The sequence below is a fragment of the Pseudomonas sp. KB_12 genome, from assembly GCF_052114545.1.
In the GTDB taxonomy this organism is placed as follows: Bacteria; Pseudomonadota; Gammaproteobacteria; order Pseudomonadales; family Pseudomonadaceae; genus Aquipseudomonas; species Aquipseudomonas brassicacearum.
On record NZ_JBFREY010000006.1, the window covers coordinates 1 to 230686 of the forward strand.

At 60.8% G+C, this 230686-nt stretch carries 175 protein-coding genes and 5 pseudogenes; 78 read left to right on the forward strand and 102 right to left on the reverse strand.

The window, feature by feature from the left end; genetic code table 11:
- The 5 genes from AB4Z20_RS04815 to AB4Z20_RS04835 form a co-directional block, all read left to right on the forward strand.
- Positions 1 to 786, forward strand: a 786-nt coding sequence (locus tag AB4Z20_RS04815; RefSeq protein WP_442089433.1) for an AMP-binding protein, incomplete at its 5' end; no start/stop codon positions are given.
- Positions 762 to 2417, forward strand: coding sequence for a condensation domain-containing protein (locus AB4Z20_RS04820; protein ID WP_442089434.1), 1656 nt, complete (start codon positions 762 to 764; stop codon positions 2415 to 2417). The genes AB4Z20_RS04815 and AB4Z20_RS04820, both read left to right, overlap by 25 nt.
- Before the next feature lie 86 nt (positions 2418 to 2503).
- Entirely contained in the window at positions 2504 to 11605 is a 9102-nt protein-coding gene (locus AB4Z20_RS04825) for an amino acid adenylation domain-containing protein (RefSeq protein ID WP_442089435.1), read from the forward strand.
- Between the two features lie 58 nt (positions 11606 to 11663).
- Positions 11664 to 15494 (forward strand): non-ribosomal peptide synthetase, encoded by a 3831-nt coding sequence (locus AB4Z20_RS04830; protein ID WP_442089436.1) that lies wholly within the window; start codon positions 11664 to 11666, stop codon positions 15492 to 15494.
- Positions 15491 to 17134, forward strand: coding sequence for a cyclic peptide export ABC transporter (locus AB4Z20_RS04835; protein WP_442089437.1), 1644 nt, complete (start codon positions 15491 to 15493; stop codon positions 17132 to 17134). Before AB4Z20_RS04830 ends, AB4Z20_RS04835 begins: the two co-directional genes overlap by 4 nt.
- Positions 17135 to 17181: 47 nt before the next feature.
- On the opposite strand, the gene fhuF is transcribed toward AB4Z20_RS04835, so the two are convergent.
- On the reverse strand, positions 17182 to 17844 hold the full coding sequence (gene fhuF, locus AB4Z20_RS04840; protein WP_442089569.1) for a siderophore-iron reductase FhuF: 663 nt from the start codon (positions 17842 to 17844) through the stop codon (positions 17182 to 17184).
- 226 nt (positions 17845 to 18070) lie between these two features.
- Between fhuF and AB4Z20_RS04845 the strand changes: the two genes are divergently transcribed.
- The 4 genes from AB4Z20_RS04845 (at position 18071) to AB4Z20_RS04860 (ending at position 23808) form a co-directional block, all read left to right on the forward strand.
- Complete coding sequence (locus tag AB4Z20_RS04845) at positions 18071 to 19774, forward strand: ABC transporter ATP-binding protein/permease (protein ID WP_320390319.1); 1704 nt, start codon at positions 18071 to 18073, stop codon at positions 19772 to 19774.
- 397 nt (positions 19775 to 20171) lie between these two features.
- Complete coding sequence (locus AB4Z20_RS04850) at positions 20172 to 22034, forward strand: ATP-binding protein (protein ID WP_442089438.1); 1863 nt, start codon at positions 20172 to 20174, stop codon at positions 22032 to 22034.
- Positions 22035 to 22126: 92 nt separating this feature from the next.
- Entirely contained in the window at positions 22127 to 23359 is a 1233-nt protein-coding gene (locus AB4Z20_RS04855; RefSeq protein WP_253473861.1) for a porin, read from the forward strand.
- An 11-nt stretch (positions 23360 to 23370) separates the two neighbouring features.
- On the forward strand, positions 23371 to 23808 hold the full coding sequence (locus AB4Z20_RS04860) for a phosphate ABC transporter substrate-binding protein (RefSeq protein WP_442089439.1): 438 nt from the start codon (positions 23371 to 23373) through the stop codon (positions 23806 to 23808).
- A gap of 9 nt (positions 23809 to 23817) precedes the next feature.
- Here the strand turns inward: AB4Z20_RS04860 and AB4Z20_RS04865 are convergent, their stop codons facing one another.
- Positions 23818 to 26190: a bifunctional diguanylate cyclase/phosphodiesterase gene (locus tag AB4Z20_RS04865; RefSeq protein WP_442089440.1), complete on the reverse strand. Its 2373-nt coding sequence runs from the start codon at positions 26188 to 26190 to the stop codon at positions 23818 to 23820.
- Between the two features lie 354 nt (positions 26191 to 26544).
- On the opposite strand from AB4Z20_RS04865, the gene AB4Z20_RS04870 reads away from it, so the two are divergent.
- Positions 26545 to 27555, forward strand: a complete 1011-nt coding sequence (locus tag AB4Z20_RS04870; RefSeq protein WP_214509328.1) for a response regulator — start codon at positions 26545 to 26547, stop codon at positions 27553 to 27555.
- Positions 27556 to 27558: 3 nt separating this feature from the next.
- Positions 27559 to 28512 carry a GGDEF domain-containing protein gene (locus AB4Z20_RS04875; RefSeq protein ID WP_253473852.1) on the forward strand — a complete coding sequence of 318 codons (954 nt, stop codon included), beginning with the start codon at positions 27559 to 27561 and terminating at the stop codon, positions 28510 to 28512.
- Positions 28513 to 28712: 200 nt separating this feature from the next.
- Here AB4Z20_RS04875 and treA read toward each other — a convergent pair whose 3' ends face one another.
- A complete protein-coding gene (treA, locus tag AB4Z20_RS04880) occupies positions 28713 to 30341 on the reverse strand; it encodes an alpha,alpha-trehalase TreA (protein ID WP_442089441.1) in 1629 nt (542 codons plus the stop codon).
- 301 nt (positions 30342 to 30642) lie between these two features.
- Here treA and AB4Z20_RS04885 point away from each other — a divergent pair, with 301 nt between their 5' ends.
- The 3 genes from AB4Z20_RS04885 (at position 30643) to AB4Z20_RS04895 (ending at position 34089) form a co-directional block, all read left to right on the forward strand.
- Positions 30643 to 31653, forward strand: coding sequence for a zinc-binding alcohol dehydrogenase family protein (locus AB4Z20_RS04885; protein WP_442089442.1), 1011 nt, complete (start codon positions 30643 to 30645; stop codon positions 31651 to 31653).
- 17 nt (positions 31654 to 31670) lie between these two features.
- Entirely contained in the window at positions 31671 to 33197 is a 1527-nt protein-coding gene (locus AB4Z20_RS04890; RefSeq protein WP_442089443.1) for a UxaA family hydrolase, read from the forward strand.
- Positions 33198 to 33375: 178 nt separating this feature from the next.
- A complete protein-coding gene (locus tag AB4Z20_RS04895; RefSeq protein ID WP_214509323.1) occupies positions 33376 to 34089 on the forward strand; it encodes a FadR/GntR family transcriptional regulator in 714 nt (237 codons plus the stop codon).
- Positions 34090 to 34302: 213 nt separating this feature from the next.
- On the opposite strand, the gene uxuA is transcribed toward AB4Z20_RS04895, so the two are convergent.
- From uxuA to AB4Z20_RS04925, 6 genes are all read right to left on the reverse strand, one after another.
- Complete coding sequence (gene uxuA / locus AB4Z20_RS04900) at positions 34303 to 35490, reverse strand: mannonate dehydratase (protein ID WP_442089444.1); 1188 nt, start codon at positions 35488 to 35490, stop codon at positions 34303 to 34305.
- Between the two features lie 16 nt (positions 35491 to 35506).
- Entirely contained in the window at positions 35507 to 36964 is a 1458-nt protein-coding gene (locus AB4Z20_RS04905; RefSeq protein ID WP_442089445.1) for a mannitol dehydrogenase family protein, read from the reverse strand.
- Positions 36965 to 36981: 17 nt separating this feature from the next.
- A complete protein-coding gene (locus AB4Z20_RS04910; protein WP_253473838.1) occupies positions 36982 to 38274 on the reverse strand; it encodes an MFS transporter in 1293 nt (430 codons plus the stop codon).
- Between the two features lie 78 nt (positions 38275 to 38352).
- Positions 38353 to 39384 carry a Zn-dependent oxidoreductase gene (locus AB4Z20_RS04915; RefSeq protein ID WP_320390311.1) on the reverse strand — a complete coding sequence of 344 codons (1032 nt, stop codon included), beginning with the start codon at positions 39382 to 39384 and terminating at the stop codon, positions 38353 to 38355.
- A 54-nt stretch (positions 39385 to 39438) separates the two neighbouring features.
- On the reverse strand, positions 39439 to 40650 hold the full coding sequence (gene manD / locus AB4Z20_RS04920) for a D-mannonate dehydratase ManD (protein ID WP_060742694.1): 1212 nt from the start codon (positions 40648 to 40650) through the stop codon (positions 39439 to 39441).
- A 4-nt stretch (positions 40651 to 40654) separates the two neighbouring features.
- Positions 40655 to 41656: a sugar kinase gene (locus AB4Z20_RS04925; RefSeq protein WP_442089570.1), complete on the reverse strand. Its 1002-nt coding sequence runs from the start codon at positions 41654 to 41656 to the stop codon at positions 40655 to 40657.
- A 153-nt stretch (positions 41657 to 41809) separates the two neighbouring features.
- Between AB4Z20_RS04925 and kdgR the strand changes: the two genes are divergently transcribed.
- Positions 41810 to 42592, forward strand: a complete 783-nt coding sequence (kdgR, locus tag AB4Z20_RS04930; RefSeq protein ID WP_253473834.1) for a DNA-binding transcriptional regulator KdgR — start codon at positions 41810 to 41812, stop codon at positions 42590 to 42592.
- 657 nt (positions 42593 to 43249) lie between these two features.
- On the opposite strand, the gene AB4Z20_RS04935 is transcribed toward kdgR, so the two are convergent.
- Positions 43250 to 44806 (reverse strand): carbohydrate porin, encoded by a 1557-nt coding sequence (locus tag AB4Z20_RS04935; RefSeq protein ID WP_253473831.1) that lies wholly within the window; start codon positions 44804 to 44806, stop codon positions 43250 to 43252.
- 170 nt (positions 44807 to 44976) lie between these two features.
- Between AB4Z20_RS04935 and AB4Z20_RS04940 the strand changes: the two genes are divergently transcribed.
- The 6 genes from AB4Z20_RS04940 (at position 44977) to AB4Z20_RS04965 (ending at position 51821) form a co-directional block, all read left to right on the forward strand.
- Positions 44977 to 46251, forward strand: a complete 1275-nt coding sequence (locus tag AB4Z20_RS04940) for an ABC transporter substrate-binding protein (RefSeq protein ID WP_214509315.1) — start codon at positions 44977 to 44979, stop codon at positions 46249 to 46251.
- Between the two features lie 21 nt (positions 46252 to 46272).
- A complete protein-coding gene (locus AB4Z20_RS04945; protein ID WP_253473828.1) occupies positions 46273 to 47238 on the forward strand; it encodes a carbohydrate ABC transporter permease in 966 nt (321 codons plus the stop codon).
- Positions 47235 to 48077 (forward strand): carbohydrate ABC transporter permease, encoded by an 843-nt coding sequence (locus AB4Z20_RS04950; RefSeq protein ID WP_038858890.1) that lies wholly within the window; start codon positions 47235 to 47237, stop codon positions 48075 to 48077. Before AB4Z20_RS04945 ends, AB4Z20_RS04950 begins: the two co-directional genes overlap by 4 nt.
- 31 nt (positions 48078 to 48108) lie before the next feature.
- Positions 48109 to 49254 carry an ABC transporter ATP-binding protein gene (locus tag AB4Z20_RS04955; RefSeq protein ID WP_253473812.1) on the forward strand — a complete coding sequence of 382 codons (1146 nt, stop codon included), beginning with the start codon at positions 48109 to 48111 and terminating at the stop codon, positions 49252 to 49254.
- Complete coding sequence (locus AB4Z20_RS04960) at positions 49251 to 50753, forward strand: glycoside hydrolase family 32 protein (protein WP_253473808.1); 1503 nt, start codon at positions 49251 to 49253, stop codon at positions 50751 to 50753. Before AB4Z20_RS04955 ends, AB4Z20_RS04960 begins: the two co-directional genes overlap by 4 nt.
- A 75-nt stretch (positions 50754 to 50828) precedes the next feature.
- Positions 50829 to 51821, forward strand: coding sequence for a LacI family DNA-binding transcriptional regulator (locus AB4Z20_RS04965; RefSeq protein ID WP_253473805.1), 993 nt, complete (start codon positions 50829 to 50831; stop codon positions 51819 to 51821).
- 275 nt (positions 51822 to 52096) lie between these two features.
- On the opposite strand, the gene AB4Z20_RS04970 is transcribed toward AB4Z20_RS04965, so the two are convergent.
- Positions 52097 to 52699 carry a TetR/AcrR family transcriptional regulator gene (locus AB4Z20_RS04970; RefSeq protein ID WP_442089446.1) on the reverse strand — a complete coding sequence of 201 codons (603 nt, stop codon included), beginning with the start codon at positions 52697 to 52699 and terminating at the stop codon, positions 52097 to 52099.
- 170 nt (positions 52700 to 52869) lie between these two features.
- Here AB4Z20_RS04970 and AB4Z20_RS04975 point away from each other — a divergent pair, with 170 nt between their 5' ends.
- The 5 genes from AB4Z20_RS04975 (at position 52870) to AB4Z20_RS04995 (ending at position 57564) form a co-directional block, all read left to right on the forward strand.
- Positions 52870 to 53964, forward strand: coding sequence for an alkene reductase (locus AB4Z20_RS04975; RefSeq protein WP_442089447.1), 1095 nt, complete (start codon positions 52870 to 52872; stop codon positions 53962 to 53964).
- A gap of 76 nt (positions 53965 to 54040) precedes the next feature.
- Positions 54041 to 54829: an SDR family NAD(P)-dependent oxidoreductase gene (locus AB4Z20_RS04980; protein WP_442089448.1), complete on the forward strand. Its 789-nt coding sequence runs from the start codon at positions 54041 to 54043 to the stop codon at positions 54827 to 54829.
- A 90-nt stretch (positions 54830 to 54919) separates the two neighbouring features.
- Entirely contained in the window at positions 54920 to 55951 is a 1032-nt protein-coding gene (locus AB4Z20_RS04985) for an NADP-dependent oxidoreductase (RefSeq protein WP_442089449.1), read from the forward strand.
- 61 nt (positions 55952 to 56012) lie between these two features.
- A complete protein-coding gene (locus tag AB4Z20_RS04990; protein ID WP_442089450.1) occupies positions 56013 to 56183 on the forward strand; it encodes a hypothetical protein in 171 nt (56 codons plus the stop codon).
- A gap of 142 nt (positions 56184 to 56325) precedes the next feature.
- Entirely contained in the window at positions 56326 to 57564 is a 1239-nt protein-coding gene (locus tag AB4Z20_RS04995) for a DUF2599 domain-containing protein (protein WP_442089451.1), read from the forward strand.
- Between the two features lie 54 nt (positions 57565 to 57618).
- On the opposite strand, the gene AB4Z20_RS05000 is transcribed toward AB4Z20_RS04995, so the two are convergent.
- The 15 genes from AB4Z20_RS05000 to AB4Z20_RS05070 form a co-directional block, all read right to left on the reverse strand.
- The gene (locus AB4Z20_RS05000) at positions 57619 to 59229 is read right to left on the reverse strand and encodes a gamma-glutamyltransferase family protein (protein ID WP_442089452.1); all 1611 of its coding nucleotides are present in this window, start codon (positions 59227 to 59229) and stop codon (positions 57619 to 57621) included.
- 42 nt (positions 59230 to 59271) lie between these two features.
- Positions 59272 to 60051, reverse strand: a complete 780-nt coding sequence (locus AB4Z20_RS05005) for an amino acid ABC transporter ATP-binding protein (RefSeq protein ID WP_003200817.1) — start codon at positions 60049 to 60051, stop codon at positions 59272 to 59274.
- A 2-nt stretch (positions 60052 to 60053) separates the two neighbouring features.
- Positions 60054 to 60830 (reverse strand): amino acid ABC transporter permease, encoded by a 777-nt coding sequence (locus AB4Z20_RS05010; protein ID WP_014337982.1) that lies wholly within the window; start codon positions 60828 to 60830, stop codon positions 60054 to 60056.
- 12 nt (positions 60831 to 60842) lie between these two features.
- Positions 60843 to 61649, reverse strand: coding sequence for an ABC transporter substrate-binding protein (locus AB4Z20_RS05015; protein ID WP_258690946.1), 807 nt, complete (start codon positions 61647 to 61649; stop codon positions 60843 to 60845).
- A 75-nt stretch (positions 61650 to 61724) separates the two neighbouring features.
- Positions 61725 to 62393, reverse strand: a complete 669-nt coding sequence (locus AB4Z20_RS05020) for a GntR family transcriptional regulator (protein ID WP_214509303.1) — start codon at positions 62391 to 62393, stop codon at positions 61725 to 61727.
- A 239-nt stretch (positions 62394 to 62632) separates the two neighbouring features.
- Positions 62633 to 63574: a helix-turn-helix domain-containing protein gene (locus tag AB4Z20_RS05025; protein WP_320390303.1), complete on the reverse strand. Its 942-nt coding sequence runs from the start codon at positions 63572 to 63574 to the stop codon at positions 62633 to 62635.
- Between the two features lie 222 nt (positions 63575 to 63796).
- Positions 63797 to 64561 carry a 2-keto-4-pentenoate hydratase gene (locus AB4Z20_RS05030; RefSeq protein WP_253473782.1) on the reverse strand — a complete coding sequence of 255 codons (765 nt, stop codon included), beginning with the start codon at positions 64559 to 64561 and terminating at the stop codon, positions 63797 to 63799.
- Positions 64558 to 66165 (reverse strand): bifunctional 3-(3-hydroxy-phenyl)propionate/3-hydroxycinnamic acid hydroxylase, encoded by a 1608-nt coding sequence (locus AB4Z20_RS05035; protein ID WP_442089453.1) that lies wholly within the window; start codon positions 66163 to 66165, stop codon positions 64558 to 64560. The genes AB4Z20_RS05030 and AB4Z20_RS05035 overlap by 4 nt, the downstream gene beginning before the upstream one ends.
- Before the next feature lie 2 nt (positions 66166 to 66167).
- Positions 66168 to 67031: an alpha/beta fold hydrolase gene (locus tag AB4Z20_RS05040; RefSeq protein WP_253473776.1), complete on the reverse strand. Its 864-nt coding sequence runs from the start codon at positions 67029 to 67031 to the stop codon at positions 66168 to 66170.
- 25 nt (positions 67032 to 67056) lie between these two features.
- A complete protein-coding gene (locus AB4Z20_RS05045; RefSeq protein ID WP_013693046.1) occupies positions 67057 to 67659 on the reverse strand; it encodes an amino acid synthesis family protein in 603 nt (200 codons plus the stop codon).
- A gap of 14 nt (positions 67660 to 67673) precedes the next feature.
- On the reverse strand, positions 67674 to 68123 hold the full coding sequence (locus AB4Z20_RS05050; RefSeq protein ID WP_003200799.1) for a VOC family protein: 450 nt from the start codon (positions 68121 to 68123) through the stop codon (positions 67674 to 67676).
- An 11-nt stretch (positions 68124 to 68134) separates the two neighbouring features.
- Positions 68135 to 69175 (reverse strand): VPS10 domain-containing protein, encoded by a 1041-nt coding sequence (locus AB4Z20_RS05055; protein WP_442089454.1) that lies wholly within the window; start codon positions 69173 to 69175, stop codon positions 68135 to 68137.
- Positions 69176 to 69187: 12 nt separating this feature from the next.
- Positions 69188 to 69982, reverse strand: a complete 795-nt coding sequence (locus AB4Z20_RS05060) for an SDR family NAD(P)-dependent oxidoreductase (protein WP_024619778.1) — start codon at positions 69980 to 69982, stop codon at positions 69188 to 69190.
- 26 nt (positions 69983 to 70008) lie between these two features.
- Positions 70009 to 71499 (reverse strand): aldehyde dehydrogenase family protein, encoded by a 1491-nt coding sequence (locus tag AB4Z20_RS05065; protein WP_214509296.1) that lies wholly within the window; start codon positions 71497 to 71499, stop codon positions 70009 to 70011.
- 10 nt (positions 71500 to 71509) lie between these two features.
- On the reverse strand, positions 71510 to 73051 hold the full coding sequence (locus AB4Z20_RS05070; RefSeq protein WP_442089455.1) for an acetolactate synthase large subunit: 1542 nt from the start codon (positions 73049 to 73051) through the stop codon (positions 71510 to 71512).
- A gap of 275 nt (positions 73052 to 73326) precedes the next feature.
- Between AB4Z20_RS05070 and AB4Z20_RS05075 the strand changes: the two genes are divergently transcribed.
- Positions 73327 to 74079 (forward strand): IclR family transcriptional regulator, encoded by a 753-nt coding sequence (locus tag AB4Z20_RS05075; protein ID WP_253473771.1) that lies wholly within the window; start codon positions 73327 to 73329, stop codon positions 74077 to 74079.
- Positions 74080 to 74241: 162 nt separating this feature from the next.
- Here the strand turns inward: AB4Z20_RS05075 and AB4Z20_RS05080 are convergent, their stop codons facing one another.
- The 4 genes from AB4Z20_RS05080 to AB4Z20_RS05095 form a co-directional block, all read right to left on the reverse strand.
- A complete protein-coding gene (locus AB4Z20_RS05080; protein ID WP_442089456.1) occupies positions 74242 to 75567 on the reverse strand; it encodes a hypothetical protein in 1326 nt (441 codons plus the stop codon).
- 83 nt (positions 75568 to 75650) lie between these two features.
- The gene (locus AB4Z20_RS05085; RefSeq protein WP_214509292.1) at positions 75651 to 77000 is read right to left on the reverse strand and encodes an aminotransferase class III-fold pyridoxal phosphate-dependent enzyme; all 1350 of its coding nucleotides are present in this window, start codon (positions 76998 to 77000) and stop codon (positions 75651 to 75653) included.
- 11 nt (positions 77001 to 77011) lie between these two features.
- Complete coding sequence (locus tag AB4Z20_RS05090) at positions 77012 to 78433, reverse strand: aldehyde dehydrogenase family protein (RefSeq protein ID WP_442089457.1); 1422 nt, start codon at positions 78431 to 78433, stop codon at positions 77012 to 77014.
- A gap of 84 nt (positions 78434 to 78517) precedes the next feature.
- Positions 78518 to 79966: an APC family permease gene (locus AB4Z20_RS05095; RefSeq protein WP_253473761.1), complete on the reverse strand. Its 1449-nt coding sequence runs from the start codon at positions 79964 to 79966 to the stop codon at positions 78518 to 78520.
- 449 nt (positions 79967 to 80415) lie between these two features.
- Between AB4Z20_RS05095 and AB4Z20_RS05100 the strand changes: the two are divergent.
- The 4 genes and pseudogenes from AB4Z20_RS05100 to AB4Z20_RS05115 all read left to right on the forward strand — a co-directional run.
- Positions 80416 to 81609: pseudogene (locus AB4Z20_RS05100) on the forward strand (PDC sensor domain-containing protein); the annotation flags it as partial.
- A 261-nt stretch (positions 81610 to 81870) separates the two neighbouring features.
- Positions 81871 to 82467, forward strand: a pseudogene (locus tag AB4Z20_RS05105) (methyl-accepting chemotaxis protein); the annotation flags it as partial.
- 95 nt (positions 82468 to 82562) lie between these two features.
- Complete coding sequence (locus AB4Z20_RS05110; RefSeq protein WP_253473755.1) at positions 82563 to 83732, forward strand: efflux RND transporter periplasmic adaptor subunit; 1170 nt, start codon at positions 82563 to 82565, stop codon at positions 83730 to 83732.
- A gap of 3 nt (positions 83733 to 83735) precedes the next feature.
- Complete coding sequence (locus AB4Z20_RS05115) at positions 83736 to 86831, forward strand: multidrug efflux RND transporter permease subunit (RefSeq protein WP_442089458.1); 3096 nt, start codon at positions 83736 to 83738, stop codon at positions 86829 to 86831.
- Positions 86832 to 87100: 269 nt separating this feature from the next.
- Here AB4Z20_RS05115 and AB4Z20_RS05120 read toward each other — a convergent pair whose 3' ends face one another.
- The 4 genes from AB4Z20_RS05120 to AB4Z20_RS05135 form a co-directional block, all read right to left on the reverse strand.
- On the reverse strand, positions 87101 to 87949 hold the full coding sequence (locus AB4Z20_RS05120; RefSeq protein WP_258690932.1) for an ureidoglycolate lyase: 849 nt from the start codon (positions 87947 to 87949) through the stop codon (positions 87101 to 87103).
- A gap of 31 nt (positions 87950 to 87980) precedes the next feature.
- On the reverse strand, positions 87981 to 88721 hold the full coding sequence (locus AB4Z20_RS05125; RefSeq protein WP_253473748.1) for an SDR family oxidoreductase: 741 nt from the start codon (positions 88719 to 88721) through the stop codon (positions 87981 to 87983).
- On the reverse strand, positions 88718 to 90100 hold the full coding sequence (locus AB4Z20_RS05130; protein ID WP_258690931.1) for an MFS transporter: 1383 nt from the start codon (positions 90098 to 90100) through the stop codon (positions 88718 to 88720). Before AB4Z20_RS05130 ends, AB4Z20_RS05125 begins: the two co-directional genes overlap by 4 nt.
- Before the next feature lie 318 nt (positions 90101 to 90418).
- On the reverse strand, positions 90419 to 91357 hold the full coding sequence (locus AB4Z20_RS05135; protein WP_214509284.1) for a LysR family transcriptional regulator: 939 nt from the start codon (positions 91355 to 91357) through the stop codon (positions 90419 to 90421).
- A gap of 113 nt (positions 91358 to 91470) precedes the next feature.
- Between AB4Z20_RS05135 and AB4Z20_RS05140 the strand changes: the two genes are divergently transcribed.
- From AB4Z20_RS05140 to AB4Z20_RS05150, 3 genes are all read left to right on the forward strand, one after another.
- Positions 91471 to 92652: a fumarylacetoacetate hydrolase family protein gene (locus tag AB4Z20_RS05140; RefSeq protein WP_442089460.1), complete on the forward strand. Its 1182-nt coding sequence runs from the start codon at positions 91471 to 91473 to the stop codon at positions 92650 to 92652.
- 49 nt (positions 92653 to 92701) lie between these two features.
- The gene (locus AB4Z20_RS05145) at positions 92702 to 94486 is read left to right on the forward strand and encodes an IlvD/Edd family dehydratase (protein WP_442089461.1); all 1785 of its coding nucleotides are present in this window, start codon (positions 92702 to 92704) and stop codon (positions 94484 to 94486) included.
- 138 nt (positions 94487 to 94624) lie between these two features.
- Positions 94625 to 94843, forward strand: a complete 219-nt coding sequence (locus AB4Z20_RS05150) for a tautomerase family protein (RefSeq protein WP_003200762.1) — start codon at positions 94625 to 94627, stop codon at positions 94841 to 94843.
- A 91-nt stretch (positions 94844 to 94934) separates the two neighbouring features.
- On the opposite strand, the gene AB4Z20_RS05155 is transcribed toward AB4Z20_RS05150, so the two are convergent.
- Entirely contained in the window at positions 94935 to 95612 is a 678-nt protein-coding gene (locus tag AB4Z20_RS05155) for a TetR/AcrR family transcriptional regulator (RefSeq protein WP_253473738.1), read from the reverse strand.
- A gap of 148 nt (positions 95613 to 95760) precedes the next feature.
- Here AB4Z20_RS05155 and phlG point away from each other — a divergent pair, with 148 nt between their 5' ends.
- Positions 95761 to 96642 carry a 2,4-diacetylphloroglucinol hydrolase gene (gene phlG / locus AB4Z20_RS05160; RefSeq protein ID WP_018600491.1) on the forward strand — a complete coding sequence of 294 codons (882 nt, stop codon included), beginning with the start codon at positions 95761 to 95763 and terminating at the stop codon, positions 96640 to 96642.
- 19 nt (positions 96643 to 96661) lie between these two features.
- Here phlG and AB4Z20_RS05165 read toward each other — a convergent pair whose 3' ends face one another.
- Positions 96662 to 97288: a TetR/AcrR family transcriptional regulator gene (locus AB4Z20_RS05165; protein WP_018600489.1), complete on the reverse strand. Its 627-nt coding sequence runs from the start codon at positions 97286 to 97288 to the stop codon at positions 96662 to 96664.
- Positions 97289 to 97707: 419 nt separating this feature from the next.
- On the opposite strand from AB4Z20_RS05165, the gene AB4Z20_RS05170 reads away from it, so the two are divergent.
- The 6 genes from AB4Z20_RS05170 to AB4Z20_RS05195 all read left to right on the forward strand — a co-directional run bounded on the left by AB4Z20_RS05170 (position 97708) and on the right by AB4Z20_RS05195 (position 103996).
- Complete coding sequence (locus tag AB4Z20_RS05170) at positions 97708 to 98790, forward strand: hydroxymethylglutaryl-CoA synthase (RefSeq protein WP_253473736.1); 1083 nt, start codon at positions 97708 to 97710, stop codon at positions 98788 to 98790.
- A gap of 31 nt (positions 98791 to 98821) precedes the next feature.
- On the forward strand, positions 98822 to 100018 hold the full coding sequence (locus AB4Z20_RS05175; protein WP_057447984.1) for a thiolase family protein: 1197 nt from the start codon (positions 98822 to 98824) through the stop codon (positions 100016 to 100018).
- Between the two features lie 10 nt (positions 100019 to 100028).
- Entirely contained in the window at positions 100029 to 100469 is a 441-nt protein-coding gene (locus AB4Z20_RS05180) for a Zn-ribbon domain-containing OB-fold protein (protein ID WP_013693033.1), read from the forward strand.
- A gap of 157 nt (positions 100470 to 100626) precedes the next feature.
- Positions 100627 to 101676 (forward strand): type III polyketide synthase, encoded by a 1050-nt coding sequence (locus tag AB4Z20_RS05185; protein WP_253473732.1) that lies wholly within the window; start codon positions 100627 to 100629, stop codon positions 101674 to 101676.
- Between the two features lie 131 nt (positions 101677 to 101807).
- Entirely contained in the window at positions 101808 to 103073 is a 1266-nt protein-coding gene (locus tag AB4Z20_RS05190; RefSeq protein ID WP_253473730.1) for an MFS transporter, read from the forward strand.
- On the forward strand, positions 103070 to 103996 hold the full coding sequence (locus AB4Z20_RS05195; protein WP_258690928.1) for a fumarylacetoacetate hydrolase: 927 nt from the start codon (positions 103070 to 103072) through the stop codon (positions 103994 to 103996). Before AB4Z20_RS05190 ends, AB4Z20_RS05195 begins: the two co-directional genes overlap by 4 nt.
- A gap of 114 nt (positions 103997 to 104110) precedes the next feature.
- Here AB4Z20_RS05195 and AB4Z20_RS05200 read toward each other — a convergent pair whose 3' ends face one another.
- The gene (locus tag AB4Z20_RS05200) at positions 104111 to 106072 is read right to left on the reverse strand and encodes a methyl-accepting chemotaxis protein (RefSeq protein WP_003200736.1); all 1962 of its coding nucleotides are present in this window, start codon (positions 106070 to 106072) and stop codon (positions 104111 to 104113) included.
- 307 nt (positions 106073 to 106379) lie between these two features.
- Between AB4Z20_RS05200 and AB4Z20_RS05205 the strand changes: the two genes are divergently transcribed.
- Genes AB4Z20_RS05205 through AB4Z20_RS05215 form a run of 3 tightly spaced genes read left to right on the forward strand, consistent with a single transcriptional unit; the run spans position 106380 to position 109166 of the window.
- Positions 106380 to 107138: a MipA/OmpV family protein gene (locus AB4Z20_RS05205; protein WP_442089462.1), complete on the forward strand. Its 759-nt coding sequence runs from the start codon at positions 106380 to 106382 to the stop codon at positions 107136 to 107138.
- Entirely contained in the window at positions 107138 to 107824 is a 687-nt protein-coding gene (locus AB4Z20_RS05210) for a response regulator transcription factor (protein ID WP_442089463.1), read from the forward strand. Before AB4Z20_RS05205 ends, AB4Z20_RS05210 begins: the two co-directional genes overlap by 1 nt.
- 13 nt (positions 107825 to 107837) lie before the next feature.
- Positions 107838 to 109166 carry a sensor histidine kinase gene (locus tag AB4Z20_RS05215; protein WP_320390293.1) on the forward strand — a complete coding sequence of 443 codons (1329 nt, stop codon included), beginning with the start codon at positions 107838 to 107840 and terminating at the stop codon, positions 109164 to 109166.
- A 1-nt stretch (position 109167) separates the two neighbouring features.
- Here the strand turns inward: AB4Z20_RS05215 and AB4Z20_RS05220 are convergent, their stop codons facing one another.
- From AB4Z20_RS05220 to AB4Z20_RS05230, 3 genes are all read right to left on the reverse strand, one after another.
- Positions 109168 to 109653 carry an ester cyclase gene (locus tag AB4Z20_RS05220; RefSeq protein WP_032833219.1) on the reverse strand — a complete coding sequence of 162 codons (486 nt, stop codon included), beginning with the start codon at positions 109651 to 109653 and terminating at the stop codon, positions 109168 to 109170.
- Between the two features lie 64 nt (positions 109654 to 109717).
- Positions 109718 to 111196, reverse strand: a complete 1479-nt coding sequence (locus tag AB4Z20_RS05225) for an APC family permease (RefSeq protein ID WP_038859754.1) — start codon at positions 111194 to 111196, stop codon at positions 109718 to 109720.
- An 86-nt stretch (positions 111197 to 111282) separates the two neighbouring features.
- A complete protein-coding gene (locus AB4Z20_RS05230) occupies positions 111283 to 112776 on the reverse strand; it encodes an aldehyde dehydrogenase (protein ID WP_053187504.1) in 1494 nt (497 codons plus the stop codon).
- A 235-nt stretch (positions 112777 to 113011) separates the two neighbouring features.
- Between AB4Z20_RS05230 and AB4Z20_RS05235 the strand changes: the two genes are divergently transcribed.
- Positions 113012 to 113743, forward strand: coding sequence for a FadR/GntR family transcriptional regulator (locus tag AB4Z20_RS05235; protein WP_013693026.1), 732 nt, complete (start codon positions 113012 to 113014; stop codon positions 113741 to 113743).
- A 107-nt stretch (positions 113744 to 113850) separates the two neighbouring features.
- Complete coding sequence (locus AB4Z20_RS05240; protein ID WP_013693025.1) at positions 113851 to 114594, forward strand: PDC sensor domain-containing protein; 744 nt, start codon at positions 113851 to 113853, stop codon at positions 114592 to 114594.
- A gap of 52 nt (positions 114595 to 114646) precedes the next feature.
- Here AB4Z20_RS05240 and AB4Z20_RS05245 read toward each other — a convergent pair whose 3' ends face one another.
- The 5 genes from AB4Z20_RS05245 to AB4Z20_RS05265 form a co-directional block, all read right to left on the reverse strand.
- Entirely contained in the window at positions 114647 to 115903 is a 1257-nt protein-coding gene (locus AB4Z20_RS05245) for an MFS transporter (protein ID WP_320390290.1), read from the reverse strand.
- 263 nt (positions 115904 to 116166) lie between these two features.
- Entirely contained in the window at positions 116167 to 117420 is a 1254-nt protein-coding gene (locus tag AB4Z20_RS05250; RefSeq protein WP_442089464.1) for an OprD family porin, read from the reverse strand.
- A gap of 93 nt (positions 117421 to 117513) precedes the next feature.
- Complete coding sequence (locus AB4Z20_RS05255; protein WP_253473722.1) at positions 117514 to 118818, reverse strand: CitMHS family transporter; 1305 nt, start codon at positions 118816 to 118818, stop codon at positions 117514 to 117516.
- A gap of 138 nt (positions 118819 to 118956) precedes the next feature.
- Complete coding sequence (locus AB4Z20_RS05260; protein ID WP_214509268.1) at positions 118957 to 120282, reverse strand: dicarboxylate/amino acid:cation symporter; 1326 nt, start codon at positions 120280 to 120282, stop codon at positions 118957 to 118959.
- A gap of 41 nt (positions 120283 to 120323) precedes the next feature.
- Entirely contained in the window at positions 120324 to 121406 is a 1083-nt protein-coding gene (locus AB4Z20_RS05265) for a 4-oxalomesaconate tautomerase (RefSeq protein WP_253473720.1), read from the reverse strand.
- Positions 121407 to 121575: 169 nt separating this feature from the next.
- Here AB4Z20_RS05265 and AB4Z20_RS05270 point away from each other — a divergent pair, with 169 nt between their 5' ends.
- Positions 121576 to 122466 carry a LysR family transcriptional regulator gene (locus AB4Z20_RS05270; protein WP_024777250.1) on the forward strand — a complete coding sequence of 297 codons (891 nt, stop codon included), beginning with the start codon at positions 121576 to 121578 and terminating at the stop codon, positions 122464 to 122466.
- Here AB4Z20_RS05270 and AB4Z20_RS05275 read toward each other — a convergent pair.
- Complete coding sequence (locus AB4Z20_RS05275) at positions 122391 to 123818, reverse strand: MFS transporter (protein ID WP_442089465.1); 1428 nt, start codon at positions 123816 to 123818, stop codon at positions 122391 to 122393. The two genes, AB4Z20_RS05270 and AB4Z20_RS05275, sit on opposite strands and share 76 nt — an antisense overlap.
- A 125-nt stretch (positions 123819 to 123943) precedes the next feature.
- Here AB4Z20_RS05275 and AB4Z20_RS05280 point away from each other — a divergent pair, with 125 nt between their 5' ends.
- Positions 123944 to 124399 carry a winged helix-turn-helix transcriptional regulator gene (locus AB4Z20_RS05280; RefSeq protein WP_442089466.1) on the forward strand — a complete coding sequence of 152 codons (456 nt, stop codon included), beginning with the start codon at positions 123944 to 123946 and terminating at the stop codon, positions 124397 to 124399.
- Between the two features lie 67 nt (positions 124400 to 124466).
- On the opposite strand, the gene AB4Z20_RS05285 is transcribed toward AB4Z20_RS05280, so the two are convergent.
- The 3 genes from AB4Z20_RS05285 to AB4Z20_RS05295 all read right to left on the reverse strand — a co-directional run bounded on the left by AB4Z20_RS05285 (position 124467) and on the right by AB4Z20_RS05295 (position 131104).
- Positions 124467 to 128867, reverse strand: coding sequence for a response regulator (locus AB4Z20_RS05285; protein ID WP_442089467.1), 4401 nt, complete (start codon positions 128865 to 128867; stop codon positions 124467 to 124469).
- A 55-nt stretch (positions 128868 to 128922) separates the two neighbouring features.
- Positions 128923 to 130080, reverse strand: coding sequence for an HD-GYP domain-containing protein (locus tag AB4Z20_RS05290; protein WP_442089468.1), 1158 nt, complete (start codon positions 130078 to 130080; stop codon positions 128923 to 128925).
- Positions 130081 to 130228: 148 nt separating this feature from the next.
- On the reverse strand, positions 130229 to 131104 hold the full coding sequence (locus AB4Z20_RS05295) for a LysR family transcriptional regulator (protein ID WP_442089469.1): 876 nt from the start codon (positions 131102 to 131104) through the stop codon (positions 130229 to 130231).
- Between the two features lie 143 nt (positions 131105 to 131247).
- Here AB4Z20_RS05295 and AB4Z20_RS05300 point away from each other — a divergent pair, with 143 nt between their 5' ends.
- Positions 131248 to 132117 carry an NmrA family NAD(P)-binding protein gene (locus tag AB4Z20_RS05300; RefSeq protein WP_442089470.1) on the forward strand — a complete coding sequence of 290 codons (870 nt, stop codon included), beginning with the start codon at positions 131248 to 131250 and terminating at the stop codon, positions 132115 to 132117.
- A 101-nt stretch (positions 132118 to 132218) separates the two neighbouring features.
- Here AB4Z20_RS05300 and AB4Z20_RS05305 read toward each other — a convergent pair whose 3' ends face one another.
- Positions 132219 to 132833, reverse strand: coding sequence for a LysE family translocator (locus AB4Z20_RS05305; RefSeq protein ID WP_253473708.1), 615 nt, complete (start codon positions 132831 to 132833; stop codon positions 132219 to 132221).
- A 113-nt stretch (positions 132834 to 132946) separates the two neighbouring features.
- Positions 132947 to 133729 carry an AraC family transcriptional regulator gene (locus AB4Z20_RS05310; RefSeq protein ID WP_253473706.1) on the reverse strand — a complete coding sequence of 261 codons (783 nt, stop codon included), beginning with the start codon at positions 133727 to 133729 and terminating at the stop codon, positions 132947 to 132949.
- A 108-nt stretch (positions 133730 to 133837) separates the two neighbouring features.
- Between AB4Z20_RS05310 and AB4Z20_RS05315 the strand changes: the two genes are divergently transcribed.
- Positions 133838 to 134755, forward strand: a complete 918-nt coding sequence (locus AB4Z20_RS05315) for an EamA family transporter (RefSeq protein WP_442089471.1) — start codon at positions 133838 to 133840, stop codon at positions 134753 to 134755.
- 49 nt (positions 134756 to 134804) lie between these two features.
- Here the strand turns inward: AB4Z20_RS05315 and AB4Z20_RS05320 are convergent, their stop codons facing one another.
- Entirely contained in the window at positions 134805 to 135074 is a 270-nt protein-coding gene (locus AB4Z20_RS05320; RefSeq protein WP_253473702.1) for a YceK/YidQ family lipoprotein, read from the reverse strand.
- Between the two features lie 172 nt (positions 135075 to 135246).
- Here AB4Z20_RS05320 and AB4Z20_RS05325 point away from each other — a divergent pair, with 172 nt between their 5' ends.
- Positions 135247 to 135888 (forward strand): LysE family translocator, encoded by a 642-nt coding sequence (locus AB4Z20_RS05325; protein WP_214509257.1) that lies wholly within the window; start codon positions 135247 to 135249, stop codon positions 135886 to 135888.
- Between the two features lie 9 nt (positions 135889 to 135897).
- Here AB4Z20_RS05325 and AB4Z20_RS05330 read toward each other — a convergent pair whose 3' ends face one another.
- The gene (locus tag AB4Z20_RS05330; RefSeq protein ID WP_253473700.1) at positions 135898 to 136956 is read right to left on the reverse strand and encodes a M28 family peptidase; all 1059 of its coding nucleotides are present in this window, start codon (positions 136954 to 136956) and stop codon (positions 135898 to 135900) included.
- 225 nt (positions 136957 to 137181) lie between these two features.
- On the opposite strand from AB4Z20_RS05330, the gene AB4Z20_RS05335 reads away from it, so the two are divergent.
- The gene (locus AB4Z20_RS05335; protein ID WP_253473698.1) at positions 137182 to 138402 is read left to right on the forward strand and encodes a multidrug effflux MFS transporter; all 1221 of its coding nucleotides are present in this window, start codon (positions 137182 to 137184) and stop codon (positions 138400 to 138402) included.
- Between the two features lie 44 nt (positions 138403 to 138446).
- Here the strand turns inward: AB4Z20_RS05335 and AB4Z20_RS05340 are convergent, their stop codons facing one another.
- From AB4Z20_RS05340 to AB4Z20_RS05370, 7 genes are all read right to left on the reverse strand, one after another.
- Positions 138447 to 139652: a DSD1 family PLP-dependent enzyme gene (locus tag AB4Z20_RS05340; RefSeq protein ID WP_442089571.1), complete on the reverse strand. Its 1206-nt coding sequence runs from the start codon at positions 139650 to 139652 to the stop codon at positions 138447 to 138449.
- Between the two features lie 185 nt (positions 139653 to 139837).
- Positions 139838 to 140722, reverse strand: coding sequence for an alpha/beta fold hydrolase (locus AB4Z20_RS05345; protein ID WP_442089472.1), 885 nt, complete (start codon positions 140720 to 140722; stop codon positions 139838 to 139840).
- Positions 140709 to 141614: a DMT family transporter gene (locus AB4Z20_RS05350; RefSeq protein ID WP_442089473.1), complete on the reverse strand. Its 906-nt coding sequence runs from the start codon at positions 141612 to 141614 to the stop codon at positions 140709 to 140711. The genes AB4Z20_RS05345 and AB4Z20_RS05350 overlap by 14 nt, the downstream gene beginning before the upstream one ends.
- A gap of 5 nt (positions 141615 to 141619) precedes the next feature.
- Positions 141620 to 142231 carry a flavodoxin family protein gene (locus AB4Z20_RS05355; protein WP_214509253.1) on the reverse strand — a complete coding sequence of 204 codons (612 nt, stop codon included), beginning with the start codon at positions 142229 to 142231 and terminating at the stop codon, positions 141620 to 141622.
- Positions 142232 to 142234: 3 nt separating this feature from the next.
- Positions 142235 to 142918, reverse strand: coding sequence for an iron-containing redox enzyme family protein (locus AB4Z20_RS05360; RefSeq protein ID WP_003200648.1), 684 nt, complete (start codon positions 142916 to 142918; stop codon positions 142235 to 142237).
- Position 142919: 1 nt separating this feature from the next.
- Entirely contained in the window at positions 142920 to 143465 is a 546-nt protein-coding gene (locus AB4Z20_RS05365) for an acetyltransferase (RefSeq protein ID WP_214509251.1), read from the reverse strand.
- 8 nt (positions 143466 to 143473) lie between these two features.
- Positions 143474 to 144826 (reverse strand): phenylacetate--CoA ligase family protein, encoded by a 1353-nt coding sequence (locus tag AB4Z20_RS05370; protein ID WP_003200644.1) that lies wholly within the window; start codon positions 144824 to 144826, stop codon positions 143474 to 143476.
- 645 nt (positions 144827 to 145471) lie between these two features.
- Between AB4Z20_RS05370 and AB4Z20_RS05375 the strand changes: the two genes are divergently transcribed.
- The 4 genes from AB4Z20_RS05375 (at position 145472) to AB4Z20_RS05390 (ending at position 149158) form a co-directional block, all read left to right on the forward strand.
- A complete protein-coding gene (locus AB4Z20_RS05375; RefSeq protein ID WP_442089572.1) occupies positions 145472 to 146953 on the forward strand; it encodes an anthranilate synthase component I family protein in 1482 nt (493 codons plus the stop codon).
- Positions 146950 to 147534 (forward strand): anthranilate synthase component II, encoded by a 585-nt coding sequence (locus AB4Z20_RS05380; RefSeq protein ID WP_409555368.1) that lies wholly within the window; start codon positions 146950 to 146952, stop codon positions 147532 to 147534. The genes AB4Z20_RS05375 and AB4Z20_RS05380 overlap by 4 nt, the downstream gene beginning before the upstream one ends.
- 144 nt (positions 147535 to 147678) lie before the next feature.
- Entirely contained in the window at positions 147679 to 148479 is an 801-nt protein-coding gene (locus AB4Z20_RS05385; RefSeq protein ID WP_442089474.1) for a helix-turn-helix transcriptional regulator, read from the forward strand.
- A gap of 190 nt (positions 148480 to 148669) precedes the next feature.
- Positions 148670 to 149158 (forward strand): hypothetical protein, encoded by a 489-nt coding sequence (locus AB4Z20_RS05390; protein ID WP_253473688.1) that lies wholly within the window; start codon positions 148670 to 148672, stop codon positions 149156 to 149158.
- Positions 149159 to 149204: 46 nt separating this feature from the next.
- On the opposite strand, the gene AB4Z20_RS05395 is transcribed toward AB4Z20_RS05390, so the two are convergent.
- Both AB4Z20_RS05395 and AB4Z20_RS05400 read right to left on the reverse strand, forming a co-directional pair.
- Entirely contained in the window at positions 149205 to 152228 is a 3024-nt protein-coding gene (locus AB4Z20_RS05395) for an EAL domain-containing protein (protein ID WP_442089475.1), read from the reverse strand.
- The gene (locus AB4Z20_RS05400; RefSeq protein WP_301300401.1) at positions 152216 to 153232 is read right to left on the reverse strand and encodes a substrate-binding domain-containing protein; all 1017 of its coding nucleotides are present in this window, start codon (positions 153230 to 153232) and stop codon (positions 152216 to 152218) included. Before AB4Z20_RS05400 ends, AB4Z20_RS05395 begins: the two co-directional genes overlap by 13 nt.
- Before the next feature lie 636 nt (positions 153233 to 153868).
- Here AB4Z20_RS05400 and AB4Z20_RS05405 point away from each other — a divergent pair.
- Both AB4Z20_RS05405 and AB4Z20_RS05410 read left to right on the forward strand, forming a co-directional pair.
- Positions 153869 to 154111: a hypothetical protein gene (locus tag AB4Z20_RS05405; RefSeq protein WP_442089476.1), complete on the forward strand. Its 243-nt coding sequence runs from the start codon at positions 153869 to 153871 to the stop codon at positions 154109 to 154111.
- A 266-nt stretch (positions 154112 to 154377) separates the two neighbouring features.
- Positions 154378 to 155112, forward strand: a complete 735-nt coding sequence (locus AB4Z20_RS05410) for an EthD domain-containing protein (RefSeq protein ID WP_320390276.1) — start codon at positions 154378 to 154380, stop codon at positions 155110 to 155112.
- A gap of 98 nt (positions 155113 to 155210) precedes the next feature.
- Here the strand turns inward: AB4Z20_RS05410 and AB4Z20_RS05415 are convergent, their stop codons facing one another.
- From AB4Z20_RS05415 to AB4Z20_RS05505, 19 genes are all read right to left on the reverse strand, one after another.
- Positions 155211 to 156344 carry an FAD-dependent oxidoreductase gene (locus tag AB4Z20_RS05415; RefSeq protein WP_258690916.1) on the reverse strand — a complete coding sequence of 378 codons (1134 nt, stop codon included), beginning with the start codon at positions 156342 to 156344 and terminating at the stop codon, positions 155211 to 155213.
- Positions 156345 to 156885: 541 nt separating this feature from the next.
- Positions 156886 to 158355, reverse strand: a complete 1470-nt coding sequence (locus AB4Z20_RS05420) for an NAD-dependent succinate-semialdehyde dehydrogenase (protein ID WP_258690915.1) — start codon at positions 158353 to 158355, stop codon at positions 156886 to 156888.
- A gap of 16 nt (positions 158356 to 158371) precedes the next feature.
- Positions 158372 to 159388 (reverse strand): dihydrodipicolinate synthase family protein, encoded by a 1017-nt coding sequence (locus AB4Z20_RS05425; protein ID WP_046062817.1) that lies wholly within the window; start codon positions 159386 to 159388, stop codon positions 158372 to 158374.
- 28 nt (positions 159389 to 159416) lie between these two features.
- Entirely contained in the window at positions 159417 to 160427 is a 1011-nt protein-coding gene (locus AB4Z20_RS05430) for an ornithine cyclodeaminase family protein (RefSeq protein ID WP_253473670.1), read from the reverse strand.
- Positions 160428 to 160526: 99 nt separating this feature from the next.
- Complete coding sequence (locus AB4Z20_RS05435) at positions 160527 to 161441, reverse strand: LysR substrate-binding domain-containing protein (protein WP_442089477.1); 915 nt, start codon at positions 161439 to 161441, stop codon at positions 160527 to 160529.
- Positions 161438 to 162223, reverse strand: a complete 786-nt coding sequence (locus tag AB4Z20_RS05440) for a cyclase family protein (protein ID WP_079304120.1) — start codon at positions 162221 to 162223, stop codon at positions 161438 to 161440. The genes AB4Z20_RS05435 and AB4Z20_RS05440 overlap by 4 nt, the downstream gene beginning before the upstream one ends.
- Positions 162210 to 163217, reverse strand: a complete 1008-nt coding sequence (locus AB4Z20_RS05445; protein WP_442089478.1) for an NAD-dependent epimerase/dehydratase family protein — start codon at positions 163215 to 163217, stop codon at positions 162210 to 162212. Before AB4Z20_RS05445 ends, AB4Z20_RS05440 begins: the two co-directional genes overlap by 14 nt.
- Complete coding sequence (locus AB4Z20_RS05450) at positions 163208 to 164200, reverse strand: fumarylacetoacetate hydrolase family protein (protein WP_258690910.1); 993 nt, start codon at positions 164198 to 164200, stop codon at positions 163208 to 163210. Before AB4Z20_RS05450 ends, AB4Z20_RS05445 begins: the two co-directional genes overlap by 10 nt.
- Positions 164197 to 164769 carry a cupin domain-containing protein gene (locus AB4Z20_RS05455; protein ID WP_258690909.1) on the reverse strand — a complete coding sequence of 191 codons (573 nt, stop codon included), beginning with the start codon at positions 164767 to 164769 and terminating at the stop codon, positions 164197 to 164199. Before AB4Z20_RS05455 ends, AB4Z20_RS05450 begins: the two co-directional genes overlap by 4 nt.
- A gap of 63 nt (positions 164770 to 164832) precedes the next feature.
- Positions 164833 to 165783: a PDR/VanB family oxidoreductase gene (locus tag AB4Z20_RS05460; RefSeq protein ID WP_442089479.1), complete on the reverse strand. Its 951-nt coding sequence runs from the start codon at positions 165781 to 165783 to the stop codon at positions 164833 to 164835.
- Positions 165783 to 166820, reverse strand: coding sequence for an aromatic ring-hydroxylating dioxygenase subunit alpha (locus tag AB4Z20_RS05465; RefSeq protein WP_253473653.1), 1038 nt, complete (start codon positions 166818 to 166820; stop codon positions 165783 to 165785). Before AB4Z20_RS05465 ends, AB4Z20_RS05460 begins: the two co-directional genes overlap by 1 nt.
- Positions 166821 to 166868: 48 nt before the next feature.
- The gene (locus AB4Z20_RS05470) at positions 166869 to 168071 is read right to left on the reverse strand and encodes an MFS transporter (RefSeq protein WP_442089480.1); all 1203 of its coding nucleotides are present in this window, start codon (positions 168069 to 168071) and stop codon (positions 166869 to 166871) included.
- A gap of 126 nt (positions 168072 to 168197) precedes the next feature.
- The gene (locus tag AB4Z20_RS05475) at positions 168198 to 170726 is read right to left on the reverse strand and encodes an efflux RND transporter permease subunit (protein WP_258690906.1); all 2529 of its coding nucleotides are present in this window, start codon (positions 170724 to 170726) and stop codon (positions 168198 to 168200) included.
- A gap of 4 nt (positions 170727 to 170730) precedes the next feature.
- Positions 170731 to 171834 (reverse strand): WD40/YVTN/BNR-like repeat-containing protein, encoded by a 1104-nt coding sequence (locus AB4Z20_RS05480; protein ID WP_258690905.1) that lies wholly within the window; start codon positions 171832 to 171834, stop codon positions 170731 to 170733.
- Positions 171835 to 171906: 72 nt separating this feature from the next.
- Entirely contained in the window at positions 171907 to 173271 is a 1365-nt protein-coding gene (locus AB4Z20_RS05485; RefSeq protein WP_214509231.1) for a DUF1329 domain-containing protein, read from the reverse strand.
- A gap of 12 nt (positions 173272 to 173283) precedes the next feature.
- Positions 173284 to 174963 (reverse strand): DUF1302 domain-containing protein, encoded by a 1680-nt coding sequence (locus AB4Z20_RS05490; RefSeq protein WP_024618264.1) that lies wholly within the window; start codon positions 174961 to 174963, stop codon positions 173284 to 173286.
- Between the two features lie 128 nt (positions 174964 to 175091).
- The gene (locus AB4Z20_RS05495; protein ID WP_258690904.1) at positions 175092 to 176216 is read right to left on the reverse strand and encodes an FAD-dependent oxidoreductase; all 1125 of its coding nucleotides are present in this window, start codon (positions 176214 to 176216) and stop codon (positions 175092 to 175094) included.
- Between the two features lie 178 nt (positions 176217 to 176394).
- On the reverse strand, positions 176395 to 176757 hold the full coding sequence (locus AB4Z20_RS05500) for a Rieske (2Fe-2S) protein (protein WP_442089573.1): 363 nt from the start codon (positions 176755 to 176757) through the stop codon (positions 176395 to 176397).
- 15 nt (positions 176758 to 176772) lie between these two features.
- Positions 176773 to 177711, reverse strand: a complete 939-nt coding sequence (locus AB4Z20_RS05505) for a VOC family protein (protein ID WP_253473638.1) — start codon at positions 177709 to 177711, stop codon at positions 176773 to 176775.
- A gap of 327 nt (positions 177712 to 178038) precedes the next feature.
- On the opposite strand from AB4Z20_RS05505, the gene AB4Z20_RS05510 reads away from it, so the two are divergent.
- Positions 178039 to 178950 carry a LysR family transcriptional regulator gene (locus tag AB4Z20_RS05510; RefSeq protein WP_253473635.1) on the forward strand — a complete coding sequence of 304 codons (912 nt, stop codon included), beginning with the start codon at positions 178039 to 178041 and terminating at the stop codon, positions 178948 to 178950.
- Positions 178951 to 178975: 25 nt separating this feature from the next.
- Here the strand turns inward: AB4Z20_RS05510 and AB4Z20_RS05515 are convergent, their stop codons facing one another.
- Both AB4Z20_RS05515 and AB4Z20_RS05520 read right to left on the reverse strand, forming a co-directional pair.
- Positions 178976 to 179839, reverse strand: a complete 864-nt coding sequence (locus AB4Z20_RS05515) for a methyl-accepting chemotaxis protein (RefSeq protein ID WP_442089574.1) — start codon at positions 179837 to 179839, stop codon at positions 178976 to 178978.
- Positions 179834 to 180895, reverse strand: a pseudogene (locus tag AB4Z20_RS05520) (HAMP domain-containing protein); the annotation flags it as partial. The pseudogene AB4Z20_RS05520 and the gene AB4Z20_RS05515, both read right to left, overlap by 6 nt.
- Positions 180896 to 181325: 430 nt before the next feature.
- Here AB4Z20_RS05520 and AB4Z20_RS05525 point away from each other — a divergent pair.
- A complete protein-coding gene (locus AB4Z20_RS05525; protein WP_018600356.1) occupies positions 181326 to 182483 on the forward strand; it encodes an alpha/beta hydrolase family protein in 1158 nt (385 codons plus the stop codon).
- 991 nt (positions 182484 to 183474) lie between these two features.
- Here AB4Z20_RS05525 and AB4Z20_RS05530 read toward each other — a convergent pair.
- The 4 genes from AB4Z20_RS05530 to AB4Z20_RS05545 all read right to left on the reverse strand — a co-directional run bounded on the left by AB4Z20_RS05530 (position 183475) and on the right by AB4Z20_RS05545 (position 187414).
- Positions 183475 to 185217: an OPT family oligopeptide transporter gene (locus AB4Z20_RS05530; protein WP_442089481.1), complete on the reverse strand. Its 1743-nt coding sequence runs from the start codon at positions 185215 to 185217 to the stop codon at positions 183475 to 183477.
- Positions 185218 to 185373: 156 nt separating this feature from the next.
- Entirely contained in the window at positions 185374 to 185781 is a 408-nt protein-coding gene (locus AB4Z20_RS05535; RefSeq protein WP_442089482.1) for a VOC family protein, read from the reverse strand.
- Between the two features lie 23 nt (positions 185782 to 185804).
- Positions 185805 to 186230, reverse strand: coding sequence for a YciI family protein (locus tag AB4Z20_RS05540; RefSeq protein ID WP_253473620.1), 426 nt, complete (start codon positions 186228 to 186230; stop codon positions 185805 to 185807).
- Between the two features lie 164 nt (positions 186231 to 186394).
- Positions 186395 to 187414, reverse strand: coding sequence for a substrate-binding domain-containing protein (locus tag AB4Z20_RS05545; protein ID WP_214509363.1), 1020 nt, complete (start codon positions 187412 to 187414; stop codon positions 186395 to 186397).
- A 380-nt stretch (positions 187415 to 187794) separates the two neighbouring features.
- On the opposite strand from AB4Z20_RS05545, the gene AB4Z20_RS05550 reads away from it, so the two are divergent.
- The gene (locus AB4Z20_RS05550) at positions 187795 to 189054 is read left to right on the forward strand and encodes an MFS transporter (RefSeq protein ID WP_442089483.1); all 1260 of its coding nucleotides are present in this window, start codon (positions 187795 to 187797) and stop codon (positions 189052 to 189054) included.
- On the opposite strand, the gene AB4Z20_RS05555 is transcribed toward AB4Z20_RS05550, so the two are convergent.
- Positions 189038 to 190150: a peptidase C39 family protein gene (locus tag AB4Z20_RS05555; protein ID WP_442089484.1), complete on the reverse strand. Its 1113-nt coding sequence runs from the start codon at positions 190148 to 190150 to the stop codon at positions 189038 to 189040. The two genes, AB4Z20_RS05550 and AB4Z20_RS05555, sit on opposite strands and share 17 nt — an antisense overlap.
- A 92-nt stretch (positions 190151 to 190242) precedes the next feature.
- Here AB4Z20_RS05555 and AB4Z20_RS05560 point away from each other — a divergent pair, with 92 nt between their 5' ends.
- Complete coding sequence (locus AB4Z20_RS05560) at positions 190243 to 191829, forward strand: RimK family protein (RefSeq protein ID WP_442089485.1); 1587 nt, start codon at positions 190243 to 190245, stop codon at positions 191827 to 191829.
- A 66-nt stretch (positions 191830 to 191895) separates the two neighbouring features.
- On the forward strand, positions 191896 to 192846 hold the full coding sequence (locus tag AB4Z20_RS05565) for a magnesium transporter CorA family protein (RefSeq protein ID WP_214509220.1): 951 nt from the start codon (positions 191896 to 191898) through the stop codon (positions 192844 to 192846).
- Between the two features lie 30 nt (positions 192847 to 192876).
- Here the strand turns inward: AB4Z20_RS05565 and AB4Z20_RS05570 are convergent, their stop codons facing one another.
- Complete coding sequence (locus AB4Z20_RS05570) at positions 192877 to 194778, reverse strand: potassium transporter Kup (RefSeq protein WP_253473607.1); 1902 nt, start codon at positions 194776 to 194778, stop codon at positions 192877 to 192879.
- Between the two features lie 301 nt (positions 194779 to 195079).
- A complete protein-coding gene (locus AB4Z20_RS05575; protein ID WP_442089486.1) occupies positions 195080 to 197071 on the reverse strand; it encodes a sigma-54-dependent Fis family transcriptional regulator in 1992 nt (663 codons plus the stop codon).
- Between the two features lie 193 nt (positions 197072 to 197264).
- Between AB4Z20_RS05575 and AB4Z20_RS05580 the strand changes: the two genes are divergently transcribed.
- The 3 genes from AB4Z20_RS05580 (at position 197265) to AB4Z20_RS05590 (ending at position 200083) form a co-directional block, all read left to right on the forward strand.
- Entirely contained in the window at positions 197265 to 198287 is a 1023-nt protein-coding gene (locus tag AB4Z20_RS05580) for a Gfo/Idh/MocA family oxidoreductase (protein ID WP_320390267.1), read from the forward strand.
- Complete coding sequence (locus AB4Z20_RS05585) at positions 198284 to 199075, forward strand: TIM barrel protein (RefSeq protein WP_442089487.1); 792 nt, start codon at positions 198284 to 198286, stop codon at positions 199073 to 199075. The genes AB4Z20_RS05580 and AB4Z20_RS05585 overlap by 4 nt, the downstream gene beginning before the upstream one ends.
- Positions 199076 to 199156: 81 nt before the next feature.
- Entirely contained in the window at positions 199157 to 200083 is a 927-nt protein-coding gene (locus tag AB4Z20_RS05590; protein ID WP_442089488.1) for a sugar ABC transporter substrate-binding protein, read from the forward strand.
- A 109-nt stretch (positions 200084 to 200192) separates the two neighbouring features.
- On the opposite strand, the gene AB4Z20_RS05595 is transcribed toward AB4Z20_RS05590, so the two are convergent.
- Complete coding sequence (locus AB4Z20_RS05595; RefSeq protein WP_018600329.1) at positions 200193 to 201068, reverse strand: LysR family transcriptional regulator; 876 nt, start codon at positions 201066 to 201068, stop codon at positions 200193 to 200195.
- A 99-nt stretch (positions 201069 to 201167) separates the two neighbouring features.
- Between AB4Z20_RS05595 and AB4Z20_RS05600 the strand changes: the two genes are divergently transcribed.
- Positions 201168 to 202337, forward strand: coding sequence for a mandelate racemase/muconate lactonizing enzyme family protein (locus tag AB4Z20_RS05600; protein WP_253473592.1), 1170 nt, complete (start codon positions 201168 to 201170; stop codon positions 202335 to 202337).
- A 106-nt stretch (positions 202338 to 202443) separates the two neighbouring features.
- Positions 202444 to 203751 (forward strand): C4-dicarboxylate transporter DctA, encoded by a 1308-nt coding sequence (gene dctA / locus AB4Z20_RS05605; protein WP_442089489.1) that lies wholly within the window; start codon positions 202444 to 202446, stop codon positions 203749 to 203751.
- A 123-nt stretch (positions 203752 to 203874) separates the two neighbouring features.
- On the opposite strand, the gene AB4Z20_RS05610 is transcribed toward dctA, so the two are convergent.
- Complete coding sequence (locus tag AB4Z20_RS05610) at positions 203875 to 204453, reverse strand: TetR/AcrR family transcriptional regulator (RefSeq protein WP_442089575.1); 579 nt, start codon at positions 204451 to 204453, stop codon at positions 203875 to 203877.
- Between the two features lie 122 nt (positions 204454 to 204575).
- Here AB4Z20_RS05610 and AB4Z20_RS05615 point away from each other — a divergent pair, with 122 nt between their 5' ends.
- The 4 genes from AB4Z20_RS05615 (at position 204576) to AB4Z20_RS05630 (ending at position 209865) form a co-directional block, all read left to right on the forward strand.
- The gene (locus AB4Z20_RS05615) at positions 204576 to 205334 is read left to right on the forward strand and encodes an SDR family oxidoreductase (protein WP_442089490.1); all 759 of its coding nucleotides are present in this window, start codon (positions 204576 to 204578) and stop codon (positions 205332 to 205334) included.
- Positions 205335 to 205397: 63 nt separating this feature from the next.
- Positions 205398 to 206153, forward strand: a complete 756-nt coding sequence (locus AB4Z20_RS05620) for an NADPH-dependent F420 reductase (RefSeq protein WP_442089576.1) — start codon at positions 205398 to 205400, stop codon at positions 206151 to 206153.
- A 309-nt stretch (positions 206154 to 206462) separates the two neighbouring features.
- A complete protein-coding gene (locus AB4Z20_RS05625; protein WP_253473580.1) occupies positions 206463 to 206903 on the forward strand; it encodes a hypothetical protein in 441 nt (146 codons plus the stop codon).
- Between the two features lie 31 nt (positions 206904 to 206934).
- Entirely contained in the window at positions 206935 to 209865 is a 2931-nt protein-coding gene (locus AB4Z20_RS05630; RefSeq protein WP_442089491.1) for a DUF4132 domain-containing protein, read from the forward strand.
- A 9-nt stretch (positions 209866 to 209874) separates the two neighbouring features.
- On the opposite strand, the gene AB4Z20_RS05635 is transcribed toward AB4Z20_RS05630, so the two are convergent.
- The 6 genes and pseudogenes from AB4Z20_RS05635 to AB4Z20_RS05660 all read right to left on the reverse strand — a co-directional run bounded on the left by AB4Z20_RS05635 (position 209875) and on the right by AB4Z20_RS05660 (position 216812).
- Positions 209875 to 210735, reverse strand: a complete 861-nt coding sequence (locus AB4Z20_RS05635; protein WP_442089577.1) for a sensor histidine kinase — start codon at positions 210733 to 210735, stop codon at positions 209875 to 209877.
- Positions 210736 to 211233, reverse strand: a pseudogene (locus AB4Z20_RS05640) (response regulator transcription factor); the annotation flags it as partial.
- Between the two features lie 51 nt (positions 211234 to 211284).
- A pseudogene (locus tag AB4Z20_RS05645) lies at positions 211285 to 213597 on the reverse strand (ATP-binding protein); the annotation flags it as partial.
- A 31-nt stretch (positions 213598 to 213628) separates the two neighbouring features.
- A complete protein-coding gene (locus AB4Z20_RS05650; protein ID WP_253473570.1) occupies positions 213629 to 214801 on the reverse strand; it encodes an ABC transporter substrate-binding protein in 1173 nt (390 codons plus the stop codon).
- A gap of 678 nt (positions 214802 to 215479) precedes the next feature.
- A complete protein-coding gene (locus AB4Z20_RS05655; RefSeq protein ID WP_442089492.1) occupies positions 215480 to 215965 on the reverse strand; it encodes an AAA family ATPase in 486 nt (161 codons plus the stop codon).
- 70 nt (positions 215966 to 216035) lie between these two features.
- A complete protein-coding gene (locus AB4Z20_RS05660) occupies positions 216036 to 216812 on the reverse strand; it encodes an EAL domain-containing protein (protein ID WP_253473564.1) in 777 nt (258 codons plus the stop codon).
- 198 nt (positions 216813 to 217010) lie between these two features.
- On the opposite strand from AB4Z20_RS05660, the gene AB4Z20_RS05665 reads away from it, so the two are divergent.
- Complete coding sequence (locus tag AB4Z20_RS05665) at positions 217011 to 217748, forward strand: NAD-dependent epimerase/dehydratase family protein (RefSeq protein ID WP_320390259.1); 738 nt, start codon at positions 217011 to 217013, stop codon at positions 217746 to 217748.
- Positions 217749 to 217962: 214 nt separating this feature from the next.
- On the opposite strand, the gene AB4Z20_RS05670 is transcribed toward AB4Z20_RS05665, so the two are convergent.
- A complete protein-coding gene (locus AB4Z20_RS05670) occupies positions 217963 to 219615 on the reverse strand; it encodes a RopAA-2 (protein WP_442089493.1) in 1653 nt (550 codons plus the stop codon).
- A 343-nt stretch (positions 219616 to 219958) separates the two neighbouring features.
- Between AB4Z20_RS05670 and lgt the strand changes: the two genes are divergently transcribed.
- Positions 219959 to 220765, forward strand: coding sequence for a prolipoprotein diacylglyceryl transferase (lgt, locus tag AB4Z20_RS05675; protein ID WP_320390258.1), 807 nt, complete (start codon positions 219959 to 219961; stop codon positions 220763 to 220765).
- A 151-nt stretch (positions 220766 to 220916) separates the two neighbouring features.
- On the opposite strand, the gene AB4Z20_RS05680 is transcribed toward lgt, so the two are convergent.
- Together AB4Z20_RS05680 and AB4Z20_RS05685 are read right to left on the reverse strand one after the other, a co-directional pair.
- Positions 220917 to 221714 (reverse strand): alpha/beta fold hydrolase, encoded by a 798-nt coding sequence (locus tag AB4Z20_RS05680; RefSeq protein WP_442089494.1) that lies wholly within the window; start codon positions 221712 to 221714, stop codon positions 220917 to 220919.
- 357 nt (positions 221715 to 222071) lie between these two features.
- Positions 222072 to 223334 carry a class I SAM-dependent methyltransferase gene (locus AB4Z20_RS05685; RefSeq protein ID WP_442089495.1) on the reverse strand — a complete coding sequence of 421 codons (1263 nt, stop codon included), beginning with the start codon at positions 223332 to 223334 and terminating at the stop codon, positions 222072 to 222074.
- A gap of 674 nt (positions 223335 to 224008) precedes the next feature.
- Between AB4Z20_RS05685 and AB4Z20_RS05690 the strand changes: the two genes are divergently transcribed.
- The 4 genes from AB4Z20_RS05690 to AB4Z20_RS05705 all read left to right on the forward strand — a co-directional run bounded on the left by AB4Z20_RS05690 (position 224009) and on the right by AB4Z20_RS05705 (position 229072).
- On the forward strand, positions 224009 to 226183 hold the full coding sequence (locus tag AB4Z20_RS05690; RefSeq protein ID WP_442089496.1) for a multicopper oxidase family protein: 2175 nt from the start codon (positions 224009 to 224011) through the stop codon (positions 226181 to 226183).
- Positions 226184 to 226205: 22 nt separating this feature from the next.
- On the forward strand, positions 226206 to 226628 hold the full coding sequence (locus AB4Z20_RS05695) for a hypothetical protein (protein WP_207281777.1): 423 nt from the start codon (positions 226206 to 226208) through the stop codon (positions 226626 to 226628).
- A gap of 109 nt (positions 226629 to 226737) precedes the next feature.
- Positions 226738 to 228273: a tyrosinase family protein gene (locus AB4Z20_RS05700; protein ID WP_253473541.1), complete on the forward strand. Its 1536-nt coding sequence runs from the start codon at positions 226738 to 226740 to the stop codon at positions 228271 to 228273.
- A 169-nt stretch (positions 228274 to 228442) separates the two neighbouring features.
- On the forward strand, positions 228443 to 229072 hold the full coding sequence (locus AB4Z20_RS05705) for a DUF2182 domain-containing protein (RefSeq protein ID WP_258690880.1): 630 nt from the start codon (positions 228443 to 228445) through the stop codon (positions 229070 to 229072).
- A gap of 395 nt (positions 229073 to 229467) precedes the next feature.
- On the opposite strand, the gene AB4Z20_RS05710 is transcribed toward AB4Z20_RS05705, so the two are convergent.
- Complete coding sequence (locus AB4Z20_RS05710) at positions 229468 to 230649, reverse strand: hypothetical protein (protein ID WP_024616674.1); 1182 nt, start codon at positions 230647 to 230649, stop codon at positions 229468 to 229470.
- Positions 230650 to 230686: the final 37 nt, after the last annotated feature.

The following is a 230686-nucleotide window of genomic DNA, read 5'->3' on the forward strand; positions in this document are numbered from 1 at the left end:
GCCCACGACCTGGCCTACGTGCTCTACACCTCCGGTTCCACCGGCCAACCCAAAGGCGTGATGAACGAACACGGCGCCTTGATGAACCGTCTGCATTGGATGCAGGACGCCTTCCCGATTGGCCCGAACGACCGTGTGCTGCAAAAGACCCCGTACAGCTTCGACGTGTCGGTGTGGGAGTTCTTCTGGCCGCTGATCACCGGCGCGACCCTGGTGGTCGCTCGTCCGGACGGTCATCGCGACCCGGCCTACCTCAGCCAGTTGATCCAGCAGGAACGGGTCACGACGTTGCACTTCGTACCGTCGATGCTGCGGGCCTTTGTCGAAGAGCCGAGCCTGGTCGACTGCCAGAGCCTGCGCCAAGTGTTCGCCAGTGGCGAAGCCTTGCCGGTGGACCTGGTGCGGCGCTTCATGGGYCAACACCCGGCRGCGCTGGTCAACYTGTACGGCCCGACCGAAGCRGCCATCGACGTCTCGGTCTGGCGTTGCTCGGCGGACGATGTGATCGTGCCGATCGGCAAGCCCATCGCCAACCTGCGCTTGTACATCCTCGACGAAGCCCTGCAGCCGTTGCCGATTGGCAGCATCGGCGAGCTGTACATCGGCGGCGTCGGTGTGGCCCGGGGTTATCTGAAACGTCCGGACCTGAGCGAGGAACGCTTCCTCGCCAGCCCGTTCGTGGCCGGTGAGCGCCTGCGCAACCGGACCTCGACACCCAGCTCGCGGCCGAGCTGCCGGCCTACATGGTGCCGGCGGTATGGGTGCAAATCCCGGCCCTGCCCCTGAGCACCAACGGCAAGATCGACCGCAAGGCCCTGGCCGCCCTGCCTTTGCCAAACACCCAGAAAGACTACGCGGCACCGCGCACCGACCTGGAACGCCTGCTCTGCCAGTTGTTCGGCGAACTGCTCGGCGACACCTTGACCGGCGGCCGCGAAGTCGGCACCTCGGACAGTTTCTTCGCCTTGGGCGGTGACTCGATCCTTGGCTTGAAACTGATCTCGCGCTTGCGTGAACAGGGCTATTCGCTCACGCCACGGGACTTGTTCCGTTCGCCGACCCCGGCGGCCCTGGCCCATGTGACCACGGCGCTGCTGACCCAGGCCGAACAAGGTGACGTGACCGGGCCGATGCCGCTGATGCCATTGCACCAGTGGTTCTTCGACCAGCAACAGGTCCAGGCCGCGCACTGGAACCAATCGGTGCTGGCCGACAGCGACCGTCGCCTGGAGCCGGCCATCGTGCAAGCCACGCTGGATCGGCTGGTCGCCCACCACGACGCCCTGCGCCTGCGTTTCACCGACGTCGACGGCCAATGGCAGGCGCACATCGCGCCGCTGGCTGCGGCCCAGTTGACCTGCTGCGAGCACCCGGAACAACTGCTGCAAGTCGCCCAGAACCTGGACCTGCAACACGGCCCGCTGTTTGCCGCGGCGCTGCTGGAAGGCACCCCGCAGCGCCTGTACCTGGTGGCCCATCACCTGGTGGTCGATGCGCTGTCCTGGACGCCGCTGCTGGAAGACTTCCAGCAGTTGTACCCGGCACTGGAGCGTGGCGAGAGCCCGACGTTGCCGGCGAAAACCACCTCGTATCGTCAATGGAGCGAGCACCTGCAAGCCCATGCCGCCAAGGTCGCTGCCGAGCATCGCTACTGGAGTGCCCAGATCGGCGCAAACCAGCCGCCCATGGCCACGGTCGCCGAACGCCAGACCCTGTCGGCTCGCTGGGATGCCAGCCGCACGCACCAATGGCTGACCGAATCCCAGGCGGCTTACCGCACCCAACCGGAAGAACTGCTGATCGCCGCCCTCGCCGCGACCCTGGCCGAGGCCGAACAGCGCAGCGACATCGTCGTGGACCTGGAGCGCCACGGGCGTGACGCACCGTTTGCCGGGCTGGACGTCGGCCGCACCGTCGGCTGGTTCACCACCCTTTACCCACTGCGAGTGAATGCCAGCGGCGCCGCGGGCGATCAGGTGCGCAACGCCAAGCAAGCCTTGCGTGACGTACCTGGCCTGGGCCTCGGCTACGGCTTGCTGCGCCAGCGCGGCGAGTTACCGGCCAGCCACGGTGATGTGCTGTTCAACTACCTGGGGCATGAGCAAACGCCAGCGGGCTGGTTGCGCGCCAGCAGCCTGACCCCGCCGCCGGACGTGGCCCCGGTGAACCGAGTGACCCATGCCCGAGAAGTGGTGGCCTGGCTGGAGGACGGCGTGTTGCGTGTCGAATGGCACAGCGTCACGCCGAATGCCGACAGCCGTTTGCCCGCTCGCCTGCTGGAACGTTTGCAGGCGCTGGTCGAACACTGCCTCGACCCGCAGGCCGGTTCGCTGATGCCTGCGGACTTCCCGCTGGCCAAAGGCATGAACCAGGCGACCCTCGACACCTTGCTCAAACGCCTGGGGCCGAAGAAGTGAGCCCCGGCACGACCTGTATTTGACTTAGAAGTGCGCCGTTCGCGGCGCACGTGTCTCCTCGTTTTTCTGGATTGAACACCGCCGCCATGCATGACCAAATCGAAAATATCTATTCGCTGACCCCGCTGCAAAAAGGCCTGCTGTACCACGAGGCCTATGCGCCCGAATCCCGGGTTTATTACCAGCAGATGAACATCGGCCTGGCCGGTGAGCTCGACCTCGCTGCGTTCCGCCTGGCCTGGGTGGCCCTGATGCAACGCCACGCAGTGTTGCGCACGGCGTTTCTCTGGGAGGAGCTGGACGACGCCTATCAGGTCATCCTCAAGGAAGTCGACCTGCCCCTTCGTGAAGTCGATCTACGCGGTCACTCGCAAGGGCTGGCAGCCCTCGCGGCAGAAGATCACGCACAGGCGTTCGAACTGGGTGCCGCCCCGTTGATGCGCCTGACCCTGGCACGACTGGACGATGTAAACGGCCAAGCACAGTGGTCGCTGGTCTGGACGCACCATCACCTGTTGCTCGACGGTTGGAGCGTCGGCTCGCTGCTCGCGGACTGGCGTGATCTGTATCGTGCGGCACGGCGTGGCCAGCACGCGTCACTGGAAACGGTGCGACCGTTCCAGGATTACGTGGCTTACCTCAGTGAACGCCCTTCGTCAGACGACTTCTGGCACAGCCGCCTGGCAGACTTCGCCAACACCACCCGCGTGCCCGAATCGGACCCGCGCGGCCTGGTCGCCGACCCGGTAGACGCTCGCCTGCCCTGCACCGAGCATTCCCTGAGGCTGGATGCCGCAACCACCGCTCGCCTGGCCGGCTTCGCCCGGAACCACAACCTGACCGTCAACACCTTGCTGCAAGCGGCTTACGCTTACCTGCTGGGTCGTCACAATGGCTCTGATGAAAGCCTGATCGGCGTCACCGTGGCCGGGCGCCCACAGCGTCTGAGCGGTGTCGAGCGCATGGTCGGCCTGTTCATCAACACCTTGCCACTGCGCGTTCGTTGGGACGATGCACCGACCGTGGGTCAATGGCTGGCGGGCATCCAGGACTGGAACGCCGAGATGCGCGAGCACGAACACACCCCACTCGCCAGTCTGCGGGCATTGACCGCGCTGCCGCCGGGTGGCGAATTGTTCGAAGCGATCATCGTATTCGAAAATTTCCCATTCCCCCGGGAGCTGGATCAAATCGACGATGGCCTGTTCGGTCTACCGGACGCCGAACACGCCGCGCCCTTGCGCCACACGGGCGGGCGCAACAACTACCCGATGTCGCTGATCGCGTCGATGGAAAGCGACTGCTTGCAACTGCACCTGGTGCATCAACGCAAACGCTTGTCCGACGCGGCCGGCGCGCGCCTGTTGCAGCAATTGGCCGTGCTCGTCGAGGAACTGAGCCTTGACGCGAATCGGCCCCTGGCCGACGTGCCACTGTGCCCGGCGCAAGAGCTGCAGCTGACCCGCCACTGGGGCAACGGTGCGCCCCTCCCATTGCCTGATGCGCCGCTGCACGCACTGATCGCCATCCAGGCCCGCCGTCATCCCGAGCGCGAAGCCGTGCGCGACGCCAACGGCGCCTTGAGTTACGGCGAACTGCTTGAAGCATCGACCGGATTGGCCAACGCCTTGCGCCAGCGGGGCCTGCAACAGGGTGATCGAGTCGCGCTGGCCCTGCCCCGCAACAACGACGCGGTCATCTCGCTGCTGGCGGTGATGCAGGCCGGTGGTTGCTTCCTGCCGCTGGACCTGGGCCAACCGGCCTCGCGCCTGAGCGCACTGATCGCCAGTGCCGACGTGGACTTCATCATCGGGACACCGGCCTTCGAAAGCGCCTGCGTGCAGGTGATCGAGGCCTCGGCCCGTGCCACCGGCATCGACCTGCCAGCGGTGGATCAACAGGCCTGCGCCTATGTGATCTACACCTCCGGCTCCACCGGTACGCCGAAAGGCGTGCGCCTGTCTCATCGGGCTATCGTCGCTTATATCACCGGCATTCTGGCCGAACTGGGTTGCGCCGAGGCGGAACAACCCTGGCGCCATGCGCTGCTCTCGACCCTGGCGGCGGACCTTGGGTACACCCAGTTGTTCGGCGCGCTGGTCAGCGGTGGCAGCCTGTTGCTGGTGGACGACGACACACGTGCCGACCCGAACGCACTGGCGCAGTGTTTTGCCGAGTTCACCCCGGATCTGGTCAAGCTCACCCCCAATCACTTGCACGGTCTGCTCGCCGCTCGTCCCGACGCCGATCTGCTCCCGCGCCGCGCCTTGTTGCTGGGTGGCGAAGCGCTGCAAGGCACATTGCTGGACACCCTCCGGGCGCTGCGTCCGGACCTCGCGGTCTACAACCACTACGGCCCGACCGAAAGCGCAGTGGGCATTTGCCTGTCGCGCATCGACCAGCCTCTGGCCGGTGTGCAACCGCTGGGCCGCCCGCAGCCAAACCGGCAACTGCGGGTACTCGACAACCACGGTCACCCAGTGCCTGTCGGTGTGCCGGGGGAACTGTGGGTGGGCGGCGAAGGCCTGGCCATCGACTACCTCGGCGATCCAGCGCAAACCGCTGCGCGCTTCACGGCCGTCGCCGACCTGCCCCGCGCCTACCGCACTGGCGACCGTGTGCGTTGGCTAGAGACTGGCGAGCTGGCATTCCTTGGGCGCGTCGACAACCAGATCAAGCTGCGCGGCTACCGCATTGAATTGGGCGAAGTCGAAGCACAGATCAAACGCCTGTCGAGCAACATCCAGCAAGTGCTGGTGCATGTGGTGCAGCCGGCCAACGAGACGCCACGCCTGGTCGCCTGGTTGGTGGCCAGTACCTCCATGTCTGCCGACAAGCTGCGCCATGACCTGGCGCTGCGCGTGCCGGATTACATGGTGCCAGCGGACTTCATCGCGCTGGATGCCATCCCGCTGAACGCCAACGGCAAACCGGACATTGCCCGCTTGCCCTTGCCCGACGCCCCGACCCGTCAGGACACCTACGAAGCCCCACGGGATGCGGTGGAAAGCGCCTTTGTCGAGATCTGGCAGGATGTGCTGCGGGTCGAGCGCGTCGGTATCCACGACAACTTCTTTGCCCTGGGCGGTGATTCGATTCTCAACCTGCAGATCATCGCTCGCGCCCACCAGCGCGGCATGAAGCTGACGCCCAAGCAGTTGTTCGAAAACCGCACCATCGCCGAAATCTCCGCGGTGATCAGCCAAGGCACGAACTACAGCCGCGAGACCAGCAGCGTGGCGCGCAATGTGCCGCTGACAGCGGGTCAGCATGCCCGCCTCGAAGCCGGCCCGCTGGCGGCGGACTGGCGCTGTGTGGCCTTGAATGCACCGATCAGCGTCGAGGTGTTGAGCCGTGCCGTGTTGGCCCTGCAACAACAGCACCGGGCGCTGCAAGTGGGCCTGGTCCCACAGGCTGACGGCACCTGGGTGCAAACCCTGCCGGCTACACCTAAGCCGGTCAGCGCCAGTCGCCAGTCGTTGAACACTGGCGATTCCAACGCATTGGCCGAGCTGGCTGAAACCACCCTGGCCAGGCTGGACCACGCCGCCGGCGAAGGCTGGCATGCCTGCCTTTGCGAACAGGGCGACGCCGTGCTGTTGGTGGCGCATGCCTTGCGCCTGGACGCCAGTTCATGGGCTTTGCTGATGACGGACCTGGCGCTGGCCGTGGCGCAAGCGCAGTACGACCGTGCAATCGATTTGCCGCGTCCCGGTGGCAATCTGGATGAATGGGCTGAATACCAAACTACCCGCGCCAAGGATGAAGACGGCTTGGAGCCGGCGTGGGAATACTGGCTGCAATACGCTGGTGAAGCCCTGCCGTCCGCCCCGCAACCGCAGGGGCCGGCCACTGAGCGCCGCGTGCGGATTTCGTCGTCTCTGAGCGCCCGTCTGAATGTGCTGCAACGCCGCAGCCACGCGCCGTGGGCATCACTGGTAGCTACCGCCGTCGCAGCGGAACTGGCACAACAAAGTGCCAGCCAGGACGTCTGGCTAAGCCTGGATCGCGGTCGCTGCGAGCGCGCTCGTTTACCGCTCACCAGCGCCTTGAGCCGCACCGATTTCGATCCGGCCACGGTCATCGGCGCGCTGAGCCACGCCGTTCCCCTGCGCCTGAGCCTGACGCCGACGGCCAGCGCCGCACAAATGCTTGCGCAGGTTGACGCACAACTGGCCGCCGCCCCGGACACCGGTGATGACTACGGCGTGTTGCGTTACTTGGCCGACAACGACTACTTGCGCGAACCGCTGCTGAGCCTGCCACAGCCGACCGTGCATATCGTCATGGCCGGCGAATGGCAAGCCCATGAAGGACCGTTGGGCGACGTCATCGCCGGCAGCGCGTCGATCGATGCGCCTGGCTTGACCCTGTCCGTCAGCCTCCGACACGGTCAACTGCACATCGATTGCCGTGGCGCCGGCGCAGAGCGCTGGGCCGAGGTCTTGGAGCAGCGTCTGGCCATCCTGGCTGCCGACGCCGAGCAAGCCATTCCCGGTGCCCACGCCTTCCCGTTGTGTCGCGCAGCCGGACACGAGCTCAGCGCCTTGGGCACGAACTTCGATTGGGCCGGCATCGACGACTTGCTGCCCTTGTCGCCGATGCAGGAAGGCATGTTGCTGCACACCCTGCTGCGTCCCAACAGCGGCATTTACCTGATGCAGCAACGCTATCGTTGGGACGGTGAGCTGGACCGCAGCGCCATCGAATACGCCTGGGCACAACAATTGGCCAGGCATCCGATGCTGCGCACCGGTTTCTGGTGGCAGGACGGCAAGGCTGCGCTGCAATGCGTTTACCACGACACCGATCCGGCCTTCGCCTGGTACGACTGGCGTCACCTCGACGAGGCGAGCCGCCAGCGTCAACTCGACGCTGTGCTGGACGCTGAATGCCGTCAGGGCTTCGACATGCGTCGGCCACCGTTGACGTTCCTGCGGGTGTTCCAGGTGGCTGACCGGGAGTTCCTGATCGTGCGCAGCTTCCACCACATCCTGACCGACGCCTGGTGCTTCGGCCTGTTGATGGCCGACCTGTTCGCCCACTACCAGGCGCGCGTACTCGGCCAGCCGGTGGCGCGTCCGTTGCTGCCGTCGTTCAGCAACTACGTCCATTGGTTGCAATGCCAGGACACGTCCATCACCGAACAATTCTGGACCCGCGAACTGGCCGGTTTCAGCGCGCCGACACCGCTGGTGGTGGATCGCCCGGCCACGACCGAGCAAGCGGTCGAGACCGTCGCCAACCTTGACGTCACCTTGTCGATTGCCGACACCCGCGCCTTGACCGCGTTGTGCCAACAGCACCAACTCACGTCCAACACGTGGATCCAAGGCGCGTGGGCCCTGCTTCTATCGCGCTACAGTGGCAGCGATGACGTCTTGTTCGGCGTCACGGTGTCGGGCCGTCCAACCGACCTGCCCGGCGTGGAAGACATCGTCGGCCTGTTTATCAACAGCCTGCCGTTGCGGGTCAAGGTTGACGATGAACAAGCCGTGGTGCCCTGGCTGCAAGCGCTGTTCGCACACAACGTCGAGCTGCGTGCCTACGAACACGCACCGCTGGTGGATATTCAGCGCTGGAGTGAAATCGAGCATGGTCGCTCGCTGTTCGACAGCCTGGTGGTGTTCGAAAACGCGCCGTTCGACGCCGGCCTGTCGGATCGCCAGGTCGACTTCAACGTCGACATCTACGAAGACCGGGTGCACACCAACTATCCAATGACGGTGGTGCTTTACCCCGGCGATCGCCTGGGCATTCGCTTGACTTACGACGCCGCAAGGTTCGACACCGAGACCGTGCAACGCATGCTCGGCCACTTGCGCCAGCTACTGACGCAAATGGTTGCCCGGCCTGACGCACCACTGGCGTCGCTGTCGTTGCTGACGCCGGAGGAACGCCAGACCTTGCTGGTGGACTGGAACCGCAGCGAACTCGACTTCCCGCTGGAGCAAACCTACGCCGAGCTGTTCGCCCGCCAGGTGGCCGCGCATCCACAGCGCATCGCGGCCGTGTGTGGCGCCGAGAGCCTGAGCTACACCGAGCTGGACCAGCGCGCCAATCGCCTGGCCCGGGCACTGGTGGAAACCGGCGCCGGTCGTGACACCCTGGTGGCCCTGGCCGGCGAACGTGGCCTGCCGCTGCTGAGCATGATGATCGCCGTGCTCAAGGCCGGTGCCGCCTACTTGCCGCTGGACATCAAGCATCCCCCCCAACGCCTGGGTGAAATTCTCGAACTGTCCGGGGCGACGATCCTGTTGACCAGCGACAGCGCCGATTCGGTCATCGACCCGGCACTGGCCGCGTGTACCGCAACACCGCGACGCTTGCGCACCGAAGCGCTCTGGCTGGGTGGTGATGCGACGCCACTGCAAATGGCAGGCAGCCCTGACGACCTGGCCTATGTGATCTTCACGTCAGGTTCCACGGGCACCCCCAAAGGCGCGATGATCGAACAACGGGGCATGCTCAACAACATCTTCGGCAAGGTGCCGACGCTGGGTCTGTCGAGCACCGACCGAATTGCCCAGACCGCCTCCCCGGCGTTCGACATTTCGGTCTGGCAGTTCCTCGCCGCACCGATTCTCGGCGCCACCGTGCACATCCTGCCGGACGTGATTGCCCATGATCCCGAGCGCCTGCTGGCGGCCCTGGAAACCCAACAGCTGTCGGTGCTCGAAGCCGTGCCGACGATGATCCGCGCCCTGCTCGACCTCGCGGGTGCCGACACGCAACTGCCGGCACTGCGCTGGTTGCTGCCAACCGGCGAAGCCCTGCCCCCGGCCCTGGCCCAGGCCTGGCTGGGTCGTTTTGCCCATGTGCCGTTGATGAACGCCTATGGCCCGGCGGAGTGCTCGGACGATGTGGCGTTCCACCCGCTGACCCGCGTACCGGACGAAGATGGCAATGCCATGCCGATTGGCCGGCCTACCGCCAACAATCATCTGTACCTGGTTGACGCGCAACTGCGTCCGGTGCCGGTGGGCGTGCCGGGGGAAATCTGCGTCGGTGGCGTAGGGGTCGGTCGCGGCTACCTCAACGACCCGGAGAAAACCCGGGCCGCGTTCGTCGCGCACCCATTCGAACCCGAGGCCCGTTTCTACCGCACGGGTGACCTGGGGCGCTGGCGCGCAGATGGGGTGATCGAGTTCCTCGGTCGCCGCGATCAGCAAGTGAAGATCCGTGGCCACCGTATCGAACTGGGGGAAATCGAAGATCACCTGGGTCGTCATCCCACCGTGCAGGCCGTGGCTGTGATCGTCAATGCCGACCAGCGCGGCGATCTGCAACTGGTCGCGTACTGGACAGGCGACGACACCCCGGTGGCGGTACTGCACGAATGGTTGGCCCAACGCCTGCCGTCCTACATGGTGCCGGCCCATTGGCAACAGCTGGAGACTTTGCCGTTGAACGCCAACGGCAAAGTCGACCGCAAGGAACTGACGTCTCGAACGCTGGACAGCCACCTGATCGAACAACGTCCACTGAGCAGCGATACCGAGCAGCAACTGGGCGCGATCTGGGCGCAAATCCTCAACGTGCCGGCGATCGGTGCCGACGAGAACTTCTTTGCTCTCGGCGGGCACTCCTTGCTGGCGACCTTGGTGGTTTCGCGCATTCGCAGCCAGCTCGCGGTGGACCTGCCGCTGCGCGCAGTCTTCGATCACCCGGTATTGGAAAACCTGGCCCGTGCCATCGACAGCGCGCGCTTGCAGACAGCGCCATTGGCCCTGCCGACCATCACCCGGGCGGATCGCTCGCAGGCCCTGCCGTTGTCGTTTGCCCAGCAACGTTTGTGGTTCCTCGAACAGTTGAACCCTGGTTCCAGCGGTTTCAACATTCCGTTCGCACTGACGTTGACCGGGACGCTGAATGTCGAAGCCCTGCGCCTGGCCTTCGAGCAATTGGTCGCCCGTCATGAAGTGCTGCGCAGCACCGTGCACAGCGATCAAGGTGAGCCTTGGCAGCGGATCGAAACGGCGCAGGCATTCGCGCTGCCGGTCACCGATCTGCAACAGGTACCCGCGCAAGAGCGTGAGCCGGCGATCCAGGTGCACTTGTCCGAGGTCTTCGGCCAGCCGTTCGACCTGACCCAAGCGCCGTTGATTCGCGCACGATTGCTGCAACTGGACACGCAGACCCATGTGCTGGCCATTGCCCTGCACCACATTGCCGTAGACGCCTGGTCCATTGCGCAATTGGTCGATCAACTGGCCAGCGACTATGTCGGTTTTGGCAGCCCGGCAACCCGCATCGACACTCCGCCGCTGCAATACGCCGACTTCGCCGTCTGGCAACGCAAGCATCTGCCGGGCCCGGTCTGGCAGCAACAATTGGCCTACTGGCGTCAACAACTGCAAGCCAGCCCGGCACCGCTGTTGTTACCGGGCGCCCAGACCCGCGACCTTGGCGGGTGCGCGCGGCATCGCAGTCGCCTGCCGGCATCGTTGGCCCAGGCCATCAACGACCTGGCGAAAGCTCGCGACGCCTCGCCGTTCATGGTGCTGCACAGCGCGTTGAATGTCGTGCTGCATCAGCAAACCGGACGGGAAGACCTGTTGGTCGGCACCGACATCGCCAACCGCCATCAACAGCAGACCGAAGACATGGTCGGCTTCTTCGTCAATCAATTGGTGCTGCGTTGCCGGGTCACGCCGCAGCAGACGTTTGCCCAATTGCTGGGCGATGCTCGACGCGTGGCGCTGGATGCCTTTGCCCATCAGGACTTGCCGTTCGACGCGCTGGTGGCTGATCTGCTGCCACAGCGAGACGCGCGGTACACGCCGTTCTTCCAGGTCAAACTGGTGGTGCAGAACACCCGTCAGCAGGACCTGCATCTGCCGGGGTTGGCGATCAGTGAACGGGAACTGGAGCCACAGGCCTCGGATGTGGACCTGCTGATCAACGTCGTGGATGACGGCGCAGGACTGCTGGTGGTGTACGACTACGACACCGGCCGTTATACCCGTGACGGCATCGAACTGTTCGACAGCCTGTTCGTGTGCCTGCTGGAGCAACTGAGCCTGAACGCCGACACCGACGTCGCCCAGTTGCTGCTGCCACTCAATCAACTGCAACAGACCCGCCGGGAACAGGCGCAGGCCGCGCTGCGTGAAGCCGGTAGCGCACGTCAGAGCACCCTGGGCCAGGCCCGTCGTCGCAATGTCGTGAAGGACGCCGAGCAATGATTGCCATCGACTCAGTGTCCCTCGCGCTCATTCCCCACCTTTTTGTACAGGTCTCAGCATGACTCAGTCTCACGAAGACACGTCGTTTGAAGGTTTCGAACTGTCACCGCAACAGGCCCATCTGTGGCGCTTGCAGCAAACTAGCCTGGCCTCGGCGACAGCGCAGCGGGCCACGCTGCGTATTGCCAGTGAAACACCGTTGGACGGTGCACGGCTGACCAACAGTTTATCGGCGCTGCTGCAACGCCACGAGATCCTGCGCACCCGCTACCCGCAACTGCCGGGGCTGTTGCTGCCGATGCAGGTGATCGACGATTGCGCCGCTGATTGGCAGGCGCTGGGCATCGAACTGCACGTGGACGCTCAGTCGGCCACGTTGCACTTGCCGGCCTTGCACCTGGACAGCACCAGCCTGGGGTATCTCGGCGAAGAATGGGCGCAAGGCTATCTGCACGCCACACCCCAGGAGCCACCGCTGCAATACGCCGACTACGCGGCCTGGCGCCTGGAGTCGGTGGACGAGCAAGGCCGCCGATTCTGGGATGAGCAGTTCAACGCCGTGATCACGGACGTGCCGTTACCTTGGCATCGGCAGAACCCGGCATCCTGCGCCGCTGTCGCCCCTGAGCGCATGCAACTGCAGTTCGACGACTCGACCCGGCAGCGCCTTGAACGGCAAGCGAACGACCTCGGCGTCAGCCCTGGCATTTTCGTGCTCGGCGCCTGGGTCACCGTGTGGCAACGCTACAGCGAAGCCGAACGCCTGACGCTCGCCTACGAAAACCAGGTACGGCCTGACGTACTGGGCGATGCCCTCGGTCTGTTCTGCGAACCGCTGCCACTGACACTCGATACCTCGTCCGGGTTGTCGTTTGCCGCACTGTGTCGACAACTGAGCGAACGCGTTGGCTTGCTCAACGATGCCCGCGACAGCTACCCGAGCCACTTGAGCCACGCGCCATCGCTGACGGGTGTCGGTTTTCGCGAACTCGCGGCAACGCCCGACAGTGCCCTGAACGATGCCGGCTGGCGGATCGAACAGGCAACCAGTGCCAGTGCCGGCTGCGCGCTGCTGTTGCAATATCAGCCGTCGTCATCCAATGGGTTGTCGCTGCACTTCGACGCCGCGCTCTACACGTCGGCCCACGTCGAAATCCTCGCCGAACAATTGCTGAGTGTGATCGAGCACAGCCTGCATGAGCCCTCTGCCCGGCTGGACCAATTGACGACCTGCAGCGCCGCCGAGCAGCAGCGTGTCACCGGCGCGCTGGCGGCTTCGCCCCCTCAGAGTCCGGCGCAAGAACAGCGGTATGCCGCCATCTTCGCGCTGCCCAACCTGGCCGCCTGCTTCACCCTCGACGCCACCGAGCGGGCCCAGCGCCCGGCCGTGAGCGGGCCCAGCGGCACCTTGAGCTACGCCGAGCTGGATCAGCGCGCCCGCGCCCTGACCCAGCAACTGCTCGCCCAAGGCCTGGCGCCTGGTGCGCGGATTGCGCATTTCCTGCCGCGCGACATCGATGCGGTGGTGGCACTGGTGGCGATTCTGCGCGCCGGTGCGTGCTACGTACCGATCGACCCGAGCTACCCCACCGAGCGCATCGAACATATTCTGCGTGACAGCCAGGCACGCCTGGTGCTGACCCACCGCGCCCGCGTGCAAGACCTGCCGACAGACTGGCAACCGAGTGCGCTGGCCATCGATCAGGCGATGTCGGCGGTGCCGCCACAGGACGAGCCGCAGGTCGCGCGGGATCAACCGGCCTACCTGATCTACACCTCGGGCAGTACCGGCCAGCCCAAGGGCGTGCTCATCAGTCATGCCAACGCCCTGCATTCGCTGGCGGCGCGGCTGTCGGGCTACCCACACCCCGTGCAACGTTTCCTGCTGCTGTCGTCGTTCGCCTTCGACAGTTCCATCGCCGGGCTGTTCTGGAGCCTGGCCCAGGGCGGTTGCCTGCACCTGGCCAGCGAGACCGAGCAGAAAGATCCGCTGCTACTGGCCCGGTTGATCCGCAGCCACACTGTGTCGCACCTGCTGGCGTTGCCTTCGTTGTATGCGTTGTTGCTGGACGAGTTGGGCGATAGCCCGAGCCCGCTGAACACGGCGATTGTCGCCGGCGAAAGCTGCCCGCCGGCACTGGTGAACAATCACTATCGCCGCCAGCCCGGCGCGCAGTTGTACAACGAGTACGGCCCGACCGAAGCCTCGGTGTGGAGCACCGTCGCCCTCTGCCAACCTGAGAGGGGTACGAGCCCCGTGCCCATCGGCCGAGCGATTGCTCATACCCGGGTGTATTTGCTCGACAGCGACGGCGCGCCTGTTGCCCGGGGGCTCAAGGGCGAGATCCATATCGCCGGGCCTGGATTATCCGAAGGGTATCTGGGGCTGCCACAGATGAGCGCCGAGAAGTTTATCCAGGCCAACCATCCGGCACTCCGTGGCCAACGCCTGTACCGCACCGGCGACTTCGCCTGGCAGGATCTGGACGGGCAATTGGTGTTCCTTGGCCGTAGCGACTCGCAGATCAAATTGCGCGGCTACCGTATCGAACTCGGCGAAATCGAAACCGCCCTGTGCAAGGTCAGTGGCGCCAGGCTGGCGGTGGTCTTGCTGGATACGACCCAAGCCGAACCCAGCTTGCGCGCTTTCGTCGAGTCGGCTAACGAGCTTCAGGCCGGTCTCGTGCGCGAATCCCTGGCGACACTGTTGCCGGCACACATGATCCCCGCCGATATCCAGTGGCTGACGCAACTGCCACGCACCGCCAACGGCAAGGTCGATCATCGCGCCTTGCTGGCCCGGCAGCCGAACCACCGCGTCGCGGTTTATGCCGCGCCCGAGGGGCATGTCGAACAGGTGCTCGCGGCGGTCTGGCAAGAGCTGCTGGAGGTCGAGATCATCGGTCGCCACGACGACTTCTTCGCCCTCGGTGGCCATTCGTTGCTGGTGGTGCGCATGACCGCCAGGCTGCGCGCCCTGCTCGGCATCGAAGTGCCGGTCAACGTGATCTTCCAGCACCCGACGCTGATCCAGCTTGCCGAGCAGATCGCCCAGCCGCACGACCGCTCAGCCGTCATCGCCTTGCAGCCCGGCGTGGCAGGCCAGCCCCCCCTGTTCTGCCTGCATCAGCCGGCGGGCGGGGTTCATCACTATTTGCCGATGGTCGCCGGCTTGTCGCAGGCGATACCGGTTTACGGCATCGCGTTGCCCGAGTCGTTACGCGACCAGGACCTCGTCGCATTGGCCAGCGCCTATGTGCCGCAGATCCGCCATATTCAAGCGCAGGGTCCGTATCGCCTGGGCGGGTGGTCCATGGGGGGATTGCTTGCGTTGGAGCTGACTCGACAATTGGAAGCACTTGGGCAAACGGTCGAATGGCTGGGGTTGTTCGACAGCACGTTCCACGCCGAGGACGAAGCGCTGGCCTGGGATGCGTTGTATGCCACCGTGCAGCGAGAATTGAGCAGCGACAGCCGCCAGCGCCTGGCCACGCTCGCCCCGGAACCGTTGACACAATTGCGCGCGGCCACGGCCAAGCTCGATCGCGTGGCGCAATTGCGTTTCGCCCTGCTGCAATGGACACTTGCCAACGGCCTGAGCCTCAATGCGCCGTTGGCGTACGTTGAGCAGGTCTTGGACGTGATGGCCGACGCACGCCGCTGGGTCAACGGCTATTCAGTGCCCACCGTGCAGGCAACCCTGCACCTGTGGTGGGCCGAACAGACCCTGGTCGAGCGCCCGAGCCTGCCTGCGCAGTGGGACGCCATCTGCCAGCGAACCAGTCATCATCACGTCGCTGCCGATCACGACACGCTCCTCGGGCAGTCTGCCTTCCATGAACAACTCAACAAGTCGCTGGCTGTGGCCTCGACGGAAACCGTCGCATGAACCTGATTCTTTATCTTTACCGCCAATCGGCACGCCTGCTGGCATTGGCTTCCATCAGCGGCGCCCTGGGCGGCCTGGCGAGCGCAGGGCTGGTGATCCTGATCAACCGTGGGTTGGCCAACCCGCATCAGTTGCCGGAACTGGCCCTTGGGTTCTTCGGGCTGTGTGCGGGCATGTTGCTGTGCAAACTCTGCTCGGAACTGTCGTTGCTGCATCTGACCCAAAGCGCCATCTTCCAGATGCGCATCGACTTGTCGCGCAAACTGCTCGCCACCCCGCTCAAGCGCCTGCAAACCATGGGTAAGCACCGCTTGTTGGTGATCCTGACTGAAGACGTGCACACCTTCACCGCTGCGTTCGAGTGGGTCCCGCTGCTGTTCGTCAACGCCGTGGTGACGTTGGCGTGTTTCGCCTACCTGGCCTGGCTGTCGTGGTCACTGCTGCTGATCCTGGCGTTGTTCCTGCTGGTCGGCCTGATCGCGTTTCACCTGGCCGAACGCGGCCCGCTGAGCCACCTGGAACGGGTGCGACAACAGAAAGACGTGCTTTACCAGCACTTTCGCAGCCTGATCGAAGGCAGCAAGGAACTGCAATTGAGCAATGCCCGTGGCGAAGCGTTCGTCGAGCGCGTCATTCGTCCAGGCGCCGATGAGTTCCGGGTGCGATTTTTGCGCGGCATGGCCGGGTATTCAGTGGTGGCCAACCTTGGCACCCTGCTGTTTTACCTCAACCTGGGTGTACTGCTGTTTGTCGTGCCGTTCTGGCTGCCGCAGTCAATCACCGTGCTCACCAGTTTCACGGTGACGTTGCTCTATCTGGTGCGACCGATCTCCGACCTGATGATTGCGCTGCCCTCTTTGCGCCAGGCCAGTATCGCCCTGAGCCGCATTCGCCAACTGGATGCCGAACTGAGCACCGAAGCCCAGATGGCTGCACCGGTCGGTAACGCGTTTGCCAGCCAGGAGCCGACGCGCCTGCTGCTTAATGGCGTCTGTCACCGCTATCCGGGCGAACATGAGGATCACCCTTTCCTGCTCGGGCCAATCGATCTGACGTTGGAACAGGGCGAGCTGGTGTTTGTCGTCGGCGGCAACGGCAGCGGCAAGACGACGCTGTCCATGCTGCTGCTCGGGTTGTATGCGCCGGAATCCGGCTGCGTCGTACTCAACGGTGTGGAGGTGGACGACGACAACCGTGAACAATACCGCCAGCACTTTGCTGCCGTGTTTGCCGACTTCCATTTGTTTGAACACTTGCTGGGCGATGATGGCCCGGGTGCCGAACAGCGCACGGCCGATGCGACACGCTACGTCAAGGCGCTGGGCCTGGGGCACAAGGTCAGCATCGTCGATGATCGCTTCTCCACGGTGGAGCTCTCCACCGGCCAGCGCAAACGACTGGCGCTAGTCTCAGCGTATCTGGACGACAAACCGTTTTACCTGTTCGACGAGTGGGCGGCCGACCAGGACCCGGCCTTCAAGCGGGTGTTCTACATGGAGTTGTTGCCGGAGCTCAAGGCCCGGGGCAAGACCGTGATTGTGATCACGCACGATGACGCCTACTTCTCCCAGGCCGACCGGGTATTGAAAGTCGAGAACGGCCGTCTTACCCAAGTCGAAGCCCAAGCCGCCTGCGCCTGATGGGGCTTCTCACTGTCCTGGATCGGAACGGTTGATCGGCCCCATGGCTAGTCGTCCTGATAGATGGAGTGCAGGTAACTGACCTGCACTGCCACCGGCAGGCGGTGCAGCTTGGGGCAGGACTCACAGAGCACCGGCATCTGGCCCTCAACCGCTTCGTGCAACTGGTAATGCAGGCAACAATGCTTGCGCAGTGGCAGACGGGGGCAAATCAGCGGCGCGGGTGATTCCACCATGCGCTGCAGGCCTCGCAGCCTCAGGCGACCGTCGTTCACCGTGACCTGCTCCAGCCACTGGTGCGCCTCGGCGAACCCCGCTCTTGAGAGGTCGGGGTCCATCCTGGCGAAAGCACCGTCCCAGATGGCGACCATGTTGGCCCACAGTATTTTCGGTGCCAGGCCACCGGCGGCAGCCAAAGCTACGAACAACGGCGCCAGGTGCTCATGAATCAGCCGACTCCAGTAGTCGGCACGCCCCTCGGCGGACAGCGCCATCAGCCGGGCATTCAAGCCCAACGCCATGGGCTCGCCCTCAGCATGAAACAACACCGCCTTATCGCCCCAGAAATCGATCGCGCCCTGACGCGTGAGCACGCACGCCAGGGCGGCCGGCAGGGCAATGCTCATGTAGTTCATCGACCACTGCGAAACCACAGCCGCGCGATTCACCCCCGGATATTGCAGGGCAAATCGAGACAGCAACGGTTTCAGCACGGCAGGGTCGGCAACATGACTTAACCCAATAGACGGTTGATCGCCAGGTGCTTGCCGAATGACCCGTGTTATTGGCGGCCAGGCCTGGTTAAGCCATTCTGGAAATTCGATAACAGGGCTCCCGTGGCTTTCCCTAATTAATGCAAACGATTAGCATTGGCTGATCCTATCCTCCCTCCCCTGCAAACTCAACGTCGTCAGCGACCGGGCTCACCAAGACCACATGCATACACTCCGCAATTTCTGGCGTCTCGCACGGCCTTTCTGGACATCCGAGGAAAAGTATCCGGCCCTGCTGCTGTTGTTCGCCACTGTGCTGATGACCCTGTGCATGGTCGGTATCAACATCCTGACGAATTTCTGGAACCTGCATTTCTATAACGCCTTGCAGGCCCTGGATTACCACGGTTTTCTGATCGGCAGCCTGCAGTTCATCCTGCTGCAGATCGGCACCGCCGCGTTTACCGTCGGTGCGTTTCACTTCCAACAGAAGCTGACGCTGCGCTGGCGTCGTTGGGCGACGCGCAACATGCTCGATCAGTGGCTGGACAACCAGCGCTACCATAAGCTGAAACTGAGCGAGACCGACGTCGACAACCCGGATCAACGGATCGCCGAAGACATTGACCTCTTCATCATAAAATCCCTCAAGTTGAGCTTGGGGCTGCTGACGTCGGTGGTGTCACTGTTTTCTTTCCTGCACATCCTCTGGCAGGCCTCCAGCCTCGTCAGCGTGCCATTCAACGGCGAGTCATTCGTCATCCCAGGGCTACTGGTGTGGGTGGCCCTGGTGTACGCAATCGCAGGAACCGGTGTCGCATTCTGGCTGGGACGTGCGCTGCCCAGCCTCAATTTCATGCAACAACGGCGTGAAGCAGATTTTCGTTTCTCGCTCATCCGCCTGCGGGAAAACGCCGACTCAGTGGCCCAATACCGTGGAGAAGCCGCAGAAAAACAACGGTTCAACCTGCGTCTGGAGGCGGCGCTGGAGAACTTCTGGGCGTTGGTGAAAAAACAGAAACTGATCATGGGCTACTCAACCCTCTATTTGCGCAGCGCCACGGTCATCCCCATGTTCATCATGGCACCACAGTTCTTCGCGGGCGCATTCCCCCTCGGCCGGCTGACACAGATCAGCGCCGCCTTCGGTGAAGTACACGCAGCCATTGCCTATCTTGTGGAGGTATTTCCGGAACTGTCGGAATGGAAGTCGGTGATCGACCGGCTGGTCGGTTTCCAGGAGCGCCTGGATAACGTCGAGGTCAAGTCCCAGGTCAGGCACGAGCAACAGGCCAGCGGCCTCGACATCAAGGACCTGGACATCTGGCTGCCAAACGGCCGGCCCTTGTTCAAAGGCTTCAACCTTTCCCTCAAGCCTGGCGACAGCCTGATGATCAGCGCGCCGTCCGGCTATGGCAAATCGACGCTGATCCGCACGATTACCGGGCTTTGGCATCACGCTCGCGGTTCAAGTTGCTATGACCGTGAGCGCGCCCTGACACTTTCGCAAAAACCCTACCTGCCGTTGGGCAACCTGCGCGAGGCGCTGTGGTACCCCAAACCGCCCCGCCGCGAAGAAGATGCGGCGCTGCGCCAGATCATGGAGCAAGTCGGCCTGCAACACCTGGCCGATCAACTGGAGCAGGAACGGGACTGGGCGCAGACCCTCAGCGTCGGCGAACAGCAACGCTGTGCATTCGTCAGGGCCCTGCTGACCCGCCCTACGGTGCTGTTTCTCGACGAGAGCAGCTCGGCGCTGGATGCGGCAAACGAAGCGCGCTGCTATCAACTGCTCAAGCAAACGCTGCCGGACACGATCCTGATCAGTGTCGGGCACAGCGCCTCCCTGGAGCACTTCCATTGGCAAGTCCTTGAATTGCGGGACGAGGCGCAGTGGGTGCAGCGCAAGGTCAGGCAAGCGGTGTGAGCCCGCATTCCGCGCCTACGCAATAGCGCATGCAAAAGTGCTCCTGTGGCGAGGGAGCTTGCTCCCGCTGGGGTGCGAAGCGCCCCCCATGAAGCTGATGACATCTTCCTGATACACCTTCGTGGCCGGCTATGGGGCTGCTGCGCAGCCCAGCGGGAGCAAGCTCCCTCGCCACGGGGTCGACGTGTTCCCCTTGCTCCGTGGACAGATCCCTGAAAAGCGTGAACGACCTGTGTGGCACAACATCCCTGCTCGCCCATTGGTATGCAGAGTTTGTGGTCTATAGTTCCTGACAGATCCAGAGTTTCGCTCGGGCCATAGGTGCAACACCCCCTCGAGCCGTAACCGTGTCGGATGCCCACCAGCCTTCGGTAGTGAATAATGCAGGGAGCACACCATGCCGATCCAGCGGCCTGAGACACTGAGGTTGGCCCCTGGCCCTGCCCATCATGCAGAGATTGATGGCGATACCGAGGCCGGCGTGTTTCGGTTTGGCATCGACCAGGCCAAGGAAGCCTACATTCTGTTCCCGTTGCTGGCCGCGCTTCTGTTGCTGGCCATCTGGAGCGCGACCCTGTACCTGATCAAGGTTGAACATGCCCGCGCGCAGCAGAGCGCCGCGACGGCAAGTATGGAAATGGGCGCCACCTATGAAGCGCAAATGCTGCGCGCCATTCACGAAATCGATCAAACCCTCAAACTGGTCAAATACACCTACGAAGCTGAAGGTGAACCTAACCCCTTGCGCCGGCTCCAGGAGCGGGCCTTGTTGCCGCCGGCCTTGGTGTTTGACGTCAGTGTGGTCAGCCCGGACGGCAGGCTCGTGGCAAGCACGCGGGTCAACGAGCGGGAAAATATCGCGGACCCGGATGAGCAACAAACGCTGCGCCACAGTGACTCGCTGTCCATCAGCCATCCATGGAAAAGCCCTGTCACCGGGGAATGGCGCCTGCGCTTCAGTCGGCGACTCGACGCCGCGGATGGCGGGCTTTCCGGGATCGCCAGGGTCGAAGTCGATGCCGCCTACTTCGTCAGCAGCTACGACGCCTCGAAACTCGGCGACCAGGGTGCGCTCGGGCTCCTTGGCACCGACGGCATCTTCCGCGTACGGCGCACCGGGGAAACGGTACTGGCCGGCGATACGGTCGATTACAGCGCCGTGGTGCCAGACGCCGAAAACACCGACGCCGTGCTCTCGGTCAACGGATGGGACGGGGTGCGGCGCTACACCAGTGCCCGCCAGCTCTACGACTTTCCGTTGGCGGTGATTGTCGGCTTGTCCGAGCAAGAGCAACTGGCCGCGGTGAACCAGCAAGCGCGTACCTATCTCTGGCGCGCCGCGGGCGGCAGCCTGGTGCTGGTGTTGTTGGTGAGCCTGCTCGCCCGGATGAGCTGGCAACTGGCGCAGAGCCGTTTGCGCGCCGCCGAAGCCCAGACGCAACTGGCCGCGGCCGCCCGCCAGGCCGGCATGGCCGAAATCGCCACCAACGTCCTGCACAACGTGGGCAACGTGCTCAACAGCGTGAATATCTCCGCCGACATGGTCACCCGCAAGCTGCGTACCAGCAAGGCCTTGGGGCTCGGCAAGGCGGTGCAAATGATGAACGAGCATGCCGAGGACCTCGGCGACTTCATCTCCCACGACGAAAAAGGCAAGCTGCTGCCCGGCTACCTGAACCAACTGGTGGACGCGCTTGCGGTCGAGCAACAGAGCATGACCGAGGAACTTGGCCAGCTGACTAAAAGCGTTGACCACATCAAGGAAATCGTTTCCGCCCAGCAATCGTATGCGGGCACCTCTACCATTGCCGAAACCGTGCAGATAAAGGAACTGATCGAGGATGCCTTGCGCATGAACGCCAGCATCATCGCGGCGCGCCAGATAACCGTGGTACGAAACTTTGCCGAAACGCCCCTGCTGCTGCTGGACAAGCACCGGGTGCTGCTGATCCTGGTCAATCTGATAAAAAACGCCAGCAGGGCGATGGATGACAAGCCGGAGCTTGCTCATCAAATCATCCTTCAGAGTGAGATGCCCCAGGCAGACACCCTGGTGATCAAGGTCATCGACAATGGCGAAGGCATCGCGCCCGAGAACCTGACGCGAATCTTTGCCCATGGCTTTACCACGCGCAAGGATGGCCATGGTTTTGGTCTGCACAGCTGCGTCCTGGCGGCCATGGAGATGGGCGGTTCACTGGAAGCCCACAGCGATGGCCCGGGAACAGGGGCAACCTTTACGCTCAAATTGGCGATCTAGACTACGCTTCGGTGGGTGGTAGCGCGCAGCTTCAGCCAACGTTACAAGGAACAGACGAATGGCGATCCATGCAACGAGGTCACGTTGACCCTATGGCGACAAGACCCAAGACACTGGCCCTGGCCGTCATGACGCTGTATGCCGGCGGCGCCAGCGCCGACGCCGCCGATATGTTCTCGTTAAGCAGTTTCGGCACGGTGGGGATCGTCCATTCCAGCGAAAAAAGAGCCGACTTCACCTCCAGTATCTTCAAACCCAATGGCGCCGGTCATTCACGGAACTGGAGCGCCGATGTCGACAGCCTGATCGGTGCCCAACTGACCGCCACGTTCACCCCGCAGCTGTCGGCCGTGGTGCAGGTCATTTCAGAGCAGCGCTACGACAACAGCTACCGCCCCTTTGTCGAGTGGGCCAACATCAAGTACCAGTTCACGCCGGACTTCAACGCACGCATTGGCCGTACCGTATTGCCGACTTTCCTGGTCTCCGACACTCGAAAAGTGGGCTACACCCTGCCCTGGGTGCGGGCGCCCATGGAGGTCTACAGCCTGATGCCGATTTCCAGCAGCGACGGCATCGATGGCAGCTACCGGTTTCGTGTCGATGAAATCACCAATACCGTGCAGGCGCACTACGGCCAGAACGACACCCGTCAGCCTGACGGCGCCGGCAAGGCACTGACGAGAAATTTCTGGGGGGTCACCAACACCACCGAGTTCGGCGTCCTGACCACGCGCATCACCTTCATGAAAGCCGACCTGACACTGGAGCCGTTCAATTCACTCTTCGATACGTTCAGGGAGTTCGGTGCAGAAGGCATCGCCATCGCCGATCGCTACGACTCCGATGACACGCCCGTCGAATTCTTTGGAGTAGGCGCCAGCTATGATCCGGGCGATTGGTTCGTCATGAGCGAATGGGGACGTCTGGATAGCCGTTCCGGCCTGGGCAGGACCAGTGGCTGGTACATCAGCGGCGGGTACCGCGTTGCAGCGTTCACCCCCTATGTCACCTACGCTCGGTCCAAGACCGAAACAGAAGTCTCCAGCCCGGGCCTGACGGCTTCGGCCCTGCCACCGGCCCTGGCGGGGGTTGCCGAGCAGCTCAACGGTGCACTCAACTCTGTCCTGGGCTCAAACGAAGGCCAGCAGACCGTGTCCCTTGGCGTGCGCTGGGATTTCACCAAGAACATGGACGCCAAACTGCAATACGATCACACACGTTTCAAGGGCAACTCGGTCGGTCCGTTGATCAATCCCCAACCGGACTTCACGTCGGGGGGCTCGCTCAACGTCATCAGCCTAGCTGTCGATTTTGTATTCTGATGGAGCGGGCCATGGGGTTTGTGAGGCTCATCGGATTCACCGTAGCGGGGCTCGCGCTGTGCGCAGCCAGCGCCGCCGTCAAGGCCGAGGTGGTCGTGGTCGTCGCCACGTCCAGCCCGGTGAAAGCGCTCGCGCGCAATCAGGTGGCGGATATTTTCCTCGGCAAGACCAGTCGTTTCCCCGACGGCGGACAGGCAACTCCCATTGACCTGACGGAAGATTCGCCGACCCGCGATGAGTTCTACACAACGTTCACAAGCAAGTCCGCCGCCCAGCTCAAGGCGCACTGGTCGAAAATCATCTTTACCGGCAGAGGCCAACCGCCCCAGGCCGTTTCAAGCAGTGCGGAGGTCAAGAAGCGTATTGCAGAGAACTCCGGCACCATTGGCTATATCGATGCTCAGGAGGTAGACGGCAGCGTCAGGGCACTGCCGCTTGACCCGCAATAAGCGCGGGCCTTATTTATCGAGATCCGTGCCAGCCGCCTGGGCTTGCAGCAACACCTTGAACTGATCGGCAGGAACCGGTTTGTTGAAGTAGAACCCCTGGAATTCGTCGCAGGCATTGTCGCGCAGGAAATCGGCCTGCTCCTTGGTTTCCACACCTTGGGCCACCACGGTCAGGCTGAGGGTCCGGCCCATGGCAATAATGGCTTCGGTCAAGGCTTTGTCTTCCGACACGCTGCTGGTATCGCAGATACACGAGCGGTCGATCTTGATGACGTCGAGCGGAAACTGTTCGAGGGCAGAGAGCGAAGAATAGCCAATGCCGAAATCATCGACGGCGATGCGGACCTTCAAGTGTTTGAGCCCGGTCAACACGCTCAACGCTCTTTTGACATCCTGCATGAGCAGGCTCTCGGCGATTTCCAGCTCCAGCAGACGTGCATCCATACCGGTTTCGGCCAATATCTCAGCCAGGTCCGCAAGCAGGTTCTCATCGGCAAACTGCCGTGCCGTGAGGTTCACGGCGACCCCCAGGTGCGGCAATCCCTGTTGCTGCCACGCCACGTTTTGCTGGCAGGCGGTCTTGAGCACCCACTTGCCGATCGGCACGATCAAACCGGTCTCTTCCGCTACCGGGATGAATTGCATCGGTGCCACGATACCCAGGTCCGGATGATTCCAGCGCAGTAGCGCTTCCATGCCGGTAATGCGACCACTGCCGATATCTCGCTTGGCCTGGTAGTGAAGCTGGAACTCGTGGCGCTCCAGCGCGTGGCGCAAGCTCAGCTCCAGCGTCATCCGTTCCAATGAGTCCGCGTTCAGCTTCGCGGAGTAGAACTGGAAGTTGTTCTTGCCGCATTGCTTGGCCTGGTACATCGCGATATCGGCGTTTTTCTTGAGCGTCTGCTCGTCCAGGCCATCCTGTGGGAAGACACTGATGCCGACGCTGGCGGTCACCCGGAACTCCTGACCCTGGAGGTTGAAAGGCCGGGCAACGGCGCCAAGGATTTTCTGGGCGGTGGTTGCCACGTCCTTGTCATCGGACAGCTCTGGCAGCAGGATCACGAATTCGTCGCCGCCCAATCGGGCGACCGTATCGCTGGTGCGCAGACACGCCATGAGTCGCAGCGCGACCTCCTTGAGCAATTGATCGCCGGCATCGTGCCCAAGCGTATCGTTGACTTGCTTGAAGCGGTCGAGGTCAAGGAACAGCACCGCCAGTTGCCGATGATAACGACTTGCCTCGCCGATGCTCTGGCTCAACAGAATGCTGAACAGACTGCGATTGGGCAACGCCGTAAGGCCGTCGTGATAGGCCAGATACTCGACATTTTCGGCGTAGGCAATTTTCGCTTCGCCTGCGCGCAGACGGCTTTGCACCAGCTGCCAGCTCATCCGGGCAAGCAGCCCCGACAACAACACCAGCAACAGGCTGCCGCCGGCCGCGCGCCAGAGGTAGGTCTGCGCTTGTCGCGTCACTGTGGCCAGTTGTTCTTCTTCGGACAACCCGACGATCACCGCCAGCGGAAAATCGTAGAGCTGACGGGCGCTGGTGTAGCGCCGCACGCCGTCCATTCCGTTGATCAAGCGTACGGCGTCAGTGTTTTCGGTGTCCGGCACCACGGCGGCGTAATCAACCTCATCACCGGCCGATATCGCTTCCCCGCTGCGCCGTGCCCGAAAGACGCCATCGATGCCCAGCAGGCCGAGCAAGCCCTGATTGCCAAGCTTCGAGGTGTCATAACTGCTGACGAAATAGGCCGCATCGACTTCAACCATGGCGATCCCGGCGAATGCGCCAGCCCCCGTGTCGAGCCGCCGGCTGAAACGCAACTTCCACTCCCCCGTCGCCGGGCTTTTCCACGGGCGGCTGATCGACAGTGCAGTGTCACGCTCCACCGTTTGCAGCTCATCCTTGGCGAGCCGGTTTCCGACCTCGCTCGACTGGGTACTGGCCACGACCAGGCCACTGGCATCAACCACGCTGACATCAAACAAATAAGGTGAAGGCAGCAAGGCGCGTGCCTTGAGCTTGGGCAGCGGGTTTGTCTCGCGCTCGGACTCGTAGGTGTACTTGACGAGTTTGAGGGTCTGGTCGATTTCACGCACCGCCCGCAGGATCTGCGCTTCGTAGGTGGCGCCGATTTCCAGGCTCGCCTCGGCGATGCCCTGCTGCGCGCGGGTCTGTTCGACCTTGAGCAGGTACAGGGTGCCCGCCCAGATGACCGATAGCAGGAGAACCGCCAACAGCGGGAACAGAATGTAGGCTTCCTTGACCTGGTCGAAGCGGCGCCGAAACAGATCGCTTGTCGCATCGGACAAGGTGTTGTCACGAGGGGCGACATCCTGGGCCGACGTCAGTACACTCGCCCGTTGGATCGCCATGGTGTGCTCCCTGCGTTGTTCACTGCTGACGGCCCGCGGGTATCCGACGCGGCAACGCTGCGAGGCGTCCGTGGTTCCTGGCCGCCGGCACTGAAGGGTTCCGGACCTGCAGAAAACTATAGACCACAAACTGTACCTGCCAATACCCATCGGCACGCCGACCGTGGCTTTGCGCTGGTTGTAATGACGAAGTGCAGTTGACTCCCCTGACTTATTGGTCCAGTTTTTAATACAACAGTGCCCTGCAAGCCTTTCATGCAGGACGCAATGCCTGATAAATCCTGTTCGTTAATCAAAGGGCCCCTGCCAGCCTATGAATGATGTACGTAGGACCTCCCCTACCATTGAACGCCAATGGATGCCCCTGTGCCGTTGATTCCCCTGGTTGTGTGTGACGACTCCAACATGGCGCGCAAACAGGTGTTGCGCGCGTTGCCTGCAGACTGGCCGGTTTCGGTCACCGAGGCGGTCAACGGGCGCCAAGCGATGGACGCCATACGCCAGGGCCTGGGGCAAGTGGTGCTGCTCGACCTGACCATGCCGGAGATGGATGGCTACCAGGTGTTGAGCGCCTTGCGCGCCGAGGGCTTGAAGGCGCAAGTCATCGTGATTTCCGGTGACGTCCAGGACGAGGCGGTGCGCCGCGTGCTTGAGCTGGGCGCGCTGGCGTTCCTGAAAAAACCGTTCGACGAAAACGACCTGCGCCAGACTCTGGAGCGGCTGGGGCTAATGGCCCAAGCCAGCCAGGTGCCGCTGCAGAATCGTTCGGCCACGAACACGGCCATCAGTTTTCACGATGTGTTCCGCGAGACGGTCAACGTGGCCATCGGCCGGGCAGCGGCCCTGATCGCCAAGGTATTGGGGGTCTTCGTGCAGTTGCCGGTGCCGAACGTGAACATCCTCGAGGTCGGGGAACTGCATATGGCGCTCAACGACGTCGGCAGCTCCCAGCAACTCACGGCCATCTGCCAGGGTTTCATTGGCAGCGGCATCGCCGGCGAGGCCCTGCTGATATTCCATGACTCGGAAATCGCCGACATCGCGCAACTGATGCAGCGCGAGAGCGCCGATTATTCGGACCTGGAAATGTTGCTGGACCTTTCCAGCGTCTTGATCGGTGCGTGCCTGAGCAGCATTGCCGAACAGATCGATGTGGTGTTTTCCCAGGGCCATCCGCAGATCCTCGGCCAGCACGCGGCCATCGAGGACCTGATCCAGGTCAACCGCAAGCACTGGAAGAAGACCCTGGCGGTGGAAATCAGCTACAGCCTGGAAGGACACGATATTCGCTTCGACCTGTTGCTGCTGTTCACGGAAGACTCCATCGAACGGTTGACCCACAAACTCGCCTACCTGATGAGCTGAGCCATGAACGATCCCATCGATCTGAACGAATTTCACTGGTTGCTGGCCATCGTTCAGAGCATCGACGTCGGTGTCGTGGTGCTCGACCGCGAGTACCGCGTGCAGGTCTGGAACACCTTCATGGAGAACCGCTCCGGGGTGCAGCCCAAGGATGCTCACAATCAGCATTTTTTCAGCCTGTTCCCTGAAATCGATCGCCAATGGTTCAGCCGCAAGGTGGAAAGTGTCGCGACCCTGGGCACGCCAGCGTTCACGGTCTGGGAGCAGCGCCCGTACCTGATTCGGTTCAAGAGCTACCAGCCGATCACCGGCCAGGAAGCGTTCATGTACCAGAACACCACGCTGCTGCCGCTACGCTCGCCTGACAACACCATCAAGCACATCTGCCTGGTGATCTATGACGTCACCGACGTCGCCGCCAACCGGCATCAGCTCCAGGCCGCCAACGCGCAGCTGCAACAACTCTCCAGCACTGATCGACTGACGGGGCTGTACAACCGCGGGCATTGGGAGGCCAACCTGAAAGCCGCCTACGCCCGGCACCAGCGCTACGGCCATGCGTTGAGCCTGGTGATGCTCGATATCGATCACTTCAAGCGGGTCAACGACACCTACGGTCACCAGGCCGGCGACAAGGTCATCGAGCAAGTCGCCAGGCTGCTGCTCGAACATGCGCGCGACTCCGATGTGGTCGGGCGCTATGGTGGTGAAGAGTTTGGCGTGGTGCTTTCAGATACCGACAGCAGCGGTGCACTCACTTTCGCCGAACGCATGCGGCACTCCGTGGAGGCGCTGGAGGTGGTGTACAACGACCAGACCATCCGTTTCACCATCAGCCTGGGCGTGGCCGACCTGAGCCAGCCCTCGAACGACCACGCCGACCTGATCGCCAGGGCGGATCAGGCGCTGTATACGTCGAAGAAGACCGGGCGCAATCGGGTGACGGTGCATGAATAGCCAGGCCACAACGGCTCGCTGTGGCGAGGGGATTTTACGAAACGTCGCACCGCCCCGCTGGGCTCTGTAGGAGCTGGCGAAGCCTGCGATCTTTTGACCTTGATCTTTCCCTTCAGACTCAATTGGCAGTGGAATGATCGCAGCCTCGTTGCACTCGACAGCTCCTACACAGCGTTCGCTCCCACAGGGGCCGTTGGCATTTACTCACCCACAAGCCCTGGGGAAGCTTCGCCATATTTACCCAGCAGCTTTAGCGTCACCCCATTTGTCCAGCCGAAGCCGTCCTGCAGTTCATATTCGCCGCCTCCCCCGCCGTCTCCGCGCCCGGACAGATCGTATTTCTCCACCAGCTTGTTTTCCCTGTGGTAAAGGTTCTCGACCTGCTGCAAGAAGCGGCTGCCAATTTGCTGCGCCAGGGCGGTGTGCTGGTAGCGGTCCAGCCCCTCCACCGCGACCCATTGCAACGGTGCCCAGCCATTGGGCTCGTCCCATTGCTGGCCATTACTGACCTGGGTGGTGGCGATGCCGCCGGGGCGCAACAGGCCGTCACGTACCGCATCGGCAGTGCGATTGGCATGCTCGACAGACGCCAGCCCCGTATACAGCGGGAAAAGCGTCGCGGCCGTGAGCTGCTGGCGTGGCTGGTTGCGTTGCCAGTCGTAGTCCACGTAGAAACCTTTGTCGGCATTCCACAACTGCTTCTCGATGGCCCGCTGGCGCAGTTCGGCGCGCCGGTTGTAAGCCTGGACGCAGGGGCTGTTCTGCACCGTCTCGCAGGCTTTGGCGATGGTGTTTTCCAGATGATAGATCAGGCTATTCAGATCCACGGGCACGATGGCCGTGGTGCGAATGCTCGCCAGGTTCTGGCCATCGTCCAACCAGCGCGAGCTGAAGTCCCAGCCACTTTCGGCGCCAGCGCGCAGGTCTCGCCAGACCTCTTCCCTGGCCCGGTCCGGCGCCTGCTCGGCAGTGCGGACATCTTGCAACCACGATTCCTCTCGAGGCGTCGGGCTGGCATCCCAATAGCGGTTGAGCACACTGCCATCGGCGAGCTTGACCACGTGCCGCTCAGCCGTGCCGGGCTTGAGTGACTGGGCGCCCTCCATCCAATAGGCATACTCCTTCTGCAACTGCGGCAGGTATCGTCCATAGGCCTGGTCGCCCTCGATACGCGCCTGTAACTCCACCATGTAAGCAAAAAATGGCGGCTGCGACCGGCTCAAGTAGTAGGTGCGATTGCCGTTGGGAATGTGGCCGTAGGTGTCGATCATGTAGGCAAAGTTGTCGGTCATCTGCCGGACCTGGGCCTTATCACCGCTCTGCTCAAGCCCCAGCATGGTGAAATACGAATCCCAGTAATACATCTCGCGAAAACGTCCGCCGGGCACCACATAGGGCTGCGGCAGGGGCAACAAGCTGCTGTAGGCCGGCACCTGGCTGTAGGATCGACTCAGTACCGGCCAGAGGCTGTCGATGTGTGCCTCGATCGGAGCACCGGGCTTGGGTGCCGGGCTTTCGGCTTCACCGGATTCGATGAAGTTGTCTTTCACGAAAGCCTTGATATCGAAGCCATCGCGGTTACGTCGGGCCAGGTAATCGGCGAGGATCTGCGCTGGATCACGGTTGGGCAGTGCGTCCACGAAATGCTTCTGGTCAGTGAACACCTGCTCGCGTTGCACCGTTTCAAAGAGTTCGGGATAGGCTTGGTCGGGGGGGAGATTGGCCCGTCCTTGGGCGTCTGCGTAGCTCCATGTTGCGGGCGGTTGGCTTGAACAGGCCACGCACAGCAGCGCGGCAAAAGAGAGGCTGGCGAGGTTAATAGATCGCATCAGAGGGTCCATCCTGTTTTTGTTCCTGACACACGAGTGACCTGCCGGAATGGGCCTGGGTTCACTCAATGATGCAGTGCCGGGCGACGCTCAGATTGCATTTGGTCAGTCCAATCTATTTTTTTATTAATTGGTCTTGCCAATATTTTTTCCGGCCTGTAGTTTCGGAGCAAGGTCATCGGTGCAGGTCACTGCCCGCCTACAACAAAAAAGAGAGCCCCGGTCCCGGCAGCCGTGCACTCATAACCCTCCTCCCGCCTGCAGGCAGCCACTGCCTGCACGCCAGCCAAGGAGCATCGACATGCTGACTGTCATCTGTAACGAACCCGGCTCGTTAACCGCCATCGAACGTGAAAAGCCCCTCAGGAAACCGGGGGAGATCCTCATCCGGGTCAAGCGCGTCGGGGTCTGCGGCACCGATCTGCACATCTTCACCGGCAATCAGCCGTACCTCGAGTATCCGCGCGTCATGGGCCACGAGTTCTCCGGGGTTGTCGACGAGACGGACAGCGCCAGCGACCTCGCCATCGGTGATGTTGTCTATGTGATGCCCTACCTCTCCTGCGGGACATGTATCGCCTGCCGCGAGGGCAAGACCAACTGCTGCACCCGCATTCAAGTGCTGGGCGTTCATTGCGATGGCGCGTTCACTGAGTACCTGAGCGTTCCCCACGAATTCGTGCACAAGGCCGTGGGTGTTTCCCTTGATCAGGCGGCGATGATCGAGTTCCTGTCCATCGGCGCGCACGCGGTGCGGCGCTCAAATGTCCAGGCGGATAAACGCGCGCTGGTGGTCGGCACCGGCCCGATCGGCATGGCGGCGGCAATCTTCGCCAGCCTGCGTGGAGCACAAGTCACCGTCCTGGATACCCGTGAGGATCGTCTTGCGTTCTGCAAGCAACACTTGGATATCCACGCCGCCGTGCACATCGGCGAAGGCGACAAGCAGACCCTGGCTGAACTGACAGGGGGTGATTTTTTCGACGTGGTATTCGATGCCACCGGTAACGCACGGGCCATGGAACGCGGGTTCGAGTTCATCGCCCACGGCGGTACCTATGTGATGATTTCGGTGGTGCGGGACTCCATCACCTTCTCCGACCCTGAATTCCACAAGCGCGAAGCCACGCTGATGGGCAGCCGCAACGCCACCCAGGAAGACTTCCGCCACGTCGAGCGATGCCTGCGCGACGGATTGATTCCGGATGCGGCCCTGAACACCCACCGACTGACGCTGGGCGACGTGGCCGATTCGTTCGCCACATTGCTCGACCCCAGCCAGGGCGTCGTCAAAGCCATCATCGAGTGCTAGGAATCGGAGGACGTCGCATGAACCCGCCTTCTTCTTTGCTTGTGCTGGCACCGGGTGATGATGTCGCAGTGGCCCGGGGCGATATCGCCGAAGGTCAGCACGTGAGTGCCGACGGCATCACCCTGACCGCCCGGCAGCCGGTTCCGTCCGGCCACAAGATCGCCCTGCGCACGGTGTTGGCCGGCCAACGGCTGCTCAAGTACGGGCAGACCATTGGCCAGGCAACCCGGGACATCGAGCCCGGCGATTACGTCCACGTGCACAACCTGGACATGCCCGCCACCAATGCCGAACACCGTGTACGGAACGTCTATGTGCCCACCTCGTTGAGCGATGATCCCGCTACGTTCGAAGGCTACGTCCGTGAGGATGGGCGCGTCGGTACACGCAATTACATCGGTGTCATTTCCAGCGTCAACTGCTCGGCAACCGTCTGCAAGCACATCGCCAACGCCTTTTCTCCGGAACGCCTGAAAGACTTCCCCAATGTCGATGGCGTCGTTGCGATCACCCACGGCAGCGGCTGTGGCATGGGCGCCAAGGGTGAAGGCATCGACATCCTCAAGCGCACCTTGCGCGGCTATGCCGATCACGCCAACTTCGCCGGCGTGCTGTTGATCGGCCTGGGGTGCGAAGTCAACCAACTGACCCCGTTGATGAATGAACTGGGGGATCGCCGCGCTGTGCTCAAGGCCAGCCTGATCATTCAGGAGGAAGGCGGTACTCGCGAAGCCGTGCGCCGTGGCATCGCCCATATTGAAGCGATGCTGCCTGTCATCAACCAATACCAACGGTCGACCGTCGCCGCCAGCCACTTATGCGTCGGCTTGCAATGCGGCGGCTCGGATGGTTACTCGGGCATCACGGCCAATCCGGCACTCGGCGCGGCCGTGGACCTGTTGGTGCAGCATGGCGGCACCGCGATTCTTTCGGAAACGCCGGAAATCTATGGGGCCGAACACTTGCTGACGGCCCGCGCGGTGTCTGCCGAAATCGCGGAAAAATTGATGGAGCGGATCCACTGGTGGGAAGCTTACGTGCGCCACAACGACGGTGATATGAACAACAACCCTTCGCCGGGCAACAAGGCCGGGGGCATCACCACCATCCTGGAAAAATCCCTGGGCGCCGTGGCGAAAGCCGGTGCGACCGGGCTGATGGGCGTTTACCAATACGCTGAAACGGTCGATGCCCGAGGCCTGGTGTTCATGGACACGCCCGGCTATGACCCGGTGTCCGCGACCGGCCAGGTGGCGGGTGGCGCGAATCTCATCTGCTTCACCACGGGCCGTGGCTCGACCTACGGCTGCAAACCCACGCCCTCCTTGAAGATCGCCACCAATACTCGCCTGTTCCAACGCATGGAACTGGACATGGACTTCAACGCTGGTGGCATTGTCGATGGCCTGGAGTCGGTGGCGCAGGCGGGTGAGCGGTTGTTCCGACTGATGCTGGAGACGGCGTCCGGACACCGCACTTGCAGCGAGGAAAACGGCTTGGGCGATAACGAGTTCCTGCCCTGGCAAATCGGCGCGGTGATGTGAATGACGGAGTCACTGCAACCCTTCCCCTGTGGGAGCGAGCTTGCTCGCGAAAGCGGCGGTACATTCAGCATTGATGCAAGCTGACCCACCGCCTTCGCGAGCAAGCTCGCTCCCACATAAATGAACACCATCAAGCGCCTATGGTAGCCTTTGCGGACTCTCCGATGGACTCCCTCCCATGGTCTCACCGATCAACGCCGCCGAGCGAAAGCCGTACCAGAAAATCGCCGATCAACTGCGCAACTACATCGCCCAAGGGGATTTCAAGGCAGGCTCCAGGCTTCCCCCCGAGCGCGACCTGACCCAACTGCTGGGGGTTTCCAGGCCGTCGCTGCGCGAGGCGCTGATTGCCTTGGAAATAGACGGTGACATCGAGATCAAGATGGGCTCCGGCGTGTACGTGCGCGCCAAGCCCAAGGACGGAAAAAACCCGAGCATGACCTTGGGCGAGAGTCCGTCGGAACTGATGCAGGCGCGCGCCTTGATCGAAGGTGAATCGGTGATCCTGGCGTGTTTGCACGGCAAGAAAAGCGACTACCGCTATCTGCAGGAATGTATCGATGCCATGCGCGCGAGCATTGCCAATGGCCTGCCTCCGCTGGAGGATGACCGTCGATTCCATCAGCGCCTGGCCAAGATGAGCGGCAACTCCGCCCTGGTCCGGATCATCACTGCACTCTTTGATGAACGACACAACCCGATTTCGGCTCACCTGAGCAAACACTCGGAGAACGCCCTGACGTGGGAAGCTGCGGTCGTCGAGCATGAGGCGATCCTGCACGCCGTAGCCAACAAGGATGTGCTCGGCGCCCAAACTTCGATGCGCCAGCATCTGAGCCGCTCGGAGAACCGTTGGCTGCAAGCGCTGGAACCGGAAGACAGCCGCGACTAAGCCTGCGGTTTGGCTTTTGTGGCGAGGGAGCTTGCTCCCGCTGGGTTGCGCCCCGTAGGAGCTGTGTAGGAGCTGTGTAGGAGCTGTCGAGTGTAACGAGGCTGCGATCTTTCCACTGCCCATTGAGTCCAGAGCGAAAGATCAAGATCAAAAGATCGCAGGCTTCGCCAGCTCCTACAGAGCCCAGCGGGAGCAAGCTCCCTCGCCACGGGGTTAGTGCGCTACTTGACTCAGTTGTCGACGCACAGCCAGCTCCACGCCGCGGATTTCCGCCAGGCCCTTGAGACGGCCGATCAGTGAGTAGCCGGGATTGCTTTTGCGCTGTTGGCCGTCCAGCAGTTGATGCCCATGGTCGGGACGCAGCGGCAAGCGCGGGCCGCCTTCGCGCTCACGTCGGTGCTCTTCAGCCACCAGGGCAGCGATGACGCCGACCATGTCGACGTCGCCGTCCAGGTGATGGGCTTCATGGAAGCTGCGTGGGTCGGTTTCCCGGCGGGTTGAGCGCAGATGGGTGAAGTAGATGAACGGCGCAAAGTGCTTGGCCATCGCTACCAGGTCGTTGTCTTCACGCACGCCATAGGAGCCGGTGCAGAACGTCAGGCCATTGGCCGGGCTTGGAGCTGCGTCCAGCAGCCACTGGGCGTCTTCGGCAGTGGAGAGGATGCGGGGCAAGCCGAGCAGCGCCCGGGGCGGGTCGTCCGGGTGGATCGCCATGCGCACACCCACCTCCTCCGCGACGGGGATCACCGCGCGCAGGAAATACCCCAGGTGTTCGCGCAACGTGGCCTCGTCGATGTCGGCGTAGGTACGCAGCAAGTCACGGAAGTTGTCCAGGCTGTAGTGTTCCTCGGCGCCGGGCAAGCCCGCGATCAAGGTGTTGACCAAAGCTTCGCGGCGGGCCGGCGTCAGTTGTTCGAAGTAGGCCCTGGCCTGCTGGATATCTTCGGCGCTGTATTCGGCCTGCGCAGCGGGGCGCTGGAGGATGAACAGATCGAAGGCGGCGAATGCGGTCTGATCGAAACGCAGTGCCCAGCCACCATCCGCCAGTTCATAGGCCAGGTCGGTACGGGTCCAGTCCAGCACCGGCATGAAGTTGTAGCAGACGATATCGATGCCGCAGCTCGCCAGGTTGCGCACGCTTTGCTGGTAGTTGGCGATGTACTCGTCGCGCCGTCCACAGCCGCGCTTGATGTCTTCGTGCACCGGAATGCTTTCCACCACCGACCAGCTCAAGCCGGCCGCTTCGATCATCTGCTTGCGCGCCGCGATGGCCTCCACTGGCCAAACCTGGCCATTGGGGATTTCGTGCAGCGCGGTGACGATGCCGGTCGCACCGGTTTGGCGAACGTCCGCCAGGGAGATCGGGTCTTTGGGGCCAAACCAACGCCATGTCTGTTCCATGTTCTTCTCCTTGTTATCAGTTGGGTGCGGCAAGGGGGGGCAACAGGCTGTCCACACCATCGCGGACCAGGGTGCGATAGGCACGGTGCACGGCATCGCGAAACTCTGCGCGAGCCGCCAGCTGCGGCGGGAAGACCTCATCCAGGTCGAGGAAAGCATTCACCCGCGATGCGCCTTCGAAACGTCCCGCAAGATCGGCAAAGGTTGCGCTCAGCGGGTCGTCGATCACGTGCATCGACTGACCACGCAACGGCTGCGTGCAGTAGTGAATCCAGGCCGCAATGCCCAGGGCGGTACAGTCAATGCTGCGCCCTTGGTCGAGCAATTGCTGCGCGCCGAGCAACCAGCGTTGCGGCAGTTTCTGCGAGCCGTCCATGGCGATCTGGCGCAAGCGATGTTGCAAGCTGTCGTTGGCAAAGCGCGCCCGCAGGTCGTGGGCATACACCGAAAGATCGAGACCAGCCGGCATGTCCAGGGTGGGTGCGGCTTCCTCGGCCATGTAACGCTCGATGAGGCGCGCCAGCTTCACGTCGCTGACGGCTTCGAAGACCGACTCATGACCGGCCAGCAACCCCACGTAGGCCAGCAATGAATGACTGCCATTGAGCATGCGCAGCTTCATCGTTTCAAACGGACGCACGTCGTCGACCATCTGCACGCCTTCCACTTCCCAGTCCGGGCGGCCGAGGGGAAAGTGATCCTCGATCACCCACTGGCTGAAGCTTTCACAGACCACTGCCGCACGGTCGTGGCAGTCCAGTTGTTGCTCCAACCGGCGGAAGGACTCGTCGTCCATGGCCGGCACGATGCGATCGACCATGCAGCTGGGAAACGCCACCTGCTGCTCGACCCACTGCGCCAACGCCTCATCCTGCAATGCGGCCAAGGCGCTGACCGCCTGGCGGGTGCGCTGGCCGTTATCGGGCATGTTGTCGCAGCACAATACTGTGAAGGCCGGGATGCCTGCCGCGCGACGGCGACGCAGGGCTTCTAGGACAATGCCGGGGGCCGAGCGTGGCGTTTGTGGATGCGCGATGTCATGGGCAATCGTCGGATCTTCGCGGCGCAACTGCCCGGAGGAAGGGCTCAGGCAGTAGCCCTTTTCTGTGACAGTGAGCGTGACGATCCGCGTTTGCGGCGCGGCCATGCGTTGCAGCAAATGCTCCAGCTCTTGACCGCCCTCGCCCACATACAAAGCCTGGCGCAACACCCCGATTTCACGCAGCGTCACCTGCTCACGGTCGCGGTACTCGGCCACATGGTAGCGGCCGTCCTGCTCGCGCAATTGCTCGACCAAGGTGCGATTGGAGCGCAGGTTGGCACTGCACAATCCCCAGTCACTTTCGCCATGGCGATTGAGATGGCGTTGCAGGTAGACCGCCTGGTGCGCGCGGTGAAACGCGCCCAGGCCCAGGTGCACGATACCGATCTGCATTGCAGTCCCGGTGCAAGGTACACGTTTCACAACAGGCATCGACTCACTCCTTCTGTTCAGGGATGGCCCAGGGCCGAAGCGGGTTGCGGGTTTTGTTCCGCCGCCTTGCCGGTATCGGCCACCGACAGCGGTTTCACGTAGCGCGCCACACACACGGCACCGATCACGGTCAGCAGCCCCGCCAGCAGGAATGCACTGGTGAACGAGCCGGTGAACTGCACCAGGAAACCCGTCAGGGTCGGGCCGACAATGCCCGAGGTGTTCGCCAAAAAGTGCATGAAACCGCTGACGCCGCCCACCCGCGCCGCCGGGACGGTGTCCTGGATGATCGCCCAGTAGATGGCGCCGGTGAGGTATAGGAAGAACACCGCCAAAGCGACGAGGATGACCGCCGGATACAGGGTCTTGACCATCCCCGCACAGGCGATGCAAACGGCGCAGGCCAGCAGGCAGGTCACCAGCACCACTTTGCGGGAGAACATCATCTTTCCGGTTTTCTTGAACACAAAGTCGGAGATGAAACCGCCCAAAGCCAGGCCGAGGAAACCCAGCACCCAGGGAATGACCGTGGCGATGCTCATGTCCTTGACGTTCAGGCCGTGGGCCATGGTCAGGTAGCTGGGGAACCAGGTCAGGAAGAAGAACAAGGTGTAGTTATAGGAAAAGAACGCCAGGGAGGTGAACAGCACCGTTGGCTGCTTGAGATAGAAGCGCAGTGGGAATACCGGTTGTGCCGCCAACTCGCTTTGCCCCTCGGCCCGCAGAATCTCCTCGGCGCCCTCGCCTTCTGGCCTTTCCTTGACGAATTTGAACCATACCGCGGCCCAGACCAGACCGATTACCATGATGATGATGAACGACATCTTCCAGCCGTAGGTGACGGCGATAAAGCCCACCACCGGCCCGGAAATCGCCCCACCCAGCGGCGTGCCGGACATCGACGTACCAATCGCCCGCGCCCGGCGCTTGGGGGTGTACCAGTTGTTCACCATCTTGCTGGTGGTGACACTCAGCGGTCCTTCACCCATGCCGAACAGGATGCGAATGAGCACCAGCGAAGCGAAGCCCACCGTCAACACGGTGAGACCGCTGAACAGCGACCACAGCACCATCGCCAACAGCAACGTGGTCTTGGCGCCGTAACGGTCGGCAGCCCAGCCGCCGATGAAGTTGAAAGCAGCATAACCGACGAAAAAACTACTGAAGATCATGCCCATCTCACCCGTACTCAGACCGTAGTCCTTCTGGATGAAAGGCGCCGCCACAGACAATGCCGAGCGGTCGAGGTAATTGATGACCCCGGCCAGGAACAGCATGATGATGATTAAGCTACGTCCTTGACCAAACATGGTGGAACCTCCCGCTTGTTGTGTTTATTCGGTGAGGGTGCCCATGACAGGCACGATGAAACCGGGGGTACAGACGGCTCAGGGATGGGCGTTCGTCAGTTCCACCAGCACTTTTCGGGTTTGCTCGGGATGTTTTTCGATCAGGTCGATGGCGCCGGGCATTTCGTCGAAGCTGACGCGATGGCTGATCAGGTCCTGGACCTGCAACTTGCCATTGGCGATCAGTTCGATCACCCGCGGGAACTTGCGGTTATTGAGCCGCGAGCCCACCAACGTGAGTTCCTTCTTGATCATTTCCAACTGCACCAGATCACTGGGCGTGGCATTGAAGCCCAGCAACCCGATGCGCCCGGCCGGCGAAGCCAGGCGCACCATCTGCGGCATCAAGGCCGGGATGCAGGCAGCGTCGACAATCAGCGGCACGCCTTCACCCTGGGTTAATTCACGCATCGTGGCCTCGACGTCGACTTGCTGGCCGTTGAGGGTTCGGCTGGCACCCAGGGCCCGCGCCGTCTCCAGGCGGCTGTCGATGACATCGGTCACGGTGATGTCGGTCAATCCCAGCGCCCGGGCCATCTGCACCAGGGTCAGGCCGATCACCCCGGCACCGTAGATCAACACGCTGTCGCCCGGATGGGGCTGCATGCGATCGAGCACGTTCAGGGCAATGGAATATGGCTCAACCAGGGCGCCGTGGCTGAGGGACATCGAATCGGGCAAGCGGTGGGCGTTCTCGGCCGGTACGCAAACCTGCTCGCTGAAGCCGCCGTCGCGATGCACGCCGATCACTTGCAGTCGGGTGCAGACATTCGGTCGGCCAATCCGACAGGGGTAACAGGTGCCGCAACTGATCACCGGATCGACGCACACCCGGTCACCCACTTGCAGGTGGTCGACGCCCTCGCCGACTTGCCGGACTACCCCGGAGAACTCATGGCCGGTGACACGGGGGAAACGCACGAATGCGTTCTGCCCATGAATGATGTGCATGTCCGAGCCACAGATGCCGGCGTAAGCCACATCGACCTGGACCTCGCCATGGGCGATCTGCGGTCGGTCGACCTGGGCCAGCCCGAACTCGAAGGGTGCTCTTACCTGGAACGCTTTCATCGGGTCACTCCTGACGGGACATTCGCCCCGTTTGCTCAAAGGGTTAAAACCGTTTCACCAATGCCACAGCGTGCCGTCTTCAAGACGGTTGACCGGCAGGCTGGCGCGCTTGTAGGGGTATTGGCGGGCAAGGTCTTCATCGATGTCGACGCCATGCCCCGGTGTTTCGCCCGGCGTGAAGTGGCCATCCTCGAAGCGATAGGCGTGGGGAAAGACTTCATCGATGCGGTCTTCGTGAGGCATGTGTTCCTGAATGCCGAAGTTGGGTACCCAGGTATCGAAATGCAGGGCCGCGCCCATGCACACCGGCGACAGGTCGGTGGCGCCGTGAAAGCCGGTCCGCACCTGGAACAGCGCGGCGAAATCGGCAATACGCCGCACGTGGGTAATGCCGCCGGCATGCACCAGCGTCGTGCGGATGTAGTCGATCAATTGTTCCTGGATCAACTCGCGGCAGTCATGGATGGAGTTGAACACCTCGCCAACGGCCAACGGTGTGGTGGTGTGCTGGCGAATCAGGCGAAAGCTCTGCTGGTTTTCGGCCGGCGTGCAGTCTTCCAGCCAGAACAGGTTGTACGGCTCCACGGCCTTGCCCAGACGCCCGGCTTCGATAGGCGTCAGGCGATGGTGCACGTCGTGGAGGATATGCAGGTCGTCGCCAAAGCGTTCGCGCACGGCGGCGAATAGCTTGGGGACGTAGTTGAGGTATTTGGCGGTGTCCCAGACGTGTTCGGCGGGCAGGTCGCTGTCGGCCGGCTCGTAGCGCTCGCCACTGCGCTTGGCGACGCCGTAGGTGGTGGCAATGCCGGGCACACCGCATTGCACACGCACGGCTTTATAGCCCAGCTCGACGTGACGGGCGACTTCGTCCAGGCACCCTTCGATGTCCTTGCCGGTGGCGTGCCCATAGACCATCACCCGCTCGCGGCTCTTGCCACCGAGCAACTGGTACAACGGCATGTTCGCGGCCTTGGCCTTGATATCCCAGAGCGCCACGTCGACGGCGGCAATGGCGGTCATGGTCACCGGCCCCCGGCGCCAGTACGCACCGCGATACAGGTACTGCCAGATGTCCTCGATGCGGTGGGCGTCGCGGCCGATCAGCGCAGGCAGCACGTGCTCCTCCAGATACGCGACCACCGCCAGTTCGCGGCCATTCAACGTCGCATCGCCAATGCCGTAGAGGCCTTCATCGGTGACGATTTTCAAGGTGACCAGGTTGCGACCCGGACAGGTCACGATGACGCGCGCTTCAACAATTTTCATAAAGTCAGACCTGTGCAACAGAAGGGAGTGAGGACGTGCCCATGTTCGGCATCGCCGCCAGGGGAATCAGCGCCCCCCGGTATTGGACGACCTGGGCAGCCAGGCGATGGCCCCAGCGGGCGGCTTGCTCTGGATCGCCGCCGCGCAGGCGGCAGGCCAGGTAGGCGGCGTTGAACGAATCACCGGCAGCTGTGGTGTCGATGACATGGGTAACGGTTTGCGCGGGCACTTCGAAACGCCCTGTCGGGCACTGGATCAAGCAGCTGGCGGCGCCGCGCTTGAGGGCCACTTCGCGGATTCCCGCCTGGGCGTAGGCATTGAACAAGGCCTGCGTGTCGGGATAGCCGAACAGGGCCGCGTCATCTTCCCAGGTGACCAGGGCCAGGTCGGTCAGCTGCAACAGGTCGCGGTAGGCCTGCCGGGCCGTTTCAGGATCGGGCCAAAGGTGGGGGCGGTAGTTGTTGTCGAAGACGATGCGCGTGCCGGCTCGGCGCGCCAGGAGCAAGGCCTGGATCAGGCGTTGGCGCCCTTCTGGCGTGAGGATCGCCAGGCTGATGCCGCTCAGGTAGACGTAGTCGTAATCGGCCAGCGCATCAAGCATGGCCTCTGCCTCGGGGCCCTCGAACATGCGCCGCGCCGCCGCTTCCCCGCGCCAGTAGAGGAAACGCCGTTCGCCGTGGGGATCGGTCTGGATGAAATACAACCCCGGCAGCGCGTCTTCGATCACGCGGACATGGGCATCACCTATCCCTTCATCCAGCCAGGACCGGCGCATGGCAACGCTGAATGCATCGCTGCCCACGGCCGTCATGTAGTCCACGGCCACTGCGCCACGCAAATTCAATCGGGCCAGGTAGACCGCGGTGTTGAGCGTATCGCCACCGAAGGTCTGCATGATCGCGGCACCCGGTTCACCGCGCATCTCGATCATGCATTCCCCCACCAACGCCACCTTCAGCGGGCGGGCGAAGCGGGTCTCTGGGTCATGGTTAAGCGTTACATCCATAATCAACGCGCCTTTCTTGTTTTTAAAACGGCGTTTCATTTTTATCTCAAGGCCCGAGTCTAGTCAGATTTGCCGCCTCGTCAAGCAAAAATGAAACAGCGTTTTGTTCTGCTTGCGTATATCCTTGGGTTTTACTTTCACGTTGGAGCCTTCATGGACAACAGCGTCATTCCAAACAACGATCTGGTGTCGGCGGTGGGCCGGACCATGGCCGTGCTCGAGGCACTGGCCGAGCATCCGGAAGAAAGCGGCGTCTCGGAAATCGCCAACAAGCTGGACATGTCCAAGGCGACGGTCTATCGCTTCTTGCAGTCGCTCAAGGCACGTGGGTATGTGGTGCAGGACGCCGAGGATCGCTATCGCCTCAGCGTCCGGCTGTTTGAACTGGGGGCCCAGGCCTTGCCCCACCTGGACATCGTCCGGGAAGCGGAGCCGGGCATGCGACGGATCAACGAGCTGACCGGCGAGACCGTCCACCTGGGGATTCTCGACGAAGGCAGCATCGTCTACGTGCACAAGATCGACTCCAAGTACAACCTGCGCATGTACTCGCGGATCGGCCGGCGGGCGCCGTTGTACTGCACTGGCATCGGCAAGGTGCTGATGGCCTGGCTTGAAGAAGACGAATTGCTCGCTCACCTGGAGCTGGAAAGTTTCGAGCGCCGTACGGCCAATACCCTGACCAGCGCCGAGGCGTATCTGCAAGAACTGGAGACCGTTCGCCAGCAAGGCTATGCCGAGGACCATGAAGAGTTCGAAGACAACATGCGTTGCCTGGCCGCACCGATCCGCGACCGTTTTGGCCATGTGATCGGCGGGATGAGCGTTTCATTTCCCTGTTTTCGCTTCAGGGAAGAGTTGAAGCAGGACTACGTCAAGCAACTGATGCAAGCCACCCAACAGATCTCAAGCCAGTTGGGCTGGCATGCGCGGTAATGGCCGTCGACAACCCCGTGGCGAGGGAGCTTGCTCCCGCTGGGCCGCGAAGCGGCCCCAAAACCTGCCGAATGCGCAGCATCAGACACACCGCACCCGCCGGTTCACGACTGCTTCGCAGCCGAGCGGGAGCAAGCTCCCTCGACACAGGGGGCTTGGGTGTTCATGAGCTTTGCATTCAGCGCAGGACCATTGTGTGCGGGGTACGGCAGGAGAGATAGGTCGGCTGTCAGGCCGCCTCGCGAGCAAGCTTTGCTCCCACAGCTCGGATGGGTGTACGACCGAAAAGAGCCAGGTCGGCTGTCAGGCCGCCTCGCTTTTGCTTTTGATCTGGAGGCCCCGTTAACCACGATGGCCGAACACAGGCATTGTGGAGTGGGCATCCCGGCATGGATGCCGGGATAGCCGCGCTGGGCCATGGATGGCCCTTCGCGGCGGCCCACGGAGCAATGCCTTCGTTCAGGAATGCCGAGCCTAGGCGAGGCACCGAGTGGTGGGGCAAGTCTTTTTTGCTTACTTTTCTTGGCGTCTGAAAAAAAGTGAGCCGCCGTAAGGGCGGCCCCCTAAGTAGCCGTTACCGCAGCAACGGATATGTACCCGGTCAACAAAATCCATGTCGACTGACACCCCACCATCTCAGGCTTCAACTGGCCGGCATCAGAACCAGGTTTCCATCTGGATGCCGTACTGCCAGACACCGCCGGCGTTGAAGTCAGTCTTGCCGAAGGAGTCCGTGGTGCTATACCGGTCCAGGTCCGACGACCAGTTCATGACGCTGGCGAACAGGCGTAGCTCAGGACGCGTGAGCAGATCGCCCAGGTCGGGCTTGAAGGTTGGGGCGACCGTGAACTTCCAGAAGTTGCCGTCGACCGCATTGCGTTGCAGGTAGCCCTTGGGGTCCAGCTTCATGGTTTGCCAGCTCATCTCGTAGGCCATCTCGAAATTGCTGTTGATTTCATTGGCCAACCGCACGTTCAGGGTCATCCAACGGTAATCGTCGCCCTTGACGTAGCGGTCCTTGCTTTGCTCAGCCAGCAGGCTCGGGCCAATGCGCCAGTCGGACGCCAGGGGCGTTTCGCCGTACAGCGCCAGGCGCACAGCGCGGGCGTCGTCAATCAGCTCGCCATCCGAGCCGACGTTCTTGACCTCAGCCCCCAACCCCTGCCCATAGAGCAGCGCCGTCTTGAAGAAGCCTTCGCGGCCGAAGAAGTTTTTCTGGTGATTGGCGATCATGCTGTGCAAGCCGGAATCGGCCGGCGTCAGCCCCGCTTCATTGGTACGGGTCGCAAAGTCGTTTTTCTTCGAGCCGATGGCGTTGAACATCCACTGCCACTGGCCACCGTCGAAAAACTGGTTGGACGTCAGGATATAGCTTTCCACATCGGCATTGACGCCGCCCTCACTGAAATCCCCGTAGTTGCGACCGATCAAGGAGTAGTTCGAGCGCCAGTTCTTGTTCATCTGTATATCGTAGATACCGCCACCGGTGCCGGCCAGATAGACAACGTCGGAGTCCAGCCAGTGGATGTCGAAATTGTCCCTGTCGAAGCGCTTGCCGGCCCACAGGGTGGAGTTTTCGAACATCGAGTTGCCTTTGAATGCCGCGAGGTGATCGAGTTCGGTAAACACCTGGCGCACGTTCAGGTTGCTTTCATCGGCGGTCCAGTCGTTGGAGCTCTCCACACCATCGGCGATGGACACCGTGAACTTGGAGTGGGTGCCGTTCTGCGCGTACTGCTCTTTCGACAGGTCGATACGCATGTAGGTGTCGTCCTCGTTGCCGAGTCGACCGACAGCGCCCCCCACAGAACCGGCTGGAGTGGTGTACGGACCGCCACGACCACCGCCCAACGCATCATTGATCAGCAACCCGGAGCGGGCATAGCCCTTGAAGCTGAAGCCGTCGGTAAGATGTGCGCCACTGCCCTGCTTCTCTGTGCTTTGCTGGCTGGCTTCGAGTTTTGCCAAGCGAGCATCGAGCGTGGGGACCGTAGCGGCGGACGCCACCGGTTGCATGGTGGGCGTGGCGAGTTTGAGTTGCTGCAATTCCCTGGCGAGTGCCTGGGTTTGCTGTTCGGCGGCGGCGGCGCGTTTTTCCGCTGCGCTGGCACGCGCCTCGAACGCGGCCATGCGCTCTTCCAGAGTCGCGGCCTGAGAAGTGGTCGCCGCGGCGCCGAGTACGCCTGCGAGTAGCCAGCTTGATGCTTTCTGCATATGGATTTTCCCTGTTTTGTTTTTATTGTTCTGCTGCCGCGACCGACCTTTTTCGCCCAGGTTCCGAATTGTCAAACCAAAGGAAAAAAAGGATGCCTCATCGCAAATACACTGCTACATTTGGCGATGTTAACGTTAACTTTTCTAAAAACAAAAATAAAGAGGGCTTTATGAAACAGCTCAAATCGATCCTTCCAGCAGCACTGCTCGGCCTGTGCGTCGGGTTTCCATCCCTCTCCACAGCCGCCAGCCTGACGATTTCCTGCGGTGCCGTGGGTGCTGAATTGCAACTGTGCAAGGAGGCCGTCGAGGCGTGGTCGAAGCAGACCGGCAACAGCGTCGAAGTGGTTTCCACACCTAACTCGGCAACCGAACGGTTGTCGTTCTACCAACAGATCCTCAGTGCGCAATCCAGCGACATCGACATCATCCAGATCGACATGGTGTGGCCGGGGATGCTTGCCAAACACTTGATGGACCTGCGCGAGGTGCTTCCTGCCAACGCGACCCAGGGTTACTTCCAGGCCCAGGTGGACAACGCCACGGTAAACGGGCGCCTGGTGACCATGCCGTGGTTCACCGACTCGGGGCTGCTGTATTACCGCAAGGACCTGCTCGAGAAGTACAACAAGCCCGTACCCCAGACCTGGGAAGAAATGACCACGACTGCCAGGGCTGTCCAGCAGGGCGAACGCGATGCCGGGAACGCCAATGCCTGGGGTTATGTATTCCAAGGGCGCGCCTACGAAGGCCTGACGTGTAACGCACTGGAGTGGATCAGCAGCCAGCCGCAAGGCGGGCTGGTCAATCCGCAAGGCGACATCGTGGTCAACAGCCAGGCCTCAAGGGCCGCATTGACCCTGGCCAAAAGCTGGGTGGGAGACATCTCCCCGCGTGGCGTACTCAACTACACCGAGGAAGAAGGACGCGGCGTCTTCCAGTCGGGCAATGCATTGTTCATGCGTAACTGGCCTTATGTCTGGGCCCTGGTGCAAAGCCAGGACAGCGTCGTGAAGGACAAGGTCGGCGTCGCTCCCCTGCCCCGCGGCGGCGAGACGGGCACCCATGCGTCCACTCTCGGCGGCTGGGGCCTGGCGGTGTCGCGCTACAGCGCCAACCCCAAGCTCGCCGCAGAACTGGTGAGCTACCTGAGCAGCGCCCAACAGCAGAAACACCGCGCCCTGGTGGGTGCCTACAACCCGGTGATCGAATCGCTGTATCAGGATCCCGAGTTGCTCGCGGCCATGCCGTACTACAGCCAACTGCGCAGCATCCTCAATGATGGGGTCATGCGCCCTGCTTCAATCACCGCCGACCGCTATCCACGGGTCTCCAATGCGTTCTTCGATCAAGTGCACGGCGTGCTGGCGGACGAACGGCCGGTCGACCAGGCGCTGGCCGAACTGGAAAGCGAACTCACGCGCATCAAACGCAGGAACTGGTAAGCCACAAGGAAGGAAATCACCATGTCTGTCTCCACTACACTCGCCCCCGGCGACGACGAGCACCTGCTCACTCGGGAAACGCCGGTACAACGCCGTCGCGTTCGCGCCGCCTGGCTGTTCCTGAGCCCGATGCTGCTGTGCCTGGCCCTGGTGGCGGCCTGGCCGCTGCTGCGCACATTCTGGTTCAGCCTGACCGACGCCAGCCTGGCCGACACGGGCGATGCAAGCTTTGTCGGCTTGAGCAACTATCTGTTTCACAGCAGCGCTGGCTGGTCGGGCATCCTCGTCGATCCACAGTGGTGGAATGCGGTGCGCAACACCTTGCATTTCACCGTGGTGTCGGTGGGATTGGAAATCGTACTGGGGCTGATGGTGGCGTTGCTGCTGAACGTCAAGTTCACCGGACGCGCGCTGGTGCGGGCGTTGATCCTGATTCCCTGGGCAATCCCGACCATCGTCTCGGCGAAAATCTGGTCATGGATGCTCAACGACCAGTTCGGCATCATCAATCACATGATGCTCGGCCTCGGCCTGATCGATGCGCCCCTGGCCTGGACAGCCGACGCGGACCTGTCGATGTGGGCAGTGATCGTCGTCGACGTCTGGAAGACCGTGCCTTTCGTCACGCTGCTGATGCTGGCGGCCTTGCAGATGTTGCCCAGCGACTGCTACGAAGCCGCCAGGGTCGATGGCATTCACCCGGTGAAAGTGTTCTGGTGGGTCACCCTGCCGCTGCTGATGCCGGCATTGCTGGTGGCGGCGATCTTTCGCATCCTCGATTCCTTGCGGGTGTTCGACGTCATCTATGTGCTGACCTCGAACTCATCGAGCACCATGAGCATGTCGGTCTATGCCCGCCAGCACCTGGTGGAATTCCAGGACGTCGGTTACGGCAGCGCCGCTTCGACCTTGCTGTTCCTGGTCGTGGCGGTCATCGCCATGGCTTACCTGTACCTCGGACGCCGTCAGCTGGAGGTTCGCTCATGAGCCCGCGCCTACTGAAAAAAGCCCTGCTGCGCGCCGGGTTCTGGTGCCTGATCGGGATCTTGCTGCTGTATGCGGTCTTCCCGTTCTACTACGCCATCGTCACGTCGCTGAAGCCGTCCAGCGCCTTGTTCCAGGTGAGCTACTGGATCGACAACCCCGACTTCTCCAACTATGCCGCCGTGCTGAGCCAGGCCTCGTTCCTGCGGGCCATCGGCAACTCGCTGGTGGTCGCGCTGAGCGTGGTCGCGCTGGCGTTGTTCCTCAGCCTGACCGCCGCCTATGCCCTGGGCCGCGTGAAGTTTCGCGGACGCGGCGTGGTGTTGATGATGGTCCTGGGCGTCTCGATGTTTCCACAAGTCGCGGTGCTGTCGGGATTGTTCGAAGTGATCCGTGCCCTGGGCCTGTACAACACATCCTGGGCGTTGATCCTGAGCTACACGATTTTCACCCTGCCCTTCACCGTCTGGGTGCTGACCACCTTCATGGGGCAACTGCCTCATGAGCTGGAAGAGGCCGCGATCATGGACGGTGCGTCACCCTGGGTCACGCTGACCCGCGTGCTGTTGCCGCTGCTCTGGCCGGCACTGGTCACCACGGGGCTCTTGGCCTTCATCGCCGCCTGGAACGAGTTCCTGTTTGCCCTGACCTTCACCCTGACCGACTCGCAACGCACGGTCCCGGTCGCCATCGCGCTGATTTCCGGCGGCAGCCCTCATGAATTGCCTTGGGGCTTGTTGATGGCGGCGTCGGTGCTGGTCACGGTCCCATTGGTGATTCTGGTGCTGATCTTCCAGCGCCGCATCGTTTCCGGCCTCACTGCCGGTGCGTTAAAGGGTTGAGGCCCAACACAGATAAGAAAGGAACAGCATCGTGATCAAGTTGAAGCTGGACAACGTGAACAAACAATTGGGCGGCGCACGCATTCTTCGCGACGTCAGCCTGGAAATCTCGGCAGGTGAATTCGTGGTTTTCGTCGGCCCTTCGGGCTGCGGAAAGTCGACCTTGCTGCGACTGATCGCCGGACTGGATTCGATCTGCGACGGCGACCTGCTGATCGACGGACGCCGGGTCAATGACCTGGAGCCGCGCGAGCGTGGCGTCGGCATGGTGTTCCAGTCCTATGCGCTGTACCCGCACATGAGCGTCTACGACAACATCAGCTTTGGCCTCAAACTGGCCAAGACCGAAAAAACCACCCTGCGCGAGCGAGTGCTGAAAACCGCACAAATCCTGCAGTTGGACAAGCTACTGCAACGCAAGCCACGGGAACTGTCGGGTGGACAGCGCCAGCGGGTGGCCATGGGCCGGGCCATGGCGCGGGAACCGGACATTTTGTTGTTCGACGAGCCGCTGTCCAACCTCGACGCCTCCCTGCGCGTGCAGATGCGCAACGAAATCGCCCGGCTGCACGGGCGACTGGGCTCGACCATGATCTACGTGACCCACGACCAGGTTGAAGCGATGACCCTGGCCGACAAGATTGTCGTGCTCAATGGCGGCCGCATCGAGCAGGTCGGCTCGCCACGCGAACTCTATGAGCACCCGGCCAGCCGCTTTGTCGCCGGTTTCCTCGGTTCGCCCAAGATGAACTTTCTGCCGGCGCGCCTGCACACCCCAGGTGAAACCAGCCAGATCGACAGCCCTCTATTGGGCATGACGCCCCTTCCTTTCGACAGCACCCACCTGGCGGCGAACAGCCCATTGACCCTGGGAATTCGCCCGGAACACGTGTCGCTCAAAGCGGCGCAAGGCAGCGCTGGGGTCGTCGTGGTCGGGGTCGAATACCTGGGCAGCGAAACCTACGTGCACCTGGAGTCAGGCGAGGATGAACCCTTGATCTGTCGCTGCGAAGTCAACGCCGGATGGCGAGTGGGCGATCGGGTTGAACTGCAACTGGCGTTCGGCAGCATGCATCTGTTCGACGCGGATGGCACGGCCTTGAGACGCCATCCTGCTGTTATTGAAGTCCTCCCGGAGGACGTCCCGCAGCGCTCGCCAAAAGCAGGCGCCCTATGACTGTGTCTGTAAATGCCATGAACACACCCATGCCCTCCCCCTTTGAACGTGCGCAGCAGGCGCTGAATGAAGGTCAGTCTCGTCTCATCGGCGACTATCGCCCTGACTATCATCTGGCGCCTGTCGCGGGCTGGATGAACGACCCTAACGGGGTGGTGTTTTTCCGTGGTGAATATCACGTGTTCTACCAACACCACCCTTTCGATGCCAAATGGGGTCCGATGTATTGGGGCCACGCCAAGAGCGCCGACCTGGTCCATTGGCAGCATCTGCCCCTTGCCCTGGCGCCAGGCGATGACTTTGACCGCCACGGCTGTTTTTCCGGTAGCGCGGTGGTGTGTGGCGACACCTTGGCGCTGATCTACACCGGGCACACCTGGCTGGGAGAAGTGGGTGACGAGCGCTTTATCCGCCAGGTCCAGTGCCTGGCCACCAGTGACGACGGCATCCGGTTCGTCAAGCATGGCGCCGTCATCGAGAACGCGCCGCAAGAAACGATCATGCACTTTCGCGACCCCAAGGTCTGGCAGGAGGACGGTTATTGGTACCTGATTGCTGGCGCGCGCCTGGGCGACAAGCCGCTGCTGCCGCTGTACCGCTCCACCGACCTGCACACCTGGGAGTTCCTCGACTACGTGTCCAGTGGCAATGAGGGCGATGGCTACATGTGGGAATGCCCGGACCTGTTTCGCCTCGACGGGCGCGACGTGCTGCTGTATTCCCCCCAGGGCATGCAACCCGAAGGTTACGAACGCCTCAACAAGTACCAGACCGGTTATCGCATTGGCCGGCTCGACAGCGAATGGCACTTCACCGGCGGGCCGTTCATCGAACTGGATAACGGTCACGATTTCTATGCCGCGCAAACGTTGGAGGCCGCCGATGGTCGGCGCCTTGTGTGGGCTTGGCTGGACATGTGGGAAAGCCCGATGCCGAGCCAGGCCCATCACTGGTGCGGCATGCTCGGCTTGCCCCGCGAGCTTGAACTGCAGGGCGATCGCCTTGGCGTGTTTCCGGCACGGGAACTGACAGCGCTGCGCCAGGCGCCGCTGCCGAGCATCGCACCGTGGGGCGAGTCGGGCAGCTGCTGGGTGCCGCAAGTGAAAGGCGACAGGCTCGAAATCCATGTGCATCTGGATCTGCTCGGCTGCACCGAAGGCCACCTGGGAGTCGCCTTGCGCTGCAGCGCCGATGAGCAGGAACAAACCCTGCTTTATTACGACGCGTCACTGCAACGCCTGGTGCTCGATCGCAGCCGCTCGGGTGCGCAAGTGAGCGGTCAGCGCAGCGTGTCGATCGAGCCGACACAAACACAACTGCACCTGCGGGTATTTCTCGATCGCTCGTCCATCGAGGTGTTTGAGGAAAACGGCCGCTTCAGCTTCAGCAGCCGCCTCTATCCGCGGCCCGACAGCCTCGGGGTGAAACTGTTGGCGAACGGGACTGGCGGGCGCGTCGCCATTCCCAAGGCTTGGCCTCTGGACTCGGGCTGGCTGTGAGTACCGTCATTCGAGTCGCGAGAAGCCCAAGGCCTGTGTCATGATTCTGCGTCAACCTGACTGGCCGCACTTCGCATGACTTCCGTGAAAGACGTTGCACAGCTGGCCGGCGTATCCCTGATGACGGTTTCGCGCGCGCTCAACACGCCGGAAAAACTGAGCCCCGAAACCCTTCAGCGGGTACGTCGCGCCATTGAGGAACTGCAATTCGTACCGAGCCTGTCGGCGCGCAGGATGCGCGGCGACAACCTGCAGGCCCGCACCATCGGTGTGTTCGCACTGGACACCGCGACCACGCCGTTTGCCGTCGAGTTGCTGCTGTCCATCGAACAGACCGCGCAGCAGGCAGGCTGGAACGTCTTCATCCTCAACCTGTTGAGCAACCCGCCCACCGACCAGAACATCGACCTGATGCTGTCGCACCGCCCCGACGGGTTGATTTTCAGTGCCATGGGATTGCGCCAGGTGAGCATTCCCGAACGACTCAAGAGCAAACCGCTGGTGCTCGCCAATTGCCTGGCCGATGACAGCCACCTGGTCAGTTATGTGCCGGATGATGAAGCCGGGCAGCATCGAGCCATGCAGCATGCGTTGAGCCAAGGCTATCGGCGCCCGCTGTGTATCAATTTGCCGAGGAAGAGTCTTGCCTGGGGCCTGCGCCAGCAAGGCTTGCAACGCGCCTGTCAAGCCGTCGGGCTGGCACCTGAAGCACTCCTGCAGTACGACCTTTCCGATCACGACGCCTATGATGAAACCGCTGCCATTCTCGACCGGCATATCGTTGACGGCCGTCCGCAATTCGACGTCCTGGTCTGCGGCAACGACCGCATCGCCTTTTGCGCCTATCAGTTGTTGCTGGGTCGCGGCCTGAAAATTCCCGACGATGTCGCGGTGCTCGGCTATGACAACATGATCGGCATCGCCGAACTGTTCATCCCGCCACTGACCACCGTACAACTGCCGTACTACGAGATCGGTCGCCAGGCGGCCCGGCACCTGATCGAGAATCTCGAGGTATCGGGCGCCCAGCCGGTGGATTGCCCGCTGGTGGTCAGGGCGTCGCTATAGACCGCCGACAAACCCGAGGCGAGGGGGCTTGCTCCCGCTCGGCTCTGTAGGAGCTGGCGAAGCCTGCGATCTTTTGATCTTTTGATCTTTTGATCTTTTGATCTTTTGATCTTTTGATCTTTTGATCTTTCGCTTGAGATTCAAGTGTATGGGGAAAGATCGCAGCCTCGTTGCACTCGACAGCTCCTACACAGCTCCTACGCAGCTCCTACGGCCCAGCGGGAGCAATCTCTGGCCACGGGTGCACCGTTTTTCTTAAGTGAACAGCATTATGATCACTCAGGCTGTTTCGCGGGCGACGGCGGCAGCGCCGCGATGATCCGGGCGCGGCACACCTCGAGGATTTCATCGGCCAGTGCGGAATCGTCCGGGCAAGCCCGTGACAACATGATCGCCCCGACGGCATGCGCCAACATGTCGAGCATTTTTGCCCTGATCGCTTCCTGCGGTGCTTCCTGCGGCGCGTCTTGTCCGGCCTCGTATCGGCTTTCGAGCGCGGCCAGCGTGTTTTCGATGCCGTTGGCAAAGGTAGCCTTCAGTTCGGGCGATTGACGGGCAGCGTCGCCACACAGTGCCGCCATGGTGCAACCGCCACCCCGGCCGTCGCGGTGATCCCTGGACACGTAAAGATCGACGAAAGCAGCCACGTCGATGCCCGCATTGTCGGTCAGCGACTGCGCAAGGCTGCTCGCTGCCGCTTCGGCCATCAGGTCGGCCTTGGAGCCGAAATGCTTGTAGAACCCGCCATGGGTGAAGCCGGCGGCCGCCATCAAGTCCGCCACACCCACGCCGTCAAAGCCGCGCTCGCGAAACAAGACAGAGGCCGTCTCGACGATGTGCTCCCGGTTTGCCTGGGCCTGGGCCTTGGTCACCCTCATTTTTCACTCCCTCGTGCTGCTCGAAAATCATGCTCACATCATACATAGATGTCGAGCATAATCAAATTCGTTGACAGTTTAGATTTCGATCATCATCCTAATGAAAAGCCGTGCTCACCTCGCCAGGCTGCACGCGCTCCCTTAATCCAAACCTACGGAAACAAGACGTCATGACCGACCAGAACCTGTTCACGCCCTACACGTTGGGTGATCTCACGCTTTCCAACCGAGTGGTCCTGGCGCCGCTGACACGTAACCGTGCGGGGCAAGGTTTTGTACCGAGCGAGTTCGCTGCCACTTACTACAGCCAGCGAGCGTCGGCCGGCCTGCTGATCTCCGAGGCTTCACAGATTTCCCAGCAAGGACAGGGCTATCAGGACACACCCGGGATCTACACCCAGGCGCAGATCGACGGCTGGCGCACGGTCACCGAGGCCGTGCATGCCAAAGGCGGGCGGATTTTCCTGCAGCTGTGGCATGTCGGCCGCGTTTCCCACGTCGACCTGCAAGCGAATGGTGCAGCGCCAGTGGCCCCCTCCGCTCTGCGTCCGGCGACCAAGGTATTCGTCAACAACAGTTTCGAGGACGTTTCCGAACCGCGAGCGCTGGACATCAGCGAGTTGCCGGGGATCGTCAACGATTTTCGCCAGGCAGCGGCGAACGCCATCGCTGCGGGATTTGATGGCGTAGAGATCCACGGCGCGAACGGCTACCTGCTGGACCAGTTCCTCAAGGACGGCGCCAACGTGCGTACCGATGCCTATGGCGGCTCGATTGAAAAACGTGCGCGCCTGCTGCTGGAAGTGACTGCGGCAGTGGTGGAAGAAGTCGGCGCCCACCGCACCGGCCTGCGCATCTCGCCGGTCTCGCCGGCCAATGGTGTGTCCAGCAGCGCGCCACAGGCCCAGTTCGACTACCTGGTCGACCAGCTCAACGCCCTCGACATCGTTTACCTGCACGTGGTGGAAGGCGCGACCGGTGGGCCGCGCGACGTTGCGCCCTTCGACTTTGCTGCCTTGCGCCAGCGCTTCAAAAACACCTACATCGCCAACAACGGCTACGACCTGGACCTGGCTACCTCACGACTCGTCGAAGACAAGGCTGACCTGATCGCCTTCGGCCGGCCGTTCATCGGCAATCCGGACCTGGTGGAGCGGCTCAGAACCGCTTCGCCTTTGTCGGCATTCAATCCCGCTACCCTCTACGGTGGTGGTGCGACGGGCTACATCGATTATCCAACGCTCGCTGAATCCAGCGCGCAGTAACACCGGCCAGACCCGACTGCGCGCCTGAACAACAGCGCGCGACTCGCTCATCAATACCTTGAAGAAGAGAATCTCCATGGACACTCGCACAACTGTTCTCATCACTGGCGCCTCCACCGGTATTGGCGCTGTCTATGCCCAGCGCTTTGCGCAACGTGGACACGATCTCGTCCTGGTGGCCCGCGACAGCGTGCGCCTGGAAGTGCTGGCCGCCAAGCTGCGCAGCGAACACAACGTTGCCGTCGATATTCTCCAGGCCGACCTGACTCAGATCGGCGACCTGACAACCGTCGAAGCCCGGCTGCGCGATGACGCCAACATCGGCATCCTGGTCAATAACGCCGGTGCCGCCCAATCCGGCACCTTCATCGAACAGTCGACCGAAAGCGTCGCGCACCTCGTGGCGCTCAATACCACCGCGCTGGTCCGGCTGGCCAGCGCCATCGCCCCACGCCTGGTCAAAGCGGGTGACGGCGCGATTATCAACATCGGCTCCGTCGTTGGCCTGGCACCGGAGTTCGGTATGTCGGTCTACGGCGCGACCAAGGCGTTCGTGCTGTTTCTCTCCCAGGGACTCAGCCTGGAACTCTCCCCGAAAGGCGTCTACGTACAAGCCGTCCTGCCAGCGGCCACCCGTACCGAGATCTGGGAACGCGCGGGCATCGATATCAACACCCTGAATGAAATCATGGAAGTCGGTGATTTGGTCGATGCCGCGCTGGTCGGTTTTGATCGTCGCGAGCCAGTGACCATCCCGCCCCTGCATGAAGAGGCTCGCTGGGATGCCTTGCAGGCCGCACGTCAAGGCCTGCTCGGGCAAATCCGGCAGTCCCATGTTGCCGAGCGCTATCAAGACCCGGCGTGATCATCGTCTAGCGGACGCCGGCGCGAAGGACAGCGCTGGCATTTCTGGACACCTGACCAGCCTGTTGCCCCCTTATGAGAACAAAGCACCATGAAGGCATTTTTTATCGACCGCTACGGCAAGCACGCTGGACGTATTGGCGAGGTACCGGCTCCTGAAGTGGCTGACCACGACGTTCTGGTCCGCGTGCACGCCGCCAGCGTCAACCTCCTGGATTCAAAGATTCGCAAAGGCGAGTTCAAGCTGATCCTGCCCTACTCGTTTCCCTTGGTATTGGGGCATGACGTGGCCGGGGTCGTGGTCCGCGTGGGATCCCTTGTCGAGCAATTCAAGCCGGGGGATGAAGTCTATGCCCGCGCCCCGGATGGGCACATCGGCACCTTCGCCGAGCAGATTTCAGTGAACGAAAATGCCCTGGCCGTGAAACCGGCAAACATCAGCATGGAAGAAGCCGCCGCCCTGCCCTTGGTCGCCCTGACCGCCTGGCAGGTACTGGTTGAAACCGCCCGACTGAAGCAAGGCCAAAAGGTCTTCATCCAGGCCGGTTCAGGTGGCGTCGGCACCCTCGCCATCCAGCTTGCAAAGCACGTCGGCGCCTTCGTTGCGACCAGCACCAGCACCGCCAATGTGGCGTGGGTCAAAGCCCTGGGTGCGGACGTTGTCATCGATTACAAGCAACAGGATTTCTCAAGCGTTCTGCAGGACTATGACGTCGTGTTGAGCAGCCTCGGCGCCGATGAATTGGAGAAGTCGCTGAAGATCCTCAAACCCGGCGGCCAGCTCATTTCCATCTCCGGACCACCCACCCCACAGTTCGCCCAGGCCCAGGGATTTTCCTGGGTGCTGAGACTGATCATGGGCCTGTTGAGCAGCGGTATACGCCGCAAGGCCCGCCGAAAAGGTGTGAGCTACACCTTCGTGTTCATGCGTGCCAGCGGTCCTCAACTGCGTGAGATCAGCACGCTCGTCGAGTCCGGCAGCGTCAAGCCGGTGATTGACCGATCCTTCCCTTTCGAGGCGACAGCCGATGCCCTGAGCTATGTCGAACAAGGGCGATCGAAGGGCAAGGTCGTCATCAAGGTCCACTCGAGAATGGCCCCAGAAGGAAAAGCGCTGATTTGACCGGAGGGAATCAGTTGACTACCTTGAAGCTCACCCATCTCGTTCGACAAGGAGTGTCGACATGTGCGCAGCTGCTCGTGCGTTTTTTACCCTGCCCCTGGCGTTCCATCCGGTAGCTGCCCAGCCTCCGCATGATCCACTGAAGCTCCGCATCACCCCCAACTGCAACATCCTCAAAGACCCGCACCAGGAACTCGATGCGGCGGCCGGTTGCCATTCGCTCTCGCGTTGAATTGACCTCGACCATAACACCGCCGATGCCCGCGACAGGTTCAATGAAACCCGTCGACCGGCGCCATGAACCCTTCTGCTTTCTCTTTCCCCGGCATGGAATGCCGTGCCGGCTATCGGTTCCAACACAAGGAAGTCACGTCATGAAGACACGTTTGAAAAGGATCACGCCATTGCTCGTCCTCCCGTTGTTCTGGCAAACCACAGCGGCCAATGCCGAGTCGTGCGAAGAGACGCTGAAACGGGTGGAAGGGTTGTACAACAACACCGTCGACAGTTGCCGCCAGGACCCGGCCTCGGATTGTTCGGGATTGCTGATCAGGGGCACTCACCGCGCCAACCCGGCGAAGGGCGAGAAATGGGATGTCTGGAACCCAAGCCCGAAAGCGAAGGAGCTGGGCACCTTTGCCGCCTCCTGGATGCGGGTCGATGGCATCAGCTATGAAGACCCTGGCATGAGCACCCAGAACGGCTACATCATCACGCCAATCGACCAGGTACGCGAACCGGAAACCCCGGTGCACATCTACTGCGCATTTCCGAACGATGCCTGGACCGACTTTCGTGATGACCGAGGCTGTGGCAACAATAAAAACACCGCCCAGACAGAGGCTGTCTGCCAGGCCATGACGCCGCCTATCCTCAACGCCAATGCCTGGGTCGCGCACTTCACCCGGTTCAACAACGACAGGAAGCAAGACCAGTTGCAATGTGGTTTCAATATGCGCAACCCCATGAGCAGCCGGGAACGGGTCGACGCGTTTCGAAACTTCATGGGCGCCCGGCAAGTCATCAATACCCGCGAATTTCAAACCCAGACCGAGCTGCGCCTGGGTAACCCGAAAGACGACGCACTGCCGATCCTGGCGTTTTTCTACAGCGATCAACGTGGCCTGAACGATGCCCTGGCCAACCAACGGGACTACAAGGACAAGACCGGCAAGGATCGCAACATCATCAAGATCGACTTCCCCAGGACGCCGGGCAGCAAGGCCACGTTCTCCTGCACCCAAACCCCGCCGCCGCCCACGCAACAATTCTGTGACCGCTACATCGAATCCAGCAATTGGGTGAAACGCCCTGATCCGAAGCTTGGGCCCGACACCTGGTCGCTTCAGGTCGTGCCCACGGCATGTGGTCGCGCGATCAAGGATGACCAGACCGACAGGATGTTTGCCGAGCTGTACAACAAGCACAAAGACGACGGGCAATGGCGGCAATACAGCGTCTACGGCGGGTCCCTCCGCCGGCAATTGGTGTGTCATCTGGCGGCCACCTTCGATGGCAAGCCCGTCAGGAACAAACCCGAGTGGAACCTTGAGCCGGCACGCCCTTACGTCGACCAGGCCAGGGCTGTCGCACAGTACTGCAATCCTTACTGAGGCTTGAGCGGCAACGCGATCTGCCGATATTCCAGGTATCGGCGGATCACGCATTTACCAAACAGCAATATGCGAATCCGCCCGGGGTTCGGTACCACCGCACAGCACACCACTGACCGGGTCGCGCAGGATGATCTGGCCGCGGCCATAGTCGGTCAGGTCGCTGGCGATCTGAACCTCATGCCCCCGTCGCGCCAGGGCATTGGCCAGGTCCCGTGAGGCCCCGTGCTCGATCCCGACCTTCATCGCCCCCAGCCATTGCCAGCGCGGTGCATCCAGCGCCGCTTGCGGGTTCAGGCCGAAATCCACCAGGTTCATGACCATCTGCACATGCCCCTGGGGCTGCATGTAGCCGCCCATCACGCCGAACGGGCCAAGGGCCTCGCCATTGCGGGTGAGGAAACCGGGGATGATGGTGTGGAAGGTCTTCTTGCCTGGGGCCAGGCAGTTGGCGTGGGTCGAATCGAGGCTGAATTCCTGCCCACGATTCTGCAAGGCAATACCGCTGTCGGGCAGCACCACGCCGGAGCCGAACCCGTGGTAGTTGCTCTGGATGAACGAGACCATGTTGCCCTCCCCATCCGCGGTCGCCAGGTACACCGTGCCGCTGGCGTGGGGGTCGCCGGGCGCGGGCGGTTGGGCCTGTTCGCCGATCTGCCGACGACGGCGGGCACTGTAGTCATCGCTGAGCAGGTCAGCCACCGCCACGCGCATGTGCAAAGGATCGGTGATGTAGTGCAGGCCGTCGCTGTAGGCCGACTTCATCGCTTCCAGTTGGCGATGCCAGGTCTGTTGGCTGTCACGGTGATCGAAGTCGAAGCCTTCCAATATCTTCAACGCCATCAAGGCCACCAGGCCCTGCCCGCTTGGCGGGATTTCCCAGACATCCACGCCTCGGTAATTGATGTGGATGGGGTCCACCCACTGGGCGCGATAATCCCTGAGGTCCGAGGCCCGCAGATAGCCGCCGCTGGCCCGGGAATGGGCGTCCAGGCGCTCGGCCAACGCACCGCGATACAGGCTCTCGCAGCGGGTATCGGCCAATTCCTGGAGGGTGCGCGCCTGGGCCGGGTTGCGAAAAACTTCCCCGGCCCGTGGTGCCCGGCCTTCGATCAGGAAAGTCTCGAACCAGGCCTCGAGGACGGCATCACGATGGGGCGTGAACTCGTTCACCGCGACCTGCCATTGATGGGCAACCACCGGCGACAGCGCAAAGCCATCCCGGGCCAGGCTGATCGCCGGTTGCAGTAGCTCGGCAAAGGGCAGCTTGCCAAAGCGTCGGGACAACTCGGCCCAGGCCGACGGGCAGCCCGGGACGGTCACCGGTGTCCAGCCATAGAGCGGCATCTGCTCATGGCCAGCGGCCTTGACCGCCTCGATGCTCAAGGCAGCCGGTGCATGGCCGTTGCCGTTGAGGCCGTGCAACTGGCCCTTGCACCAGACCAGCGCGAAGGCGTCACCGCCAATGCCACAGCCGGTGGGTTCGACCACGGTCAGTGCGGCTGCCGTGGCGATGGCGGCGTCGATGGCATTGCCGCCCTTTTGCATGATCTCGATGCCCGCCTGGGCAGCCAGGGGCTGGGACGCGGCGACCATGCCTCGACGGGCGAAAACACTTTGGCGTTGCGACGGATAAGGATATTCGTGGGCAGAAAATTTCAGCATGGTGAAGGCTCTTCGATACAGGAATTCAGTGGCCGGGAAAGGTCATAACACGCGACTGAGAAAAGCCCGGGTACGAGGATGAATGGGGTGACAGAAAATCTGCTCCGGCGGCCCCTGCTCGATGAGCTCGCCCTGGTCCAGGACCACCACCCGGTCGGCCACTTCCCGGGCAAAGCCCATTTCATGGGTCACCACGACCATGGTCATCCCCTCCTCGGCCAACTCTTTCATCACTTGCAACACCTCGCCGACAGTCTCCGGGTCGAGGGCGCTGGTGGGTTCGTCGAACAGCATGGCCTGGGGTTTCATGGCCAGGGCCCGGGCAATCGCCACCCGCTGTTGCTGGCCACCGGAAAGCATCGACGGGTAGTGATCGGCCTTGTCCGCCAGGCCGACCCGCTCCAGCAGGCCGCGGGCCTGCTCCAGCGCGGCGGTGCGAGTCACGCCAAGCACCTGGATCGGCGCCTCGATGATGTTCTCCAGGGCCGTCATGTGAGGAAACAGGTTGAAGCGCTGGAAGACCATGCCGATGTCCCGCCGTTGACGGGCGATGTTGCGCTCAGACTCACGCACCAGGCTGCCATCGGCCCGCTCGCGATAGCCCATGGCCCGGCCGTTGACGCGGATCCGCCCGCCCTGGATGTCCTCCAGCAAGTTGATGCAGCGGATGAAGGTGGTCTTGCCGGAGCCCGAAGCGCCGATCAGCACCACCACTTCGCCGCGCCGCACTTGCAGGGAGATGCCCTTGAGAATCTGCAGCTCGCCGAAGGACTTGTGGACATCCAGCGCCTCGATAATCAGCTCTTCGCTTTTATGCGCCATGGTTAACGTGCCCTCAGCAGGTTCAGGGTGCTGCGACCGAACATCCGCGTCGAAGCCGGCGGCGGTGACGAGGGCCGGTCCGACTGACCGAAACGGGCCTCCAGCCAGCGCTGGAAAAAGCCCCACAACGTGGTCAGCAACAGGAAGTAGATCGCCACCACCAGGTACAGTTCGAACACCCGGAACGTCGCCGACGTGACCATCTGGGTACTGAGCAACAATTCCTGTACGCCGATCACGCTGACCAGCGTGGTGTTCTTGAGCATCACGTTGAACTCGTTGCCCAGCGGCGGCACGATGACCCGGAACGCCTGGGGCAGCACAATGCGGCGCATCAGTTTGGCGAAGGTCATGCCCAGCGAGCGCCCGGCCTCGTATTGGCCCTTGTCCACCGCACCGATGCCGGCGCGGATGATCTCGGCCATGTAGGCCCCCTCATTGAGGCCCAGGGCAATGATCGCCGCCTGGATATTGCCGGGGATCACCAGGCCAAACAGGTCGATGTCTTCGAAGCGGAAAATCCCGCCAGCGGCCAGCGCGGTGTAGAGAAAGACGATCTGCACCAGCAACGGTGTACCGCGCATCAGCCATACGTAAAAACGTACCGGCAAATGCAGCAACGGGTTCTTCGACAACCGCAACAGCGCGGCGGCCAGCCCGAGGGCACAGCCCAGCAGCATCGCCAGCACACTGATCAGGCAGGTCAGCCAGAGCCCGGTGAGGTACACCCCACTGGGCTGCAGCAGGTACTGCCAGAACACATCCCAATTGAAATTCATCGGTGGTTCACCTCAATCAAGCGTGTCACTGGCGACATGCCATTTGCCCAGCAGTTGGCTGTAGCTGCCATCGCTGCGCATATCGCCGATGATCTGCTGCACGGCAGCAGTCAGTTGCGGATCGTCCTTGCGAATACCCAGGCCGGTGAGAATCCGGCTGAAGGCTGGCACACCCGCCTCGAACAGATCGGGCGCCATGGCGGCGTAATAACCGGCGGTTTCCACGGTGGTGCCGTAGGCGTCGACCTGGCTGATGCGCAGGGCCTGGAAGGCATCGGTGTCGGTGTTGTAGACCACCAGTTTCATCGCCGGCTTGCCGGCCTTGGCCAGGGTCTCGTTCTCGGCGTCGAGCAGGGTCTTGATGGTGGAACCGTTAAGTACGGCGACCTTGTCTCCGGAGAGATCCGGCAGTGTCTTGAGGCCCTTTGGATTGCCCTTGGGCACCACCACCGCCTGGCTGGAATACATGTAGTTGACGATGTCGATCACCTCGCGGCGCTCGGGTTTATCAAACAACTGGTCGACGATCATGTCGCACTGGCGGGCCAGCAACGCGGGGAGCAATCCGGAAAAGGGAATGACCCGCCACTCCACCTTCTTGTCGCCCAGGCGCTTGGCGATCTCCAGGCCCAGGTCCACGGTCAGTCCCTTGGGTTTCTGCGCTTCATCGAAGGACACCAGCGGTGGCGAATCCATGCCCGAGCAGTAGACGAGTTTATCGACCTTGAGCAAACGCTCCGGGACAACGGGCGCGGCAACCGCCCACTGTGCACAGAAACCCAAGGATAAAGCGGCAACCAACAGGCGAGGCTTATGCATGACCAGACACTCCAGTTCAGTAAATGACGGCAGTACTCAAAGTCAAAACACGGGCAGATTCGAAACCTGCTCTCGTTATTTTTTCGATTGCAGGAACTCGATCAATTCAGGAACGGTGCCTTCGATGTGCGCACGCACCACCGCCTCGGCCTTCTCGGCATCGCCCGCACGCAGGGCGTCGAGGATCAGCATGTGCTCCTGGCGCGCACTCAGGGGCTTTTCCACATGCTGCAGCCACAGGCGCATGGGCGCTTCGATCAGGGAATAGAGCGCGCTGATCTGCTTGAGCAATCGCGGGCGACCGCTGAGGCTGCACAGGTATTCATGGAACGCGCGATGGCGGCTGACCCACTCGGCACTTTCCTCGCGGTAATCGTCCATCTCGTCCAGCAGTCGCTCCAAGGCAGCCAACTGGCGCTCGCCAATCCTGGCTGTCGCGACACGAACTGCCAGGCCTTCCAGGGCGCTGCGCATCTCGAAGACTTCGTGCAACTCATCGATGTCCAGGCCGCTGACAATCGCCCCGCGATTGGGTCGCAGGGTCACCAGGCCCTGGGCATCCAGACGACGAAAGGCTTCGCGCACCGGCATTCGGCTCATGCCGATTTCGTTGGCGATGTCCTCGGCAATCAGCCGGTCGCCTTTGCGTAACCGACCGCCACAAATCGCATCGAGCAGGAAGTTGTAGGCCTCCTCCTCGGCAGTCATCGGTGGGCGTTCAGCGTAAGTCGGGGCAAATTGCATGGCAGCACCTTCTGCATTTTTGTATCCAATTATCCATGAATTCAAAAAAAGCAGAATACGTGCCAAGCTCACGCATAATCGTGCAAGCGTTTGATTTGAAGAGATTTGCCGGGGAAAACGACGGCTGGCCTTTAAGCCTGGCCATAGGCTGAGCCGCACACCTGTGCTACCAAACAGCTCAGTGGCTGCCCTTTATGTGTGCAGGATGACGCTTCGGTAACACTGCAGGCGGCAGCCCATCATGCCGGCGCCCGAGGCGTATCCGAGGGTGACTCGCCAAACAACGCCCGGTAATGGGCTGCAAAATGACTCAGGTGGAAAAAACCCATCGCCACGGCGATTTCACTGACGTTCAGTGCCGCCGCACGGGTCGTGATCAAACGCCGGCGCACGGCATTGAGCCGCAGGTTACGCAGGTACTCCACCGGACGCATTCCGGTGACCGCCTGGAAACTGTTCTGCAGGGTCCTGCGGCTGACCCGCAATTGTTCGCACAAATCGAGGATGCTCAAGGGCACATCGGCGCTGGCGACGACCAGCTCCTGGCAACGCTTGACCAGATAGGCACTGACGGCAAAATTGCCGCGCCGGCCACGCACCTCATCCGAAGCGTGGCTGAACAGATCGAGAAAGGCGTTGAGCAGGACATCCTCGAGGATTTTTTCCGAAGCCGGATTGATCGCGTCCGCCTGTTCCAAAAGGTGACGAAACAGTGGGTGGATCCTTTGCTGCACCCGGCGCAGCACCGCCTCATCCACGCTGACCTGGGACACGCTTTTCAGACGCTTGAGCTGCTCGCTCGACAGCTCGTAGGCCGCCAGCTTGGCGAACCGCACCGTGTCGACATTAGCCGCGAAGAAGTGCATGCCTTCCGGGGCGTGCAAGACGAAATCCTCGCCATCGCGCAACAGCACGACACTGTGGGCGCCCACCTGGTGCCCCTGGACCACCGGCGCACCGCCCAGCGACATGGCAATGCACAAGCGCCCTTTTGGCGCGCAACCGCGCTGCACCACACGTTTATCCAGCACCTCCTGGAAGATCTGGAAACGCTCGGCGCACACTTGCCGCAGTTCGCTGGAAAGGCAGCCACGCCCGAGTTGGTCATAGACCTGTTGCCAGCCCAGGATCGAACCGGCATGTTGCTGAGGATCATTGAAGGTACGGACTTCGGCGAACATGATCATTGTTCCTCGGTGGTGCTGTGCTTATTACCCGGTGCTGTATAAAAGCTGTGCCAGACGCTGTGCCGATGCTGTGTCGGACGCTGTGTAGGAGCTGTCGAGTGCAACGAGGCTGCGATCTTTCCCCAGACACTTAAATCTCAAGCGAAAGATCAAAAGATCAAAAGATCAAAAGATCAAAAGATCGCAGCCTTCGGCAGCTCCTACGGTGAACAGTGTTTATCGCCGGAAAACCAAAGCCAGTTCCGTGCCAAGCATGTGCAAACGATATTCACCTGCCCTGACGTCCATCGGCGCCAACAACGCCCCGGACAGCACCACCTGCCCCGCTTCAACGCGCTGCCCGTCGGCCAGCAGCCGCCGGACCAGCCAACACAGATTCGCCAGAGGGGTATCCTCGCGCGCCAGGACGTTACCTTCACCGCAGGGCACGCCGTCATGCGCCAGGCGATAGTTCACTTCGGGCAGTCGATCCGGATCGAACCCCACCCTCGCCCCGAGGCAATACAGCCCTGCGGCGGCATTGTCGGCAAGAAACGCCCCGACGCCGAAACGCCAGCCCTGCCAGCGACAATCGGCAATTTCGAATGCTGGCGCGACCTCGGAAACGGCGGCGAGGATGTCCTCGTCACTGTAGAAACCTGACACCAGCGTACGCCCCAGGACAAACGCCAGTTCGATTTCCAGCTTGGGCTGGATCAGCCGTGCCAGGGGCACCGTGCTGCCGGGTTCCACTGCCATGGCATCGGTCAGCGCGCCCAACACCGGTTCATCGATACCGAAACGGTCCTGGGCGGCGCGGCCGGCGAAAGCCACTTTCCATCCGGTCAACCGCTCACCAGCGGCCTGGCGCCGACGCAGCGCCTCGCGTTGCAAGGTGTAGCCCTCCTGCAGGACGACGGCCTGAGACTCCAACGAAGGCAAGGCGTGGACGGCCTGCGCGGCATCCTGAAGCCGGACCAGAAGATCGTCTTCGCGCCTCATGAGAGCTGCTCCGCCAATTTGCGCAGCACGCCTTCGAGCCGCTCGGGTGTGGTGATCGCGGCAACGAACCGATCCGGCCGCACCACCACCACGCAGTCACGCACCTTGGCAAACCATTCGCCCAAGCGGTTATCGACGTCCTCGACGCAAATGGCGCCGCTGGCGGACAAGGGTTGGTTGCGCCCCACGCCACTGCGCGAGCGATTGATCTGGATGAAACGCGTCTCCCAGCGCGCCCACCAAGCGGCGGTTTCTTCACTGAGCTGTTCGCTCGGGTTGACCCGATAGCCCAGCACCGCATAAGAATGCCCCAGCACATCGTCCAGACGCCGGCGCTGACCCTGGGCGTCCTCGACAGATGGCTGGATGAACAATTGCCCGACCAGATCATCCTCATGCAGCTCGGCGCGCTCGTGATGAACCAGGCCTTTGGTGATGGTTGCCTTGGGTTTGAACTTGAACTCCAGCAAGTGCGAGCGCAGGTTGTCGACGCTGTTGACGGCCTGGAACAACCAGTCCCGCACACCGGCCATCAACGGGTTGGTCAGCCCCAGGACGGCGCCCATGTTGTCGGCCAACGCAATGAGGTCGGTCGCATGCCCACGGCGCTCCTGATCGTAACTGGCAAGAATCGCCGGCGACGCTCGCCCTTGGAGGATCGCGGCGAGCTTCCAGGTGACGTTGGCGACATCACGCAGGCCGGAGTTGAGCCCCTGCCCGGCCCAGGGCGGGGAAATATGCGCCGCATCGCCCACCAATGCCACACGGCCCTGGACAAAGCGGGCCGCGACCCGAGAGTTATGGGTGTAGGCGCGAATCCGGATGATTTCCAGTTGATCGACCGCATCGCCGATATGCCCGCGGATCAAGTCCCGGATCGTCGCCTCTTCGCACATCCGAGTCTCGTCTTCGCCCTCCAGGAGCATGAACTCCCAGCGCCGCTGCTGATACGGCAGGTAGATGCAGACGAAGGGTCGCTGAGGGTCGGCATGCAGGGCGGTATACGGTGCATCCAGGGTGTCGTTGGCCGTGTCGATCACCACCCATTTGCGCGGATGGGTCAGCCCCAGCAGTTCGATACCGAGTTTCTTGCGCACGCTGGAACGTCCGCCATCGGCGCCGATCACATACTGCGCCTGCAATTGATAGAGCTCGCCCCGGGCATCGCGCACCTGCAAGGTCACGCCCTCGGCATCCTGCTCCAGATCGAGCATTTCATGGCCCTGGCGCAACTCGACACTGGCGTGCTTGCCCAGTTGCTCGCGCAATGTCGTTTCCAGCAACTGTTGCATGAAGATGTTGCGCATCGGCCAGCCATAGTTCGCCGTGCTCGGCTTGACCTCGGCAAAACACACGCCTCGCGCATTGTAGTAGCGCAGGGGCACGTTGCAGATCATGTCGCGCGCGGCCAGTTCGGCGATGCCGATGCCCTGCAACACACGCAGCGCCTCGTCATCCATGCCCACCGCGCGCGGATACGGCAGGACGCCGTCAGCCAACTCAAGGACGATGCAGTCGATGCCGTACAGCCCCATGTAATGAGCGGCCGTGATCCCGTTCGGGCCGCCGCCCACGATGACAACCTGGGTTTTCTCCTGCTTCATCGCTATTCACCGCTTTGTTGTTGTGGTTGTAGGCACTGGTCATACAAATAGTCCATGACGACAAGGTTGAACATTTCGCTCTGGTCATCATGGACGTAATGGCTGGCGTCGGCGATTTCCTCTGTGCGCACCCACTTATTGGCCTGCGTGATCGAGTCGAGGGTCGCCTGGGGCAGGAAATCGGAACGGGCGCCACGAATGAACAGCGTCGGGCAATCCAGCGCCCGTACCGCCGGCCACAGGTCAGTCGGGGTAATACTCAGGCGCGCCTGGGCGATACCTTGTTGGTCGTGACGCCATTCGATTCCAGCCAGCGTTTCCTTCATGGAATACATCAACCTGGAAGCCAGCCCCTCCTGAGAGAGGCCAGGTCGCGCTTGCAGCCAGAACTGGGCGGCGCTCTCCCAGTCAGGAAACAACAGCGGTGTCTGGCTCATCTCGCGCCGAATCCGCTCGGCGCCGTCACCGCTGACCGAAGAACCAGGGCCGATGTCCTCGATCACCAACGCTTGCAGTCGTCCCGGATTGAGCCGCGCATACTCCAGTGCATTGGTGCCGCCAAGGGAATGCCCCACCAGGACGAAACGCCGCAGCTCCAGATGCGCCACCAGATCTTCAAGATCGTTGACATAGGCCTCGGTCCGGTAACTGGCGGCATCCGCCCAGTCACTGTGGCCACGACCACGCTGGTCAAGGGCATAGCAGCAGTACCGCTCGCCCAAAGCATTGACCAGGCCATCCCAGGTCTGGGCATAGGAGCGCAACCCGTGGAGCAGCACCACCGCAATGCCCGATGGGTTGCCCCAGGACAGGTAATGCAGGCGCAGCCCCGATCGATTGGTGAAGAACTGGCTGTTTGCAGACATTCGTTCGCTTCCCACGATCCGTACCTCAATACAGGCCGTCATTACCCTTGACGTCGGCAGCCTCAAGGCCACCCAGGCGCGCATGCAAGCGCCCACGCGTGGCGAAGGCCCAGATGATGATCAATTCGTCGGCCGCCGGACCATCACCGAACGACAACGAAATGCTGTCGTAGTGCGAACGGACATACAGCGCATCCTTGTGGGCCAGCGGCACATCGATGGTCACGCCAGGCCCGCCACGCTTGCCCGTGGAAGGCACCCAGGACTTGCCGCCGCCCAACGCGACGCGGATCGGATCCGCCGCCGGGTTGGTCAACAATGCATTGCCATGCTCGTACTCGCCCTGGCTGCCCACCAGGCACGCCTTGCCGTAGCTGACGATCTTGTGCTGGCCCGCCAGTACCCGGATGCGCCGACCAAACTCCTGGCCCAGCAAGGGCGACGGCTCTATCAGCTCGGCCAGGCTTTCACTGAAACGGCCGGCATAAGGGTTGGCGATCACGGCGCCAATGGCGTACTTGAACAGCGGCTCACCATCGGCCAACTGGCCCGTTTCGTTGGCCAGGGTTTCCTCGACGAAGGTGTACCATTTGCGGATGTGGTAACTGGCGAAATTTGCGGTTTTCATAAGAGCAGTCTCTTTCAAAGTGGGTCGAGATCGAAATGCCGGCTGGGCGCTCCAGCGGCCTTGAAGCGGGCCTTGCCGCGTGCATCGTCGTGTTCGGACTCGAGGAAGAATTCCAGGCGATTGCCATCGGGGTCGTTGAAATACACGCCGTTGCCGATCTCGTGGTCGGTGATCTTCACCACCTCGACGCCCTTCTTCAGCAACATGCCGTAGAGCTTGCGCAGGGTGGTCATGTCGCCCGCGATCTCCAGCCCGTAGTGCTGCAGCCCCAGGCCACCCTGGTGGGCCCCGGGTGCTGCGCGCAGCAACGCGATGTCGTGGTGCTTGGCACCGAAGGCCATCATGATCCAGCTTTCACCCCGGGCGCTTTCGTGCATGCCCAGCACGTCGGCGTACCAACGCGCCGACACTTCAGGGTCGCTCACGGATAGCGACAGGTGAGTACGAACGACTTCGACTTTCATCGCGCGATACCTCAGTTCTTCTTGATGATGGATTGATGCCCGGACTTGATTTGCGCCACGGCGGGCGTCCAGAGCACATCAGCGATTTCACTGAATTCACGCCACTGCTTCTGCCAGCCGTCACCGCCGTTCTCGGAGGTGAACAGATGCCCGTACTTGGTGCCGGCGACGATCTGGCGAGGGTCGGCGGGGTTCAAGGCAATCGCCCAGACACAGGAATTGGGTTGTTGCGGCAGCGGCAGCACTTCCCAACTGACGGCGGCATCCCGGGACACCAGCACCTTGCTGGTCGTGCCAGGGGTGCCGTCGGAAATGCTCAGGTAGAGCGTATCCTCGCTGCCCAACGCGGCATTCATGGCGCGCACGTAGTACAGGCCGAAGGTTTCCCGGGCGACGATGCCGGTCCAGGTCTGTCCTTCGTCGAGGCTGCGGTAAACGGCGTTGACGCACACCACCACGATGACCTTTTGCCCATGGTTGGGCAGGACCACGATGTTGTGCACATCCGAGTTGTAGTCCCACAGCAGGCGGTCATCGACACGGGTCCAGCTATCGCCACCGTCACGGCTGTGGAACAACCCGCCCTCTTCCAGGCCGAACCAGAGCTGGTTGCGATCCGTCGGGTCGTAGGCGAAGGCCAGCAAGCGCGGACGACTGACGCCGTCGCAGAACTCCGGGATCTCCACCGGGGCACGTTCCCAGTTCTGGCCACCGTCGTGGGTGCGCCATAGCACGGCGCGCGACGGCGCACCGGTGCCGACGAAAATACGCTGTGCATCCTGCGGGTCCACGGCCACCTTCCAGACGGTCTGGCCGCTGAATGGCGAATCCACCCGCTGCCAATGGCCGCCGGTATCACGGCTGATGCACAGGCCGACATCGGTGCCGGTATAGATCACCTCAGGCGTCCCCGGATGGAAACTCAGGGAGCGGGTGATCGCGTCGAATTCCAGGTCCTGGCCCAGGCCCAGGCGGTGCCAGGTACGGCCATCGTCGGCGCTGCGGATCACCGCTTGCCCTACGGTGGCGACCAAAAGGGTTCCGTTACTCATCACTGCTGCTCCTCAAATGAAGATGCCACGGGTCAAGCCGCCGTCGATGCCAATCGATTCTCCGGTCACCGCCCCGGCCTTGGGAGATGCGAGGAAACCGATCAGCCAGCCCATTTCGATGGGCGCCAAGGTGCGGCGGATCGGCGTCGCGTCGATGTAGCCCTGCTCCACCTGCTCGGGCGTCTTGCCCTGCTTGATCCCTTCGCGCTCGTAGAGCTCCTGGATGTGCGGGGTGTCCACGACGCCGGGGTGGATCAGATTGACCGTGATGCCGGATGGGCCCAGTTGGTCGGAAAGTGTCTTGGTCATGTGGGCGATGGCCAGGTTGCGCATGCCCGAGAGGACTTTGCTGCCACGCCCGGTCAGGCCACCGATATTGATGATGCGACCGAAGCCGCCGGCCTTCATGTGTGGGGTCACGGCTTTGGCGCAACGGAAATAGCCGATCACCTTGGTGTTGAGGTCCGAGAGCAATTCATCGTCGCCGGCATGCTCGATGTCGTTGCGCACCACACCGGACGGTGCCGCGGCGCCATTGACCAGGATGTCGATACGACCAAAGTGCTTGTGCGCAGCCTCGACCATGTCGGACACCGCCGACATCTGGTTGGTGTCACAGAACAGCGGCAGCACCTCGTTGCCAGTCTCTGCGGTGATTTCCTCGGCCGCTTGCTGGAGAAACTCCATGCGCCGCGCGCAGATCACCACCTTGCAACCTTCCTGGGACAGAAAGCGCGCGACTTCCTTGCCGATGCCCATGCCGCCGCCGGTGACGATCGCCACGCGGCCTTGTAATTCCAGATCCATAGCAGTTCCTCTTGTGATTGTTCGGCTCAGGCGAGATCGACGAAGACACTTTTGGTTTCGGTGTAGGCATCGATCACGTTCTTACTCATTTCCCGGCCCCAGCCGGATTGCTTGTAACCACCAAATGGCGAGGCCGGGTCGACGACGTTCCAGCAGTTGATCCACACCGAACCGGCCTTCAACTGGGCGGCCACGCGATGGGCGGAACGCAAGTCACGGGTCCAGAGACCGGCGGCCAGACCGTAGGGCGAGTCGTTGGCGCGCAGCACCAATTCATCGATCTCGGTCCAGCTCATGACGGTCAGCACCGGCCCGAAGATTTCCTCCCGGGCGACACAGGCGCGCTCGGCACGGTCGAGAAACACGCTGGGCCGGATGAAGTGGCCGCGCTCCAGGTGAGCCGGCCGATCACCGCCGCAGATCAGCTCGGCGCCTTCTTCCTGGCCCCGTTGCAGGTAGCCACGCACCGTGCCCAATTGCCGGGCCGAGACCAGCGGGCCCATGCTGCTGGCCGGATCCAGGCCTGGCCCCAACACGTGGGCGGCCGCGTGGCGCTGGAGCTCCTCAAGCACTTGATCGAGGACGCTGGCGTGCACGTACAGACGCGATCCGGCGGTGCAGACCTGCCCCTGGTTGTAGAAAATGCCGTCGGCGGCGCCCTTGGCGGCACGGACGATATCGGCGTCCGGAAGAATGATGTTGGGGGACTTGCCACCCAGCTCCAGGGAGACCTTTTTCATGTTGCCGGTGGCCGCCTGGGCGATCAGCCGCCCTACCTGGGTCGAACCGGTGAAGGCGATCTTGTCCACGTCCGGGTGCTGGGCCAGCGGTGCGCCGGTATGCGCACCAAGACCGGTGAGCAGATTGACCACCCCGGCCGGGAAACCGGCGGCCTCGATCAACTGCACCAGGCGAATCGCAACCAGGGGCGTCTGCTCGGCGGGTTTGAGCACCGCGACGCAACCGGTCGCCAGCGCCGGGCCAAGCTTCCACACGCACATGGTCAGCGGGAAGTTCCACGGTACGATCAAGGCGCAGACGCCCACCGGCTCACGCAAGGTGTAGTTGAGCATCGGTGCGCCGCTGGACGGCGATACCGGCAGCGTGCTGCCTTCGATCTTGGTCGGCCAGCCAGCGAAATAACGAATGATATTGGCCGCACTGGCCGCTTCGCCCCGGGCCGCGCCGATCGGCTTGCCGTTTTCCAGGGTGATCAGTTGCGCCAGTTCTTCGCGATGCTGGTCGAGCAGTTCCGCCAGGCGAAACAGCAACAACCCGCGCTGGGCCGGTGAGTGCTGCGCCCAGGGCCCGGTGAAGGCCGCGCGGGCGGCAGCGACGGCGGCATCCACGTCGCGTTCGCCGCCTTCGGCGACTTGCGCCAGGATGTGCTCAGTGGCCGGGTTTTCCACGGCAAACCGACGGCCGTCGGCGGCGTCCTGCCAGGTCCCACCGATAAACAGGCGCCCGGGCTGGGACAGGAACTTCTCGACGGCAGGTAACAATTGAATCGGGTTCATATCCGCTCCTTCACAGTGCCATTTCAATCAGGCAAGGACCGCCGTCGGCCTTGGCGTTGGCCAGGGCGCGCTGCAACTCACCGTTGGTGTGCACAGTGCTGGCCGGCAAGCCGTAGCCCTTGGCCAAGGCCTTCCAATCGATGCGTGGACGGTCCAGTACCGTCAGGCTCAGGGCCTCGGGGCCCAACTCGGTCATGCCGAAGCGGCGCAGCTCGTTCTGCAAAATGGCGTAGCGATGGTTGGCCGCGATCAGGATCACCACGGGCAGTTGCTCGCGGGCGATGCTCCACAAGGTCTGGATGGTGTACTGGGCACTGCCGTCCGATTGCAGGCAGAACACCTTGTTGCCACGCTCGGCCATGGCGGCGCCAAAGCCCACCGGGATGCCCTGGCCGATGGCCCCACCGGTGTTGGTCAAGACCCGATGCCGTGCGGCATGGGCCGAAGCGGTGAAGAATGGATAGCCGCACGTCCCGCCTTCCACCGAAACGATGCAGTCGTCGGGCAGCGACGCAGCCAGCACCTGCCCCACGGATTGCGGGGTCAACGTAGCTTCGCTTGGCGGCAGCTCGATGCCGGTTGGCGTTGGCACATAAGCCGGCGCTTCAAGCGCATCGGCGAGCGCAGTGAGCGCGCCGGCAACATCGTCCCCTACTTGTGCCAGGCAGAGCAGGCGTTCACGTTCGGCCAGGCGAGAAGCGATGCCTTCGTAGCCGAAATAACTGATCGGGTCCGGCACGCCGGCGCACACCACCGCGTCGTACTGGTCAAGGATCTCGATGGCCACTTCGGGGAAGTAAGGCAGGCGATCCAGGTCAGGCAAACCACCGCCGCGATAGCTCAGGCGCGGAAAGGTTTCGGCGAACAGGCGCACGCCCGGCAACTGGGCCAGGCGCCCCGCCGCTTCGAGCCCGGCGACCGACAAGCCTTGGTCGCCGACGATAAACACCAGGCGCTGGCCATCACGCAGTGCCTGGGCGACTGCCTCGATCCGGTCACTGGCAAAACGCCGGACCGGGGCCTGCAATGCGGTGAAGGCTTTCTCGTGCTGCACCGTGTTGGCTTGCAGGTCCATCGGCAGAATCAGGCTGGCGATCTGGCCGTTGGCCTGCCAGGCGGCACGCACTGCCTCTTGGAAATCTTCGCCGACACCCGATGCGGTGCGGGATGTGCGCACCCAACCGGAAACACTCCCGGCCAGCGCCTGGATATCACTGGCCAGCGGCGGATCGTAATTGACGTGCCAGGACGCGTGATCACCGATGACGTTGACGATCGGGGTGTTGGCGCGACGCGCGTTGTGCAGGTTGGCAATGCCATTGGCAAAGCCTGGCCCCAGGTGAGTCAGGGTCATCGCCGGCTTGCCGGCAATCCGGCCATAGCCGTCCGCAGCACCGGTGCACACCCCTTCGAACAAGGACAACACCGGCTTGAGGGCTGGCGCACTGGCCATGGCTGCCACCAGGGGAATTTCAGTCGTTCCGGGATTGGCGAAGCAGTATTCGATACCGCTCGCCACCGCCGCTTTCACTATCAGTTGCGCACCATTCATTTCCAGCCCTCTTGATCGAGCGTTTGCAGTGGCTGAGATTTATCACACAGAAAAACCCTACGCTCAAGCACTTTTTAAACGTAAAAACTCTTATTTTGAGATTTATGCAAAATTATGATGAGAATAACGCCTTCAATCCGTATGTTTTTCTCAAGCACTGGCGTATCGTGGCAACGCCCTGTTCGCCGAGCGAGCGGGCTTTTCATCATCGGCGCACCTACCTATAGTGCTCACCCAACGACCACCTACGCGCCATTCCCCCCTTTAGGAGCGAAATGAGCAGTCTGAGCAAAATGCTGAGTGTGCTGGACCTGTTCGACCCGGCAACGCTGAAGATTGACCCCGACACCATTGCCGAGCGCATGGGCCTGTCACGGGCGACCGTGTACCGCTACGTCAAGGATTTGTGTGATGCCGGCCTACTGGTCCGGGTGGATGCCGGCAGCTACGGCCTGGGGCCGCGGATCATCGAGCTCGACTGGATGATGCGCCAGTACGACCCGATCCTCGTGGCGGGTCGCGAGTTGATGCACCAGCTGTCCGAGGCCACTGGCCTGGCGGTGTTCGCCAGCGTTTTCTATGACGGCCACATCATCAACACCTACATCGCCGAACCCAATGACACCTACCAGTTCGCATTCGGTCGCGGCCAGCCGCTGCCGTTTTTTCGCGGTGCGCAATCCAAGGTGCTGATCGCCTTCCAAAAGGGACGGCGCCTGCAACGCCTGTTCGAAGAACACATGGCCAACGACCCCGACAACGGCTATGACTGGGCAAGCTTTTCCAAAGCGGCGAAAAAGATCCGCAAGGACGGCTATTGCCTGACCCACGATGAACTCAACCTGGGGCTCACCGGTATCGCGGCACCGATCATCAACCCCGGGCTCGACGAGGTGGTAGGCAGCCTTTCAGCCGTCGGCAGCACCGACAGCTTCAAACTGCTGCGCCAGGAAACCGTGGTTGAAATGGTGATGGACACCACCCGGCGGATTGCCGAGCGGATGCAGAATCCGCCTGCTACCAACTAGAAAGCGATGTTGCGCCATACCGATAACTTAAGAAAAACACTGAACCTGTGGCGAGGGAGCTTGCTCCCGCTGGGTCGCGCAGCGGCCCCTCTTTTTAGGCCTGCTGCGCAGTCCAGCGGGAGCAAGCTCCCTCGCCACAGGGTTTATCGAACAGTCCCTGCTTCAGAACGGCACGGCCACCGTCACCTGGCTGTACACGTTGGTGCCATTGCCCGCCACTTGATTGCCCCCGGTCGTTGCATCCCGATCCGGTTTGTAGAGGCCGATCAGCGGGGTGATGATCAAATGCTCGTTCACGGCCCACTCGGCATACAGATCCAGCTCACGGGCATCCAGGTTCAGGGCGTTGTCTTTACGTACGGTGTTGTAATCGAAGTACAACGCACCCAGGGTCAGATTTTCCAACGGTTTGGCTGTCAGGCCGACATGATGAATGCCCGTGTTGCTGTTGAAGGGTCCGGCATAATTACCCGCGACTTCACCCTGGAACCAGGTGCCATAGCCCGTGCTGAGCCCGGTGAACAGCGAATCCCACTTCTGCGAATAACGGGTGTAGCGGTACGTCAGCTTCGGGGCCCAGGCCAGATCGGCAAAGGTGTAGCCGGCTTCGGCGTACCAGGCGTTCTGCGGGCCGGCGTCCTTGTCCTGCCAGGCGTATTCGAATGCCAGGCTGGCGTTCTCGATGCCCGCGTCACCTTCACCACGAATGCTGTAGACGTCCATGCCCTTGCGTTGCTTCTGGAAATCGCTGGCCCACTGCTCGTTCACGTCGAGGCCATGTATCCAGGTCAGCCCCAACGTGCCCGCCTTGGCGGTGTAATCGAGCGTGCCGGCGGCCAGTTCGGTTTCGGCCTGGGCGCGGTTATCGGACTTGAGCCACACCACACTTCCATGCAGCCCATCCTGCCCGCCCAGACGTAATACGGCGGTTTGATCGAACGCGTGCCGGGCAGCCAGGTAATAGGCGCCACCGCGATTCAAGCGACCATCGGCAGGCCCTTTGCCCAGGTTCGGCCCGTCATCGTTGATCAAGAATCCCCTGCCCAGCTTGACCACCTGGCGCCCGCCGGAAATATCGACGCCGTCCTGCCCCAGCACGGGAAACAGATCGGCGGAACGCCAGCCCAGGTAAGCGTCTTCAATCTTCGTCGTGCGCTCGCTGCCCAGCGTATTGCCGGCCGCGTCGCCATCGCCCCAGGTGGCGGAACTGACCAGGCTGAACGCCCCGTAGGCGGTGCCATGGCCGGCCAGGCCCTGGTCGCCGCTGACGCCATACTTGATGAAGCCTTCGCGCCAGGTTGAACCACCTGGTCGGCCGTCGTAATTCTTGCGACTGTTGAAAAGACCGAACACGGCCAGCATGTCGGCGTTGAGGTGAGTGTCGTCATCGGCATACAACTCATAGGCCTGGACCTGACTCGCAGCGCAGAGCGCCAGCGTACAGGCAAGGCCACTGCCGAAAAATCCCATACGCGATAGGTTCCGCATGGCTAGAGCTCCTTTTGGTGCGCCCTTGATAGGCTGTTTTTATATTCAGGAGCCGGCACCGCAGGCGGCGCCGGCTGGCTGGGCTAACGGCAGTCGGCGAGCGCGCTGTCCAGCGCACCGACCATCATGGTCGCCTCGTCAGAGGTGAGGGTCAGCGGCGGCGACATCACGATTTTGTTGCCTATCGGGCGCATCAATACGCCGGCCAGGCGCGCCTGCTCGGCAATGCGCGAGGCCAGGCCCGTAGCAGGGTCAAGCGGCTCGCGCGTGGCCTTGTCCGCCACCAGGTCCACGGCGATCATCAGGCCCTTGCCGCGCACTTCGCCCACCACTGCATAACGCTCGGTCAGCGGTTGCAGTTGTTCCAGCAACTGGGCACCGACCTTCCCGGCGTTGCCTGGCAAATCCTCGGCCTCGACGATGTCCAGCACCGCCAGGGCCGCCGCGCAGGCAGTCGGGTGCCCGCTGTAGGTGTAGCCGTGCATGATGACGTTGCTGAAGCCCGGGCCGTTCTCGATGGCATCGACCATGCGCTGGTTGAAGACCGTGGCCCCCATGGGGATGTAACCGGCGGTGATGCCCTTGGCCAGGCACAGTACGTCGGGGGCGACACCCCAGCCACGACTGCCGAGCATGCAGCCGGTGCGGCCGAAACCCGTCACCACTTCATCGGCGATCAACAGGATGCCGTGGCGGTCGCAGACTTCGCGCAGCCTCTTCCAGTAGTACGCCGGCGGCACGATCACGCCGCCGGCGCCTTGCACCGGTTCGGCGATCAGCGCAGCAATGGTCTGCGGGCCGAGCAGCGCGATCTGGTCTTCCAACTGACGAATGCAGTGAGCGGTCAGTTCTTCCGGATCGCGGCAGTCCCAGGGGTTGCGGTACAGCCACGGCGTGTCGAGCAGATGACAGCCAGCCAGAAGCGGCCCGTGGTTGTAGTGATACACGCCGTTGCCGCCCACCGAGGTCCCCCCCACGTGCACGCCATGGTAACCATTGCGCAATGAGAGAAAGCGCGTGCGCCCTGGCTCGCCGCTGGCGATCCAGTATTGGCGGGCCATTTTCAGGGCCGTCTCGACCGCATCGGAACCGCCGGAACTGAACAACACCCGGGTCATGTTTTCCTGGGCGAACATCGACGTCAGCCGCTCGGCCAGGTCGAACACCCGCGGATGGGCGATGCCGTCGAAGGTCTGGTAATAAGCCAGTTCGTCCAGCTGCGCGGCAATGGCCGCCTTCACTGAAGCCCGGTTATGACCCACGTTCACGTTCCACAAGCCGCCGACACCATCGAGCATGCGATGGCCTTCGATATCGGTGATGTAGTTACCGTCGCCACGGGCGATGATCAACGTCTTGGAGCGGTTCGCCGGCGCCGAAGAACTCATCGGGTGCCAGAATTTTTTTTGTGCTGTCTTGTATTGCTCGTACATGGTTGCACTCCTCACTCTGTTTCACGCTTGCGTACGTACAGCAGTTGCTGGCCGGTGAACTCCAGCAACCCTTCAAGGCCGAACTCGACGCCGAACCCGGACATCTTGCTGCCGCCAAACGGCGTATTCGGCTGGATCTGCGCATGGCAGTTGACCCAGGCCATGCCACATTCCAGGCGACTGGCCAGGGCCTGTGCCTGCTCGCTGTCGCGTCCCCAGACCGATCCACCCAGGCCCATGTCGCCCGCATTGGCGCGACGCAGGACATCCTCGACATCCTGGTAGGCAATCAGCGGCAACACCGGCCCGAACTGCTCCTCATCCACCAGGCGCTGCCCATCGGTCACATCGGCAACCAGCGTCGGCGGATAGAAAAAGCCCGGGCGGTCCAGACGAGCACCGCCGCACAACACACGCGCCCCCTGGGCACGGGCATCGGCCACCAGTTCCTCAACCAGCTTCAACTGTTCGAGGTTCTGCACCGGGCCAAACGTGACCCCGGGCGCCAGGCCGTCACCCACCACCTGACGCCGGGCGATCAGGGTCAGGGCCTCGGCAAAGGCCTCGTACTGGGATTGGTGGATGTACAAGCGCTTGAGGGCGGCGCAGGTCTGCCCCATGTTCAGAAATGCGGCCTGGAAAATATCTTCGGCGACCGCCTCGACCGAGGTGCCTGGCAGCACGATGGCGGCATCGTTGCCGCCCAGCTCCAGGGTCAGGCGCTTGAGGTTGCCGGCGGCGCCGCGCATTACGCTCTGGCCGGTGGCGGTGGAGCCGGTGAAGACAATCTTCTGGATCCTGGCGTGGGCGGTGATCGCACTGCCGAACCCTTGTTCACCGGTCACGCTATTGATCACGCCCCGAGGCACGTGGCGAGCGATGATTTCCACCAGGCGCAGGGTGCTCAAGGGGGTCAGGCTCGACGGTTTGCTGATCACGCAGTTACCGGCCCGCAACGCCGGCATGATGTGCCAGACAGCGATCATGAACGGCCAATTCCAAGGCGTGATCGACGCGACCACACCCAACGGCTTGCGGTGCAGTTCAATACGCTGGGTCGGGGTTTCTTCCACCAACTCCACGGGAATCTGCTGCTCGGCGGCATAGCGCGTCCAGGCCACCGCGCCCATCACTTCGGAGAACGCCAATTCCAGCGGCTTGCCCTGTTCCAGGACAATGAGCGGGGCCAAGGCATCGGCTTCCTGTTCGAGATCGGTAGCGATGCTCAGCAGGCGCTGGCGGCGATCTTCATGGGTGCTGTGTCGCCACTCGACAAAGGCCGATTGCGCCGCTTCGACAGCGAGGTCCAGCTGGGCCAGGGAACCGGCCGCGCATCGAGCGAACACCTTGCCGGTCGCCGGATTGAGCACATCAAAGTGCCCGTTTTCACCGTCGACCCGAACCCCATTGATGAGCATTTGATAATCGTGCATAGAACCTTCCTTTCACGCGCTGACGAATCGTCCCGAACGACAGCGGACTTGTTTTCTGGGTGGATTGACGTTGTGCCTGGCGCCTTAGAGCTTGTGGCTTCCCAGCGCCATGAATCGCTCGGGGGATGCCTTGCGCAATCGAGCGGCGAGGAACACGCCGACGATCAGCGCGGCGGGAATCACCGCGCATAGGCCATAGGACAGGAGCTGGCTGGCGCCGGTCAGCACGTCGAAATGAATCACCGCAAGGGCCAGGACCGCCAGCAATGCCAGGCACGAAAAGACCGGAAGAATCCGACCGCGCCAGAGCCCCAGCTTCAGCTCCGGGTGAGCGCGAAAATAGACAAACACCGCTGCTGAGGTCAGCGCCATGAGCAGGATCACGCACAGCGTGGCCAGGTTGGAAAACCAGGCGAACAGCTGAAGGATCGGATCGGCGTCCAGCGCAGCAAAGATCAGCACCACCACCGCCGCGATCAGGCTTTGCAGGACCGAGCCCATGTGCGGACTCTGGTGCACGCGATGGGTGGTGCCCAACCGGCTGTGCAGCAAACCGTCGCGGCCGATGGCATAGAAATAACGTGCCGCGGCGTTGTGGAACGCCAGCAGCCCGGCGTAGATGCTGACCATGAACAGCACGCGGATGATCTGGGTCAGGTGCGGGCCGACAAAGTGATCGGACATGCCGTAGATGAACGTCGTTGGATCCTGGAGCGCCTGCAGGGTCGGCACGATCTTGTCGGCCCCGACGCCAATCACCATCGCCCACACCGACAGGGCATAGAAACCACCGATCAACAGCACCGAGCTGTAGGTGGCGATGGGAATCGTGCGGTGCGGGTTCCTCGCCTCCTCGCCGTAGATGGTGGTGGCCTCGAAGCCGATGAACGCGGCGAAGCAGAACAGCAAGCCGATGGACGGCGTGCCGCTGAACACATGGCTGCGATCGAACGAATCGAGATTGATGCCGCTATCGCCACCGGTCTTGAGAATGGCGAAATCCAGCGTCAGGATCGCCAGGTACTCGGCAATGACCACCACCGACAGCACCCGGGCCGACAGGTCGATCTTGCGATAGCCAAGAATCGCGATGCTCGCCATCGCCAGGAGCGAATAGGTCCACCAGGGCAAGTCCAGGCCAAAGACGCTGGCCATCGTGCCGCTGACCACGCCGCCGAACATGCCATACAACCCGACTTGCAGGATGTTGTAGGCAAACATCGCCAGCACCCCCGCCGCGCCGCCGGCCAGGCCACCCAAACCGCGAGCAGTGAATGCATAGAAACCGCCGGCATTGGTCATGTGCCGGGACATGGCGGTGTAGCCCGCCGAGAACGCCAGTAACACCAGCAAGGCCAGGATCAGCAATGCCGGTGTGCCCGCGCCGTTGCCCAGCATGATGCCAATGGGGAAACCGCCGGCGATGACGCTCAAGGGGCTCGCCGCCGAAATCACAAAGAAGATGATGAAACCGACACCCAAGGCGCCGCGCTTCAACTCCGTCGAACTGCTGATCGGGAAAGATACGCTCATTGTTCTTGACCTTATTGTATGAGGCAGTTGTTGCTGGATCGCAGACGCCAGCTTCGCCGACTTCCAAAAGCTTATTGTTCTGCTTGCACGCTGGATTCGATGCTAGGCCGTTGCCAAAACTCTTCGCTATCCCAAAACGGCAGCATCCAAAGCCGCGCCCCAAAACAGGTCAGCCCAGCGAGGGATTACTCCCGCTGGACCTGACTGGCGCTGTAGGAGCTGTCGAGCGAAGCGAGGCTGCGATCTTTTCAGCACCATTGAGTCTCAAGCGAAAAGATCAAGATCAAAAGATCGCAGCCTCGCTTCGCTCGACAGCTCCTACCGGGCGCACAACGGCTGCCGATTCGGGATAACGGGAAAATTCCTCCTGCCGCAAGATAACCTCGCCCACCGCTCAGACAGCGCTGGGCCCAAAACAATAAAAGCCCCTAAGCGCAGGAAACTTCAGCATGTTCTTCGCTCGTCTCTCTATCCAATGGCGAATCACGCTCTTGAGTGGCCTGTGCCTGCTCGCCGTCGTCGGCGCACTGACCGGTGCCTCCCTGTATCAGAACCAGCAAGGCGCAACGCTGCTCAAGCAGCAAAGCAGTCAACTGCTCGGGCGCTCGGCCCTGGAAGGTTTGCAGGCACAGGGCCTGGCCCACGGTCAGCGGGTGGAACGTTTTTTCAGCGAAACGGCGATCTATGGGGAAGGTTTTGCCCAGCAGGTCTTGCAACTGCGCGCCCAGGCGTGGAACGGGCGACTGACGCCAGGGCAACTGCGCCGGGACCTGATCGCCGCAACCCGCCAAGCCCTTCAGAACCGCGAAAAAGTCCTCGGTTTCTACGTGGTGCTGCTGCCCGACGCGCTGGTCGGTGAAGATGCCGCTTTCACTGGCCAACGCGATCTGGCCGGCAATGAAAAAGGTCGCTTTGCCCTGTACTGGTCGCAAAGCCAACCCGGCCATTTGGTGCAAGAGGTGCTCAGCGAAGCCCAGATCAGCGCCAACACCGCACCACCGGGCAGCGAGCCGGCCAACGCCTGGTACGTCTGCCCGCAGACCCTGGGGCGCACCTGCGTGACAGAGCCCTACGCGATCGAGGTCGAAGGCCAGAAGACCTTGATGAGCAGCATCTCCATACCGTTGCTGGACCAGGGCAAAGTCATCGGCGTGGTGGGCATGGACATCAGCCTCGATACCCTCCAGCAACTCGCCGCCAGCCTTGCCAACGACCTGTATCCCGGCCACAGCGAGATCAACATTCTTTCCCCGTCAGGGCAAGTTGCCGGCCATAGCGGCACGGTTGACGGCACCTCCGTCGACGTTCGACAAGCCGTGCAAACCGTCCCCGACAATACCCCCTGGCAATTGCAGATACGCGTGCCCGAAACGCTAGTGCAAGCACCGGCCCTGCACATGCAGGCGCAGTTGGACGACAAGTATCGCCAGGCCAACTGGTTCAACCTCAGCCTCGGCTTGCTGGCTGCCGGCTTGGGTCTGTTGCTCATCTGGCTCACCGCTTACGGCGTGACCCGGCCGCTGCTGCGGGTGGCGCACATGCTCGACGCCATTGTCGAGGGCGACGGCGATCTCACCCAGCGCCTGCCCAACGACCGCCACGATGAATTGGGCCAACTGGCGAAGGGCTTCAATCGCTTTCTCGACAAATTGCAGCCCATCATCCGCGATATCCAGCAAGCCTCCCTGGACACCCGCGACACCGCCGACACGTCGGCACAGGTGGCCCGGGAAGTCAGCGCGGGCATGCACACGCAGTACCGGGAAGTCGAACTGGCGGCAACGGCCTTGCATGAAATGAGCACCAGCGCCCAGGAAGTGGCGCGCCATTCCCACCAGGCGGCCGATGCCGCCACCGTCGCCGAAAGCGCAAGCCGATCGGGGCGTGAACTGTTCGCCAACGCGGTCAGCAGCATCGACAGCCTGGACCGGCGCCTGGAGACCACGCTTGAGCAAGTGCAGGCGCTGGCCGGCAACAGTCAACACATCGGCCAGGTGCTGGACGTGATCTGCGCCATTGCCCAGCAAACCAACCTGCTGGCCTTGAATGCCGCCATCGAAGCCGCCAGGGCGGGTGAACAGGGGCGCGGCTTCGCGGTGGTGGCTGACGAAGTTCGCCATTTGGCCAGCAACACCCAGAACTCGGTCGAGCAGATACGCACGGTGATCGAAGCGCTGCAGCAGTTGAGCCAGGAGGTCGTGCACAGCACCCATTTGAGCCGCGAGCAGGCCAGGGACAGCGTCGTTCAAGTCGAAAAGACCCAGGCGGCACTGCAACACATCAGCGACGCCGTGGAAGTGATCGAACACATGAACCAGCAGATCGCCAGCGCGGCCCTGGAGCAAAGCGCTGTGGTGGAAGACATCAGCCATCGCGTCAGTGACATTCGAGGGATCAGCCAGACCTTGACCGGCCAGATGGAACAAGCATCGCAAACGAGCCACTCATTGCATGCCATGGCCAACCATCAGCAAGAGTTGGTGGGCCACTTCCGGGTTTAAGGGGGATTACACAATTTCACAGAGCGCCTACAAAGCTTCACCCCTGCCGTTGGCCACGCCCCCTACCATGGGCGGCTCAATAGTGGGGAAGCACCATGTCCAAGAATCCTGTCGTCACACTGGGCCTGTTGGTCGGCACGCTGCTGCTCAGTGGCTGTGATAGCGCCTCGACCCCGGAAGCCTCCGCCCCGCTGCCCAGCGTGCGTGTCGAAACCGTCCAGGCCCGCCCCCTGTCGATCAGCAACGAGCTGAGTGGCCGGATCGCCGCGCCGCGGGTGGCCGAAGTCCGGGCGCGGGTGGCCGGCGTGGTCTTGCAGCGGGTGTTTCGTGAAGGCCGCGACGTCAAACAGGGCGAGGTGCTGTTCCGCATCGATCCGGCGCCGTTCAAGGCCGACCTGGACAGTGCCGAGGCGGCGTTGCGCAAGGCCGAGGCCAATGCGTTCCAGGCCCGCTTGCAGGCGCAACGTTACGCCCAGTTGATCGATGACAAGGCGATCAGTGGCCAGGACTACGACAACGCGCGGGCCAGCGTGCGCCAGACCGCCGCCGACGTCGCTGCCAGCAAGGCCGCGGTGGAACGAGCGAAACTGAATCTGGGGTACGCCACGGTGACCGCGCCGATTTCCGGACGGATCGGTCGCGCCCTGGTGACGGAAGGCGCCCTGGTCGGGCAGAACGAAAGCACGCCGTTGGCATTGATCCAGCAACTGGACCCGATCCACGCCGACCTCACGCAATCGACCCGCGAACTCAACGACCTGCGCCGCGCTTTTCGCGCAGGGCTTTTGCAAGCGGTCGGCCAGGGCCAGGCCAAGGCCACGTTGATTCAGGACGATGGCAGCCCCTATCCGCTGCCCGGCAAATTGCTGTTCACCGACCTCAGCGTCGACCCGAGCACCGGCCAGATCACTCTGCGCAGCGAATTCCCCAACCCCGACCTGGACCTGCTGCCCGGCAGCTTCATTCGCGTGCGCCTCGAACAAGCGGTCAACAGCCAAGGCATCACCGTGCCACAGCGGGCGATCCTGCGCGACAGCGCCGGGGTTGCCCAGGTGCTGTTGCTGGACGCCGAGCAGAAAGTCAGCCAGCAACCGGTGCAACTGGGCGCCGCGCAAAACGATCGCTGGGTCGTCACGCACGGTTTGAAACCCGGCGACCGCATCGTCATCGAAGGCCTGCAACACGCTCGCCCCGGTGAGCAGGTCCAGGTCGATGACACCCCACTTCCCCTCGCCCAGGTTCCCGGGCCACAGGCAGGACACTAAGCCATGCCGCAGTTCTTCATCGACCGTCCGGTGTTCGCCTGGGTCGTCGCGCTGTTCATCCTGTTGGCCGGTATCCTGGCCATCCCGCAACTGCCGGTGGCGCAATACCCGGTCGTGGCCCCACCACAAATCGAAATCTACACCGTCTACCCGGGTGCTTCGGCGCAAACCGTGGACGAAAGCGTGGTCAGCCTGATCGAGGAAGAACTCAACGGCGCCGACAACCTGCTGTATTTCGAATCCCAGAGCAGCCTGGGCAGCGCCACCATCACCGCGACCTTCCAACCCGGCACCAACCCGGAACTGGCCCAGGTCGATGTGCAGAACCGCCTCAAGGCCGTGGAGTCGCGCCTGCCGCAAGCGGTGACCCAGCAAGGCTTGCAAGTGGACAAAGTCTCCGCCGGCTTCCTGCTGCTGATCACCCTCACCTCCAGCGACGGCAAGCTCGACGACGTGGCCCTCAGCGACTACCTGGCGCGCAACGTGATGAACGAGATCAAGCGCCTGGACGGTGTCGGCAAGGCCCAGTTGTACGGGGCCGAACGGGCCATGCGGATCTGGATCGACCCGCAGAAACTCGTCGGTTTCAACCTGACCCCGGCCGACGTCAATGCCGCCATCGTGGCGCAGAACGCCCAGGTGTCGGCCGGCAGCCTGGGCGATTTGCCGAGCCGCAGCACCCAGGAAATCACCGCGACCATCGTCGTCAAAGGCCAGCTCAACACGCCGCAAGAGTTCGCCGACATTGTGCTCAAGGCCAACCCCGATGGCTCGACGGTGCGCATCGCCGACGTGGCACGGGTGGAAATCGGCAGCCAGGAATACCAGTTTTCCACGCGCCTGAACGGCAAGCCGTCCACCGCCGTGGCCGTGCAACTGTCGCCGGGCGCCAATGCCTTGAACACCGCGACCCTGGTGCGCAACAAGATGGACGAGCTGTCGCGCTACTTCCCGGCCGGCGTGGAATACAAGATTCCCTATGACACGTCGCCGTTCGTCAAGGTCTCGATCACCAAGGTGATCTACACCCTCGGCGAGGCGATGTTGCTGGTGTTCGCGGTAATGTTCCTGTTCCTGCAGAACATCCGCTACACCCTGATCCCGACATTGGTGGTGCCGGTGGCGCTGATGGGCACCTTCGCGACGATGCTCGCGCTGGGGTTCTCGATCAACGTGCTGACGATGTTCGGCATGGTGCTGGCCATCGGCATCCTGGTGGACGATGCCATCGTGGTGGTGGAGAACGTCGAGCGGATCATGGCCCAGGAAGGCTTGTCGCCCAAGGAGGCCACACGCAAGGCCATGGGACAGATCACCGGGGCGATCATCGGCATCACCCTGGTGCTGGTGGCGGTGTTCATTCCGATGGCGTTCATGCAGGGCTCGGTGGGGGTGATCTACCAGCAGTTCTCGCTGTCGATGGCGACCTCGATCCTGTTCTCGGCGTTTCTCGCCCTGACCTTGACCCCGGCGCTTTGTGCGACCTTGCTCAAACCGGTCGCCAAAGGCGATCACCACGCCAAGACGGGGTTCTTCGGCCTGTTCAACCGTGGTTTCGAGCGATTCGGCGAGCGCTATCAAGGTTGGGTGGCCTATGCGGTAAAACGCAGCGGCCGTTATCTGCTGATCTACGGCGTGCTGCTGGTGGGCATGGGCCTGCTGTTCAGTCGCCTGCCCTCCTCGTTCCTGCCGGTGGAAGACCAGGGCTACACCATCACCGACATCCAGTTGCCACCGGGTGCCAGCAAAAACCGTACGGTGCAGGTGGTGGAGCAGATCGAAGCCCACAACGCCGGCGAACCGGGGGTCGGTGACAGCACGATTATTCTCGGTTTCAGCTTTTCCGGCAGCGGGCAGAACGCGGCCCTGGCCTTCACCACCCTCAAGGACTGGTCGCAACGCGGCGCCGAGGATTCGGCCGCGTCCATTGCCGACCGTGCCAACCTGGCGCTAAGCCAGATCAAGGACGCCATGGCCTTCTCGGTGCTACCGCCACCGGTGGACGGCCTGGGCACTTCCAGCGGTTTCGAGTTCCGTTTGCAGGACCGTGGTGGCCTCGGCCATGCCACCTTGATGCAGGCCCGCAGCGAATTGCTCGCCGCCGCCGACAAAAGCCCGATGCTGATGAATGTGCGTGAAAGCGCCCTGGCGGAGGCACCGCAGGTGCAATTGGAGGTCGACCGCAAGCAGGCCAATGCCCTGGGCATTTCCTTTGCCGACGTCGGCAGTGTGTTGTCCACGGCAGTGGGTTCGACCTACATCAACGACTTCCCCAACCAGGGGCGCATGCAACGGGTGGTGGTCCAGGCCGAGGGCGACCAGCGCAGCCAGGTCGAAGACTTGCTGAAGATTCATGTGCGCAACAACAGCGGAAAAATGGTCCCGTTGTCAGCCTTCGTCCAGGCACGCTGGACCCAGGGGCCGGCGCAATTGACCCGCTATAACGGTTATCCGGCGGTGAGTATTTCCGGTGAGCCGGCACCGGGCTACAGCACCGGGCAAGCCATGGCTGAAATCGAACGACTGGTGGCGCTGGGGCCGACGGGCCTGGGCCAGGAATGGACCGGGTTGTCCTTGCAGGAACGCTTGTCCGGCAGCCAGGCACCCATCCTGTTGGGCCTGTCGCTGCTGGTGGTGTTCCTGTGCCTGGCGGCGCTGTACGAAAGCTGGTCGATCCCGACCTCGGTGTTGCTGGTGGTGCCGCTGGGTGTGCTCGGCGCGGTATTGGCGGTGTCGTTGCGCGGCATGCCTAACGATGTGTTCTTCAAGATCGGGCTGATCACCATCATCGGCCTGTCGGCGAAAAACGCGATCCTGATCATCGAGTTCGCCAAGAGCCTGTACGACGAAGGCCACGACCTGATCGACGCCACGCTCCAGGCTGCACGCCTGCGCCTGCGGCCGATCATCATGACCTCGCTGGCCTTCATCCTTGGGGTGGTACCGCTGGCGATTGCCACGGGCGCCAGTTCGGCGAGCCAGCAGGCCATCGGTACTGGAGTGATCGGCGGGATGATCAGCGCCACGCTGGCGGTGGTGTTCGTGCCGGTGTTTTTTGTGGTGGTGATGAAGCGTGTCAGGCGTGTTGACCGCAAGTGAGGCTAGGCCGGATTACCGCTATCGCGAGCAAGCTCGCTCCCACAGGGGTTGTGCTGTGCCAGAAAAACCGCAGGCAATCACAGATCAAAACTGTGGGAGCGGGCTTGCTCGCGAAGAGGCCAGCACATTCAACATCTTCATTGACTGTGACGCCGCCTTCGCGAGCAAGCTCGCTCCCACAGGGGCCTGCGGGGCACCTGAATTGTGTGCCTGTCGAAGATCAACTGTGGGAGCGAGCTTGCTCGCGATAGCGGCAGCGAGCCCAGCCCTCAGTCCGCCTGCACCGTGACCTGGCGCTGTTCGCCCAAGCCCTGGATTCCCAGCCGCATGGTCTGGCCCGGCCGCAGGAACACCGGGTTGGGCTTGATGCCCAAGCCGACGCCGGGCGGCGTGCCGGTGGAGATCACATCCCCCGGTTGCAGGCTCATGCACCGGCTCAGGTAGGCAATCAGTTGCGGCACGCTGAAGATCAGCGTTCGGGTATTGCCGTTCTGATAGCGGTGTCCGTCGACCTCCAGCCACAGGTCCAGCGTATGCGGGTCGGCAACTTCGTCCCGCGTCACCAGCCACGGCCCGAGGGGACCGAAGGTGTCAAAGCCCTTGCCCTTGTCCCAGGTGCCGCCGCGCTCCAGTTGCCACTCACGCTCGGACACATCGTTGATGACACAGTAACCGGCGACATGCTCCATGGCATTGGCTTCATCGATGTAGCGCCCGCCTTTACCGATGACCACGCCCAGCTCGACTTCCCAGTCGGTCTTGAGCGAGCCACGGGGGATCTGGACGTCGTCGTTCGGCCCGCAAATGGCACTGGTCCATTTGTTGAAAATGATCGGCTCTTTGGGCACTTCCATGTTCGACTCGGCCGCATGGTCGGCGTAGTTCAGGCCAATGCAGATGAATTTGCCGACCTGGCCGACGCAGGCACCGATCCGTGGCTGGCCGGCCACGATCGGCAGGCTGCGCGGGTCGAGGGCGGCGAGCGCTGCCAGGCTGTCCGGGCCGAGGACCTGCCCGGCGATGTCCGGCACATGGGCCGAGAGGTCGCGGATCTGATTGTCGGCATCCAACAGCCCGGGTTTTTCGGAACCTTTTTCGCCGTAGCGCAATAGTTTCATGTCGTGCTCCTGCTCAAGTGAAGACCGGGATTCAGATGCTCATGCCACCGTCGATGATGTGGATGGCACCCGTGGTGTAGGCGGACGCATCGCTGCCCAGGTACAACGCCAACTGCGCGATCTCTTCAGTGTGGCCGATGCGGCCCATGGGCTGGCGGTCGAGAAATTGCCGGTAGACCTGCGCCTCATCGACGCCCTGCTGCGCGGCCTGGTCAGCGATGCGCTGGCGCAACGAGGGTGAATCCACAGTGCCCGGGCAGATCGCGTTGCAGCGGATGCCCTGGCTGACGAAGTCGATGGCGACGGCCTTGGTCAGGCCCACGACTGCAGCCTTGCTGGTGGCATAGGCGAATCGATTGGGCACGCCCTTGACGCTGGAGGCCACCGACGACATGTTGATGATCGAACCGCCGCCACGGGCCAGCATGCCCGGCAGGAACGCCTGGATCATCCGGTACATGGCCGTGACATTGAGGTCCATCGAACGAGCCCAGGCAGCCTCGTCGCAGTCGAGGATGTTGCCGCTGTGCACAAAGCCTGCGCAGTTGAACAACACGTCGAGCCCACCGATGCGTTCACAGGCGGCGCTGATGGCAGCGGGCGACGTGACGTCGAGGGGCATGGCGGTGATCCCTTCGATCCCCGCCAGTGCCTGGATATCGATGTCAGTGGCGAACACCTCGGCACCGGCGCGGGCGAAGGCAATGGCGCTGGCCAAGCCAATGCCCTGCCCCGCTGCCGTCACCAGTACGCGCTTGTTTTGTAGGTTCATGCGGTCTCCAGTTGCGCTGCCGTAGTGGCGTGCTTGGGTGTCCTGCCGAGCATCGAGGCGGGAATGGCCAGGATCAGTCCACCGCTGACCAAAAGACACAAGGCCAGTACATAGGTGCCGTTGTTGATGTTGCCCGTGAGGGTTTCGGCCACGGCGGTAATCATCGAACCGGTGAAGCCCGACAGGTTGCCGATGGCATTGATCATGCCAATGCCGGCTGCGGCGGCGACGCCCGACAGCACGGTGCCCGGCAGGGTCCAGAAAATCGGCATCAGGCTGAGGATCCCTGAGGCGGAGACACTGAGGAAGAGCACGGACAACACCAGGTTGTCAGCGAAGAACGCACTGAGGATCAGCCCGGCGCCACCGATGAAGGCTGGAATGGCCGCGTGCAGACGCCGCTCACCGGTGCGGTTGGAATGCCGCGCGTTGAGCAGCATCGCCACGATGGCCACCGAGTAGGGAATGGCGGTCAGCAAACCGATGTGCAAGCTGTTGGTGATGCCGGTGCTCTTGATGATCGACGGCATCCAGAACGCCAGGCCATAGAAGCCGGTGTTGAAGGTCAGCAAGATCAACACCAGCAACCACACCCGAGGATTGAAGAACACCTCACTCAAGCGCGTGGCCTTGCCCTGGTTGTCGGTTTGCAGGTTGGCCTTGAGCAGGGCTTTTTCCGCGACAGACAGCCATTTGGCTTTGTCGATGTTGTCGGCCAGGCAGACGATCACCACGAACGCCATGATGATCGAAGGAATGCCTTCGATCAGCAACATCCATTGCCAGCCAGACAGGCCATGCACCCCTTGCATGCTGTTCATCAACCAACCGGAAAGTATCCCGCCCAGGGTCAGGCTGACCGGCAACGCCAGCAGGAACCCGGACATCACCCGGCTCTGCCGATGAGTCGGGAACCAGTAATTGAGGTACAGGATCACGCCGGGGAAAAAGCCCGCTTCACAGATGCCCAACAGAAAGCGCAGCACGTAGAACATGGTGCTCGATTCGACGTGGAACAAGCCCGCCAGCGGCACGGTGTAGGCCACGGCCATGGACACCACCGCCCAGGTCAGCATGATCCGGGCAATCCAGAACCGCGCGCCAAAGCGATGCAGCAACAGGTTGCTGGGGACTTCGAAGAGGAAATAGCCCCAGAAAAACATACTGGCGCCCAAGGCATACACGGTGTTGCTGAATTGCAGCTCGTTGAGCATGTCGAGCTTGGCGAACCCGATATTCACCCGATCGAGGTACGCCGCCATGTAGCACAACAGCAGGACCGGAAGGATGCGCCAGATGACCTTGCGGTAGGTCCGGTCTTCGAAATCCAATTCGCAGGCGGGAGCCTGCGCGGGCAACTGCTCGGAGATGGTTTGCATGAGGTAACCCCTGATTGTTTTTATTGGGTCACGTCGAATGAGCGAATCATCCGGCGATTGAACGAGGACTCTACTGTCGGGGAGCGATTCTTTCCCAATGGCATTTTTGGATTAGTTGATAACCACCTGTTATCGGATTCCAAGGGGCTACTGCGTAGCCCAGCGGGAGCAAGCTCCCTCGCCACGGGGATTGAAGCAAGCTGACCCACCGCTATCGCGAGCAAGCTCGCTCCCACACTGGATCTTCAGCAACTGCAGAATTCAGGTGAACCGCAGCCCCTAGTGGGAGCGAGCTTGCTCGCGATGGCGGCGGCACATTCAACCGCTCATGCGCGCGTTGTCCTTGAGGATCTCGGCGAACTCCAGCGCCGCGCCCACCAACGGCTCATCCTTGCGCGTGAGGATGCCGTAGTCCTGCGGCACCAGGTGCAACGGGGTATCGAGCGTCTTGAGCTGACCGCTTTCGAGCAGCGGATCGACCATCGCATTGGGCAGCATGCCAATCATGGGCCCGCGTTGCAGCACCTGGAGGAAGGTCTGCATGGAAATGGTGTCGATGGTGTTGCGCGGCATTCCCACCCCGGCCTCGGCGAACGCCAGCTCCATGCGTGCGCGAATCGGCGTGCCGACCGGATAGAGAATCCACGGCAAGTCCACCAGTTGCTGCAAGGAGACCGGGCCCGCGCCGGCCAACGGATGGCGATGGTTGACCACGATGCAGAACGGCTCCGGGGCCAACGGCTGGAAGTCATAGCGCTGCTGCTGGCTTTGATCGGTAAAACGGGCCACCGCCAGGTCGAGCGTCTTCTCTTCAAGCATCTCCATCAGGTGGTTACTGGTCTGCTCCACCACTTCAATCGACAGCAACGGCCAGCGCTGCTTGATCTGCAGGATCGCCTCGGGCAAAGCCACCGCAGTGGCGGCAAAGATCCCTCCGACCTTGAGAAAGCCGTGGCCTCCCTCGCGCAAGCTGCTGATTTGTTCGACGAACGAGCGTGCATCATTCAAGGCAATCTGTGCATACCGCAGTACGTGTTCGCCCAAAGCCGTAGGCGGCATGCTCCGAGGCAATCGCTCGAATAAAGCAAAGCCGAGCAGGCTTTCGATTTCCTTGAGCATCTTGCTGATCGCCGGCTGGCTGAGGTTCATCTGCTGCGCCGCCAGGTGCATGTTGCGGGTGCGCCCCAACGTGTCGATCAGCAGCAAGTGGCGGAATTTGAGCCAGCCACAGAAGCTGGAGAAGGACAGATCTGACATGGCGATTCCTCAGGCCGGTGATAACCCGACGTTATCAAATACTGAATATATCTCATTGGAGTTTATCGAGCGGCCACCCTAGCGTGAAGGCTTTACGAACAGGAAGACTTGCCATGTCGCTACTGCTTACTCCCGAGAACACCCTGCCCGTCGATGGCGTGGCCGGAACCCTGATTGGTCGTGCCTGGGTGCCAGGCCGAATCGCCGGGCCTTCGCCCATTGCGTTGCGCAGCGACGGTGTGTTCGATCTCTCGGATCGTTTTGCGACGTTGAGCGATCTGCTGGAAACCGAATCGCCGCTGGCCGCCGTGCGACAGACGCCCGGCACCTTCATCGCCAGTGTCGAAGCCCTGCTGGCCAACACCGGCCATGATGCCGACCCGAGCAAGCCGTCGCTGTTGCCGCCACTGGACTTGCAAGTGATCAAGGCCGCCGGCGTGACCTTCGCCGCCAGCATGATCGAGCGGGTGATCGAGGAACAGGCCGGCGGCGACGCGGCGAAGGCCGAAGCCGTGCGCGCCACCGTGCACAGCGTGATCGGCGACAATCTGCGCGCGATCGTGCCGGGCTCCGAGCAAGCCATGCGCCTGAAGGCCCTGCTCATCGAACAGGGCATGTGGTCGCAGTACCTGGAGGTCGGCATCGGCCCGGATGCGGAAATCTTCACCAAGGCACCGGTCCTGGCCGCCGTGGGCAGCGGCAGCCGCATCGGCATTCACCCCGGCTCGCAATGGAACAACCCGGAGCCCGAAGTGGTGCTGGCCGTGAACAGCCGGGGCCAGATCCTCGGCGCCAGCCTGGGCAACGACGTCAACCTGCGGGATTTCGAAGGCCGCAGCGCACTGTTGCTGAGCAAGGCCAAGGACAACAACGCCTCCTGCGCCATTGGGCCGTTCATTCGCCTGTTTGACGAACACTTCAGCCTGGATGACGTCCGCACCTGCGTGGTCGATCTTAAGGTACAGGGCGAAGACGGCTACCGCCTGCACGGTTCGAGTTCCATGAGCCAGATCAGCCGTGACCCGCAGGACCTGGCAGACCAGACGCTCAACGCCAATCACCAATACCCGGACGGGTTTGTACTGTTTCTCGGTACCCTGTTCGCCCCCACCGAAGACCGTGATCATGCCGGCAGTGGTTTCACCCACAAACGCGGGGACGTGGTCAGCATCAGCAGCCCGCTGCTCGGAAGCCTGCATAACCAGGTGACCCACAGCTGCGACGCCGCCCCCTGGACCTTTGGCGTCAGCGCCTTGCTGCGTAACCTTGGCGCCCGCGGGCTGCTGGAGCGCTAAAACGCCGCGACCGTGAACGATTCATCCAATTACAAGAGAGAAATGAATCATGAGTGACACGCCAAAACGCCGCCTGCGCAGCGAGCAATGGTTCAATGACCCTGCCCACGCGGACATGACCGCCCTGTATGTCGAACGCTACATGAACTACGGCATGACCCGCGAAGAGCTGCAATCGGGACGCCCGATCATCGGCATCGCCCAGACCGGCAGCGACCTGACGCCCTGCAACCGTCATCACCTGGAACTGGCACAACGGGTCAAGGCCGGCATCCGTGATGCCGGTGGCATCCCCATGGAATTCCCGGTGCACCCGATCGCTGAACAATCGCGGCGCCCCACTGCCGCGCTGGACCGCAACCTGGCCTACCTGGGGCTGGTGGAGATTCTTCATGGCTATCCATTGGATGGCGTGGTGCTCACCACCGGCTGCGACAAGACCACCCCGGCCTGCCTGATGGCGGCGGCAACCACCGACCTGCCGGCCATTGTCCTGTCCGGCGGGCCGATGCTCGACGGTCACCACAAGGGCGAACTGATTGGTTCCGGCACCGTACTCTGGCATGCGCGCAACCTGATGGCCGCCGGCGAGATCGATTACGAAGGCTTCATGGAAATGACCACCGCGGCATCGCCGTCGGTGGGGCACTGCAACACCATGGGCACCGCCTTGTCGATGAACGCCCTGGCCGAAGCCCTGGGCATGTCGTTGCCCGGTTGCGCGAGCATCCCGGCGCCCTATCGCGAGCGCGGGCAAATGGCTTATGCCACCGGCAAGCGCATCTGCGACCTGGTGCTGCAAGACATACGCCCCTCACAGATCATGACCCGCCAGGCCTTCGAGAACGCCGTCGCCGTCGCCTCGGCACTCGGCGCTTCGAGCAACTGCCCGCCGCACCTGATCGCCATCGCCCGACACATGGGCGTCGAACTGAGCCTGGACGACTGGCAACGGATTGGCGAGGACGTGCCGCTGCTGGTCAATTGCATGCCAGCGGGCAAGTACCTGGGTGAAGGGTTCCATCGGGCCGGCGGCGTACCAGCGGTCATGCACGAACTGCAAAAAGCCGGACGCCTGCACGAGGACTGCGCCACGGTCAGCGGCAAGACCATCGGCGAAATCGTCAGCAACAGCCTGACCAGCAACGCCGATGTGATCCATCCCTTCGACACCCCGCTCAAGCACCGCGCTGGTTTCATCGTGCTCAGCGGCAATTTCTTCGACAGCGCGATCATGAAGATGTCGGTGGTGGGCGAGGCGTTTCGCAAGACCTACCTGTCCGAGCCCGGCGCCGAGAACAGCTTTGAAGCCCGGGCCATCGTGTTCGAAGGACCGGAGGACTACCACGCCCGCATCGACGACCCGGCGCTGGACATCGACGAGCGCTGCATCCTGGTCATCCGTGGCGTTGGCACCGTGGGTTACCCCGGCAGCGCCGAAGTGGTGAACATGGCCCCGCCGGCGGCGTTGATCAAGCAAGGCATCGACTCCCTGCCCTGCCTCGGCGACGGTCGCCAGAGCGGCACCTCGGCGAGCCCATCGATCCTCAACATGTCCCCGGAAGCGGCCGTGGGTGGCGGCCTGGCGTTGCTGAAAACCAACGACCGGCTGAAAGTGGACCTCAATACCCGCACCGTGAACCTGCTGATCGACGACGCCGAGATGGCCCAGCGCCGACTCGAGTGGATACCGAATATCCCGCCGTCACAAACACCTTGGCAGGAACTGTACCGGCAACTGGTGGGACAGCTTTCCACGGGGGGCTGCCTGGAGCCGGCGACGTTGCATCTGCGCGTGATTGCTCGTAGTGGTGAGCCGCGTCATTCGCACTGAGTCCAGACGGACGATTGTTCACGTACGTTGAATGCTGATGCCAACCCAGAGGGATTTATTCCAAGGGCGCAAAGGAGAAAGATGCGCGCCAGGGGCCTTCGCCCTGCCGCATCTTTCTCACACCCACGGAGTCGATCCATGCCATTTGCCAACTACAAATTCCCCGAAGGGATCCTGGACCACGCTCGCAAAGAAGAGATCATCCATCGCACCACAGAAATGTTCGTCGAGTACTTCGGCGAGGGAGTCCGTCCGTTCACCATGGTGCTGGTCGAAGAGGTGGCAGACGGCGGATGGGGGCGCGCGGATGAAACGCTGACGCTGGCGAAGATGGGGCTGCCTGCCAAAGGACAATAGCGCCTGTGGAGCATCAACGACGCATCGCGCTCCCCGTTGGCTACTGTGACGGCACCCGTCGCCATCGGTAGCCCCCAATAACCATGGAGCGTCAGCTTGCAGCGTCGTGCGCAGTCGCCGCCACTGCCTGGAGCCCACCAAGGGCATAGCTCATCATGTGGTCGATCAAACCCTGCGGCTCGAGACTCAAGCCTTGCAGCACATGCCGCTTTAACGGCTGGTGGGCTATCAGCAGAAAAAGACAGGGGGCGAAGACGCTGATGGCGCTGCGCAAGGTTGTCGGGTGATCCGCTGGCAAGTTCATGATTTGCCCAAGCAAGCCACGCAGTATGTGCGCCTTGGGAAACGATTGTTCCTTGAGTACCACCTCGAACTCGGGAGAAGGCGAAAGCACTTCGCGCGTGAGCACTTTCAGCGCCCAGCCATCCGGATGGTCGTGCAGGCGCTCGACCAGCACGGTGATGAGGGCACGTAATTTGTCTTGCGGCGAGCCGGGCCGCTCGTTAAGCGAAACCAGAGTTTCCATCCGCACCAACCGGGCGTGGGCTTCGAGCAATACCGCACGGTACAGGCCCTCTTTGTTTACGAAGTGATAATTCACCGCCGCACTGTTGGCTTGCGAACGTTCGCAAATCTGCTTGCTGGTGGTGTTGGCCAACCCTTGTTCGGCAAACAACTCACCCGCCTTTTCCAGAATCTGCAGCCGCGTTGCCTGCCCATCGAGTCGCGAAGCACGAGGCAGGGAAGGCTTGCCAATGGCATTGTCCATGAGCTCATCTCTTTATAGTTCTAATTCAAATTTGACTTTTTATTTCAGCCTACCTATTTTGGTCCCGTCATTGTCCCTTTACAACACCGCGCGAGGACTTCGCAGCCGATGCTGCGGGCTTTTCACGCACTACCAAGGAAATACCGTCATGGAAGCGCGCGTAATGACACCTTTCACCTACTTCTCATTGCCAATGCAGAAGCAGTTCCTGGCCAATCAGCGGGCCATCCAAGGCAAACCCTACGCCGACTTTTTCCGCTCGAAGATCAGCGTGCCGCTCAGCGCCGTCGAAAAGATACAGCAAGGCCCCATGCCCTTGGCTGACACCTTGACGCCCAGCGTGGAAGACCTTAACCGCATGCTCGCCGCTGATTTCATTAGCGAAGAGGCCGGATACGCCCTGCTGCCTGGGCCGATGGCCTACGTGCAAAGTCGCAAGTTTTTCCCCAACTGCACCGCTGAAATGCTCAAGTGGTGGTTCATGTGGCATCCACTGGAGGCTGAACGCTACACCCTGTGGTTTCCTTATGCCCATGTGGAGAACCCCTGCGTTCATCACGAGCGCCTCCTGGACGATACCCTGAGCTTCGAGGAGCGCTTGTACGGCAATACCTTTTGCGCCTCCGAGTACGTCGGTGACCGCCTCATGCACCTGCACATTGATTTCAGGGACCCCTGCGAACTGGGCTTCTGTCCGGACCTGTATCGCGAATCCAAAATAGACGGCAGCGTCAGCGCCTTGATGAGCCTGGCCCACGAGCCGCAAGTGCCGGTGTCGCTGATGGCGCACTTGTTCAAGGAATGTCCGGAGGGTTTGTACCTGACGAGCCGTTACTGGGTCGGCAGCCACCCTGCCATGCAGCGTTTTCCAGGCGCCGAGCGAGCCGCTCGGCTACTGGAAGAAAACGGCCTGGGAGAAGTGGAGCTGGAAACCCTGGCTTATGAATTTGCGGTGCATGACTTGTGTGAGTTCAACCACCTGGCCAGCATCCTGCCGAGCCTTCATGCACGATTCAGCGGCACGAAATAAGCGCATCCCCTCCCGATAATCAGGCTTCGGCGGCGTCTTGAACCGCCGCCGAAGTCGAGCGCATTGCCCCGTTCAGCAGAAGTGTCGTGAACTCATTGATATCTGCTTCCACCTCCAACTGCTCGGTCAACAGCCGGTACCAGCAAAACCCAAAGATCATGTCCAGGAGCAATTCACGCGACGTGTCCTTGGGCAACTCGCCCTGCTGAATAGCATTTTCCACCAGCTTGCGGGGCAACTCCCTACGTCGCTCCATGAATTCATCTTTCAGTTTGGGCAGCGTGCAGGGATCGAGTTGCGCCTCAGCGATGACACACCGAAAAGCCTCCCCGCAAATTGTTTCTCGCCAGACCTTCCAGAGATTGAGCAGCAAGAAATTGAGGTTCTCCTTGAAAGAGCCTTTATCAGGCTCCTTGCGAATCTGCTCGCTTTCACTCTCGTAGACCTCGGCGATCAAGGCTGCCTTGTTACCCCACCACCGGTAGATTGTCGGTTTGCTCGCGCCAGCGCGACGGGCCACCGCCTCGATGCTCAGCCCCGAGTAACCGCACTCCTTGAGGGTTTCTATGGCAGAAATGATGATCGCTTTGTGCGTGTGAGGGCTCCTCAATGAGCCAATGGAGCTCCGAGATGGTTTACGGGCCATAAATCAAAATCTCCAATATGGCGCTTGACAAAAGAGACTCAGGGTATAGGATTCTCTCGAAAAGCAATGAAACGGATCGTTTCGTTTTGTATGTTTATTTGATCTCAGCTTCTGCTTAGCAGGGGGTCTCTTGAGCGCTTATTACCTCTATATAGGGAGACATGAGAAGGAAAGTCATAAATTTTTAACGCTACCTTAACGATACGGTACGTTTCGTATCATACATAATGATTGTACGAAAACAAGCCTATTGTTCATAGGTTGACCGGTAGGTTCTGTCACTTGGACCTGCCGATTTATGAGGCATGGGACCGCCATTTATCACTTTGCGAGCACCAATAGATAGTTTCTAAATATTTCATGCACCTGTCACGGCTTTCTGCCAGCAGGTGAAAGAACGGAATCTGGAGGATGTACACATGAATAAAGTAGGAATTGTGAGCTATGGCGCGGGCATCCCGGTCTGCCGGCTCAAGGTGGACGACGTGATCCAGGTGTGGAAAAACACCGATTTGAGCTTGGTAAAGGGTCAACTGGGCGTTCTCGAAAGGGCTGTGCTGCAGCCTGATGAAGACGTCATTACCTTGGGTGTCCTCGCCGCCCAGCGCGCACTGGACAAAGCACCGCCTTGTTCCCTTGAAGCGCTTTATCTTGGCACCTGCACCAATCCATATGACTCCCGGGCCTCGGCCGCGATCATCCTGGAAATGCTTGGCTGCGGCTACGACGCCTTTTGCGCAGACGTACAGTTTGCCGGCAAATCAGGCACCAGCGCCCTTCAGATTGCATACGCCCTGGTAGCATCGGGCATGGTGGGCAACGCGTTGGCGGTGGGCGCCGATACGATCAACCGCAACACCGCCCCCGGTGATTTGACAGAGTCCTACGCCGGAGCAGGCGCCGCTGCCCTGCTGTTGGGTACCGAAAATGTGATCGCGCATTTTGACGCAAGTTTTTCTTGCGCGGCGGATGTCGCTGACAACATCAGGCCTCAAGGGGACCGCTATATCCGGTCGGGAATGGGGCTGGGCTCGGACAAGAACAGCATCGGCCTTGAAGACCAGACTCGCCGTGCTGCCTCGGGATTGATGGCCAAGATCCATGCGCAGGCCGGTGATTTCGATTATGTCGTCTTCCAACAGAACCTGGTGTCGACCCCCTACTCTCTCGGCAAGCACCTGGGATTCACGACGGCGCAAATCGAACCTGGCATCTATGCCCAGAGTGTCGGCGATGCCGGGGCAGCGAGCCCTTTGCTGGGCTTGGTCAGCGTCCTCGATCAAGCGCGTCCCGGCGAAAGAATCCTGGTGGTTTCCTACGGGTTTGGTGCGGGCAGCGATGCCATTGCCTTGACCGTCACCGATGCCATCGAAGCCTATCAAAAGACCAACGTTCCGCTGCGCACGCTGCTGGAGGATAAGTACTACGTGGATTACGGGACGTCGATCAAGTACGAGTTCAAATACTTGCGGCCCGACTATGCCCTGACGGCCTATCTCTGATTCCAATCCATCCAGCAAGGAGCACTTTTTTATGAGCGCACGACGCGTTGCTATCGTTTCGGCTGCCTATACCCCTAAGCCTGGCAGTTCCAGAGTTCGTCAGACTTTCAAGGAGATGATCGTCGAGTCCGCCTACCAAGCGCTCAACGCCATCAAGATGCATCCCCGCGAACTCCAGGCAGTTGCCTATGGCTACCACGGTGAAGGCATTTCTGAATACGGAGGCCTGGGCCCGACCATTTCCGATGCCCTGGGTATCAGCCCTGCCCCCACGTTCATGAGTACTGCCAACTGCACCAGCAGTTCGGTGTCTTTCCAGATGGCCCACCAAATGGTCGCCTCAGGTGAATACGACATCGTCCTGTGCGGCGGCTTCGAAAAAATGACCGACCACATCAACTACGCCGAGTACATTGGCTCCAGCACTGAATGTGAATACGATTATTTTCTCGGCATCTCACACACAGACGCCTTCGCCCTGGCGACCGCCGAGTATTTTGAAAAGTTCGGTTATGCAGGACGCGAAGCGGATGTATTGGCAACGTTTGGGCGGCAGATGCGTATCTATGCCCATAACACTCCCACGGCTACCCGCTATGGCGTGCCGATTCCGTCCCTCGAAGCGCTCAAGAGTAGCGAAGCGTGTGGCTCGATGTTGGCCTGGGGTGAAGCCAGCGGTTGCGCCATCCTGGTGGCCGAACACCTTGCGCACCGTTACACCACCCAACCGGTATTTATCCGTGGCTGCGCCTACACCGGCGTATCGCACTATTTCGGCACGCGCTATCACAACCCGACGCTGCAATTTCCGGGGCTGCCAAAAGATGTAGGCATGGCGGTTTCCGCCAACTCGATGGCCTGCGCCGAAATCGCCTACAAAAAAGCCGGCATCACTGCAAAGGATATCGATGTGGCGCAAGTCTACGACTTGCTGGGCGCCGGGTTGATTCAAATGGAGTCCATGGGCGTATGTGGTCCAGGCCAGGCAGGCGACTTCGTCTTGGAAGGCGGCATAGCCCTTGATGGGCAACTTCCCCTGAACACTGACGGCGGCAACATCGGACGCGGCCACGCCTCCGGTTGCGATGGGATTTTGCACATTACTGAATTGTTCCGACAGCTTCGCGGCGAGTCCAACAACCAAGTCAAAGGCGCCCGTATTGGCGTCTCGCAAAACCTGGGCGGTTACGCCGCGCACAACAGCGTCATTGTGCTTTCCAACGATTAAGGAGCCGACCATGTCCCTTTACCCTGAACAGATTCACCGCATGACCACCGCCAGCATGTTGCGCGAATGGCGCGAGCATGGCGGTAAATACCGTCTCGAAGGCAGCCGTTGCCAGGATTGCGAAGAAATTTTCTTCCCTCGGCGCACCGTCTGCGGCGCGTGCAATTCGTTGAATGTGGAACCGTATCGCTGCGCACGCACCGGCACGATCCAAGTCAGCGCTCATGCGGAGAATCCGATACTGGCAGCCATGGGTTATGGCGAAACCGTGCCTCGCTTCATGGCGATGGTGCGCCTGGATGATGGCCTGGTGATTGCCTCGGAAATCGTTGATGTCACCGATCCCCGGCAAGTCGTCAGCGGTGCGCCTGTGCGCATGGTTATTCGCAAACATGTCCGGGAAAGCAACTTGGCCTGGCAATATGCCTATAAGTTTGTCTTGGTGAAATAACCAACAAGACGTCCGCAACACCCCGCTCTTTCGATAACAACAGTCAAGTTTTTGGCCTCCCAGCCCGCTGCTTTGATTCTGTCTTTCAGAGTCCTGCTTTGCAGTCATTGCCTTAAATGTGCTTCTAACTTTATTGGCTTCTAGCCGAGGACTTGTCATGTCTACTCTTTGCAAACCCAGTCTGTTGTTTCCGCAACACAAGATCACCCAGCAACAAATGATCGAGCATCTAGAGCAGTTGCACGATGATCATCCACGAATGGCACTTGCCAAACGAATGATTCAAAACACACAGGTCAACGAACGGCATTTGGTCCTGCCTATCGATGAACTGGCGGTGCACACCGGCTTCACCCACCGCAGCATCGTTTATGAGCGCGAAGCCCGCCGCATGTCGTCCATCGCGGCGCGCCAAGCCATTGAGAATGCCGGGCTGACCACCGACGACATTCGCATGGTCGCGGTGACATCGTGCACCGGTTTCATGATGCCTTCACTGACGGCCCACCTGATCAATGACCTGGGCCTGCGAACGTCGACCGTGCAACTGCCCATCGCTCAATTGGGCTGCGTGGCAGGCGCTGCGGCGATCAACCGAGCCAATGATTTTGCCAGCCGGGCGCCGGACAACCATGTCCTCATCGTCTCCCTGGAGTTCTCGTCGCTCTGCTATCAACCCCAGGACACCAAGTTGCACGCGTTCATATCGGCGGCGTTGTTCGGCGATGCCGTATCGGCCTGCGTCATGCGCGCCGATGACAAGGCGCCTGGTTTCAAGATCGCCAAGACCGGTTCTTACTTCCTGCCTGATAGCGAGCACTACATCAAGTACGACGTTAAGGACAGTGGCTTTCACTTTACCCTGGACAAGGCCGTCATGAACTCCATTAAAGATGTCGCACCGATGATGGAGGAATTGAACTACGAGACCTTCAATCAACATTGCGCTCAAAATGACTTTTTCATCTTCCATACCGGCGGACGGAAAATTCTTGATGAACTGGTCCTGCAACTGGACCTGGATCCCGGTCGGGTCGCGCAGTCTCGCGACAGCTTGAGCGAAGCCGGGAACATCGCCAGCGTGGTGGTCTTCGATGTGCTCAAGCGCCAGTTTGACAGCGGGCTTGTCGATGGCGCGACTGGCATGCTGGCGGCCTTCGGCCCCGGTTTCACCGCTGAAATGGCCGTGGGCAAGTGGGTCGCCTGACAGACCGATAAAACACCGGCACCCAGCCAGGGGCACACCTGCCCCTGGTTGCTGGCGCATGGATCGCAGGCGTTCGCCTCGCTCGAGAGGGCTTCGAAAGCGCTAGGGAAAGAAGGGAAAGGAACATGGAGATGAAATATCTGGTCGCTCGACCTTGGGGCGGCTATGAAAGACGCATGATTACGCTTCTGTCGCTGAGCTTCGGGCTGGTAGGACTGGACAGGTTCATTATCATGCCGCTGTTCCCGGTGATCATGCGTGACTTGGCCCTGGACTATCAGGACTTGAGCATGTTGTCGGCCATCCTGGCATTTGCATGGGGAGGCTCTGCCCTGTTCATGGGCGCCGCCATCAGGGTACTGGGCCCCAAGAAGTTGCTGGTGCTGTCGATCACCCTGCTATCGCTCCTGGCCGGTGCGTCTGCATTGATCACCAGCCTGGTGGGCCTGGTGCTCTTGCGCGCCTTGATGGGCGTCTGCGAAGGAGCCTTCACTCCGGTCAGTATCATTGTCACCGATGAAGTCTCGCAGCCTTCCCGGCGCGGACTCAATCTAGGGATTCAACAGGCCTTGTTCCCCATCATCGGCCTGTGCCTCGGACCGCTGCTGGCGGGCGTCTTGCTGGAAATGTTCGGATCCTGGCGCGCCGTATTCGCCATCATTTCGTTACCCGGCCTGTTAGTGGCCTGGTACCTCTATAGAACCTACCAACCGACCCAGGCGCCCAGCACGGCGTCGATTGTCCACACCTCCAAAAGCCAGTGGAGGACGGCCCTGTCCAGCGGGAATGTGCGGCTCAATATTGCCTTGATGCTTTGCATACTGACGTGCCAGTTCGTTCTGTGCGCCCTGCTCCCTAGCTACCTGACAGACATTCTGCACCTGAGCAATTTCTCCATGGCCATGATCATTTCCGCAATTGGCCTGGGTGGTTTTTTTGGCCAACTGGTCATTCCCGGCTTGTCCGACCAACTGGGTCGCAAACCCGTGGTCTCCATCTGCTTCATGATCAGCGCGCTGTTGGTGGGTCTATTGATCATCAGCCCACCGTTGCCCTGGCTACTGTTCCTTCAATTATTTTTCTTGTCCTTTATCAACTTCAGCCTGATCTGCATGACGGTCGGTCCACTGACCAGCGAATCAGTACCGCCCAGTTTATTGGCCACCGCGACGGGCCTGGTGGTGGGCTGCGGAGAGATTCTTGGAGGGGGCGTCGCGCCTGTCGTCGCCGGCTACATCGCGATGACGTGGGGACTTACCGCGATTCTGTTCCTGGCACTGGCCGGAAGTATCACGGGGGGCTTGCTGTCCTTGCGGCTCAAAGAGGCAAACCCGGCTTTCAACGGACTCAAGGACTACGTCCCTCTGTCCGCACGCTTGACCCTGGAGGATAAATGATGACCCATTATGTGATGTTGCTGGACTCTCCAGTGCCGCGAGGAGGCCTCGGCGTATTTGACTTCAAGTCCGGGCAAAGCCGAGAGGTGCGTCCACCCCAGGGAAATCTCTATGAAGCCCTGACCCATTGCGCGGATCGGAATGTGGACTGGGAGTCCTATCTCAAGGACCTGCCGTCCACACCCTACCCGCTTACGCCTGCGGCGGTGAAATACCGACCGCCGCTCAAGCCCGATAACAACTTATTGGTCCAGATCAGCGAAATCACGCTCTGTACCGCCAAGACAGAACAAGCCTGGTATTACAAAGGTAACGGCCGACTGCTCAAGACCGACGGCGATCCTTTGCAGGTGCCTTATCATTCGCAAAGCATCAGTAGCGAGCCGTGCATTGTCTGCCTCTATTGGGTCGACCCGTTTGGCGCGCTGCGCTTCATTGGTTTTACCCTGGGCAACGATATTCACGATCATGTATTGCACAGTCGTGACGCCATTTCTTCAACGCATGCGCACTTGCGTACCTGTGCGGTTGCCCCGGCATTGATCGTGGGGGAATTGCAGGCTGACTTGGCCATCAATGTCCAGATAGAACGCGACGGCCAACCCTTGACGGCAAGTCACCACCGGATGAGTTTGCATCGCTGGCAGAGTTTGCGCCGATACTCAGAAGAGTTCCTGGAGAAACATGAGCAGTTTCTCGAGCCTGGGCTGGTTCATTACGTGTTTCACAGCTTGAGCCATCGCACCGCGAATGTGCCGCTCCAGCACGGTGACTGGCTCAGCATTGACTGCCCCGAGCTGGAATTGGCCATGAGCAATCAGATCGTCGAAGAGGAATTGGTTTCGCTGGTGCCCTTGCCGGCGCGACGCGCTCCCGACCATGGCTGTATCGACCGGCCCCTGCCCGTGCCGAAAAAATTCTGATCCCGGAACGTATGGAACAAATCCGGGCCTTTTCGTTAAAGGCCCGGGCTACGTTGGCTGAAGCATCATCACGACGACACTGTTCTACCACACCGTCACAAATACCGCGGCAACCTAAGCCACCTTGAAACGACTGACCAACTGTTGCTGGTACTCGGCCAGGCGCGCGAGTTCCTGGCTGGTGATTGCCGTCTGCTCGGCACCGGCGCTCACCTGGATTACCAGATCATTGATCTCGTTCACATTGCGATTGATATCCTCGGACACCGCGCTCTGCTCTTCTGCAGCGGAGGCGATCTGAATGTTGCGGTCGCTGATCGTCGCCACGCCTTCGGCGATCTCCACCAACAACTCGCCCGCTCGCTCGACTTTGCTCGCGCCATCCTGGGCCTTGCCCAAGGTCTGCTGCATGGACAGGGCCGCACGATCGGAGCCGGCCTGCAGGTTGCTGATCATCTGTTGAATGTTGCCCGTGGACTCTTGGGTCTTTTGCGCCAGGGTGCGCACCTCGGACGCGACCACTGCAAACCCGCGACCATGGTCACCAGCTCGCGCCGCTTCGATGGCCGCATTGAGCGCAAGCAGATTGGTCTGTTCGGCAATGCCGCGAATCACGTCGAGCACCGAGGAAATGGCGTCGCTTTCCAGCTTGAGATCACCAATGATCCCCGCGGTCTCTTCGGCTTGCGCGGACAATTGGCGAATCAAGCCGATGGTACTTTCGATCTCCACCCGACCTTGAGCCGTACTGATATTGACCTGTTGCGACATGTGCGCAGCGTCGTTGGTACTTTGCGCCACCTCGCGCACCGTGGCGCTCATCTGATTGATCGCGGTGGCCACCAGCTCAGTGCCTTGGCGCTGCTGCTCGACACTCTCACTGGTCTGGACCGTCACCGTGGAAGACTCTTGCGCCGCGGTTGCCACTTGCGCCGTGGCATTGCCGATTTCCTGCACGACCCCGCTGATCTCTTGCGCCATGCGGTTGAGGTTTCGCGAGATCTGGCCGAACTCATCCCGGCCGTCATAGGTGGCCCTGGCAGTGAGATCACGCTGGGCCAAGTCATTCAGGACGCGGTTCACATCGCGCACCGCCGAATCGATCATGCGGATGATCACATACGACAGCACCGTCACCGCAAGCAATGCCACGACGACCGCGCCAATGGTCAGCCACAATGCACGGTTTGCTTCATCGCGCTCATGTGTCGCCAGGCGACTGACGCTTTCACCCAGGGCTTGTTCCACCTGGCTCATCATGTCGATGCGTTGAGTGGAGAGTTCAAACCAGGCCTCGGGCTTGATGCCCAGCGGCTGCCCCAATGGCACCTCGAATGCCAGGCGTTGCAACTTGTCGACTGCAACCGCAGCGGGTTTCAGCATTTGATCAGTCAATTGTTGAAGTAATCCTGGCTGGGCCTTGCGACGGAACCCGTCGGAATAAGCGGAGAACTCGCCGAGATTGCGGCTAAAGCGTGACAATAACGTCTCATCGAAATGGTCCTGGCTGAACACCAGACCGAGTACCACCCGTTCACGTCCGGCCCGCTCTTTCATCTCGATAAACTGATTAAGGGCACCGAGCGCATGGACAATGGTGGCGTTGTTGATCGTTGCTTCCAGAGAGTGGGTGTAACCCATGAGCGTTTGAATGATCTCGGTATAACGAACACCCGACTCGGTGCTGCTAATACTCAACTTATCAACTTGCCCGCGAATGGTCGGCAACGCGTCCAATGCCCGCAGGACATTGTCCAATTGCGTGCTTCCCGACGCAGACAACCGGCGCACCACCTCGACCGAGGTATTGGCATCCTGGCGCGCCTGGGACATCCGTTCACCCATGGACTTGCCGCCACTGCCCAGGAAGACCCCACTGGCTCCGCGCTCGCGCTGCAATACGGTAATCAGCTGACTCAACTTCTGCGCCGTGGCGCTGGCAGTCACAGTGGTGTTCATATCGCGTAGTGTCTTGTAGTTATCCACTACAAAGACCCCGGCCAAGGTGAGAAACCCCAATAAGGGAAGAAGCAGTATCAATAAAAGTTTCAGACGCAGCGGTGCATTCCTGAGCATTTCCGTTCAAGCCTCATTTCATACTGAATTAGTGACGCGTGAACTTATTGTAAAACCGCTGTTATACACGCTGATCCTGAACGATCTTAACGCAATACCAAATGGCCATCACGCCCGATATTGCATTGCTTGGCACTTATATCCGCCCGGGGGGCTGGAATTTGTCTTTGCCTTGATCAAGATCAAGCATTCGACAAATAACGGTAAGTATTCGGTAAGAGAAAGTTCTCGACGATGAGCGTGCATTCATCCTGTCCTGTTGGAGAACTCAATGCCTTTGCGCTTAGCCGTTTCGACAATCCCGAGTGTGTTCCTGCTCGCCGTGGCCATTTCAGCAATGGCCGCACAGGCGGCCGAGTCTGATAACGCCGAACCGTCTTCGTCCTGGGGACTGGGGGTCGGCGCATTAAGCAGCCAGCAGCCCTATACCGGCATCGATCGTGACAACAAGGCGATACCGCTGATCTACTTCGAGAACGAATACCTACGGGTGTTCGGCCCAAACGCCGAGGTCAAACTGTCACAACTCGAGATCGGCGACACCCAGCAAATCGATTTCAGCCTCATGGGCCAGTACGACTTCAGTGGCTACGACGCTGACGACGCGCGGGTCTTCGATGGCATGAGCGACCGCAAAAGCAGCTTCTGGGCGGGGGCCAAAGTGGAGTGGCACACCGGTCTGGTGGACGTGCGCGCCGAGTGGCTGTCGGACGTGTCGGGCAACAGCAAGGGGCAACGCTTCAACGTGGGCCTGAAGCGGACCTGGCGGGTCGGCGAACACATCACGCTCACACCCCAAGTCACGGCGATGTGGCAGGACAAAAAATACGTCGATTATTATTTTGGCGTGCGCGACAGTGAGGCCTGCATCGATCGTGCGGCCTATGATGGCAAGTTTGCCCTCAATACCGAATTTAGCGTCCGGGGAAACTACATGTTCGATAAACACCACGCCCTGTTCCTCGATATCAAAGCGACGAGCCTCGCCAGTGAGATCAAGGACAGCCCGCTGGTAGACAGCTCTACCGAAAACAGCGCGCTGTTCGGCTACCTGTACCGCTTCTGATGAGCCGCATTCTGCTGGTCGAGGACCACGAACGATTGGCGCATCTGGTCTGCACGGGCCTGGCGAATGCGGGGATCGCCGTCGATGTGATCAACCGCATGGATGGCGCGTGGTCGGCCATCCAGCGTGTTCCCTACCAGGCGCTGATCCTCGATCGCGGGTTGCCGGACGGCGACGGGCTCGTCCTGTTGAAGCGTCTGCGCAGCGCCGGGCTAGGCATCCCGTGCCTGGTGCTCATGGCGCGGGATGCCCTGCATGATCGGGTACAGGGGCTCGATGCCGGCGCGGATGACTATCTGCCCAAGCCCTTTGCCATGGATGAAATGGTCGCGCGCGTGCGAGCGTTGCTGCGACGCCCCGTGGACTGTCGCCCACTGGCGCCCAGCCATGGCGACCTGAGCCTGCAACCCGACACCGGCAGCATGTGGTGTGCCAATGAAAGCATTGCCATGGCGCCAGCGGAAATGCAGATCATGTTGCTGCTGTTGCGCAAACCTGGGGAGATCGTCCGCCGTCAGACGATAGAGGCAGCAGGCTGGGGCTTGAGCGAGGCGGTCACGCCGAACGCCCTGGACGTGGCCCTTCACCGTATCCGCCGCAAGCTGCTTGCCATCGGTTCCCGCCAACGCATTGTCAACTTGCGAGGTCTTGGTTATGCGCTGCGCCAGGTCGACGTGGCTGAGTAGCCTCAGATTCAAAGTGCTGCTGGCCTATATTGCTGGCGTGGCGCTGAGCATCCTGCTGATCGTATTGACGGCGCTGGCCCTGGTCACCTCCCAGAGCGACATCCTGCTGGTCATGAACATGGCCGAACGCACCCAGGAGCTGGCGGAGAAACTCCAGTTCGATCCTGCCGGCCGCCCGGTCGGATTCGATCGCAGCGAGGCCGATCGAATCTGGACCTATGAAAGCATGCCGCAAGACATCGGATACCGCGTGCTGGACGCCTCGGCAAACGTGGTCCTGACGTCCACCGAAGCAACCTTCTGGCCTGCAAGCACCGCGGTGCGTCCTTCAGAGCACGAACAGTTCAAGTTCGAGCGCCAGGGCATCCTGATGTATGGCGCCACCGCGCCGGTCGAACACGACGGCAAGACCTGGTTCCTGCAACTTGCCGTCAGCGAACGGCTGATGGACCTCTTCCATGGTGCATTCGCGTTGCCATTCATGGGCGCCGGTATCGTCCTGTTCAGCCTGGTGCTGCTCTTCGTCTTTGCCGCCTGTGCCTATATCACCCTGGGCTATACGCTCAGACCCTTGCGCGAGGTGTCCGAGTCGGCCGCGGCCATTTCGCCTCGTTCCCTGCATTCACGCTTGCAGGTCACCAGCGTACCGTCCGAAGTCGTGCCACTGGTGGACAGTTTCAATCGGGTCCTCCAGCGCCTGGAAAATGGCTACCGGACCCAGCAGGAGTTTCTGGCGACCGCGGCGCACGAACTCAAGACACCGCTGGCGCTGATACGCGCACAAATCGAATTGATGGAGGACAGCCACGATCGCAACGCGCTGCTCAACGATGTCGCCCACATGACCCGTCAAGTCCAGCAACTGCTGCTCCTCACCGAAGCCAGTGAGGCCCAGAACTACCTGTTTGCCGAAGTCGAACCGGCCGATGTCGCGAGGGAAGCCAGCGACTATTTGCAGCGCATGGCCGAAGCCGCCGAGGTACGCTTGGTGCTGGCGCAGAACGCTGCCTCTGCTGACCCATGGCAGGCGGATCGCAGCGCCCTCTTCACCTTGTTGAAGAACCTGCTGGAAAACGCCATCCAACACGCCCCTCGGGGCACAGAGGTTCGAGTGGACATCGGCGCGGATCACCTGAGCGTACGAGACTGGGGCCCCGGGGTGGAGCGGGAGCAACTGCCACACCTGTTCATTCGCTTCTGGCGCGGGGCCCATCGCCGCGACCATGGCGCCGGCCTGGGCTTGACGATCTGCCAGGAAATCGCCCAAGCCCACGGCTGGACGCTCTCAGCCAGGAGAGCCGAGCCTGGTTTGTTGCTACAGCTCTCGCGGCGGGAACATTGATCTACCAGCCGAGCTGCTTGTTGAAACCCAGGGCGTCATAGTAGTCGTGCTGCGTGATAATCTTGCCCTCCTTGAGCCGGATGAAACTCACCCCCTTGAAGCTGAGGGGGCGCTGGGTGGCCGGCGTCTCGGTGCTCCAAGGCCCGGTATTGTGTCCCTTGAATTCCCATTCGAAGGCAATGCTTTCACCGTTGACGATCGGCTCGCCCAGCATCGTCCATTGCAGATCCGGCACTGCGTGCATGAACACTTCGATCACCTGGGTCTTGGCATTTTCCCGGCCGACCTGCGGTGTCCCCACCGAGGCGTCGAGGAACTCGCCGTCCTCGGTGAAGTACTTCGCCGCAGCCTCCGCATCGCGAGCGTTCCAAGCTTTCATATAGTCATGGATCACACCCAGGGTATCGTTTTGACTGGCTGCCAGAACCCCATGGCTGGCCAGAATCAGGAGCAACCCAAACAGCATCGAATGGATTCGAGACGTCATAGCGTTCACCCTTTTCTCATCAGAGGATTTGCCTGCCGCGCCCGGCGGCAGGCCGTCATGTCGCTTAGGTTTTTTTCCAGGCATCGGAAGCCGGGGCGGTACCTTTCTCGTAGGGGCGAAACAGGACCATGTAGACGAGGCCGACGAAGATCACGATGGCGCCAACCAACACGATGCCGTAGTTCACATACCACGGCGCGTCTGGCATACGCGGCCAGGACATATTGACGATGGCGAACAAGCCATAGCAGAGCGCAGCGATGTTCACCGGCCAGCCCCAACGTCCCAAGGTGAACTGGCCATTGGGTGTCCAGCCCCGGAGACGGGCGTACATCACACCCCCGACGATCATCTGGAATGCCAGGTAGATACCGATGGCGGCAAAACTCACCACCAGCGCGATGGCGTTCTGAAGATAGAAACCGACACACACGATGATCGCCGGCAGCACCCCGCAGACCATCAGGGCGGCGGTCGGCACATGGGTGGCCGGGGAGATTTTCTTCAGTACGCCACTGCCCATGAGCATCTCGTCTCGGGCGTAGGCATACAACAAGCGGCTGGCGGATGCCTGCAAGCTCAGCACACAGGAAACGAACGAAACCGTGATCACCGCCATGACCACCCGCGACATGACCGGACCGAACGCCGCGCCGAATATCGTGGCCATGGGGTCCTTGTCCTGGCCGGAAACAACGGCGGCAATATCAGGCACGGCCAGGATCAAGGCCAGGGCGGCAAAGATCGACGCGGCACCGCCGATCCAGATCGTCATTCGCATGGCCTTGGGGACTTGGCGGCTGGGATTGGGCGTTTCCTCGGCCACATCGCCGCACGCTTCAAAACCGTAGTAAAGGAACATCCCGGCCAGTGATGCGGCCAGGAAGGCCGGCCAGTACTCCCCATCGATGGAGATATCGAACGTGTCGAACAACACGCTCAAGGACTGGTGACGCTCAAAAATCAGCAAATAGCCGCCGATCAACAACGCCCCGACCAGCTCACACAGAAAGCCGAACATAGCCACCCGCGCCAGCAGCTTGGTGCCGCTCAGGTTCAACACCGTCGCAGTAGCGGTCAGGACCAGCGCGACCAAGGTATTGGTGACCGGCGACGGCTCGAAACCCAACAGGTTGGCAATGTAGGGACCGGCGCCCAGGGCTACGGCAGCAATGGTCACGCACAGGGAGATAGCGTAGATCCAGCCGACCATCCAGGCCCATTTTTTCCCCACCAGGCGACGGGCCCACGGATAGACACCGCCGGAGATGGGATATTGGGACACCACTTCGCAAAAAATCAGGCACACCAGCATTTGCCCGAACCCCACCAGCAGGTAGGACCAGAACATGGGCGGCCCGCCCGTTGCCAGGCACAGGCCGAACAATGTGTAGACGCCGACTACCGGCGATAGGTAGGTGAACCCGAGGGCAAAGTTCTGCCACAGGCTCATGCTACGTTCGAAACTCGAGGTGTACCCGAGGGCACGGAGTTGCTCCGCGTCCTGGTCCACGGCTGCCGTGGAGCTTATTGAGCTGTTCATTGCGCCATCCTTCAAAAAGGAATTCGTTGAGTAAGCGTCAAGCAGGCAGAACCATTCCACCCGTAACGTGGTTCACCAGAAATGCCTCAGAGCTGTATCCAGGTGGCCTTGATCTCGGTGTATTTATCGAAGGCATGCAGGGATTTGTCGCGGCCATTACCGGACTGCTTGTAGCCACCGAACGGCGCCATCATGTCGCCGCCGTCATACAGGTTGACCCAGACACTTCCGGCGCGAAGTGCGCGGGCCATGGTGTGGGCGCGCGACAGGTTGGCCGTCCAGACGGCTGCAGCCAGCCCGTAAGGCGTGTCGTTGGCGATGCGCACGGCATCCTCGGCTTCGTCGAATTCGATCACCGACAGCACCGGGCCGAAAATCTCTTCCCGGGCAATTGTCATCGAGTTGCTGACATTGTCGAACAGTGTCGGCTCCACGTAGCTGCCGCCGGTTTGCTCCAATGCCACGCGCCCTCCCAGCAACAACTGGGCGCCTTGATCCTGTCCTTGCCGAATGTGTTGCAACACCCCTTCCAGGTGGCGCGCGTCCACCAGCGCACCGACATTGGTGTCGGGATCCAGCGGATGGCCTGGCTTCCAGCCTTTTAAAGCCTCGACCACCATCGGCACGAAGTGCGCCTTGATGGAAGCCTGGACGAGCAAACGTGAACCGGCGGTGCACACCTCGCCCTGGTTGAAAGCAATGGCGGCCGCTGCCGCTTCGGCGGCTGCCTGTAGATCTGGGGCATCTGCGAAGACAATGTTCGGACTCTTCCCCCCCGCCTCCAGCCAAACCCGCTTCATGTTCGACTCGCCCGCATACACGAGAAGTTGCTTGGCCACTCGGGTGGAACCGGTAAACGCCAGCGCATCAACGTCACCGTGCAAGGCCAGGGCCTTGCCCACCGTGTGTCCATAGCCTGGCAGCACATTGAGCACACCGACCGGCAACCCTGCTTCCAGGGCAATCTGTGCGATACGAATAGCCGTCAGCGGCGAACGCTCTGAAGGCTTGAGAATCACCGAGTTGCCGGTCGCCAATGCCGGCCCCAATTTCCACGAAGCCATCATCAACGGGAAATTCCACGGCACGATGGCAGCGACCACCCCGACCGGCTCCCGCGTCACCAGCCCGAGCTGATCTACCGCCGTCGCGGCCACCTCATCGTAGATCTTGTCGATGGCCTCCCCGCACCAGCGAATGCTATCGATGGCGCCGGGCAGGTCGACCGCCAGCGAGTCGGCGATCGGTTTGCCCATGTCCAGCGTTTCCAGCAGTGCCAGCTCTTCGGCGTGAGACTGCAAGAGGTCGGAAAAACGCAGCATGACCGCCTTGCGCACTGCCGGTGCCTGACGCGACCAAACGCCGGAGTCGAATGCCGCCCGGGCGCTGGTCACCGCCAGCTCGGCGTCCGCGGCATCGCAACTTGCAACCAGGCCCAACAATCGCCCGTCCACAGGACTCACGCATTCAAAGGTAGCGCCTGAACTGGCAGGCCTGTATCGCCCGTCGATAAAGGCACGGCCCTCGATGTCCAGCGCCTTGGCTCTGGCTTCCCATTCTGCTCGGGTCAAGTGACTCATGATTGAAGTGCTCCTGGGTTCGGATGAATGCGATCTCGGCTTGCTTAAACATATGGAACCATATCTTTTAGCCCATGAGAACCCCAGAAAAACCAAATTAAGCCAGGTTTTTTTGACTTTAACGCCTTTTCGCCCCTAGAATTCCGCGCCAATGGCCCCTGAAAATGCCTTTGAACTATGAAATAGAATTTTTTTAGTCCAGGCGTCGACGACGCCGCCAATGAATGAAACAACCATGAGCCCTACATCAAGTCTCATACGCCTCAGTCAGGAAGGGAAAACGGAATCCGTCACCCGCCGCCTGGTTGAAATGATTGACCTGGGGTTGCTGGTCGAAGGTGAACAGCTCCCCAGCGAAAGTACCCTGGCCACCCAACTCGGCGTCGCCACGGTCACCCTGCGCGATGCGTTGGCTGCCTTGCGAGAGCGCGGGGTCATCGAAACCCGGCGTGGACGCAACGGCGGCAGCTTTATCTGCGCCGCCCCACAAACCACCGATCAGGCGTTGTTCGATCAATTGCGTGAAATGAGCACGCTTGAATTGCGTGACCTGGCCGACGAGCACGCAGCCATTTCAGGCGCCGCCGCCCGCTTGGCAGCCCAACGCGCCGGCCCTGAGCAACATGCGCGGCTGGGTGGCTACATCGATGCGCTGGCCAAGGCACAAGAACGTCTGGAGCGCCGACGTGCCGACGCCAGGTTCCACATCGAAATTGCCGTGGCGTCGCAGTCGGTACGGCTGACCCACAGCGAGGCCCGCTTGCAGGCGGAACTGGGGGAGTTGTTATGGTTGCCATTTGATGAGCAACCGGATCCCCAAGTGATCGAGCGGGAACACAGGGCGATTCTGGAGGCCATCATTGCGAACGATGCCAATCTGGCGGGGGCACTGGCCGAAGCCCATGTTGCTCGCGGCGTCCGGCGTTTGACCGCCATACGCTTGCAGCAGATGGCGCAAGATGCCTGATGACTGGAACAGATCTTGCTCAACAACTGACTCCAAACACCGCCCGACAGCCTGTCCGTGTCGCCAGCAAACACCGCACTGTCCCTTCCGAGGCATGAGTTAGAGCCATGGATAACGAAATGTCAGCAAATGGGTTATCCCAATGCGCAACGTTGATCAACGCTTCCATTGGTAACGTCTTCAAGGGTCTCAACGACCTGGGCGCCCAGGTATCGAGCATTTGGGAACGGCAACGGTGCAAGACCAGGCGCCCCAATCAACGCGACCTCAAGCCATTGTTGGCTGGCGTCCGGCAGATCCTTGACTCCGAGAGTCTCAAGTTTCATGGCGCTGGCGTGGTTTTCGCCCCTGGTGAGCTGGAAGATTGCGAGATGCACCTGCAGTGGTGGTGCCGGACCCAGAACGAACAAGTCCAGCCTTTGCAGCTGAATCTCGATAGCCGCAGCGATCGTTTCTACGATTACCTGCACATGCCTTGGTACACCCGTCCGCAGCAGACTCGCCAGCCCTCCATAGACGGGCCTTTTGTCGACTTGTATGGCACCGAGCAGTACATCGTTGCCTTCTCCGTGCCGATTTTTTTCGATGATCGCTTCATTGGCGTTGCCGCCGCCGACATCTCCCTGCACTCGTTGGAACCCTTGCTCGTGCGCAGCCTGATGAGAGTCAGCAATGAAGCGCTGTTGCTCAATGCCGAAGGTCGAGTATTGGCAGCTAATACGGCGAGCTGGTTGGCCGGTGATTTGATACGAGGCGTGCTGAACCAGGACATGGACCAAGGGCGCGTTTTGAGCCTCATCGACACCTCGTCCTATTGGAGTGTCGTGGAACGGCCGGTACCCAGGCTCTGATTGCCGGTCGCCATCGCGAGCAAGCTCGCTCACACATAGGTGATACGCAGGCTCAGGCGACCCCGCCGTCAGCGACCGTAAGCGTGCCGGGCTGTGGGGCGCGGCTGGGCATGAAAGTCTCGGGCATCGCCAGCAACAGACCAAATGCCAACGCAGCAATCGCCGCCAGGGTCAGGAACGCCGCGCTGTAGCCAGCCCCTTGCACCACAAAACCGGCCAGGCTGTTACTCAACGCCGCGCCGAACCCGAACACCGTCGACAGCACCCCGAGGCTGACGTTGAAACGCCCGGTGCCCTGGGTCAGGTCCTTGACCACCAAGGGAAACAGCGCGCCAAACAACCCGGCACCGATCCCATCGAGCAACTGCACCGCCACCAACCAATAGGGATCATCCGAGAGCACGTACAACACACCTCGAATGGGCAGGATCAGGAAGCCGGCCAGCAACAACGGCTTGCGTCCCCAGGCATCGGCCTTGACGCCGACCAGCCACGCCATGGGCACCATGACCAGTTGCGCCGCGACGATACAGGCCGACGTCAGCGGCGTGGCCAGGTGGGCATTGGCCTGGGCGAGTTTCTGGCTGACCAGCGGGAGCATCGCCGCGTTCGCCAGGTGAAACAGCCCGCAGCAGATGGCGAACAACAGCAGCGTGCGGTTATCCAGCAACACGCGCAGCGCCGAGGGCGTCGGGCCTTGCACCGACTGGCCGGCCTCCAGGCCCCGGGCCACGTCATGGTCGATGGCCTCGGCGGACACGCAGCTGACCGCCACGATGCTGGCCAATGCCATCGCGGCCATCAGGTAGAACACCGCAATGGGACCGAACAGCCAGGCGAACCCACCCGCCAGCAGCGCTGCGCAGGCATTGCCCGCGTGGTTGAATGTCTCGTTGCGCCCAGTGCGCCGCGTAAAGGCCCGGGCGCCGGTAATGCCCAGGGAGATGGCCGCAATGGCCGGCGCGAAGACCGATGCCGCCACGGCGCCGAGGGCCTGGGTCAGCGCCACCAGGCCGAAGGAAGACGTGAACGGTAGCACCAGGCAACCCAGCGTCACCATCAAGGCAGCCACAGCCACCACGGCACGTTTGCTGCGCACCCGGTCGATCAGCGCGCCGGCGGGCGCCTGGGCAACGAGGCCGGCCATCGCCGCCACCGTCATCACCACACCGATGCTGGCCGGGTCCCAGCGATGCACCGCCAGCAGGTAGATCGCCAGGTAAGGGCCCAGTCCATCACGCACATCCGCGAGGAAAAAATTCAGGCCATCCAGGGAAAGGTTGTTACGTCGGTCTCGGTTGCGATCCATAGCGGCCTCGACGGGCATTGCCCCAAAGAAAATTGACGCCATGATGTCGCAAAGAATCGAACCGGGCCACAGTGATGAGCGCGGGGCCACCGAGAGAACCGTGGCGAGGGAGCTTGCTCCCGCTGGGTCGCGAAGCGGCCCCAAAACCTGCCGAACGCGTAACACAGACACACTGCACCCGCCGGTTCACGACTGCTTCGCAGCCGAGCGGGAGCAAGCTCCCTCGCCACAGGTCCATCTTTTTCTTAAGTGAACCGCATGCCCTACCAAAGAGCGACATCGTAGGTGAAGTAGACCCGGTTGCTGTCACGGCCACGGGAAAAGTCCGAGCGATAGACGTAGTTGCGCAGCTTCACCCCCAGCCCCTTGAACGTACCCTGCTGCACCACGTAAGCGATTTCTGCGTCACGCTCCCACTCTTTGACCGTGGTGTTGGACTTGCCGTCGTTGCCGCTCAGGTAGCGGGTGGAAAATGTCAGGCCGGGCACACCGAGGCGAGCGAAGTCGTAGCCGTACCCGAGCATCCAGGTCTTCTCGTCTTCCTCGATGAACTTGCCGATCCCGACGTTGCTGAAGGAGTACACCGTGGCGCCGCTGACATAAGGCAGGCCCGCCTCGCCGCTGAGGGTTTGATAGCCGGCGCTCAGTGTGTGGCCGACAATGGCGTAGGACAGCGATCCGCTGAGCATGTCGTTGTCGATCTTGCCGCCGTAGGCCGAACCCGAATCGACGCTGTTGAAGTAGCGCAGGTCGCTGGTCAATACCCCAGCGCCCAAGGGCAGATCATGCTGGATGCCGGCAAAATTCTGTCGATAGAAATTCTCCAGCTCGCCATAGAAATAGCTCAGGCGGATGTTTTTGCCCAACTTGTAGTCGGCACCGGCATAGCTGAAGTCACCGGACTTATCGCCGCCGTAGCCATCGGGCACGATAGGCATGCTGTCACTCGAATCGCGCAGTTTGAAACGCTCCAGATAGCCACCGGTGACGGTGAGGTTGTCGACGTCAGTGCTGCTGATCTGGGTGCCCTGGTAAGTCTGGGGCAACAGCCGCGCATCGTTGTAGACCAGCACCGGGGTCTTGGGCAGCAACGTGCCGTATTTGAGCGTGGTCTTGGCCAGCCTGGCCTTGGCGGTCATCCCTGCGCTGGCGAACTCGTCGGCGGCGCGACCGTCGTCATGCACCGGTAGCAGGCCAGTGCCGCTGCGGCCACGCCCGGAGTCGAGCTTGACCCCGAGCAGGCCCAGGGCATCGACCCCGAAGCCGATGGTGCCCGGCGTAAAGCCTGACTGGTAATCCAGCAGGAAGCCCTGGGCCCATTCGGTGCGTTCACTCTTGGCGGTCCTCGCCGCCCGTGCGCTCATCCCGTGCTCATCGCGAAAATTTTCGTTGAAGTAGACGTTGCGCAATTGCAGCTTGAGCTTGCTGTCGTCGATGAAACCTTCGGCGCTGGCCGAGGCCAGGGGCAACAGCCCAAGGATTGGAAACAAAGCCCCGCGGGTAAGCAAAGTGGTCATTTCGAGCTACTCGTTGTTGTTATTTGGCGTGCAAACCAGCGCACACCCGCTTGCGCAGGCGTGTCAGGCCAGAAGCTAAGGTTGTCGGGTGAATCAGGAAAACAGCGTCAGTGCCCCGGTCAGCAGGGCCAGCGCGGTAATCACCAGGGACGTGAGCACCGCCCATTTGACGGTGGCTTTCTGGAAGTCGCCCAGGTCGCGGTCGACCATGCCCACCAGCAACAAGGTCGAGGCCACCAGCGGGCTCATCAGGTGCACCGGCTGGCCGAGAATGGACGCCCGGGCAATTTCGACCGGATCAATCCCGTAGGCCGCCGCGGCATTGGCCAGGATCGGCACGACACCGAAGTAGTAGGCATCGTTGGACAATACGAAGGTCAACGGCATGCTGGTAATCGCCACCACCAGCGGGAAGAGATGGCCCCAGGAAGGCGGAATCCAGTCGACCAGGGTTTGTGCCAACGCATCGACCATTTTCGTCCCGGAGAAAATCCCGGCGAAGATGCCCGCGGCAAACACCAGCAGGACCACGGTCATGGCGTTGCCCGAGTGGGCGAGAATGCGTTCCTTCTGAATGTCCAGCTGCGGATAGTTGATCATCAGCGCCAGGACGAAACCGATCAGGAACAGGATCGCCGAATGCATGAGCCCCATCACCAGCGCGACCATCACCGCGACCACCAGCAACAGGTTGACGTAGGCCAGCTTCGGACGCTTGTGCGGCGTGTCTTCCATAATCGCGTTGATATAACAGTCGCCGCCGCCGCTTTGCAGTTGGACATTGCCGATGCGCTTGCGCTCGGCACGGCCCAACAGGAACGCCGTGAACACCACCCACATCGCACCGCCGATCATGGTCGGCAGCAACGGCACGAAGTACTCACCGGCATCCAGGCCCAATGCTGCGATCGCCCGGGTCGCCGGGCCGCCCCAAGGGGTCATGCCGCTCATGATGCTCAACGAAAGCATGGATACAGTCGCCAGGATCATCGGGTTCATGCCGATGCGTTTGTACAGCGGCAACATCGCGGCACAGGTGATCATGTAAGTCGTCGTGCCGTCACCGTCCAGCGCCACCAACAGCGACAGCAGCGCGGTGCCCACGGCGATCTTCATCGGGTCGCCATTGACCCGCTTGAGGATCTTGCGGATCAACGGGTCGAACAGACCGGCGTCGATCATCAGGCCGAAAAACAGGATCGCGAACAACAACAGTGCCGCCGACGGCGCGACCATTTTCAGGCCGTCCAACATCATCTTGCCGGTGGTCCCGCCAAAGCCGCCGAGCACGGCAAAGACGATGGGCACCACCGTCAGGGCGACGATCGGTGACAACCGTTTGGTCATTATCAGGAAGGTAAAGACCACCACCATGGCCAAGCCAAGTAAAGCGAGCATAGGTCAGTTCTCTTGTTGTTATGAGTAGCTTGGCTGACATTCAGGCGCACGCCCCCCAACCCGCCAGGCAACACGCAAAAGTGCCTGGCGCAGGTAGTGAGTGAGCTGATGCGCTGCTGTCGAGTCAGCCGCGAGCGGCTAGATGTGTTTGGCGACCTTCGTGGCGTCCCAGGCAGGGTCCGTTGCCTGGGTCTGCGTCAGGGCGGGTTTGCCATCCAGGGTCCGCAACAGGACTTCGCGGTCGCAGGCATTCTCCGAAAGGGAAATCACCACGGTCGCAACGGCGTTGCTCGCCAGGCTGGTCAACGCCCGCGCTTCGGACATGAACCGGTCGATCCCGATCAACAGGGCCAGGCCCGCCAGGGGAATGTCGTGGATGACCGTCAAGGTCGAGGCCAGGGCGACAAACCCGCTGCCGGTCACACCCGCGGCACCCTTTGACGACAGCAGCATGATCGCCAGCATGGTGATGACCTGGGTCAGCGTCAGGTCGATGTTGCAGGCCTGGGCAATGAAGATCGCCGCCAGCGACAGGTAGATCGCCGTGCCGTCGAGGTTGAACGAGTAACCGGTCGGCAGTACCAGCCCCACGACGCCTTTCTTGCAACCCAGGGCCTGGAGTTTTTCCAACATCCGCGGCATCACCGGTTCGGTCGAGGACGTCCCCAGCACCACCAGGAATTCTTCACGCAGATAACGCAGCAGCTTCCATAGGCTGAAACCGTGAGCCCGGCAAATACTGCCCAACACCACGAAGACGAAGAAAGCGCAGGCGATATACAAAGTCATGATCAGCTTGGCCAGCGAGCCCAGCGACGTGATCCCGTACTGCCCCACCGTGAAGGCCAAGGCCCCGAAAGCGCCGATCGGAGCGAAACGCATCAGGTAGGAGAAAATCTTGAACACCATGTGCGAAGCTGATTCCAGGACCTCCAGCACAGGCTTGCCGCGCTCGCCCAGGGACGACAGGGCAAAACCACAGAGCACTGCGATAAACAGCACCGGCAGCACCTCGCCTTTATTGAAAGCGCCGATGAAGGTGTCGGGAATGATGTGCATGAAGAAGTCCACCACGCTCAGTTTCGCGGCGGATTCGGTGTACTGCGACAGTCCTTGGGTGCTCAACTGCGTCGGATCGATATTCATGCCCGCGCCGGGCTTGAACAGGTAGACCGACACCAGGCCGATGATCAGGCTGATCACCGTCAGCGCCAGGAACAACAGCATGGTCTTGCTCAATAAACGCCCCAGCGAGCGCTTGTCGCTCATGCCGGCGATGCCGGTGACAATGGTGCAGAACACCACCGGCGCGATCATCATCTTGATCAGCTTGATGAAGGCATCACCCAGCGGCTTCAAGGCAATTGCCTGTTGCGACCAGAAGTGCCCGACGACCACGCCCAGCAGCACAGCGCAGATGATCTGGAAGTAGAGCGATTTAACAACTTTCATGGCATCACCCATTTTTAGAATTGTTCTGATGCAAAAGACCCTGGCTGCCTGGGCTATCCGGCCAGCCGCTGGGACGCCGTGGCGTAGACGTAACCTGAGAAAAGCCGGCGCGCGGTACGTACTACCGAAGCCCGAATGGTCTCACCCTTCTCACCGGTGTAGGACAGTACGACATCGATACCGCCGCTTGGGTGCTCAATCCGAACCTGTTGCAAGCGCGGCTCACTGACGGTGCCAAGCAACTGTGCGACGACACTGCCCTCGGTCACGCATGCGGTGGCCAGGCCGATGGAACCGGTGATCGCCAGGGCGCGGTGACAGTTGTGCGGCATGAAATAACGCACCTGGACCGTCCCGCCAGACTTGGCCGGCGACACCAGCACCGGTTTGGGAATGACCTTGTCACTGACATCACCCAAGCCCATGGCCAGGCCGGCTTTCAGGCGCAGGGACTCCAGGCGCTGCAGGAAGGCTTTATCGGCGTCCAGTTCGGCAGGGCTTTCATCGCCGCGCTTGCCAAGCTGACTGGCTTGAACGATCAGCATCGGCATCGCCATGTCGATGCAGGTCACCGGGATGCCGTCGATCAGGTCCTGGGGTTGTCCGGTAGGAAAGAGTTTCCCCGTCTTGCTACCCGCCGCATCGAGAAAGGTCAGTTGCACCGGAGCCGCTGTACCGGGCACGCCATCGATGGCGGTGTCGCCTTCATAGCGGACTTTGCCTTCTGGCGTTTGCACTTCGGAATTCACGAAGGTCCCGGTATTGAGGTTGCGAATACGCACCCGGGTCAGGTTGCCGGAAGGCTTGACCAGTCCCTGCTCGATAGCGAACGGGCCAACGGCGCAGAGCATGTTGCCGCAATTGGGGGCGGTATCGACCCGACGCTGGGAAACCATGACCTGGACGAACAAATAATCGACATCCGCGTCAGGGTGCAGCGATGGGCTGACGATCGCCACTTTGCTGGTTTGTGGACTGCCGCCACCGATGCCGTCGATTTCCAACTCATGGCCGGAGCCCATCAGGTTGAGCAGCAGCTCATCACGTTCAGCGATGGCGACCGGCAGATCCCAGGCGAGAAATACCGGGCCTTTGGACGTACCGCCGCGCATCAGCACACAAGGAATTCGCTGCATGTTCACTAACTCTTGTTAATCAATCTGGATAATTGATGCTCTGGAAACAAGAGTGGCAGGGTTTGAAAAGTGTTTCCAATGCAAAGATCAGAGCGATTATTGCGTTTCACAAATGAATTGCTTTACGCTCATTACCATCGCGCACTGCCCTTCCTCGGTGAGGTAGCACATGGAATATGAACTCCAGGACATACGATCTTTCGTGAAAATCGCCGAACTCGGCAGTTTCCACGAAGCCGCCGACGCGCTGCATCTGTCGCAACCAGCCTTGAGTCGACGGATGAAAAAACTCGAGGAAGGCCTGGGAACCGCTTTGCTCGATCGCACGACCCGCAAGGTCAGCCTGACGAGTGTCGGGCGTGATTTCCTGCCCAAGGCGCGGCGCCTGCTGGATGATTTCGACGACTCGATTCTCAACATCCGCGAGCTGGCGGAGCGGCAGATCGGCCGGGTGACCTTGGCGTGCATTCCTACAGCGGCCTTTTATTTCCTGCCTTCGGTGATTCGCCTCTATAACGAGCGCTACCCGAAAATCCGCATCCGCCTGCTCGACCTCAGCGCCAACGAAGGGCTCGAAGCGGTGCTGCGCGGCGAAGCCGACTTCGGCATCAACATGATGAGCGGCCAGCATCCGGACATCGAGTTCGTGCCCCTGGTCAACGAACCTTTTGTGCTGGCCTGCCGGCGCGATCATGAACTGGCTGGACGCAGTGCGGTTACCTGGTCAGAACTCAGTGATTATCGGCTGATCGGCGTCGGTCGCCTGAGCGGCAACCGCATGCTGCTGGACCACGCACTGTCGGGCCTGAGCTGGCGCCCACAGTGGTTTTACGAAGTGCAGCACTTGTCGACGTCGCTGGGACTGGTCGAGGCTGGCCTCGGCGTGTCGGCGATGCCCAGCCTGGCGATGCCGGCCGGGGATCATCCAACGCTGGTCAGCGTGCCGCTGATCGAGCCGGTGGTAAACCGCTCGCTGGGCCTGGTCTACCGCCGGGGCGCATCGCTCTCCCCGGCTGCGGAGAAGTTCGTCTCGATCCTGCTTGAGCAGTGGCCGCAATGAAGCGAGAGCCCCCACACCGCCAACGCGGCGAAGCTGATCAAGGCGCCTAGCAGGCTGACCGCCGTCCAGCCCCACAGCGCATAGACTTGAGTCGCGGCCACCGCGCCCAGTGCGCTGCCCACCGAGTAGAAGCACATATAGGCGCCGACCATGCGACTTTGCGCGTCGGGCCGTGCAGCGAAGATCAAGTTCTGGTTGGTGACATGCACGGCTTGCACTGCGAAGTCGAGCAACACCACGCCGCACACCAGTGCGATCAGGGAGGTCTCGGTAAGCGCGATAGGCAGCCAGGAAAACGTCAGGAGCCCCAGCGACCATCCGGTAACGCGCTGTCCAGAGCCTTGATCGGCCCACCGGCCGGCCCTTCTGGCTGCCAGGGCCCCGGCAACGCCGGCCAGACCAAACAGGCCGATGGCCGTGTGTGAAAGCGACAGCGGCGCGGCGCTCAACGGCAGCACCATGGCGGTCCATAACACCGAAAACGCGGCAAAGATCAGCAAGGCCAGCAGCCCCCTGATCCGTAGCACCGGCTCGGTCATGAACAGCTTGAACAGCGACCGGATGAGTGCCCGGTAAGGCTGCCGGTCAGGTGACGACACAGCGGCAGGCACCACTGCCCAGAAGACTACCGCGATGGTCAGCATCAATCCCGAGGAAACGAAATAAACCCCGCGCCAGCCCGCCAGATCGGCAATCGCTCCAGAGGTAAACCGCGCCAGGAGAATACCCAGGACAACACCGCTGGTGACGGTTCCCACGGCCTGCCCCCGTTGGGAGGGCGTGGACAGCACGGCGGCATAGGCCACCAGCACTTGGACAACCACCGCCAGCAATCCCATCACGCTCATCGCACCCAGCAAAGCCAACCAATGCTGGGCTGCACCGACGGCCGCCAGCACAAGCGCGGACAACACCAATTGCGCGCAAACCAGTCGTTTACGGTTGACCCTGTCCCCCAGCGGGACGATGAACAACAACCCCAGCGCGTAACCCACCTGGGTGGCCGTCACCACCCCCCCGATCAATCCTGATGCGACGCCCAGGCTCTCGGCCATCGAGGCGAGCAAGGGCTGGGCGAAGTAGACATTAGCGACGGCCAGTGCGCAGGTCACGGAAAACAATAACGTGAGCGTCGGCGAAAGCCCTGGGTAAGGCTGTTCATTCAAAGAACCCGTGGCCCCCCTGTAGGAGCTGCCGAAGGCTGCGATCTTTTGATCTTTCCCTTGGGATTCATGTGCCTGGGGAAAGATCGCAGCCTCGCTTCGCTCGACAGCTCCTACGCGGGAGCACGTGCCCCCACCAGGGTGATTGTCCGAAGGCTGCTGGGTGAAACAGTCGACATCTGCTGTCATGCGCGTCTCCTTGGCGCTAAACTGGTTTCAATTAAAAACCTGACTGGATTGTCGCTCGATCAGGTTTCAATTTGCAACCACAGACATCGACCGGACTTGCGATCCTTTTTCAGAAGGTCAATAAAATGGAAAACGCTTCACCGCAAAACAGCGAATGCCCGGTAGCCAGGACACTGAATGTGATTGGCGATCGCTGGTCGCTCATGATCATTCGTGACGCATTCGACAACATTCGCCGCTTCAGCGAATTTCAGAAGAGCCTGGGCGTGGCCAAGAACATTCTGGCTTCGCGACTCAAGGCGTTGGTCGAGGTCGGGGTGTTCGACGTTCGACCCGCGTCCGATGGAAGCGCCTACAAGGAGTACGTCCTGACGGACAAAGGCCGGGAAATCTTCCCGGTCGTGGTCAGCCTGCGACAGTGGGGCGAACGCTTCCTGTTCGAGCCGGGAGAAACGCGTTCCGTGCTGTTGGACAACACGTCCGGGCAGGCCCTCATGCCGATGGATGTTCGCTCGGCAAGTGGCGAAAAACTTGGACCGTTCGACTGCCACAAATTGAGACTTGTTGCCGTCGAAGCGTAAAGCGACAGCAGGATCGCCTCATGCCTGAACGATTCTGACGTCATCGCCTCGCGGCCCTTTGACTGAATCAGGTCAAGTTCTCCAGCAACTCCAGGGCCTGGTCGAAATCGAAGCGCTCGGCGTGCTGAACGACCCGACGCAACTGTTCGGCCACCCTGGGATCTGACGCCAGTCCCGGTAACTGGTACAGGACTGTCAGCACTTGCGTGTCACTCTCGGCCAATAGATCCCTGACTTGGGCCAACCGCACCTGTAACTCGGCGTCAGAATGCGACATCTGCACCGACTCTGTGGATGGTTGCGGCTGCATTAGCCCCGCCAGCCCTTCCAGCACCTGGTTCAGGCAATGCTCCACCGCCAACAACCGGTCAGCCACGACCTCCTCCTGGGCACCGGTCAGGCAAGCCTGCTCCAAGTCGGCGGCAGCGCTCGCGACGTCCCTGGCGCCGATGTTGCCCGCAGTGCCGCGCAAGGTATGGGCCAGGCGTGTCGACGCTGAACGATCATCATCGCCACGGGCGGCCAGGAACTCGGTGCTGAAGGCACGGTGACCGGAGCTGAACTTGCGCAGCAGGCGCAGATAGAGGTCTACCTTGCCCATGCAAGTGGCCAGGCCGGCTCTCTGGTCGATACCCGGAAGTTCAGCGGGCAGGTGCTCGCCAGCCGGTATGGGCAGCGCTGAAATCTCCTGCGCCTGGGCGTTACGACCGGGCGCAGGATGTATCCATTTGGCCAATGTGACGAACATGCTCTCGACATTCAGCGGTTTGGAGATATGGTCGTTCATGCCGCAGGCCAAAGCCCGCTCGCGGTCTCCCGCCATGGCGTCGGCCGTCATGGCGATCACCGGCAGCCCAGCCCAACGCGACTGCTCGCGAATCTTGCGGGTTGCGGTATAGCCATCCATGACCGGCATCTGACAGTCCATCAGTACGCCGTCGAAATCATCATCGCGCGCCAACAGGTCGAGTGCCTCTTCGCCATTAACGGCCACACACAGCTCGATGCCAGCGCTCTCCAGCAGCTCGCAGGCCAGCTCGCGGTTCAGCTCATTATCCTCGACAAGCAGCAGCCGGGCGCCATGCAGGCTGGCCACGGCACTGGCACTCTGTCCAGATCGTTCGCCGGCCCGGGTATCGGCGTGGGGGGGCTTGCCGAGCACCGTGCCGATAGCCTCAAGCAGTGTGGACGGCGTCACCGGTTTGGTCAGCACCACCGGCAACTGGATACCGTGCCGGCTGGCCACCTCACGTGCCTCTTCGCGCCCGAACGCGGTGACCATGATGACTGATGGGGTTTGCGCCAGATTGGCAGCGTGCATCTGCCGCACCGTCTCCACACCGTCCATGCCAGGCATGCGCCAGTCCATCAACACCAGGTCATAGGGCAGTGTCTTGCGTTCCGCCTCCACCAGCATCCCCAACGCCTCGCGCCCACTCTGCGCCACGTCCACCTCCACACCAAAGCTGCGCGCCATGCTGGAGAGAATCTCGCGCGCGCTGGCGTTGTCGTCGACCACCAGCACGCGAACGCCGAGTAGCTCATCGGCAGTAAACATTCGCCGCGGCTGAGCGTCGCGCTGCACGCCGAGGCTCACCTCGAAATGGAAGATAGAGCCCTGACCGAGTTCGCTCTCCACCCAGATACGTCCACCCATCAGTTCCACCAAGTGCTTGGAGATGGCCAGGCCCAGACCGGTGCCACCGTACTTGCGAGTGGTGGAGCTATCGGCCTGGCTAAAGGGTTGGAACAGTCGACTGCATTGCTCGGGGCTCATGCCGATGCCGCTGTCGCGCACCCAGAAATGCAACTGTGCCTGCTCCTCGCCGCCACCCAGTCGTTCCACGCCAACCACGACCTCACCCTGCTCCGTGAACTTTGCTGCATTGTTGCCCAGGTTGATCAACACCTGGCCCAGGCGCAACGGATCGCCGATCAACGCCGTCGGCAGCCCCGCCGGGCTGCTGAACAGCAGTTCCAGGCCTTTGTCCTCGACCTTCAGGCCAATCATGCTGACGAAGCCTTCGAGCACGTCTTCCAAGTGGAAAGGAATGTACTCGAGGTGCATCCTGCCGGCCTCGATCTTGGAGAAATCCAGGATGTCGTTGATGATCCCCAGCAGGTTTTCCGCAGAGCGGTGTACCTTCTCGATGTAATTGCGCTGCCGATGGTCCAGTTCGGTGCGCAGGGCCAGGTGGCTCATGCCAATGATGGCGTTCATCGGGGTACGGATCTCGTGGCTCATGGTGGCCAGGAAGTCGCTCTTGGCCCGGGTCGCTTCCTCGGCGATCTCCCTCGCCAGGTGCACCTCGGCCTCGGCGGCCTTGCGATCGGTAATGTCGAAGTACCAGTTGGCGCGAATGACTCGCTCGCGCTGCTCCAATGTGACCGCCGAAACCAGCACATCGAAGCGCTCCCCCTCACTGCGCTGGAAAGTAGCCTCGAAGTTAATCACCGCGCCCTGCTCCGCCGCCTCGATAAAGCGCTGGTGTGCCTGCTGATCCACCCAGAAGTGCCTCGGATCGATCCCTTCGAGTTGAACAATATCGACGCCGAACAGGTGTTCAAACTGCGGGTTGCAGTAGGTCGGACGACCTTCGATGTCCCTGATCAGCATGGCCACCGGGCTGCTGTCGAGCACCGCGCGCAGTTGCGCTTCGCTGACTTTGAGCGCTGCCTGCAATTGGCGACGCTCGCTGACGTCGCGCACCGAGGCGCACACGCATACCCCACGGCCTTCCAGGCTCGGCAGGCGCGACAGGCCGATCTCCACCGAAAACAGACTGCCGTCCTTGCGCACCCCCTGCAGGTCGTCCAGGCCGGCACCCATCTGCCGAGTATCACCATGGGCTATGAAGCCATTGCGCAGCTCGACGTGGCGACCGCGACTCGCGACCGGCACCAGACGCTCGATAGCCTCGCCCACCAACTCGCCGGCGCTGTAGCCGAACAACCGATCCAATTGCTGGTTGGTCCGCAGGATGCGTCCGTCAGCGCCCACCACCAGCATGCCGTCCGGTGCCGCCTCGATGATCCCGCGATACCAGGCCTCGGTGGCACGCAGTGCCGATTGCTGGGCTTCGAGCTCCTGAGCCTGACGCTCCAACAGCAGCGTTTGCCCGGCCATTTCATCGGCTTGACGACGGGTCTCCTCCAGCAATGCCTGGACGGCCTGGTTACGCTCCAGGATCGCCATCGCCGCAGCCAAGCGAGGGGTGGCTTCCTGGAGCAGCAATGACTGGTCATCATCCAAGGCTTCTAATCCGGCAAGTTCAAGCACGCCCAGCAGCCGCTCGCCACGCAGGATCGGTTGCAGCAGCAGGCAAGTGGCCGGAATCTCGCCAAGCTGCGAGTGCAGGCGCCAATATTGCTCCGGCAGCGCCGGCATCTGGCGGGCTTGGCGATCGACCGCACACTGGCCCAACAGGCCATCGCCGAACATGACTTGCGCCTGCGGTGGTCGCTCGGAATCGGTGGCATAGCCGCCCATCAGCACCAGTCTGGTGGCGTCCGGGTGGGCGCTATAGAGAACGCCCTGGCAAATGCCGAGCAGGTTCGCCATATGCTGCAGGAACACCTTCGCCAGTTCGCCGGGCGCCCCTGCCTGCTGCAGATCGATCTGCAACTGGGCGATTTGCGCCTTGACCGACCGCTGGCGCTCCAATTGTTGAGATTCGATCTGCAATTTAGCGATGGCCCGGGCCAGGTCACCGGTCTCGTTATTCAAGTCAGTGTGCGGAATCGGTTGGTCGAGCTTTCCCGCAGCCAACTGGTCCACGGCGGCTCGCACTCGATTGATCGGGTTGCGGATCGACTGGCTGACCAGCCAGCAAAGCAGTAGCGCCAGCGATAATCCGCCGAGCAGCAGGATGTAGGTCAGCGTTGTACTACGCTCGGCAAAGTCGGCAATGTCCTTGGAGGTGTCGCGTATCGAGGCTTCCTTGATCTGAGCGACTGCGTACAACAGGGCGTCCGCCTGCTGGTCGAGCTGCTGGAACTCACTGCTGTTGAGCAGCAGTAATGCCTGGCCCTGGCGACCCTGATCAATCAACTGAAAGGCCTGTTCGCTATCACGCTGCAGCTGTTGCAGCAGCACATCAAGCTCGGCGAGACGTGCGAGATTTTCCGGCCGCCTGAGGGTCGGTTTGGCTTGGGCGAGCGCCTGCTGTAGACGGCTTTGAATGTCACGTAACTGTTTCAGTGATTCAATGCGGATATCCGCGCTGTTCGTACCCACGGCACGCTGTAACGTCTGGACCAGATGCGGCAACTGCACCCGCGCCTCGTGCAGGTGCTCCATGCCCACCAGTTCCTGACGATAGAGATTCTGCATGTCCCGTTTCAGCGACTCCTGGGTACGCAAACTCTGCACACCGAGTACCAGCACCAGAAGCAGGAGCGTGGCAAAGCCGAGGATCAGCTTGTGGCGAAGCGGGAGACGCTCGAGCAACGTGCGTAATCTGAACATGACATGCCCCAATGACCACGATAAGAAATTAGAAAGACGGCTCGCAGTCGTTCGCTCAAGGTTTCTGGGCGATACGCTCCAGGGCGGCCGCCTGCTTGGCCATGTCCTGATCGCTGTCGGCGAAACGCTCGGCAATGGCCTGGAACTGTTCGACATGGGCCAGGAAGGCATCACAGATGTCTGGGTCGAAATGCGAGCCTCGCCCCTGACGGATGATCTCGACGGCCTCCTCGTGGGGCATGCCCAGTTTGTACACCCGTCGACTGATCAAGGCATCATAGACATCCGCTACCGCCATCAACCGGGCGCTGATGGGAATGTCGTCACCCGCCAACGCCTGCGGGTATCCACTGCCGTCCCATTTCTCCTGGTGGCTGTAGGCGATCTCCTTGGCCAGGCTGAGGAAGTCCACCGCAACACCCAGTTGGTCTTCGGCACGCTGGATAGCATCGCGTCCCAGCGTGGTATGGGTCTTCATGATCTCGAACTCCTCTGGGGTAAAGCGCCCCGGCTTGAGGAGGATATGGTCAGGAATGCCGATCTTGCCGATGTCGTGCAACGGCGCCGACTTGAACAACAGGCGGATCGTTTCGTCGTTGAGGAAATGCCTGAAACGAGGATGGTCGCGCAGCCGCTCGGCCAGGACCTTCACGTAGTGCTGGGTCCGCCGGATATGGTTGCCGGTCTCGTTATCGCGAGTCTCTGCCAGTGAGGCCATGGCCTGGATGGTCACGTCCTGGATGGCCATGACCTCACGGGTACGCCGCTGCACCTCTTTCTCCAGGTAATCGTTCTGGTCGCGCAGGAAGTCTGCCGCCGCCTTGAGCTTGAGCTGGGTATCCACTCGCGCCAGAACCAACGGTGGACTGATCGGCTTGGTGATGTAGTCGACCGCTCCCAGCTCCAAGCCATGAATTTCATCCTCGATCGCCGCCAGGGCGGTGAGGAAGATGATCGGAATGTGGCAGGTGCGCGGATTGTGCTTGAGCTGGTCCGCCACCTCGTGACCGGACAACCCAGGCATCATTACATCAAGCAGGATCAGGTCCGGTAGCGTGTCGCCCTGCAGCACTCGCAGGGCTTTCTCACCGCTGTTCGCAGCCTTGACCCGATAGCGATCCTTGAGCAGATCCGTCATCAACAGCAAATTATCAGGCGTGTCGTCGACCACCAGAATGGTGGCCTGGGGATAGTGGCTCTGTTCGGCACTCATGGCTAGCGGCTCCCTTGCCAGAGATGTTGGCATCCCTAGGGGGACTTTTTTTGTCCCCTCAATGGAGGTGAGCTTAGCGGTACTTCCGCGAAGCTGCCGCCCCCTTCACCGGCTCAACGCGCACCTCCCTGCCTTTTGCAAAGAACGTCTATCCCTTCAGTACCAACGACATGTCCGGGTACCTGGCGCACATGAAATCGACAAATGCGCGCACCTTCGGCGCAGCAAGACGCCTGGACGTGTGCAAGACCCAGAGTTCGGCCTCTTTCCCCGATACCGTGCCCCACTGGAGCAACTCGCCACTGGCCAACTGGTTCCATGCGATGGACTGTGGAATCAGGGCAGCCCCTCCACCGGCGATGGCTGCATCGCGGACCATCAAGAACGAAGAGAAGCGCAGCCTGGGGATCGGTTCCAGAATCAGGTGACCGCCATCAAGTGCCCAATGGGTGGGCTCGAAACTGGACATCACAATACCGGGAACTGACCGAATGGCGCCGGGTGCAGGCCGAGGTAATCCTGGCGCGGCCACCACCACCAGGCGGTCCTTGGCGAAGCAGCGGCCGACCAAGCTGCTGTCCGGGCTGGGGTTGATCCGGATGGCGACATCAAATTGCTCCTCGACGAGGTCGACCACGCGATCCTCCGAAATGACCTCGATCGTGACGTCAGGATAAGCCGCACAAAACGCTGCGCCGATGCCGCCCATCGCAAGCTGCGAGAACAGGACCGGGGCAGCGACACGCAAGCGTCCGCGAGGCGTCGATACGCCCTCCTTCGCCGCCGCCATGGCTTCGGCCACCTCGGCCAACGGCCCTTCGGCCCTGCTCAGTAGCAGCTCTCCAGCCTCGGTGAGTTTCAGACCACGTGCACTGCGCTCGATCAGCCTGACACCCAATTGCTCCTCAAGGTCGGCAATGCGGCGCGACAAGGTTGCCTTGGATATTCCGCTCGCACGGCTTGCCTTGCCCAACCCCTCGTTCGTTGCGACGAGGGTGAAATCGATCAGCGCGTTCAGGTTCATGCTGTTCCACTTTTGAAACGGAGTGTCTACATCCTGGCGTCTTCGTTTTGTTTCTGCAACGGAATATCGTTTGAACATCGCAACGGGCCGACAAGGCCGTAGCGGACTTTTCCGGCTACCCACCCTTTTGCAGGAGATTCAACATGAGCATTCTCGTTACCGGCGCCACGGGCACCATCGGTTCACTCATCATCCAGCGCCTCGCCGACGCAGGCGCCGACGTCAAAGCCCTCGTGCGCCAGGCTGGCAAGGGAACATTCCCGGCGGGCGTCACCGAAGTCGTTGCAGACCTCACCGATGTCCCTTCGCTGCGCGAGGCGCTGGTGTCGGCACGTACGCTGTTCCTGCTCAACGCCGTGACGCCCGACGAGGTGACACAAGCCCTCATCACCTTGAACCTCGCTCGCGAGGCCGGCATCGAGCGCATCGTCTATCTGTCGGTGATTCACGCTGACAAGTTCACCCACGTTCCGCACTTCACCGGCAAGCACACGGTCGAGCGCATGATCGAAAGCCTCGACATCCCGGCGACCATCCTGCGCCCGGCGTACTTCATGCAAAACGAACTGATGGTCCAGCAGACAATTCAGAACTACTCGGTATACCCGATGCCGATCGGCTCGAAGGGCGTCTCGATGATCGATGCCCGCGACATCGCCGATATCGCCGCTGCCGAGTTGCTGCGACGCGACAGGGCACCTTCGGCCCTGGACCGTGTAACGCTGGAGCTGGTCGGCCCACAAGCACTGACCGGTGCCGCCGCGGCGAAGATCTGGAGTTCCGCCCTAGGTCGCGAGATCGCCTACGGCGGTGACGATGTGGCCGCCTTCGAAGCGCAATTGGCCACGTACGGTCCCGCCTGGCTGGCTTATGACATGCGCCTGATGATGTCCGGTATCCAGACGTTTGGCATGCAGGCCGCTGAAGGAACCGTGGAACGGCTGCAGGCGATCCTGGGGCGTCCGTTGCGCACCTACGAAGACTTCGTTCGCGAGGCCATCGCCGGGGTTTGAACCGCTGGGGCAGTACAGGCACCTCGTCCAGCGCCAGGTCGGTCAGCGCAAGACCGACCTGGCGCGTAACGACGAAGGCTTGCCCCAGCAACGGCTACTCGCTAAACCAGCTGGCGAACCCCCAGAGACAAAATCAAACCACCACACAGTCGATCAATTGCTTTTTTCCTACCTTGATAGGCGCAAGCAATCCTCGGCTGTGAAAGCGCAATTGCGACCATTCCATACCAAGCCATGGAAACCACCACGACAACTGCCAGCATCGACAAAAACGTGCCTGGCGAGACGTAGGCGGGAGCCGCGGCTGAAAAAACAGCGGCATAGAAAGCCATGGACTTGGGGTTGCCAATGTTGGTGACCAACCCCTGAATAAAGGACTGGCGGCAACTACCGGCGACGGCATCATTCAGCGGGCCAGGCGCACTTCTCCCCGCGTTGATCAGCAGTCGGAATCCGAACCACATCAGGTAGGCTGCACCCAGAACCTTTACAACCAGCGCAGCCCAAGGGAGCGTAGCAAATACGATCCCGAGACCTGCAATCGCACAGGTGGACCAGAACAGGTTGACCAGCACGATTCCCGCCACCAAGGCCAACGCTTCAGAGCGCGTAGCAGCCACCGCCTTATGGACCACCGCGACGAAATTCGGTCCAGGAATCACGACACCAGCCAGGTAGACCAAAAAAACTGTCAAGACAGCAGAACCGTCGATCATGTGCGTCCCTCGCGAGATCTGTAGGCGGTGATCGTCACCAAAACAAGAGTTTTACACAACACCTCCAGATTCGGGGCTTTTTACACACTCGGGAGATTGAAAGCGTTGGAGCCCTAAGCCTGTCGCACCGGGAAGTAGCGACTGGGTACTTCCCCCAGCAGCTGTTTGAAAACCGTTGTGAACGCACTTGAACTGCTATAACCCAACGCCATGGCGACCTGTGTGACCGGCTGACCTTTCCCCAGACGAACGATCGCTTCGAGCAGGCAGGCTTGCTGTCGCCATTGGAGATAACTGATTCCGGTGTGCAATCGAAAATGGCGGGTAAACGTCCGGCGACTCATCCCCGCACGGCGGGCCATTTCGTCGATACCAACCTCCAGCGAAGGCTGGGTCAGAAACTCGCGACAGACCATCGCAAGGCGTGGTTCTGTCGGCAATGGTGCATTGAGCGAAAGCGCGGGCATGCTGGCGATCTCATGGAGCAGCAGCCCCATCAAATGCCCATCACGTCCCTGGATGGCATATCGCGCGGGGACATCGATTGCTTGGACCAGCAATTGCCGCAACAACGGCGACACGTCCAATACCTGACACTGCCCCGGCAACCCCAGCCGCTGGGCCGCTTGTTTGCGGATATAGGTATTGTGCAGGGTAACGGGGCCACGCATCTGCATGGAGTGGGCGAGTTGTGCCGGAACCCAGATACCGCGTTGGGGCGGAACAACCCAGTTGCCGACATCGGTAAACACGGTGATGACCCCGCTTGCGGCATAAGCGAACTGACCACGTGGATGGTGATGCATTGGGAACAGCGTTGCGTCTGCGTAGCCACGTTCGGTCACGACAGCATCGCGCGGAGTGTTCTGGTAGGTATGTAGGGTGGCTTCTCGCATGGCCTGATTCTAATGAATATTGGCCTGTGACTGAAAGCAGGCCAGCTCGATTGCTTGCATATTCTTCACGCACGAACACTTCCGTTCTGCGCAGGGGAAAGACTGACAATGCAAAAGAAGCATCTTCTACTCGCCATTCTGGTGACGGCCGTCTGGGGTTTGAATTTCCCCGTGACAAAACTCGGACTAGCCGGCATTGATCCGCTGCTGTTGACTGCATTGCGTTTCGCGCTGGCCGCCTTGCCTTGGGTATTTTTCGTAGAGCGTCCACGCGTTGCCTTCCGATGGCTGGCCGCCTACGGGCTGATCTTTGGCGTGGCCATGTGGGCACTGATCAACCAGGGAATTGCCATGGGGGTACCACCCGGTACAGCGTCGCTGCTGATCCAGTGCAGTGCATTCTTCACTCTGGGCTGGGGTGTACTTTTCTTTGGCGAACGCCTGGGGCAACCTCAAAGGATTGGCAGCTTGCTTGCAGCCATAGGGTTGGGAGGGATCGTACTGTGCAGCCCTGGCGACTCGTCGAAGGCCGGTTTCGCACTCGTCATTGGCAGCGCAATGGCGTGGAGCATCGGCAACGTGGTCATCAAGGTATCGAAGGTGCGTGAGGTCTTCGCTTTCGTGGTGTGGGCCAGTTTGTTTGCGCCCATCCCGCTCTTGCTGTTGACGTGGCTGTTGCATGGCTCAGTGCCCTTCAACGCACTCCCTTCGCAGCTCAATGCAACGACGTTGCTTTCGCTCGCGTTCCAGGTCTACGCCGCGACGCATTTCAGTTACTGGGGATGGAACCTGCTATTGCGTGAATACCCACTGTCACGCGTAGCGCCGTTGTCACTGTTGATCCCGGTGTTTGGCATCTTCAGTTCAATGGCGATCCTCGGCCAATACCCAAGCCCCTCTGATTGGGGGCTGATCTTGCTGATTCTACTGGCGATTGCCCTGGGCTCAGGACAATTACAGGTCCTGCTTTGCGCCATCGCACGTGTTGATTGGACGAGGATGAAACGGCAGAAAGCAGGCGATTAATGCGGCCGGCCGCCTTGGGCCTGGGATTCAAGCCGTCGAGGCAATTCCACTATTCCTCGGCAGGCCTCATATGAAAAATCGTATAAGGCAGGATCAGCGTATCGGCGACGATGCTGAAAGGAAGGTCGACGACTGCAAACGGTGCCAGCGCGCGTGAATACACGTCGTTGTCATTCGTCGAGGCCTTGATGATCTCGATATCGGTCGCCGCACCGCAGTAAGGATGGAGGCCGCAGAGCTGTCCCATGCCAAAGGTTTCGTTGGCCGTGGCGCATCCGCCCAGCAGCGCCATCGTAAAAGCCATTACTACGATCCGCATGACGCGCCCCTCCCCCAGGAAAGGCCGGACTGTAGCATTAAAGCCGCCTCAGCGGCTCAGTGCTCAAGGCTAGCGCGGCTGCACCGATAGAAACGTTGTGGCGGCTGTATTCAGACAACCCCAGGTTCTCCTGTAGGATGCACATCCTCTCAATCAGTCGCGAATGTGATCAATGGAACTGCACTCAATTCTCGCCTTTACCCTGGTCGCGGCCATCGCCATCGCCAGTCCTGGACCTGCCACCTTGATGGCGATCAATAACAGCCTGGCCTACGGGCCGCGTTACGCGGTGTGGTCGTCGGTGGGCAACGCCAGCGGGCTGTTCTGCTTGTCGGCCGCCGCCATGCTCGGGCTGGGCGCGTTGCTCGCCAGCTCCGAATGGCTGTTCAACGCCGTGAAGGTCCTCGGGGCGGGTTATCTGTTCTACCTGGGCGCCAGGCAGCTGTTCAAAAAAAGCCCGATCCTCGCGCAGGATGTACAAACCGATGGCAAAACCAGCAAGCCATCGCGTTCAAAGCTGTACAAGTCGGCCTTCCTGACAGCCATCACCAACCCCAAGGCGACGATGTTCTTCACCGCCCTGTTCCCGCAGTTCATCGACCAGAGCGCCGCACTGCTGCCGCAGTTCCTGATTCTTACGTCGATATTCGCCGGCTTGTCGCTGGTTTCCTTGAGCCTGTATGCCGCCATTGCGGCCCAGGCCAAAGGCGTGCTGAAACGGCCCGAATTTTCCGTGTGGATCAGCAGGCTCGTCGGCTCGACGTTCATCGGCTTCGGTGCGGCCATTCTGGCGATGCGTCGGCCGGCCGTTTAGGAAGTACTTTCACGTACCCCGTACCAGGTATTGAGTGAGTGTCGCCGCACACGCAACGATCCCCTCATGGAGCACCATTTCAAACCCATGGGTATTTTCCGTTGGAATGGCGATGCACCCCACCCGAGCGGCCAGGCCAGCACTCAGGATGGCGCTCGCGTCGGAGGCAAAATCAACCAGGAGCGCTACTTGCGGGTCATATCCCGAGCGCTGTGCGGCCTGGATCAGGGCGTCCACGACAGAGCGGGTGTAATAGCCCTTCTGATCCCCGGTATTGATGATCGGGTCTGCCGATAAAACCGTTCCGTATTCCTCCAGCACCGGGCCCACCTCGACCGCGATCGTGGTGTCGCCTGGCACGCGGGCAGCGGCATAGAGCGCACCGGCGTTGGACTCCTCCTCAAGTGTCGTGCAGACGAACCAGACGTCTTGCTTGAGCGCATGCCTTTGGTTTTTCAACTGCTGCGCCGTAGTGATCACTGCCGCCAATGGCGCCCGGTCATCCAGGAAGTGAGCAGCGACTGTGTCTTTCACCTGGAACGGCTGACGCCAGTGTCGACTGAGTACCACGCGTACGCCGGGCCGGACACCGGCATCGGCCAATTCCTCCTGGGAACAGCGGGTGATCACATGGACATCGCTCCACTTCACCGCTCCTGACAGCACATCCCGCCCTTGGGCAGAACCGCCACTGTTGTGCATGGAACCGTAAGACAGTACGCCGGGAAGGCATTGGCCATCGCCGAGTATGTCGACCGGACATACACCAAAGCAGATGGGCTGGGCACCGCCTAGCGCGACGACTTCAAGGTTACCGTCAGGCCTTACTTTCTTCACGATCATGGCAATTTCATCAAGGTGAGCCATGACCCTGATGGGCGATGCCTGCGAAGCCCCCTCCGTAGCCTTGATCAGGCCCCGGACGTTGCCGGCCTCGTCGACAAAGGCCTCATCGCAGTGCCTGGCAAGCTCCCTGAGGCATATTTCCCGGACTTCGTCTTCCTGCCCGCCGGGACCGCGTGCCAGAAGCAATGCTTGGAGCAGCGGCAGAATGTCCATTAAAGGCATCGGATAGGTTCCTGTCACAACGCTTGAAAAACGTAGACCTCACCCGTTTCCCGTCCGTTCAAATCGTTCATTGGCACAAGCATCGCTGGTCAGTCCGGCCCCGAACGGAACGCTGCCGCTTTGAGGGCGACACCTGCGCCCTCCAGATATTTAGCTTGACGCCAGAGATGACGATCATCATATTTAGCAAAATATTACGATCATCATTTTGACGCCGGAGGATGTATGGAAGCCCAAACTTCATTGGCGATTGCCAGTACCCAACCCCACGCCTCCACACAACCATTGACCGGCAAAGTCGTGGCGCTGCTTGCAGGCCTGGCGGCGATCAGCATGCTGTCTACCAACATCATTCTCCCGGCGTTTGCGGATATCGGCGAAGACCTGGGCGTGACCGCTCGCGAGCTCGGCCTGACGCTGTCCAGCTTCTTCATCACATTCGCCTTGGGCCAGTTGTTGGTCGGGCCACTGGCCGACCGCTACGGGCGCCAGAAACTGGTGCTCGGTGGCCTCTCGGTGTTCGTGGTCGGCACCGTCATCGCCGGCCTTGCCACCACCCTTGATGCGCTGATCGCCGGACGCATCGTCCAGGCGTTGGGCGTGTGCGCAGCCTCGGTGCTGTCGCGTGCCATCGCACGGGATCTGTTTGAAGGCGAGACCCTCGCCCGCGCCTTGTCGCTGACGATGATCGCCACTGCCGCAGCGCCGGGTTTTTCGCCGCTGGCCGGCAGCGTCCTGTCCGTCACGCTCGGCTGGCGTGCCATCTTCATCCTGGTGGGACTGGCCGCCGTGGTACTGGCCTTTTTCTACGTGCGCAACCTCGGAGAAACCCACCCCGCCGATCGCCGGGCGCCGCACTCGGCCAAAAGTGTGGTGCTCGCCTATGGCAGATTGGCGCTGGACAGGCGCTTCATCCTCCCTGCCCTTTCAATGAGCCTGCTGATGAGCGGCCTGTTCGCCTCCTTTGCGGCGGCGCCCGCCATCCTGATGCAAGGTATCGGCCTGACCTCGTTGCAGACCGGCCTGTATTTCGCCGCGACGGTATTCGTCGTGTTCGCCGCCGGCATGGCGGCTCCGCGCCTGGCGCATCGTCATGGCGCCCGAATCGCCACACTCGTGGGCATTGCCTGCGCCATGGCCGGCGGCGGCCTGCTGCTCGTCGGTCCAGCCGCGCCTGGTCTTGGGTGGTATGCCCTCTCGATGATCACGTTCCTGTGGGGCATGGGCCTGGCCAATCCGCTGGGCACGGCAATCACCATGGGGCCTTTCGGCAAGGAAGCCGGGATGGCCTCCGCACTGCTGGGCTTTCTCTCCATGGGTGCGGCTGCGCTGACCACCTGGCTGGCCTCGGTCTTGAGCTTCGCGCCGGTCACGACGCTGGGTGGGATTCAGACGACGGCCTGCCTGGTGGCGCTGGTGCTGTTTCTGTTGCGGGGTCGTCTTTGAGGGCGCTTTCCCGGCCAAGCCAAAAGCTCGCCTTCAGGCTCCGATCAATACACGGGCCAGGTTTCAACAATCTTCCCGCCGCGCACGGCCAGCAAATCACCAAATTGCAGCAGCACGGACTCCGTCTGGGTCGGCCGTAAAAACACCTGGTCCTCCACGTTCAACCCTACGGCCGGGGAGCCGTTGACCATTTCCTGATTGGAGCTGCGACCATAGAGCTCATTGCTTTGCAGGCCCTTGGGTGACTCGAACTCGGCCATCCAGTTACCGCCGTAGAGGAAAAATGTCGCGCGCTGATTAGGGTCCCACCAGGAGAACAATCGGGACTTGTCATCCAGGGCTGGGAAATTGACGGCGCCCGTGCTTTTTAGCACGGGCGTTGCGATAAAGGCCGCCGGCACATGCTCGGCCAGCGATGGCAGGTCGTAATGGGTCGGCTTGAGAAACGCCGTCCCCACCGAGACCTCGCTGCTCAAGCGTTCCTGCTCATGTATACCGTAGCTGGGGCTGCCGGCCGTATTGAGCGTGAGCCCTTCGTGCCAAAGCGCAGGGAAGTGTTCACGCAGGTAATTCACATGGCCGTTGTAAATGACCATCACCTTGTCGAACAACGCCTGGGACGAACCGAGGACCCTGGGCACGCCCATGCCGACAAACGGGTCATACCCCATGAAGCCTGAAAATTCGAGCTGCTGCGGATGGGCACCGATCAGCGTCAGCATCTCGCCGAGCACCGCGTGGTCAGCGACTCCGCCGCGGTGCAGGCCGACATCCAGCTCGATATTGATCCGCAACCGGGTGCCCAGGCCTTGCGCCAATGCCAGGTAATCCATCAGCCGCCGGGGGGTATCGAGCAGCCATTGCAGTTGCCTGGAAGGGTCGAAGGCGCCCTTGTGGGTTTGGTAAAACACCTCGGCCGAGCGTACCGGTAAAGGCTTGCCGAGCAAGATGTCTGCCTCGGGAAAGGTCACGGCATCGTGATTGAGAAACGGCTGATGAAACGACATCAGCCGCCGGGTATCGGTACGTTTGGCGATGTACGCCAGCAGTCCCGGTGATGGCAGGGACTTCTCCACCAGGCGCAAATGTTTACCGGCGCGGGTGACGGACTGCTTGACCACATTGATATTGTGATCGAGCAGGTCCAGGTCAATCAGCATCACGGGCCGCATCGGCCCATGGCGCTTCAGCTCCTGGTTCAACGCGCGGAAGTACTCGTTGTAAGGGCTGCCCCGATCGCTCGGACGCAACAGCGCCCCCGCCCCGACCATCAATGCACCCACTCCGGCGGTGCCGAGCATAAAGGTCCTACGATTCATCAAGACGCTCCCTCCGCGTGCGCAGTCAGATGCACGTTACGGCAGCGGTACCCGGCTGTTGAGGCTATGGGAGGTCAGAAAGGGGACTTTGGCGGCCAGGCTTTGATCGAATCCTGCTAAACCCTGGACGTCGCAATGAACCGTGTAATGGCCGCCACCACATCAGCGCCCCGTTCAAGATAAGGCACATGCCCGCAGTCCTCGATGAACTCGCCGCGTGCATCGGGCAGTTGCTGGAGCAGGTTCTCCAGGGTCGCCGGCAGGAACACCTGGTCATGCCGCCCCCAGATCACCAGCGTCTTGGCAGCAATCTGTGGCAACCGTTCGAGCAGCACGTCCAGGCCTTCACGACGGAAATCCTCGACGACCCGCTGCACCGCGGCAAACCTCGACCTGCCGCTGGCCGCCATGGCCTGGGCCAAGCGCCCTCCTACCTCGGGCGGCGCCTTGAACACCAGGCTCCAGAAGCGCTTCATCTCCTCGACCGTACGATAGCCAAACACCGTTCCCGCCCCTTGCAGGCTGGCTTTCAATGTGGGGCCTAGCGCTTGCTCGCCCAGACCGGCAGGCGCCAGCAAGACCAAGTGACTGACACGCTGCGGGTGTTTGGCGGCGTACAGGCCGGCCACGCACCCACCCAAAGAGCTGCCAACCAGCACGAAGGGGCCCTCGACGAGCGTTTCCAGCAAGCCTTCGAGCTCCGCCAGCATTGCCTGGGGTCCAAAGCCGGCACCCGCCTCGTACACGGATTGGCCATGCCCCGGCAAGTCGACGAAAACGCAAGGGTGATGGCGCGCCATACCCAGCATCGCAGGGCCCCACTGATCCTTGCTGGCGCCCAAGCCATGGAGCATGACCAGCGTCGTCCGCTGTTGCCGTGCGGGGCTTTGCAGATAAGCCAAGCGTCCATGCGCACCGCTGTGCCAGCGCAGCATCAAACCGAACTGCCAGCGGTGGACCAGGCGCAAGGTGCCGAGCAACAGTCGATCAACGCGGTTCATCCACCACTCCTTCTCCTTTGTTAGCCGCCTTGAGGGAGAATCTTGCCGGCAGGCGCAGTTGGCATAGCGCCACGCCTGACAGCGTCAACACGGCGCCGATCACCAGGCGCTGGCTGAAACCTTCGGCAAGCATGACCTGGCTGACAGCGATCGCGAACACCGGCACCAGGAGCAGGTACGGACTCAGTTGCTGCATCGAGTTGCGGCCGAGCAACCAGAACCACAGGCCGAACCCCAGCAGGCCACCACTGAGCGCGGTGTAGAGCACCGCCCACCACGCCTGGGCGCTGGCCGTGTAGACGCGTGTCCATTGCTCGCCTTCCTGGACGAACGACCACAACAACAGTTGCGGTGCGGCGATGACCGCCGTCCAGGCACTCAAGGCCAGCGGATCCAGGGGCCCGAGACGCTTGGTCAACACTGACCCGGCAGCGAATGCCAAGGCCGCCAGCGCCACCAACAACATGCCGATGAACGTCCCGCCAGCCGATGGCGTGGCAAGCAGCACCAGGACACCGGCGAACGCCAGCAGGATGCCTGCCAGGAGTCGCAGCTTGAGCACTTCCCCCAATAACGCGAATGCCAGGACAAGGGTAAACGGCGCCGCCAGTTGATAGATGATCGCCGAGGTAGAGGCGTCTACCCGGGCGATACCGCAATACAGCAAACCGAAATGCAAGGTCCCGGTAATCGTGGCGACCAGGGCCACGGACGCGAACTGTTCACGCTTGACGCGCTTGAGCAGCGGCAGGAGAAACAGCGCCATGATCGCGTAGCGCATGGCGACCATGAGGATAGGCGGCAACTCGGCGCCGCCGATTTTCACTGCAGTGACCTGCGCGCCCCAGAGAAACGCGACCAGTAACGCGAGCAATGAATCTTTCAATGGCATGACAGTTATCCCTTCTGAAATTGAATGGGCCGCAGGATTCTTTCCGGCTTGCCTGTCGCAAGGGCTGGGGGGTTAAGTCGACAGTGATGCTCACAGAGCCGGTCCAATGTCTCGCGCAGGGCCTCTTCCGCTTCAGGATCGTGGGCCAGTTGGGTCTGGAAGCACGGCGGAAATCCCGAGCCGACCAGAATCATTTTGTTGAGCAGCACATTCAGCGCGACCTGGGAGAAAACCGCCGTGTGTCCATAGCGTCGGCCGACGACCGCAATCGCCGCGAGCTTGTCGCGCAGCGGACGCTCCCGCGGCCGCAGGAAGCCATAGCCGACTCGCTCCAGAAACGCCTGGAAGCGACTGTTGGTGCCGTAGGCATGCATGACGGGGAGATAGAGCACCGCATCGGCGCGGTCCAGCCGCGCCACCAACTGCCCGACGTCGTCCTGCACTTGGCAGTCCTGGTCGGAGCAGGCGTTGTCGGCGTCGCAGTAGTCGATCCGGTAATCCTTGAGCCAGATGTCATCGACCGCGACCTCCTCGCCCAGGTGGCGGCGCACCAGCGCCACCACCCGTGCACTGACACCACAAGGTCGGCTTGACCCGACAATGATGGTCAGATTCATGATTCAGGACGCCTCCCGCAACCCTTCTTCGCCAGCCAGGTAGGCGCGCAAAGCCTCTTCCATCAACTGCCCGGTCAACCACAGCGTGACGCGTGCCACTTCCTTGATCTGACGACGATCTTCTTCGGTCTTCACCGCACGCTGCATCGCCATACGCACTTCCTCGGCGTGCTTCTCGTCGATGGTCGAGTGGGCGACGAAGAAGGTCATCTGCTCATCCTTCAAGCCCAGGTCGGCGCGGAACCGCTCCAGGATCGGTTGGATGTGCTCGTAGACGTCCTCGGCCCAGTAGCTGTAGCCCAGGCGAGCGATCGGCCCCTTGCGGATGGCCACATCGTTGAGAAAGGCGATCAGTGCCTGGGTCGGCGCCAGGGGCGCCGGCATGGCTTGCGGCAGCAACCCGACCGACTCCAGGTCGCGCAACACCATGCGCTCGTGGCCCAACTCTTCCAGGGCGTGCTTGTAGACGAAGCGCAACAGCGTCGTTTCCTCTGGATCGGCACTGAAGGCGCAGGCGGCCTGGTTCACCGAGTTGTAGCGGGTGTAGTGGTAGACCTGCAGCATGAGCTGTTGGTAGAGGGCTGGCGGCGTTGGGTTGTCCAGGCTGAATTTCCAGTAGGCGCCCTGCTTGATCTGGGCCCAGCCCGCGTCGACGATAGCGTCGAGTTCCTTGAAGAATGCTTGCATTTCAATTGGCTCCTTTAACATTGAGGTAAACACTTTCGAGTTCCAGATACACGAGGCTGTAGCGCCGCTCGACCTGTTCCCCGGTCCAGGTAACGTCATCCACCAGCACGCGCCCGCCCAGGCCGACATAGAGCGCAGCCAATTGGCCGCGGCACAGTGCCGAGATGAATCGCAGGTGGGTGTTGGCTTTCAGCCAAATGGCCGCTTGCAGGAGAAACATGCGCAGGTGCCGACCGCCGCGGTATCGCTCGTCCAGCACCAGGCGATTGGCATCGAAGGCATCCGTCGATTGTTCGAAATAGGCCTGCACGTCGACCGCTCGTTCGACGAAGCTCAGGCCATGACCCAGCGGCGTGACGCGCAACGTCCCGACCACTTCGTCCTTGTCCAGGTAGACCAGGTGATAGGACAAGGCGTCGCGCACCTGCTCCCTGCGCTCGAAGTCATCCTCCCGTGCCGGATTGGTCCCCAGGTAGCGACTCCTGAGTTGCCGGACGGACTCGAACAGTTCATTGGCGTGGTCGATCACGCGAACAGACAGGCTCATCGCTGACCTCACTGGCCTTGACGCTGATCGACGATGCGCGCTTCTTTCCAGCTGAACCAACTGCCAAGGTTCACATGCTCGGCCAGATCGCCCACCACCATGACCGTGGCATCGACCCCCAGCCGTTCGCGCAGGCGCTCCTTGATCAGCAGCACCAGGCGTCCACGATCGCCTTCGAAGAAGCGCGACATTTCCAGCTTGGCGATGACGGTGTCGCGATCATTGGCGCGACTGAGGATGATCTGGTAGCCAAGGCATTGTTCGACGCCTTCAAGCAGCGCCTGCTCGATCTGTGCGGCCGAGAAGGCGCGATCGTTCAGTTGCACGGCATCCTTCACCCGACCGACGACCTTGACGGTCTGGCGCATCGATTGCGGATAGCCGGGGCGCGACTGGATCGAGACCAGGTCACCCGTGCGGTAGCGAATCAGCGGCTTGCTGCCGGGGATCAGCATGGTCACGCACAACTCACCGTCGCCGGTGCAGCCCAGGCTTTCCCCGGACTTGGGATCGAGTACCTCGATGATGTAGTTGAGGCGATGCGGCACCAACTGGTCGTTGGCGTTGCAGGCCGCGATGATCATCGCTTCCTGGGAGCCATACAGGCTGTTGTAGGCCTGCGCGCCCCACAGGCTGTAGAGGTTGTTCTTCAATGCAGGGGTGCACAGCTCGCCGCTCATCATGAACGCGCGCAGGGCGAAGTCCTCGCGTGGGTTCAAGCCTTGGCGCTCGGCTTCCTTGGCCATGGCCAGCAGCAACCCCGGCGCCGATGCGAGCACGCCGATCCGCAGGTCCTTGAGCAGTTGCAGTGCCTTGGGCCAACCGATCACCGGTGAGTGCGGCCAGATCTTGGCGTTGCACAGGTCGAGCTGGGTGCAGACATCGCCCAGGGTGTCACCGAAGGAATGGACCTCGGTAGGTCCCATGATGCCGACCACGGTCTTTTCGCCCGGGAAATGCTTTTCGATCACGGCCTGGTAGGCCATGGCCAGTTGGCGATTGCTCGCGTAGCTCTCCTTGCGGTCCCGCGGGCATGGTGTGGCGGGCCCGGTGGTCCCCGTGGTCTCGTAATAGAAGATGCTGTCTTCCAGCGGGCCGGACAAGATGTCGAAGCCTGCTTCGCGCAGATCATCCTTGGTCGTGAAGGGCAAGGTGGCGAGGTCATCCAAGGTCAGCGAGCGCTCGTCGACCTGGGCAAGGTGCCTGGAATAGAACGGCGAGGACCGCTTCACGTGGCCGACCACTTCCCGCAACTGTGCCTGGTGCCAGGCCGCCAGCTCGGTGTCGCTGAGGACGTCGGTCCAATAGGCATGATGAATCGGATCGTACCGCTTCTTGAATGTCTCTAAATGCTCTTTCATTTCAGCCGCTCAGGTTTGATGGGTTACTGGAACTCAACGGCCGCTACGTTAGTAACAGAACTTACAAATACCCAGCTGCGCTATCTCGCAGTTGTGCGCGCACGAGTTTCTTGTTAAAAGCACGCGCGGTTACATACGCGTAGGGATAGCTCTTCGCCTCGTCGACATTCAGAAATGAATGAAATATTAATATCCCCTCAGCAGTTGACAGCCCCAGGGCACGCTGGTAATTTCGCCGCACTGCCAATTATTCCCGCAGTGCTTAGCCAAGACTGGGATGTCTAAAAATGTACTATCACCTTTCTGCTATCAGTTCCTCCCACAGCTATCCCGACAGCTGTTCCCGGGCCATTCTGGCCATCTTCAAAAGCAATATCTGGCGTCGCTAATCTAGCGAAGACCGGAGCCTGTCTGCTGCCTGCCAGCAACGTCCTGATCTTTCCCCTCTGAAATCGAAGGCGCTCGCGCCTTGTGCCCTGCGCAACAATTGGCTGCAATCCATTGCAAGCTTTTTAGTGCGCGCGACATGAACAGCGTCCGCCCCGTCTATTCAGAATATCCGTCAACACGTATTTAAAGTGCCTGCGCGCTTTATATTCCCGTGGCGCTCTCTTAATCGAGCGCCTGAATCGTTACACCTTGAATATGGTATTAACCGTGAATAAAAATCTAATTGGCGTGAATGTTCTTCGCCGCGAAGAACGTCGACCTACGGATGCACTTGGCATATATGCAAATGCACTGGAACAACTGGGTCGCGAGTCTGTTTTCATTCTTGAATCACTGTCCGGCCCAAGCCGTGATCGCCGGGCGACGATCGTCGGGCTCGAACCGCTTTTCGAAGTGTGTATCAATGAGGGCCAGGCCCAACTGCGAGGCTGCGCCGCCCTGTGTGAACATTTGTCCGCCAGCCTGCGGCAAGCGGGCATGCAGGTCGACCAGGAACACAAGATCCATCTGCCCGACAGCGAGGCGGCGTGGAACCTGCTCCGGGTGATCCAGGCAACGTTCCAGCCTGCGTCAAATGCCCCTTCCAGCCTGGCCTTCTTCGGCTATTTCGCCTACGACTGCGTTCGCCTGATCGAGCGACTTCCCGATCTGGCCAAGCAGACCTACGACTACCCGCTCATTGCCCTGTCGGTCTATCAGACGCTGGTTTATTTCCACAGCAATGGCATCGTCGAAACCCTGATCAACAACCACGAACTCTGGGCGCCCCGTACGTTGGAGGACTACCCCTTCCTGAGCACAACCCCGGCCGCCGAGGCGCTGGCTCCGCTACCGTACCCCGAGGGCTTCGAGGAAGAGCGCACGGTGACCCCGGAGCAATTCGTCGAGCGTGTCGAAGTGGCGATGGAGCACATCCGCGCCGGCGACGTCTACCAGATCCAGCTCGGCCATGAGATTCGCATCCGCTCACAGGTTTCACCGTTCGATGTGTACCAGAACCTGCGCCTGCGCAACCCTTCCCCCTACATGTACCTGGCCCACGTAGGCGGCATCGACCTGATCGGCGCCAGTCCGGAGCTGTTCGTCAGGATCAAGGATGACTTGATCGAGATGCGCCCGATCGCCGGCACCGTGGGCAAGAAGCCTGGCGTCGATCCGACTCAGTTGGTCCTGGAGCTGACCCGCTCCGAAAAGGAGCGCGCCGAACACCTGATGCTCATCGACCTGTGTCGCAACGATATCGGTCGCGTGTGCCAGGCCGGCTCGCTGGAGGTCGATGAGTTCATGCTCGTGGAAGAGTACTCGCACCTCTACCACATGGTGTCGAACGTTCGCGGCTTGCTGCGCCCGGGCCTGGATGCCTACGACGTGATCAAGGCCTCGTTCCCCGCGGGCACCATGTCCGGCGCCCCCAAAGTCAGGGCGATGGAGCTGATCGAAGGGATGGAAAGCAACCGCCGGGGCATTTATGCCGGAGCCCTTGGCCTGGTCGGTTTCGATGGCAGCGTCAACACCGCGTTGTGCATTCGCTCGACGGTCTTCGACGAGGGTACGTACCACTTGCGTGCATCCGCCGGAGTGGTGGCCGATTCGGTGCCAGAGCTTGAGTGGAAAGAGACGCTGTACAAGATGGGGTCCGTCTATCGGGCAGTGACCGGCCAGGAGATCGCACTGTGAAAGTATTCTTGATCGACGCCTATGACAGCTTCGTCTTCATCATCAGCCAATACCTGGAACAACTGGGGCTGGAAACCCACGTCGAGCGTCACGACGTACCGGACCTCATCCAGCGCATTGAAGCGTTCTCGCCGGATTTCTGCGTGCTGGGCCCTGGGCCTGGGCATCCGGCCGATGTGGGCTACATCGAAGTGATCAAGCACTTTCAGGGGCGCCTGCCGCTGTTGGGGGTGTGCCTGGGTCACCAGGCCATCGGCCTGGCCTTCGGTGCCCAGGTTTGCCGGGCCCCGCACGTGATGCACGGCAAGGTGAGCACCATCGAGAACGACGGCAAGGGCGTCTATGACCACACCCAGGCACATGCGATTCGGGCGACCCGCTACCACTCGCTGATGATCAGCGAGCAGCCGTTACCCGACTGCCTGGAGATCACGTCCAGATCCACGGACGACGGCTATGTCATGGGTGTGCGCCATCGCCACCTGCCGGTGGAGGGCGTGCAGTTCCACCCTGAAAGCATCCTCACCGAAAACGGCCTGGACCTGTTCCGCAGTTTCATCCGGTGTCACGTGCACAAGTGATCCACCCGGAAGGGGCATGCGCCAACGCCAATCAGTTAAGCTCCCACAGGTTCTGCCACCTGACTGATCGACATTCGAGCCATGCGCCCCTTCTTTCCCGTACTGCGACTGCTTCATTCCTGCGACAACTAGAGCGATCCGTTTATGGACAAACACCACTCCCCCGCCTGCAGCCGGACCCAGGCAGAGCGTGCCGCTACGCTGACCGCCTTCACGAGCCTCGCCAAGGATGCCAACCGTTGCGATTGGGAGCGCCTGCTGAACAAAGTGCTGCGCCAACTCGGCTTCGGCAGCTACCTCATCAGCCTGGGGCCGGCAGCGCCGAGGGATACCGATCCTCTGGCCGGCCTCATCACCACCTTTCCCAAACGCTGGCTGGAACACTACCGTTGTGACGGGTTGATCGAGATCGACCCGATACTCAGGCACTGTCGACGCGAGCTGGTGCCGCTTTTCTGGGACAGCGAGCGACGGCGCGCCCGGGGACGCTCCCGGCACTTCTGGGAGCAACGCGAGCAACACGGCCTGCGCAGCGGCGTGAGCATCCCGCTGCGCTACGAAATGCTCAGGGGAACCTTGAGCGTGGCCTTCGACGACACACAGAACACCGAACAGAAGGGTTTTTCCAACCCCGCCGTCTATCAACTGTTCATGCTCATCCCCTACCTGCTCGCCGGGATACGACATCAATTGCAACGGCCTGCCCAACCGCGCCAGGACCTGACGCCCAAGGAAATGGACTGCCTGTACTGGGCCAGCGAAGGCAAGACCACCTGGGAGATCAGCCACATCCTGACCTGCTCCGAACGCACCATCGACTTCCACCTGCTCAATGCCCGACGCAAGCTGGGGTCGGTAAGCCGCCAGCAGGCCGTCAGTGCTGCGGTGGCCTGTGGGCTGGTCGTGCCGACCGTTATCTCGCCGACTTACCGGTGCCAGAAATGAGCACAAAAATGGTTTCTACGACAGTCCATCCTCAGGGATAACCTGATGGCATATTCAAGTCAGCAATGGCAAGCTCCCCACCTGCAGCGCAGGCCCGTGTACAGCCGGGCAGCACGTTCATTCCCGAAGCCTGCAGCCATTGACCTCGGGTATCCATCACCTGTTATTCAACTGAAACAAGGATGTCGGCATGAAAATCTCTCTTGGTCTCGTCGCCCTGGCCGGGTGCCTGTCCACCTTTGCTGTTTCGGCCGCTGGCTCGAGCCACAGCGATTTGTTCAAGGCCCTGGCGCAGTGCCAGGCCAATGCGCAGCAGGTGGGCGAGTTCAACGACCTGGTTGATGCCGAGCAACTGACGCTCTCCAAGGATGAAGCGCACAGCCCGTGGGGCGGTGGCGCCTGGCAAGCCACCCCGGCGTTGACGGTGCACGGCGTGTCGTCGACCACCCTGGTGATGACCGACCGCTTCAGCTTCTTTCTCCAGGCCAAAAGCAGCAGCCCGAAGGCCGATGCAGAGAAGCTCGCCAGCACCCTGAAATTGAAAAAGACCCTGGATACCGACGGCTACGTTGACTATCAGCGCAGCCTCGGTAACGGCGCTACCCTGCGAGTGGTCTCCACGGAAGACAAGGCCAGCGATCTCTACGTGGGTTGCAGCTATGAGCAGGATGCTTCCTGAGATCCGGTGATACCCTCTCCCCCGGAAATACAGAAAGGCAGAGTCATCAATGCCCGGACATTGGACCGCTCGGGCGTTTTACATCGCGTTTTTTTTGCCTGACCGAACCTGGACTGGCAAGGCGACTTGGTTCAGACACTCCGGACGTACGCAGTAACCGGCTGATTTCCTCCGCACTGACCGCCTTGCTGAAAAAGTGCCCCTGGATTTCATCGCAGCCGTTTTCACGCAGGAAGGTTTGCTGCTCCTCGGTTTCGACACCTTCGGCAATGACCTTGAGGTTCAGCTTGTGCCCCAACGAAATCACAGCTGTGGCAATGGCTTTGTCGTTCTCGTTGTTGGGTAGATCACGCACGAAAGACTGATCGATCTTGAGCCTCGCGATCGGGAAGCTTTTCAATGCGGCGAGACTGGAATAGCCGGTGCCGAAGTCGTCGATCGATAGGCTGATCCCCATGGCTTGCAGGGCCTTCATTTTGCTGATGGCTTGCTGAAGATCTTGCATGATCAGGCTTTCGGTCAGCTCCAGCTCAAAGTACATCGGGTCCAGCGCGGATTCCTGCAAGGCATGCATGATCCGGTCGATCAGGTCCCTTTCGACGAACTGGCGAGCCGAGATGTTCACCGACATGGTGATCGGCGGCCAGCCGGCATCCTGCCACGCCTTGTTCTGTCTGCAGGCGGTATGGATCACCCAGTCGCCGATGGGCACGATCAACCCGGTCTCTTCGGCCTGGGATATGAATTTGACGGGAGAGACCATGCCGAGCTCGGGATGCTGCCAGCGGATCAATGCCTCCACGCCGATGATCTGGCCTGACTGCAAATCCACCTGTGGCTGGTACAACAGCAGGAACTCGTCATTGTTGAGTGCGCTTCGCAACCCGTCTTGCATGGCGAGCTTGCCTTGGACCTTGTTATTCATCTCGCTCGTATAGAACTGGAAGCTGTTGCGTCCCAGCTCCTTGGCCCGGTACATGGCGGCGTCCGCATTGCTGAGCAACGTGTCGGTATCAGTGCCGTCGGCAGGGTAAGTGGCCAGTCCCATGCTGCAGGTGACGTGGAGCGTATGGCCGCTCAGTTGAATCGGCCGCAGGATGGCTTCCTGGATTTTGTGCAGGACGGGTGTCACGCCGTCCAGGTCCGAGGGCTGGTCGAACAGGATGATCACAAACTCGTCGCCACCCAGTCGCACGACGGTGTCGGTACGCCGTACACACCCCTGCATGCGCTGGGCGACGGTTTTCAGCAGTTCGTCCCCGGCGCTGTGCCCAAGGCTGTCATTCACCAGTTTGAATTTGTCCAGGTCGAGAAACACCACTGTCACCAGCCGGTCGTAGCGCTGGGCATATAGCATCGCCTGCTTGAGGCGGTCTTCGAGCAGCGTGCGATTCGGCAGCCCGGTCAGGGCGTCATGGTCGCCCATAAAGCGAATGCGCTTTTCGGTCAGTTGGCGTTCTATCGCAATGCCGGCAAGCGGTGTCGCCATGTCGATCAGTTGCGTCTCGGCCGCGGTGGGGCTGCGTACGGTGTTGGCATACAAGGCAAACGTACCCAAGACCTTTCGCTCATGGGACAGGATCGGCGTCGACCAGCAGGCGCGAAACCCATAGGGCGCAACGAGTGAACGGTACGCTTCCCACAGCGGATCCTGCTCGATGTCCGTGACGATGACCGGCTCTCGTCGATAGGCCGAGGTGCCACATGAACCGACGCTCGGACCGATTTCAATTCCGTCGATGAGCTGGCTATAGGCTTTCGGCAAACTAGGTGCAGTCCCGTGCAGCAGGTGTTTGCCCTCCTCATCCAGCAGCAGGATGGAGACCTTCATGCCCTCCAGTTGGGACTCGACCAGGTGCGCCAGGCTATCGAGGACTTCTGCAAGCTCGGTGCTCCTGGCGATCAGTTCCAGGACATGACCTTGTCCGGTGCGGATGATCGCTTCTTGTTCCAATCGATCGTTTTGCACGGCGAGCCGCTCTGTAGCGATGCTCAATTGAGCGGTTTTTTTCTCCAGTTGAAGTCGGTCTTCGAAAAATTGATTCACCGCCCGCGCCATGTTGCCGATCTCGTCCTTCCCATGGTCGGCCATCATCAAATGCGTTTTGTCCGTGTGTTCCTGACGCAATTGCCGGCTAATTTCATTCAGGCGCACGAGCACATGGCGGCCCATGAAAACCCGGGTCACGAACCAGGCGAACACCAGGCTGGCGCCCAACATGATCAATACCCATTGCTGGCTGCGATTCGAGGCCTCGACCAGGCGCTGTACAGCTTCACGATAGTCTTGGGTGTAGGCGTTCGATTGCGTACGGGCGACCGCGACCAGGACCCCGGCCTCATTCTTGAGTTGCTCGTTGAAGCGCTGCAGGACGTCATGTTGATTGATGAGCGTCTGGCGCAGGGAGAAGAGATCCGGCGTCTGCACATCCGCGTCGGATAACGCGCCTGCGGTGCCTGGCAGGCGCTCATATCGGGCCCGCAGCCGTTTAACGGCCTCACTGTCAACCGCCTGCGGCAGATCGAAAAGCAGCACCGCCAGTTCCAGATTGGCCCGGGTCTTGGTCGCCGTTAATCGGGCGGTGCGATTCTCCAGGGCCTGCGCGAAGGTGACCTCGGTTTGCAGCAGGCTTTCTCGCAGTTGCGCAACGATGTTGGCGGTATTGCGGAACATCTGACTCGACTGATGCATGTCGAGTATCGCCACGCCACTGTTTGCGGCAGTCAGTTGCTGCACCAGTTGATCGAGGGCTTCAAGCTGTTCGACGGTCGTCGCATAGCTTGAACGCAAGATGTCCGGGGAACGGGTTGTCAGAAGCTGGTCGGTCTGTCGTTCGATCAGCAAGGTGCGCTGCACCATGTCTTGCCCGTTTTGCATGCGGACCAGTCGTTCATCCGTCAGCTGTCGAGTAGCGCTGTTTGAGGTGCGCAGCGCGTAGACCGCCGTAGCACCGCCTGCCAGGATCAGCAGCGCCAGCGTCAGGAACGCCAGGGTGAATTGTGCGCGCAGCGATTGGGGCAATAGCTGGCGTCCAAACCGGGAAGTCATGTCCAACGTCAGGGATTCCATTGGTGGCGATAGATATCTCGATAGCCATTGTCAGGATCGTACTGGAATTTTTTCCCGCCATCGAAGGCGATATTGTCGTTATTGACCAAATGAATCGGCGCGACGAAGCCGCTCACTGGCTGACCTGCAAACAACCGGTTCAATTCATCCATCACTTGCCAGCCATGCTGGTTGAGCGGCTCGGCCACAGTCACGGTCTGGTAGGTTTTTGCCTGTATGCGCAAGAAAGCCGAAGCGCTGCCGTCACCGGCAGACAACAGACTGATGCCGTCACTCGGTATGGCGGCGCTGGTCAGCGAGGCAATCGAGTAGTCGAAATAGATGTCGTTGATGGCCAACGTATGGGTCCAGCGTTTGCCATAACGCTGAAGCAATTCTTTGGTGATCGCCGGCATCTTCTCGCCACTTTCGGAGATCGCCACATCGCGCACCTCCAGCAACGTACATTCATGACAGGCCCGAATGACGTCTTCCATGGCCTTGGCTTTCGCCATGGCGATGCTGTACTTGGAGTCGGTCAGGATGACCACGCCGGCGCGTCCATTGGACTGCGCCACTGCCGCCATGGCCGTGAGGCGCGCCACTTCAAGCGGGTCGGTCGTGACGTTCATCGCCACCGGCGTGCCGTCAATCGGCCCCGGGCTTGCCCCGGCGTGCCAGCCAACCACCGGTACCTCCTTGTTGGCGAAGAGCAGCAGCGCCGCCTTGTTCTCAAGGGCATCGGAGCCACACAGGATAAGGCCGTCGGGCTTCGCTGCCAGGGCATCGGAGAACGCCTTTGCGCGCCCGGCCGATGAGCCGGCACCATCGTATATCTTCAGCGTCCAGCCCAATGCATTGGCGGCCTCCCGGGCGCCCTGCGCGACACCGACAATGCCTCCGTTACGCAAATCTTCTGCGACAAGCGCGACGCTCTTGCCCCGCTGGGCTTGCGGGCCGGATACCGGGCCGCTCCAGCGCACGGCGCCAAGGGTGGCCCTGGCAACGACGTCCTGCGCTTGCATCACCGTGACCCTGGTGTTTTCGAGCCCCGCTGCGGTTGGCAGGTCCTGGCTGTATGCGCAAGTTGCCATGAAAAGACAGGAAACCGTTATTGAAGCCATCCGGAGTAACGAGGATCTTGGAAACCTGGGCCCAATCGAACAGGTTCGATCACCGCATGTGATGCCGTGTCCGGGGCCGGTGGCGCGATCAATGTCTGGCATGACATCCCTTTTTGCCAAGAATGCAGTGTTCCGAAAGGATAGTCGGTTCTGCTGCCATCAGGTTCTTTGTGGGTAAAGGGAATTTCCGGCGGGAGCGAGCCCGTTCCACAGGGTTCGCTTCTTAACTGAGCGGCATTTTCCTTTATCCCACCCTTTTCCTTTTTAACGCCCGAATATCGGTGCCTGCAGGCTATCCCGAACGGCTCCTCAAAGCGTCCATTTCAGCCCGCATGACGCCAACTTATTGGCATAAAAACCGAGCAAATAAAAATAAATTAATACAGTGACGGTTTCCCGACGCACGGTACCAATGTGCCATTGCTGGGGGTTCAAATCGAAGCTCATCATCCGCAAGCAACCCCCGCAAAATGTTTAGGCCGCCGACCTGGACTACAGGAAGTAATCAATCGCATCACTCAATGGAGCAACTCCGAGATGATGACTGTTTATTTTGTTGTGATGACGATCTGCAGTGGCTTCGAAGGCTGCGTCGATGAACGACAACCAGGGCCAACCTTTGCTTCCAAGGCAATGTGCATGGAGACGGCCAGAGTCATGGCGCCGCGCAAAGGGGTGAAGTTCAAATGTCGCAAAGAACGTATGCTGGTGGTCCATGAGACACCGTCAGCAGAAAACTACGGCAAAATTGTCTCCACCAAGACCGAAGTCCAGCCTTAGCAATATGTTTTTCGCCGGACGGGTCCGGCAGAGGAAGGCGCCGGGCTTATCCGCACAGCATTGGCAGAGGCCTCAGCCAGGTAAAGACGCATCAAGCATGTTCTTACGTGATACCTGCTAGCAGAAACCCTGATTGGTTTGGAGGACAACGTTGGTCTTATCTTGTTTCTAAAACATCACCATGGTGAATACCGCCTGCAAAAGCGCATTCGATGTTTAGAAAGATAAGACCAATGTCATCAACCCCAACCAGACGCGAGCGCCCCATGATTAAAATGCTAGCTGCCGTACGCCGCAAACCCGGCATGACGCATGCTGAGTTCTTGAACTATATAGAACACCAGCATGGAGAAATCGCCCGGGCTAAACCCTTAGGCGTCAAACGATACGTGCAAAATCATGTCATCGACTCAGCTTTCGGCGTTGACGCTGATAACACCTACACACAAACATTTCACCGGGACTCCGTCACCGAATTATTTTTTGATGACATGTCAGGTTTGATTCACACCTTCAGTGATCCCTATACCCAACAAACTGTTGGGCCTGATGCAAAAAACTTCGCCGACCTGTCTAAACAGGCCGCTCAGCTGATGGATGAAGTCGAGATTTCCAATACCGGTGCCGCCCCCTCAAAATGGAAGGCGATCGTCTTCCTGAAGAAGAACCCAACGGTGCAACTGGAGGCCTTTTTCACCGCCTGGGATTCAGCTCACGACACAGTTGCCAATCAATACCCGGACTTCCAAAAGGTGCTACGTCGGCACGCTCGCTCCAGATACCTCCCCGAGGGCGACCGAGTGACGTCCTATTTCGGGCCAGACATCGCGGTATACGAAGGCACTTCCAGCCTGTGGTTTGAAAATGAAGCCGATCTTTCTGTTTTTCGTCAGTATCAGCGAGCACTGTTCCAGCAGCTGTCTGACGTAGGGGTCTTGCTACCGTCCGAATCTTTTTTCGTATACGTCAAGGAGATCGTCATTTTCGATCTGGGCCAGTAAACATTTAATGAGCTAATTAACTGCATCAAGTCCACTGCCCTTCTTCGAACTGGATGCTGAAGTGATTCAAGGGCATCCAGCCGAAGGGGCTGAATCACTCAGATAGGTTCAGCCAACGTAGCAGTGGACTCTCGCATGATCTGGGCATGCTCATCCTTGTCACCCGCACTTTTTTCTATCTCGCACAGCCGTGCAGAGTTCTCGACCACCAGTTGGCAACGCTCCCAACGCCGCGCTTCGAACCGGCTCAGGGCAGCCTGTAGATCGCTGTCGGCGAACAGTTCTTCAGCAAGCACGATGGCACTCTCGATGCCAATCCCGGCCCCGGAAGCCAGATGGGGCGTGGTGGCATGCACCGTGTCCCCAATCATCACGACGCGACCCTTATGCCATGGCAACGGCACCAACAGATTGGCCAGCGGGCGGTAGTCGATATTGGCACCCGGCTCGAACAGTTGCGGCACAAGCGTTTGCAGGATCGGGGCGGGAAACTCACCCAGCAGACGCGCCATTTCGCCTGGCCAACTGGCCGGATCGATCCACTCGGAAAACTCGCGGTTTTCCATGAGGAACATGTACATATGCGTTTCAGAAATCGGATTGACGCCGACCTTGGTGCGCCCCAGCCAATGACTGGGCCGTACGATTTCCTGCGGACGCTGCAACACCGCGCGCCAGACACTCTGGTGAATGGGTTTTGGCGAGGGCGCCTCCGGGAAAAACTCCTTTCGCATCCGCGAATGCACACCGTCGGCGGCGATGACCAGATCGTAGCGCCCGGAGGTGCCGTCAGTGAAAGACACTTCAACGCCATCGGCATGCTCGATGATGCTGTCAAACGTTATGCCCAGGCGCACGTGGGTGCCCACTTCCCGCGTCTTGTCGGCAAAAATGCGAGCCAGCACCGGGCGCAGGATGCCACCCCCACAGGGAATCGGTTTATCGCTGACCGGCGGTCGAAGCGCCAACTGCACGATCAGTTCGCCAACCGGTGAAAACACATCGAAATTGGTCGATAGATACCCTTCTGCGGCCACTCGTTCAAGAATCCCGACCGTATCAAGCGCTCGCAACGTCGGCCCGCTGAGCGTAATACCGGCCCCCAGGGGACACCACAGAGGATCGATCTCGACCAGGTCCACTTCGACGCCCTGGCGGGCGAGCTGGATAGCCGCGGTCATACCGGAGAACCCGCCTCCGATTACCAGGACCTTATTGACTGCTGCAATCATCACGCTCTCCTAATTATTCTTATTTCAATCGGGCTGACATTGCATGGCGCACCGACGGGCTCTGCAGCGCTATCGACTCAATGCCGCAGACTCATGAAGTTCCGACCGAAATGCCGGATCAACGACGAGACTATCGAATTGACTATCAGCGCTGAAATCGCTTTCCACAATCCGAGGTATCGCAGGAGGTGATGGGTGTCAGAGGGTATGCCTGCTCGACTGCTGAACACCCGCAGTCCCCTTGTGGGAGCGAGCCTGCTCGCGAAAGCGGAGAGTCAGTTGGCGGTGATGTTGGATGTGCCGACACCTTCGCGAGCAAGCTCGCTCCCACACTGGTTTTAGGTTGGATGGAAGACCCAGGTCCACTGCCATTCTCCTGTGGGAGCGAGCTTGCTCGCGATAGCGGAGGGTCAGTTGGCGGTGATGTTGGATGTGCCGACGCTTTCGCGAGCAAGCTCGCTCCCACAGGTTTTTGTGTTGTGTCCAGGTGCGGTGAACACCCACAAAACCATGTGGGAGCGAGCTTGCTCGCGATAGCGGTTCACACGCTTTCCAGGCCATCCCAGCAGAGGTATTTCACCTCAAGGAACTCGTCGATCCCCAGGTGAGATCCCTCTCGCCCCAGACCGCTCTGCTTCACGCCGCCGAAAGGTGCGACTTCATTTGAAATCAAGCCACAGTTGATGCCCACCATGCCCGATTCGATGCGAGCGGCATTGCGCCAGATGCGGGCCGCGTCACGGCTGTACAGATACGCCGCCAAGCCAAACTCGCTGTCATTGGCCATGGCAATGGCTTCGTCGTCACTGTCGAAACGCACCAGTGGCATGACCGGGCCGAAGATCTCTTCGCGAGCGACCCGCATTTCATGAGTCACATCAGCCAACAAGGTGGGCTGGAAGAAACACCCACCCAGCGCATGAGGCTTGCCGCCGGACAGCAGTCGAGCACCTTGCGCCAGTGCATCATCAACAAGGGCCTGGGATTTTCCTACCGCTGCGTCATCGATCAACGGCCCGACCTGTACACCCGGCTCCAGACCATTGCCCACCTTCAAGCGCGCCATGCGCTCGACGATACGTTCGGCCAGTGCGTCATAGACCCCTGACTGCACCAGCACCCGGTTCGCGCCGATGCAGGATTGCCCACCATTGCGAAACTTGGCCAACATCACCCCATCGGCTGCCGCATCAAGATCGGCATCGTCGAAGACAATGAACGGCGCGTTGCCGCCCAGCTCCATGGAGCATTTCTTGACCGTCTGCGCCGCTTGCGCCAACAGCAGCCGGCCCACTTCCGTGGACCCGGTGAAGGTGAGTTTGCGCACCAACGGGTTGGCCGTGAGTTCACCGGCAATGTCTCGGGTGTCATTCCCCGTGATCACACTGAACACACCAGCCGGCACACCCGCGCGCTGCGCAAGTTCAGCGAGGGCCAGGGCGGTCATGGGCGTCTGGCTGGCCGGTTTCACGACCATCGTGCAGCCCGCCGCCAGCGCCGGAGCGGCCTTGCGCGTGATCATGGCCGCGGGGAAGTTCCAGGGCGTGATCGCGGCGCAAACGCCGATGGGTTCGCGCAGTACCACAATGCGCTGAGTGTCCTTTACGCCGGGAATCAAATCACCGCGCACCCGCGTGGCTTCTTCGGAAAACCAGCGCACAAACGACGCAGCGTAATCGACCTCGCCCCGCGCCTCCTCCAGCGGCTTGCCCTCCTCCAGGGTAATCAGCGTGGCGATATCCTCCCGATGCTCAACCATCAACTCATACCAACGGCGCAACACCTCGCCCCGGCGTTTAGCCGTCAAGCGTCGCCATGGACCGAAGGCCGCATGCGCGGCATCGATGGCGTGCCGAACTTCAGTTTCGCGGCAGCGTGGCAACTCGGCCAGCACCGCTTGATCCACCGGATTACGCAGCGTGTACCGACCGTGCGGCGTCTCGTTCAGCCACTCGCCGGCGATGTAGGCACCCGTGCGCCACAGCGTCGGATCCTTAAGTAAATGCTTCACTTTGCAATCCTCTTAATCAGCAAGGGTGACGCCCGATCATGAACGCGCTATCCGGGTCCGAAGTCACCGGCAGGCCCGCCGCAACCAGCCCTTGGCGCAAAGACTTCATGAGGCGATCCGGCACGCGCATCGCCGGGGCACGCAGCGGGCCGCCGTTGAAGCCAGCAAGCCAGTCCTGGTATTTCCACATCGTGCGATTGAGCACCCCGGTGCCGCCGGCATAGCTTTGCGCGGCGGCGCCATTGGCACTGCGTGCCGGGTTGACCTTCCAATACAGCTCCATCGCTTCTTCGAAGCGACCCGTGCGGGCCAGTTCGAAAGCTTTCGGGTAGTAGTCGCTCATCCAGGCGGTGTTGCTGGTGCCGGAAAACTGCAGTTTCATCAGGCTCATCAACGGGATTGCGTCAGCTTCGATCGGGCAACTGATCACCACCTGATCACGGAAGTGGTAGTACATCTCGCAAATGCCCGCTGGCAACGGAAACCCTTGCTCGGACTTGATGGCGGCGATATTCGGGCAATCGGCCAGAAGACGACGGACCAACTCCAACGACATACCCGCCGGATGCACGCGCTCAAAGCCCCAGAGCGGAATCGGGAAGAGCATGACAGCCAGGTCCGTGGCATCGCAGAACGACTTGGTGTAGTCGTAGATTTCCTGCTCGCTGGTCGGCCAGAACTGCGGCGGGTAGGAGAGCAGGACGATGTCGGCGCCGGCATTCTCAGCGAGTTTCACCGCCTCGATGTTCTCGGCAAGCGTGCCAAAAGCCGCGTGGAAGAACAGGATCAGGTCTTTCCCCGACTCACGCGCCCAGGCGGTGAATTGAGCGTTTTCCTGGGCAGAGATCGCCAGTTCACTGCACAGCAATGTGCTGCTGTAACCCAGTCCAACCGTATGCTCGATGTCGTGGCGTATGCCACGCTCATTGAGACGCTTCAGATCAGCACTGAAGCTTGGGATGGTGACAGCCGAGCAGCCCACCAGGTTTTCACGGGCCCAGGCGCGGGCATCAGCTTTCTTGTAAGTGGCCATGATGATTTTCCTTCGAACAGTGGAGGGGTTATTTCGAGACAGGGACAATGCTGGCAGGCAGCTCGATGCCGAGGCCTTGTTGCCTGGCGCGCTCGTACAACGCTTGTGCGATGACGACATCCTGCAGCGCCGAGCCAACCGATTTGTAGAGAACGATGTCGGTTTCTTTCTGGCGCGGATTGACGCGACCCGCGACCAGATCCGACAGCGCGACCAGTTTGTCGGCGACATAAACACCGGCGCTGATCGCAGCAATGGCGTCGCCGGTATCGTGAAGTACCTCTTGCGGCATATCCGCGACGATGCAGACGGCTCGCTCCATCGTGACCGGGTCAACCTCCCGTTGCTCAGGCAAGGTGGAACCCAACGACACGACCGTCACGCCTGCGCAAAGCCATGCCCCTTGCAACACTGGAGACTCGTCACGACTGCGTGCGGCACAGATCACCACATCGCAGTCCTGCACGGCTTCTTGCGCAGTGTTCACCGCTTGGATATCCAGCCCCGGCCTGAAGCTTTCGGCAAACCGCTCGCGGCTCGCGGGCGTTGGACTGAACACCCGGACACGGGCGACATCGCGCACGGCCTTGAGGCAGTCAAGCGCGCCACGCGCTTCAAACCCGGCACCAATCACCCCCACCCGCAGCGCTCGTTGAGGCGCCAGCAGATCAACCGCCAGCGCAGCGGTTGCAGCGGTGCGCAAGCCCGTCACCCGATTGCCGTCGATCAGGGCACTGAGCGCCATGGTTTGCTGGTCGAACAATGCGATCAGATAGCTGGCGCAGCGCGCCCGCATGGAGGCCGCGATCAACTTGCAGCCCATATGGCCGCCAGCGGGAGGTACAGCAGTCAAACTGCGCAACCAGATACCGTCGCCGCGGGCCATGGAGCGAGGCGGCACCATGGCATCCGACGTGGGGCAGGCATACGCCTCGGCGAGCGCGGCAACGGCTGTGCTCCAGTCGGCGAGCGAGGCAACATCGGCGTCGCTGAGAAAAAGCGTCGGGGTAATGACTTGGGGCTCTTGGGCGTGATGCATAGCGCTAACCTCGCAATCGGGTATCAATCATTGATTGACTGACACCCTACGAGGCGCGCCCCCCACCGAATACTGCTGGGGATGCAAAGCAGCTATCGCTCAAATCGATGGCATGGACAGATTGCAAATCAGCCGTCGCACTTCACGGGAAGCACGGGTCAAGGGGCGACGGGGCGACTCGACCAGCACGACAAAGCGCTCCAGCACGGGCTCGATAATGCGCGATGAAATCAGTCGTTGATCCAGCGAGCCCGGCAGCACAGAGGCAATCGCATAACCTCCGCCAGCCGCGACGACTTCGTACTGGAGCTGGACGGAGTCGGCTTCCACGGCAACACACAACTCCACGCACTGTTCGGCGGCCAGATGATCGAGCCTGGCCCTTAACAGATGGGGACGCCCCGGGACTACCAGTGGCAATCCGGATAGCCGCTTCAACGCAATGTCTCGCTCGGCAAGGAGCGGATCACAGGCGGGCCCTATCAAATGCAGCGCCAGCCTGGCCAGTAGATACGCCTCGCCGATGCTGGCTTCGTTCTCGCGCAGGACCAGCGCCATATCCAGACGACCATCCTGCAACTGCTCTTCGAGTTGCGCACTCGCGCCCTCGATCAGGTGCAATCTCACACCCGGCATCTGTGCTTGTACCGCCGCGAAAAGCGTACCGGCAAACCGCCGGACCGCCGAAGGCAGCATCCCTACGACTACCTCCCCCACCGGTTTTCCACGCCGGGTACGAATGTCATCGGCCAGGCCTTCGGCGTCCACGAGAAGACTCGATACGCAAGGCAGCAACTGCTCTCCAAACTCAGTCAGGAGCACCCCACGGCCGGTACGATGAAACAGCCGCTCGCCACATTGCGATTCGAGCTGAGCAATGTTTCGACTGACCATGGACTGCGGCATATCCAGTAAAACAGCCGCTTTACTGAGACTTCCAGCCGCCGCGACCCGCACAAACAATGTCCAGCGGGGATCGACAATCGTCAAAGCAGCGTCCGCAGTCACGCTCATTCCTCGAAAATCGCTACGGCACGGACGAAACCAGCCGAAGCGTGCCTGATCTTGTAGGGGAAACAGGACACCTGGAAACCATGGGCCGGCAGGCATTCCAGGTTGGCCAGTTTCTCCATCTGGCCGTAGCCGATGTCACGTCCGGCCTTGTGCCCTTCCCAGATGATCGAGGCGTCGCCCGTGGCGGCGAAGCGTTCGCGCGTGTACTTGAACGGCGCATCCCAGCTCCAGGCATCGGTGCCGACCACGCGCACGCCGCGCTCGAGCAGATACAACGTGGCCTCGCGGCCGATGCCGACCCCGGCATCCAGATACCCAGGCTGGCCAAACAGCGCCCCGGCGCGGGTGTTGACCAGGACAATGTCCAACGGCTGGAGGACGTGTTCGATGCGTGCCAGCTCAGCCTGCACTTCGGCGGCGCTGACCACATGGCCATCCGGCAAATGACGAAAGTCCAGCTTCACGCCCGGTTGCAGGCACCAGTCCAGCGGCAGTTCGTCGATGCCGAAAGCCGGCTTGCCACCGTCCGTGGTCGAGGCGTAGTGCCAAGGGGCGTCCATATGCGTACCGCTGTGCGTCGTGATCTGCAGGCGCTCAGCCGCCCAGGACTCGTCGCCGGGCAGTTGCGCCTTGGACAGGCCAGGAAACATCGCGGCCATCTCCGGCCAGCCTTGCTGATGGTCCATGTAGTCGATTTTCGGCAGCAACGGCGGTGGATCGGTGTAAGGGTTGTTGTCCAGGGTAACGGACAGGTCCACCAGGCGGCGTTTAGTTGATTGCATTTTCGCTCACTCCAAGCGCCACCCGCCCACGCGCACGACGCGTCGGGGTAGCCGTGTTCAAGCTGTTACGAATCAAGGCGGCTGCCGAGCCGTCATGGCGAAAGCCAAGGGCGCGGGCCAGAGGGGTTTTCATCGCTGGAAAATTGCCGAACAACGCTTGCAGCCCAGCATCCGGAGCGAAGCTGATCAACCCGCGACGTTCCTGGCCATAGGCCGCGGCCAAGGCATCGATGACCTGGGCAATGGACAGGTGCAACAGCGGCAATTGCCAGACGCGTGACTCACCGAGCTCGGCAGCCGGCAGTTCGGCGGCCCGTAGCAGGTTATCCACGCAACACCGCACGGACATCCACCATGCCTGCGCCTGCGGCGAGACCGGGCAGCAATATGGCTGGCCCTCGGCGACGGCGTGCAGCAGGTCGCTCATGAACGCCGAACGCAGTCCATTGGGTTCACGTGGACGGGCGACAATGCCGGGCAGGCGCACGGCACGACCGTCCACCTCGCCTCGTCGGGCAAGGTCGTTGAGCGCCATTTCCACCATCACCTTGTGCGCACCGTAACTCAGCTGCGGGCTCGGCACCGCACGCTCATCCATGCGGGTCGGCAGATCGCCGCCGTACACCGCCACGCTGCTGGCATACACCAGCACCGGCCGACCCGGCTGTTCGCGCAACTGGTCAAGCAATTCCAAGCTTGCCAACAGGTTGACCTGATAGCCCAGCCAATAGTGCTGCTCCGCCGCGCCACCCGGGACGCTGACCAAGTGAAAAACCACATCAATGCCATCGGCCAACGCGCGGCGCAATAACGCGGCGTCGGTCACACTGCCGCAATGCCGGCGCAGGCGCTTATCGTCAGCAAAGCCCACCAACTCTTTATCCAGCAGGATCAACGCGCTGATCGACCGGCCTTGTAACTCATTGGTTTCGAGCAATCGTTTCACCAGCGCCCGGCCGACAAAACCATTGGCCCCGGTAATCATCACGCGCATGGGAGGCCTCCGTGCACGACACGCTGGTCTATCGCTCCGAAGACCGACTGCCCTTGTGGGTCGAAGACTTCCATGCGCACGCGATCACCGAAGCGCATGAAGGGTGTCTGTGGCGCGCCCTGCTCGATCATCTCCACGGCACGACGTTCGGCGATGCAGGCAGCGCCCACCGTGGGATCGGCATTGGAGACGGTGCCAGAACCGATCAGGCAGCCCGCCCTGAGGCGCCGGGTCAATGCCGCGTGGGCAATCAACTGATGAAAACCGAAATGCATGGCGCCGCCATGGGCATGGCCAAACCACTTGCCATTCCATTCAACCTTCAGCGGCAAGTGCACACGCCCATCGCGCCAGGCCTCGCCCAATTCGTCGGGGGTGACCGCCACCGGGGCAAAACTGGACGAGGATTTGGCTTGGATAAAACCGAAGCCGGTCTTCATTTCACGGGGGGCGAGCGCACGCAGGCTGATATCGTTGACTTGCAGAATGAGCCGAATATGACTGGCGGCCTGTTCTGCCGAGCAGCCCATGGGCACGTCATCGACCAACACCGCGTACTCGCCTTCAAAGTCGATGCCGTGGGCCTCACTCGGTAGAACGATGTCGTCGTGGGGGCCCAGGAAATCATCGCCACAGCCCTGGTACATCAGCGGGGTGTGTTCAACGCCTTCGATCGGATCAAGCGCAAACGCCTTCTGCATCCGCTCCCCGTGGCTGAGGAACGACGAGGCATCCAACCACTGCCAGGCACGCGGCAAGGGTGCAGCGGCCTGCGCTGGATCGAAGGCAAAGGCACCGGCCTGGGTGCCCTCATTCAAGGCCTCATACCGCACGCGCAAAGCGGCCTCGACGCTGGACCAATGATCGATGGCATCCTGCAGCGTCGCGGCAATATCACTGGCATCCACCGCCCAGGCCAGGTCGCGGGACACCACCAGCAGGCAACCGTCGCGGTTGTGATTCTTGAGAGTACTGAGCTTCATGCCTGTTCTCCTTGCAGCCCGGGCGCGAAGCGGCCATCGAGCAGCACGAAGAGCATGCGGGCCATCTGCTCGGTGCGATTGCTCCAGGCGTGGTTGGTGCCGCGCTGCACGACGATGTCACCGCGTTTGAGATGCACCTCTTCGCCATCGAGCACCAGCCAGACCTCACCCTCGGTGACCACACCGTAATCGAGGGTTTCGGTGCGGTGCATCAGCTTGTGCCTGGAATCAGCCTGCCCCGTGCCGGCATGGGCCTGGCCTATTTCGGCGAAGGCCGCCGCCGCATCCTCGGCGCTGACCTGGTTCTGCACGCTGTCAGGCGGAATATCCACCACGCGGATGACACTGCCCAGCGGTGCAGGACTCAACTGAAGCGGTTTGCAGGTGGGGTCGTCGCCGTTGTCCAGCACGGCCGGGCTGGCGCCACTGTTCCAGATCTCATGGAAGACCGTGCCGGGTACGGCCTTGAGCGCGAAGCTGTTGGGCGTCGGGCCGCTGAGCGCGACCACCGCCTGGCCCTGGGCATCGTGCCCGGTGACCACGCGTTTGAAACCAGGAAGTTGTTGCATGTTCGACTCCTCAATCAATTGGCGAAGCACAGCAGCAGGTAAAAATGGATTCATGGAAAAACCTTAAAGATCGAGCACCAGCCGCGCACTCCTGGCACGCGAGCAACAGGGCGTGAACTGGTCGTTGCGGGCTCGCTCGGCATCGGTCAAGAACATGTCGCGATGGTCCGGCTCGCCTTCCAGCACGCGCGTGAGGCAGGTGCCACAGATGCCCTGCTCGCAGGACAACGGAATATCGATCCCCGCCTCCAGCAGCACCTGGGCAACGCTGAGCGCGGCCGGCACCTGGAGACACTGTCCCGTGCTGGCCAGTTGCACCTCGAAGCTGCCCGCCTCACCCGTCGGGACAGCGGCGGTAAAGTACTCACGGTGCAGTTGCGCCTCGGCCCAGCCCCGCTCGCGCGCCGTGCCGAGCACGTGCTCCATGAAGCCAGTAGGGCCACAGACATACAGGTGACGGTCACTCGCCGGCGCGGACAAGACCCGAGCACTGTCCAGACGCTGAGCATCCTCACCATCGTCCACATGAACGTGCACGCAATGGGCAAACGCCGAATGGCAGATGTACTCGATAAAGGCCATGCGTCCGGCCGAGCGACCGCAGTAGTGCAGCTCGAAAGGCGCGCCGATCCGCGCCAGGCGCTCGGCCATGCAGAGGATCGGCGTAATGCCGATGCCGCCTGCGAACAGCACGCTGTACCCGGCCGCATGCTCCAGCGGGAACAGGTTGCGTGGCTCGCTGATGCGCAGCCGGCTGCCTTCGTGCACGTGTTCGTGCATGGCCTGCGAGCCGCCGCGAGACGCCGGGTCGAGCAACACGCCCAGCAGGTAGCGGTGGCGTTCTTCGGGGTGATTGCACAGCGAGTACTGGCGCACCATGCCATTGGGCAGGTGCACGTCGATATGCGAGCCGGCGCTGAAAGCCGGCAGGATGGAATGCTCGGCCGGGGCCAGTTCAAAGCTGTAGATGCCTTCGGCTTCGGGGCGCTTGCGGGTCACAACGACATCGATCATCACTGGCTACCCATTGGCTGTTCAGCGGCGATCAACCGACGCAGGACACGTCGGCAACGCACAGCCCCAGCGTCGACTGGCAGCAGCACCGGGTTAAGGCCAAGCAGCTCGACCTCGCCAATCTGACGCTGTTGAGCCTCGACCATGGGCTTGTCTTCACCGGCGAAAATACCGATCAACATCTCCTGGACGAAGGCATTCAGCTGCGCATTGTCCTGCTCGAAACTGCGCGTGTTGGCAAAGAAGTAATGGGTATTGGTCGCGTCCTGCGGTGTCATCAGATGCAGGTTCCACGTGACGGGCCCCTCTTCCCTGGGGCGCCCTGGAGGCGTGGCACCACTGCCCAGCAGCATCAGGCCGGGGGCGTGCCAGATGACCTCGGCCCAGACGTCCGCCCGGCTCGGATCTTCCAGGTGGGCGCCAAAAGCCGGTGGCGGTACATCATCAGGCGCCCACCAGCTGATGCGCACGCGATCGTTGGGCAACTCCTCGATGGTGGCGCGGGTGCGTGACAACGCCCCGCCACCGAGCGTATCGGGGTGCAGGAAATCAACGTGGCTCAAGTCCATGATGTTGTCGGCCAGTAGCTCGTAGTGCGCGCGCGTAGGCAAATACCCATGGCCTTTGGCATCGGTTGGCGCCTGCTCGAAGAAGGAGAAATCAGGAATCAGCGCATCGTTGGCCAAGCTCGGATCGCCAGGCCAGACCCAGATCGCGCCATGGCGCTCAGCAACCGCGAACGCGCGGACACAGGCAGCCTTGGGGATACTCCCATCGCCATGGGGGTTGTGCGTACATTGGCCACTGCCATCGAAACGCAAGCCGTGGTACGGACACTGAACGCTGTCGCCGACAATCTTGCCCATGTGCAGCGGGGCAAAACGGTGCGGGCAACGATCGGCGAGCGCCTGGATCGCCCCCTGGCTATTGCGAAAGAACACGATGGGTTGCTCGACGATGGTTCTGCCAAGCATCCCACCTTGCTCCAGCTCGTCAGCCCATCCAGCGATGTACCAGGTGTTGAGCAAATAGCTCATGATGTTCTCCTCGGTTTTCTTATTTTGATGAAGCGTCGAATGGGCAGATCAGCGATCAGCGTCTGCGGCCACCGCAGCGGGAAAAGCTGACCTGCGGCCACGCAACCGAATGCAGGCCAGGGCCACCAAGAGTTGAACGCCCGCGACGATTCCCAGTGCGGAGGGCAAAGCGCTGATCATTCCCCCGGTGATCGCCAGCACCACCAGCGGGCTGGCGAACTCACCGGCAAAGAACATCGCCGTGAAGCCGCCGGCGGCGCGGCCGCGTTGCTGGAAGTCGACCTGGCTCATGATCCAGGTGAGCAGGGTCGGCATCATCAGACCGATGCCCAGGCCGTTGACCAGGACGGCGATCACCACCAGCCCATGACTGTCGGCCACCGCCAGCAGAGCGCCACCGATACCGGCCGCGACGAAGGCCAGGAGCATCTGCCGGTGCGCAGGGACACCACGCAACAGACGAAAACTCAGGGCGCCGACCAGGACGCCAAACTGACTGGCGCCCATGGTCATGCCGATCTGCTGCGAACCTTCGACATGCAGCAGGTTGAGCAGGTAACCGACTTGTACCGGCACGATGAACAGGCTCAAGCCCGCCAGGAATGCCAGGGCATACAACGGTGCCAGGGGGCGCCAGGGGAATGCCCTGCCTGCCGCGGTTGGCGCGGTGACGACCTGCGCCCGCGGCTCCCACAGCAACCAGACCATCAGCGGCAGAAACACCAGCCCCAGCCCATACAGGGCAAACGGCGTGCGCCAGCCGTGCTCGCCGAGCACACCACCGACGGCAATGAAAATCGCCGCCGACAACGAGGTCGCAACCATTTGCAGGGCGAACATGCGCTCACGCCGCGCACCGCTGTAGTAGTCGCCCATCATCGTGGTGCAGCAGGTCATGATCGCCGCTTCGGCCACACCGATGCCGGCGCGGCTGATCACGATGACCTCTAGCGACTCCAGCCATAGCGGCAGCACCCCACAGACGGTGTAGAGAAACATCGCACCGATCAGCAACGGCTTGCGCCCCAGTCGGTCGGCGATGATCCCGGCCACGGGTGCCAACAGCGCAATCATCAATGCCGGTAGCGTCAGGGCAATGGGCACCAGCACGGCCACACCCGGCGTGTCGGCGAAGTGCTCCTGCATACGCGGCAGGATGGGAGCCAGCAGCACCGCACCGAGCACCGGCAGGCAACTGCCGAGTAGCAGCAACAACGACTGTGGCAAACCTGCCTGGCGCTCAACGCTCATCGTGCACCTCCGCGGGTTGGGCCGCGCAGAACGCCATGCCGAAGGCACTCAGGCCGGCGATAAGGTCAATCCATAAAGACTGCTGGAACAGCGATACGCGAGGCATGGGAAAGTCCTTTCTTGTTGTTATGAGGCGACGGGATTGGCGGCGGTTGTCGTTTGATCGTGTCCCGAAGCCAGGCGCAGCGAGTGCTTCACGCAGGCCCCCTCCTCGGCTACGGCCGGCATCAGCGGCAGGCTCGTCGGGTGGTTGGGTATGGCCTCGGCCTGCCCCGTGCTGACACGTTTGCTCGGCAACAGGAAGTGAGCCAGGGCCGGCAACAGCACCAGCGCACCGACCATGTTCCAGACGAACATGAAGGCCAGCAGCACGCCCATGTCGGCCTGGAACTTGATCGGCGAAAACATCCACGTGGCCACGCCGATCGCCAGGGTCACACCGGTCAGCATCACCACCTTGCCGGTGGACAGCAGTGCCCGGTAGTACGCCTGCGACAGGCTGGTGCCCTGGCGCATATGACCGAGCAGGATGCTCATCACGTACAGCGCGTAGTCGACGCCGATGCCCACGCCGAGGGCGATCACCGGCAGGGTCGCAACCTTGACGCCGATGTTCAGCCAGACCATCAGCGCCTCACAGAGGATCGATGTGAGCATCAGCGGGATCACCGCACAGATCGTGGCGCGCCAGGAGCGGAAGGTGATCAGGCAGAGCAGGATCACGGCGCCGTAGACCCAGAACAGCATTTCGCGGTTGGCCTGCTTGACGACGATGTTGGTCGCGGCCTCGATCCCGGCATTGCCCGCAGCCAGCAGGAACTGGACGTCGTCGGTATTGTTCGCCGCGGCGAATTGCTCGACGTGATCCACCAGGCGACTCAGGGTTTGCGCCTTGTGGTCGGAGAGGTAGACGTACAGCGTCAGCAGGCTGCAGTCTTCGTTGTACAACCCGCGCGGCGCCCCAGCGGTGACCATGTTGAGCATCGCCTGGTTGTTCTGCAGCTCATACCACTTCGGGCTGCCTTCGCTCAGACCCACCAGCATCCGGCGGTTGAGCAGCGCCAGCGAGTTGGTCGAATCGACCCCAGGCAAGGTGCGCAACTGCCAGTCGAGCGCGTCGACCTTGCGCAGGATGTCGTAGCGCGAACAGGCGCTGGCTGGCGTCTTGATCATGACCGCGAACAGATCGCTGCTGGCGCCGTAATGACGGGTCAGGAACGCGTCATCCTGGTTGTAGCGCGAGTCCGCCCGCAGCTCGGGCGCGCCTGCGTCCAGATCCCCAACCTTCAATTGCAGACTGACGATGAAGCCGAGCGTCGCCAGTGCCAGGCTCAGGGCGATGCACAACGCCGCCCAGCGCCGCTGGGTGAACAAGTCGAGAAAGCGCCAGAACCCATGGCGACTCTGACCGGCCTGTTCAGCGTGCTCGCTTTTCAGGCTCAGTCGCGCGGCACGGCGGCTGACGCCCACGTAGGAGAGCAGGACCGGCAGCAGGATCAAATTGGTGAAGATCAGCACGGCCACACCGATACTGGCGATCATCGCCAGGTCCTGGATCACCTGGATCTTGATGATCATCAGCACCGCAAAGCCGACCGCATCACACAGCAGCGCGGTGAGACCGGCGAGAAACAGGCGGCGGAAGGTGAAGCGTGCGGCGACCACACGGTGCATGCCACGACCGATGTCCTGCATGATGCCGTTCATCTTCTGGGCGCCATGGCTCATGCCAATGGCAAACACCAGGAACGGCACCAGCACCGAATAGGGGTCCAGTTGATAGCCCAACAGCGGCAGCAGGCCGAGCTGCCAGACCACCGCCACCAGCGAGCAGAACACCACCAGCAAGGTGCTGCGAATGCAGCGGGTGTACCAGTAGAGCACCACGGCGGTGATCAGGATCGCCACGGCAAAGAACACCAGGATCTGCCGCAGGCCGGCGATCAGGTCACCGACTTTCTTGGCGAAACCGGTGATACGAATGTCGATGCTGTCGCTCTGGTACTGGCTGCGCAGCGATTCGAGTTGTTGCGACAGCCGGGTGTAGTCCAACGGCTGGCCATCGGGGGTGCGCTGCAGCAGCGGTACCTGGATGATGCTCGAGGCCTGGTCGAACGCCACCAACTGGCCGATTTCGTTGGACAGTTGCACATTGCGCCGCAATGCCGCCAGGCTCGCAGCGCCGCCATCGTAGTTATCCGGAATGACCGGCCCACCGTCCAGGCCCGCTTCGGTCACCGCCACCCAGCGCGTGGCCGGTGTCCAGAGCGACTTCATGTACGCACGGTCGACACCGGGCAGCAGATAGATCTTGTCGCTCAACGCCTGCAGGGTCTTGAGGTAGGCGCTGTCGTAGATGTCGCCCCGCTTGTTGACCACCGCGATGCGCACCGAGTTACCCAGCCCGCTCAGTTCCTTCTGGTGCTCAAGGTAGTTGGCGATATAGGGCTGATGGGTAGGAATCATTTTTTCGAAACTGGCATTGAGCTCGACACGACTGGACTGCCAACCCAGCACCAGCGTGGTCGCCAGGCACAGCAGCAACACCCACAGGCGATGGTTGAACAGGGCTCGCTCGAGCACCGAACCGGAACGCGGATCAAAGTCTTCGAACGCATTCGCGGGGGACTGGGAAAAATTTCCAGGGGACGTCATAACCTCACTCCGAAGCGGCAGTGGATGGCTGCGCAAGACGCTGCAGCCCGGTGAAACCGGCAACGATCAAGCTGCCATCGGCGGCCTCGATCACACTTGAAACAGGTTTGCCCAAGGGCTCGCCCAGTGACTGCAGCGTCGCCCCGGTCTGCTCACCATTGAGAAACAGCGCGCCCCCCTGGTTGACCAGCAGCACTTGGCCGCCGGCCAGGCGGGTGGCGTCGTTGAAAGAAATCGGCAGAGGGACAGACAGGTGCTGGAAGCTGGCGCCACCGTCATTGGAGATAAAGGCATTGCCCCTCAGGCCACCCACCAACAGGGCGCCATCGGCGCGGCTCTGCAAGGTGAAGAAACTGCCTTCATAGGGGCTTTCCAACTGGTTGAACGAAACCGCGTCGTCATCCGAGCGCGCCAGGTAACCCTGCTCGCCAGCCAGGAACCAGCGCGTATCCTGATGACTGATGGCATACAAGTGCATCCCGTTCGGGTTGGCGATGTGCCCCATCAGCGACTGCCACGTGGCGCCGCCGTCCGCGGTCCACAGCGCCAGGCCGTAGGCACCGACGATCAGCCCGTGTTGTGCATCGATGAATTCGAGTGCCAGGAAGGGTTTGTCAGCGCCATCGGCAACGAGACGCTCGGCACTTTGTACGCGTACCAATGCGTCATCCGGGTTGGCAGCGGTGGCCTGGTCAGCCTTGGCTGCGTCCAGTTCGAGCTGAGCCGCACGCGCACCGTCGAGTTGCAGCGTCCAGTGCTCGCCACCATCGCGGGTGACCAATACCACGCCAGCGTGACCCACTGCCCAGCCATTGCGCGCATCGACAAACTGCACCGCCGTCAGGCTGACCGAAACCGGTACCGGGGCCTGGCGCCAGCTTTGCCCGTTGTCATCGGAGAGCAGCACCAGGCCGCGCTCGCCCACCGCCACCAGACGTGTGCCGGCCCGCGCCAGATCGATCAATACGCTCTTCTGCGCCGCCGGCACCGGCATGGCCGGGGTGCTCAACGGCGCGCCCACGGCAGTCGGCCCTGCCAGGCAATCGCTGGTGGCGAAGGGCAAATACAGGGCCAAGAGCACAGCGCCCGCCTGACTGATTCTGTTCATAACCTAACCTCGGAAAAACACTCGCACCCCAAGGGCAGACCGACAGGCCTGCCCTTCACGCTCAGCTCAGACTCAACGCACGCCGCGACCGGCCATCGCCGCTGGCGAGAACTCCGAGGCCTTGTAGCGATCGACCGCGTGATACTGATCCGGCAATCCGGCGTAGACGTTCTGGATAAACCACGCCCCCGAAGTCAGGTCATAAAAACCGGCAGACAGTTGCACCAGGCCTGGCAGGTCGGGCAGTACGGAAGGCAGTGACCAGAGGGTCTTGGCCAGTTGACCGCTGGCGTCCCAACGGTCGCCGAGCAGGGCTTGCCAGGTGTCTTCGTCGAGGTAGTAGCGGCCTTTGGGCAACTGGTGACGCTTACCGGCGGCCAACGTCGACTCGACTACCCAGACGCGGTGCAACTCCCAACGCACGTAGTCAGGATTCAGATGGTGCTTGGCGAACAGGTCTTGCGGCTGGGCAGCGGTCTGCACCTTGTTGGTGTTGTAGGGAACGTACATTTCCTGCTTGCCCACCAGTTTCCAGTCGAACCGGTCCGTACGGCCCTGCCACACGAACAGTTCGTCGAAGGACATGACCCCGGCGGTGGACGGCGTCGGTGTATCGCAGCAGGCGTTGGGCAGCGTGCGCACCCGGCGCTGACCGGCCAGATAGACATGGGCCTGGGATTTTTCGCCGTTGATGTTCTCACGCCCCAGGATCTGTTCGCCGGCACGAATCGCCGGGCCGGAATTGACAAAGTGCACCTGCCAGTAGTCGCCCGAATAGTTTTCAGGACCGCCCTCCTCGAAGTAGTAGGGCATCTCCTGGGTCAACAGGCCGTCGCTGGTCATCACCTGGTTGCCGTCGGCCGTCATCAGGTAGTGGCGAAAATGCGCCGCCACCGAGGTGCCGCGCCAGTTCAGCAGGTGGTTCCAGATGGCTTCGGTACCGTTCTGTGGAATCGGAAACGGGATCCCGCCATAGGCGCCGTCGGGGATCAGGCCGGCGCTGCTGTCGACCAGTTTGGCGCGGGTCGCGTTCTTGAGCGTGTTGTCATAGACCCACTGCGGCGCGGCGGCTGTGCGCCGGGTCGGATAGACATCGATGCGATAGGTGTCCGGGAAACGCTTGAACAGCTCCTTGGTGCCGTCGCTGAGCTTGTCGGCGTACTTGGCCAGGTTCTGGGCGGTGATGCTGTACAAGGGTTTGTCCGCGGCAAACGGATCGCCACGCTTGCCGCCGGGTATGTAGGCCGGATCGACCTTGGTGTAGCCGCCATCCCAGGCCGGGATGCTGCCGTCGGCATTGCCGGCTTTCTCGGCACCGAAGGGTGTCAGGGTCTTGCCCAGCGCGGCCGCTTGTTCAGCGCTGGCCGCCAGGGTCATCGGCGCGGCAGCGGCCAGCAGGGTTAAGCACAAGGCCTTTAGAGTGAACTGAATGGTCATGCGCGAATCCTCTTAGAACGTGGTCTTGACGGAGAAAGCCAGGTAGTCCCGGTCCTTCAACGACTGCTTGTAGTTGAACTGGTTGGCGGCGTTGAGGCTGGTGTCCTCGGGACCGTAGAAGTGGGTGTAGGTCAGCCCCACGGTCACTTGGTCCAGGTAGGTGGCGGAGACGCCGATGTTCATGTCGCCTCCTCTATCGGGGCCGAACCCGCTGATCACCGCCGACTTGCCCATGGGGAAGTAGCTGATGCCCACTGGCACGCTGATATCGACGCCAGGGAAAAACTGGCGATAGGTGGGCGTGTACACCAGCTTCAAGCCCAGGCCGTCATCAGTGGCGTTAGGGTCGAGGGCGGCGCGGTTCCTGGTCACGGCCAGCAGGCGGTTCCAGGCGATCTCCCCGACCAGACTGGCCTCATTGGCGACGAAGGAAGGGCCCAGCGATGCCAGGACGTTGAGGTTGACGTGAGCCGTCCGGCCGACGGCGTACAAGGCGTCATCATTGTTGTCCGCATCGACGCCCGCCAGGACGGTCTGGGCGTTGGACACCAACGGCATGTTCCAGCGCATGGACGCCTCACCGGCAAAGCTGTACTCGTCGACAGTTGTGGCAAAACTGGCGCCCAGGACACGGATGTCTTCCGGGTAAACCCAGGAATATTCGCCGACTTGCCCGGTACTGAAGTTCGGCCCGGTGGCATTCGGTTTCAAATACAACGTGGGCGTTTTCTCGTGATACTGCAGCGCGTACAGGCCGTAATCCGCCGTCCCGGTGTTGTACTTGAGCTGCAGGCCGCCCTGGCCGGAGCTCCTGGCTTTCTTGTCCTTGCCATGGAAAAACGCGGCCGGGCTGTTGGCATTACCGCCAAGGAAATCCGGGAATGGCCCGCCAGTGATCAGCCGTTCATTGCCTTCACCGATGGTATCGCTGGTGGAGAAATAGCTGCCGGCGCCCGGCAAGCGGGTGGCCTCCCACTCCAACTGGTAAAAGGCGCCCAATGACACATCGTCGGTCAGTTGGTAGGCGGTCGAGAGCTGATTGACCGGCCGGGTGATTTCCTTGAACTGGGTATTGGGTACCGATTGCGCCTTGACCACGTCCACCGGCGCCATGGCCCCGGCAATGCCGTTGCCACCGAAGAACAGGCTTTCACCCCAGATCAGGCCGTGGCGCCCCGCGCGAACCGATAAGGAGCGGTCGGCCAGCTCACCGTTCCAGTAGACAAAGGCATCCAGCAGTTCGCCGTCGCCGCCATGCAGATGACGGGTGTCGCTGGTGAATTCATCGAAGCCCACCGAACGCTGGTTGGCACTGGCCGCGTCGTTATTGTCGTTGCGGTCCTGGTAGACAGTGTCATACCAGGCGGCACCGCTCAGGCGGGCACCGAAGTTGTGATAACCGATGTCCAGTTCGGAAAGAATATCCAGGCGATTGGAGATCAGCCCCTTGCCGAAATTGTGATCGCCGTCATTCTGGTTCAACGCCGTCTGCCCTTCGCTGAGCTTGCTGCTGGGGTCCTTCAGGCGCCAGGCCGCGCTGTACTTCAGCGTGTTGTCCCAGCGCAAGCTGAGATCGGGGTTGCCGGTATCGATCTGAAAGGCCTGGGCGGCCGAGGCGCCAAGCCCCAGGCTGGCCGCAAGGGTCAGGGTGAAGGGGACGCGCCGCGACGCAGCGATCTTGCGAGTAGCCATCGAAGTAACCCTCTTTATTGTTGTTGTATGTCAGCTCTTCTGGTGAAACGGCGCCCGCAGTCGAACCGGGCCAAGCCTGCACAGGCATGAAGCATCCATGGGAGAGCGAATTCGGTTTTGCCGGCGCCTCAGATGGGCTGTGCCGTGACCTCGAGCATCCGCCTGACCAGGCCGATCCGGTCGAAGCCGCTGTCGTGGGCCATTTCCTTGTCACCGGCCAACACCGAGCTTTCGCTGATGAATTTGCAGCGCTCATAACGGCGCGCCATAAAGCGTTCGAGCTGCCGTTCGACGCTGCCACCGGCGCCCAGCTCTTCGCCAAGCACGACGGCATCTTCAATGGCCATGCCGGCGCCCTGGCCCAGGTGCGGTGTCGTGGCGTGTACTGCGTCGCCAATCAACACGACACGGCCGCGGTACCAGGACTCACTGACGAACACCACCTCCAGCGGCTTGTAGACCACCTGTTCGCTGTCGATTATTTGCTCGCGCAGTTCGCCGATCAGCCCAGTGAAGCCGCTCAGGCGCTGGCGCATCCGGGTCGCCAGCGTGGCGGCATCCATCCTCGGGTTGGCGGGCTCGTGGGAGGTCACGAACAGGTACATCTGGTCGCGACCCAGCGGCACCAGCCCGGCATTACCGGCGGGTCCCTGGAAGGTGGCCAGATGATCGATCCCGGCGGCACGCGGGAAGTTGTAGCGCCACACCGCCTGGCCGGTGAAGCGCGGCGGGTACTGGTCGCCGAACAGCAAGCCGCGCATTGTTGAGTACAGGCCATCGGCGCCCACGACCAGGTCGTAACGACCGCGACTGCCATCGGTGAACAGCACATCAACGCCCTCGCCCACCTGCTCCAGCGTCTCGACGCTCAGGCCCAGGCGAATCGAGGCGCCCAGGGCAATGGTGGTTTCGCTGAGGACTTGATGCAGGGCCAGGCGCGAAATACCGACATTGGCCGGATACTCGGGGCCAGCCAGGCGCTGACCGGGGATTCGCGCCAGCTGCTCACCAGCCGTGGTATTGATGGTCAGATCCTCGAACGCGTAGGCGGCGTCCAGGTAGCCGTCCAGCACACCCAACTTGGCCATCTCACGCACGACGTTACTCTGCTGGATGATGCCAACGCCGTAGACGGTCCACTGTGCCTTGAGCTCGACAAGGTCGACGACGATGCCTTTGCGACGCAAAGCGATTGCGGCACACAGGCCACCGATACCACCACCGACGATAAGCACCTTTTCCACTGCGTTCATGCTCGTTTCACTCTTATTCTTGTTATTCACGCAAGCGTTCTGCCGGAGCGTTCCCAGGCTTCACGACCGGCTGTTTCTGCACGCATTCGCTACCGCGTTGTGTTCACTTTCTCGGCAAAGCAGGCGTTTGACTAATCGCATGTAGGGATACGATGTATCAGCAACCGCGATACGTTAACTAAGGTCCACACGCTTCCAACTGACCCGCTTCGAGCACCAGCCAATCGGCCTCTGCATGCCATTGCAGCGCACTCAGGCGTTCCCCCAGGCAAGGCCCGTAGACACACAGGCCACTGTCTGGAAGGAACCGGGCACCATGGGCGTAACAGACGATCTGGCGGCCATCGACACTGAGAAAACGGTCCTTGCGGTACTCCAGCCGCACCGCCAGGTGCGGGCAACTGTTGCGATAGACCCGCACCTCGCCGCCATGGCGCAGGGCGAACACGCTGTCCTTCCCCGTGCCCAGGGGATCGAACCCACGGGCTTGCCCTTCGACCACGTCATCCAGGTGACAGAGAACAATGGCGTCGTGACTCATGGACGACATTCGCACTCAGGCCTGCTTGGGCGGCGGGCCGCTGGGGAACCATTTTTCCCGGGAAGTGAACAGGAACAATTGCGAGTTATCCGCCGACAATGGCGCCTGCCGCGCTTGCCAGGCGTCATCGTGCTTGTCCATGTCTGCGTCGTATTCGATGTGGCAGCCCAGCGGGCTGTTGAAGTACCAGAACCAGTTGGAGCCAAAGAGGTGACGGCCCGGTCCCCAGAAGCTGGTCCAGCCTTGCTGCTCGAAGCGGCGCCCGGCCAACAGCACTTCCGTGCCGCTGCCCATGTGAAAGGTGAAGTGCTCGCACCCCTTCATATGCGGTGGCGTCTGGATCATGAACAAACAGTGATGGTCATCGGAACCGGCGGGACGCATGAACGGACCCGCGCCAACAAAGGTGTCGGTGGTCACGAAGCCCAGGCGTTTGTAAAAGGCCTCGGCCTTGGCCGCATCCGGCACGAAATACACCACGTGGGACAGGGTCCGCGGCAGGGCCTGCATATCGGGGCTGATGCCCGGTTGGTTGACCGGGCGCTGGGGGGCATGGCCCGGCGCATTGGTCAGGTCCGCCGGCGCGCTGTACGCACGCCGCACACTGATCTGGAAACCAATGGCAAAGCCCATGTCGTCCACACTGTGCACGGAACCCTCGGCACCGCGGGTCACCAGGCGATCACGCCCCAGCTCATCGGCGATGGCCTCAAGATCAGCCGCGCTGGCCACGCCGTAAACGGTTTCACGAATCGAAGGCGCAGGCCCGATGGCCGCCGGCAGACTGGCATCGTCCGCACGACGGATAATCACGGCAGTGCCGTCGAGGGCTTCAAAACGACCGCCCTCGCTGTCGACATCGACAGGCAGCAGACCGTAGTCACGCAGGCAATGAGTACAAGCTTGAATATCGTCGACGCCAAAAATCAAGGCATCAAGGCCAATGATGTTCATTGAGTTACCACTCCATTGTAATTATTCAGCGCAGGCCAGCACCCCGCTTGCGGGAGCCGTGCCAGGCGGAGCGCTGCCGAGGCTGGTCTTGGAGTCGATAAAGCCTCACGGCCAACCGACTGTGGGCCGATACTGAAGGGGCAGAAACGCACTGACTAATCGCTTGTCGGGATGCGACCTATCGGCAAATGCGATACCTGGCTGCACCGCGCCAAGTGCCGTGAAAAATCGAACAGGCGTCGCTCGATTCGCCCACTCATGGGACTTGACGCCGCGATAGGAAGGTCGGAAGGTATTTACAAAATAAATACAAGAATCGAGACCGCCATGCGTTTTAACCACTTGGATCTCAATCTCCTGGTGGCGCTTGATGTGTTACTGGAAGAGCAGAACATCACCCGCGCCGCCGAACGCCTGCACATGACCCAATCCGCCACCAGCGGCGTACTAGGCAGGCTGCGCCTCTACTTCGAAGATGAACTGCTGGCGCAGGTCGGGCGCAAGATGCAGCCCACGCCCTATGCCCGTGAACTGGCGGCGCCCGTGCGCCAGGTACTGCTGACGATCCAGTCCTCGATCACCGCCAAACCGGTGTTCGACCCCGCCACCAGCAAGCGCCATTTCCGCCTGATCACGTCGGACTATCTGATCAGCGTCCTGTTTGCCCGGGTGATCCAGAAAATCTCCCTGGAGGCCCCGCACATCACTTTCGAACTGCTCGGCCCCGGCGACACGTCCACCGAGCTGCTGATGCGCGGCGAGGCCGACATGATGATCGTGCCTGAGCGCTATCTCATCGAAGGCCACCCATCGCAGTTGCTGTTCGAAGAAGAGCATGTTTGCGTGGTGTGGGACGGCAACACCCAAGTGGGCGACAGCATCAGCCTCGATCAGTACATCGAGATGGGCCATGTCTCGGTGATTTTTGGCCGCAACCGGCAGTTAAGCGTCGAAGAATGGCTGATGAGCCAGTACGGTTTCACCCGCCGCATGGAAGTGGTGACCCACGACTTCAACACCCTGCCGCAACTGATCGTCGGCACCCAACGCGTCGCCACCATGCTCCAGCGCATGGCCAGGCTCTACGCCAACTACCTGCCGTTGCGCATCCTGCAACCACCGGTGAAAATCCCGGTGATGCGTGAGTTCATGCTCTGGCACCGGACCATGGAGGGGGATCCGATGCACCGTTGGCTGCGGGCGAAAATCAGTCAGATCATCAACGAGCTGGAACAGTAGTAGCAGCCATTGCTCGCGGGCGAGGTCAGGTACGAAAGTGCCCGACGGCCGCCTTGAGCTCGCTGCCAACCTGTTGCAAATCGGCCGTCGAGACTTGCAGCTGCAGGCTTTCCCTGGCACTGCCCTCGGCCACTTCGCGCACCCGCGTCATGCTCTGGCTGACTTGCTCGGCCACCACACTCTGCTGCTCGGCAGCCGCGGCAATCTGCTGGTTCATCTGCTCGATGCGGGACACCGCCCGGGTAATCCGCGCCAGTGCCTGGGAGGCTTGTGCGGCAAGCACCACCGTTTCATCGCTCAGCACATGGCTGCCTTGCAAGCGCTCGGCGGCTTGTTGGGCAACACTGCTCAGACGAACGATCAACCCTTCGATTTCCGTGGTCGAGCGCTGTGTGCGTCGTGCCAGGCCACGCACCTCATCGGCGACCACAGCGAAGCCACGACCATGCTCCCCCGCCCGCGCGGCCTCGATGGCGGCGTTGAGCGCCAGCAGGTTGGTCTGCTCGGCCACCGCCTTGATGACATCGAGCACACCACCAATCGCCGCGCTCTCCACCAGCAAAGACCGCATGGCCTCGGCACAACCACTCATCTCCACGGCCAGGTGGTCGATCTTGCCACCCGCCTGGCGAACCAGTTCATCGCCCTCACGTGCTTGTTGGTCGGCATGCGCCACCGCTTCGCTGGCCTCACCCGCGTTGCGCGCGACCTCCTGCGCCGTGGCGGCCATCTGTTGCATGGCGGTGGCGGCCAGTTCGGTTTCCTGGCGTTGATGTTCGACACCACGGCTGTTGCTCAAGGTCACTTCGGCCAAACTGCCGGCCATGCCGTTAAGCGAGCCGACACCTCGGTCGATGCGCCCGACCAATCCCCGCAGACTGCCCAACATGCTGCCCACGGTGCCCAACAGTTGGCCCAACTCATCACGACGACCACTGTCTGACGGCGGATCACTCAAGTCCCCCGCTGCTACGCGCTGGACCAACTGCACGGCCTGGCGCAACGGCTGCACAATCAACTGGCGGATCAGCAGGCTGGCGCCAATGCCCAAGGCGAGTGCCAGAACAGTGATCAAACCCAATTGGCGATCGGCATTGCGATTATCGTCCAGGACCGCCTGCCTTTGCTGCTCATCGGCCTGGGCCAGCAGCTTGCTTACCTGCTCGGTCTGCGCGTTCATCGCCGCACTGCTTTGCGCACTTTGCCCACGGCTGTCGACGAACTCGCGGAAGGCCTTGCGGTAGTCGCCCAGGGCAGTGCTCGCCTCCTGCAGCGACTCGCCTTGCTGCTCGCCAAGATCCAGTGCCTGCATGGCGGCCAGCAGGTCACTCATGCTCATTTCCCAGTCGCTGCGGTAACGCTCCTCGCCATCGAGCGAGTAGTACAGCTCGCTGTCACGCAGTTTGGCGAGTTTGTCCCGCAACGCGGCCGTCTGCTCAAGCCGCACCATCTGATCGCTGTCCGGCGGTGTCCCCTGCCCCAACCGGGTGTTGAGCACATCCAGTTGATCGAGAAACAGCAGGGTAAAACTGTCGCCAGCCGTCTGCGCCAGTGCCTGCATGCGCAAGCGCGCCTCCCGAGCCCGACGCAACGAATCGGCATAGCCGAGAAACTGCTCCAGATACGTGCTAGCGGCCGTGCGTACTGCGCTATTGGCGGGCTCAGCATCGAGTTGCCGGTTCAGTGTGCCGATCACCTCGCGGACCTGGTCCAGGCGCTGTGGAGCAAGGTCCAGGGCGAATGCTTTCTCGGCGATACGCGCACGCAGGATCAGTGCCTGGATCGACGACTCCTGACGCGATTGTTCACCGCGCTGCTGCAACACACCCAGGGAACGAAAAGCAGTGACCGCCACCGCCAACGTCACCAGCAGCACCAGGCCGAAACCCAGCGACAGCTTGGCCCCCACCGATAGATTGCCAAACACACGGCTCAGTACAGGCATGTCCGACTCCTCGCACGGTCATGGAAAAACAGCCTGCCCTTGGCGCCCAGGCTGATCGCTGTGCCGGGTTTGGACTCACTCATCTGCCGATACCTTATTCTTGTTGTTGTGCGCGCCAGGGACTCCGACCAATAGCGCGGTGTAGCCGCAACTCTAATGAGTCGTACCTCGACGACACCAATCGCATCCTGCGTTATGAGCAATCGCAAAGTACGATGATAGGTATCCGGATTTGCGGCTTGAACAGTGAGAAGTGAACCCTTAGGCCATGGCGCACACACGCTCTATCAGCGTTCGCAATACCTCCCATCCCGACTCGCGATTGGCCAAACCATTGGCCTCCCCTTAGCCTGCTTCGAACCGTCAGGCCTGGCCATTCCCGCGCCGGACCTGGCCGCCTGCCGTTGCTTGCACAAGGACAATAACAATCATGTTCCGCTACTTCCCGACCAACTACGTGTGGAATCTTTCCGTCGACCTGGCCATTGAAATGGGCGCCCGCATCGGCGAAATCGAAGAAATGTGCGCGCCGCTGCAGGAGGCCGCCAAACAACCGGACGCCGCCGGTAGCAAGGCCTTCCGTGAGACCTGGGCGAACATGGCCGACAAGCTGTGCGGCCTGGCTGAAGAAGACGAAGGCAAGGGTCGAATGTTGTCTGCCGGGGAAAAATACAACCGCGCCGCCACCTACTACCTGAGCTGCGAACGCCTGCAGGCCCATGGCGCTCCTGGCCGCACGGAGCTGTACCAGCGCTTTTTGCACACCTTCCAACGCGGTATCGAACTGGCACGAGAAAACTGCGAGCGCGTTGAAATCCCTTACGAAGGCAAGCACATTTCCGGCCTGCTGGTCCGTGCCGAAGGCGTCAGCGGCCCAGCGCCGATTCTGGTGCAGGTCAATGGACTGGATTCCACCAAAGAAATGAAATACCGCGTCGGCCTGCCCGCCTGGCTGGCCAAACGGGGCGTGTCGTCGTTGATTATCGACCAGCCTGGCACAGGCGAAGCACTGCGCCTGCATCACCTGACGGCGCGTTTCGACAGTGAGCATTGGGCCAGCCGTGTAGTGGACTGGCTGGAAACCCGCGACGATGTCGATGCCAAACGCATTGGACTGGAAGGTGTGTCACTGGGCGGCTACTACTGCCCGCGCGCGGTCGCCTTCGAGCCGCGCTTCGCTTGCGGCGTGGTGTGGGGTGCCAACCATGACTGGCGTGATGTACAGAAGCGTCGCCTGGAAAAGGAAGGCAGCTTCCCGGTGCCGCATTACTGGTCGCACGTGGCCTGGGTATGGGGCGCCAAAGACACCGATGAGTTCATGGCCATCGCCGAGAATGTTCATCTGGACGGCATCCTGGATCGCATCAAGGTGCCTTTCCTGGTCACCCACGGTGAAAAGGATTCGCAGATTCCCCTGAAGTGGGCACACCGTACCTACGAGCAGTTGGTCAACAGTCCGAAGCGCGAGCTGAAAGTCTTCACCGAACGTGAGGGTGGCGTGCAGCATTCGAGTTTCGATAACAGTATCAATGCTGGTCAGTACATTGCCGATTGGGTGGCTGAAGTGCTCGGTGGTCGTACTGCATGAGAGGGGTTGAACGTCCCGGCACGACTGTAATGCTGTTCACTTAGGAAAAACGGCGCTTCTTTCAGAAATGGGAAGCGCCGTTTTTTTTGGTTTTTTTTGAGAAAGCTCGGTGTCTAGTTGCTTTGGTGTGTATATCCGTTGCTGCGGTAACGGCCGCTTATGGTTCCGCTCTTACAGCGGCTCACTTTTGGAAGAGCGCCAAAAGTAAGCAAAAACGCTTTGCCCCACCACTCGGTGCCTCGCCTAGGCTCGGCATGCCTGAACGAAGGCATTGCTCCGTGGGCCCGCCGCGAAGGGCCATCCATGGCCCAGCGCGGCTAACCCGACATCCATGCCGGGTTGCCCACTGCGCAATACCTTCGTTCAGCCAGCGTGGTTAACGGGGCGCCCGAGATCAACGTCCACCGCGAGGCGGCCTGGTAGCCGACCTGGTTCTTGGTGGGACCGCGTTTCTCCTGTGGGAGCGGGCTTGTTCGCGAAAGCGGTGTGTCAGTTTACGGTGATGTTGGATATGCCGGCCTGATCGCGAGCAAGCTCGCTCCCACAGGTGATCTTGGGTGTATATCGGTTTGGTGTTTGCTAAATATCCCTTGTGGGAGCGAGCTTGCTCGCGATAGCGATGGCGCAGCCACATAGATGTTGGACATGCCCCGCTCTTGCTTTGCTTTTGATCTTGATCTGGACGCCCCGTTAAACCACGCTGGCCGAACGCAGGCATTGCGCAGTGGGCACCTCAGCATGGATGCCGAGGTAGCCGCGCTGGGCCATGGATGGCCCTTCGCGGCGGCCCACGGAGCAATGCCTTCGTTCGGGCACACCGAGCCTAGGCGAGGTGCCGAGTGGTGGGGCAAAGCGTTTTTGGTTACTTTTGGCGCTCTTCCAAAAGTGACCCGCCGTAAGGGCGGAACCGCCAGTGGCCGTTACCGCAGCAACGGATACACACACCCACCCTGAAATACGCTACGACCGTGCTTCGATATAGTTGCTCCCCTCACCCATCCCCAAGCATCTGCCACAACGACGCCCCCACCCCGGTAATGCTCTCCCCGGCAATCAACCCCGCCGCCGCGGTGATGGCGAAGCGTTCCGTGAGGCTCGGCCAGCGACAGCTCACCAACCACGTCAGCACCGCACCGAGGGCCATCATCAGGGACACCGAGGCCGGCAAGACGAAAGCCAAGCCCAAGGCCGCCGTGCTTGGCAAGTAGCGGGCCCGATGCGCCGGCAGCAGGCTGTCGAGGACTCCCAACAGCAAGCCAACCAGGCCGCCGATGAAAATCGCCCAGCGAATGCTCGCTGACAACGAGTCCAGGCCCAGGGTCAGGGTTTGCGCCACGGCCTTCCAGGTGGCGACCGCCGGGGCCGGCCACTCTTCGGTGAGCAGCATGGTTTGCGGGTCCGGGATCAGCGCCAGGTAAGCCAACACCCCGACGATGCTACCGACGAAAATCCCCAGGGTCTGGGCGATCAGCTGCTTGCGAGGCGTGGCGCCGATCGCCCGGCCGACCTTGAAGTCATTCATCAGGTCGGTGCACTGCCCGGCCGAACCACCGGCGGTGTTGGCGCTCATCAGGTTGATCGGCACCTGCCCCGGCGCGACGATGCCAAAGCTCAACTGGGACAATTGGCCGATGGCCCCGATCGGCGGAATGCCCGTGGCGCCCACCACCCGGGCGGCCACCGCCGCCAGACAGATCGCCAAGGGAATGGTCAACAAGGCCATCCACGGATTGATGCCGAACAACAGCACTTGCAGGCTCACCACCAGGATGATCGACAGTACAAAACCAGTGGCAGGCCCAGGCTTGGGTATCGTCCAGATCGCCCCGCCGCCCGCCTTGGTGGACCGGTGCAATGCCCACAAGCGAATCGCCAACGAGGCCAGGGTCGAGCAGACCATCAGGCTCACCCCTGGCCAGAGCAACCACTCCACCAGTGCCGCGAACTGCGGGCCGCTGCTACCGTGCGGCAACCGCACCAAGCCTTGTTCCAGCAGCCACGGCGCCAACCCGCCCCACGCCAGCAAGGCACCGAGCAGCAGGGTCAGGCCCACGCGAATACCGATGATGCCGCCGAACCCCACTAACAACAGCGAAGGGTCAGCGGTAAACGTCAGGCGCTCCAGTTGGGCGCTCGGAGACCAGCGCGGGATGGTCCACATGAAGGTGTCGACCGCCTTGACCAGCCCGGACAGCAACGCGGCGCTGAGCAGCACCTTCAAGCGCGTCGCGGCTTCGTGGCCGTGGTTATAGATATGCAGCAGGGTTTCCAGGGTCGCCATGCCCTCGGGAAATTTCAGCGCCTTGTCATTGAGCAATGAGGGCCGTAGGTACCAGGCAATCCAAATCCCCAGGAAACTCACCGAAAAGACCCAGGCCACCATGGGAATGGCGTCCAACTGCTGGCCGGTCAGCAAGGTATAGGCCGGGATGGGCGCGACCAGCCCACCGGAAATGATCGACGCAGCGGCAGAGGCCACGGTCTGGTTGATGTTGCTTTCGTGCAGCGTCCAGGGCAGCCGCCCCACCGATCGACTCGCCAAGCCTTGCCAGATGCCATAGCCAACCAGCAAGGCAATGATCGACATATTGAACGACCAGCCGATCTTCAACCCGGCATAGACATTGGAAGGCGTCAGCAGGATACCGAGGACGATTCCCGTACTGACCGCACGCGGACTGAGCTCGCGTTCGACGGCGGCGTTCAAGGGGAATGTGGACGAGGTTGGATGCATGCGAATTCCTTATCGGCACTGAGGCAGCGGCCAAATTCAGCCTGATCCCTTGTGGGAGCGAGCTTGCTCGCGATGGCGGAGTGTCAGTCTCCATCCCCGTAACGCAGTATTGGCGCAAGGTTCACCCGAGTCGTCCATCCATGGGCTGCGCTCGACTTATTTTCCCCCCTCGTAATTGACCATCCAGGCAATCCCGAAACGGTCTTCGAACATGGCAAAGCGTTCCGCCCAAAAGGTCTTCTCCAAGGGCATGTACACGCTGCCACCTGCACTCAAGCCTTTAAATAGCCGCTCGGCCTCCTCCACGCTGTCGACGTTGAGGGAAACCGACACGCCTTGCGGCTTGCGAAACGGCTGGCCTGGCGGGCAATCGGAGGCCATCAGGCTGAAAGCGCCGACGGTCAGGCAAGTGTGCATGATCAGGTTGGGATCCTTGGGCATCCCGGTTTCCTCGGGGGCCTCGGCAAAAGACATGGAAAACAGTTCGCCGCCCAGTACCTCCTCATACAAGGCGAAGGCTTGCTTGCAGTTACCGTTGAAGGTCAGGTAAGGAATGATTCTCATGGTCGGGTCTCCTGCAGTCGGTTTCACGATTGGCCGGACATCCGGGCCCGCAAGCGTTCTTCCTGCTCGCGCAATTCAGGGGTAAAGGACTCGCCGAACTCCTCGAGCTCGAAGATCTGGCGGATCTCGATTTCACTGTCGCTGACCATCGGGTTCGGGCAGCGCTTGACCCAGTCGATGGCCTCCTGCAATGACTGGACCTTGAAGATCCAGAAGCCGGCGATCAGCTCCTTGGTTTCAGCAAAGGGCCCGTCGATCACCGTCCGGTCCTTGCCGGAAAACTGCACGCGCACGCCCTCGGCACTGGGATGCAGGCCTTCACCGGCGAGCATCACCCCGGCCTTGACCAGTTCTTCGTTGTAGGCCCCCATGGCGGCCAGCAGGTCCGCGCTGGGCATTTCTCCGGCTTCCGATTCCGGACTGGCTTTGACGATCACCATAAATCGCATGCTGGTATCTCCTGAGAATGGATGGATCAAGCCGCCCTTGTGGCGGCTCTACGGACTAATCGAATGGCAATGGCCGAAATCGACAGGTCGACGCCATTATTTTTCGATAGACCGTTGGCGGCCAGGGAGACCCAGGCTCCCTGGCCGTGAGCCACGTCCAGCGCTCAGGGATTCCACTGGAATCGATAGATGTCTCGATAACCATTGCTGGGGTCGTACAGGAGCTTCGTCCCGCCGTCCAAGGTGATATTGTCGGCATTGACCAAGTGAACCGGTGCCACGAAACCGCTCACCGGCTGACCTGCCATCAGTCGGTTCAATTCATCGATCACCTGCCAGCCATGCACATTGAGCGGTTCGGCCACGGTGACGGTCTGGTAGTTTTTTTCCTGTATGCGCAAGAACGCCGAAGCACTCCCGTCACCGGCCGACATCAGACTGATGCCGTCGCGGGGTATCGCGGCGCTGGCCAAGGTGGCCACCGCGTAGTCGAAATAGATATCGTTGATGGCCAACGTGTGGGTCCAACGCTTGCCATGGCGCTGAAGCAGTTCCGTGGTGATCGCCGGCATTTTCTCGCGGCTTTCGGAGATCGCGACATCGCGCACCTCCAGCAACGAGCACTCCCGACAGGCCCGAATCACGTTTTCCATGGCCTTGGCTTTCGCCATGGCGATGCTGTACCTGGAGTCGGTCAGGATGACCACCCCGGCCTTTCCGTTCGACTGCGCCACTGCCGCCATGGCCGTGATGCGAGCCACTTCGAGCGGGTCGGTCGTGACGTTCATGGCCATCGGCGTCCCATCAATCGGCCCGGGCCGCTCTCCGGCGTGCCAGCCCACCACTGGCACGCCCTTGTCGGCGAAGACGGCCAGCGCCGCCTTGTTTTCAAGGGCGTCGGCACCGCACAGAATGAGGCCATCGGGGTTCGCCGCCAGGGCATCGGCAAAGGCCTTTGCACGCCCGGCCGAGGAGCCAGCGCCATCGAATACCCTCAGCGTCCAGCCCATCGCCTTGGCGGCCTCGCGAGCGCCCTGGGCGACACCGACAATACCTCCGTTGCGCATATCTTCTGCGACAATGGCGATACTCTTGCCGCGCTGGGCGCGCGGGCCGGATTCGGGGCCACTCCAGGGAACGGCGCCGAGAGTGGCCTTGGCAACCATTTCCTGTGCTTGATTCACCGTCACCGTGGCGTCCGTCGCTGCCGGTAGATCCTGGCCGTATCCGGGCGTTGCCGCGAAGAGACAGAAAGCCGTCATTGAAATTATCTTGAGCAACCGGGACCTGGCCTTACAGGTTTGATCACAGCGTGTGATGCCGGGTCTGGAGCCGATGGCGCGATCATAATGTGTCATGGCGTCTCTTTTTTTTATGGATGCAGTGTTCAAATTCAGTGTCCGCAAGGATAGTCGGTTCTGCTGTCATCGGCCCGAAAGGGGAATGGCAAGTTTGTAACATCCTTCCAGCCCCGGCCCTCGCTCGACATCCATTGTTCGACGCACCACGAAGTGAGGAACCTGTCGAGCCCATAGCCTATGAGCCAAACATGGAGGAGATGGCGATGACACGCACCCGTTTTTTTGGAAAAACCGTACTGGCCTGCACGTTCATCCTGGCGATTATCGGCTGGGGAATCGGCTTCTATGGGCCGCCGATTTATATGCAAGCGGTCATGGAGCGCACGGGTTGGCCGATCGCCCAGGTCTCGGCTGCCGTGACCTTGCACTTTCTCAGCGGCACGCTTGTCATCGCCAACCTGCCACGCCTTTACGCACGCGTCGGGATACCCGCCATCACCCTGCTGGGCAGCATCGTCCTGGGCATCGGCGTGAACATCTGGGCTCACGCCAACCAGTTATGGGTGCTGTATACGGGCGCCGTCTGCTCGGGTATCGGCTGGGTGACATTGGGTGCCGCGGCCGTTAACACCCTGATCGCGCCGTGGTACGTCAAGGAAAGACCCAAGGCCCTGGGCAAGGCCTACAACGGCGCCAGCCTGGGTGGCGTGATCTTTTCGCCGCTGTGGGTGTTACTGATCGAGCGTTTCGGCTTTGCCATGGCGGCGCTGGTAATCAGCATTGTCGCGGTGTTGCTCATAGGCGTCTTCGCTTTCCTGGTCTTCAACAAAAGCCCACAAAGCCTAGGACAACATCCCGACCATGCAGACCAACCGGAACCCGTGCCGATCAGCGCCGGCGCCACGCCGTGGACCGCCATGCAGACCCTCAGGTCGGCAAGTTTCCGCACCCTGGCAGCCGGCATGTCCTTGGGGCTGTTCGCCCAGATCGGCTTGATCGCGCACCTGTACTCGATCCTGGTGGGTCGCATGGGGGCGCATGACGCCTCATTCGCCATGGGTCTGGCCACTGCCAGTGCGATGGGCGGCCGATACGTCGCCGCACGCTTGATGATCCAAGGCATGAACCGCCGACAACTGGCCTGCCTCGGTTATGCCATCCAGATGCTGGGCACGCTGATGCTTCTCGGTCTGGACCTTCACCCGACAGTGGCCTGGATAGCCGTGGTGTTGATCGGTTCGGGCATTGGCAATGCCACCTCCTTGCCGCCACTGATAGCCCAGACCGAGTTCAGCCGTGAACAAACCGCCAGGGTGATCGCCCTGATGGTCGCGATCAGCCAAGCCACCTACGCCTTCGCCCCGGCCTTGTTCGGCCTGGTGCGCTCCCTCTTCACCGATCCGAATCACGCCATCGTCGCCGTCGTGACAGCAGCGGTCGTCGTGCAGGGGCTCGCCATTTGGTCGTTCTATCCACTTCATTACAGAAACAGGGTTGGGTATCGCTTCATACCTTGGGCATAGATTGACGAGGGTAAATCGTCACGGAGGCGCGTAGCTTATTGCCGCCGAAAACACACATTTTGTCGAATGCCTTGTGGCTGACGGGAAGATGCTGGCAGTCAAGTGCCTGACGGTGCTGACTATGATCAATGTCTGGATCATGGAGGTAGACGAAGTCCTCATCGTAATCAGTGACAATAACCCAGTGTGGGGCTTTTGAGCGCGTCAGTCGGTAGCAGCTGATCAACACCAGGGGTTGACCGCCCTCCTTCAGTGCGAGGGCCAGGTCCAGTTGGTTGCTACTCACCTGCTCCACATCACTCTGCGCGAGTTCGCTGCAGAACGCTTCATGTACCAGGCGCATTACTTCTTTTTTATGTTCGTCGCGCACACCGTCGAGAAATAGCGGACCTGCGATACTCACTTGCAAGCGTACTCGAAACCCCCGGCGCCAGGCCGCGAGCGCCAACCCTTGGGGACTGCAACCACCGTGCCCTGAAGTCATGAACACCGTGGTGGCTTCACGCCAGATCTGCAGTTCGTCCCTACGCCCGATTAAACGACCGGGTTGCAATGCCTTCATGGCCATCAAGAGGCAAGCCGGGCCGCAGGTAAACTCAGTGGTCTGTTGGTAGTAAGGTACCTGGAGCTCACGGTTTTCCCGAGGCTGCACAACACGCTTTTCCAAGCGCAGCGCATGCAAATGGTCTTCGTAGTAGTCGTTTACCACGGCGAAGCGCCGGTACCCATTGCGCTCATAAAGACTGATGGCAACCGGATTATCCGGTCGGACTTCCAGTCGCAGGTAGGCGCAGTCGTTCGCGCGTGCGCACTCTTCCGCCTGATCCAATAACTGTTTCCCCAAGCCCAGGCCACGACTATGGGTGGCGATGGCGATGGAGTACAGACGCGCCAGCGAGGTGCCGCGGTGGAACAAGACCAGGCAGTAGCCCATCAATTGGCTCTCGGCCTGCGCGACGATCAGGCTGGCATGGGCTCGGCCGATCATCCACTGGAAACTGCGCGGCGTCAGCCGGTCATGGGTAAAGCACTGGTTTTCCAATTCCAGCAGAGACTTCAGATCATCGTGTGTCGCCTTGCGAAATACCAGGTTCATATAGCCGCCGTAAAAGTTGCGTAACGAAACGAGACTTCTAAAAAGTATCGTGCTTAATAGATAAGGACTTGTTCTCCAACGGACCTTCTCATATGTCAGCGGCACAGGGTGATCGGCGTGAAGTATCAGAGCAAAATCGGTTAGCGGCAATATCAAACCTTACTTATTTATCGAGTGCACAGAGGCAGCAAAGCCAAGTCGTTATTATTGTTGAGCGTAAAGAAGACTGGGCGTCTTATTTCCCATCAGACGATGTGATGAGTGCCCAGGAGTATCTCGAGCAACCCCTTGAAAGCGAGGCGGGCAAGCGTGTTCAGGTTATTAATCTGTGTCGGAGCTACAAGTACCTAGGACACGGGTATTACTGCTCATTGCTGGCAGAAGCACGCGGCCATAAAGTTATTCCGTCTGTGCGAACCATCAGCGAGTTGACCCGAAAATCACTGTACAGCCTCGCGCTGGATGACTTGGACAAGGCGCTGGACAAAGCACTGAACAACCACCTTTATAGTAATACCGAAGGATTCACGCTCACTCTTTACTTTGGTAAAACCAACCTTGAGCCCTTGCAGGAACTGGCCCGGCAAATTTTCGAAATATTCCCATGTCCGATCCTCCTGGTGGAGTTCCGTAAAAGCAATAGTTGGCACATTGAGGGGATAAAGCCTGGCGTCTTGCAAAAGCTACGCGAAGACCAGGAGGATCAATTTGCCAACTCGCTGGACAGTTTCAGCCGCAAGATCTGGCGAGTACCGCGGTCACCCCGCGTGGCCCGTTACGACCTGGCCATATTGCATGACCCACAAGAATCGTTGCCGCCTTCCAATGCCAAGGCACTGGAAAGCTTTATCAGGGTGGGCAAAGGCCTGGGCATTGATGTCGATCTGATCGAAAAGAAAGACTACTCGCGAATCGCCGAGTATGACGCCCTGCTGATTCGCGAAACCACCAGCGTGGATAACCACACCTATCGCTTCGCCAAGAAGGCGGAAAGCGAAGGCCTGGTGGTGATGGACGATCCCACTTCAATACTGCGCTGTACCAACAAGGTGTACCTGACTGATCTGCTCAAGAGCCATCAATTGGGTATGCCGGCAACCGAGATTCTCTACAAGGAGCGACCGGAAGACTTCGAGCGAGTCGGTGAACGCCTGGGCTTTCCATTAGTGCTGAAGATTCCCGATGGTTGTTTTTCCCGTGGCGTAATCAAGGTTGAAAGCCAACAGGCGCTGCTGGATGCCACCGCTGAGCTCTTCGAGCACTCGGTATTGCTACTGGCTCAGGAGTTCTTCTACACCGAGTACGACTGGCGCATCGGCGTACTCAACCGCAAACCGATTTTCGCCTGCCAGTACTTCATGTCCAAAGGTCACTGGCAAATCTACAACCACAAGGCCAAGAGCCAGGACATTAATGGGGAATGCCGCACCTTGGCGGTTCACGAAGCACCGCGGGCGGTGGTGGAGCTGGCGGTGAAGACCGCAAATCTCATTGGAGATGGTTTGTACGGGGTCGACCTGAAACAGTCGGGGGATAAGGTGGTGGTCATCGAGGTTAACGACAACCCGAACATGGACGCGGGCATCGAAGACGCCTACTTGCAGGACGACCTGTATTCCCTGGTTCTGGAAGAGTTCATTCGCCGTCTTGAGCTGAAACGTCGCGGTCAGGCCTGGTGAATACTTGATCCGCTACACGACCTGCAAGACACTGACTTCCTCTGTCAACAACGCCATAGGTCAGACGTGATCAAGAGTTTTCTGCTCGCCAACGGGGCGCTGGTACCGGTTGAACAGCTCAATGCTGATGTGATGTTGTTCAGTAATCCCGATGCGGCAGAACGAGATCTGTTGCGCAGCGAGTTCAAACTGGACGATCACGCGCTGGCTTCGGCACTGGATCCGGACGAAGTCTCACGCATCGAATTCCATCCGGATAACCTGTTCTTGATCTGGAAGCGTCCGGAAAGTTACTCGGGCGGAGATAGCCTGGCCTTCGAGGTCTCATCGTTCGGCTTGCTCTTCTCTAAAACACGCTTGCTGATAATCGCGACTGACGACTCCCAGTTGAGTGGATTGGGGCAGCGGCACCCCTTGCACACAACGCAAGATGTGCTGCTGGACATACTGTTCAACAACCTCCACCACTACCTGGGCCACCTCAAGGTGATCAAGATGGTGGCTCGCGAGCTGCAGCAGAGATTCAACGCCTCGATGGAGAATCGACATCTGGTCCAGATGTTTAACCTCAGCGAAAGCCTGATCTACTACATCAATGCGATTCACAGCAATGGCGCTGTCCTGACTCGGCTGCGCAACCATGCGGAAAAAGAGCACTTCAGCGTCGAGGCGATTGCGCTTATCGACGATTTGATCATCGAAAATACCCAGTGCAACAAACAGGCGGAAATCTACTCCAGGGTGTTTGCCGGCTTGATCGACGCACGCGGCAATTTGATGAACAACACCATGAACAACCTGTTACGCAAACTGACGCTGATCAATGTGGTTTTCCTGCCTCTCAACCTGATCGCCAGCATTGGTGGCATGTCCGAGTTCAGCATGATGACCTCAGCCGTTCCCTGGTGGATTGCCTATCCGCTTTTTCTCACAGGAATGGTTGTAGCCGGGGGCCTGATGGTTATCGCGCTCAAGCGTCTGACGCGTGGTTCATCCAGCATGAATGGCCCGCATTGAACGAGCCCCTCTGGATACTCGATGACTCCTTTACATCTCGACCTGTGTGCCCAGCTCTATCACCCGGTTCAACGGCAACTTGAAGTACTTCAGGTTGCTATTGGCGTTCTTCAGCAAAAACGCGAACAGGGTTTCTCGCCAACGGGCCATCCCGATGCGCTTGGTCGGGATCACCGTCTCCCGGCTGAGGAAATAGGTGGTGCGCATCGGACTGAAGTCCAGTTCAGCCAAGTGACAGAGACTCAAGGCCAAGGGGACATCGGGCTCCTCGATAAAGCCAAAGTGCAGACTGACCCGGAAGAACCCTTCACCATAGGCTTCAACCTCAAACCGTCGGTCAGCACTCACACGAGGGCTGTCTTCGGACACCACTGTGAGCAATACCACTTGCTCATGCAAAACCTGGTTATGCAGCAGGTTGTGCAGCAGTGCATGAGGAACAGCATCTGTCCTGGCCGTAAGAAACACGGCCGTACCTTGCACCCGATGGGGAGGCTGCGTACGGATGCTGGCGATGAATAGCGGTAGAGGAAGTGCGGTTTCATCCAGCCGCTCAACAATAATCTTTCTGCCCCGCTTCCAGGTCGTCATCAAAATGAACAGGCTGATGCCGGCAATCACCGGGAACGCGCCACCCTGAAAAATTTTGGGTGCATTGGCCGCGAAATACAGACCGTCTACCAGCAAGAATCCGAGCAGCATCGGGATGGCCAGCCAGCGCGGCGTTTTCCACAGGAGCAGGACGACGGCCGAGGACAAGACTGTCGTGATCAACATGGTCCCCGTCACAGCGACGCCATAAGCTGCGGCCAACGCACTGGACGACTCGAAACCAATCACCAACAGCACGACGCCCACCATCAACGCCCAGTTAACCGTACCGATATAGATCTGTCCCTGTTCCTGGCTGGAGGTGTGCTGGATAAACATGCGAGGGACGTAACCCAACTGGATGGCCTGGCGAGTCAGGGAAAAAGCACCGGAGATCACGGCTTGAGAGGCGATGATGGTGGCCAGTGTGGAGAGCGCGACCATCGGTAAAAGTGCCCATTCAGGCGCCAGCAAATAGAACGGGTTGCGCACGGTCTCCGGGTTTCCCAGGATCAGGGCGCCCTGGCCAAAGTAATTGAGCACCAAGCCGGGCAACACGAGAATGAACCAGGCGCGAGCAATGGGCTTGCGGCCAAAGTGGCCCATGTCGGCATACAGTGCTTCAGCACCGGTCAATGCCAACACCACGGCGCCCAGAATGGCCACGCCAATCCCCGGATGCACCACAAAAAACTGCACTGCCCACGCAGGATTGAGCGCCTGCAGAACTTCCGGTCGTTGCAGGATGCCGTAAATGCCGAGCGCACCCAGCACCATGAACCACAGCACCATGACCGGGCCGAACAGGATGCCGATACGCGCCGTGCCATGTTTTTGGATCAGGAACAGCGCTACCAGGATGACCACGGACAGCGGAACGACCCACTGTTCGATTCCATCAAACGCAAGCTGCAGCCCTTCGACCGCCGAGAGCACCGAGATGGCCGGGGTGATCATGCTGTCCCCGTAAAACAGTGCCGCACCGAAGAGCCCGAGCAATACCAGGACCCTGCTCATTTTGGGAAACGGTGCCGCAGCCCGACGAGCCAATGCGGTCAAGGCCATGATGCCCCCCTCGCCCTGGTTGTTGGCGCGAAGGATGAACAGCACGTACTTGATCGAGACGACCCAGATCAGTGACCAGAAGATCAACGACAGAATACCCAGTACACCGTCCTGATTGGCCTGGACGCCGTAGTGACCGGCGAACACTTCCTTGAGTGTGTAAAGCGGGCTGGTGCCAATGTCCCCATAAACCACGCCCACCGCGGCGACGAGCAAGCCCACTCCTGATGTTTTGGCATGGGAGTCTTCATGGGCGGGAATCGCTGCTTCGCTCAAGGGGTGCGTCTCTCAAATTACGGGGGGAAGTGTATGCCATCCTTGAGCAATACGATTTGCCAAGGCCATTGGAAATGCAAGGCGCTCGGACGATCTGAAAATCGCGGCCAGTATCGTTGTGGGCCAAAACACCTACCGTAAAAAAACCGTAAAATTTTTACATTCCCCATTGGTCTGTCATCGTCAGGACTGCGCGTTAACGCCTCCCCATCACGGCAGCTACGCGTTATCGCGCACGCTCTATACCAGCAGCCCAGCTAGGGATCGTGGCAATTTCCAGAGCATTTACGACAGCATCCCGCTAAGAACGGAACGCATCGACCTTGAGTCCAAACCGACTCATTTTGTTGTACAACCCACCCCGCGACACATTCAGCCGCTGAGCAGCCAGACGGATGTTTCCGCGCGTGTCTTTGAGGGCGGCAATGATGGCATTCATCTCATGGGTACCAAGATCCGGCGCCATCCGCGGCTCAGGGGCACTTCCCCATGTCGATGAGCGCCCTCGCTGCCTGATATCCAGGGCAAGATCGCTCGGTTCGATCAGCTCGGTTATCGCCAGGTTGGTCGCCCGCTCGATGACATTTTCCAGCTCACGAACATTGCCTGGCCAGTGATAGGCGCCGAGCATGTCCAGCGCCGCGGGCGAAAGGTCCTGCATCGACTTGCGTAGCGACCGGGCACATCGCGCAAGAAAACGCCGCGCCAGCAACGGCACATCTTCGCGGCGCATTCGCAGTGGCGGCACCGTCAGGTTCAACACGTTGAGCCGGTAGTAAAGGTCCTCGCGAAAGGCGCCTTCGGCCACTGCCTGGCTCAGGTTGCGATGGGTGGCGGCGATGATGCGCACGTTGACCCGCAGCGATTTTTTCGCCCCCACCCGTGTCACCTCGCCTTCCTGCAGGACACGCAGCAGGCTGACCTGTGCATCGAAGGACATATCACCGATTTCATCGAGGAAGATCGTCCCGCCATCGGCCAATTCGAACTTGCCTGCCGACCCACCGCGCGCCGCTCCGGTGAACGCTCCTTCGACATGACCAAACAGTTCGCTCTGCACCAGGTCACGGGGAATCGCCCCGCAGTTGACCGCCACAAAAGGCCCGCCACATCGATCGCTGCCATTATGGATGGCCTGGGCGAACAACTCCTTGCCAGTGCCGCTCTCACCGAGGATTAGCGTGGTCGAATCACTGCGACTGGCAACCCGCGCCAGGTGCAGTGCATCCTCAATCGCCTGTGAACGGCCAAGGATGGTTTCGAAGGTGTAGCTGGCCTGGGTGCCAATGATCCGCCGGGTGATTTCCCGGATGCGTCGGTTCTCGCGCAACGACACAATCCGCCCGCCTTGCTCCAGCGGGCAGACCGACACCAGGCAGGCCAGATGGCTGCGGTCGTGCAGCTCAAAGGTGCAGTCCAGGTCGCGCACGCCTTCCCCGCCCGCGAGCAGGACTGCATCGGTCAATTCGCTCTGGCCCAGGCTCTTGAACGGGCTGCCGAGCAGGTCATGGCCGACGCGAAACAACTGCCGAGCGTAATGGTTGAGCGCCTTGATGCAGCCCTGCTCATCCAATACCACCAAGCCCTCGTTGAGCACTTCAAGGACTGTCTGTTGTTCTTCCAGCAAGGCTTGCAGCGCCATCTGCCGCGAGACCGCCTCGGCCGCGGCCTGGACCGTGCCCAGCGTATGGAAATGAAACCAGCCGGGCTCTGCCGTCAAGGTCAACATGCCCAGCGTCCGGCCCTGGGCATCGCGGATCGGTGCGGCGGCGCAATGCATGCGACGCCGGCGCAGGCCAAGCCCGAAGTTTTCCTCGGCCAGCACATACACCAAACGGTCCTCGACAATAGCCAGCCCGGTGCAATTGGTGCCCTGTACCGACTCCAGCAATCGACTGCCAATGGGTGTGAGGTCCAGGCCACAGAAATACAACGTCGTGCCTTCGGCATCGGTCAGGTTGATATGGCCCCTGGGGTTATAGGCGAGCAAACCGCGCATGACTTGCGCCGCCGCGGCGATCAGCACCCGGTTGGCTGCCAGTGTCGCGGTCAGGTCGGCAGGCGCGACAAAACGGTACTCGCCGTCTTCCGGATCGAGGCCGGCATCGACGCTGCGCAACCAGGACTCCCAAATCACCCGGCGGATCCCGGCAGGCCGTTCGATAGCTCCCTGCAAGCACGCGCGCCAAGCCTCATCCAGCGCAGTGCCTGGCCCTTCGTTCAACGACGCAGGGCCCAGCGTGGTGAGGTAGTCACGGTCTTCGGCGCTCAATGCTGCAGGTTGCTGGTTCATATCCGGCCACATGTTCATATTTTCGACATGTCAGTATAGACATGTCATTTAAATGAACATTATTTTGAATAAAACCAAATAAATTCCCTTTAATATCAACTAGTTAATTATTGGCACAGCGCTTGCTCCCTACCTGGACAGACGAGGACATTCTTACCGCCGAGTCGTAAAAACAATAAAGGGAGTCATGTTCATGAGCACATCCAAGACCCTTCGCCTTGGCCTCATCGGCGCCGGCCGCATGGGCAGTTTTCACGGTCTGACCGCCGCCCGGCACATCCCCGGCGCCTGCCTCGCCGCCATCGCCGATCCTACCCCCGGCCAAGCCGCACGCCTGGCGGCAGAACTGGACGTGCAGAAGGTCTATACCGACCCACAGCAATTACTTGATGACCCGGACATCGACGCCGTGCTGATTGCCGCCCCGGCACGCAGCCATGCCGAATTGGTGATCAGTGCGGCCCGGGCCGGCAAAGGGGTGTTCTGTGAAAAACCGATGGCCATCACCCTGGACGAAGCTGACCGCGCCATCGCCGCCGCTGCCGACGCACGGGTGACGCTACAAGTCGGTTTCAACCGTCGCTTTGCCAAAAGTTTCCGCACCGCTCACCTGGACGTGGTTGCCGGCCGGATCGGTACGCCACAACTGCTGCGCTCGCTGACCCGCGACCCAGCGCTGAACAACCCGGCCGCCTCGCCGCAATGGGTGATCTTCCTGGAAACGCTGATCCATGACTTCGATACCCTGCGCTACCTGAATCCGGGCGCCGAGGCGGTCGAGGTTTTTGTGATGGCCGATGCCCTGATCGCCCCGGCCTACAAGGACAAAGGGTTTCTCGACACCGCGGTGGTCACGATCCGTTTCGATAACGGCGCCATCGCCACGGCCGAGGCCAATTTCCAGGCCGTGTATGGCTACGATGTCCGCGGCGAAGTGTTCGGCAGCGCTGGCATGCTGACCATGGGCAACGTCAACGACTCTGATTTGCTGCGGTACCTGGCCAATGGGGTCCAGGCCGATACCCAGCGCATGGACACCGACCTGCTGCGTGATGCCTATGTGGCCGAGCTCAACCACTTCGTCAGTTGCGTGCGCAGCGGCGAGAAACCTCTGGCCAGCGGTGAAGATGCACGGGCGGCACTGGCCATCGCCCGCGCCTGTATCGAATCCTTCCAACAGGGCAAAACAGTGCGTGTGCAAGGAGCGTTTTCATGAGCTTCACACCGTTCAAACTGGCGATCAGCGCCGAGATGGTTTTTCTCGACCTGCCCTTTATCGAGCGGGTCAAACGCATCCACGCGCTGGGCTTCAGCGTCGAGATATGGAACTGGACGAGCAAGGACATCCAGGCCCTTGTAGCGACCGGCGCGGATTTCACCTCCATGACCGGCTACATCTGCGGCAACCTGACCGATCCGGAGGCTATCCAGCAATTGCTCGACAGCGCCCAGGAATCCTTGGCCGTCGCCGCTCAATTGGGCTGCCCCAGCCTGAACCTGCATGGCACCGGCCTGGGCGACCAGGGGTTACCGGTCAAACCCGTGGCCCAGACAACCGGCCGCATGTGGTTGAGCGCCTGCAAGACGCTGGAAAAAATCGCCCGCCTGGGCGAAGACGCGGGTCGGGTATTCCTGTTGGAAAACCTCAATACCGAAGTCGACCACCCGGGTACGCCGTTCGCCCGCGCCGACGACACCCTGGCGTTGATCGAGGCCGTGGGCAGCCCGCACCTGAAGATGAACCTGGACCTCTATCACGCACAGATCGGCGAAGGAAACCTGATCGAACTGATCCAGCGCGCCGGCAGCGCCATCGGCGAGATCCAGGTCGCCGACGTCCCGGGGCGCATGGAGCCCGGTACCGGTGAAATCCATTATCCCGCCATTGCCAGGGCCTTGTTCGGCATGGGATACAGCGGTGTCGTCGGCCTCGAAGGCTGGGCCAGCGGTGACAGCGAGGTCGCGCTTGAGCGTTTCCGGCAGGCCTTCACGCTTGATGGATAAAGCTTTCGTCGAACTCAAAACGTGCGGCAGATTTTCATCTCTTGGTGACGTACAACTCATAACAACAAAAGGAAAACCATCATGCGTCGTTGCACACTGCTTTTCGCCACCCTGCTATTGCTGTTCAGCCAATGGGCCGCCGCCGACTATCGCATCGGCGTCAGCATCGCCAGGGTCGACGACAACTTCATGACCTACGTGCGTAATGGTCTGGACGAGGCCGCGAAAAAGGAAAACGTGAAGATCCTGTTCGAGGACGCCCAAGGCGATGTGGTGCGCCAACTCAACCAGGTCCAGGGCTTTATCAACCAGAAAGTGGATGCGGTCATTGTCCTGCCGGTGGACACCTCCGCCACGGCCAACATCACCCGCGCCGCGGTCGAAGCGAAGACGCCGCTGGTCTACGTCAACCGTCACCCGGACGAGCGCACCTTGCCCAAAGGCGTGGTCACGGTCGCGTCCAATGACATCGAGGCCGGACAGTTGCAAATGCGCTACCTGGCCGAAAAGCTCGGCGGCAAGGGCAACCTTGCGATCATCATGGGCGACCTGGCGCAAAACGCCACCCACGACCGCACCGAAGGCGTCAAACAGGTGCTCAAGGATTATCCCGGGATCAAGATTGTCGAGCAGCAAAGCGCCGAGTGGCAGCGCAACAAAGGGATGGACCTGACCAGCAACTGGCTATTGGCGGGCAGTCGTTTCGATGCCATCGTCGCCAACAACGACGAGATGGCCATCGGTGCGGCCATGGCCTTGCAACAGGCCGGCAAAACCAAGGGCGAGATCGCGATTGTCGGCATCGACGGCTTGCCTGACGGCCTGGCAGCGATCAAGCGTGGGATGCTGGTCGCCTCGGTGTTCCAGGACCCCAAGGCCCAGGCGACCAGTGCAGTACAGGCAGCGCTCAAGATGATCAAGGGAGAGCCGGTGGAAACGGACGTCTGGGTGCCCTTTCAGTTGATCAAGCCTGAGCAGTTGGCGGTGTTTGAACAACATTACAAGTAGCGACACGCTCGGCACTTCGCCGCAGTCCCGGCAAGGGATCAGCGGCGACTTGCACACTCAAATTCTATTTTTATTGAGCAACGCAGCGCGTTACATGAAACGCGCCGGGTCACTGCCCCAGCCGGGCCCAGAACGCTTCGGCAGATTGACTGAGCGGCGCGGATGGACGGGTCAGATGAATTTCCAGCGGTATGTCCCAGCTTTCGTCGAGCGCCCTGACTAAGCGCCCATCCAGCATTTCCTGCTCGGTGAGGCTCTTGGGCAACCAGGCCACGCCTTTGCTTTCCAGGGCCATGGACATCAGCACCGCTGCAAGGTGGCTGCTGAAAAGGGGTTTGAGGTGAAGGTAATCTTCTTTGCCACGCAGCCTGTGGGCGACGATACGCCCCAACCCAGACTCATGGGTGTAAGCCAGGTATGGCAATGCCGCAGGCGAGGTGCCGAAGTTGGCGGAGGCACTCGCCAGAGGAACAAGAACGTCTTCACCCACCTTCTTGCCGATGAACTGATCAGGGGCCAGTAGCGGTGGAACGTCGGGATGGCGGTGGCAAAGCAGAAACTGAACCTGGCCATGTATCAGCATCTGCTCACAGACAGCCATGCTATCGGAGTGCAGTTGCACAGCCTCGATGGGAGCACCGCTCTCCGAGCTTCGAAGCCACCTGGGAAAAAATGTAAACGACAGGGAATGCGTTGCCGCAAACTGAAGCGACCTGGCAGCCATCCCAGCAACCTCTTGAGCCTCGTTGCGCATTCTGTACAAGCGCCTGGCAGCCTCCTGGGCACTCGGCAAAATTTGCCTGCCGGCTTCAGTCAGTGTCGCGCCTTGAGGCGTTCGAACGAACAATTGCACGCCCATCCAGCTCTCCAGCGAGCGCACTCTGCGACTGAATGCCGGCTGGGTAACGTGCCGCGCTTCAGCCGCCCGAACGAAGCTGCCGTACTCCGCAAGCGCTGAAAAATCCTCAAGCCAAACGAGTTCCAAGGGCCATGCCTCCTGTGCATAGGGTGCGGCATTAATAGCATTGGGCGGGTGACATCGCAAAGCCTAACGTGGGGCCACAAACAACAAGAGGACCCCGCCATGCGCATCGTAGACATTCGTGAAAAAACTGTTTCCATTGCCTCCCCAATCGCTAACGCCTACATCGATTTTTCGAAGATGACGTGCTCGGTTGTCGCTGTCATCACAGATGTGATTCGCGACGGAAAGCCTGTCATCGGCTACGGCTTCAACTCCAATGGACGCTATGGCCAGGGCGCATTGATGCGTGATCGTTTCCTGGCGCGCATTACGGAAGCGGATCCAGACACGCTCATCGACCATGCCAACAACAACCTGGACCCGTTCGCCATCTGGAAAACCTTGATGACCAACGAAAAGCCAGGCGGCCACGGCGAGCGCTCGGTCGCAGTGGGCACCATCGACATGGCCGTATGGGACGCCGTCGCCAAGATTGAAGGCAAACCGCTGTATCGCCTGCTGGCCGACCGTTACCGTAACGGCGTGGCCGATGACAAGGTCTGGGTCTATGCAGCGGGCGGCTACTACTACCCTGGCAAAGACCAGACCAAGCTCAAGGCGGAAATGCAGAGCTATCTGGATCGTGGCTACGACGTCGTCAAGATGAAGATCGGTGCGGTGCCGCTGGACGAAGATATCCGTCGCATCGAAGCGGTACTCGAAGTGGTTGGCGACGGTCGTCGACTGGCCGTCGATGCCAACGGTCGTTTCGATCTGCAGACCGGTATTGCTTACGCGGAAGCCATCAAGAAGTACAACCTCTTCTGGTACGAAGAGGTCGGTGACCCGCTTGACTACGCCTTGCAGGCCGAGCTTGCAAATCACTATGAACTGCCCATGGCCACCGGTGAAAACCTGTTCTCCCATCAGGACGCCCGCAACCTGCTGCGCCACGGCGGCATGCGCCCCGATCGCGACTACCTCCAGTTCGACTGCGCGCTGTCCTACGGGCTTGTGGAGTACATGCGCACCCTCAAGGTGATGGAAGAAATGGGTTGGTCTTCCCGTCGCGTAGTTCCGCATGGTGGTCACCAGATGTCCCTGAACATCGCAGCAGGTCTGCACCTTGGCGGTAACGAATCGTACCCGGATGTGTTCCAGCCTTTCGGTGGCTTCGCTGACGGGATCCAGGTGGAAAACAGCTATGTCGGCCTGCCGGATATTCCAGGTGTTGGCTTCGAAGCCAAGTCCGCTTTGTACGCTGTAATGCGTGAGTTGAGCGAAGGCTGATCACCCTCGACCTGCGGTCTCTGTGCAAGGGGCCGCAGCACCAGGCAGGCATCGCCCACCAACGTCAAGCCACATGCCCATCACAAAAATAAAATGAGGTGCTTCCGTGGAAATCTCCAAATCCCGCTGGTATGGCCAGCTGTATGTGCAAGTACTCATCGGCATCGTGATCGGTGCAGCAATCGGTTACTTCCTGCCAGATATCGGAGCCAAGCTCCAACCCTTTGCCGATGGCTTCATCAAACTGATCAAAATGCTGTTGGCGCCCATTATTTTCGGTACGGTCGTTGTCGGTATCGCAAAGATGGGCAGTATCAAGGAAGTCGGCCGAATTGGCGTAAAAGCGCTGATCTACTTCGAGATTCTTTCAACCATCGCCCTGGTCGTCGGCCTTATTGTGGTCAACATCGTGAAGCCTGGCGTCGGCATGAACATCAACGCCAGCGCGCTTGATGGAAGTGCCATTAGCAAATACAGCCAAGCTGCCAGTGAGCAAGGCGGCGCCATCGATTTCTTTCTCAATATCATCCCGCAAACCTTCATCGGCGCCTTCTCCAATGGCGTCATGCTTCAGATCATCCTGCTTTCGGTATTGATGGGTATAGCCCTGGTTCAAATGGGCGAAACCAGCAAGCCGTTGATCAACACCATTGATCTGTTCCTGCAAGGCCTGTTCAAGGTCGTTGCAATGGTCATGCGCCTGGCTCCGATTGGTGCCGGTGCCGGCATGGCTTTCACTATTGGCAAATACGGGATTGGGACCTTGCTGTCACTCGGCCAATTGCTGGTCGCGCTCTACATCACGACCTTGATTTTCATCGTGGTAGTGCTGGGTTCGGTTGCTCGATGGTCGGGCATGCCGCTGATGCAATTTCTTCGTTATTTCAAAGATGAGATTCTCATCACGCTTGGCACCTGCTCAACCGAAGCCGTGCTGCCGCGCATGATGGTGAAGCTTGAAAAGCTTGGCTGCAAAAAATCCGTCGTGGGCATGGTGTTGCCTACGGGGTACACCTTCAATGCGGATGGCACCTGCATCTATCTCACCATGGCCGCCATCTTTATCGCCCAGGCGACCAATACGCCACTGACCTTTGTGGATCAGATAATTCTGCTGGGCGTATTCCTGCTGACCTCAAAAGGCTCGGCTGGCGTGGCGGGCGCGGGCTTCGTAACGCTGGCTGCAACGCTCACAACCATCCACTCCATTCCCCTGGTAGGCCTGGTTTTGCTCTTGGGCATTGACCGGTTCCTCAACGAAGCGCGAGCCGTTACCAACCTGATCGGTAACGGCATCGGCACCATCGCCATTGCCAAGTGGGACAACTCGTTCGATGTCGAGGCCTGCGAGCGTGAAATCGCCGCCATGAAACACGACAAGGCAGCAAGAAAGGCATGGCTGGCACAAAAGTAATCGGCAAAACGCACCGGTCATGCCGCTTCGAACACGGCATGACCGGCCGTGGTGCAGCGGCAGTAATCTTGCGCTGTCGTTTGATAGACGATCTTGATAGCCGCTCTACTTCCCTGCGGTCACTCAGGGCTGGACGGTTTTCTTCTTCAGGCTTTCGGGACTGCCAGCACATAGACCATCCATGACCAGGTCCATCAATCTGGCGAGACGTGAGCGCCATTCGCTCTGGGAATCTATTTGCCATATTCCGGCAGTGGCTAGAAAAAAGTCGTCGTGGGTCACCCCGCTACGAATCGTTCCAGCCTTTTCATTTGCCCTCAAAAGCAACTCGGCGGCTGCCTGGACGGGGGCGTATCCCGACTTCCCTGGGAACTCGTAAGTAGAGGCTGCTTGCCGAATCGCGGTCGCAAGTCCGGACTTTGTCATTGCATATTCAACGAGGCAATCCATCCATTCTCGCAGGGCCTCCTTAGGTGGTTTTGTAGCGAGCAGTTGTTCGGCCAGCGAGGCCACTTGCTGCATTTCGAATTGATAAACCTCGAATACCAGCGCCTCTCTGTTGGCGAAATGGCGATAGAACGTGCCCTGCCCCACGCCGGCTTTCTTCGCAATCGCGCTCAGCGGGACCGCGGGATCGAGCGTCAGCTCTGCCACGGCGACCTTCAGAATTCGTTCTCGGTTTTTCTTGGCGTCAGAACGCATCGCCAATTCTTCATTCCTGGGCAAAGTTTTTTCCTTCGCTGCATTGCAAAGCGGACAGTTGTCCGGTAGTTTTTTCAGCAAGTGGACAGTTGTCCGCTTGAATACCCTTACCGGAGTTTACTATGAACAGCACTGGCAACACGATCCTGGTTACCGGCAGCACCTCAGGCATCGGCCTTGGTCTGGCGCTCAGGCTTCACAAGGCGGGAAACAACGTCATCATCGCGGGACGGCGCAAGGCTCTGCTCGACAAGATCGTGTCGGAACATCCAGGTCTTGAATCGGTATTGCTGGACGTCTGCGATCCACAATCCATCCAGCGCACCAGCGAAGCGCTGGCGATCAGTCACCCGAATCTGAACGTGCTCATAAACAACGCGGGCATCATGCACTGGGAGGACCTGACTGATCCGCAATACCTGGGCACCGCCGAAGATATCGTGACAACGAACTTGCTCGGCACGATTCGCATGGTGTACGCATTCACTCCCCAACTGATCAAGCAGCCCAGTGCAACGATCATCAATGTCAGTTCGGCCTTGGCATTCGTCCCGCTGCCTGCGACACCGACCTACAGCGCAACCAAAGCGGCCGTTCACTCGTTCACTCAAAGTCTTCGCGTGCAGTTGGAGGACTCGTCAGTTGAGGTTATCGAGCTTGCGCCACCGGGTGTACGTACCACTTTGCTGGGGCAGGAGAATGACGAACACGCCATGCCCTTGGAGGAGTTTTTGAATGAAATCTTCGAGCTACTCGAGATTACCCCGACCCCACGGGAACTTGTCGTCGAACGCGCTAAACCATTGCGGCTTGCTGAAGCGAACGGTGCCCATGATGAGATATTGAACATGCTTGCGGGATACAAAGCACCGGCAGAATGAGGTTAACCATGTCGGTAGCACCTGCCTCGACGGGGCACCGTTTGTGGGTAACTGAATAGTTTGATAGGCGAGGAAGTCATTGAAATGAAAATCGGAATTATCGGCGCGRGTAACATCGGGGCTACCCTTGCCCGTAAGCTCGCTGCGTGCGGCCATGAGGTCAAACTGGCAAACTCGAAGGCCCCTCGGAGCCTTCAGAACCTTGCCAATGAAATCGGCGTACAGGCGGTAACCAAGGAAGAGGCGGTGTCCGAGGTGGACGTTGTTATCCTCTCGATCCCCTTCGCGAAATACCCTGATCTCAAGCAGACGTTAAGTCATGTTCCCGAGCAAGTCGTCGTCATTGACACATCCAATTACTATCCGGGACGGGATGGGGCAATCAAGGAAGTTGACGACGGCAAACCCGAGAGCGTCTGGGTAAGCGAGCAGATTGGCCGCCCGGTCGTTAAGGCATGGAACGCCCTCCTCGCTGCGACGCTTGCCGACAAAGGCCAACCCGCCGGGTCCTCAACACGCATCGCCTTGCCTGTCGCTGGGGATGACGCCAATGCCGAGGCAATCGCGCAGGATCTCGTCGAGGATACCGGTTTCACCGCGCTTGCCGCTGGCAGCCTTGAGGGCTCATGGCGCCAGCAACCAGGTACCCCTGCGTACTGCACCGAACTCACGTTGCCGGCGCTGAAATCGGCCTTATGTGCGGCTGATAAAACGAAGGCGCCTCAAAACCGGGACGCACTTCTGGCCAAGTTCATGGCGCCCGGCAGCCAGTTCACGCATGAGCAAATTGTTACCACTAATCGTGCAATGACAGCCTGACTACTGGATCAGGCATCACTACTCCCGCCCCCTGCAATACAAACGAAAAGCCACTATGGGTGCCACTGCCTGACTGGGTCCCCTGTGGGAGCAGGGTCAGCTTGCAGTGATGTTGGATGTACCGACGCTATCGCGAGCAAGCTCGCTCCCACCGAGGTTCTCGGGTGCTCATGGCTGCGTTACGGCAAAATTGTCTCCACCAAGAGTACAGGCCAGCCTTAGCATTACGCAGCGCGATGAAATTTATTGCAGACCCGGATATGCTAAGGCGCCATCCCCCCGGCTGGCCTGGCTTGCAAGGAATGCGTCATGGAGTTCGTGGTTCATAGCTATTGCCTGAAAGGCGCACGCCAGGAGCCTTTGCTGCCCCCTGTCACCCTGACACCGAGTTCGTTGACCTTGACGGTCGCCGAACTCATTCGCCTGACCGTGGCCGAACAGATCGCCGCGCTGTCGGTCCAGCACTGCCTGGAACAAGCGTCGATGCGTGAAGTGCTCGATCGCCAATACCTGAGCGAGCGGGAGGTTCTTCAGCAAGCCAGTGAAGGCGCGGTGGTCATGCCTCAGGCCAGCGCGGCTCCAGACCTGGATGTCGGCGTTGAGATCGAACGAGCCTTGAAGGGTTTTGAAGCGCGTGCGTTCCGCGTGCTGCACAACGGCGTCATGCTGCAAAGTCTCGCTGAGACAATCGAATTGAGCCCCCCTTCCACGCTCGCGTTTATCCGCCTCGTGCCGCTGATTGGCGGTTGATCTTCGTCGTTCACTTCCCTCGGATACCCTCATGCAATCACGCCGTCCTGTGCCCGAACAAGCCACACGCCTCGCTGCGCTGCGAGCATTCTGTGATAGCGCGTTGGATGACTATCCCGAGCTCAGCCAATATGACCAATTCGAGCCCGATTTCTGGGACGGCATCGACTGCCTGCGCATAGCCGCTGACTGGGTCAGGCAGCATCCCCAGGAGGGGCCCAAAGCGCTGGCTGATGGTTTTGTATTCCCGACCGTTTGGGACGATCTGGAGGACCGCCGCGATCAACAGCGCTATGGCCTGCAATATCGACTCTGCGATGCGTGGATCACGGCTCACCCGGATGCCTATTCACTGGCGCAGATCTGCGCGCGACTGCAGCACATGCTGCAATTTGCTTTCGAGGACAGTGACTATCCATTGCCCACTGACGAAGATGGCCCGGCCTATTACCGAAGAAGCCCGGATCAGGCCTGGGCCTTGCCTGACGTCCCGGCGTGCATCAATCGCCTGAGCAATTACCCGCCCACCCCGGCCTGGCAGGCCTTCGCCGAATGGTTGCTGGACGGCAGCTGGAACCGCGAGCAGCCCCCTTCAGCGCCCTGTGACGAACAAAGGAAAATCGCCGACGCGTATATCTACGTGCACAAGGAAATCCAGCGCATCGCTCTGGGCCTGCTGGAAGCGGGCCGCCTCGATTACCCTCGCTTCGTCCGGGCGGCCAATACCTGGGGCCGCGCCATGATGTTCTACGCCGACGACGCCGGGCTGGACAGCGATGATGTGGACCTGGATCGCTACGCCGAGGAAGCGTTCGACGAGGACGATTCAAACGACGAGGCCCCGGAAGACGAAGGCCTCGATGATGAGTCGTCCCTGAGCGATGAGCCCCTCACTGAAGAAGCTGCTGCGGTGCCCCCTGAACTGGTGAACTTCACCGTTCGTTATGTCGAGGACGCCCTGGCTGGATTGCCCGCTAACGCCGAGAAGCTGGCTGACACCTTCCGTTCGGTAGAGGTGTATCAGACCCGCTGGTTGTTGCAGGCCCTGGCGGTCGTCGAACGACTGGGCATGACGCCGGATAACTTTCTCGACGGATTCGGCTACACGGCCGCGGTGCTCGAACGCTTCCTGTCGCTTCAGCAATTGCCCAGGAACCCATCGGCAGAGCTGCTCGCGGCGCTGACCGGTTTTTCCAGAAATAGCCTGCTGACCGCCCTGCCCTACGCCGGACAAGCCAGCCGAGTGGTGCTCGACGCGCTCGGTTGGAGTGATCTGCAAGCCTTCCAGCGTGAATACCTGAACATTGCCCTGGCACCTCAATCCGGCTGGGGCACCGACCTGCCCAATACGCTGGATGAAACCGTGGGTGTGGTGGACCGCTACCTGCTGGACAAGGCATTGGCCGAGGCCGACCCCGACCACCTGCGCGAATACCTCGCGGCACTCGAACCCTCGCACTGGGCGTTTCCCGAGACGCGTGTGCTGCTCGACGCCTACCAGGGCATCGGTCGACCGGCGCTGGAAAAGAAATTGTCCCGCCACGCACAGCCGGCAATGCGCATCTACGGCCTGCTGCCCGTCACGGGGCCGGACGACGTACGCCAGCGCTATCTGACGCTCAAGAAACTGCACAAAGAGGTGCGCAAATACGGCGCTCAACGCCAGGCCAACTCCCACGCAGCGGTGCAGGCAGGCCTGGAAAACCTGGCGCGTGTCGCCGGTTACCCCTCGGCGATTCGCCTGGAGTGGGCCATGGAATCGCAGATCGCCGAATCCGCGCTGACGGCCGCCACCATCGATGGCTATGACATCACGCTCGTCATCGACGGCTTGTCGCCCTCGTTGCACATCTGCAAAGCCGCAAAGACACTCAAGACCGCACCGCCTGCGGTGCGCAAAAACCCAGACTTCATCGCCCTCAAAACGCAGCAAACCCAGCTCAAGGAACAGATCGCGCGCTTCTGCCGCACCCTGGAAGCGATGATGAGCAGCGGTGAAACCCTGGCTCTGGACGATCTGAAGCCGCTGTTGAAAATGCCCGCGGTTCGCCTGCTGCTCGAACAGCTGATTGTGCAGGCCGACGACGCTGCGCTGGGCTGGCTCGATGCCGCAACGCTGACGGTGACTGACCTGGAAGGCCGCCAACATGTCGCTGAAAGGACGCTGCGTATCGCTCACCCTTTTCATCTGTTCACGGCCGGACAACTGTCGGCCTGGCAGAAAGAAGTGGTGACCCATCGCCGCGTGCAGCCGTTCAAACAGGCCTTTCGCGAGCTGTACCTGTTAACTCCTGCTGAGCGAGACACCGGCCTGTGGTCCAACCGCTTTGCCGGTCACCGCCTCAAAGGTAAAGTCGCCGCCCGGTTGCTGCAGGTCCGCAACTGGTCGACCTCAAGCGTCGAGGACATCTACTACGAGAGCAAAGAGCACGGCATCTTCGCCCTGTTCAACTTTCTGGACACCGGCCATTACCTCTCGGAAACAGAACACTTTACCTTCGACACGATTGCGTTCTACCGCGACCACAAAGCCCTACCCCTTGAGCAAGTACCACCGCTGCTGTTCTCGGAAATCATGCGCGACGCCGATCTGCTGGTCTCCGTGGCCCACACCGCGGACGACTACAGCACCAGCCAAGAAACCGTGCAACGACGCGCCGAACTGGTCGGTGAGTTGATTCAAGGGCTAGGGCTGCGAAACGTTAAATGTGAAGGACATTTTCTGCACATTACCGGCCAGCGTGCGAACTACCGCATTCACCTGGGCAGCGCGGCCATCCATATCGAACCTGGCAACTACCTGTGCATCGTGCCCGCAGGCAGCAGCTCCACGGAGTTCTACCTGCCGTTCGCCGACACCGACAGGAAAATGGCCGAGGTGCTGAGCAAGATGTTTCTGCTGCTGGACGACATGAACATAACCGACAGCCTGATACTGGAGCAGATACAGCGCGGCGGCTGATCTCGGCGCTCACCGCTTACTCAGCGGCGCATCAAGGGGAATATCGAGGATAAAGGTTGCGCCCTGTCCGGCCCCGTCGCTGCGCACGGTCAAGCTGCCACCCATTTCCTGGGCAGCCAGCGCGCAGCTGTGCAGGCCGAAACCGTGACCGTCCTTGCGCGTCGTGAAGCCATGGGAAAAGATCCGCGCCAAGTGCTCAGGCGCAATCCCATTACCGTTGTCGGCCACCGCGATACGCAATACTGCCCCGTCAGCGAGAGACGCGCTGAACGTGACGCATCGGCTGCGATCGATCACGCCGTCCAACGCCTGCTTGGCATTGTTGATCAGGTTCACCAGAATCAGCAGCATCCGGTGCCGGTCCAGGGGCAGCAGGGGCAAGTCGGCAATGTCCCTGACCACCGTCACTTCCTGGCGCGCCAGTAATCCAGCACTCATGCGCAAGGCATCGTCGATCAACTCTGCGACCGGCACTGTCTCGACAATACTGACGGCGACGGCATAGGACTGCTGGGCAGCGACAATGGTCTTGATGTGGTCAATGCCCTTGGTGAGTTGCACGAGTTCTTCGATGATGCCCTCTTGCTCTTGCGCCACCACTTTCGCCAGCTTGAGCAGGTAATCGGGCAGCATCTTTCCCTTGTGGTCTTTGGTGAGAAAATCGCTCAGGTCATGGACGTGTTCGCTCATCATTTGCGCCACCTTGCCCAGCCCCTGGGCTTTGGAGGTGCGCATCTGGCTGCTGACCAGTTCTGCCGATACGTTCACGCTGTTGAGGACGTTGCCGACGTTGTGCAGCACAGTCGTGGCGATTTCGGCCATGCCTGCCTGACGGGATTTTGCATTCAGTTCGGTTTGCACCTGGCTCATGCGCAGCGCCGCGCGTACGCGAGCCTTGAGCTCCAGCGGCGAGAAGGGTTTGGCGATATAGTCATCGGCGCCACTCTCCAGCCCGGAGACGCAGGCCTCGCTACCGCCGCGGGCGGTCACCAGGATCACGGGCAAATGGGCAAAACCGGCGCTGGCCTTGATCCTGGCTGTCAGGCCGAAGCCGTCGAGCTTCGGCATCATCACATCCGAGACGACGACATCGATGGGGTGGAGCTGCAGGAGTGCCCAGGCCTGCTCTCCATCAGTTGCGGTGGCGACGCTGTAGTCGTCGCGCAACAGCTCGCGGAGATAGCCAAGCATTTCCGGACTGTCGTCGACTACCAGCACCTTGGATCGCAAGGCGTGTTCCGGGTGCTGCTCGTCGTCTGCGCCTTGCGTCGTAGCTTGATCGTTGCGACCGCCAAGGCGACCGTCGTCGAAACGCAGGTGGCGCTGCTCGGTTGTGCTTGCTGTGCTCGGTGACGATCGCTCGTGCATATGGCTGGTTTCGGTCGGTACGGTGTTTGGCTCTGCCCCCAGCGGCAGTCGAACAAAGAAGCACGAGCCCTGCCCGGGCTCGCTGTTGACGCCGACTTCGCCCCCCATCAGTTTGACCAGATCCTTGACCAGGGCGAGACCGATGCCGGTGCCGCTGTAATGGCGCGTGGCGGAATTGTCGATCTGGGAAAAACGCTGGAACAGCAACGGCAGTTTGTCAGGCGCAATGCCAATCCCCGAGTCTTGCACCGCGAGCTCGAATCGCTCGCCATCAATCGCGGTCACTGCCAGGTGTACGGTGCCGCCAGCGGGCGTGAACTTGATGGCATTGCTCACCAGGTTGAGGAGAATCTTCTCGAAGTGCCGGGGGTCCAGGAACACCGTGCCAAGCGTGGGATCGATGCTGCAGGTCAAGGTGCAGCCTTTGCCCTCGGCCACCATGGCGGCATCCTCGGCCAGCACACCCACCGTCTTGCTCAAGTCAACTGGCATCGGACACAACTCGAACTTGCCCGCTTCGGCCTTGGAGAAATCGAGGATGTCGTTCACCCGGTTCATCAGGCGCAGCGCGTTGCGCTGGGCGCGGTCGACTTGCACATGCCAGTCCGCAGGCGGGGTGGTCGCCGCCGAGAGTTGTTCCAGGGGAGCGAGAATGAGGGTCAGGGGGGTGCGCAGTTCGTGGCTGACCGTGGCCACGAAATCGCTCTTTGCCTGGTTGGCCGTCTCGGCCTGGTTGCGCGCCTGAATGAGTTCGATGGCCTGCGCCTCCAGCACCTCGGTCTGGTGGTGCAGCGTGTCGGTCCGCTCGGCGACCATTCTCTCCAAAGAGGCCTGGACTTGCTGTCGCTCGGCTTCGGCCTCGGCCTCCAGCACCCGGATGCGCAGGGCATTCTCCTGGAACACCCGTACCGCGCGGGTCATGATTCCAATTTCATCGCCGCGTTCGGCGCTGGCGATCTCGGCGTTCAGGTCGCCGGCCGCAAGCCGGCGCATGACCGAGGCCAGGGCCACGATGGGCTGGGCGATGAATCGCGACGTGCTCCAGGCGATGGCGCCGGCCAGCAGGATGGCGACGGTACCGGCAACGATCGTCGCAAGCATGCCGCGATCATTGTGGATCAAGGCGTCGGAGCGCGCTTGGCCTGCGAAGCGCGCCACCAACAGGCCGGCGCTTCGTGCCTCGTTGCGAACCTGGTCGCGCGCGCCGCTCAAGGCGTTGCTCGCCTGATTAAACCGGGCGAATGCCGCCCGGTAGCCGGCAATTTGGTCGCTGACAGTCAGGGGGGTAGCCTTGGCTTGCAACCCCACGGACGAAGGAAGAACGCGCGCGAGACGGGAGAGCTCGTCGAGGATGCCGCCGACCGAGCCGGCAACCTCGGCCGACGGTGACAGGCGAAACGACAAGGTCTGCGCCTCCAGGGTGGCAACACGTTCGGCGAAACGCTTGGACAACGCGGCTGCGTTGTGCAACAAGCCGGTTGCTGCCTGAATGTCATTTTCGTCACGGGAAACATGCTCGTCCACTTCACCCAGAATGGCATCGAGGCGCTCGACCACACCCTCGACAGCGGCCAGATGCCGCAAAGCCTCGTCGCCCCGGAGCTTGGGCGCCTCGCCAAGGTGCTCGACCGCCTGGCTGACACCAGCGACCGCCGTCGCCAACTGGTCCAAAGTCGCTCGCTCCTGCGGCGCCTCCATCCACTCGCGCAATTGCTCGACCACCGGCGGGAGTGCCGCGCAGGCGTTGCGCGCCGCGGTGACGGCCGCCCCATCACCGGACACCAGCACCTTGGCCACATTGACGATGATGATCCGCTCGCCGTCGCGCAGGATATCCAGAATGCGATGGGCACTTTCGATGCCGCTCACCCGCGCCTCGTGCTCAGCGGCGCGGGCATCAATCCCCTTCAGTCCATCGGCGATGCCCTGTTCGACGAGGATCGTCGCCTCTCGCATCCGCCCATAATGGGCTGTCATGTTCTCCGTTTCGCCATCCATGGTCAGGGTCGCCGCTCGCAGGGTGGCGATTGCCGCGGCGAGCCGTTGCAGACTGCCCTTGAGCGATTGCGCCTCTGCCACCGGAATGGCGGTGAGGCCGGCGATAGCCGTCGCCACCATACCTTCGGCCTGGGACAGGCTTTCCTGGTCGCGGGTGGCGATGAAGTTTTCCACCCGCCCGGTGGCCCCGTTGACCGAGGCCAGAATTTCCGCGGAATGGCTGGCGGAATCCACCGCACGCACCATGCCTCGCAGGCCATAGAGGTTCACGAGCGATACCACCAGCATCAGGAACACCAGCGCGGCGACCGCCAGGCCAATCCTGACGGCAATGGGCCTGTCCGTGGAGGATTTGAATGTCAACATGGCGCCACGCCTCCTCGCTCCACGCCTGCCACTACTGCTTCGTCACCTCCGGCAAAGGCTTCGGCGCCGCCACATTGCTGATGGCCGCGTCGATCATCGCCGCAACGGAAGCCTGGCTGTAGAGAGGATTGGCAGCGCCGCCCACCGGCATCGTGGCGAGCCAGGTGTCCAGATCTTTCGCATCGATACGTACCAGCGGTACCTCGACGAACTTCGGCACCTGCTTGCCCGCCAGAATCTGCTGGGCCACCCAGAAACCCACCTGGGAGACGCTCGGGGAAGCGGAGACCGAAACGGTCTCGTAGCCATTGGCATCGCGCTCCTGTTTCCACAGGGCGAGTTCGTCCTGACGGTTCCCCATCACGATGATCGGCAAAGGGCGTCCCGCCGCCTTGAACGCCATGGCCGCGCCATAACCGTCACCGCCCTGAGTCGCGACGGCATCGATACTGGGCAGCGACGGCAGCGCCAGCGCCACCTCCTTGCGTGCGACAGAAGCCGTCCAGTTCCCGTATACCGTCTTGGCGAACTTCAGGCCTGGATAGTCGCCAGCGGCCTTGCGAATGCCGTCGCTGATGTTCTTGTCGGTGGCATCACCGGCAATGCCGCGAATCTCCAGCAGCGTTCCGTTCCCCTTGAGGCGCCCGGCGATATAGTCCATTTCCACGCGGCCCATGGCGGACCAGTTGTAGTCCACGGTATAGGCGCAGGGTTCGGTGACCAGGCTGGCCATGACGACCACCACGATGCCGGCGTTGCAGGCATCGCGGATCACCCCGTTGAGGGCCGTGTCGGACGCGGCCAGGATGACGATGGCGTTGGCACCCTTGACGATCATGTCCTGGATATGGGCCGCTTGTTCCGATGCCGAGTTATTGGCACTGATCACCGGAGCCTCGCGGATCAAGCCATCCTTTTGCGCCTGGACCGCAATCTCCTGCCAGTTGCGCACCATCACTTTGCGGAAATCGCTGCCCGCGTAAGAGTTGCTGAAGGCAATGCTATAGCTTGCGGTAGGGCCGCCGGCGATGCCGCCGTCGGCAGCGTGGGCTGGAGTGACAGCAACCAGCGCCAGCCCGGTCACGCAGCCGGCCAAGCGCCAGAAGATTTTGTGAGTGTTCGAAATGCGCCGATGGACACGCGTTACCAGACTGCGCATTCGACCATTCAGATAATAGAACCGGGCATGAAGAATCAGACACATACAGACTCCTTTCCTTGGTGGACGACAAGTGAAACCAGTACATTGCCTGCAGTGGCAATGAGCATAGTCTCAACGTGCCCGCTTCGCGCGGCCATGGAAGGATTTCAGCCAACTGAGCGCCTCACAAGGTCATACCGGGCTACAACACCTGGGTAAGCGAACGCGGGCCGGTGCTCAATATCGTCGTCCGCCCCGTTCTGGGTGAAAACCGAGCTGGCTTCGCAGTCCGACTAAATGCCGATTATTTCGCCCCGCAACATGCTTTTCACGAAATACCTACAATACGAAGCACAGATTGAACAGACAAAAGGATTTGACCCCATACAGAGAGCCCGTCATGCACGGGCTTTTTGTTGTCAGACATTCCAGCTGCCAAGCTCGCCACTTCTCGAATGGAGTCGACGAACATGCATGCAAGGTGATCCCCGTTTTCAGCGCCCTGTTTAAATTCAATGGCCTACGGCGGGATGATACCAATCTGCCTGTACATTTTTTGAGCACCCGTTAAAACGCTCTGCCTACTTGGCCTCAGCGCGGTTATCCACAGACATACACACGGATTTCTTGGATAACTGGATGGCATCGTGAAGGACTCCTGCCGTAGCGAACCTATGAAGTCAATGCCCCGTATTTCGCGAGCCGCAAACCCACCTTTAATGCCCCGACATTTTCAACGGATCACGTTCGGTGCATGACCACATCCAGCCCTTCCGCCTGGTCTGGTGCACGAAAGTAGCTCGTAATCAGATCGAATTCAGCATCACTGGCGGCGAAGTCATGCTCGGCACGCGCATTCCGGTGGTGCAGCCTTTGACGACAGATGTCATCTTCCACTTCGATGTAGTGAACACGGTGAGGGACTTCCGCAGCGTCAGCCAGGCTGCGTAGCCAATGACGATCTGCTGGAGTGTTGGCAGGAAAATCGAGAACCACGGGAGTCCCCGTCGAGAGCATGTCGATGACCAGCGGCCCCAGGACATCCCGGATCCGGTGCGCATGCAGGATGTAGTCCGCTACCGATTTGATCTGATCAGGGTAGAGCCTTGAAAGCCAGTGATCTTCGCTCAACAAAATGGCTGAATGCTCAGCCGTTAACGATCGGGCCAGCGTGGATTTTCCCGAAGCAATTTTACCGCACAAGAGGTGAAGTACAGGCGTGGGCATGGGACGTGTCCTTATGTCGAGGCCCGATAATGGCCCATCGAATATCGTGGACGCAAAGGGATTGGACACATCAACCCAAGTCAAAGCACCCGACCGGGAGATGACCGACCTCGGGCCTTGCATACAGATATCCCTGCATCAGCTCGATCCCCATGCCTAGAAGCGTCGAGCTTTCTTCACGGGTCTCGACACCTTCGGCGATGACCAGGATATCCAAGCGCCTGGCGACCAGGATGATGCCTTCGACGATCGCTTGTTTGACCGAGTCTTGATCGATGCCTCGGGTCAGTGCCATGTCAATCTTCAGCACCTGCGGCTGGAACATGGCCAGCAGGTTAAGGCCCGAATAGCCCGCGCCAAAATCGTCGACGGCAGTAATGAAACCCTGGCGCTCGTACTCCACGAAAATCGATTTGAGGTGCTCGGGGTCTACCACCTTCTCGCCTTCGGTCACTTCGAACATGAGCCTTTCTGGCGGAAAGTGGGTCAGGCGCGCCGCTTCCAGGGTGGCCCGGATACACGTCTCTGGCCGGTATACGGCGTTGGGCAGGAAGTTAATGCTCAGCAAGCAATCGGGAATCTCCAGCAGACCCAGCCTTGCGGCTTCCTCGATGGCTTTTACTCGGCAAGCCTGGTCGAATCGGTAGCGGTTGCTGTCGTTCACGAGCCCCAGGATGTAGCCAGCCGATTCGCCATTGACACCTCTGACCAACGCCTCATAAGCAAACGCAGCGTGTGTCCGGACGTTGAAAACAGGCTGGAAGGCCATGGTGAAATCAAACCCCAACGCCTCGTGATTGCGGCATTCGGCGCAGCCAAGCGATTGGAACGGAGGCCGTTTCGTCATGATCAATATTCCGTGGCGGTCGTGATACATTCCTGTGGTTACAAGGAACTGTAGCCGACACCACCTGAGTCGGTGCGAGCCGAAGTTTCTGAAGTGCTATCGGCCGGCCCCCCACCGCCCACCTTGATCGGTGCGACACGTATCAGGCACTGCTGATCCCAAATGCTCAATGCAGCTTAACGGTAAGGACACATACACATGAGCGTGCGAAAAATTCTAGTCACAGGTGCGGCGGGTCGGATTGGCACTGCTTTTTGGACAGCGCAAGCCGATAGATTGGATTTGCGTCTAGCTGATATAGATGTACAGAAATTTCCGCAATCCGCACAAAGTTTCTCTCTTGATGTCAGGGATCAGTCAAGCTGCCTTGAGGCCTGCGATGGCATCGACACCGTGATTCATCTAGCTGCCGACCCGAGTCCAGACGCTAACTTCATGACTTCCCTCCTGCCTGTAAATATTGTTGGCACCTACAACATGCTGTTCGCCGCGAAGGCACAAGGTTGCAGGCGGTTCATATTTGCGAGCAGTGCCCAAGCCATTGAGGGTTACCCGATGGACGTCCAGGTACATGAACATATGTCGCCCAGGCCAGGAAATCTTTATGGGGTCAGCAAAGCATTTGGGGAGGCTCTCGCATCGATGTATGCAAACGATGGTCAAATGACAACCATTGCAGTCCGCATTGCAAACGTAGCCGAGTTTCAGCATGGAGAGACTCACAGCCACAGAGATGTAGCTGCGTTTATCAGCGAGAGGGATGTCGTAGCGTTACTTAGAAGTTGCGTGGATGCAGAGCTGAACGGGTTCCATGTGGTTCATGGCGTATCAGACAATAGATACAAGCGCCTTTCCATTGATAAGACCCGAGAAGTTGTTGGTTACGCCCCCATCGACGACGGATTCGAGATTTTAGAGGGGCGTGCCCTCCCCTGATTGATTGGCTGGCTGAAAAGCACAAAAGCCTCAAAGCGGGATGATCTCAACACTCGCGGTCATGCCTGCGGCGAATTCAACGCCTGCTAAAATAACCCGTGATCCAGAAGCTCGCCGCGTCGAGGACAGCAACCGTTGTCGAACCGGCCGTCGCATACAACGATCGTCGCCAGCCACATACTTTTCAATGACGTTCTCTCGACGAGGAAGGCTGCTACACGATATCGCCATCATCCTGAGCAGGCGGACGCGCGGGCGCTGAGGACGATGCCTGGTCCTGCGTAGCTGCGAGCGGCTGCATGGGCACGCCCTGACCATGAACGGCTTGGCTTTGTGAGGTAGCTGCGGCGCGTTGCCTCAGGGCACCCACGCTTTTGTCCCAGGCCGATTGGGAGGTGGTGCCAATGGCGCTGGCAACGCCAATGACTCCATCCCCTACCGCTTGGGCTGCACTTTTTGTGTGGTGGGTTGCTGAAACAGCTGTCTCCTTGGCAAACCTGGCGCCGCTGAGCGATGTCTTGACTGCAAGCTCACCGCCCTTGACCGCCACCCTGCCAGCGGCATCTGCGCCCCCTTCTACTGCTTTTGGTACATGGGCATCGACAGCAGCGACGGCTTTTTTCGGCAGTGATCCACCTAGAGAGGCGCCAGCTGCCCACAGCCCGAAAGCCAGGGTACCCAATACGTTTTTTACACCCTCCGAGGCTGCGGTAGCCGCCATTTTTCCCAGCTCCTTCGACTTGGCCAAGTTGGCTGTGGCGGCTGTACCCGCGCCCATGGCAGAAAAACCGCCAATCAGCAGGCCATTTCCCAAGACACTGACCGGGTCTGCTATCTCTTTCAAGGCTTCGCCGCTGATGACCGCATTCAGAGCCGTAGCCGCGCCTTCACCCAGCCGCGCGGAGACCATCTTGACCAGGGCAGTGGCATCGAGATCCTTTAACGTCCTGAAGTCATCCAGCCATTCGGTATCTTGATCAATAGGCTTATGAGCCTGCCCTTGCGGCACAGCATCGCGACGACCATAGAGCATCGCAGGGTCAGCTAAATGGTTAGTGCGATCGCGGCTCACATTGTAATGCTCGATTGCCATGCCCACGATGATAGCCGTGACCGGTCGTAGCGCAGGCTGCAGGACTGCATCCAGGTGCTCTTTGCCAGCAGCCGTCATGGCAAGCGTTGACGCGTACATTGCCGTATTACGTACGGCAAACCCGGTAAGCCACTTATTGGCTTCGTCAAAAGCATTACGCAATGGACCTTTGTCCAACGCCAGCAGCTTTTCCGCCACTGATGCTTGAAGCGCCGGGTGCAGCGTATTGCTCTCGGGCTTAAGGTAATAACCAGGCTTGAAGCCTGCAATCATCTTGTTACCGCCAGCATCCGCCATACCGGCATACAAGCACGCCATGGCGTTCTCTATAGCCGCTTCGCGTACGGTATTGGCATGCTTGCCCGCTACCTGGAGGATGGACGGCTGGAAATTTCCTGCCTCGGTAAGCGCCGCAAAGGGCGTCCCCCCCATCCCTGACTTTATTGACGCAAACAATCTGTCAGCCCTGGCTGCGTTTTTTTCCGCTTTCTCCATGTCATGGACGTTATAGCCCCCTGCCTCCAACCGTTGAGCACGGTCATCGCGAATGGCGCTCAGCTCCGTGTTGCGGGTGCTTGAAGCGGGGGCAGCGGGTTGATCGGAGCCCGCTTCTGTTTCAAGGTGAGCCTCGAAATGGTTTTGAAGCCGCGTGCTCATCGCTAACCCGATAGCGCCGAGGTCAGGAGAGTGAGAGGCCTGTTGCGTTACTTCCTGCTGTATCTCATCAGGTACACGAGTCAGCTCGCGGCTTGCACGTACATTAGGCGTATCCATGGCATGTCCTCTTAGTGATCGGCAGCTGGAAGAATGCAAATGACCCCGGTATGAGCGGCGACATCCTTACACCTGAGTGACCGTGCCGAGAGAAGCGTTCCAAAGGATGTGATAAAAATGAACACCAAGCGGCTACTGGATAACACGCGCACTCGCCGTGCGTACCAAAATGACCTGGAAGACTTTTGAAAGCTGTCGCGCGCCCCCTGACCTGGCACCCCCAAACGAGGAACAGGATCTTGCGCGCAAACTCGCAGCGGGCCGGTGCGTCAGTGAGTCGTTACAAGCCTTCCAGCGTAAGCGTTCCGAGCAGGCTACGAAGCCGGACTAACGAGGAGTCGCAATGCTGCATTACCCGCAGATTGACCCGGTGGCCCTGGTCATTGGCCCACTGAAAATCCACTGGTACGGCCTGATGTACCTGGTCGGTATCGGTGGTGCCTGGCTGCTGGCGTCGTGCCGAATGAACCGTTTCGACCCGACCTGGACCAAGGAGAAACTCTCCGACATGGTCTTCTGGATGTCGATGGGGGTTATTCTCGGCGGTCGACTGGGTTATGTGTTGTTCTACGATTTGCATACCTATCTGGCCAACCCGACCCTGATCCTCGAAGTGTGGAAAAGAGGTATGTCGTTCCACGGCGGCTTTATCGGGGTCATGCTGGCGGCCTGGTGGTTCGGCAAGCGCAACGGCAAGTCGTTCTTCGAGCTGATGGACTTCATCGCGCCAATGGTGCCGATTGGCCTGGGTGCCGGGCGTATTGGCAACTTCATCAATGCCGAGCTGTGGGGCAAGGCGACTGACGTGCCTTGGGCGATGGTTTTCCCAACCGATGAGTTGCAACTGGCGCGTCACCCGTCGCAGCTGTATCAGTTCGCGCTGGAAGGCGTCGCGCTGTTCGCTATCCTCTGGCTATTCTCGCGCAAACCGCGGCCGACCATGGCGGTGTCCGGGATGTTCGCGTTGTTCTACGGAATCTTCCGCTTCATCGTCGAGTTCGTCCGGGTACCCGACGCCCAGCTCGGCTATCTGGCGTGGAACTGGCTGACCATGGGTCAGGTACTGTGCCTGCCGATGATCATCGGCGGTCTGATCTTGATCTGGCTGGCGTATAACCGCGCTCCGGCGGGCAAAAGCGCCGCGCTTTAAATTCGAATGACAGGGCTCGCGCCCTGCATTCAAAGGGCCCAGGTAACTCATGAAGCAATTCTCGAGCGGGTCGCCCACATCATCTAGAACGGCACCAAGCAGGCCAACCGCTCTGGCGTGAACACCATCAGTTTTCCCGGCGCCATTCAGGTCAACCGGTGTTGCGCTTCAGGAAACCCTCGATAACGGTTGCGAAATAAGGCGGGCACTCCTGCATCGGGTAGTGACCGCAGTTGGGGATAACGTGCAGTTCTGCGTTCGGATGCCACGCCAGAAAGGTGCGCGCCATAGCCGCAGAATCAAGCCCGGGATCCTTGTCGCCGACAATAACCAGATACGGTGTTTCAAGGCCTCGAACGTCATCAACAAAATTTGCTGTGATCAGCATTTCGAGGTAACTCGCCCGGCAGGCAGGTGAGACCGTGTCGCGGCTTTGTTGGACCTTGAGATCAACCCACCCATCGGAGAGACCTCCGGTCACGAATTTGAACAGACGCCGAAGGGCCTCGTCGTCTTCTATCGTGCTGGCAAAGAACGCCAGGGCTTCTGGACTCAACCGATTGCCAGCGGCAGAAACGGGACACACCGCTATCGCGCTCGCGACGCGAGACGGAGCGTCCGCCGCAAGACGTTGCGTGATCATCCCGGTCATCGAATGGCCGACCACATGGAAGCGCGTCCAACCGAGCTGGTCGGCGAGCATGAGGCAATCGGAGGAAATCTCCTCTACCGTAAATTCACCAGCCAATTCAATGGATTGCCCGTAGCCACGAACATCAACGAAAACATAGGTAAACGCGTGGCCGTCAAGACAGGGCATGACGGCGTCGTAGCTGGAGTGGTCGCCCAGCCAGTCATGCATGACCAGCACGTGAGTGGGGCCATTGCCGTACCGCACATACCCTAAGGTGGCGTCGGCTCCGAAGCTGATTTCAATGGGGGCTTTCATGTCATGGTTCCTTTGTGGTTGGGGGAACCAAAACGAAAACGCCCTCCCGGCGAACCGGGAGGGCGTTTTGAAAGAGAAGCAACCGTATCAATCTCCTGGATCAGGGTCAATAGGCGAGCGCGTCGACAGGCTTATGGCCGAAATGCAGACATCAAACGCCGCCCCGTCACCGCATTGCTCCTTGGTTGAACGATCGCTTCTGGCCGTTTTCTGTCTGACGCGAATGCTGGTTTTGACCAAAATCAGCGGGTCATTTCTGGAAGCTCCGGTGCGGCAAATGACGGCGTTCGGTATAGCGCCTGGTCGTGCCCGGGCTCGAATGTGCAGATGATGCTCGCATTTCGCTTTTCGGCCAGCTCATACGGTTGCCCGAATCATGCGGAACACTTCGTTCAAACGCAGGCCGTCGCTGCGACCGGACAAATAGCGTTCGCTCAGCGACTGCGGTCCGAAATGCTCAATCTGCCGGAAGCCGAACTGGCGCAAGAGATGTTCAAGCATCTCGGGGTCGAAATGGCTCTGAAGGGGTTCGCCCTGCGCTGCCAATCCCGCCGCCATCATCTCCAGGCTGGTGCGCTCGCTCAGCGTGAGCAGCTCAGGTTCCATCAAGTAGTCGAACACGATACCGCTGCCCGGCGCGCAGGCGGCAACATAACGCAAGGTATGCAGAACGACATCCGCAGTCAGGTACATGCTCACCCCCAGCCAGCAGAAGATGACCGGCAGATCAGGATTGAAGCTGGATGCAAGCAACCCTTGCTCCAAAGTTGTTTGATCGAAATCAATCGCGACATAGCGCAGGTGGGATGGCTCCTCGATGCCCGCCGTCCTCAGGCAGTCGCGTTTCCAGCGCTGCATGGACGGCAGGTCGACTTCGAACAGATGCGCATCCTGAGGCGAACCGGTGCGGTAGGCGAAGGTATCGAGCCCGGCGCCCAAGATTACGTACTGGCGCACTCCTTGACGCTGCGCTTGTAACCAACTGTCCTCAGCCAGCCGGCTGCGCACCGCCATAGTGGCACGCATTACGTTGGAAACCGGATTGCTGTGGCGATCGGGATCGGCACGCATCTCGGCCTCCTGTGTCGGGCCCAGGATCGCCAAGGCCAGCGGGTCGTCCAGAATCAGCGGCATGTCGAGCAACTGGTGCGCGGCCCGCAGCGTGGCGGTCATGCGCGCACTCGGTTTTGGGATGTCGTCGCGGACTCCATTCGGGATGACGGACGGCCGATGCAGATGCATTAATGCCCGCTGCATGAAGACGGTCAGTCCGATATCGATATTTGCCGACAGTCCGGGTTCTTGAGCAAACGCACTGCGGACTTTTCCATCCAGCGCCGCGTTATCACCTGCATAGGAGGCGCGAAACAGCGCGGCCCAGCGACGCGCCAAATCCTGCACTGCAGTGTCGTGCGGCGTCGCGCCGGCGGCCATCTGCTGCGCGGCCTGCTCGATGAGCACTTCCCAGTCGCCGGCATGGTCCAGCATGCGCTGACGTACCTGACACAATTCGGTTGGTGACAGGTATCTGGCGAACAGGTCGGCGCGCTGTGCGATGTCGACGCCCTCCACCACTTGTGGATGATCGATGGCCGGTTGTGCGGGTTGATGCCTGTGCATGTCGATCCTTTCAAATGGACAGTTATGCGGCGCATTCTAAAGCCCCACCTCATATAGCTCTAAGGTTATTCCCGTTTCCCCAGGATCGGACAGGTCCCTATGAATGACCCCTACCGGCTCCCCCTCAGAAAATGCCTACGAAAATATCTTGCAGATAGAATAGCGCCGGCTATGCTCCCAGAGCTGACTTTCAGGATACTGGCTCCGAGCCACAAGACCTCCGATCTTGCCGTCCGGGCATCACAACGCTGATTAGCAGGAAGCTACACATCTGGCGACGCAAACGCGTTCGTCATGATGTTCCCCAGGAGGGAGCCATGTCCGCACCAGGACAGTACCTGTTTGCAATAGCGGCCCATGATCGCGTGGACTTGCTCGATATCAGTGCCCCTTACGAGCCATTCAATCGGATGGCTCGCAGAGGACCGCCGTACAACCCCGCCCTCCCTCGCGCCACCCAATCGCCGGGCCACCGCCCAGCCGCAGGTCGCACCTGCGACTCCTCCGGCATGGCTGCGAACAGCGCCAATGTGCTCAAGCGCAAAGATTCTTCCTGGGAAACATGCAGCCTCACCGCAGGATCGATGCCGGTTCCCATGTAAATCAGCTGATCAAAGGACACACGGCCGCCAAGGCTGTCGCACACATTCGCGCAATGGCGCAGGGAGAACAATATGACTTCGCTTCGTATAGTCCTGGCCGGGTTGTTGGTCTGTACAACCTCCCAGACAGTGTTTGCCGAACTCGCCGCCCAGCCGTTCCTGGCGCCGCCCAGGCTTGTTGAAAAAGGCGCGCCGGGCACGCTGAAGGCAACTGAGTCGACCCTCGCGAAAACAGATTGCAACCCGCAGGGCGACATTACCCGCGACGGACAAACCGTCGAACTCAACCTGCAAGTGCAGCAGCGCGAAAACTATATCTACAACCCGGGCAATCCCGACGGTGCCAAGGACAGGGTCAAGCTGCGTTCCTATGGCGGCTGCCTGTCGGGGCCGCTGATCGATGTGCAGCCAGGCAACACCTTGCGGGTCCACCTGGACAACCAGCTGGATAAAGACGATCCCAGCTGTCCGGGAGGGGGGGATCCGGCGAATGGCCAGCCGGGCTGCTTCAATACGATCAATCTGCATTATCACGGGATGCACGTTTCACCGTCGGGCAACAGCGACAACGTACTGTTGAACATCGCTCCACAAACCCAATTCGAATATGAAATCAACATCCCCACCGATCACCCTTCAGGCACCTTCTGGTACCACGCGCACAGGCATGGTTCCACTGCCCTGCAGGTCGCCAGCGGCGCTGCGGGCGCCCTGATCGTACGCGGTGACCGACCCTACACCGGCGGCAAGCCAGGAGACATCGACACCATTCTCAAAAACGCAGCCGGGCACCCCATCACCGAACAAGTCTTTCTGTTCCAGCAGATTCCCTATGCGTGTTTCGACGACAAGGGCGGCATCATCAAGCAAAAAGATGACACCTGGACGTGCCCCAGCGGCAAGACAGGTGTGGTAGAGAACTTCGATGCGCAACTCGCCTCGGCCACTGTCTGGGATGAAAGCGGTCGATTCACCAGCATCAACGGCGTGGTGCAACCGACCCTCCAGGGCATCGCCGCAGGAGAAATTCAACGCTGGCGCTTCATTCACGCAGGTATCCACGACACCATAAACCTGCAGATCGTGCCCATGAACCCGACCAGCCCCAAAGCCACGCTTGCGCTAAAGGGTGTACTCAGCGGCACACCGAAGGAGCAGGCCGCCGTGATCGCCGATCTATGCCCGGCGACCGTTCCGGGCACCAGTAAACCGGTCGAGCTCGTACCTCAGTTCGAGATCTCCGCCGACGGACTCACACGCACTGCAATTCGCCCCATCGGCGTCAACAAAAAGAGCGTGAGCGGCGGCATCGGCAGCAACTTCCTGCAACCGGGCTATCGCAGCGATGTGCTGCTGATGTTCCCCCGCGACGGCACCTACTGTGTACTGAACCAGGCAGCGACTCCCGCTGAACGCGCCAATGCAGGCCCCAACGGTGGCCCGGGCGGCCAGGGTCCGAACGAAACACAATTGCTGGCCACGGTCATCGTGTCGGGCGGCCAGGTTGTGACTGATGATCCGCAAAGCTACATCCAGCAAGCGCTGTACGACGCTAACAAAACGGATAAGTCGCTCCCTGCCGCAGCGCTGGAAGGGCTGCGAACCGGAGACCTGAACCCCTGGCGCGGGATGGATGACCTGAAGAACGCCGTGGTCAATGACGACATTCAGAAGGCCGACTTTTTTATTGGCAATCCGCCATTCCCGCCCTCGCCGCCCGCCAACGCGCCGCAGAAACCGGGAGACCCGTGGACCGGCCCGTTCGGCTTCTACATCAACTACAAGTCCTACGATCCGGACCGCATCGATTTCACCCGACAGGTCAATACGACAGACGATTGGGTTCTGACCTCCCAGGGCGAACCTCATATCTTTCACATCCACGTCAACCCGTTCCAGGTGATGGACGTGCTCTACGCCAAGCCGGGCGAGAAGCCCAAAAGCATCTTCGGCCCCAACGGCGAGTGCCTGGTGCCAGCCGACGAACTGGGCCTACAGAATCAATATTGCGGGATGTGGCATGAGTTCAAGGACACCATCTTCGTGCAGAACGACTACCAGGTCCTGGTGCGCACGCACTACGACCGCTACATCGGTGAGTTCGTCATCCACTGCCACATCCTCGACCACGAAGACGGCGGCATGATGACCAATATCCAGATCGTGCCGGACATCACTGCTATCGGCGGTGGCATTGGCATGGCCGGTATGAAGCACACGGCACATCAACACTCGGACTCCAAGTAACCCTGATCAGGAGCTATCGGTAATGAGCAATCCCTTCGCAGGACAATGGACGTACAGAAGTTTTCTCAACAACCCCGCGTTGACTGACGGTGACCCGAAAAAACTGGAGGCGCTGTTGTTCGCCGAAGGTGTGTGGACCGTAGAGGACACCGCCAACGAGACGTTCATCGGCGAACTCAGTTTCGGGGCAAACGCCGTCATGGATTTGAAGGGGGTCATCACCCATGGCCACGGTCGTCCAGACCATGTGCACATTGCGGGCAGCGGGCGTCCCGGGACCTCGACACAAGACTACTTCTACGATTATGACGGATCGCTGACGGAGCGTTGGCCCAACGGCGTGAGCCAGGTTCCGGCCATCACCGGGTCGGTCATCCGCATGAAACCTCACAATGGCGAACCCGCTGGACTGGTCGCCTCGTTCATCTGCGTCAAAAGTACCTAGGTACTGTTTGTCGGGATACTACCGGGCCGACAGGGATGTAGAGCAAGCAATGCTGGCGACCCAGGATCCGATCCACTGCAACGTTCGTTATTGACGACAAGGAGTCGGCATGACTACTACCTCCACCACAGCGCCTGTCGCCCAACCTACCTGGTACGGGCAGATCCGCGACATGTTCACCTCAGTAGACCAGGCGCACATGGCCAGGCAAGGCCTCGACCTGGCCAGCTACGACGCGGTGATGAAGCACGCAGGCGATATCTACCAACAAGTGGCGGGGGGCAATATGCCGCCAAACCGCCCCTGGCCCGCTGACTGGGTGGGTACCTTTCTCAACTGGATGAACAACGGCTACCCGAAAGGAGTCCCCGCTGCCAGCGCCAACGCAACGGACTTCGCTGCGCGGTCACTGTTCAGCGCAGACGCGTCCACCGCCAGGGTCCGCAAGGACATCACCACGCTGTCCAGCGCCGAGCTCGATCTGCTCAAACAGGCGTTTTCAGCCATTATGGCCATGGAGCCCACCGATCCCAACAGCTACTTCACGCAGGCCGCTTATCACTGGTTTCCGGCACCCAATACCTATTGCATGCATCACGTCCCGGGCTACAACCCTTGGCACCGAGCCTATCTGGTCAGCTTCGAGAACGCCCTGAGATCGGTCCCCGGCTGTGCGAACGTCACCCTGCCCTACTGGGATATCACCACGCCCTTCCCCGACGTGCTTAAAAGCCCGCCCTTCGACCAGTACACGTTGCAGCAAGCGGCCAGCTCCGATTATCCGGAAGGCTACGTCACCACACGTTTCCCCTACGACACGATCGCCCGGAACCTGCTGAGCAATGGGGTGACTGATGATGTGAACCGAGCCATGAGCAAAACTGACTGGGAGGACTTCCACGGCTATTGGTCCGGCGCCGCCCACAACACCATCATTGCCGCCCACGACAGTGGTCACAACTCAATTGGCACCACCATGCAGAACCAGGAAGTGGCGGCCTTCGACCCAGTGTTCTGGTTCTTCCATTGCAATTGGGACAGGCTGTTCTGGGAATGGCAGAAAAAAATGCTGGCCACCGATCTGCATGGATTGCTCACGACCATCAACGAAGTCACCGACCCCGTCAGTTATCAGATCTTCAACGATACGGCGCTGCAAACCCTGAACCCATTCACCAGCACCCCACTAGAGCTGAACACGCTGGCGATCATCGACTCGGTCGGTCAACTCGGCATTGACTATGCGCCCGCGGCGACAGGCTCGAACGTCGATTTCCTGCCGAAGACCCAGCGTACGCTCGCTGCGTCCAAACACTTCACGGTTGAAGCAGATCGAGTCAATGTGCGGGTCAGCGGTATCAATCGCCTGAAGATCCCCGGCAGCTTCTCGGTGCACTTGCAAAAAGACGGCAAGACCATCGCCTCCAGAGCATTGTTTCAACCGGTAGAGGTTCAAAGCTGCGCCAATTGCGTGGCCAATGCCATGACCCAATTCGATTTCGAGTTACCCATGGCGGCCGTGTTGGGCGGCAAGCTGAGCGTCTGGGTAGAGCCGGTGAACAAGGACTTCATCGGCGATCGGTTCCCGCAGAAGCTGATGGGCGATCCCGTCATTGATGTGCATCTATTGCTGCAAACTCAGTAGCGCTGCTGGACCAAGGGTGCCGGACTTCAGGTGTTGAAGTCCGGCCTCAGCCGTTGACGAACGCCAGATAGACATCAGCGTCGAGAACGACCTCATGCGCCCAGGCTCTGTTCTACACCAATTTACCTACGACCCCTGGCCGGTGCTTTTGGCAATGGCGGGACTCGGCTTGGCCTTGTCCGTCTACAACGACATCACCACCAACGGACCTGCGTTTTGCGTCACTGTGGATGGGCTATCGATCTTCACGAGTTGGCCTGCCGCCCTGCAAGCGGAGCTGGCACTCAACCCACCCCAGCGAATCCTGGCCGGTTGGGCCTTGATGCTCCTGGCCATGATGCCGCCCCTCCTGGCGACGCCACTCATACACGTCTGGCGCTCCAGCCTGCCAAGCAGGCGAATACAAGCGTCAGTCGGCTTCCTGCTCGGTTACGGTGCCATGTGGATGGCCGCCGGCCCGCTCCTGATCGCCCTGGCGCTGTTGCTACAGATGGCTGCCGCAGAAAATGCCCTGGCCGTGGCGCTGCTGGTTGCGATGCTGTGGAGCGCGAGCCCGTGGCACCGCGCAGCCCTCAATCGTGGCCACCGAATGGGGCGGCTAAGTCTGTTCGGCTGGGCTGCCAACAGGGATTGCCTGATCCGAGGCCTGGCGCACGGCCTGTTTTGTATCGTTTCGTGCTGGGCCTGGATGGTCGTGCCGCTTGTCAGCGGGTCCTGGCACATTCCGATGATGTTGCTGGCGGGCGCGATCCTGCTGGCTGAACGGCTCATCGCAGCCAAAACGCCGCGCTGGGGCTGACCGTTTAAAACAAAGCTTCACGCATGCGATCCGCCTGGCCCCTCCCTTCCACCCTCATCGCATGCAGCCCGGGTCCGCACGCGCTGTTCGGCACAAAGGATGAGCCCGCACGACACAGTTCGTCAGATACAAATCCCAAACTATGTGCTCGCAGGCAAGTTTCAGGCAAAAAAAAGCCACTCATCTGAGTGGCTTTTTTCTGAATCTTGGAGCGGGAAGCGAGACTCGTATCGGGTGTCCGGCTCGTTGAATTCCAAGGGGTTTCTTTTATTGCTGGAGCAGCAAAAGATTTGACTCTGGAGTTGTTTTTGAAGGGCATCAAGGACCAGAGGTATGATTCCCAGCCCCGCCATTGGGTCTACGCGAACATCCGTAAGTTGCCCAAAAAATCCAAATCAGAAGTAATAGCCGATATTCATGTACAGCTGGTTTTCCCACTGATCACTACCACCAGCCCCCAGACTCTGGGTGAGGCTGCTGCCACCGATGACCGGATCATTCTTGCCGTACAACCATTCCGTGGCGATCCACAATTTGCTGAACGAGAACGAAGTGCCGAAAATCATCCGTTGCGAGGTCTTGAAGTCGTCTGCGGATTTATCGAAGGCGCTGTAGTTGGCGTACAGCTGCACACCGCTGATCTGATCGAACAGGTACTTGCCACCAACGTCGTAGCTCACATCCGCCACGTACAAGTTGCCGCGACTGGCGACGTTGTAAGTGGCGTCGTAACCGCCGAAAGTCACCAGTTCATCAGTGCCGGGGTTGCGCGGGGACATCTGCTGTCGCGCAGCTTGCAGTTGCACGCCCCATGGCCCGTTTTTACCGATGTAGTGCACCGCCACGGCATTGCGCCGGCCGTCGTTGTTGGTGTCGCGGTTCTCCAGGGACGAGGTCAGGCCAGAAATCCCGACTTCGGACTTCCACGGCCCCAAGTCCATCGCCTTGGCCACCCGCAGTACCACGGTGTTGCGTTCCTGGTTGTTGCTGCCGTCGATGACATAGCTGTCCGCTTCGGAGACAACGCTGGAGTAGGTTTCGCCCTTGCTGGTGCCTTTGCCCTGCGAGGCAGGGCGAACGTAGTAACCGGCCTGGATATTCCAGTCACCGCTTTGCTGGATGTACTTGGCGCCAAGTTCTTCCAGGTCTTCCAGTCCCACGACGTTGCCCAGGGTTTGATAGAACGTGCTGCCAAAATACGGCTGCAAACCAAACGGCACCTGGTTCAGACCGACCTGGATTTGTTGGTCAGGGTTGAACTTGTAGCCGATCCAGGCGAACTCGGCGAACTGGACGTCACCTACGTTTTCTGTGTACTGGTAAGGGTAGGCTCGTCCGTAGAAACGGTACTTGGCCTCGCCGATCCAAGTATCAGAGTTGTACTTGGCGGAGAGGATCACGGTATCGAAGTTGAACTTCTGGATGTCGCGATCCGGGTCATAGTCCCAACGCGCCCGGACCGCGCCACCAAGATTGAGATTGTCAGTGACCTGTACCGCCATCGCAGGCGTGGACAGCGCGTACGACAGCGCCAGCGGGATCAATGAGCGCAAGGCCCGGGTGGTGTTCAAGTTCATGGTCGCTCCGTCTTTAAGTTTTATTTTTGGCAACAAC

Bases quoted from the DNA above. Each gene is read 5' to 3' on its own strand.
- AB4Z20_RS04835 (WP_442089437.1), top strand. From the start codon at position 15,491: ATGAACCTGATTCTTTATCTTTACCGCCAATCGGCACGCCTGCTGGCA.
- AB4Z20_RS05050 (WP_003200799.1), bottom strand. From the start codon at position 68,123: ATGAAAGTCGAAGTCGTTCGTACTCACCTGTCGCTATCCGTGAGCGAC.
- AB4Z20_RS05175 (WP_057447984.1), top strand. From the start codon at position 98,822: ATGAGCGCACGACGCGTTGCTATCGTTTCGGCTGCCTATACCCCTAAG.
- AB4Z20_RS05295 (WP_442089469.1), bottom strand. From the start codon at position 131,104: ATGAACCTGAACGCGCTGATCGATTTCACCCTCGTCGCAACGAACGAG.
- AB4Z20_RS04975 (WP_442089447.1), top strand. From the start codon at position 52,870: ATGACCGACCAGAACCTGTTCACGCCCTACACGTTGGGTGATCTCACG.
- AB4Z20_RS05270 (WP_024777250.1), top strand. From the start codon at position 121,576: ATGGAATATGAACTCCAGGACATACGATCTTTCGTGAAAATCGCCGAA.
- AB4Z20_RS05120 (WP_258690932.1), bottom strand. From the start codon at position 87,949: ATGAAACTATTGCGCTACGGCGAAAAAGGTTCCGAAAAACCCGGGCTG.
- AB4Z20_RS05525 (WP_018600356.1), top strand. From the start codon at position 181,326: ATGTTCCGCTACTTCCCGACCAACTACGTGTGGAATCTTTCCGTCGAC.
- AB4Z20_RS05610 (WP_442089575.1), bottom strand. From the start codon at position 204,453: ATGCGTTCTGACGCCAAGAAAAACCGAGAACGAATTCTGAAGGTCGCC.
- AB4Z20_RS05370 (WP_003200644.1), bottom strand. From the start codon at position 144,826: ATGAAAGAGCATTTAGAGACATTCAAGAAGCGGTACGATCCGATTCAT.
- AB4Z20_RS05625 (WP_253473580.1), top strand. From the start codon at position 206,463: ATGGAGTTCGTGGTTCATAGCTATTGCCTGAAAGGCGCACGCCAGGAG.
- kdgR (WP_253473834.1), top strand. From the start codon at position 41,810: ATGGACAACAGCGTCATTCCAAACAACGATCTGGTGTCGGCGGTGGGC.
- AB4Z20_RS05555 (WP_442089484.1), bottom strand. From the start codon at position 190,150: ATGAACCTGGTATTTCGCAAGGCGACACACGATGATCTGAAGTCTCTG.
- AB4Z20_RS05305 (WP_253473708.1), bottom strand. From the start codon at position 132,833: ATGATCGACGGTTCTGCTGTCTTGACAGTTTTTTTGGTCTACCTGGCT.
- AB4Z20_RS05685 (WP_442089495.1), bottom strand. From the start codon at position 223,334: ATGCACAGGCATCAACCCGCACAACCGGCCATCGATCATCCACAAGTG.
- AB4Z20_RS05665 (WP_320390259.1), top strand. From the start codon at position 217,011: ATGAGCGTGCGAAAAATTCTAGTCACAGGTGCGGCGGGTCGGATTGGC.
- AB4Z20_RS05590 (WP_442089488.1), top strand. From the start codon at position 199,157: ATGCGTCGTTGCACACTGCTTTTCGCCACCCTGCTATTGCTGTTCAGC.
- AB4Z20_RS05560 (WP_442089485.1), top strand. From the start codon at position 190,243: ATGTCAGCGGCACAGGGTGATCGGCGTGAAGTATCAGAGCAAAATCGG.
- AB4Z20_RS05045 (WP_013693046.1), bottom strand. From the start codon at position 67,659: ATGAAAACCGCAAATTTCGCCAGTTACCACATCCGCAAATGGTACACC.
- AB4Z20_RS05285 (WP_442089467.1), bottom strand. From the start codon at position 128,867: ATGTTCAGATTACGCACGTTGCTCGAGCGTCTCCCGCTTCGCCACAAG.
- AB4Z20_RS05535 (WP_442089482.1), bottom strand. From the start codon at position 185,781: ATGAGAATCATTCCTTACCTGACCTTCAACGGTAACTGCAAGCAAGCC.
- AB4Z20_RS05500 (WP_442089573.1), bottom strand. From the start codon at position 176,757: ATGAGTCACGACGCCATTGTTCTCTGTCACCTGGATGACGTGGTCGAA.
- AB4Z20_RS05455 (WP_258690909.1), bottom strand. From the start codon at position 164,769: ATGCAACAACTTCCTGGTTTCAAACGCGTGGTCACCGGGCACGATGCC.
- AB4Z20_RS05115 (WP_442089458.1), top strand. From the start codon at position 83,736: ATGCCGCAGTTCTTCATCGACCGTCCGGTGTTCGCCTGGGTCGTCGCG.
- AB4Z20_RS05375 (WP_442089572.1), top strand. From the start codon at position 145,472: ATGGTATTAACCGTGAATAAAAATCTAATTGGCGTGAATGTTCTTCGC.
- AB4Z20_RS05485 (WP_214509231.1), bottom strand. From the start codon at position 173,271: ATGACCATTCAGTTCACTCTAAAGGCCTTGTGCTTAACCCTGCTGGCC.
- AB4Z20_RS05010 (WP_014337982.1), bottom strand. From the start codon at position 60,830: ATGAATTTCAATTGGGATGTGTTCTGGCAGTACCTGCTGCAGCCCAGT.
- AB4Z20_RS05515 (WP_442089574.1), bottom strand. From the start codon at position 179,839: ATGTTGGGCAGTCTGCGGGGATTGGTCGGGCGCATCGACCGAGGTGTC.
- AB4Z20_RS04890 (WP_442089443.1), top strand. From the start codon at position 31,671: ATGAACCCGCCTTCTTCTTTGCTTGTGCTGGCACCGGGTGATGATGTC.
- AB4Z20_RS04860 (WP_442089439.1), top strand. From the start codon at position 23,371: ATGGGGTTTGTGAGGCTCATCGGATTCACCGTAGCGGGGCTCGCGCTG.
- AB4Z20_RS05265 (WP_253473720.1), bottom strand. From the start codon at position 121,406: ATGCAGCGAATTCCTTGTGTGCTGATGCGCGGCGGTACGTCCAAAGGC.
- AB4Z20_RS05325 (WP_214509257.1), top strand. From the start codon at position 135,247: ATGGAACTGCACTCAATTCTCGCCTTTACCCTGGTCGCGGCCATCGCC.
- AB4Z20_RS05510 (WP_253473635.1), top strand. From the start codon at position 178,039: ATGCGTTTTAACCACTTGGATCTCAATCTCCTGGTGGCGCTTGATGTG.
- AB4Z20_RS05140 (WP_442089460.1), top strand. From the start codon at position 91,471: ATGTCGCTACTGCTTACTCCCGAGAACACCCTGCCCGTCGATGGCGTG.
- AB4Z20_RS05680 (WP_442089494.1), bottom strand. From the start codon at position 221,714: ATGAAAGCCCCCATTGAAATCAGCTTCGGAGCCGACGCCACCTTAGGG.
- AB4Z20_RS05095 (WP_253473761.1), bottom strand. From the start codon at position 79,966: ATGAGCGTATCTTTCCCGATCAGCAGTTCGACGGAGTTGAAGCGCGGC.
- AB4Z20_RS05025 (WP_320390303.1), bottom strand. From the start codon at position 63,574: ATGTTCGCCGAAGTCCGTACCTTCAATGATCCTCAGCAACATGCCGGT.
- AB4Z20_RS05335 (WP_253473698.1), top strand. From the start codon at position 137,182: ATGGAAGCCCAAACTTCATTGGCGATTGCCAGTACCCAACCCCACGCC.
- AB4Z20_RS05490 (WP_024618264.1), bottom strand. From the start codon at position 174,963: ATGGCTACTCGCAAGATCGCTGCGTCGCGGCGCGTCCCCTTCACCCTG.
- manD (WP_060742694.1), bottom strand. From the start codon at position 40,650: ATGAAAATTGTTGAAGCGCGCGTCATCGTGACCTGTCCGGGTCGCAAC.
- AB4Z20_RS05000 (WP_442089452.1), bottom strand. From the start codon at position 59,229: ATGCTGAAATTTTCTGCCCACGAATATCCTTATCCGTCGCAACGCCAA.
- AB4Z20_RS05575 (WP_442089486.1), bottom strand. From the start codon at position 197,071: ATGAACCAGCAACCTGCAGCATTGAGCGCCGAAGACCGTGACTACCTC.
- AB4Z20_RS04895 (WP_214509323.1), top strand. From the start codon at position 33,376: ATGGTCTCACCGATCAACGCCGCCGAGCGAAAGCCGTACCAGAAAATC.
- AB4Z20_RS05445 (WP_442089478.1), bottom strand. From the start codon at position 163,217: ATGCGCGTGATGATTACCGGGGCCAATGGTTTTGTCGGCCGGGCGCTG.
- AB4Z20_RS05600 (WP_253473592.1), top strand. From the start codon at position 201,168: ATGCGCATCGTAGACATTCGTGAAAAAACTGTTTCCATTGCCTCCCCA.
- AB4Z20_RS04870 (WP_214509328.1), top strand. From the start codon at position 26,545: ATGGATGCCCCTGTGCCGTTGATTCCCCTGGTTGTGTGTGACGACTCC.
- AB4Z20_RS05650 (WP_253473570.1), bottom strand. From the start codon at position 214,801: ATGTGTCTGATTCTTCATGCCCGGTTCTATTATCTGAATGGTCGAATG.
- AB4Z20_RS05030 (WP_253473782.1), bottom strand. From the start codon at position 64,561: ATGAGGCGCGAAGACGATCTTCTGGTCCGGCTTCAGGATGCCGCGCAG.
- AB4Z20_RS05635 (WP_442089577.1), bottom strand. From the start codon at position 210,735: ATGAGCCAGGTGCAAACCGAACTGAATGCAAAATCCCGTCAGGCAGGC.
- AB4Z20_RS05695 (WP_207281777.1), top strand. From the start codon at position 226,206: ATGAGCAATCCCTTCGCAGGACAATGGACGTACAGAAGTTTTCTCAAC.
- AB4Z20_RS05415 (WP_258690916.1), bottom strand. From the start codon at position 156,344: ATGATTGCAGCAGTCAATAAGGTCCTGGTAATCGGAGGCGGGTTCTCC.
- AB4Z20_RS05220 (WP_032833219.1), bottom strand. From the start codon at position 109,653: ATGACGTCTCGAATCCATTCGATGCTGTTTGGGTTGCTCCTGATTCTG.
- AB4Z20_RS05700 (WP_253473541.1), top strand. From the start codon at position 226,738: ATGACTACTACCTCCACCACAGCGCCTGTCGCCCAACCTACCTGGTAC.
- AB4Z20_RS05530 (WP_442089481.1), bottom strand. From the start codon at position 185,217: ATGCATCCAACCTCGTCCACATTCCCCTTGAACGCCGCCGTCGAACGC.
- AB4Z20_RS04980 (WP_442089448.1), top strand. From the start codon at position 54,041: ATGGACACTCGCACAACTGTTCTCATCACTGGCGCCTCCACCGGTATT.
- AB4Z20_RS05005 (WP_003200817.1), bottom strand. From the start codon at position 60,051: ATGGCGCATAAAAGCGAAGAGCTGATTATCGAGGCGCTGGATGTCCAC.
- AB4Z20_RS05210 (WP_442089463.1), top strand. From the start codon at position 107,138: ATGAGCCGCATTCTGCTGGTCGAGGACCACGAACGATTGGCGCATCTG.
- AB4Z20_RS05630 (WP_442089491.1), top strand. From the start codon at position 206,935: ATGCAATCACGCCGTCCTGTGCCCGAACAAGCCACACGCCTCGCTGCG.
- AB4Z20_RS05345 (WP_442089472.1), bottom strand. From the start codon at position 140,722: ATGAACCGCGTTGATCGACTGTTGCTCGGCACCTTGCGCCTGGTCCAC.
- AB4Z20_RS05660 (WP_253473564.1), bottom strand. From the start codon at position 216,812: ATGACGAAACGGCCTCCGTTCCAATCGCTTGGCTGCGCCGAATGCCGC.
- AB4Z20_RS04925 (WP_442089570.1), bottom strand. From the start codon at position 41,656: ATGGATGTAACGCTTAACCATGACCCAGAGACCCGCTTCGCCCGCCCG.
- AB4Z20_RS04990 (WP_442089450.1), top strand. From the start codon at position 56,013: ATGTGCGCAGCTGCTCGTGCGTTTTTTACCCTGCCCCTGGCGTTCCAT.
- AB4Z20_RS04940 (WP_214509315.1), top strand. From the start codon at position 44,977: ATGAAACAGCTCAAATCGATCCTTCCAGCAGCACTGCTCGGCCTGTGC.
- AB4Z20_RS05385 (WP_442089474.1), top strand. From the start codon at position 147,679: ATGGACAAACACCACTCCCCCGCCTGCAGCCGGACCCAGGCAGAGCGT.
- AB4Z20_RS05300 (WP_442089470.1), top strand. From the start codon at position 131,248: ATGAGCATTCTCGTTACCGGCGCCACGGGCACCATCGGTTCACTCATC.
- AB4Z20_RS05690 (WP_442089496.1), top strand. From the start codon at position 224,009: ATGACTTCGCTTCGTATAGTCCTGGCCGGGTTGTTGGTCTGTACAACC.
- AB4Z20_RS05315 (WP_442089471.1), top strand. From the start codon at position 133,838: ATGCAAAAGAAGCATCTTCTACTCGCCATTCTGGTGACGGCCGTCTGG.
- AB4Z20_RS05495 (WP_258690904.1), bottom strand. From the start codon at position 176,216: ATGAACGCAGTGGAAAAGGTGCTTATCGTCGGTGGTGGTATCGGTGGC.
- phlG (WP_018600491.1), top strand. From the start codon at position 95,761: ATGGAAGCGCGCGTAATGACACCTTTCACCTACTTCTCATTGCCAATG.
- AB4Z20_RS05195 (WP_258690928.1), top strand. From the start codon at position 103,070: ATGATGACCCATTATGTGATGTTGCTGGACTCTCCAGTGCCGCGAGGA.
- AB4Z20_RS05585 (WP_442089487.1), top strand. From the start codon at position 198,284: ATGAGCTTCACACCGTTCAAACTGGCGATCAGCGCCGAGATGGTTTTT.
- AB4Z20_RS04875 (WP_253473852.1), top strand. From the start codon at position 27,559: ATGAACGATCCCATCGATCTGAACGAATTTCACTGGTTGCTGGCCATC.
- AB4Z20_RS05180 (WP_013693033.1), top strand. From the start codon at position 100,029: ATGTCCCTTTACCCTGAACAGATTCACCGCATGACCACCGCCAGCATG.
- AB4Z20_RS05055 (WP_442089454.1), bottom strand. From the start codon at position 69,175: ATGAGTAACGGAACCCTTTTGGTCGCCACCGTAGGGCAAGCGGTGATC.
- AB4Z20_RS05035 (WP_442089453.1), bottom strand. From the start codon at position 66,165: ATGAAGCAGGAGAAAACCCAGGTTGTCATCGTGGGCGGCGGCCCGAAC.
- AB4Z20_RS04865 (WP_442089440.1), bottom strand. From the start codon at position 26,190: ATGGCGATCCAACGGGCGAGTGTACTGACGTCGGCCCAGGATGTCGCC.
- AB4Z20_RS05075 (WP_253473771.1), top strand. From the start codon at position 73,327: ATGAGCAGTCTGAGCAAAATGCTGAGTGTGCTGGACCTGTTCGACCCG.
- AB4Z20_RS05475 (WP_258690906.1), bottom strand. From the start codon at position 170,726: ATGACGTCCCCTGGAAATTTTTCCCAGTCCCCCGCGAATGCGTTCGAA.
- AB4Z20_RS04935 (WP_253473831.1), bottom strand. From the start codon at position 44,806: ATGCAGAAAGCATCAAGCTGGCTACTCGCAGGCGTACTCGGCGCCGCG.
- uxuA (WP_442089444.1), bottom strand. From the start codon at position 35,490: ATGGAACAGACATGGCGTTGGTTTGGCCCCAAAGACCCGATCTCCCTG.
- AB4Z20_RS05505 (WP_253473638.1), bottom strand. From the start codon at position 177,711: ATGAACATCATTGGCCTTGATGCCTTGATTTTTGGCGTCGACGATATT.
- AB4Z20_RS05320 (WP_253473702.1), bottom strand. From the start codon at position 135,074: ATGCGGATCGTAGTAATGGCTTTTACGATGGCGCTGCTGGGCGGATGC.
- AB4Z20_RS05185 (WP_253473732.1), top strand. From the start codon at position 100,627: ATGTCTACTCTTTGCAAACCCAGTCTGTTGTTTCCGCAACACAAGATC.
- AB4Z20_RS04910 (WP_253473838.1), bottom strand. From the start codon at position 38,274: ATGTTTGGTCAAGGACGTAGCTTAATCATCATCATGCTGTTCCTGGCC.
- AB4Z20_RS05280 (WP_442089466.1), top strand. From the start codon at position 123,944: ATGGAAAACGCTTCACCGCAAAACAGCGAATGCCCGGTAGCCAGGACA.
- AB4Z20_RS05070 (WP_442089455.1), bottom strand. From the start codon at position 73,051: ATGAATGGTGCGCAACTGATAGTGAAAGCGGCGGTGGCGAGCGGTATC.
- AB4Z20_RS05060 (WP_024619778.1), bottom strand. From the start codon at position 69,982: ATGGATCTGGAATTACAAGGCCGCGTGGCGATCGTCACCGGCGGCGGC.
- AB4Z20_RS04905 (WP_442089445.1), bottom strand. From the start codon at position 36,964: ATGCCTGTTGTGAAACGTGTACCTTGCACCGGGACTGCAATGCAGATC.
- AB4Z20_RS05125 (WP_253473748.1), bottom strand. From the start codon at position 88,721: ATGAACCTACAAAACAAGCGCGTACTGGTGACGGCAGCGGGGCAGGGC.
- AB4Z20_RS05170 (WP_253473736.1), top strand. From the start codon at position 97,708: ATGAATAAAGTAGGAATTGTGAGCTATGGCGCGGGCATCCCGGTCTGC.
- AB4Z20_RS04950 (WP_038858890.1), top strand. From the start codon at position 47,235: ATGAGCCCGCGCCTACTGAAAAAAGCCCTGCTGCGCGCCGGGTTCTGG.
- AB4Z20_RS05425 (WP_046062817.1), bottom strand. From the start codon at position 159,388: ATGGCCACTTACAAGAAAGCTGATGCCCGCGCCTGGGCCCGTGAAAAC.
- AB4Z20_RS05390 (WP_253473688.1), top strand. From the start codon at position 148,670: ATGAAAATCTCTCTTGGTCTCGTCGCCCTGGCCGGGTGCCTGTCCACC.
- AB4Z20_RS04850 (WP_442089438.1), top strand. From the start codon at position 20,172: ATGCCGATCCAGCGGCCTGAGACACTGAGGTTGGCCCCTGGCCCTGCC.
- AB4Z20_RS04825 (WP_442089435.1), top strand. From the start codon at position 2,504: ATGCATGACCAAATCGAAAATATCTATTCGCTGACCCCGCTGCAAAAA.
- lgt (WP_320390258.1), top strand. From the start codon at position 219,959: ATGCTGCATTACCCGCAGATTGACCCGGTGGCCCTGGTCATTGGCCCA.
- AB4Z20_RS05085 (WP_214509292.1), bottom strand. From the start codon at position 77,000: ATGTACGAGCAATACAAGACAGCACAAAAAAAATTCTGGCACCCGATG.
- AB4Z20_RS05330 (WP_253473700.1), bottom strand. From the start codon at position 136,956: ATGCCTTTAATGGACATTCTGCCGCTGCTCCAAGCATTGCTTCTGGCA.
- AB4Z20_RS05580 (WP_320390267.1), top strand. From the start codon at position 197,265: ATGAGCACATCCAAGACCCTTCGCCTTGGCCTCATCGGCGCCGGCCGC.
- AB4Z20_RS05430 (WP_253473670.1), bottom strand. From the start codon at position 160,427: ATGCATCACGCCCAAGAGCCCCAAGTCATTACCCCGACGCTTTTTCTC.
- AB4Z20_RS05130 (WP_258690931.1), bottom strand. From the start codon at position 90,100: ATGCAAACCATCTCCGAGCAGTTGCCCGCGCAGGCTCCCGCCTGCGAA.
- AB4Z20_RS05040 (WP_253473776.1), bottom strand. From the start codon at position 67,031: ATGTCTGCAAACAGCCAGTTCTTCACCAATCGATCGGGGCTGCGCCTG.
- AB4Z20_RS05150 (WP_003200762.1), top strand. From the start codon at position 94,625: ATGCCATTTGCCAACTACAAATTCCCCGAAGGGATCCTGGACCACGCT.
- AB4Z20_RS04960 (WP_253473808.1), top strand. From the start codon at position 49,251: ATGACTGTGTCTGTAAATGCCATGAACACACCCATGCCCTCCCCCTTT.
- AB4Z20_RS04965 (WP_253473805.1), top strand. From the start codon at position 50,829: ATGACTTCCGTGAAAGACGTTGCACAGCTGGCCGGCGTATCCCTGATG.
- AB4Z20_RS04995 (WP_442089451.1), top strand. From the start codon at position 56,326: ATGAAGACACGTTTGAAAAGGATCACGCCATTGCTCGTCCTCCCGTTG.
- AB4Z20_RS04945 (WP_253473828.1), top strand. From the start codon at position 46,273: ATGTCTGTCTCCACTACACTCGCCCCCGGCGACGACGAGCACCTGCTC.
- AB4Z20_RS05080 (WP_442089456.1), bottom strand. From the start codon at position 75,567: ATGCGGAACCTATCGCGTATGGGATTTTTCGGCAGTGGCCTTGCCTGT.
- AB4Z20_RS04885 (WP_442089442.1), top strand. From the start codon at position 30,643: ATGCTGACTGTCATCTGTAACGAACCCGGCTCGTTAACCGCCATCGAA.
- AB4Z20_RS05540 (WP_253473620.1), bottom strand. From the start codon at position 186,230: ATGCGATTTATGGTGATCGTCAAAGCCAGTCCGGAATCGGAAGCCGGA.
- AB4Z20_RS05260 (WP_214509268.1), bottom strand. From the start codon at position 120,282: ATGGGTGATGCCATGAAAGTTGTTAAATCGCTCTACTTCCAGATCATC.
- AB4Z20_RS05065 (WP_214509296.1), bottom strand. From the start codon at position 71,499: ATGAACCCGATTCAATTGTTACCTGCCGTCGAGAAGTTCCTGTCCCAG.
- AB4Z20_RS05670 (WP_442089493.1), bottom strand. From the start codon at position 219,615: ATGGATACGCCTAATGTACGTGCAAGCCGCGAGCTGACTCGTGTACCT.
- AB4Z20_RS04915 (WP_320390311.1), bottom strand. From the start codon at position 39,384: ATGAAAGCGTTCCAGGTAAGAGCACCCTTCGAGTTCGGGCTGGCCCAG.
- AB4Z20_RS05350 (WP_442089473.1), bottom strand. From the start codon at position 141,614: ATGCCATTGAAAGATTCATTGCTCGCGTTACTGGTCGCGTTTCTCTGG.
- AB4Z20_RS05435 (WP_442089477.1), bottom strand. From the start codon at position 161,441: ATGAGCGTGACTGCGGACGCTGCTTTGACGATTGTCGATCCCCGCTGG.
- AB4Z20_RS05410 (WP_320390276.1), top strand. From the start codon at position 154,378: ATGATTAAAATGCTAGCTGCCGTACGCCGCAAACCCGGCATGACGCAT.
- treA (WP_442089441.1), bottom strand. From the start codon at position 30,341: ATGCGATCTATTAACCTCGCCAGCCTCTCTTTTGCCGCGCTGCTGTGC.
- AB4Z20_RS04845 (WP_320390319.1), top strand. From the start codon at position 18,071: ATGCATACACTCCGCAATTTCTGGCGTCTCGCACGGCCTTTCTGGACA.
- AB4Z20_RS04970 (WP_442089446.1), bottom strand. From the start codon at position 52,699: ATGAGGGTGACCAAGGCCCAGGCCCAGGCAAACCGGGAGCACATCGTC.
- AB4Z20_RS04830 (WP_442089436.1), top strand. From the start codon at position 11,664: ATGACTCAGTCTCACGAAGACACGTCGTTTGAAGGTTTCGAACTGTCA.
- AB4Z20_RS05405 (WP_442089476.1), top strand. From the start codon at position 153,869: ATGATGACTGTTTATTTTGTTGTGATGACGATCTGCAGTGGCTTCGAA.
- AB4Z20_RS05655 (WP_442089492.1), bottom strand. From the start codon at position 215,965: ATGCCCACGCCTGTACTTCACCTCTTGTGCGGTAAAATTGCTTCGGGA.
- AB4Z20_RS05135 (WP_214509284.1), bottom strand. From the start codon at position 91,357: ATGTCAGATCTGTCCTTCTCCAGCTTCTGTGGCTGGCTCAAATTCCGC.
- AB4Z20_RS05235 (WP_013693026.1), top strand. From the start codon at position 113,012: ATGAGCCCTACATCAAGTCTCATACGCCTCAGTCAGGAAGGGAAAACG.
- AB4Z20_RS05550 (WP_442089483.1), top strand. From the start codon at position 187,795: ATGACACGCACCCGTTTTTTTGGAAAAACCGTACTGGCCTGCACGTTC.
- AB4Z20_RS05365 (WP_214509251.1), bottom strand. From the start codon at position 143,465: ATGAGCCTGTCTGTTCGCGTGATCGACCACGCCAATGAACTGTTCGAG.
- AB4Z20_RS05395 (WP_442089475.1), bottom strand. From the start codon at position 152,228: ATGGAATCCCTGACGTTGGACATGACTTCCCGGTTTGGACGCCAGCTA.
- AB4Z20_RS05275 (WP_442089465.1), bottom strand. From the start codon at position 123,818: ATGACAGCAGATGTCGACTGTTTCACCCAGCAGCCTTCGGACAATCAC.
- AB4Z20_RS05290 (WP_442089468.1), bottom strand. From the start codon at position 130,080: ATGAGTGCCGAACAGAGCCACTATCCCCAGGCCACCATTCTGGTGGTC.
- AB4Z20_RS05255 (WP_253473722.1), bottom strand. From the start codon at position 118,818: ATGCTCGCTTTACTTGGCTTGGCCATGGTGGTGGTCTTTACCTTCCTG.
- AB4Z20_RS05155 (WP_253473738.1), bottom strand. From the start codon at position 95,612: ATGGACAATGCCATTGGCAAGCCTTCCCTGCCTCGTGCTTCGCGACTC.
- AB4Z20_RS05360 (WP_003200648.1), bottom strand. From the start codon at position 142,918: ATGCAAGCATTCTTCAAGGAACTCGACGCTATCGTCGACGCGGGCTGG.
- AB4Z20_RS05020 (WP_214509303.1), bottom strand. From the start codon at position 62,393: ATGCAATTTGCCCCGACTTACGCTGAACGCCCACCGATGACTGCCGAG.
- AB4Z20_RS05110 (WP_253473755.1), top strand. From the start codon at position 82,563: ATGTCCAAGAATCCTGTCGTCACACTGGGCCTGTTGGTCGGCACGCTG.
- AB4Z20_RS05480 (WP_258690905.1), bottom strand. From the start codon at position 171,834: ATGAACAGAATCAGTCAGGCGGGCGCTGTGCTCTTGGCCCTGTATTTG.
- AB4Z20_RS05460 (WP_442089479.1), bottom strand. From the start codon at position 165,783: ATGATCGATGTCGTTGTGACCCGCAAGCGCCCCGAAGCCGAAGGCATC.
- AB4Z20_RS05250 (WP_442089464.1), bottom strand. From the start codon at position 117,420: ATGACCACTTTGCTTACCCGCGGGGCTTTGTTTCCAATCCTTGGGCTG.
- AB4Z20_RS05450 (WP_258690910.1), bottom strand. From the start codon at position 164,200: ATGAAGCTCAGTACTCTCAAGAATCACAACCGCGACGGTTGCCTGCTG.
- AB4Z20_RS05470 (WP_442089480.1), bottom strand. From the start codon at position 168,071: ATGAGCGTTGAGCGCCAGGCAGGTTTGCCACAGTCGTTGTTGCTGCTA.
- AB4Z20_RS04985 (WP_442089449.1), top strand. From the start codon at position 54,920: ATGAAGGCATTTTTTATCGACCGCTACGGCAAGCACGCTGGACGTATT.
- AB4Z20_RS05015 (WP_258690946.1), bottom strand. From the start codon at position 61,649: ATGCATAAGCCTCGCCTGTTGGTTGCCGCTTTATCCTTGGGTTTCTGT.
- AB4Z20_RS05090 (WP_442089457.1), bottom strand. From the start codon at position 78,433: ATGCACGATTATCAAATGCTCATCAATGGGGTTCGGGTCGACGGTGAA.
- AB4Z20_RS05245 (WP_320390290.1), bottom strand. From the start codon at position 115,903: ATGGATCGCAACCGAGACCGACGTAACAACCTTTCCCTGGATGGCCTG.
- AB4Z20_RS05710 (WP_024616674.1), bottom strand. From the start codon at position 230,649: ATGAACTTGAACACCACCCGGGCCTTGCGCTCATTGATCCCGCTGGCG.
- AB4Z20_RS05230 (WP_053187504.1), bottom strand. From the start codon at position 112,776: ATGAGTCACTTGACCCGAGCAGAATGGGAAGCCAGAGCCAAGGCGCTG.
- AB4Z20_RS05165 (WP_018600489.1), bottom strand. From the start codon at position 97,288: ATGGCCCGTAAACCATCTCGGAGCTCCATTGGCTCATTGAGGAGCCCT.
- AB4Z20_RS05190 (WP_253473730.1), top strand. From the start codon at position 101,808: ATGAAATATCTGGTCGCTCGACCTTGGGGCGGCTATGAAAGACGCATG.
- AB4Z20_RS05200 (WP_003200736.1), bottom strand. From the start codon at position 106,072: ATGCTCAGGAATGCACCGCTGCGTCTGAAACTTTTATTGATACTGCTT.
- AB4Z20_RS05400 (WP_301300401.1), bottom strand. From the start codon at position 153,232: ATGCAAGCGCAGGACGTCGTTGCCAGGGCCACCCTTGGCGCCGTGCGC.
- AB4Z20_RS05310 (WP_253473706.1), bottom strand. From the start codon at position 133,729: ATGCGAGAAGCCACCCTACATACCTACCAGAACACTCCGCGCGATGCT.
- AB4Z20_RS04855 (WP_253473861.1), top strand. From the start codon at position 22,127: ATGGCGACAAGACCCAAGACACTGGCCCTGGCCGTCATGACGCTGTAT.
- AB4Z20_RS05465 (WP_253473653.1), bottom strand. From the start codon at position 166,820: ATGAGCTATTTGCTCAACACCTGGTACATCGCTGGATGGGCTGACGAG.
- AB4Z20_RS05145 (WP_442089461.1), top strand. From the start codon at position 92,702: ATGAGTGACACGCCAAAACGCCGCCTGCGCAGCGAGCAATGGTTCAAT.
- AB4Z20_RS05615 (WP_442089490.1), top strand. From the start codon at position 204,576: ATGAACAGCACTGGCAACACGATCCTGGTTACCGGCAGCACCTCAGGC.
- AB4Z20_RS05355 (WP_214509253.1), bottom strand. From the start codon at position 142,231: ATGAATCTGACCATCATTGTCGGGTCAAGCCGACCTTGTGGTGTCAGT.
- AB4Z20_RS05240 (WP_013693025.1), top strand. From the start codon at position 113,851: ATGGATAACGAAATGTCAGCAAATGGGTTATCCCAATGCGCAACGTTG.
- AB4Z20_RS05440 (WP_079304120.1), bottom strand. From the start codon at position 162,223: ATGCAATCAACTAAACGCCGCCTGGTGGACCTGTCCGTTACCCTGGAC.
- AB4Z20_RS05225 (WP_038859754.1), bottom strand. From the start codon at position 111,196: ATGAACAGCTCAATAAGCTCCACGGCAGCCGTGGACCAGGACGCGGAG.